The organism is Pseudomonas sp. CP4, assembly GCF_047758505.1.
In the GTDB taxonomy this organism is placed as follows: domain Bacteria; phylum Pseudomonadota; class Gammaproteobacteria; order Pseudomonadales; family Pseudomonadaceae; genus Aquipseudomonas; species Aquipseudomonas fluorescens_AO.
The window spans coordinates 4,994,079-5,221,165 of the sequence record NZ_CP180489.1; the positions used below are offsets into that span (position 1 = coordinate 4,994,079).

217 protein-coding genes (2 of these 217 cut by a window edge) are annotated in these 227,087 nt (G+C 59.8%); 136 read left to right on the forward strand and 81 right to left on the reverse strand.

Translation table 11 applies throughout. The annotated features are described in order from the left end of the window. Positions 1-2,728: the 5' portion of a ribonuclease E gene (gene rne / locus ACMYUN_RS22495; protein WP_415761806.1), read on the reverse strand. It extends 548 nt beyond the left edge of the window; 2,728 of the gene's 3,276 nt are visible here — the first part of the coding sequence; it begins with the start codon at positions 2,726-2,728; its stop codon lies beyond the left edge, outside the window. A gap of 699 nt (positions 2,729-3,427) precedes the next feature. Here rne and rluC point away from each other — a divergent pair. From rluC to sppA, 3 genes are read left to right on the forward strand one after another with little or no spacing between them, the layout of a single operon-like run. After that, complete coding sequence (gene rluC / locus ACMYUN_RS22500) at positions 3,428-4,387, forward strand: 23S rRNA pseudouridine(955/2504/2580) synthase RluC (RefSeq protein ID WP_415761807.1); 960 nt, start codon at positions 3,428-3,430, stop codon at positions 4,385-4,387. Beyond that, complete coding sequence (locus ACMYUN_RS22505) at positions 4,374-5,036, forward strand: HAD-IA family hydrolase (protein ID WP_083352208.1); 663 nt, start codon at positions 4,374-4,376, stop codon at positions 5,034-5,036. Before rluC ends, ACMYUN_RS22505 begins: the two co-directional genes overlap by 14 nt. Positions 5,037-5,060: 24 nt before the next feature. After that, the gene (gene sppA, locus ACMYUN_RS22510) at positions 5,061-6,050 is read left to right on the forward strand and encodes a signal peptide peptidase SppA (protein ID WP_415761808.1); all 990 of its coding nucleotides are present in this window, start codon (positions 5,061-5,063) and stop codon (positions 6,048-6,050) included. A gap of 86 nt (positions 6,051-6,136) precedes the next feature. Here sppA and ACMYUN_RS22515 read toward each other — a convergent pair whose 3' ends face one another. Next, entirely contained in the window at positions 6,137-6,715 is a 579-nt protein-coding gene (locus tag ACMYUN_RS22515; protein ID WP_415761809.1) for a Maf family protein, read from the reverse strand. Between the two features lie 105 nt (positions 6,716-6,820). Here ACMYUN_RS22515 and ACMYUN_RS22520 point away from each other — a divergent pair, with 105 nt between their 5' ends. The 27 genes from ACMYUN_RS22520 (at position 6,821) to ACMYUN_RS22650 (ending at position 31,662) form a co-directional block, all read left to right on the forward strand. Then, positions 6,821-7,348 carry a YceD family protein gene (locus tag ACMYUN_RS22520; protein WP_003204262.1) on the forward strand — a complete coding sequence of 176 codons (528 nt, stop codon included), beginning with the start codon at positions 6,821-6,823 and terminating at the stop codon, positions 7,346-7,348. A 13-nt stretch (positions 7,349-7,361) separates the two neighbouring features. Then, on the forward strand, positions 7,362-7,544 hold the full coding sequence (gene rpmF, locus ACMYUN_RS22525) for a 50S ribosomal protein L32 (protein WP_003179396.1): 183 nt from the start codon (positions 7,362-7,364) through the stop codon (positions 7,542-7,544). 4 nt (positions 7,545-7,548) lie between these two features. Then, a complete protein-coding gene (gene plsX, locus ACMYUN_RS22530) occupies positions 7,549-8,559 on the forward strand; it encodes a phosphate acyltransferase PlsX (protein WP_264083031.1) in 1,011 nt (336 codons plus the stop codon). Between the two features lie 123 nt (positions 8,560-8,682). Then, positions 8,683-9,621 (forward strand): ACP S-malonyltransferase, encoded by a 939-nt coding sequence (gene fabD, locus ACMYUN_RS22535; RefSeq protein ID WP_415761810.1) that lies wholly within the window; start codon positions 8,683-8,685, stop codon positions 9,619-9,621. A gap of 16 nt (positions 9,622-9,637) precedes the next feature. After that, positions 9,638-10,381, forward strand: coding sequence for a 3-oxoacyl-ACP reductase FabG (gene fabG / locus ACMYUN_RS22540; protein ID WP_016770989.1), 744 nt, complete (start codon positions 9,638-9,640; stop codon positions 10,379-10,381). Between the two features lie 196 nt (positions 10,382-10,577). Next, positions 10,578-10,814 carry an acyl carrier protein gene (acpP, locus tag ACMYUN_RS22545; RefSeq protein ID WP_003175607.1) on the forward strand — a complete coding sequence of 79 codons (237 nt, stop codon included), beginning with the start codon at positions 10,578-10,580 and terminating at the stop codon, positions 10,812-10,814. 108 nt (positions 10,815-10,922) lie between these two features. Further along, on the forward strand, positions 10,923-12,167 hold the full coding sequence (gene fabF, locus ACMYUN_RS22550) for a beta-ketoacyl-ACP synthase II (protein WP_038860467.1): 1,245 nt from the start codon (positions 10,923-10,925) through the stop codon (positions 12,165-12,167). Beyond that, positions 12,167-12,982 carry an aminodeoxychorismate lyase gene (pabC, locus tag ACMYUN_RS22555; RefSeq protein WP_415761811.1) on the forward strand — a complete coding sequence of 272 codons (816 nt, stop codon included), beginning with the start codon at positions 12,167-12,169 and terminating at the stop codon, positions 12,980-12,982. Before fabF (ACMYUN_RS22550) ends, pabC begins: the two co-directional genes overlap by 1 nt. A gap of 3 nt (positions 12,983-12,985) precedes the next feature. Next, positions 12,986-14,167: an endolytic transglycosylase MltG gene (mltG, locus tag ACMYUN_RS22560; RefSeq protein WP_415761812.1), complete on the forward strand. Its 1,182-nt coding sequence runs from the start codon at positions 12,986-12,988 to the stop codon at positions 14,165-14,167. A gap of 19 nt (positions 14,168-14,186) precedes the next feature. After that, complete coding sequence (tmk, locus tag ACMYUN_RS22565; protein ID WP_039760153.1) at positions 14,187-14,819, forward strand: dTMP kinase; 633 nt, start codon at positions 14,187-14,189, stop codon at positions 14,817-14,819. Further along, positions 14,812-15,795 (forward strand): DNA polymerase III subunit delta', encoded by a 984-nt coding sequence (locus tag ACMYUN_RS22570; RefSeq protein ID WP_415761813.1) that lies wholly within the window; start codon positions 14,812-14,814, stop codon positions 15,793-15,795. The genes tmk and ACMYUN_RS22570 overlap by 8 nt, the downstream gene beginning before the upstream one ends. A gap of 42 nt (positions 15,796-15,837) precedes the next feature. Then, positions 15,838-16,194: a PilZ domain-containing protein gene (locus ACMYUN_RS22575; protein WP_016770983.1), complete on the forward strand. Its 357-nt coding sequence runs from the start codon at positions 15,838-15,840 to the stop codon at positions 16,192-16,194. 15 nt (positions 16,195-16,209) lie between these two features. Further along, positions 16,210-17,001 carry a TatD family hydrolase gene (locus tag ACMYUN_RS22580; RefSeq protein WP_101156243.1) on the forward strand — a complete coding sequence of 264 codons (792 nt, stop codon included), beginning with the start codon at positions 16,210-16,212 and terminating at the stop codon, positions 16,999-17,001. A gap of 351 nt (positions 17,002-17,352) precedes the next feature. Further along, positions 17,353-17,991: a TetR/AcrR family transcriptional regulator gene (locus ACMYUN_RS22585; RefSeq protein WP_016770981.1), complete on the forward strand. Its 639-nt coding sequence runs from the start codon at positions 17,353-17,355 to the stop codon at positions 17,989-17,991. A gap of 138 nt (positions 17,992-18,129) precedes the next feature. Then, positions 18,130-19,098 carry a GTP 3',8-cyclase MoaA gene (locus tag ACMYUN_RS22590; RefSeq protein WP_415761814.1) on the forward strand — a complete coding sequence of 323 codons (969 nt, stop codon included), beginning with the start codon at positions 18,130-18,132 and terminating at the stop codon, positions 19,096-19,098. A 165-nt stretch (positions 19,099-19,263) separates the two neighbouring features. Further along, positions 19,264-19,869: a DUF4823 domain-containing protein gene (locus ACMYUN_RS22595; protein WP_024013915.1), complete on the forward strand. Its 606-nt coding sequence runs from the start codon at positions 19,264-19,266 to the stop codon at positions 19,867-19,869. A 14-nt stretch (positions 19,870-19,883) separates the two neighbouring features. Further along, entirely contained in the window at positions 19,884-20,444 is a 561-nt protein-coding gene (locus ACMYUN_RS22600) for a DUF1285 domain-containing protein (protein WP_415761816.1), read from the forward strand. A 193-nt stretch (positions 20,445-20,637) separates the two neighbouring features. Beyond that, on the forward strand, positions 20,638-21,354 hold the full coding sequence (locus tag ACMYUN_RS22605) for a FadR/GntR family transcriptional regulator (RefSeq protein WP_039760144.1): 717 nt from the start codon (positions 20,638-20,640) through the stop codon (positions 21,352-21,354). A 133-nt stretch (positions 21,355-21,487) separates the two neighbouring features. Continuing rightward, positions 21,488-22,363 carry an SMP-30/gluconolactonase/LRE family protein gene (locus ACMYUN_RS22610; protein ID WP_415761817.1) on the forward strand — a complete coding sequence of 292 codons (876 nt, stop codon included), beginning with the start codon at positions 21,488-21,490 and terminating at the stop codon, positions 22,361-22,363. 270 nt (positions 22,364-22,633) lie between these two features. Continuing rightward, positions 22,634-23,452: an SDR family oxidoreductase gene (locus ACMYUN_RS22615; RefSeq protein ID WP_415761818.1), complete on the forward strand. Its 819-nt coding sequence runs from the start codon at positions 22,634-22,636 to the stop codon at positions 23,450-23,452. A 137-nt stretch (positions 23,453-23,589) separates the two neighbouring features. Continuing rightward, positions 23,590-24,594 carry a substrate-binding domain-containing protein gene (locus ACMYUN_RS22620; RefSeq protein ID WP_415761819.1) on the forward strand — a complete coding sequence of 335 codons (1,005 nt, stop codon included), beginning with the start codon at positions 23,590-23,592 and terminating at the stop codon, positions 24,592-24,594. Between the two features lie 53 nt (positions 24,595-24,647). Further along, positions 24,648-26,195, forward strand: coding sequence for an L-arabinose ABC transporter ATP-binding protein AraG (araG, locus tag ACMYUN_RS22625; RefSeq protein WP_415761820.1), 1,548 nt, complete (start codon positions 24,648-24,650; stop codon positions 26,193-26,195). Positions 26,196-26,207: 12 nt separating this feature from the next. Beyond that, complete coding sequence (araH, locus tag ACMYUN_RS22630; RefSeq protein WP_039760239.1) at positions 26,208-27,176, forward strand: L-arabinose ABC transporter permease AraH; 969 nt, start codon at positions 26,208-26,210, stop codon at positions 27,174-27,176. Between the two features lie 186 nt (positions 27,177-27,362). Continuing rightward, positions 27,363-28,076, forward strand: coding sequence for a GntR family transcriptional regulator (locus ACMYUN_RS22635; RefSeq protein WP_129997374.1), 714 nt, complete (start codon positions 27,363-27,365; stop codon positions 28,074-28,076). Continuing rightward, complete coding sequence (locus ACMYUN_RS22640) at positions 28,073-29,071, forward strand: ADP-ribosylglycohydrolase family protein (protein WP_415761821.1); 999 nt, start codon at positions 28,073-28,075, stop codon at positions 29,069-29,071. Before ACMYUN_RS22635 ends, ACMYUN_RS22640 begins: the two co-directional genes overlap by 4 nt. A 202-nt stretch (positions 29,072-29,273) precedes the next feature. Continuing rightward, a complete protein-coding gene (locus ACMYUN_RS22645; protein WP_039760131.1) occupies positions 29,274-30,740 on the forward strand; it encodes a purine-cytosine permease family protein in 1,467 nt (488 codons plus the stop codon). Beyond that, positions 30,733-31,662, forward strand: coding sequence for a PfkB family carbohydrate kinase (locus ACMYUN_RS22650; protein ID WP_415761822.1), 930 nt, complete (start codon positions 30,733-30,735; stop codon positions 31,660-31,662). Before ACMYUN_RS22645 ends, ACMYUN_RS22650 begins: the two co-directional genes overlap by 8 nt. A 105-nt stretch (positions 31,663-31,767) precedes the next feature. Here ACMYUN_RS22650 and ACMYUN_RS22655 read toward each other — a convergent pair whose 3' ends face one another. From ACMYUN_RS22655 to ACMYUN_RS22675, 5 genes are all read right to left on the reverse strand, one after another. Continuing rightward, positions 31,768-32,148, reverse strand: a complete 381-nt coding sequence (locus ACMYUN_RS22655) for a Rho termination factor N-terminal domain-containing protein (RefSeq protein ID WP_024013908.1) — start codon at positions 32,146-32,148, stop codon at positions 31,768-31,770. A 61-nt stretch (positions 32,149-32,209) separates the two neighbouring features. Further along, the gene (locus ACMYUN_RS22660) at positions 32,210-32,467 is read right to left on the reverse strand and encodes a hypothetical protein (RefSeq protein ID WP_024013907.1); all 258 of its coding nucleotides are present in this window, start codon (positions 32,465-32,467) and stop codon (positions 32,210-32,212) included. Positions 32,468-32,511: 44 nt separating this feature from the next. Then, entirely contained in the window at positions 32,512-32,856 is a 345-nt protein-coding gene (locus ACMYUN_RS22665; protein ID WP_039760127.1) for a hypothetical protein, read from the reverse strand. 46 nt (positions 32,857-32,902) lie between these two features. Beyond that, entirely contained in the window at positions 32,903-34,132 is a 1,230-nt protein-coding gene (locus tag ACMYUN_RS22670) for an MFS transporter (RefSeq protein ID WP_415761823.1), read from the reverse strand. Between the two features lie 109 nt (positions 34,133-34,241). After that, on the reverse strand, positions 34,242-34,895 hold the full coding sequence (locus tag ACMYUN_RS22675; protein ID WP_415761824.1) for an HD domain-containing protein: 654 nt from the start codon (positions 34,893-34,895) through the stop codon (positions 34,242-34,244). A gap of 225 nt (positions 34,896-35,120) precedes the next feature. Between ACMYUN_RS22675 and ACMYUN_RS22680 the strand changes: the two genes are divergently transcribed. From ACMYUN_RS22680 to ACMYUN_RS22725, 10 genes are all read left to right on the forward strand, one after another. Continuing rightward, entirely contained in the window at positions 35,121-35,600 is a 480-nt protein-coding gene (locus tag ACMYUN_RS22680) for a GNAT family N-acetyltransferase (protein ID WP_041479417.1), read from the forward strand. Positions 35,601-35,759: 159 nt separating this feature from the next. Then, the gene (locus ACMYUN_RS22685; protein ID WP_415761825.1) at positions 35,760-36,422 is read left to right on the forward strand and encodes a hypothetical protein; all 663 of its coding nucleotides are present in this window, start codon (positions 35,760-35,762) and stop codon (positions 36,420-36,422) included. After that, positions 36,419-36,913: a PAAR domain-containing protein gene (locus tag ACMYUN_RS22690; RefSeq protein WP_041479413.1), complete on the forward strand. Its 495-nt coding sequence runs from the start codon at positions 36,419-36,421 to the stop codon at positions 36,911-36,913. Before ACMYUN_RS22685 ends, ACMYUN_RS22690 begins: the two co-directional genes overlap by 4 nt. A 6-nt stretch (positions 36,914-36,919) precedes the next feature. Beyond that, positions 36,920-37,654 (forward strand): alpha/beta hydrolase, encoded by a 735-nt coding sequence (locus tag ACMYUN_RS22695; protein WP_415761826.1) that lies wholly within the window; start codon positions 36,920-36,922, stop codon positions 37,652-37,654. 3 nt (positions 37,655-37,657) lie between these two features. After that, complete coding sequence (locus tag ACMYUN_RS22700) at positions 37,658-38,155, forward strand: hypothetical protein (RefSeq protein ID WP_415761827.1); 498 nt, start codon at positions 37,658-37,660, stop codon at positions 38,153-38,155. 139 nt (positions 38,156-38,294) lie between these two features. Beyond that, on the forward strand, positions 38,295-39,284 hold the full coding sequence (locus ACMYUN_RS22705) for a 2-dehydro-3-deoxygalactonokinase (protein WP_415761828.1): 990 nt from the start codon (positions 38,295-38,297) through the stop codon (positions 39,282-39,284). Between the two features lie 19 nt (positions 39,285-39,303). Beyond that, positions 39,304-39,924 (forward strand): 2-dehydro-3-deoxy-6-phosphogalactonate aldolase, encoded by a 621-nt coding sequence (locus tag ACMYUN_RS22710; RefSeq protein WP_415761829.1) that lies wholly within the window; start codon positions 39,304-39,306, stop codon positions 39,922-39,924. Between the two features lie 47 nt (positions 39,925-39,971). Next, a complete protein-coding gene (dgoD, locus tag ACMYUN_RS22715) occupies positions 39,972-41,120 on the forward strand; it encodes a galactonate dehydratase (protein WP_016770960.1) in 1,149 nt (382 codons plus the stop codon). Positions 41,121-41,320: 200 nt separating this feature from the next. Next, positions 41,321-42,631 (forward strand): MFS transporter, encoded by a 1,311-nt coding sequence (locus tag ACMYUN_RS22720; RefSeq protein ID WP_415761830.1) that lies wholly within the window; start codon positions 41,321-41,323, stop codon positions 42,629-42,631. 61 nt (positions 42,632-42,692) lie between these two features. Beyond that, on the forward strand, positions 42,693-43,496 hold the full coding sequence (locus ACMYUN_RS22725; RefSeq protein ID WP_310405872.1) for an IclR family transcriptional regulator: 804 nt from the start codon (positions 42,693-42,695) through the stop codon (positions 43,494-43,496). 11 nt (positions 43,497-43,507) lie between these two features. Here ACMYUN_RS22725 and ACMYUN_RS22730 read toward each other — a convergent pair whose 3' ends face one another. Then, positions 43,508-44,560, reverse strand: a complete 1,053-nt coding sequence (locus ACMYUN_RS22730) for an NAD(P)-dependent alcohol dehydrogenase (protein WP_415761831.1) — start codon at positions 44,558-44,560, stop codon at positions 43,508-43,510. 190 nt (positions 44,561-44,750) lie between these two features. Between ACMYUN_RS22730 and ACMYUN_RS22735 the strand changes: the two genes are divergently transcribed. Then, positions 44,751-45,641: an AraC family transcriptional regulator gene (locus ACMYUN_RS22735; RefSeq protein WP_016770956.1), complete on the forward strand. Its 891-nt coding sequence runs from the start codon at positions 44,751-44,753 to the stop codon at positions 45,639-45,641. A gap of 184 nt (positions 45,642-45,825) precedes the next feature. Here ACMYUN_RS22735 and ACMYUN_RS22740 read toward each other — a convergent pair whose 3' ends face one another. Then, entirely contained in the window at positions 45,826-47,490 is a 1,665-nt protein-coding gene (locus ACMYUN_RS22740) for an electron transfer flavoprotein-ubiquinone oxidoreductase (protein WP_415761832.1), read from the reverse strand. Between the two features lie 550 nt (positions 47,491-48,040). Between ACMYUN_RS22740 and ACMYUN_RS22745 the strand changes: the two genes are divergently transcribed. The 5 genes from ACMYUN_RS22745 to ACMYUN_RS22765 all read left to right on the forward strand — a co-directional run bounded on the left by ACMYUN_RS22745 (position 48,041) and on the right by ACMYUN_RS22765 (position 51,804). Beyond that, a complete protein-coding gene (locus ACMYUN_RS22745; RefSeq protein ID WP_007908338.1) occupies positions 48,041-48,790 on the forward strand; it encodes an electron transfer flavoprotein subunit beta/FixA family protein in 750 nt (249 codons plus the stop codon). Continuing rightward, positions 48,791-49,720 carry an electron transfer flavoprotein subunit alpha/FixB family protein gene (locus ACMYUN_RS22750; RefSeq protein WP_016770954.1) on the forward strand — a complete coding sequence of 310 codons (930 nt, stop codon included), beginning with the start codon at positions 48,791-48,793 and terminating at the stop codon, positions 49,718-49,720. It abuts the gene before it with no gap. Positions 49,721-49,801: 81 nt separating this feature from the next. Further along, the gene (locus tag ACMYUN_RS22755; RefSeq protein ID WP_415761833.1) at positions 49,802-50,623 is read left to right on the forward strand and encodes a substrate-binding periplasmic protein; all 822 of its coding nucleotides are present in this window, start codon (positions 49,802-49,804) and stop codon (positions 50,621-50,623) included. Positions 50,624-50,632: 9 nt separating this feature from the next. Continuing rightward, on the forward strand, positions 50,633-50,995 hold the full coding sequence (locus ACMYUN_RS22760) for a DUF4398 domain-containing protein (RefSeq protein WP_039760099.1): 363 nt from the start codon (positions 50,633-50,635) through the stop codon (positions 50,993-50,995). Further along, positions 50,992-51,804, forward strand: coding sequence for an OmpA family protein (locus ACMYUN_RS22765; RefSeq protein ID WP_129997364.1), 813 nt, complete (start codon positions 50,992-50,994; stop codon positions 51,802-51,804). The genes ACMYUN_RS22760 and ACMYUN_RS22765 overlap by 4 nt, the downstream gene beginning before the upstream one ends. Before the next feature lie 34 nt (positions 51,805-51,838). Here the strand turns inward: ACMYUN_RS22765 and ACMYUN_RS22770 are convergent, their stop codons facing one another. Beyond that, positions 51,839-52,834: an IS110 family transposase gene (locus ACMYUN_RS22770; RefSeq protein ID WP_310408833.1), complete on the reverse strand. Its 996-nt coding sequence runs from the start codon at positions 52,832-52,834 to the stop codon at positions 51,839-51,841. A 555-nt stretch (positions 52,835-53,389) separates the two neighbouring features. Here ACMYUN_RS22770 and ACMYUN_RS22775 point away from each other — a divergent pair. From ACMYUN_RS22775 to ACMYUN_RS22795, 5 genes are all read left to right on the forward strand, one after another. Next, on the forward strand, positions 53,390-54,829 hold the full coding sequence (locus ACMYUN_RS22775; protein ID WP_024013893.1) for a PLP-dependent aminotransferase family protein: 1,440 nt from the start codon (positions 53,390-53,392) through the stop codon (positions 54,827-54,829). 78 nt (positions 54,830-54,907) lie between these two features. Then, positions 54,908-55,381, forward strand: coding sequence for a translation initiation factor 2 (locus ACMYUN_RS22780; RefSeq protein WP_415761835.1), 474 nt, complete (start codon positions 54,908-54,910; stop codon positions 55,379-55,381). 162 nt (positions 55,382-55,543) lie between these two features. Then, positions 55,544-55,798 carry a YkgJ family cysteine cluster protein gene (locus tag ACMYUN_RS22785; RefSeq protein ID WP_016770949.1) on the forward strand — a complete coding sequence of 85 codons (255 nt, stop codon included), beginning with the start codon at positions 55,544-55,546 and terminating at the stop codon, positions 55,796-55,798. Between the two features lie 40 nt (positions 55,799-55,838). Next, positions 55,839-56,444, forward strand: coding sequence for an START domain-containing protein (locus ACMYUN_RS22790; protein WP_039760095.1), 606 nt, complete (start codon positions 55,839-55,841; stop codon positions 56,442-56,444). A 313-nt stretch (positions 56,445-56,757) separates the two neighbouring features. Then, positions 56,758-58,851, forward strand: a complete 2,094-nt coding sequence (locus tag ACMYUN_RS22795; RefSeq protein WP_415761836.1) for an LTA synthase family protein — start codon at positions 56,758-56,760, stop codon at positions 58,849-58,851. Between the two features lie 72 nt (positions 58,852-58,923). Here ACMYUN_RS22795 and ACMYUN_RS22800 read toward each other — a convergent pair whose 3' ends face one another. Further along, on the reverse strand, positions 58,924-59,076 hold the full coding sequence (locus ACMYUN_RS22800) for a DUF3309 family protein (RefSeq protein ID WP_003183939.1): 153 nt from the start codon (positions 59,074-59,076) through the stop codon (positions 58,924-58,926). A gap of 331 nt (positions 59,077-59,407) precedes the next feature. Here ACMYUN_RS22800 and ACMYUN_RS22805 point away from each other — a divergent pair, with 331 nt between their 5' ends. The 3 genes from ACMYUN_RS22805 to csrA all read left to right on the forward strand — a co-directional run bounded on the left by ACMYUN_RS22805 (position 59,408) and on the right by csrA (position 60,938). Further along, complete coding sequence (locus ACMYUN_RS22805; RefSeq protein WP_039760088.1) at positions 59,408-60,223, forward strand: SDR family oxidoreductase; 816 nt, start codon at positions 59,408-59,410, stop codon at positions 60,221-60,223. Between the two features lie 63 nt (positions 60,224-60,286). Beyond that, the gene (locus tag ACMYUN_RS22810; RefSeq protein ID WP_415761837.1) at positions 60,287-60,619 is read left to right on the forward strand and encodes a YnfA family protein; all 333 of its coding nucleotides are present in this window, start codon (positions 60,287-60,289) and stop codon (positions 60,617-60,619) included. 133 nt (positions 60,620-60,752) lie between these two features. Continuing rightward, complete coding sequence (gene csrA / locus ACMYUN_RS22815) at positions 60,753-60,938, forward strand: carbon storage regulator CsrA (RefSeq protein ID WP_024013891.1); 186 nt, start codon at positions 60,753-60,755, stop codon at positions 60,936-60,938. A gap of 5 nt (positions 60,939-60,943) precedes the next feature. Here csrA and ACMYUN_RS22820 read toward each other — a convergent pair whose 3' ends face one another. From ACMYUN_RS22820 to ACMYUN_RS22835, 4 genes are all read right to left on the reverse strand, one after another. Next, on the reverse strand, positions 60,944-61,171 hold the full coding sequence (locus tag ACMYUN_RS22820) for a YheU family protein (protein WP_003172962.1): 228 nt from the start codon (positions 61,169-61,171) through the stop codon (positions 60,944-60,946). A 169-nt stretch (positions 61,172-61,340) separates the two neighbouring features. Next, complete coding sequence (locus tag ACMYUN_RS22825; RefSeq protein WP_129997700.1) at positions 61,341-62,531, reverse strand: osmoprotectant NAGGN system M42 family peptidase; 1,191 nt, start codon at positions 62,529-62,531, stop codon at positions 61,341-61,343. A 147-nt stretch (positions 62,532-62,678) separates the two neighbouring features. Continuing rightward, complete coding sequence (gene ngg / locus ACMYUN_RS22830) at positions 62,679-64,424, reverse strand: N-acetylglutaminylglutamine synthetase (RefSeq protein WP_415761839.1); 1,746 nt, start codon at positions 64,422-64,424, stop codon at positions 62,679-62,681. 3 nt (positions 64,425-64,427) lie between these two features. After that, positions 64,428-66,200, reverse strand: a complete 1,773-nt coding sequence (locus ACMYUN_RS22835; protein ID WP_415761840.1) for an N-acetylglutaminylglutamine amidotransferase — start codon at positions 66,198-66,200, stop codon at positions 64,428-64,430. Between the two features lie 316 nt (positions 66,201-66,516). Here ACMYUN_RS22835 and ACMYUN_RS22840 point away from each other — a divergent pair, with 316 nt between their 5' ends. Continuing rightward, entirely contained in the window at positions 66,517-71,328 is a 4,812-nt protein-coding gene (locus ACMYUN_RS22840) for an NEL-type E3 ubiquitin ligase domain-containing protein (RefSeq protein ID WP_415761841.1), read from the forward strand. Positions 71,329-71,331: 3 nt separating this feature from the next. On the opposite strand, the gene mnmC is transcribed toward ACMYUN_RS22840, so the two are convergent. Further along, positions 71,332-73,311, reverse strand: coding sequence for a bifunctional tRNA (5-methylaminomethyl-2-thiouridine)(34)-methyltransferase MnmD/FAD-dependent 5-carboxymethylaminomethyl-2-thiouridine(34) oxidoreductase MnmC (mnmC, locus tag ACMYUN_RS22845; RefSeq protein WP_415761842.1), 1,980 nt, complete (start codon positions 73,309-73,311; stop codon positions 71,332-71,334). 313 nt (positions 73,312-73,624) lie between these two features. On the opposite strand from mnmC, the gene pap reads away from it, so the two are divergent. Further along, positions 73,625-75,139, forward strand: a complete 1,515-nt coding sequence (gene pap / locus ACMYUN_RS22850; RefSeq protein ID WP_415761843.1) for a polyphosphate:AMP phosphotransferase — start codon at positions 73,625-73,627, stop codon at positions 75,137-75,139. Between the two features lie 103 nt (positions 75,140-75,242). Then, entirely contained in the window at positions 75,243-76,427 is a 1,185-nt protein-coding gene (locus ACMYUN_RS22855; RefSeq protein ID WP_039760075.1) for a thiolase family protein, read from the forward strand. 116 nt (positions 76,428-76,543) lie between these two features. Here the strand turns inward: ACMYUN_RS22855 and ACMYUN_RS22860 are convergent, their stop codons facing one another. Continuing rightward, positions 76,544-76,735, reverse strand: coding sequence for a DUF6316 family protein (locus ACMYUN_RS22860; RefSeq protein WP_024013884.1), 192 nt, complete (start codon positions 76,733-76,735; stop codon positions 76,544-76,546). 210 nt (positions 76,736-76,945) lie between these two features. On the opposite strand from ACMYUN_RS22860, the gene ACMYUN_RS22865 reads away from it, so the two are divergent. Then, complete coding sequence (locus ACMYUN_RS22865; RefSeq protein WP_129997354.1) at positions 76,946-77,905, forward strand: DMT family transporter; 960 nt, start codon at positions 76,946-76,948, stop codon at positions 77,903-77,905. A 123-nt stretch (positions 77,906-78,028) separates the two neighbouring features. Here the strand turns inward: ACMYUN_RS22865 and ACMYUN_RS22870 are convergent, their stop codons facing one another. After that, on the reverse strand, positions 78,029-79,423 hold the full coding sequence (locus tag ACMYUN_RS22870; RefSeq protein ID WP_129997353.1) for a class II fumarate hydratase: 1,395 nt from the start codon (positions 79,421-79,423) through the stop codon (positions 78,029-78,031). A 191-nt stretch (positions 79,424-79,614) separates the two neighbouring features. Between ACMYUN_RS22870 and ACMYUN_RS22875 the strand changes: the two genes are divergently transcribed. From ACMYUN_RS22875 to ACMYUN_RS22905, 7 genes are all read left to right on the forward strand, one after another. Beyond that, positions 79,615-80,136, forward strand: coding sequence for a DUF2059 domain-containing protein (locus ACMYUN_RS22875; protein WP_039760068.1), 522 nt, complete (start codon positions 79,615-79,617; stop codon positions 80,134-80,136). Positions 80,137-80,148: 12 nt separating this feature from the next. Further along, entirely contained in the window at positions 80,149-80,448 is a 300-nt protein-coding gene (locus ACMYUN_RS22880; RefSeq protein ID WP_415761844.1) for a BolA family protein, read from the forward strand. Positions 80,449-80,620: 172 nt separating this feature from the next. Further along, a complete protein-coding gene (locus ACMYUN_RS22885) occupies positions 80,621-81,562 on the forward strand; it encodes a rhodanese-related sulfurtransferase (RefSeq protein ID WP_016770934.1) in 942 nt (313 codons plus the stop codon). A 35-nt stretch (positions 81,563-81,597) separates the two neighbouring features. Continuing rightward, positions 81,598-82,200, forward strand: a complete 603-nt coding sequence (locus ACMYUN_RS22890; RefSeq protein WP_178081144.1) for a DsbA family protein — start codon at positions 81,598-81,600, stop codon at positions 82,198-82,200. After that, entirely contained in the window at positions 82,193-84,010 is a 1,818-nt protein-coding gene (locus ACMYUN_RS22895) for an ABC transporter ATP-binding protein (RefSeq protein WP_415761846.1), read from the forward strand. The genes ACMYUN_RS22890 and ACMYUN_RS22895 overlap by 8 nt, the downstream gene beginning before the upstream one ends. 137 nt (positions 84,011-84,147) lie before the next feature. Continuing rightward, positions 84,148-86,607 (forward strand): EAL domain-containing protein, encoded by a 2,460-nt coding sequence (locus ACMYUN_RS22900; protein ID WP_415761847.1) that lies wholly within the window; start codon positions 84,148-84,150, stop codon positions 86,605-86,607. Between the two features lie 79 nt (positions 86,608-86,686). Beyond that, positions 86,687-87,448: a TenA family transcriptional regulator gene (locus tag ACMYUN_RS22905; protein WP_404822179.1), complete on the forward strand. Its 762-nt coding sequence runs from the start codon at positions 86,687-86,689 to the stop codon at positions 87,446-87,448. Positions 87,449-87,550: 102 nt separating this feature from the next. On the opposite strand, the gene ACMYUN_RS22910 is transcribed toward ACMYUN_RS22905, so the two are convergent. Continuing rightward, the gene (locus ACMYUN_RS22910; RefSeq protein ID WP_415761848.1) at positions 87,551-88,477 is read right to left on the reverse strand and encodes a GGDEF domain-containing protein; all 927 of its coding nucleotides are present in this window, start codon (positions 88,475-88,477) and stop codon (positions 87,551-87,553) included. Between the two features lie 156 nt (positions 88,478-88,633). Between ACMYUN_RS22910 and ACMYUN_RS22915 the strand changes: the two genes are divergently transcribed. After that, on the forward strand, positions 88,634-88,852 hold the full coding sequence (locus ACMYUN_RS22915) for a hypothetical protein (protein ID WP_415761849.1): 219 nt from the start codon (positions 88,634-88,636) through the stop codon (positions 88,850-88,852). Here ACMYUN_RS22915 and ACMYUN_RS22920 read toward each other — a convergent pair. The 4 genes from ACMYUN_RS22920 to ACMYUN_RS22935 form a co-directional block, all read right to left on the reverse strand. After that, positions 88,839-89,579, reverse strand: a complete 741-nt coding sequence (locus ACMYUN_RS22920) for a YciK family oxidoreductase (protein ID WP_039760054.1) — start codon at positions 89,577-89,579, stop codon at positions 88,839-88,841. The two genes, ACMYUN_RS22915 and ACMYUN_RS22920, sit on opposite strands and share 14 nt — an antisense overlap. 247 nt (positions 89,580-89,826) lie before the next feature. After that, a complete protein-coding gene (gene mupP / locus ACMYUN_RS22925; RefSeq protein ID WP_039760052.1) occupies positions 89,827-90,498 on the reverse strand; it encodes an N-acetylmuramic acid 6-phosphate phosphatase MupP in 672 nt (223 codons plus the stop codon). Positions 90,499-90,502: 4 nt separating this feature from the next. Then, positions 90,503-91,201 (reverse strand): bifunctional 2-polyprenyl-6-hydroxyphenol methylase/3-demethylubiquinol 3-O-methyltransferase UbiG, encoded by a 699-nt coding sequence (gene ubiG, locus ACMYUN_RS22930; RefSeq protein WP_039760050.1) that lies wholly within the window; start codon positions 91,199-91,201, stop codon positions 90,503-90,505. A 58-nt stretch (positions 91,202-91,259) separates the two neighbouring features. After that, complete coding sequence (locus ACMYUN_RS22935; RefSeq protein WP_415761850.1) at positions 91,260-92,594, reverse strand: TRZ/ATZ family hydrolase; 1,335 nt, start codon at positions 92,592-92,594, stop codon at positions 91,260-91,262. A 108-nt stretch (positions 92,595-92,702) separates the two neighbouring features. Here ACMYUN_RS22935 and mtnA point away from each other — a divergent pair, with 108 nt between their 5' ends. From mtnA to ACMYUN_RS23025, 18 genes are all read left to right on the forward strand, one after another. After that, the gene (mtnA, locus tag ACMYUN_RS22940) at positions 92,703-93,779 is read left to right on the forward strand and encodes an S-methyl-5-thioribose-1-phosphate isomerase (RefSeq protein ID WP_039760044.1); all 1,077 of its coding nucleotides are present in this window, start codon (positions 92,703-92,705) and stop codon (positions 93,777-93,779) included. 424 nt (positions 93,780-94,203) lie between these two features. After that, a complete protein-coding gene (gyrA, locus tag ACMYUN_RS22945; protein WP_415761851.1) occupies positions 94,204-96,858 on the forward strand; it encodes a DNA gyrase subunit A in 2,655 nt (884 codons plus the stop codon). Positions 96,859-97,087: 229 nt separating this feature from the next. Further along, the gene (gene serC, locus ACMYUN_RS22950) at positions 97,088-98,173 is read left to right on the forward strand and encodes a 3-phosphoserine/phosphohydroxythreonine transaminase (protein ID WP_415761852.1); all 1,086 of its coding nucleotides are present in this window, start codon (positions 97,088-97,090) and stop codon (positions 98,171-98,173) included. Then, positions 98,173-99,267, forward strand: coding sequence for a prephenate dehydratase (gene pheA / locus ACMYUN_RS22955; protein ID WP_415761853.1), 1,095 nt, complete (start codon positions 98,173-98,175; stop codon positions 99,265-99,267). Before serC ends, pheA begins: the two co-directional genes overlap by 1 nt. A gap of 13 nt (positions 99,268-99,280) precedes the next feature. After that, positions 99,281-100,393, forward strand: coding sequence for a histidinol-phosphate transaminase (gene hisC / locus ACMYUN_RS22960; RefSeq protein ID WP_415761854.1), 1,113 nt, complete (start codon positions 99,281-99,283; stop codon positions 100,391-100,393). A 28-nt stretch (positions 100,394-100,421) separates the two neighbouring features. Further along, positions 100,422-102,629 (forward strand): bifunctional prephenate dehydrogenase/3-phosphoshikimate 1-carboxyvinyltransferase, encoded by a 2,208-nt coding sequence (locus ACMYUN_RS22965; RefSeq protein ID WP_415763997.1) that lies wholly within the window; start codon positions 100,422-100,424, stop codon positions 102,627-102,629. Beyond that, positions 102,626-103,315: a (d)CMP kinase gene (gene cmk, locus ACMYUN_RS22970; RefSeq protein WP_024013869.1), complete on the forward strand. Its 690-nt coding sequence runs from the start codon at positions 102,626-102,628 to the stop codon at positions 103,313-103,315. Before ACMYUN_RS22965 ends, cmk begins: the two co-directional genes overlap by 4 nt. Positions 103,316-103,434: 119 nt before the next feature. After that, positions 103,435-105,120 carry a 30S ribosomal protein S1 gene (gene rpsA / locus ACMYUN_RS22975; RefSeq protein ID WP_016770920.1) on the forward strand — a complete coding sequence of 562 codons (1,686 nt, stop codon included), beginning with the start codon at positions 103,435-103,437 and terminating at the stop codon, positions 105,118-105,120. A gap of 192 nt (positions 105,121-105,312) precedes the next feature. After that, the gene (locus ACMYUN_RS22980) at positions 105,313-105,591 is read left to right on the forward strand and encodes a hypothetical protein (protein WP_129997345.1); all 279 of its coding nucleotides are present in this window, start codon (positions 105,313-105,315) and stop codon (positions 105,589-105,591) included. 153 nt (positions 105,592-105,744) lie between these two features. Next, complete coding sequence (gene ihfB, locus ACMYUN_RS22985) at positions 105,745-106,041, forward strand: integration host factor subunit beta (protein ID WP_007950920.1); 297 nt, start codon at positions 105,745-105,747, stop codon at positions 106,039-106,041. A 30-nt stretch (positions 106,042-106,071) separates the two neighbouring features. Continuing rightward, positions 106,072-106,311, forward strand: coding sequence for a lipopolysaccharide assembly protein LapA domain-containing protein (locus ACMYUN_RS22990; protein ID WP_039760034.1), 240 nt, complete (start codon positions 106,072-106,074; stop codon positions 106,309-106,311). Positions 106,312-106,533: 222 nt separating this feature from the next. Next, complete coding sequence (gene rfbB, locus ACMYUN_RS22995) at positions 106,534-107,610, forward strand: dTDP-glucose 4,6-dehydratase (RefSeq protein WP_129997343.1); 1,077 nt, start codon at positions 106,534-106,536, stop codon at positions 107,608-107,610. After that, entirely contained in the window at positions 107,607-108,500 is an 894-nt protein-coding gene (gene rfbD / locus ACMYUN_RS23000) for a dTDP-4-dehydrorhamnose reductase (protein ID WP_415761855.1), read from the forward strand. The genes rfbB and rfbD overlap by 4 nt, the downstream gene beginning before the upstream one ends. Beyond that, entirely contained in the window at positions 108,497-109,387 is an 891-nt protein-coding gene (rfbA, locus tag ACMYUN_RS23005; RefSeq protein ID WP_039760028.1) for a glucose-1-phosphate thymidylyltransferase RfbA, read from the forward strand. Before rfbD ends, rfbA begins: the two co-directional genes overlap by 4 nt. A gap of 251 nt (positions 109,388-109,638) precedes the next feature. Continuing rightward, positions 109,639-111,081 carry a mannose-1-phosphate guanylyltransferase/mannose-6-phosphate isomerase gene (locus tag ACMYUN_RS23010; protein WP_310405673.1) on the forward strand — a complete coding sequence of 481 codons (1,443 nt, stop codon included), beginning with the start codon at positions 109,639-109,641 and terminating at the stop codon, positions 111,079-111,081. Positions 111,082-111,230: 149 nt separating this feature from the next. Further along, complete coding sequence (locus ACMYUN_RS23015; protein WP_415761856.1) at positions 111,231-112,595, forward strand: phosphomannomutase; 1,365 nt, start codon at positions 111,231-111,233, stop codon at positions 112,593-112,595. Between the two features lie 100 nt (positions 112,596-112,695). Then, the gene (locus ACMYUN_RS23020) at positions 112,696-113,919 is read left to right on the forward strand and encodes a hypothetical protein (RefSeq protein WP_310405677.1); all 1,224 of its coding nucleotides are present in this window, start codon (positions 112,696-112,698) and stop codon (positions 113,917-113,919) included. Then, complete coding sequence (locus tag ACMYUN_RS23025; protein WP_415761857.1) at positions 113,916-115,301, forward strand: glycosyltransferase family 4 protein; 1,386 nt, start codon at positions 113,916-113,918, stop codon at positions 115,299-115,301. The genes ACMYUN_RS23020 and ACMYUN_RS23025 overlap by 4 nt, the downstream gene beginning before the upstream one ends. A gap of 48 nt (positions 115,302-115,349) precedes the next feature. On the opposite strand, the gene ACMYUN_RS23030 is transcribed toward ACMYUN_RS23025, so the two are convergent. The 8 genes from ACMYUN_RS23030 to ACMYUN_RS23065 are packed head-to-tail and all read right to left on the reverse strand — an operon-like array spanning position 115,350 to position 122,581. Beyond that, positions 115,350-116,651 (reverse strand): glycosyltransferase, encoded by a 1,302-nt coding sequence (locus ACMYUN_RS23030; RefSeq protein ID WP_415761858.1) that lies wholly within the window; start codon positions 116,649-116,651, stop codon positions 115,350-115,352. Next, entirely contained in the window at positions 116,648-117,685 is a 1,038-nt protein-coding gene (locus ACMYUN_RS23035; RefSeq protein WP_039760021.1) for a glycosyltransferase family 4 protein, read from the reverse strand. The genes ACMYUN_RS23030 and ACMYUN_RS23035 overlap by 4 nt, the downstream gene beginning before the upstream one ends. Continuing rightward, positions 117,682-118,716 (reverse strand): glycosyltransferase family 4 protein, encoded by a 1,035-nt coding sequence (locus ACMYUN_RS23040; RefSeq protein ID WP_310405685.1) that lies wholly within the window; start codon positions 118,714-118,716, stop codon positions 117,682-117,684. The genes ACMYUN_RS23035 and ACMYUN_RS23040 overlap by 4 nt, the downstream gene beginning before the upstream one ends. Then, complete coding sequence (locus ACMYUN_RS23045) at positions 118,716-119,819, reverse strand: DegT/DnrJ/EryC1/StrS family aminotransferase (protein WP_129997333.1); 1,104 nt, start codon at positions 119,817-119,819, stop codon at positions 118,716-118,718. Before ACMYUN_RS23045 ends, ACMYUN_RS23040 begins: the two co-directional genes overlap by 1 nt. Before the next feature lie 10 nt (positions 119,820-119,829). After that, a complete protein-coding gene (locus ACMYUN_RS23050; protein WP_039760012.1) occupies positions 119,830-120,459 on the reverse strand; it encodes an acetyltransferase in 630 nt (209 codons plus the stop codon). Continuing rightward, complete coding sequence (locus ACMYUN_RS23055; protein WP_415761859.1) at positions 120,456-120,995, reverse strand: hypothetical protein; 540 nt, start codon at positions 120,993-120,995, stop codon at positions 120,456-120,458. Before ACMYUN_RS23055 ends, ACMYUN_RS23050 begins: the two co-directional genes overlap by 4 nt. A 5-nt stretch (positions 120,996-121,000) precedes the next feature. Further along, positions 121,001-121,744 carry an ABC transporter ATP-binding protein gene (locus ACMYUN_RS23060; protein WP_039760008.1) on the reverse strand — a complete coding sequence of 248 codons (744 nt, stop codon included), beginning with the start codon at positions 121,742-121,744 and terminating at the stop codon, positions 121,001-121,003. 12 nt (positions 121,745-121,756) lie between these two features. Then, positions 121,757-122,581 carry an ABC transporter permease gene (locus ACMYUN_RS23065; RefSeq protein WP_227972800.1) on the reverse strand — a complete coding sequence of 275 codons (825 nt, stop codon included), beginning with the start codon at positions 122,579-122,581 and terminating at the stop codon, positions 121,757-121,759. 354 nt (positions 122,582-122,935) lie between these two features. Here ACMYUN_RS23065 and gmd point away from each other — a divergent pair, with 354 nt between their 5' ends. From gmd to ACMYUN_RS23085, 4 genes are read left to right on the forward strand one after another with little or no spacing between them, the layout of a single operon-like run. Next, positions 122,936-123,967, forward strand: a complete 1,032-nt coding sequence (gene gmd, locus ACMYUN_RS23070; RefSeq protein WP_039760002.1) for a GDP-mannose 4,6-dehydratase — start codon at positions 122,936-122,938, stop codon at positions 123,965-123,967. Continuing rightward, positions 123,967-124,863 carry a GDP-mannose 4,6-dehydratase gene (locus tag ACMYUN_RS23075; protein ID WP_039759999.1) on the forward strand — a complete coding sequence of 299 codons (897 nt, stop codon included), beginning with the start codon at positions 123,967-123,969 and terminating at the stop codon, positions 124,861-124,863. The genes gmd and ACMYUN_RS23075 overlap by 1 nt, the downstream gene beginning before the upstream one ends. Continuing rightward, a complete protein-coding gene (locus ACMYUN_RS23080; RefSeq protein WP_415761860.1) occupies positions 124,864-126,009 on the forward strand; it encodes a glycosyltransferase family 4 protein in 1,146 nt (381 codons plus the stop codon). After that, positions 126,006-127,124: a glycosyltransferase family 4 protein gene (locus ACMYUN_RS23085; protein WP_415761861.1), complete on the forward strand. Its 1,119-nt coding sequence runs from the start codon at positions 126,006-126,008 to the stop codon at positions 127,122-127,124. The genes ACMYUN_RS23080 and ACMYUN_RS23085 overlap by 4 nt, the downstream gene beginning before the upstream one ends. A 116-nt stretch (positions 127,125-127,240) precedes the next feature. Here ACMYUN_RS23085 and ACMYUN_RS23090 read toward each other — a convergent pair whose 3' ends face one another. From ACMYUN_RS23090 to ACMYUN_RS23115, 6 genes are all read right to left on the reverse strand, one after another. After that, positions 127,241-128,668 (reverse strand): hypothetical protein, encoded by a 1,428-nt coding sequence (locus ACMYUN_RS23090; protein ID WP_415761862.1) that lies wholly within the window; start codon positions 128,666-128,668, stop codon positions 127,241-127,243. 105 nt (positions 128,669-128,773) lie between these two features. Further along, positions 128,774-130,969 carry a hypothetical protein gene (locus ACMYUN_RS23095; protein ID WP_415761863.1) on the reverse strand — a complete coding sequence of 732 codons (2,196 nt, stop codon included), beginning with the start codon at positions 130,967-130,969 and terminating at the stop codon, positions 128,774-128,776. 10 nt (positions 130,970-130,979) lie between these two features. Further along, on the reverse strand, positions 130,980-131,390 hold the full coding sequence (locus ACMYUN_RS23100; protein WP_235374471.1) for a GtrA family protein: 411 nt from the start codon (positions 131,388-131,390) through the stop codon (positions 130,980-130,982). Continuing rightward, complete coding sequence (locus tag ACMYUN_RS23105) at positions 131,387-132,343, reverse strand: WxcM-like domain-containing protein (RefSeq protein WP_415761864.1); 957 nt, start codon at positions 132,341-132,343, stop codon at positions 131,387-131,389. Before ACMYUN_RS23105 ends, ACMYUN_RS23100 begins: the two co-directional genes overlap by 4 nt. After that, on the reverse strand, positions 132,336-133,280 hold the full coding sequence (locus ACMYUN_RS23110; RefSeq protein WP_415761865.1) for a glycosyltransferase family 2 protein: 945 nt from the start codon (positions 133,278-133,280) through the stop codon (positions 132,336-132,338). Before ACMYUN_RS23110 ends, ACMYUN_RS23105 begins: the two co-directional genes overlap by 8 nt. Continuing rightward, positions 133,277-134,374 carry a DegT/DnrJ/EryC1/StrS family aminotransferase gene (locus tag ACMYUN_RS23115; protein ID WP_039759986.1) on the reverse strand — a complete coding sequence of 366 codons (1,098 nt, stop codon included), beginning with the start codon at positions 134,372-134,374 and terminating at the stop codon, positions 133,277-133,279. Before ACMYUN_RS23115 ends, ACMYUN_RS23110 begins: the two co-directional genes overlap by 4 nt. Positions 134,375-134,753: 379 nt before the next feature. Between ACMYUN_RS23115 and ACMYUN_RS23120 the strand changes: the two genes are divergently transcribed. From ACMYUN_RS23120 to fabF (ACMYUN_RS23140), 5 genes are all read left to right on the forward strand, one after another. After that, a complete protein-coding gene (locus ACMYUN_RS23120; protein WP_039759984.1) occupies positions 134,754-135,725 on the forward strand; it encodes a UDP-glucose 4-epimerase family protein in 972 nt (323 codons plus the stop codon). Then, the gene (locus ACMYUN_RS23125) at positions 135,722-136,738 is read left to right on the forward strand and encodes an MraY family glycosyltransferase (protein WP_415761866.1); all 1,017 of its coding nucleotides are present in this window, start codon (positions 135,722-135,724) and stop codon (positions 136,736-136,738) included. Before ACMYUN_RS23120 ends, ACMYUN_RS23125 begins: the two co-directional genes overlap by 4 nt. A gap of 106 nt (positions 136,739-136,844) precedes the next feature. Then, entirely contained in the window at positions 136,845-138,839 is a 1,995-nt protein-coding gene (locus tag ACMYUN_RS23130) for a polysaccharide biosynthesis protein (protein WP_415763998.1), read from the forward strand. Positions 138,840-138,949: 110 nt separating this feature from the next. Beyond that, positions 138,950-139,285 carry a ComEA family DNA-binding protein gene (locus ACMYUN_RS23135; protein ID WP_039759978.1) on the forward strand — a complete coding sequence of 112 codons (336 nt, stop codon included), beginning with the start codon at positions 138,950-138,952 and terminating at the stop codon, positions 139,283-139,285. A gap of 205 nt (positions 139,286-139,490) precedes the next feature. After that, complete coding sequence (gene fabF / locus ACMYUN_RS23140; RefSeq protein WP_129997326.1) at positions 139,491-140,765, forward strand: beta-ketoacyl-ACP synthase II; 1,275 nt, start codon at positions 139,491-139,493, stop codon at positions 140,763-140,765. Here fabF (ACMYUN_RS23140) and ACMYUN_RS23145 read toward each other — a convergent pair. From ACMYUN_RS23145 to eat, 3 genes are all read right to left on the reverse strand, one after another. Next, complete coding sequence (locus ACMYUN_RS23145) at positions 140,762-141,319, reverse strand: TetR/AcrR family transcriptional regulator (RefSeq protein WP_415761867.1); 558 nt, start codon at positions 141,317-141,319, stop codon at positions 140,762-140,764. The two genes, fabF (ACMYUN_RS23140) and ACMYUN_RS23145, sit on opposite strands and share 4 nt — an antisense overlap. A gap of 137 nt (positions 141,320-141,456) precedes the next feature. Then, the gene (locus ACMYUN_RS23150; protein ID WP_016770901.1) at positions 141,457-141,624 is read right to left on the reverse strand and encodes a DUF2897 family protein; all 168 of its coding nucleotides are present in this window, start codon (positions 141,622-141,624) and stop codon (positions 141,457-141,459) included. Positions 141,625-141,753: 129 nt separating this feature from the next. Beyond that, a complete protein-coding gene (gene eat, locus ACMYUN_RS23155; protein ID WP_310405719.1) occupies positions 141,754-143,118 on the reverse strand; it encodes an ethanolamine permease in 1,365 nt (454 codons plus the stop codon). A 422-nt stretch (positions 143,119-143,540) separates the two neighbouring features. Between eat and kdpF the strand changes: the two genes are divergently transcribed. The 6 genes from kdpF (at position 143,541) to ACMYUN_RS23185 (ending at position 151,606) form a co-directional block, all read left to right on the forward strand. Then, positions 143,541-143,630, forward strand: coding sequence for a K(+)-transporting ATPase subunit F (kdpF, locus tag ACMYUN_RS23160; RefSeq protein ID WP_007899818.1), 90 nt, complete (start codon positions 143,541-143,543; stop codon positions 143,628-143,630). Positions 143,631-143,638: 8 nt separating this feature from the next. Further along, positions 143,639-145,333 (forward strand): potassium-transporting ATPase subunit KdpA, encoded by a 1,695-nt coding sequence (gene kdpA, locus ACMYUN_RS23165; RefSeq protein ID WP_129997324.1) that lies wholly within the window; start codon positions 143,639-143,641, stop codon positions 145,331-145,333. Positions 145,334-145,343: 10 nt separating this feature from the next. Further along, the gene (gene kdpB / locus ACMYUN_RS23170; protein WP_415761868.1) at positions 145,344-147,401 is read left to right on the forward strand and encodes a potassium-transporting ATPase subunit KdpB; all 2,058 of its coding nucleotides are present in this window, start codon (positions 145,344-145,346) and stop codon (positions 147,399-147,401) included. A gap of 128 nt (positions 147,402-147,529) precedes the next feature. Next, positions 147,530-148,075 carry a potassium-transporting ATPase subunit KdpC gene (gene kdpC, locus ACMYUN_RS23175; RefSeq protein ID WP_415761869.1) on the forward strand — a complete coding sequence of 182 codons (546 nt, stop codon included), beginning with the start codon at positions 147,530-147,532 and terminating at the stop codon, positions 148,073-148,075. A gap of 132 nt (positions 148,076-148,207) precedes the next feature. After that, the gene (locus ACMYUN_RS23180; protein ID WP_415761870.1) at positions 148,208-150,859 is read left to right on the forward strand and encodes a DUF4118 domain-containing protein; all 2,652 of its coding nucleotides are present in this window, start codon (positions 148,208-148,210) and stop codon (positions 150,857-150,859) included. Between the two features lie 48 nt (positions 150,860-150,907). Next, complete coding sequence (locus ACMYUN_RS23185; protein ID WP_310405723.1) at positions 150,908-151,606, forward strand: response regulator; 699 nt, start codon at positions 150,908-150,910, stop codon at positions 151,604-151,606. Between the two features lie 124 nt (positions 151,607-151,730). Here ACMYUN_RS23185 and ACMYUN_RS23190 read toward each other — a convergent pair whose 3' ends face one another. Then, complete coding sequence (locus tag ACMYUN_RS23190; RefSeq protein ID WP_039759961.1) at positions 151,731-152,768, reverse strand: patatin-like phospholipase family protein; 1,038 nt, start codon at positions 152,766-152,768, stop codon at positions 151,731-151,733. 214 nt (positions 152,769-152,982) lie between these two features. On the opposite strand from ACMYUN_RS23190, the gene ACMYUN_RS23195 reads away from it, so the two are divergent. From ACMYUN_RS23195 to ACMYUN_RS23205, 3 genes are all read left to right on the forward strand, one after another. Continuing rightward, positions 152,983-153,261 (forward strand): hypothetical protein, encoded by a 279-nt coding sequence (locus tag ACMYUN_RS23195; RefSeq protein ID WP_016770894.1) that lies wholly within the window; start codon positions 152,983-152,985, stop codon positions 153,259-153,261. A 98-nt stretch (positions 153,262-153,359) separates the two neighbouring features. Then, positions 153,360-154,118: a CHAD domain-containing protein gene (locus ACMYUN_RS23200; protein WP_415761871.1), complete on the forward strand. Its 759-nt coding sequence runs from the start codon at positions 153,360-153,362 to the stop codon at positions 154,116-154,118. A 234-nt stretch (positions 154,119-154,352) separates the two neighbouring features. Next, positions 154,353-155,147, forward strand: coding sequence for an acyl-CoA thioesterase (locus ACMYUN_RS23205; RefSeq protein ID WP_129997318.1), 795 nt, complete (start codon positions 154,353-154,355; stop codon positions 155,145-155,147). 1 nt (position 155,148) lies between these two features. On the opposite strand, the gene ACMYUN_RS23210 is transcribed toward ACMYUN_RS23205, so the two are convergent. From ACMYUN_RS23210 to ACMYUN_RS23220, 3 genes are all read right to left on the reverse strand, one after another. Further along, positions 155,149-155,514 carry a terminase gene (locus ACMYUN_RS23210; protein ID WP_310405730.1) on the reverse strand — a complete coding sequence of 122 codons (366 nt, stop codon included), beginning with the start codon at positions 155,512-155,514 and terminating at the stop codon, positions 155,149-155,151. Positions 155,515-155,742: 228 nt separating this feature from the next. Further along, the gene (locus tag ACMYUN_RS23215) at positions 155,743-157,224 is read right to left on the reverse strand and encodes a methyl-accepting chemotaxis protein (protein WP_415761872.1); all 1,482 of its coding nucleotides are present in this window, start codon (positions 157,222-157,224) and stop codon (positions 155,743-155,745) included. Between the two features lie 206 nt (positions 157,225-157,430). Further along, positions 157,431-158,237, reverse strand: a complete 807-nt coding sequence (locus ACMYUN_RS23220) for a TatD family hydrolase (RefSeq protein ID WP_039759949.1) — start codon at positions 158,235-158,237, stop codon at positions 157,431-157,433. Positions 158,238-158,471: 234 nt separating this feature from the next. Here ACMYUN_RS23220 and ACMYUN_RS23225 point away from each other — a divergent pair, with 234 nt between their 5' ends. The 3 genes from ACMYUN_RS23225 to ACMYUN_RS23235 all read left to right on the forward strand — a co-directional run bounded on the left by ACMYUN_RS23225 (position 158,472) and on the right by ACMYUN_RS23235 (position 160,999). Next, positions 158,472-159,893, forward strand: a complete 1,422-nt coding sequence (locus ACMYUN_RS23225) for a transglycosylase SLT domain-containing protein (protein WP_415761873.1) — start codon at positions 158,472-158,474, stop codon at positions 159,891-159,893. A 113-nt stretch (positions 159,894-160,006) separates the two neighbouring features. Beyond that, positions 160,007-160,441 carry a DoxX family protein gene (locus ACMYUN_RS23230; protein ID WP_039759946.1) on the forward strand — a complete coding sequence of 145 codons (435 nt, stop codon included), beginning with the start codon at positions 160,007-160,009 and terminating at the stop codon, positions 160,439-160,441. 249 nt (positions 160,442-160,690) lie between these two features. Beyond that, positions 160,691-160,999, forward strand: a complete 309-nt coding sequence (locus tag ACMYUN_RS23235) for a hypothetical protein (protein WP_039759944.1) — start codon at positions 160,691-160,693, stop codon at positions 160,997-160,999. 6 nt (positions 161,000-161,005) lie between these two features. Here the strand turns inward: ACMYUN_RS23235 and greB are convergent, their stop codons facing one another. From greB to ACMYUN_RS23250, 3 genes are read right to left on the reverse strand one after another with little or no spacing between them, the layout of a single operon-like run. Next, entirely contained in the window at positions 161,006-161,503 is a 498-nt protein-coding gene (gene greB / locus ACMYUN_RS23240; protein ID WP_071173132.1) for a transcription elongation factor GreB, read from the reverse strand. Between the two features lie 34 nt (positions 161,504-161,537). Next, positions 161,538-164,042, reverse strand: a complete 2,505-nt coding sequence (locus ACMYUN_RS23245) for an ABC transporter permease (protein ID WP_415761874.1) — start codon at positions 164,040-164,042, stop codon at positions 161,538-161,540. Continuing rightward, complete coding sequence (locus ACMYUN_RS23250; protein ID WP_016770883.1) at positions 164,042-164,725, reverse strand: ABC transporter ATP-binding protein; 684 nt, start codon at positions 164,723-164,725, stop codon at positions 164,042-164,044. The genes ACMYUN_RS23245 and ACMYUN_RS23250 overlap by 1 nt, the downstream gene beginning before the upstream one ends. Positions 164,726-164,735: 10 nt before the next feature. Here ACMYUN_RS23250 and ACMYUN_RS23255 point away from each other — a divergent pair, with 10 nt between their 5' ends. The 3 genes from ACMYUN_RS23255 (at position 164,736) to ACMYUN_RS23265 (ending at position 166,875) form a co-directional block, all read left to right on the forward strand. Next, a complete protein-coding gene (locus tag ACMYUN_RS23255) occupies positions 164,736-165,341 on the forward strand; it encodes an arylesterase (protein ID WP_415761875.1) in 606 nt (201 codons plus the stop codon). 57 nt (positions 165,342-165,398) lie between these two features. Beyond that, entirely contained in the window at positions 165,399-165,692 is a 294-nt protein-coding gene (locus ACMYUN_RS23260) for a hypothetical protein (RefSeq protein ID WP_039759936.1), read from the forward strand. Positions 165,693-165,903: 211 nt separating this feature from the next. Beyond that, positions 165,904-166,875, forward strand: a complete 972-nt coding sequence (locus tag ACMYUN_RS23265) for a L,D-transpeptidase family protein (protein ID WP_129997312.1) — start codon at positions 165,904-165,906, stop codon at positions 166,873-166,875. Positions 166,876-167,001: 126 nt separating this feature from the next. Here the strand turns inward: ACMYUN_RS23265 and oprI are convergent, their stop codons facing one another. Continuing rightward, a complete protein-coding gene (gene oprI / locus ACMYUN_RS23270) occupies positions 167,002-167,253 on the reverse strand; it encodes an outer membrane lipoprotei OprI (RefSeq protein ID WP_003183784.1) in 252 nt (83 codons plus the stop codon). Between the two features lie 639 nt (positions 167,254-167,892). Here oprI and ACMYUN_RS23275 point away from each other — a divergent pair. Beyond that, positions 167,893-168,174 carry a GNAT family N-acetyltransferase gene (locus ACMYUN_RS23275; RefSeq protein WP_016770879.1) on the forward strand — a complete coding sequence of 94 codons (282 nt, stop codon included), beginning with the start codon at positions 167,893-167,895 and terminating at the stop codon, positions 168,172-168,174. 60 nt (positions 168,175-168,234) lie between these two features. Here the strand turns inward: ACMYUN_RS23275 and ACMYUN_RS23280 are convergent, their stop codons facing one another. Together ACMYUN_RS23280 and ACMYUN_RS23285 are read right to left on the reverse strand one after the other, a co-directional pair. Then, complete coding sequence (locus tag ACMYUN_RS23280) at positions 168,235-169,311, reverse strand: 3-deoxy-7-phosphoheptulonate synthase (RefSeq protein WP_016770878.1); 1,077 nt, start codon at positions 169,309-169,311, stop codon at positions 168,235-168,237. A 129-nt stretch (positions 169,312-169,440) separates the two neighbouring features. Then, on the reverse strand, positions 169,441-169,884 hold the full coding sequence (locus tag ACMYUN_RS23285; RefSeq protein WP_041478403.1) for a PilZ domain-containing protein: 444 nt from the start codon (positions 169,882-169,884) through the stop codon (positions 169,441-169,443). Between ACMYUN_RS23285 and ACMYUN_RS23290 the strand changes: the two genes are divergently transcribed. The 5 genes from ACMYUN_RS23290 (at position 169,883) to cysB (ending at position 173,840) form a co-directional block, all read left to right on the forward strand. Next, entirely contained in the window at positions 169,883-170,269 is a 387-nt protein-coding gene (locus ACMYUN_RS23290) for a thioredoxin family protein (protein ID WP_415761876.1), read from the forward strand. The genes ACMYUN_RS23285 and ACMYUN_RS23290 overlap by 2 nt on opposite strands. Further along, entirely contained in the window at positions 170,266-171,222 is a 957-nt protein-coding gene (locus ACMYUN_RS23295) for a putative 2-dehydropantoate 2-reductase (RefSeq protein ID WP_415761877.1), read from the forward strand. The genes ACMYUN_RS23290 and ACMYUN_RS23295 overlap by 4 nt, the downstream gene beginning before the upstream one ends. A 22-nt stretch (positions 171,223-171,244) precedes the next feature. Then, positions 171,245-172,150 carry a 5'-nucleotidase gene (locus tag ACMYUN_RS23300; RefSeq protein ID WP_415761878.1) on the forward strand — a complete coding sequence of 302 codons (906 nt, stop codon included), beginning with the start codon at positions 171,245-171,247 and terminating at the stop codon, positions 172,148-172,150. Between the two features lie 98 nt (positions 172,151-172,248). Continuing rightward, positions 172,249-172,752 carry a universal stress protein gene (locus tag ACMYUN_RS23305; RefSeq protein WP_039759918.1) on the forward strand — a complete coding sequence of 168 codons (504 nt, stop codon included), beginning with the start codon at positions 172,249-172,251 and terminating at the stop codon, positions 172,750-172,752. A gap of 113 nt (positions 172,753-172,865) precedes the next feature. Further along, on the forward strand, positions 172,866-173,840 hold the full coding sequence (gene cysB / locus ACMYUN_RS23310) for an HTH-type transcriptional regulator CysB (protein WP_016770873.1): 975 nt from the start codon (positions 172,866-172,868) through the stop codon (positions 173,838-173,840). Positions 173,841-173,849: 9 nt separating this feature from the next. On the opposite strand, the gene ACMYUN_RS23315 is transcribed toward cysB, so the two are convergent. Together ACMYUN_RS23315 and ACMYUN_RS23320 are read right to left on the reverse strand one after the other, a co-directional pair. After that, on the reverse strand, positions 173,850-174,332 hold the full coding sequence (locus ACMYUN_RS23315) for a GreA/GreB family elongation factor (protein WP_415761879.1): 483 nt from the start codon (positions 174,330-174,332) through the stop codon (positions 173,850-173,852). Positions 174,333-174,334: 2 nt separating this feature from the next. Then, positions 174,335-174,751 (reverse strand): hypothetical protein, encoded by a 417-nt coding sequence (locus tag ACMYUN_RS23320; RefSeq protein ID WP_415761880.1) that lies wholly within the window; start codon positions 174,749-174,751, stop codon positions 174,335-174,337. 125 nt (positions 174,752-174,876) lie between these two features. Between ACMYUN_RS23320 and earP the strand changes: the two genes are divergently transcribed. Both earP and ACMYUN_RS23330 read left to right on the forward strand, forming a co-directional pair. Further along, complete coding sequence (earP, locus tag ACMYUN_RS23325; protein WP_415761881.1) at positions 174,877-176,019, forward strand: elongation factor P maturation arginine rhamnosyltransferase EarP; 1,143 nt, start codon at positions 174,877-174,879, stop codon at positions 176,017-176,019. 48 nt (positions 176,020-176,067) lie between these two features. Then, positions 176,068-176,637, forward strand: coding sequence for an elongation factor P (locus ACMYUN_RS23330; RefSeq protein WP_003226785.1), 570 nt, complete (start codon positions 176,068-176,070; stop codon positions 176,635-176,637). Positions 176,638-176,728: 91 nt separating this feature from the next. Here the strand turns inward: ACMYUN_RS23330 and ACMYUN_RS23335 are convergent, their stop codons facing one another. The 4 genes from ACMYUN_RS23335 to ACMYUN_RS23350 all read right to left on the reverse strand — a co-directional run bounded on the left by ACMYUN_RS23335 (position 176,729) and on the right by ACMYUN_RS23350 (position 180,024). Next, positions 176,729-177,739 carry an alpha/beta hydrolase gene (locus tag ACMYUN_RS23335; protein WP_415761882.1) on the reverse strand — a complete coding sequence of 337 codons (1,011 nt, stop codon included), beginning with the start codon at positions 177,737-177,739 and terminating at the stop codon, positions 176,729-176,731. A gap of 37 nt (positions 177,740-177,776) precedes the next feature. Beyond that, on the reverse strand, positions 177,777-178,196 hold the full coding sequence (locus tag ACMYUN_RS23340; protein ID WP_007940002.1) for an organic hydroperoxide resistance protein: 420 nt from the start codon (positions 178,194-178,196) through the stop codon (positions 177,777-177,779). A gap of 340 nt (positions 178,197-178,536) precedes the next feature. Continuing rightward, positions 178,537-178,992: a MarR family winged helix-turn-helix transcriptional regulator gene (locus tag ACMYUN_RS23345; RefSeq protein ID WP_415761883.1), complete on the reverse strand. Its 456-nt coding sequence runs from the start codon at positions 178,990-178,992 to the stop codon at positions 178,537-178,539. A gap of 75 nt (positions 178,993-179,067) precedes the next feature. Beyond that, the gene (locus ACMYUN_RS23350) at positions 179,068-180,024 is read right to left on the reverse strand and encodes a LysR substrate-binding domain-containing protein (protein ID WP_415761884.1); all 957 of its coding nucleotides are present in this window, start codon (positions 180,022-180,024) and stop codon (positions 179,068-179,070) included. Between the two features lie 112 nt (positions 180,025-180,136). Between ACMYUN_RS23350 and ACMYUN_RS23355 the strand changes: the two genes are divergently transcribed. Further along, positions 180,137-180,883 carry a sulfite exporter TauE/SafE family protein gene (locus ACMYUN_RS23355; protein ID WP_221264894.1) on the forward strand — a complete coding sequence of 249 codons (747 nt, stop codon included), beginning with the start codon at positions 180,137-180,139 and terminating at the stop codon, positions 180,881-180,883. Here the strand turns inward: ACMYUN_RS23355 and ACMYUN_RS23360 are convergent. Then, positions 180,873-181,727 carry a LysR substrate-binding domain-containing protein gene (locus tag ACMYUN_RS23360; protein ID WP_172667885.1) on the reverse strand — a complete coding sequence of 285 codons (855 nt, stop codon included), beginning with the start codon at positions 181,725-181,727 and terminating at the stop codon, positions 180,873-180,875. The two genes, ACMYUN_RS23355 and ACMYUN_RS23360, sit on opposite strands and share 11 nt — an antisense overlap. 97 nt (positions 181,728-181,824) lie before the next feature. On the opposite strand from ACMYUN_RS23360, the gene ACMYUN_RS23365 reads away from it, so the two are divergent. Next, positions 181,825-182,046: a DUF1127 domain-containing protein gene (locus tag ACMYUN_RS23365; protein ID WP_024013770.1), complete on the forward strand. Its 222-nt coding sequence runs from the start codon at positions 181,825-181,827 to the stop codon at positions 182,044-182,046. 64 nt (positions 182,047-182,110) lie between these two features. Then, positions 182,111-183,337: a winged helix-turn-helix domain-containing protein gene (locus tag ACMYUN_RS23370; RefSeq protein ID WP_415761885.1), complete on the forward strand. Its 1,227-nt coding sequence runs from the start codon at positions 182,111-182,113 to the stop codon at positions 183,335-183,337. 98 nt (positions 183,338-183,435) lie between these two features. On the opposite strand, the gene ACMYUN_RS23375 is transcribed toward ACMYUN_RS23370, so the two are convergent. Then, a complete protein-coding gene (locus ACMYUN_RS23375) occupies positions 183,436-184,782 on the reverse strand; it encodes a class II 3-deoxy-7-phosphoheptulonate synthase (RefSeq protein WP_129997307.1) in 1,347 nt (448 codons plus the stop codon). A 151-nt stretch (positions 184,783-184,933) separates the two neighbouring features. On the opposite strand from ACMYUN_RS23375, the gene ACMYUN_RS23380 reads away from it, so the two are divergent. After that, positions 184,934-185,689 (forward strand): spermidine synthase, encoded by a 756-nt coding sequence (locus ACMYUN_RS23380; RefSeq protein ID WP_130911595.1) that lies wholly within the window; start codon positions 184,934-184,936, stop codon positions 185,687-185,689. Between the two features lie 132 nt (positions 185,690-185,821). Here ACMYUN_RS23380 and ACMYUN_RS23385 read toward each other — a convergent pair whose 3' ends face one another. Further along, positions 185,822-186,613, reverse strand: a complete 792-nt coding sequence (locus ACMYUN_RS23385; RefSeq protein ID WP_039759895.1) for a crotonase/enoyl-CoA hydratase family protein — start codon at positions 186,611-186,613, stop codon at positions 185,822-185,824. Positions 186,614-187,033: 420 nt separating this feature from the next. Between ACMYUN_RS23385 and ACMYUN_RS23390 the strand changes: the two genes are divergently transcribed. After that, complete coding sequence (locus ACMYUN_RS23390) at positions 187,034-188,707, forward strand: DEAD/DEAH box helicase (protein WP_039759894.1); 1,674 nt, start codon at positions 187,034-187,036, stop codon at positions 188,705-188,707. Between the two features lie 106 nt (positions 188,708-188,813). On the opposite strand, the gene ACMYUN_RS23395 is transcribed toward ACMYUN_RS23390, so the two are convergent. Continuing rightward, positions 188,814-189,581 carry a DODA-type extradiol aromatic ring-opening family dioxygenase gene (locus ACMYUN_RS23395; RefSeq protein ID WP_415761886.1) on the reverse strand — a complete coding sequence of 256 codons (768 nt, stop codon included), beginning with the start codon at positions 189,579-189,581 and terminating at the stop codon, positions 188,814-188,816. Between the two features lie 104 nt (positions 189,582-189,685). Between ACMYUN_RS23395 and ACMYUN_RS23400 the strand changes: the two genes are divergently transcribed. Continuing rightward, the gene (locus ACMYUN_RS23400) at positions 189,686-190,342 is read left to right on the forward strand and encodes a thiopurine S-methyltransferase (RefSeq protein ID WP_415761887.1); all 657 of its coding nucleotides are present in this window, start codon (positions 189,686-189,688) and stop codon (positions 190,340-190,342) included. Between the two features lie 171 nt (positions 190,343-190,513). On the opposite strand, the gene htpX is transcribed toward ACMYUN_RS23400, so the two are convergent. Together htpX and ACMYUN_RS23410 are read right to left on the reverse strand one after the other, a co-directional pair. After that, on the reverse strand, positions 190,514-191,401 hold the full coding sequence (gene htpX / locus ACMYUN_RS23405) for a protease HtpX (protein ID WP_007908619.1): 888 nt from the start codon (positions 191,399-191,401) through the stop codon (positions 190,514-190,516). Between the two features lie 303 nt (positions 191,402-191,704). Beyond that, on the reverse strand, positions 191,705-192,916 hold the full coding sequence (locus tag ACMYUN_RS23410; RefSeq protein WP_016770856.1) for a pyridoxal phosphate-dependent aminotransferase: 1,212 nt from the start codon (positions 192,914-192,916) through the stop codon (positions 191,705-191,707). 224 nt (positions 192,917-193,140) lie between these two features. Here ACMYUN_RS23410 and msrB point away from each other — a divergent pair, with 224 nt between their 5' ends. From msrB to ACMYUN_RS23425, 3 genes are all read left to right on the forward strand, one after another. Beyond that, a complete protein-coding gene (gene msrB / locus ACMYUN_RS23415) occupies positions 193,141-193,536 on the forward strand; it encodes a peptide-methionine (R)-S-oxide reductase MsrB (RefSeq protein WP_039759886.1) in 396 nt (131 codons plus the stop codon). A 105-nt stretch (positions 193,537-193,641) separates the two neighbouring features. Next, the gene (locus tag ACMYUN_RS23420; protein WP_039759884.1) at positions 193,642-194,127 is read left to right on the forward strand and encodes a glutathione peroxidase; all 486 of its coding nucleotides are present in this window, start codon (positions 193,642-193,644) and stop codon (positions 194,125-194,127) included. Further along, positions 194,124-194,582, forward strand: coding sequence for a MarR family winged helix-turn-helix transcriptional regulator (locus tag ACMYUN_RS23425; RefSeq protein ID WP_415761888.1), 459 nt, complete (start codon positions 194,124-194,126; stop codon positions 194,580-194,582). Before ACMYUN_RS23420 ends, ACMYUN_RS23425 begins: the two co-directional genes overlap by 4 nt. Here the strand turns inward: ACMYUN_RS23425 and ACMYUN_RS23430 are convergent. Further along, positions 194,566-196,887, reverse strand: a complete 2,322-nt coding sequence (locus ACMYUN_RS23430; RefSeq protein WP_415761889.1) for a response regulator — start codon at positions 196,885-196,887, stop codon at positions 194,566-194,568. The two genes, ACMYUN_RS23425 and ACMYUN_RS23430, sit on opposite strands and share 17 nt — an antisense overlap. Before the next feature lie 165 nt (positions 196,888-197,052). On the opposite strand from ACMYUN_RS23430, the gene ACMYUN_RS23435 reads away from it, so the two are divergent. Together ACMYUN_RS23435 and ACMYUN_RS23440 are read left to right on the forward strand one after the other, a co-directional pair. Then, positions 197,053-197,943: an ATP-binding protein gene (locus ACMYUN_RS23435; protein ID WP_039759880.1), complete on the forward strand. Its 891-nt coding sequence runs from the start codon at positions 197,053-197,055 to the stop codon at positions 197,941-197,943. Then, complete coding sequence (locus ACMYUN_RS23440; RefSeq protein ID WP_129997303.1) at positions 197,940-198,422, forward strand: GAF domain-containing protein; 483 nt, start codon at positions 197,940-197,942, stop codon at positions 198,420-198,422. Before ACMYUN_RS23435 ends, ACMYUN_RS23440 begins: the two co-directional genes overlap by 4 nt. Here ACMYUN_RS23440 and ACMYUN_RS23445 read toward each other — a convergent pair whose 3' ends face one another. The 8 genes from ACMYUN_RS23445 to ACMYUN_RS23480 form a co-directional block, all read right to left on the reverse strand. Next, positions 198,423-201,368, reverse strand: coding sequence for an HD domain-containing phosphohydrolase (locus ACMYUN_RS23445; RefSeq protein ID WP_415761890.1), 2,946 nt, complete (start codon positions 201,366-201,368; stop codon positions 198,423-198,425). Positions 201,369-201,417: 49 nt separating this feature from the next. Next, positions 201,418-205,059 (reverse strand): transporter substrate-binding domain-containing protein, encoded by a 3,642-nt coding sequence (locus tag ACMYUN_RS23450; protein ID WP_415761891.1) that lies wholly within the window; start codon positions 205,057-205,059, stop codon positions 201,418-201,420. A gap of 8 nt (positions 205,060-205,067) precedes the next feature. Next, on the reverse strand, positions 205,068-205,694 hold the full coding sequence (locus tag ACMYUN_RS23455; RefSeq protein ID WP_039759876.1) for a response regulator transcription factor: 627 nt from the start codon (positions 205,692-205,694) through the stop codon (positions 205,068-205,070). 392 nt (positions 205,695-206,086) lie between these two features. Next, positions 206,087-207,415: a deoxyguanosinetriphosphate triphosphohydrolase gene (locus tag ACMYUN_RS23460; RefSeq protein WP_039759875.1), complete on the reverse strand. Its 1,329-nt coding sequence runs from the start codon at positions 207,413-207,415 to the stop codon at positions 206,087-206,089. A gap of 69 nt (positions 207,416-207,484) precedes the next feature. Next, positions 207,485-208,648 carry an EAL domain-containing protein gene (locus ACMYUN_RS23465; protein ID WP_415761892.1) on the reverse strand — a complete coding sequence of 388 codons (1,164 nt, stop codon included), beginning with the start codon at positions 208,646-208,648 and terminating at the stop codon, positions 207,485-207,487. Positions 208,649-208,768: 120 nt separating this feature from the next. After that, the gene (locus ACMYUN_RS23470) at positions 208,769-209,107 is read right to left on the reverse strand and encodes a hypothetical protein (RefSeq protein ID WP_039759873.1); all 339 of its coding nucleotides are present in this window, start codon (positions 209,105-209,107) and stop codon (positions 208,769-208,771) included. Beyond that, a complete protein-coding gene (locus ACMYUN_RS23475) occupies positions 209,104-209,490 on the reverse strand; it encodes a phage holin family protein (protein WP_039759872.1) in 387 nt (128 codons plus the stop codon). Before ACMYUN_RS23475 ends, ACMYUN_RS23470 begins: the two co-directional genes overlap by 4 nt. A 2-nt stretch (positions 209,491-209,492) precedes the next feature. Then, complete coding sequence (locus ACMYUN_RS23480) at positions 209,493-209,807, reverse strand: DUF883 family protein (RefSeq protein WP_016770842.1); 315 nt, start codon at positions 209,805-209,807, stop codon at positions 209,493-209,495. 301 nt (positions 209,808-210,108) lie between these two features. Here ACMYUN_RS23480 and ACMYUN_RS23485 point away from each other — a divergent pair, with 301 nt between their 5' ends. Further along, positions 210,109-211,317 (forward strand): ammonium transporter, encoded by a 1,209-nt coding sequence (locus tag ACMYUN_RS23485; RefSeq protein WP_415761893.1) that lies wholly within the window; start codon positions 210,109-210,111, stop codon positions 211,315-211,317. Here the strand turns inward: ACMYUN_RS23485 and ACMYUN_RS23490 are convergent. Then, a complete protein-coding gene (locus ACMYUN_RS23490) occupies positions 211,314-213,026 on the reverse strand; it encodes a cation:proton antiporter (protein ID WP_415761894.1) in 1,713 nt (570 codons plus the stop codon). The genes ACMYUN_RS23485 and ACMYUN_RS23490 overlap by 4 nt on opposite strands. A 199-nt stretch (positions 213,027-213,225) precedes the next feature. Here ACMYUN_RS23490 and ACMYUN_RS23495 point away from each other — a divergent pair, with 199 nt between their 5' ends. The 3 genes from ACMYUN_RS23495 to ACMYUN_RS23505 all read left to right on the forward strand — a co-directional run bounded on the left by ACMYUN_RS23495 (position 213,226) and on the right by ACMYUN_RS23505 (position 214,855). Further along, positions 213,226-213,462, forward strand: a complete 237-nt coding sequence (locus tag ACMYUN_RS23495; RefSeq protein WP_039759867.1) for a glutaredoxin family protein — start codon at positions 213,226-213,228, stop codon at positions 213,460-213,462. A gap of 114 nt (positions 213,463-213,576) precedes the next feature. After that, on the forward strand, positions 213,577-213,894 hold the full coding sequence (locus ACMYUN_RS23500; RefSeq protein WP_016770837.1) for a hypothetical protein: 318 nt from the start codon (positions 213,577-213,579) through the stop codon (positions 213,892-213,894). A 70-nt stretch (positions 213,895-213,964) separates the two neighbouring features. Further along, entirely contained in the window at positions 213,965-214,855 is an 891-nt protein-coding gene (locus ACMYUN_RS23505; protein WP_039759865.1) for a pseudouridine synthase, read from the forward strand. A gap of 82 nt (positions 214,856-214,937) precedes the next feature. On the opposite strand, the gene ACMYUN_RS23510 is transcribed toward ACMYUN_RS23505, so the two are convergent. Both ACMYUN_RS23510 and mobA read right to left on the reverse strand, forming a co-directional pair. Continuing rightward, positions 214,938-215,159 carry a YgdI/YgdR family lipoprotein gene (locus tag ACMYUN_RS23510; RefSeq protein WP_016770600.1) on the reverse strand — a complete coding sequence of 74 codons (222 nt, stop codon included), beginning with the start codon at positions 215,157-215,159 and terminating at the stop codon, positions 214,938-214,940. Between the two features lie 78 nt (positions 215,160-215,237). Continuing rightward, a complete protein-coding gene (mobA, locus tag ACMYUN_RS23515) occupies positions 215,238-215,840 on the reverse strand; it encodes a molybdenum cofactor guanylyltransferase MobA (RefSeq protein ID WP_415761895.1) in 603 nt (200 codons plus the stop codon). 81 nt (positions 215,841-215,921) lie between these two features. Here mobA and moaB point away from each other — a divergent pair, with 81 nt between their 5' ends. Both moaB and glp read left to right on the forward strand, forming a co-directional pair. Beyond that, the gene (moaB, locus tag ACMYUN_RS23520; RefSeq protein WP_016770598.1) at positions 215,922-216,461 is read left to right on the forward strand and encodes a molybdenum cofactor biosynthesis protein B; all 540 of its coding nucleotides are present in this window, start codon (positions 215,922-215,924) and stop codon (positions 216,459-216,461) included. Beyond that, positions 216,445-217,671 carry a gephyrin-like molybdotransferase Glp gene (glp, locus tag ACMYUN_RS23525; RefSeq protein ID WP_415761896.1) on the forward strand — a complete coding sequence of 409 codons (1,227 nt, stop codon included), beginning with the start codon at positions 216,445-216,447 and terminating at the stop codon, positions 217,669-217,671. Before moaB ends, glp begins: the two co-directional genes overlap by 17 nt. A 59-nt stretch (positions 217,672-217,730) precedes the next feature. Here glp and ACMYUN_RS23530 read toward each other — a convergent pair whose 3' ends face one another. Beyond that, positions 217,731-218,039, reverse strand: coding sequence for a hypothetical protein (locus ACMYUN_RS23530; protein ID WP_200890468.1), 309 nt, complete (start codon positions 218,037-218,039; stop codon positions 217,731-217,733). 315 nt (positions 218,040-218,354) lie between these two features. Between ACMYUN_RS23530 and yegS the strand changes: the two genes are divergently transcribed. Continuing rightward, a complete protein-coding gene (gene yegS, locus ACMYUN_RS23535; RefSeq protein WP_039759859.1) occupies positions 218,355-219,272 on the forward strand; it encodes a lipid kinase YegS in 918 nt (305 codons plus the stop codon). Here yegS and ACMYUN_RS23540 read toward each other — a convergent pair. The 3 genes from ACMYUN_RS23540 to ACMYUN_RS23550 form a co-directional block, all read right to left on the reverse strand. Continuing rightward, the gene (locus ACMYUN_RS23540) at positions 219,256-219,915 is read right to left on the reverse strand and encodes a response regulator transcription factor (RefSeq protein WP_039759857.1); all 660 of its coding nucleotides are present in this window, start codon (positions 219,913-219,915) and stop codon (positions 219,256-219,258) included. The genes yegS and ACMYUN_RS23540 overlap by 17 nt on opposite strands. Next, positions 219,912-220,805, reverse strand: coding sequence for a sensor histidine kinase (locus tag ACMYUN_RS23545; protein WP_129997698.1), 894 nt, complete (start codon positions 220,803-220,805; stop codon positions 219,912-219,914). Before ACMYUN_RS23545 ends, ACMYUN_RS23540 begins: the two co-directional genes overlap by 4 nt. Before the next feature lie 461 nt (positions 220,806-221,266). Beyond that, positions 221,267-221,737, reverse strand: coding sequence for a hypothetical protein (locus ACMYUN_RS23550; RefSeq protein ID WP_415761897.1), 471 nt, complete (start codon positions 221,735-221,737; stop codon positions 221,267-221,269). 454 nt (positions 221,738-222,191) lie between these two features. Here ACMYUN_RS23550 and ACMYUN_RS23555 point away from each other — a divergent pair, with 454 nt between their 5' ends. Next, positions 222,192-223,127 (forward strand): chemotaxis protein CheV, encoded by a 936-nt coding sequence (locus ACMYUN_RS23555; RefSeq protein WP_016770829.1) that lies wholly within the window; start codon positions 222,192-222,194, stop codon positions 223,125-223,127. A 192-nt stretch (positions 223,128-223,319) separates the two neighbouring features. Beyond that, positions 223,320-224,126 carry an MOSC domain-containing protein gene (locus tag ACMYUN_RS23560; RefSeq protein ID WP_415761898.1) on the forward strand — a complete coding sequence of 269 codons (807 nt, stop codon included), beginning with the start codon at positions 223,320-223,322 and terminating at the stop codon, positions 224,124-224,126. A 72-nt stretch (positions 224,127-224,198) separates the two neighbouring features. Here ACMYUN_RS23560 and ACMYUN_RS23565 read toward each other — a convergent pair whose 3' ends face one another. From ACMYUN_RS23565 to ACMYUN_RS23575, 3 genes are all read right to left on the reverse strand, one after another. Further along, positions 224,199-224,483 carry a pyrimidine/purine nucleoside phosphorylase gene (locus ACMYUN_RS23565; RefSeq protein ID WP_415761899.1) on the reverse strand — a complete coding sequence of 95 codons (285 nt, stop codon included), beginning with the start codon at positions 224,481-224,483 and terminating at the stop codon, positions 224,199-224,201. 71 nt (positions 224,484-224,554) lie between these two features. After that, positions 224,555-225,097: an exonuclease domain-containing protein gene (locus ACMYUN_RS23570; RefSeq protein ID WP_256809690.1), complete on the reverse strand. Its 543-nt coding sequence runs from the start codon at positions 225,095-225,097 to the stop codon at positions 224,555-224,557. A gap of 70 nt (positions 225,098-225,167) precedes the next feature. Beyond that, positions 225,168-227,087, reverse strand: partial view of an acetyl/propionyl/methylcrotonyl-CoA carboxylase subunit alpha gene (locus ACMYUN_RS23575; protein ID WP_415761900.1) — the 3' portion only. The gene runs 42 nt beyond the window's last position; 1,920 of the gene's 1,962 nt are visible here — the last part of the coding sequence; its start codon lies off the right edge, out of view — the gene reads right to left on this strand; its stop codon occupies positions 225,168-225,170.

Genomic DNA, 227,087 nt, shown 5'->3' on the forward strand with positions numbered 1-227,087 from the left:
CGCTGACGGTTTCTACCGCTGGCTCAGTGACGGCCGCTGGTGCTTCGACGACAGCTTCCGGTTCGGCAGTTGCTTCAGCCTGAGGCTGAGCTTCGCGGACCGGAGCGACTTCGATTTCCGGTGCAGCAGTCACTTCTACAGCAGTGGTGGCTTCGACAACCGGCGCTTCGACTGGAGCAGTTTCCAGTGTGGCGGCAGTGGCGCGTTCAGCCTGCTCGTGAGCTTGGGCTTCTGCCGGAGCGCTGATGGTGCTGCTGGCAACGGCAGTGGTGACGGCCAGGCCAGCGGCCAGATCGGCAGTGCTTGGCTCGCCAGCGTTTTCAGCGGACTCGGACTCTTCCGAACCTTCGATCACATTGCCATTGGCGTCACGTTGACGCTCGCGACGGTTGCTGCGACGACGCTGGCCACGGGAGCGACGACGTGGACGATCGCCTTCGGCGTTGTCCTGACCGTCTTCCGGCAGTTGCTCTTCGTTGTTGCTGTTCACTTCTTCTTCAGCGACGGCAGCAGCGGCCTGCTCGGAACGCGGTTGACGCTCTTCACGCGGCGGACGCGGAGCGCGTTCTTCGCGTGGCTGACGGGCCGGACGCTCTTCAGCGGTCACGGCTGCAGCGGCTGCAGCGGCTGCGACTGGCGCGGCGTCCAGTGGCTCGCGCAGTTCACGCACGCGCTCTTCACGCTCGCCGCGCGGCTTGCGATCTTCACGCGGTGCGCGCGGTGCACGTTCTTCACGCGGGGCACGTGGTGCGCGCTCTTCGCGGGCTACCGGCGTTTCGCTGCGAGTTTCACGCGGCTCACGGGCTTCACGTGGCTGACGCTCTTCGCGCGGCTCGCGTGGGGCGCGTTCTTCACGTGGCGCACGCTCTTCGCGCGGCTTGCGTTCTTCATCGCGGCGACCGTTACGGTTGCGGCTCTGCTGACGACCGTTGCGGCGCTCTTCGTTGCGGGCAGGACGCTCGGTGGCAGCCGGTTTCGCAACAGCGACCGGTGCGGCTGGCTCTTCCTTGGTGGCGAACAGGCTGACCAGCGACTTCACCAGCCCCTTGAACAGGCTTGGCTCAGGTGCGGCAACCGGTGCCGGAGCAGGCGCGGCAGGTGCAACTTCGGTCGGCACCGGTGCGTTGGCACGGGCCGGCGCCGTTTTCACTGCAGCTTCCTGGCGAACCAGAGTGCGGGTCGCAGCAGCTGGCTGGACTTCTTCGACTTCGGCAGCGGCGGCAGCGATTTCGTAGCTGGACTGGTTGGTCGCAGCTTCCGGGCTGTCGTCACGCAGACGCTGCACTTCGAAGTGCGGCGTTTCGAGGTGATCGTTCGGCAGAATGACGATACGGGCACGGGTGCGCAGTTCGATCTTGGTGATCGAGTTGCGTTTTTCGTTGAGCAGGAACGCAGCGACCGGGATCGGCACTTGCGCGCGAACTTCGGCGGTGCGGTCTTTCAGGGCTTCTTCTTCGATCAGGCGCAGGATGGCCAGCGACAGCGATTCAACGTCACGGATGATGCCGGTGCCGTTGCAACGCGGGCAGACGATGCCGCTGCTTTCGCCCAGCGATGGACGCAGGCGCTGACGGGACATTTCCAGCAGGCCGAAACGCGAGATGCGACCGATCTGCACACGGGCGCGGTCAGCTTCCAGGCATTCGCGGACTTTCTCTTCCACGGCGCGCTGGTTCTTGGCCGGGGTCATGTCGATGAAGTCGATGACGATCAGGCCGCCGATGTCGCGCAGGCGCAACTGACGGGCGATTTCTTCGGCGGCTTCAAGGTTGGTCTGCAGGGCGGTTTCTTCGATGTCGCTGCCTTTGGTGGCGCGCGCCGAGTTGATGTCGATGGACACCAGGGCTTCGGTCGGATCGATGACGATGGAGCCGCCGGAAGGCAGTTCAACGACGCGCTGGAATGCGGTCTCGATCTGGCTTTCGATCTGGAAACGGTTGAACAGCGGCACGCTGTCTTCGTACAGCTTGATCTTGCTGGCGTACTGCGGCATCACCTGACGGATGAAGGTCAGGGCTTCGTCCTGGGCTTCAACGCTGTCGATCAGCACTTCGCCGATGTCCTGGCGCAGGTAATCGCGGATGGCGCGGATGATCACGTTGCTTTCCTGATAGATCAGGAAAGGCGCGGAACGATCCAGCGAGGCTTCTTTGATGGCGGTCCACAGTTGCAGCAGGTAGTCGAGGTCCCACTGCATTTCTTCGCTGCTGCGGCCCAGGCCTGCAGTGCGCACGATCAGGCCCATATCGGCCGGAGCAACCAGACCATTCAGCGCTTCACGCAGTTCGTTGCGCTCTTCGCCTTCGATGCGACGGGAGATGCCGCCGGCACGCGGGTTGTTCGGCATCAGTACGAGGTAACGACCGGCGAGGCTGATGAAGGTGGTCAGGGCGGCGCCCTTGTTGCCACGTTCTTCTTTCTCGACCTGAACGATGACTTCCTGGCCTTCGCTCAGGACGTCCTTGATGTTGACGCGGCCTTCGGGGGCTTTCTTGAAGTATTCGCGGGAGATTTCTTTGAGGGGCAGGAAGCCGTGGCGCTCGGAGCCGAAATCGACAAAGGCAGCCTCAAGGCTTGGTTCGATGCGAGTGATGCGGCCTTTATAGATGTTGGCCTTCTTCTGCTCGCGTGCACCGGATTCGATATCCAGGTCGTAGAGGCGCTGGCCGTCTACCAGTGCAACACGCAACTCTTCGGGTTGAGTTGCGTTAATCAGCATTCTTTTCATGTAGTACCGTCGGTTTCCGGGCTGCCGGAAACGGCGTTCGGCACACACGACTTCTCACGGTCGGTGTCAGGTGCGTCGGGAGTGGTTGGCCATTCCCGTGTCCAGCGATGTGCGGCCAATTGGGCCGATACCGCGACGTACGCGTCCTGCTTGCTGTGGCTACTTAAGCACTCAGTCAGGAGGAGGAATCAACCAGCGGCTGTGGACGAGATGAAGCGTCTTGATCAAAGCTTGTTGCTACACAGTCCGGCGGTTGTGCATCTCCACCCTACACGTATCCCTGATAATTCGGGTGCTGCCGCGCGCAGAATCCGCAGCGGGTTGGCATTTACCGTGAGCTCCGAAAGGGGAGATCACGCATCATGGCTAATTCAGGCGATGTTTCCGAAGCAATCGCTCGGGGTCATTCGCAGTCGACTGCACTTTGTGAACTGGCCTCGAATGTCGCCTGCCGGGCGAGTGAGAACTCTGCTCGGCGGTGTAATTCAGGCCTCATGTCACCTGCGCTCGTTACAACCACAAACTCCACCGTTACGTAGCGAAAGCCCCGTAGGACGGCCTCGCGCCCTGGTGAATTGCGTTGGTCAGGGCCGGTCTTTGACCGTGGTTCCGCTGTCCAGGCCGCTTTTGGCGGCGTTCGCGACTATAGCAGCAATGATTAAGTGCTTCAATTCCATAAAAATTGTTATCATCCGCGGCATGACAACTACTGCCCCTTCGACTCCAGGCGTTCAACTGCTTGAAGTCTCGCCGGAGTATGCCGGCCAACGAATCGACAACTTTCTCCTCGCCCGGCTCAAAGGCGTGCCCAAGACCTTGATTTACCGCATTTTGCGCAAAGGCGAAGTGCGCGTGAACAAAGGTCGGATCAAGCCCGAATACAAGCTGCAGGCCGGCGATATCGTGCGCGTGCCGCCGGTTCGCGTGCCTGAGCGTGACGAGCCGGTGCCGCTGGCCCAGGGGCTGTTGCAGCGCCTGGAAGCCTCGATCGTCTTCGAAGACAAAGCCCTGATCGTGATCAACAAGCCCGCCGGCATTGCGGTTCATGGCGGCAGCGGGCTGAACTTCGGCGTGATCGAAGCCTTTCGTCAGTTGCGTCCCGATGCCAAGGAGTTGGAGCTGGTTCACCGTCTCGACCGTGACACCTCCGGCCTGCTGATGATCGCCAAGAAGCGCAGCATGTTGCGCCACCTGCACGAGCAACTGCGCGGCGATGGCGTCGACAAGCGTTACATGGCACTGGTCCGTGGCAACTGGGCAACCTCGATCAAGCAGGTTCGCGCACCGTTGCTCAAGAGCAATCTGCGTTCCGGCGAGCGCATGGTCGAAGTCAACGATGAAGGCAAAGAAGCCCTGACGATGTTCAAGGTGCTGCGCCGCTTCGGTGATTTTGCCACCATGGTCGAAGCTAAGCCGGTTACCGGTCGTACCCACCAGATTCGCGTGCACACCTTGCATGCTGGCCATTGCATCGCCGGTGACAGTAAGTATGGCGACGAGGATTTCACGAAGGAAATCCGAGATCTGGGTGGTAAGCGCCTGTTCCTGCACGCTTACATGCTGACGGTGCCGCTGCCTGACGGTGGCAAGCTGAATTTGCAAGCGCCCGTCGATGAAATGTGGGCCAAAACCGTGGAGCGATTGAGTGCGCCCATCTGATTACAAACTGCTGATTTTCGACTGGGACGGCACCCTCGCCGATTCCATCCATCGCATCGTCGAGGCCATGCACTCGGCCTCCGGGCGTTCCGGTTTCGAGTTGCGCGATGACTTCGCCGTCAAAGGCATCATCGGTCTCGGCTTGCCGGAAGCGATTCGCACGCTATACCCCGAGATCAGCGACGCAGAATTGCTCGCGTTTCGCGAGTATTACGCCGATCACTACATCGCTGCCGAAGCTGTGCCTTCGCCGTTGTTCGAAGGTGTGGTCGAGTCGATGGCATCGTTTCGCGAGCAGGGTTATCACTTGGCGGTTGCGACGGGCAAGAACCGGCGCGGACTGGATCGTGTGCTCAAGGCCAACGGATGGGAAGATTATTTCGATATCACCCGCGCGGCCGATGAAACTGCCAGCAAGCCGCACCCTCTGATGCTTGAGCAGATTGTCAGCCACTGCGGCGTACGCCCGGAGCAGGCGTTGATGGTCGGTGATTCGTCGTTCGATCTGCTGATGGCGCGCAACGCGGGGATGGATTCGGTGGCGGTCAGTTATGGCGCGCAATCGATCGAGTCCCTGCAACAGTTCGAGCCGCGCCTGTCGATTGACCGTTTTTCTGAATTGCACGCCTGGCTGGGTCAGCGGGCTTAACAGGTTTTTGTTGGGGTGGATGGCATGACCGACGAATGGAAAGCACCGGACAAGGCAAGTGCCGCCGACGGTGACGCGAAAAGCTGGAAGCTGTTGGAAAAGACTTTGCTGGCCGGTGTAGAGGAACAACGCCGTTCGCGGCGCTGGGGGATTTTCTTCAAGCTGCTGACGTTTGTTTATCTGTTTGTTGCGCTGCTGCTGTTCACGCCGCTGATGGACATGGAAAAAAGCGCCACCCGCGGCCCGAACTACACGGCGTTGATCGAGATCGACGGCGTCATTGCCGACAAGGAGCCAGCCAGCGCCGACAATATCGTTGGCAGCTTGCGCGCGGCGTTCGAAGACAAGAAGGTCAAGGGCGTGGTCCTGCGCATCAACAGTCCGGGCGGCAGTCCGGTGCAGTCTGGCTATGTCTATGACGAGATCAAGCGTCTGCGAGCTTTGCACCCGGAGATCAAGCTCTACGCAGTGATTTCCGATCTGGGTGCTTCGGGCGCCTATTACATCGCCAGCGCGGCGGATCAGATCTACGCCGACAAGGCCAGTCTGGTCGGCTCAATCGGCGTGACAGCAGCGGGTTACGGTTTTGTCGGCACCATGGAAAAACTCGGGGTTGAGCGTCGCACCTACACCTCGGGCGAGCACAAGGCATTCCTTGATCCGTTCCAGCCGCAAAAGCCTGAAGAAACCGCATTCTGGCAAAGCGTGCTCGACACCACGCACAAGCAGTTCATCAACAGCGTCAAGCAGGGTCGTGGCGATCGCCTGAAGGACAAGGAGCATCCAGAGCTGTTTTCCGGACTGGTCTGGTCGGGTGAGCAGGCGCTGCCGCTGGGCCTGATCGATGGCTTGGGCAGTGCCAGTTCGGTGGCGCGTGATGTGATTGGCGAGAAGGAGTTGGTGGACTTCACTGTGCAGGAATCGCCGTTCGATCGCTTCTCGAAGAAGCTCGGCGCCAGCGTAGCCGAGCAGTTGGCGATGTGGATGGGTTTCCACGGGCCGTCGTTGCGGTAAGACAGCTCAAGATCAAAAGATCGCAGTCTGCGGAGGCTCTTGCACGGATCGGTGTAGGAGCTGCCGAAGGCTGCGATCTTTTGCTTTCAAGGGATTTGCACACCCTCGACCAACAACATATCGATCAGGCGAATCAGCGGCAGGCCGATCAGGCTAGTGGCGTCCGGGCCTTCGGTCGATTGAAACAGGCTCACGCCCAGTCCTTCGGCCTTGAAGCTGCCGGCGCAGTCGTACGGCTGCTCAATGCGCAAATAGCGCTCGATTCGCGCCTGATCCAATTGACGCATGTGCACGGTGAACGGCACGCAGTCGACCTGGCATTCCCCGGTCTGGCTGTTGAACAGGGCCAGGCCGGTGAGAAAGGTCACACTCGCGCCGCTGGCCGCCATCAATTGCGCGCGGGCCTTTTCGAAGGTGTGCGGCTTGCCAATGATCTGTTCGCCCAGGACGGCGACCTGATCCGAGCCAATGATCAGATGAGCAGGGTGGCTGTCCGCCAGGGCGCGGGCTTTTTCTTCAGCGAGACGTTTGACCAGATCGATCGCGGATTCGCCCGGGCGGTGACTTTCGTCGATGTCCGGCGAGCCGCAGACGAACGGCAAGTGCAGGCGGGCGAGCAATTCGCGGCGATAAGTCGAGCTTGAAGCGAGTAATAAAGGCAGCATGGACGTCTCCTGAGGCAGGTGCGGATTCTAGCGGAGGCGCGCAAGTGACGGACAGGGCACAATTTCCTTTGACATGGGTGGGTGCATCCCTATAATGCTGCGCCTATGTTGAATGACCCGATTCCACCTCACGTTGACCCGCGCAAATTGGCTGACCGTGGCACCACCCTTCAAGGTGAACTGCTGCTGGCCGATTTGAAGAGACTCTGCGACCCGCTTTCCGACGATGTCGGTACGGTGCAGGCCAAATTCGTTTTTGAACGAGATGAACGTAAGTCTGTGGTCATCCACAGCTTTATCGACACCGAAGTCAAAATGGTTTGCCAGCGTTGTCTTGAGCTGGTCACCCTGCCGATCCACAGCGAATGCAGTTACGCGGTGGTGAAGGAGGGTGCGAATACCCAGTCGTTGCCGAAAGGTTATGACGTGCTGGAACTGGGCGAAGATCCATTGGATCTGCAGTCACTGATCGAGGAGGAGCTTCTGCTCGCCTTGCCCATTGTGCCTGCTCATCATCCGGAAGAATGCCAGCAGCCGGCGGGAGCAGATGAGCCCGAACCGAGCGAGGACGAGGTAACGCGGTCCAACCCGTTCAGTGTATTGGCGCAGTTAAAGCGTGACCCAAACGTTTAGGAGTTAATCAATTATGGCTGTTCAGCAGAACAAAAAATCCCGCTCTGCCCGTGACATGCGCCGTTCGCACGACGCTCTCGAGGCTAGCACCCTGTCTGTAGAAAAAACCACTGGTGAAGTTCACCTGCGTCACCACGTATCGCCAGAAGGCGTATACCGTGGCCGTAAAGTGATCGACAAGGGCGCTGACGAGTAATCACTTGTCTGCTCAAGTCATCGCGATTGACGCAATGGGCGGGGACTTCGGTCCCCGCAGCATTGTTCAGGCCAGTCTCGCTTGCCTGTCCGCTACACCCTCGCTGCACCTGACCCTTGTCGGTCAACCCTCCCTTCTTGAAGAACTGATCCACGGCCAGTCGGCTGCCGATCGCGCGCGCCTGACGATTGTTGCGGCCAGCGAAGTCATCACCATGGACGAAAAACCCGCTCAGGCCCTGCGTGGCAAGCCGGATTCGTCGATGCGTGTCGCCCTCGAGCTGCTGCGCGATGGCAAGGTGCAGGCCTGTGTCAGTGCCGGCAATACCGGCGCGTTGATGGCCTTGTCGCGATTCGTGCTGAAAACATTGCCCGGCATTGATCGTCCGGCCATGGTCGCGGCGATTCCGACGCAGACCGGTTATTGCCAGCTGCTCGATCTGGGCGCCAACGTCGATTGCAGTGCCGAGCACCTGTTGCAGTTCGCCGTGATGGGTTCAGTGGCCGCGCAGACCCTGGGTATCGCCCGTCCGCGTGTGGCGCTGCTGAACATCGGCACTGAAGACATCAAGGGCAATCAGCAGGTCAAACTGGCCGCCACGCTGTTGCAGGCTGCGCGCGGGATCAACTACATCGGTTTTATCGAAGGCGACGGCTTGTATCGCGGTGAGGCAGACGTAGTGGTGTGTGACGGCTTCGTCGGCAACATCCTGCTGAAATCCAGCGAAGGTCTGGCGACGATGATTGCTGCGCGCATCGAGGCCTTGTTCAAGAAAAACATGGCCTCTCGTGCGGTCGGCGCTCTCGCGCTGCCGTTGATGAAACGTCTGCAGGCCGACCTGGCCCCGGCGCGACATAATGGCGCAAGCTTTCTCGGTTTGCAGGGTATCGTCGTGAAAAGCCACGGATCGGCCGGCGTGCAGGGCTTTCAGAGTGCGATTCAGCGGGCGCTGATCGAAATTCAGGAGAACCTGCCCGAGCGTCTCCACGGCCGTCTGGAGGAACTGTTGTCTTAGGCGTTTTCGTCGGACAATGCTTAAATGTGACCGCCCGGTTCAAAGGGCCATCCAAACTGTCAGTTTCTGGCGTCCCCAACGGGGCGTTATTTTCCGACGACAAGATCATTAGGGGCTTGTTACATGTCTGCTTCCCTCGCATTCGTCTTTCCAGGACAGGGTTCGCAGTCCCTCGGCATGCTGGCCGAGCTGGGCGCGCAACATCCGCTGATCCTCGAAACCTTTCAAGAAGCCTCTGCTGCGCTGGGCTACGACCTGTGGGCACTGACCCAGCAGGGCCCGGAAGAGCTGCTCAACCAAACCGACAAAACCCAACCGGCCATTCTGACCGCGTCGATCGCCCTGTGGCGTCTGTGGCTGGCCGAAGGCGGCGTGCGTCCGGCATTCGTCGCCGGCCATAGCCTGGGTGAATACAGTGCGCTGGTTGCCGCTGGCAGCCTGAGCCTGGCTGACGCGGTCAAGCTCGTTGAGCGCCGTGGTCAGTTGATGCAGGAAGCGGTGCCGGCCGGGCAGGGCGGCATGGCCGCGATCCTCGGCCTGGAAGATGCCGACGTGCTGGCTGCCTGCGCCGAAGCGGCGCAAGGTGAAGTCGTCAGCGCGGTGAATTTCAACTCGCCGGGCCAAGTGGTGATCGCCGGTGCCAAGGCAGCCGTCGAGCGCGCCATCGAGGGCTGCAAGGCCCGTGGTGCCAAACGCGCCATGCCGTTGCCGGTGAGCGTGCCGTCGCACTGCGAGCTGATGCGTCCGGCTGCCGAGCGTTTCGCTGAATCCATCGCCGCTATCGACTGGCAGGCGCCGCAGATTCCGGTGGTGCAGAACGTCAGCGCACAAGTGCCAGCCGATCTGGAAACCCTCAAGCGCGATCTGCTCGAACAGCTCTACAAGCCAGTGCGCTGGGTTGAGTCGGTGCAGACTTTAGCCGCCAAGGGCGCGACCAATCTGGTCGAATGCGGCCCGGGCAAAGTCCTCGCTGGCCTGAACAAGCGTTGCGCCGAAGGCGTTTCGACTTCCAACCTCAATACCCCAGACGCCTTCGCTGCCGCTCGCGCAGCGCAGGCCTGAATCAGGAGAAACTTGCATGAGTCTGCAAGGTAAAGTTGCACTGGTCACCGGTGCAAGCCGCGGTATCGGCCAGGCCATCGCGCTGGAATTGGGTCGTCAGGGCGCCATTGTTGTCGGCACCGCGACCTCCGCATCGGGCGCCGAGCGCATTGCCGCGACCCTGAAGGAAAACGGTATCCAGGGCGCCGGTTTCGAACTCAATGTCACCAGCGACGAATCGGTCAGCGCCGTACTGGCGGGCATTCAGGAGCAGTTCGGTGCGCCGGTGGCGATTCTGGTCAATAATGCCGGCATCACCCGCGATAACCTGATGATGCGCATGAAAGACGACGAGTGGTACGACGTGATCGATACCAACCTGAACAGTCTGTATCGCCTGTCCAAGGGCGTTTTGCGTGGCATGACCAAGGCGCGCTGGGGTCGAATTATCAGTATTGGCTCGGTGGTGGGTGCCATGGGCAACGCCGGCCAAGTAAACTATGCAGCCGCCAAGGCCGGTCTGGAAGGTTTCAGCCGGGCGATGGCGCGTGAAGTCGGTTCGCGTTCGATTACGGTCAACTCGGTAACCCCAGGGTTCATCGACACCGATATGACCCGCGAACTGCCTGAAGCACAGCGTGAAGCCTTGCAGACGCAGATTCCGCTGGGTCGTCTGGGACAAGCTCAAGAGATCGCGTCCGTGGTCGCTTTTCTTGCATCTGACGGTGCGGCATACGTTACCGGGGCTACAATCCCGGTGAACGGTGGGATGTACATGTAAGTAAAATGTGACGGATTGCTTCAAAAAAATGTCATACGAGCTGTCTAAAATCCGTTATAAAGCTGCAATCTATTTATAGGCAGAGGGCCGCAGGGTTTGAGGAGTGAAGCTTTCAGTTGAAAAACTGAAAAGGCTTTCTATACACTTACCCACTGGCCAGCTGCCTGAATTTGTCCATTAGGAGTGAAAACAAGGTATGAGCACCATCGAAGAGCGCGTCAAGAAAATCGTTGCCGAGCAACTGGGTGTTAAAGAAGAAGAAGTGGTCAACACCGCTTCCTTCGTAGAAGACCTGGGTGCCGACTCCCTTGACACCGTTGAGCTGGTGATGGCTCTGGAAGAGGAATTCGAGACCGAAATCCCTGACGAAGAAGCTGAAAAGATCACTACTGTACAAGCTGCAATCGACTACGTTACCAGCCACCAGGCGTAATAGTTTGTAATCGTTGCTTGCTGTCATGGAAAAACCGCACTGCCATCATGGCGTGCGGTTTTTTCTTTAGGCCTGATGCAAAGTCGTCATTTGAAAAAGGAGAGTGCTGTGTCGCGTAGACGCGTCGTAGTCACCGGTATGGGTATGTTGTCGCCACTGGGCACGGATGTGCCGAGCAGTTGGCAGGGCATTCTGGCTGGCCGCAGTGGCATTGGTCTGATCGAACACACCGACCTTTCTGCCTATTCGACTCGCTTCGGCGGCTCGGTCAAAGGCTTCAATGTCGAGGAATACCTGTCGGTCAAGGAAGCGCGCAAGCTCGACCTGTTCATTCAGTACGGCCTCGCCGCAGGCTTTCAAGCCGTGCGCAACGCCGGTCTGGAAGTTACCGATGCCAACCGTGAACGCATTGGCGTGGCCATGGGTTCGGGGATTGGCGGTCTGACCAACATCGAAGAGACCAGCCGCACCCTGCACGAGACCGGTCCGCGACGGATCTCTCCGTTCTTTGTGCCTGGCTCGATCATCAATATGATTTCCGGCTTCCTGTCGATCCATCTGGGCGCACAGGGACCCAACTACGCCATCGCCACCGCATGCACCACCGGTACGCACTGCATCGGCATGGCGGCGCGCAACATCATGTACGACGAAGCCGACGTGATGATTGCCGGCGGTGCGGAAATGGCCGCCTGCGGTCTGGGCATGGGCGGCTTCGGCGCATCCCGTGCGCTGTCGACGCGCAACGACGAGCCGACCCGCGCCAGCCGTCCATGGGACAAGGGCCGTGACGGCTTTGTTCTGTCCGACGGTGCCGGTGCGCTGGTTCTCGAAGAGCTTGAACACGCCAAGGCCCGTGGTGCGACGATCTACGCCGAGCTGATCGGTTTCGGCACCAGCGGCGATGCGTTCCACATGACCTCGCCACCCGCCGACGGCGCAGGTGCCGCGCGCTGCATCACCAATGCGTTGCGCGACGCGAAGATCAATGTCGATCAAGTGCAGTACATCAACGCCCACGGCACTTCGACCCCGGCCGGCGACCTTGCCGAAGCCAACGCGATCAAGTCGGTGTTCGGCGATCACGCCTACAAGCTGGCGGTCAGCTCGACCAAGTCGATGACCGGTCACCTGTTGGGTGCGGCGGGTGCGGTCGAGGCGATCTTCAGCGTGCTGGCCATCAACAGCCAGGTGGCGCCGCCGACCATCAACCTCGATGAGCCGGACGAAGGCTGCGATCTCGATTTCGTCGCGCACACCGCGCGCAACATGGACATCGATGTCGTGCTGTCCAACTCCTTCGGTTTTGGCGGCACCAACGGCACCCTGGCGTTCCGCCGGTTCGCCGGCTGATGGACTGCTGGGTCGACGGTCAACCGGCTGACGCGCTGTCGCTGAAAGATCGCGGCCTGGCTTACGGCGATGGTCTTTTCGAGACCATCGCCGTGCGCAATGGTCAGCCGGTCCTGCTGGATCGGCACCTGGCGCGTCTGGCTGATGGCTGCGTGCGTCTGGCCATCGCGACCGATCTTGAGCTGATTTGCCATGAGCTGCTCAGCTATGCGGCAGCGCTGGGCGAGGGCGTGCTCAAGCTCATCCTCACACGTGGCGACGGTTTGCGCGGTTATGCGCCCGATCCTGCGGCACAGGCCCGACGCATTCTGCAAGGCAACCCGCCGGCCGCTTATCCTGCTGCTCACGCCGAGCATGGCATCCGCCTGTTTCCCTGCAATACCCGCTTGTCCACGCAACCTTTGCTCGCCGGGCTCAAACATCTGAATCGATTGGAACAGGTACTCGCCCGCGCCGAATGGCAGGACAGCGAACATGCCGAAGGCTTGATGCTTGATCAGGCCGGGCGCGTCGTCGAAGGCGTGTTCAGCAATATTTTTCTGGTGCGCGACGGTGGCTTGATTACCCCTGACTTGAAGCGCTGCGGCGTCGCTGGGGTGATGCGCGCGGAAATTTTGTTTCAGGCCGAGTCGCTGGCCATCCCCACGCAAATCGCCGATATCAGCCTCGAACAGCTGCAATGGGCTGATGAAGTGTTTGTCTGCAACAGCGTTTATGGCGTCTGGCCGGTACGCGCCTGTGCTGCACTGAGCTGGCCGGTTGGCCCGCTCACCCGTAAACTGCAAACCATTGCCCGCGCGCTACTGGATGCCTGATTCGTGAGACGTAAACTTTTGCTGCTGCTGGAAACCGGACTGGTTCTGGCAGGGCTGCTGTTGGGCGCCAGCGCCTGGAAAATTCATTCGGCGCTGGAACAGCCCCTGAACATCCCGCAGGAACAACTGCTGGATGTGCCGAAAGGCTCTACCCCGACCCGTACCTTCCTTGAACTCGAAACCGATGGCGTCATCAAGGACGCGTTCTGGCTGCGCGTCTACTGGCGCTTCAATCTTGCCGGCACGCCGATTCACAGCGGCGAGTACCGCATGCAGCCGGGCATGACCGTCAACGGTCTGATCGATTCGTGGAAGCGCGGCGACGTGGTTCAGTACAGCCTGACCCTGGTCGAAGGCTGGACTTTCCATCAGGTGCGCGCCGCGCTGGCCAAGGACGACAAGCTCGAGCAGACACTCAATGGTCTGAGCGACAGCGACGTCATGGCGAAGATTGGCCACAAAGGCTTGTTCCCTGAAGGTCGGTTTTTCCCGGATACCTATCGCTTCGTGCGCGGCATGTCCGATGCAGAGCTGTTGAAGAAAGCCTTTGATCGTCTCGATGAGGTGCTCGCCAAAGAGTGGGCGCAGCGTTCTGCCGATGTGCCTTACAGCGAACCTTATCAAGCGCTGATCATGGCCTCGCTGGTCGAGAAAGAGACCGGCGTTCCGCAGGAACGCGGCCAGATTGCCGGAGTGTTCGTACGGCGCATGGCGCTGGGCATGCAGTTGCAGACCGACCCGACGGTGATTTATGGCCTCGGCGACCGCTACACCGGCAAACTGACCCGCGCGCATCTGAAAGAACCAACGCCCTATAACACTTACGTGATTCCCGGTTTGCCGCCGACGCCGATTGCGATGGTCGGGCGCGAAGCGATTCACGCTGCGCTCAACCCGGTGGAAGGCAGCAGCCTGTATTTCGTCGCCCGTGGCGATGGCAGCCATGTGTTTTCCGATGATCTGGATGCACACAACAACGCAGTGCGCGAATACCAGCTCAAGCGCCGTGCCGATTACCGTTCCAGCCCGGCACCAGTAACCGCGCCGGCCACCGATGAGGCCATTCCGGCGGCCTCGCCGAATATCGCGCCCGAGGTGCTGCCCGAAGTGCCATCGAAAGCGCCGCCGCAAGATCCGGCGCCAGCCCAAGAACCGGACGCCGCTGCACCGCAGAACGCGCAATGACTTTGATGAAGGACTGCCTGTGACTGGCTTGTTTATTACCCTGGAAGGCCCGGAAGGCGCGGGCAAGAGCACCAATCGCGAATACCTCGCCGAGCGCCTGCGCGCCGCCGGTATCGAAGTGCTGCTCACCCGTGAGCCTGGCGGTACGCCGCTGGCCGAGCGGATTCGTGACGTGTTGCTGACCCCGGCCGACGAAGTGATGCACCCGGACGCCGAGCTGTTGCTGGTGTTCGCCGCCCGCGCGCAGCATCTGGCTGAGGTGATTCGCCCGGCGCTCGCTCGTGGCGCGGTGGTGTTGTGTGATCGCTTCACTGATTCGACGTACGCCTATCAGGGCGGCGGTCGTGGTTTGTCGCTGGAACGCATCGCCACCCTGGAAACGTTCGTGCAGGGCGACTTGCGGCCCGATCTGACCTTGATTTTCGACCTGCCCGTGGAAATCGGTCTGGCCCGCGCCAGTGCCCGTGGTCGACTGGACCGTTTCGAATTGGAAGGCCGGGCTTTTTTCGAGGCTGTGCGCAATGCGTTTCTGAAGCGCGCCGAAGCCGATCCTTCGCGCTATGTGCGCATTGATGCCGGTCAGCCACTGGCCAAGGTTCAACAATCGCTGGATACCCTGATTCCGAACTTGTTGGAGCTGGCCCGTGGCTGAGGCCTATCCATGGCAGGACAGTCTCTGGCAGCAACTGGCCGGACGCAGTCAGCATGCCCATGCGTATCTGCTGCACGGTCCGGCCGGGATCGGCAAGCGCGCACTCGCTGAACGCTTGATGGCCAGCCTGCTGTGTCAGCGCCCTACGCCTGAGGCATGTGGCGAGTGCAAATCCTGCTTGCTGCTCAAGGCCGGCAGTCATCCGGACAATTACATTCTGGAGCCGGAAGAGGCGGACAAGGCGATCAAGGTCGATCAGGTTCGTGATCTGGTCAGTTTCGTCGTGCAGACCGCGCAGCTTGGCGGGCGCAAAGTGGTGCTGATCGAGCCGGTCGAGTCGATGAACATCAACGCTGCCAACGCCTTGCTCAAAAGTCTTGAAGAACCGTCGGGCGATACGGTTCTGCTATTGGTCAGCCACCAGCCGAGCCGTTTGTTGCCAACCATCAAGAGCCGTTGCGTGCAGCAGGCCTGCCCGCTGCCGGGCGAAGCAATGAGTCTGCAATGGCTGGAGCAAGCGTTGCCGGAATGTTCCGAAGAGGAGCGCGTCGAACTGCTGACGCTGGCCGCCGGTTCGCCGTTGATGGCGGTCAGCCTGCAATCCCAGGGTGTACGTGAACAGCGCGCGCAAGTGGTCGAAGGCGTGAAGAAGTTGCTCAAGGGCCAGCAGTCGCCGACGCAACTGGCCGAGGAGTGGAAGAGCATTCCGATGCTGCGCCTGTTCGACTGGTTCTGCGACTGGTCGAGCCTGATCCTGCGCTATCAACTGACTCAGGACGAAGCGGGCCTCGGCCTGGCCGATATGCGCAAGGTTGTGCAATACCTGGCGCAAAAAAGCGCGCAGGGCAAAGTGCTGGAAATTCAGGACTGGATTCTCGCCCAACGGCAGAAAGTGTTGAGCAAGGCCAACCTCAATCCGGCCCTGTTGCTGGAAGCATTGTTGGTGCAATGGGTGGGATTGCCTGGTCAAAGATAAGAATGTGTACCTAGACTCTGAAGATCAGCAGTGGAGGTGAACATGATTGAGCCTGTCAGCCCGGGGCCACGTAACGGCATCTTGTCCCTGACCATCAAGGACAAGTCGGTGCTTTACGCCGCCTACATGCCGTTCATCAAGAATGGTGGTCTGTTCATCCCGACCAACAAAAGCTACCGGTTGGGCGACGAGGTGTTCATGCTGTTGCACCTGATGGATGAAGCGGAAAAAATTCCCGTCGCCGGCAAAGTCGCCTGGATCACCCCCAAAGGTGCACAAGGCAATCGCGCCGCCGGTGTCGGCGTGCAGTTCAACGACGGCGACGACACTGCGCGCAGTCGCATCGAAACTCATCTGGCCGGAGCGCTGAAATCCGACCGTCCCACTCATACGATGTAAGTTGCAGTCCCTTTTATGCTCGTAGATTCCCATTGTCACCTTGATCGTCTCGACCTCGCCGCCCATGACGGCTCGCTGGATGCCGCACTCGCTGCGGCCCGCGAGCGTGGGGTCGGACACTTTCTGTGCATCGGCGTCAGCGCCGACAACGCCGCCGACGTCAAAGCCCTCGCTGAACGTTATGACGATGTCGATTGTTCGGTCGGTGTGCATCCGCTGGATGTGCAGCCGGGCGCGGCGCCAGCGCTGGACTGGCTGCTGCACGAACTCAATCACCCGAAAGTGGTGGCGATCGGCGAAACCGGCCTCGATTATCACTACGAGCCGGAGGCCGCCGAGCTGCAGCAGGAATCGTTTCGCCTGCACCTGCAAGCGGCGCAGCAGACCGGCAAACCGGTGATCATCCACACCCGTGGCGCCCGTGCCGACACCCTCGAACTGCTGCGCGAAGCGGCGTTGCCACAGGCCGGTGTGTTGCATTGCTTCACTGAAGACTGGGACATGGCCAAAGCGGCGCTGGACATGGGTTATTACATTTCCCTCTCGGGCATCGTCACGTTCCGCAATGCCGACGCCTTGCGTGACGTGGCGAGCAAAGTGCCGGCCGATCGCCTGCTGGTGGAAACCGACTCGCCGTACCTCGCGCCGATCCCGTATCGCGGCAAGCCGAACCTGCCGCAGTACGTGCGCGAAGTCGCGGAGTTTCTGGCGATGTTGCGCGGTGAAAACTACGAGCGCTTTGCCGAGCAGACCACGGAAAACTTCAAGAGATTGTTCCCGCTGGCGAGTGTTAAATCTGCCCTGTGACGGCAGGCCAAATCGCAGGCAAAAAAAACCCGGGTTCTGGGGGGTGAATCCGGGTTAAGACCATTAGGAGTAAAACAAAGGCACGCGGTCCGTTGGTACCTTTACCGGCGCGACACTTGGGGGAGATGTCGCCCGACAGTTCAAGTATTGATCAGTCTGGCGTGCAGTCCAGTGAGCCGGTCGGGGTTTTTAAACAAATTTGGAATACGTTCGCTTCAATTGAGTTCTCATTGCACTCCAATCGTTCTCGAAATGAACAAGAAACACAGATTTGGTCGATGAACCGTGCTTTTTTGCGCAAGTTAGGCATAATACGCGGCTTCGAATTTTGACCCTTCAGACCTTTTTCTTATGCATAAAGAACCTCGTAAGGTCCGTGAATTTCGTCGCCGCGAGCAGGAAATTCTCGATACCGCGCTCAAGCTGTTCCTCGACCAGGGTGAAGACAGTGTCACCGTCGAGATGATTGCTGATGCCGTGGGTATCGGCAAAGGCACGATCTACAAGCACTTCAAATCCAAGGCCGAGATCTACTTGCGCCTGATGCTCGACTACGAGCGCGATCTGAACGAGCTGCTGCATTCCGCTGATGTCGACAAGGACAAGGAAGCACTGTCCCGCGCCTACTTCGAATTCCGCATGCGCGACCCGCAGCGCTATCGCCTGTTCGACCGCCTCGAAGAGAAAGTGGTCAAGGGCAATCAGGTGCCGGAGATGGTCGAGGAGCTGCACAAGATCCGTGCCTCGAACTTCGAACGCCTGACGCTGTTGATCAAGGGTCGCATCAGCGAAGGCAAGCTCGAAGACGTGCCGCCGTACTTCCACTACTGCGCATCCTGGGCGCTGGTGCACGGCGCGGTGGCGCTGTATCACTCGCCATTCTGGAGCAATGTGCTGGAAGATCAGGAAGGCTTCTTCCAGTTCCTGATGGACATCGGCGTGCGCATGGGCAACAAGCGCAAGCGCGACCCGGAAACGCCGAGCACATAAGCCATTCAGCGGACTGATTGCGCCGTGTTTTCGCAACATGGCGCAATAGCACAGGAATATACTCAGGCATAGGGCTTGCTAAAACCTGATTTCTCAGTCAAGTTTTGCTCGCACGACTTTCTTTCGCCGGAGTGTTTCATGATCGTTGACCGTCAAGGCAGGCGTTTTCGCAATCTGCGCATCAGCCTGACCTCTGCCTGCAATTACGCCTGTACCTACTGCGTGCCCAACGGCAAGCGGTTGGTCGCTGCGCAGGATGAACTGTCGGCCGAAGCCATGGCGCGCGGCGTCGAATACCTGATCGAAGCGGCCGGTATCGAGCGCCTGCGCATCACCGGCGGCGAGCCACTGGTCAGCCCCAAACTCGAATCGTTCATGACTGCCGTCGGCCATATGGGCCTCGACGACATCAGCTTGACCACCAACGGTCAACTCCTCGCGAAAAAACTGCCGCTGCTGGTCGATGCCGGTCTGCGCCGGATCAACGTTTCCCTCGATACCCTTGATGCCGCTGCTTTTCGCAGCATCGCCCGTGGCGGCGACCTGGCCAGCGTGCTTGATGGCATGGATCAGGCTGCCGCCGCCGGGATGAAGATCAAGGTCAACATGGTGCCGTTGCGCGGGCAAAACCTCGCTCAGGTCATGCCGCTGCTCGACTACTGTCTGGAGCGCGGCTTTGAACTGCGCTTCATCGAGCTGATGCGCATGGGCCATCTGGCCAAAGATTCCAACGCATTCCTGCAGCAGTTCGTCAGCCTTGAGCAGTTGCTCGGCCTGATCGGCGAACGTTATGAATACGCCCAGACCGACGCACCGGTTGATGCCACAGCGGTACGCTACGCGATTCCCGGTCGCGGCAATTTCGGGGTGATCGCCAACGAAAGCGTACCGTTCTGCCGCACGTGCTCGCGCTTGCGCCTGTCGTCTACCGGTTGGCTGCATGGCTGTTTGTCGTCGAGCAACCGCCACTATGTCGGCGATCTGCTCGACAAGCCGCGCCATCAGGCGTTGCCGGCGCTGCAACGGTTGCTGGTCAAGGCGTTGAGTGACAAGCAGGAGGTGGCGTTCTCCGGTGGTGCTACTGTCATGAAGATCATTGGCGGCTGATCGACCGCCTCCGCGACAGGCTCGCTCCCACATTTGGAATGCATTTCAATCGTGGGAGCGAGCTTGCTCGCGAATGCCTCTATCACTGAATTTGCCGAGCTGGCGCAAAAGCTGCATCCAACGGCCATTCGCCGGTTTTCCGACACCGGCTTCTGGAGGAATAGGATGCGTAGCCTGGTTTTGCTGCTGGCCGTTTTGGCGCTTGGCGGCTGCATGAATGTCAGCGATATGGCCGAAGGCACTCGCTATCACATGAGCGATGCGGGGCTTCTGGACCACAGCGACAGCCGCCGGGTGAACAATATCCGCATTCAGCCGGACTCGTTCATCTTCATCGCCCAGGGCGCGTTCGCGCCGCCGGGTGGTTCCTATCCACGGCCGAACGTGGTCGCCGAAGAAGCCTTCAAGGGCTTTGTCGAATACTTCCCGATGGTCCGCCGCGCCCGTGCGCCGGAAGGCCTCGATCAAGCCATGGGCGAAGCCCGTGATGCCGGCGCGCATTACCTGCTCTACACACGTTTCGCCAAGGCTGACGACCGCATCGGCAACTCCGACGAGTGGCTGGATCAAGAGGCGGTGGATCGCCTCGGTATCGACGGCGGCGTGATTCAGATCATGTTGATCGAGACCAGCACCCAGTATTTGATTGATACTGCACGGATCAAGAGTCGTGGCGGTTTACTGACGTTCCATGACTCCAAACCCGAAGACCTCATCGGTCCGCCGCTGGCGCAATACGCACGCAGCCTGCTGGGGATCGGCGACCAGTAATCAAGGAGTACGCCATGAGTGACCCGCAAACAGCCAATGACCTGCTGGGGCAGATCCCCAAGACCAAAGGCCTGCCACCGGTGCATTTGTGGAACCCGGATTTCTGCGGCGACATCGACATGCGCATCGCCCGTGACGGCACCTGGTATTACCTGGGCACACCGATCGGGCGCAAGCCGATGGTCAAACTGTTCTCCACCATCATCCGCCGCGACGGCGATGATTACTTCCTGATCACCCCGGTCGAGAAGGTCGGGATCAAGGTCGATGACGCGCCGTTTGTGGCGGTTGCGGTGGAAGTGGAAGGCGAGGGCGAGGCGCAGGTCTTGCGCTTTACCAGCAACGTCGAGGAAACCATCGAGGCGGGGGCTGAACATCCGATCCGCGTCGAGATCAATCCTGAGACCCAGGAGCCTGCGCCTTATGTGCATGTGCGCAGTAACCTTGAAGCGCTGATTCACCGCAATGTGTTTTACCAGTTGGTGGAACTGGCGGTGAGCCGCGAGCTCGATGGTCAGCGCTGGTTGGGCGTGTGGAGTGGCGGCGAGTTCTTCCGCATCGGTCTCGAACCTTAAAACACATCACTTTCGTGGGAGCGAGCCTGCTCGCGAACGCGGTGTATCAGTCGCAATCATTGTTGACTGGCACGACGCTTTCGCGAGCAGGCTCGCTCCCACAATGGTTTGTTCAAGCTGAAAAAAATCCGATTGACTGTTAATTGTATGATGATTAGCGTAGGCACCCATCGCGATTCGCCTTGAGGTGTACATGTCCAGCAGCTTTCATGCGTCGACCGTTGACTGGCTGGGCAGCTGGATTGCTGCCGGTCAGGTCAAGCCGGGGCAGACCATCAAGGTCGAGGCGGATCTGGGCGAGCAGCTTGGCGTCAGCCGCACGGTGATTCGCGAAGCCATCAAAACCCTCGTCGCCAAAGGCATGCTCGAAGTCGGGCCGAAGGTTGGCACGCGAGTGTTGCCGGTGCGGCGCTGGAATCTGTTCGATCCGCAGGTAGTGGGTTGGCTGTCGCGCAACGGCTTGCCGGAAAACTTCGTCGATGACCTGCTGGATTTGCGCCGCACCATTGAGCCGATGGCGGTGCGCTGGGCCTGTGAGCGGGCGACGCCGGAGCAGATCGAAGCGGTGCAACTGGCCTTCAACGCACTGGAACGTGCCGTCGACAGCGGCATCGACTACAACCGTGCCGACCAGGCCTTCCACGAATGCATCCTGGCCGCCAGCCATAATCAGTTCATCGAACAAATGGTCCCGGCCCTCGGCGCGTTGCTGGCGGTGTCGTTCGAAGTCTCCGCCGCCGACCCCGATGAACTGCGCCGCACCTTGCCGATCCATAAAGACATGGCCGACGCCATCGCCGCGCGCGATTCGACCCGTGGCGTGTGGGCGTGCATGACCTTGATCGACAACGCCGACCTGGCGATAAAACGCTTTTACCCGAAAGTCATGGCCGACCGAAAAGCCAGCTGAACACCGAGATCCCCTGAAGGAGTGAGCCTGTTCGCGATAGCGGTGTATCAGCCGACATCATGGCACTGAACCACCGCTATCACGAGCAGGCTCACTTCTACAATGCGCACAACAAGAACATGAAGGATTCCAGATGACCTGCACCGCCCTGACCCAACACCGCGCGCAACTCGGCGAAGGCCCGTTCTGGGATGCGCCGACCCAGGCGTTGTACTGGGTCGATATCGCTGGCAAACAAGCGTTGCGCCTGATCGGTCAGAACGTGCAGATCTGGCAGATGCCCGAGCACATCTCCGCCTTCATTCCCTGCGCCAGCGGAGATGCGCTGGTCACGCTCAGCAGCGGTGTCTATCGACTGGATCTCGATTCACCGGGCCTCGAGCCACGGTTGACGCTGTTCTGCGTCGCCGACCCGCAACCGGGCAACCGCCCCAACGAAGCCCGTTGCGATGCCTTGGGCCGGTTGTGGTTGGGCACCATGCAAAACAACATCGGCGAGCATGGCGAGGATCTGCCGCTGGTGCGCCGTTCCGGTGGCCTGTTCCGTATCGATCCCGATCAACGCGTGACACCGCTGCTGCTCGGTCTGGGCATCCCCAACACTTTGTTGTGGAGCGATGACGGCACCACGCTGCTGTTTGGTGAAAGTCTGGACAGCACGCTCAATCGATATTTCATCCGCACCGACGGCAGTCTTGATGCACCGCAGGTGTTTTACTCGTCCGATCAGAATGGCGGCCCCGATGGCTCGGCGATGGACGCCGAAGGCTACGTGTGGAATGCACGCTGGGACGGCAGTTGCCTGCTGCGCCTGACGCCGGACGGGCAGGTGGATCGCAAAATCGATCTGCCGGTCAGTCGCCCGACCAGTTGCGTGTTTGGTGGCGAAGACCTGAAAACCCTGTTCATCACCAGCGCCAAGAGTCCGCTGAATCATCCACTGGATGGTGCGGTGCTGAACATGCGCGTTGATGTTGCAGGAAAAGTCTGTACGCGTTTTGCTGGTTAAATCCCAAAATATGGGATGCAAAATTATATATTGAGATTATTTGGCGGTCGGGTTTATAGTCGGCTCCAGCAGTAACACGCACTCACACTTAAAAAGAACAAAACAGGTGAAGTGATGCAGCGAATTCTTGTCGCCCGCGCAAGCGGGATCCGCCTTTCGCCACGGCTTGATGCCGTCGGCGACGCTTGCCTGTTTGTTTTCCCGAGCCGTCAGAACCGGACATCCACCGATGTCCGGTTTTTTTGCGCCTGCGTGCAGGAGGCTTGAGACATGGCTGAAGCGCTGACATTGCCGCCAGTGCCGGCTCCGCCTAAAGGCGAGCGCCTGAAAGACAAGGTCGTGCTATTGACCGGGGCAGCTCAGGGTATCGGTGAAGCCATCGTCGCCGCCTTCGCCTCGCAGCAGGCCAAATTACTCATCAGCGACATCCAGGCCGACAAGGTCGAGCAGGTCGCCGCGCACTGGCGCGATCAGGGCCATGACGTGCAGGCGCTCAAGGTCGACGTATCGAATCAGCAGGATCTGCATGCCCTGGCCCGACGCGCCATGGAATTGCATGGCCGCATCGATGTGCTGGTCAACTGCGCCGGGGTCAATGTGTTCCGCGATCCTTTGCAGATGACTGAAGAAGACTGGCACCGCTGCTTCGCCATCGATCTGGACGGCGCCTGGTATGGCTGCAAAGCGGTGCTGCCGCAGATGATCGAACAGGGCGTGGGCAGCATCATCAACATCGCCTCGACCCATTCCAGCCACATCATTCCAGGCTGCTTCCCGTACCCGGTGGCCAAGCACGGCTTGCTCGGCCTGACCCGTGCACTCGGCATCGAATACGCGGCCAAGGGTATTCGCGTCAACGCCATCGCGCCGGGCTACATCGAAACGCAACTGAACGTCGATTACTGGAACGGCTTTGCCGATCCCCACGCCGAGCGGCAGCGCGCCTTTGATCTGCATCCGCCCAAGCGCATCGGCCAGCCGATCGAAGTGGCAATGACCGCAGTGTTTCTGGCCAGCGATGAGGCACCGTTTATCAACGCTTCGTGCATCACCATCGATGGTGGTCGCTCGGTGATGTACCACGACTGAACAAAACGGATCTCCAGCGCTGAACTACGCTTGAAATCCAATCATCATACGATATGACTATTTTCAACCAGCTTCACTGAGAACACGCTTCAACGCTTTTCAAACCTTGCTCAAAAAAAATAACAAGGAGTCATCTGATGAAACGTCGTTTCGGGATTCGTACCCTCTGCAGCACTGCCCTGGCGGTCACTGCGTTCAGCCTGAGCAGTGCGCTGCTTGCCGCCGACGCAGTGAAGATCGGTTTTCTGGTCAAACAGGCCGAAGAACCGTGGTTCCAGACCGAATGGGCTTTTGCCGAAAAAGCTGCCAAGGACAAAGGCTTTGAACTGATCAAGATCGCTGTGCCGGATGGCGAGAAGACCCTCTCGGCGATCGACAGTCTGGCCGCCAACGGCGCCAAGGGTTTTGTGATCTGCCCGCCGGACGTGTCCCTCGGCCCGGCCATCATGGCCAAAGCCAAGATCAACGACCTGAAAGTGATTGCCGTCGACGACCGTTTTGTCGACGCCAATGGCAAATTCATGGAAGACGTGCCGTACCTGGGCATGGCCGCATTTGAAGTCGGCCAGAAACAGGGCGCTGCCATGGCTGCCGAAGCGAAGAAGCGTAACTGGGACTGGAAAGACACCTACGCGGTGGTCAACACCTACAACGAACTCGACACCGGCAAAAAGCGCACCGATGGTTCGGTCGATGCCCTGAAGAAGGCCGGCATGCCGGACGACCACATCCTCTTCGCCGCACTGAAAACCCTCGACGTGCCGGGCAGCATGGACGCCACCAACTCGGCGCTGGTGAAACTGCCGAGTGCGGCGAAAAACCTGATCATCGGCGGCATGAACGACAACACCGTGCTCGGCGGCGTGCGCGCCACCGAAGCGGCCGGTTTTGCCGCGAGCAACGTGATCGGCATCGGCATCAACGGCACCGACGCCATCGGCGAGTTGAAAAAGCCTAACAGCGGCTTCTTCGGTTCGATGCTGCCTAGCCCGCACATCGAAGGCTACAAGACCGCCGAGATGATGTACGAGTGGATCACCGCCGGCAAAGAGCCGCCGAAGTACACCGCCATGGATGACGTCACCCTGATCACCCGCGAAAACTTCAAGCAAGAGCTGGAAAAAATCGGCTTGTGGAACTGAGGCAGCGACGGCCCGGGCAGCCGGGCCGTTTTTCGGTGTGAAGAGGTGGCTTTATGCACGCGCAAGTACAGACACAAGAACAATACGGCGCCAGCGGCAGCCTGCGCTTCAACGGGATCGGCAAGACCTTTCCCGGCGTAAAAGCGCTCGACGGCATCAGCTTCGTCGCCCACCCCGGTCAGGTTCATGCCTTGATGGGCGAGAACGGTGCGGGCAAATCGACCCTGCTCAAGATTCTCGGTGGCGCCTACATTCCGAGTAGCGGCGAACTGCAGATCGGCGAGCAGGCGATGGCGTTCAAGTCGACTGCCGACAGCATCGGCAGCGGCGTCGCGGTGATTCACCAGGAACTGCATCTGGTCCCGGAAATGACCGTGGCCGAAAACCTGTTTCTCGGCCATCTGCCGGCCAGTTTCGGCTTGATCAATCGCGGTGAGCTGCGCCAGAAAGCCTTGAATTGCCTGAAAGGCCTGGCCGACGAAATCGATCCGCAAACCAAGGTCGGCCGCTTGTCACTGGGCCAGCGGCAGTTGGTGGAAATCGCCAAAGCGCTGTCGCGCGGCGCCCACGTCATCGCTTTCGACGAACCGACCAGTAGCCTCTCGGCGCGCGAGATCGATCGCTTGATGGCGATCATCGGTCGCCTGCGCGACGAAGGCAAAGTGGTGCTCTACGTGTCCCATCGCATGGAAGAAGTCTTCCGTATCTGCGACGCCGTCACCGTGTTCAAGGACGGCCGCTACGTGCGCACCTTCGATGACATGAGCCAGTTGACCCACGATCAACTGGTGACCTGCATGGTCGGTCGCGACATTCAGGACATCTACGATTACCGCCATCGCCCGCGTGGCGCCGTGGCGTTGAAAGTCGACGGCCTGCTCGGCCCGGGCCTGCGCGAGCCGATCAGTTTCGAAGCGCACAAAGGCGAAATCCTTGGCCTGTTCGGGCTGGTCGGGGCAGGGCGCACCGAGCTGTTCCGCCTGCTCAGTGGGCTGGAGCGCAACACCGCCGGACGCCTCGAACTGCGCGGTCATGAGCTGAAACTGCGCTCGCCGCGTGACGCGATTGCCGCCGGCATTCTGCTGTGCCCGGAAGATCGCAAGAAGGAAGGCATCATCCCCTTGGCCAGCGTCGCCGAGAACATCAACATCAGTGCCCGTGGTGCGCATTCCGGGCTCGGCTGCCTGATTCGCGGTCTGTGGGAAAAGGGTAACGCCGACAAGCAGATCAAAGCCCTGAAAGTGAAAACCCCGCACGCCGGCCAGCAGATCAAATTTCTCTCCGGCGGCAATCAACAGAAGGCCATCCTCGGCCGCTGGCTGTCGATGCCGATGAAAGTCCTGCTGCTCGACGAACCGACCCGTGGCATCGACATCGGCGCCAAGGCCGAGATCTACCAGATCATCCATAACCTCGCCGCTGACGGCATTTCGGTGATCGTGGTGTCCAGCGACCTGATGGAAGTGATGGGCATTTCCGACCGCATCCTGGTGCTGTGTGAAGGCGCTCTGCGCGGCGAAGTCAGCCGCGACCAGGCCAATGAATCCAACCTGCTGCAACTGGCTTTGCCACGCCACCGCGCTGACGGCGTGGCGAACTGAGAGGTGACTATGATGACTACGCAAAACGAAACCCTGCCGACCGAGCGCAAACCGTTGGACTTGCGGCGCTTCCTCGATGACTGGGTCATGCTGCTGGCGGCGATCGGCATCTTTGTCGCCTGCACACTGCTGATCGACAACTTCCTCTCACCACTGAACATGCGCGGTCTGGGCCTGGCGATTTCCACCACCGGCATTGCCGCGTGCACCATGCTGTATTGCCTGGCATCCGGGCACTTCGACCTCTCGGTCGGTTCGGTGATCGCCTGTGCCGGCGTCGTCGCGGCGGTGGTGATGCGTGACACCAATAGCGTATTTCTCGGCGTCAGCGCGGCACTGGTGATGGGCCTGATCGTTGGTTTGATCAACGGCATCGTGATTGCCAAATTGCGCGTCAATGCCTTGATCACGACGCTGGCGACCATGCAGATCGTGCGCGGCCTGGCCTATATTTTCGCCAACGGTAAAGCGGTCGGTGTGTCGCAGGAATCCTTCTTCGTGTTCGGTAACGGCCAGTTGTTCGGCGTGCCGGTGCCGATCCTGATCACCATCGTATGCTTCCTGTTCTTCGGCTGGCTGTTGAACTACACCACCTACGGGCGCAACACCATGGCCATCGGTGGCAACCAGGAAGCGGCGCTGCTGGCGGGCGTCAACGTTGACCGGACCAAGATCATCATCTTCGCCGTGCACGGTGTGATCGGTGCGCTGGCGGGTGTGATTCTGGCGTCGCGGATGACTTCCGGGCAGCCGATGATTGGTCAGGGTTTTGAACTGACGGTGATTTCTGCCTGCGTATTGGGCGGGGTTTCGCTGAGTGGCGGTATCGGCATGATCCGCCATGTGATTGCCGGGGTGTTGATTCTGGCGATCATCGAGAATGCGATGAACCTGAAGAACATCGATACGTTTTATCAGTATGTGATTCGCGGTTCGATTCTTTTGCTGGCCGTGGTCATCGACCGCTTGAAACAACGCTGACACAAGCACTTCCCTGTGGGAACGAGCCTGCTCGCGAAGGCATTGGCACATCCAGCACTGATGTGTCAGGGATCCCGCCTTCGCGAGCAGGCTCGCTCCCACAGTTGATCGCGCCATTCCTGCCTTTTGTCATCTCCCTTAAATAATTCTTGCTCGTCAGCGACCGTTTCGGTTATCAATTTGTACATGATTAGACAGGTACGATTCGACAAGAAACAAAGGGTGGTCGACGAACTCGTCCGACGCATCGAAAGCGGCCTCATGGAGGACGGCTTTCTGTTGCCCGGCGAACACCAGTTGGCTCAAGAATTCCAGGTCAGCCGTGGCACCTTGCGTGAGGCGCTAGCCGAACTGAAGCGGCGTAAATACATCGCCACGCAGAGCGGTGTCGGCTCCATCGTCACCTTCGACGGTGTCGCCCTGGATCAGCGCAGCGGCTGGGCGCAGGCGCTGGCCGACAGCGGGGCGCTGATCAATACCGAAGTGTTGCGCCTCGAAGCCGTGACCCGCCCGGATCTGCTGGTGCGTTTTGGCACCGATCAATTCATCACCCTCGACCGTCGCCGGCGCGCCACCGACGGTACGCTGGTGTCTCTGGAACGATCCTTGATGCCGGCCAACGGCGGCCTGGAAAGCCTGCCTCGCGTCGGTTTGATCGACAATTCCCTGACTATCACCCTGGCCGCCTACGGCTACATCGGCGAGCGCGGCGATCAGTGGATCGGCGCCGAGCCGCTGAATGCCGAAGACGCCGAGCTGCTCGGTCGCCCGGTCGGCACGGTGTTTCTCAAAGCCCTGCGCACTACTTACGACCGGCAGAACCGTTTCATGGAACAGGTCGAAAGCCTGCTCGACCCGGTGCACTTTCGTCTGCACCTGCAATTCGGAGAATCGAAATGACCGCGCTCAATCGTGCGCTTGGCGCTTTCTATGGTCTGGCCCTGGGTGATGCGTTGGGCATGCCGACGCAGTCGCTCAACCGCGAAACGATCAAAGCGCGCTTCGGCCAGATCACTGATCTGCAAGATGCAGGTCCCTTACAACCGATCGCCGCGAACATGCCCAAAGGCTCGATCACCGATGACACCGAGCAGGCGATTCTGGTCGGTGAATTGCTGGTCGAAGGCCAAGGCCGCATTGAGCCGGCGGTCCTCGCTCAGCGCTTGATCGAATGGGAAGCCGAGATGCAGGCCAAAGGCTCGCAGGACTTGCTCGGCCCCTCGACCAAACGCGCCATTGAAATGATCCTCGCCGGGCACTCCCCGGAAGAAGCCGGGCGCTACGGCACCACCAATGGCGCAGCCATGCGCATCACCCCGGTGGGGATTGCTGCGAACGTGGCCGATCCGCAGCGCTTCATTGCGGCGGTCGTGCAAGCGTGCCAAGTGACGCATAACACCACGCTGGGAATTTCCAGTGCGGCGGCGGTGGCGGCGGTGGTCTCCGCTGGCATCAACGGCGTTGATCTGGGCGAGGCGCTGAACCTCGGCCAGCAGATCGCCCAGCAGGCTGAAGCCCACGGGCACTGGGTCGCTGGCGGGCGCATGGCGTCGCGCATCAGTTGGGCGCGCAGTATCAGCGTCGACAGTGACAAAGCACTGCTGGCGGATCTGCTCTACGACGTGATCGGTACATCGGTGGCGTCGCAGGAGTCGGTGGTGGTTTCATTCGCACTGGCCCAACAAGTGGCCATCGGTGAGATGACGGCATTCGAGGCGTTGTGCATGGCCGCCAGCCTCGGTGGCGACACGGATACCATCGCGGCGATTCTCGGCGCCATGCTCGGGGCCTGCCTGGGGCTTGAGTGCTGGCCGGAGCCGATGATCGAGACGGTGAAAGCTGTTAATCATCTGCAGCTTGAGCCGTTGGTACAGGGGCTGTTGGCCTTGCGTTGACTGGCTGGCCTCTTCGCGAGCAGGCTCGCTCCCACAATTGGAATGCATTCCCTTGTGGGAGCGAGCCTGCTCGCGAAAGGGGCGGCGCATTTCTAAAGAATTCACACAGCAATGGATCGCACAGACAGGCCTCGGAAGGCCAATTGTCTTGTCGTTTTGCATCATTGCCACAACCACAAAAAAGGCAAACAGGAGCATCTTCATGAGTTCATCAACCGCCGGGCAAAGCGTCGGGCAATTGGAAACCCGGGGCATCGAGCCGGTGCCGGAAGCCGAGTGCAACGGTCATCCGTTGCAGCTGTTCTGGGTCTGGTTTGCGGCCAATATTTCCATCCTCGGCCTGCCGCTGGGCGCCACGCTGGTGGCGTTTCGCGGGTTGGCGATCTGGCAGGCGATCATCGTCGCGATTCTCGGTGCTGCCGGTTCGTTTGCGGTGGTCGGGATCATCTCGATTGCCGGGCGACGTGGCCGCGCGCCGAGCCTGACGCTGTCCCGGGCAATTTTCGGCGTGCGCGGCAACATCGGCCCGACGCTGGTTTCGCTGATGTCGCGTCTGGGTTGGGAAACCGTCAACACCACTACCGCAGCCTTCGTGCTGCTGTCGCTGTGTTCGATCCTGTTCGGCTCGCCGGTCGAGGCGAAAAGTGCGCCGATACTGACGCTGATCTTTATCGCCATCTTCGTCCTGCTGACCTTGTCGGTGTCCGGCCTCGGCCACGCGACCCTGCTGGTGATCCAGAAGTGGGCGACGTACGTGTTCGGTGCGCTGAACATTCTCGTCGGCGGTTTTCTCTGCGCGACCATCGACTGGAGTGCGGTATTCAACGCCACGCCAGCACCGCTGAGCGCAATGATCATCGGCATCGGCACCATGGCCGCTGGCACCGGCATCGGTTGGGCCAACGCTGGTGCCGACATGTCGCGCTATCAGCATCGCAGCGTCAAGGCTGTGCGCCTGGTGGCGTCGGCGGCGTTCGGCGCGGGCATTCCGCTGGTGCTGCTGATCACTCTCGGCGGCTTGTTGTCGGTGGGCAACAATGACCTGGCGTCGGCGACTGACCCGATCGTGGCAATCCGCGACATGCTGCCGACGTGGATGGCCGTGCCGTACCTGATCACCGCGTTCGGTGGCCTGCTGCTGTCGAACAACCTGTCGGTGTACTCCGCTGGCCTGACCACGCTGACACTGGGCCTGAAGGTCAAACGCGTCTATGCGGTGGTGGTCGACATCGTCGCGATCTTCGCCGGCTCGATCTACTTCATGCTGATCGCCGACAGTTTCTACGGTCCGTTCATTACCTTCATTTCCCTGCTGGCGGTGCCGATCACTGCGTGGGTTGGGATCTTCGTGGTCGACCTGATTCACCGTCACTACTACAGCCCCAACGACCTGCTCGACGTCAGCCCGAGCAGCGCCTACTGGTATCGCGGTGGCATCGAGTGGCGCGCGTTTGGCGCCTGGGCGATCGCCATCGTCCTCGGTTTCAGCTTCACCACCATCGGCACCACGGCAGAAAATGTCTGGTTCAAGGGCTTTCTCTCCGACTCCTGGCTAGGCCACAACGGCCTCGGCTGGATCGTGACCTTCGTCGTCGCTGGTGGCCTTTACCTGATACTGGGCGGCGCGAAAGATCGTCGCGCCGCGCAACCCGAGAATGCTCATGCCTAAGATGTTGCACACCGGCCAGGTCATTATCGACCTGGTCATGGCCGTGGAAAAACTGCCGCAGATTGGCGGCGACGTGCTGGCGCAGTCGGCGGGGTTCGAAGCCGGCGGCGGTTTCAACGTGATGGCCGCTGCGGTGCGTAACGGTCTGCCGGTGGTCTACCTCGGTCGCCATGGCACGGGGCGTTTCGGTGACCTGGCGCGCCAAGCGATGCAGGCGGAAGGTATCGGCATCGGCATCCGCGAACCGGCCGAGCGCGACACTGGTTTGTGCGTGGCGCTGACCGATGCCTCAGCTGAACGCAGTTTCATTTCCTACATCGGCGCCGAAGGCGAGGTGACCGAGGACGATTTGAACAGCGTGGCTGCCGAGCCTGGCGATTACGTTTATCTCAGCGGCTACAGCCTGCTGCACGAGGGCAAGGCGCAGGCGTTGCTCGACTGGACGCTGGCGCTGCCGGCGGCGGTCAATGTGGTGTTCGACCCGGGGCCGTTGGTGGAGTCGCCCGATGCGCCAATGATGCAGGCGTTGCTGCCGCGCATTGATGTGTGGACCAGCAACAGTGTCGAGGCGCTGCGCTTTGCCGGCGCTGATGAGATTGGCTTGGCAATGGATCGGCTCGTGGAACTGCTACCGGAAAAAGTGCTGATGGTGGTGCGCGATGGACCGCAGGGTTGCTGGATTCAACAGCGTGGCGAGCGTCGACAGGTGCCGGGGTTTGCTGTGAAAGCAGTGGACAGTAATGGCGCTGGTGATGCGCATGCCGGGGTGTTTGTGGCCGGATTGGCGCAGGGGCTGGAGGCACCGGAAGCGGCGCGGCGGGCCAATGCGGCGGCGGCACTGGCGGTGACGCGCTGGGGGCCGGCGACATCGCCGGGAACGGCGGAGGTGGATGCTTTTATCCGCGCGTCTTGCGGTGACTGATAAATGGCTTTCGCGAGCAGGCTCACTCCTACAGGGGAACGCATTCCAACTGTAGTAGTGAGCCTGCTCGCGATAGGGCCATCACATACGCTGAAAGATCTGGACCTAGCCCGCCTTGCGCAACGCCTCGATCAACTCCTGCTTGCGCATCGACGAGCGCCCCGGAATGTTCTTCGCTCGGGCTTCCTTCATCAGGCTATCGACAGTCTGCGTGTCCTTGGAAGTTTCGCTGTTGCGCGAATGGCCCTTGCGACTCGCCACCGCGCGGCGCGATGACTCTTTGCGATCTTCCGACTTGGCACTCGCAGGCTTCTTGCGCCCCGAGCCACCGGACTTCTCGCCGCCACCGGACTGCTTGTTCACCGTCGCCCAAGCGCGAGCCTCAGCCTCATCTTTCGACACGCCCTTTTTCTCGTAGCTGTCTTCGATGTGTTCGGCTTTACGCTTCTGTTCACTGGTGTATTTGTCTTTGCTTCCACGAGGCATGGGATTTCTCCTCAAGTTGCGGATCCGGCCGCTCGCCGCTTCGACGGCGAGCGGCGTGGCACTACTGCAGATCCAGTTTGCGCGCCGCTTCGACGCCGGCAGAACTGAGCTTGATCGGCAGGTTCAGCGAGTGTTCGCCCGCTTCGCTCAAGGTCACATGACCATGATGAATCAGCCCGCGATCCTGCAGGGCGGCGAGGGCGCTGGCCACGACTTTCTCGCCCCGGTAATTGTCCAGCACCTCCTTGCCCAAGCCGTTGGGATGCGCGTGCAGCAGGCGGGTGAGGACTTCTTTTTCCAGGTCTTTGTCGACGTTCATGGTTACCTCTTCATGGGAGTGAATAGGGCGCTCGCGTCGGCGAACTACTGACCGGCACCTTCGGAACCGGAGCCACCTGTGGTGGTTTTCGAACCGACACCCGGGCCGGCGTTGTCAGGGGAAGTAGCAGGAGAATCAGGTGTATTCATGCCGCCCTGGCGCCCCGGATCGCTGCCCTGAGTACGCGGATCGGTGCCAGTGGCGGGTGGCTGATTGATCAACGGCACGCCGGAACCATCGGTGTTCATTCCGGGGGCGCTGTTGATAGCGGGCGCGCGTGGCGGGGTCGGATCGGTAGGGCCAGTGCCCGCTGCCGTGGACGAGGCGGCGAACACCGCAGGGCAGAGCAGGGCGCTAAAGACTAAAGCGGTCAACCTTGACGGGATCATAGGGCTTCTCCAGTGATTGGAATCCTTACACTGGGTTGGTCAGCCCTTATGACGGATTGGTGCCTGAGGATCGACGAACGGTCGGCGTCGGCCTTGGGTTTTTTGCAGTGAATCGGCGCCATAGCAGGCGACCGATAGTGATCAACCAGTTCGCCAGCGCCACACCCAACAACGTCAGCAGCAATGACGCCATGCCTTGCTCGACGATGAGTTTGCCGGCGAGCAACGGGAAACCGAACACCCCGATAAAGTATGCGAGACTGAACAGCAGCAGTGCTTGGGAAGTGGTGCCATCAGGTGCTTCGTTGGCGGCGAGGCCGTTAATCACCGAGTAGGTCAGCCCGTAACCGACGCCGAGCATGACCGCCGCCAGCAGATAGCTGAGGCCGCCGTTGACGCCGAACGCGAACAGCATGACCGACGCGAGCATCACACCCGACAGCAGGCACGAGGCGCGTAACGGATCGCGCTTGATCACGTAGCCTGCGATCAACATCCGGCTGCTGATCGCCGCGCCCATGAATCCCACGAAAAACCACGAATAATCCAGCGCTCGCACGGCGGCGTAGCTGGTCTGGAAACTCGACAACCCGCCAAACACACAACCGCCCAGACCGACCATGATGATCGGCAGCAAGGCCTGAGAGCTGAAGACTTGAGTGGTCGCGCGCCAAGTGATTTTCGCTGTGGTGGTTTGCGATGGGGTCAGTCTCGGAGCGAGTCGCCAGAACAGCAGCGCGCCGACGAAGCTCGCCAGCGCAGCCAGATAAAAGGCTGAAGCGAGCGGTAAATCCAGTGCACTGGCCGCCCTTCCGAACAATGGTCCGCTGCCGATCCCGCTCATCATGCTGCCGGACAGCAAAGCGAAATATTTCGCGCGCTGAGCCGGGACCACCAGATTGGCAACGATGATCGGCCCCAGGGTGTAGAACACTCCCCAACCCAATCCCAGCAGCAAACCGAAAAACAGCAGCCCGTAACCGAACCCCGATGTCATCGCAAAGCCCAGACTCGCCGCCACCAGCAACAGGGCGAACACGCCAATCGAGCGCGCCGCGCCGAGCAGATCCGCCAGATGACCACAGCCCAGTACGGCAACAAAGGTACTGAGCATCGCCGCCGAAATCACCGTGCCCGCGTCATGTTCATTGCCGCCGCGCGCACCGATCAATAGCGCCAGCAAAAACGTCGTGCCATATGACAGCGACAGCAGATAACTGGCGAGACAGAACAGACCGAACAGTTTGCCTGACACCTTGGGTGTTACATGGGACATGGCGCGCTTCCTTGAGCGGGGGAATTAACCTTGTCTGTTTATCACGGCGCACGTGCGCGTCAGGTGTGAGGTTGCTGAAGTCAGGATCGCGCTTTGCCGGAGTAAAGGATCAGACGATGCCGATTTCTTCCTTGAACTGCTCCATGAAATCCTTCAAGTGTTGATGTCGAACCCACGCCAGGCGCTGGCCGGTGGCGGTCTGAAAACCCTCGGCGATGTGCAGCAGTTTGGTCTGGAAATGATCGAGGCAAAAACGCGTGTCGTCGTACTCACGCTCAAGCGCTTCGGGATCCTGCGGGTCGTACAGGGCCGAGCCCATGCGTCCGGCCACGTAGAAGGTGCGGGCGACGCCGAGCATGCCCAGCGAGTCGAGGCGGTCGGCGTCCTGGACGATTTTCGCTTCGAGGGTCAGCGGGGCGATGTTGGCGGAGAAGCTGTGGGCTTCGATGGCGTGGGCGACGCTGATGATTTTTTCGCGAGGCCAGTCCATCTCCTTCAGAACGGACGAAGCTTTGTCCGCTGCCAGACGCGAAGCCTGCGAGCGTAGCGGGGAGTTTTTTTCGACCGCTACGCAGTCGTGCAACAACACCGCTGCGAGCAAAACCTCGAGATCGCCGCCTTCGGTTGCATGCAGGGTGCGTGCGGTGTGCCAGACCCGCTGCAAATGGGCGAGGTCGTGGGCGCCGTCGTCCGAGGGTTCGAGTGCGTGGGGCAGCAACTGCGCCGCAAGGGTCGTCATCGGCACGAATGCATTAAGGCTCATCAGATTCCTTTCAGGTTGGCTTGGTACCTGTGGGAGCGAGCTTGCTCGCGAAGGCGTCCGGTCAGGGGAAACAGATAGCGCCTGATCCACCGCTTTCGCGAGCAAGCTCGCTCCCACACAGTCCCGCGGTGTTGGCAATGACTGTACATTAATCCCGTTTTGCCATGTGACGAGCGCCGCTGCGCGCCTTAGTATGGCGCTTTAATTTGCACACAAGGCCCGTCCATGACGATCGAAATCCGCCCGGCGACCCCCAGCGATGCACCGCAGATCCTCGCCTTCATCACCGAACTCGCCGATTTCGAAAAGGCCCGTCACGAAGTCATCGCCAGCGTCGCCGACATCGAACGCAGCCTGTTCGGCGAAGGCGCCACCGCCCACGGCCTGATCTGCCTGCGCGACGGCTTGCCGATCGGCTTCGCGGTGTTCTTCTTCAGTTATTCGACCTGGCTGGGCAGCAACTGCCTGTACCTCGAAGACCTCTACATCACCCCCGAACAACGCGGCGGCGGCGCCGGCAAAACCCTGCTGCGCCACCTGGCAAAAATCGCCTGCGCCAACGACTGCGGCCGCTTCGAATGGAGCGTGCTGGAATGGAACACCCCGGCCATCGAATTCTACAAATCCCTCGGCGCACAACCGCAGGAGGAGTGGGTGCGGTATCGCATGGATGGCAAGGTGTTGCGCGAATTTGCCGAGGGCTGAGCACAATGATGGCAATCTACTGCTGATTCAGTTGTCGCCACCGCTCTAGTCCGGCATTCTGTGCGCCATTTTTGCGCGCTCACGGACGACACTTGCAATGCATCTGGCAAAATTTCTCCGCGCCTGTGGAGCCCTCGCTGCGTCAATGAGTGACCAGCTATGAGCGGACTGCAGGCGTCTATGCGTCTGTATGGTCTGGTGAAAACTACCGGCTCTTCTGACGACCCGAATCGACAGGCTGTCGAAATTCTCTGCATGGCCCAGCGCACTGGCGGCGTGGCTATACGGGCTTTCGTGTCGCGGCTTGATGCCGAGTTGATGACGCGCAGTTCCGACCTTGGCGACTACCGCGTGATAGCGCTGAGAACCTTTGATCCCACAGCGATTATCGACGCCCATCAAGGCTGGCTGATGCTGCACATCTGTTGCGGCTTCGTCGCTCTCGCCGGCCATTCTCTGTTGAAAAACGGTGCGTTGATCCCGATGGGCTGGCACGTCTACTCCGAAGTAGGGCGTTGGACCACTGGGCATCATTTGGATTTCGGCGTGCAAATGGGCGACGTGCTGCAATCGACTTATGAGCGCAATCAGCTGCGCAACTACAACGCCTGGCTCAACGAACTGGATGACGCAACGTCTGCCGACCTGAAATGGCAAGCCGACGAAGCCTGGCGTGCCGTGCAAACCGCGACATCACCTGACAGCCGTGAGCATTGTCATGCTCTGTTCGACCCTGTCGACAATCGCTGGCGCTTTGCCGCGACCGACATCGACATCTATCAGCCATCCCCGGCACCCCTTAAGCAAGGAGCTTTGAATTGAGTGGTAAACCCGCAGCACGCGTCACCGACCCGACTGCTTGCCCATTGCCAGGTCACGGCACCAACCCGATTGTCTCCGGCTCGCCGGACGTGTTCTTCGACGGCCTCGCTGCTGCCCGCATGACCGATAAATCAGCGTGTGGCAGCCCTATTACCGGAGCGGTCTCCGGCACTGTTTTCATCAACGGCCTGAACGCCGCGATGCTCGATAGCACTGGTGGGCATGGCAATGTCGTGATCGGTGGCTCGGGAACGGTGATCATCGGCCAGAGTGGGGGTGGGGCTGCGTTTAGCGGGCTGTTGCCGATGCCGGTGCATTTCACTGACAGGTTGCAAGTGACGAATGAAGCGACTGGACAGCCAGTGCCTTATCACGCCTACACCATTCAACGAGGCGACGGAAGTGAGGAACACGGTGTAACCGATGCAAACGGATTCACGCATATGGTCAGCTCGCACGTGGCAGAAACCATTAAATTATTTGTGGAGTGATGGGTGATGTCCGAAGTCAGCGCACCGAGTGAAACACCCCACGCGAAAAGGGAAGTGAAAGCACACATACTTACCTGCAAGACCGACCAGTCCAATAAGCAGGTGGCGATATCTTTGAGAAACTTCGTTGTATTCTTTATTGGCGGTGCTGGAGATCAGGAAAGCTATTATTTCAGCGGTCCTAATAATAACGTCGATGCAGTACGCGAAATATTTCTGAGAGATGCCAAGGCTCTGAAGTTTCCTGCAGGGAAATTTGAATCATGGCCCCTTGGGTATAATGATTTCATCAGTGATAAAGATCTGTCCGAAAAAGTGCTGGCTAGAATCCCTGACTGTTCTACCGCTGTGTATATCATTGGCCATAGCTTGGGAGGTTGGAATGGCGCCCACCTCTCATCTGTTCTCACAGAAAAAGGCTATACGGTAAGAATGTTAATGACCATCGATCCTGTCGGCGAGGGAGTGATGGTTTGGGGCATTTCCAATATCTACAGGTTGCCGCCCAAGCCCAAGGCCCAGTACTGGGTCAATATTCGCGCCGCACCAAAAGTAAGAAACGTTTCAGATACAGTTGCAAGCTTCGGTGAACAGTGGGAAATCACTACCGGACCAAATGTGATGGGACAGGTAGACGTGAACCATGCGGATGCCAATATCATGTATCTGCGGCCATTGAATAATGGCAAGACTGCTCGTCAGATTTTCAACGAGTCAGTATTGAATCTATTCAAGGAGTAAGATGTGTCCCGATTTGTCTTGATGTTTTTATTAGTCGCTTGCTCCGCATGTTCAATGAATCATGGCAAGCCGATAGCAAGGCTGGTTTATTCCGGAGTCGAGGAACTGGAAGATACCGGGATTTATCAGATTCGTTTTCACTCCGATGTGCAAATTCTCGAGTTGTTCAAATCCCATATCAGCCAAGGGTTGGTATGTGCGGTGGACGATGATCTGGACTTTTCTGTGGCGCATACGATAAGACGCTCCGGTTTTGGTCTCGTTGAGCGCGACGAAAAGGGCGCACCAAACGATTACAAGGCCGAAGTCATATTTAGAGAGTCCACCGGAGAAAAGGGGGCCGAATTTTTCCCCGGCGGACCAGAGCTCGGTCGTTGGATCGCGACTAAACCTTTCATTTCTTGTGTGTTCCGAACTCACACGACTACTTACAAAACGTATTTTTCCGAAATCATGCGCGTGCCTACGACTGACTTGGCACGTGCTATTAATCGGAATTGAGTCTTTTCGTCCGGAAAGGCCTCTAGCTTGGTGATCGTCGTATCCCATAATATGGGATAGACATTTATATATTGAGATTTCCCGTCCCTCGGGTTTATAGTCCGTCGCACTCACTGCCAAAAACAAAACAGGTGAAGCGATGCAGGCGCAATTGATCGCGCTCGATTGGGGGACGACCTCATTACGTGCTTACAAACTCGCGGCAAACGGTGTGGTGCTGGAACAGCGTGCGCTGTCTTCCGGGATCATGCAGTTGCCCAAGACTCCACGAGTGATTCACGGCCGTGAATGCGCCGACGGTTTTGAATTGGCCTTTGACGAGGCCTGCGGTGACTGGCTCGATGCGCAGCCGGATCTGCCGGTGATCGCTTGCGGCATGGTCGGCAGTGCGCAGGGCTGGCGCGAAGCGGCTTACTGCGAGACGCCGGCCGACGTCGCCCATCTCGGAAATTCCCTACAAACCGTTATCAGTCTGCGCGGCAATCCGGTGCGTATCGTCCCGGGCGTGATCCAGCGTTCGCGACTGCCCAATGTGATGCGGGGCGAAGAAACCCAAGTCCTCGGCGTGCTGCAAAGTCTTCCGGCCGAAGCGGGTAACGATCTGCTGATCGGCCTGCCCGGCAGCCACTCGAAATGGGTAGAAGTGGTCGATGGCCGCATCACACATTTCGACACGTTCATGACCGGCGAAGTCTTCGCCGTACTCAGCGAGCACAGCATTCTTGGCCGTACCCAGCAGCCGAGCGCGACGTTCGATGCGCAAGCGTTCGACCGCGGCGTGCAAATCGCGCTGTCGGCGGATGCCGAGCTCGGTGTGCTCTCGACCTTGTTCAGCGCCCGCACCCTCGGCCTGACCGGTGAACTGAGCCCGACCGCTCAGGCGGATTATCTCTCCGGCCTGATGATCGGCCATGAGCTGGCAGCGCTTGCCAATGTGCAGCGGCGCCGGCGCAATCAATCGAACCTTCCAGCGATCGTGCTCATCGGTAATGCGCAACTGTGCACGCGTTATCACCGCGCCCTCGACGCCTGCGGCTTTGCTCAGGTGACGCTGGCCGAGCAGGCGACCGAGCGTGGCCTGTGGCACCTGGCGCGCGCCGCCGGACTGATCGATTCCTCATCCCGTTAACCCTGACTGGAGGCCTGACATGCTCAAGCAAGCACTGGCACAAAACGGTCTGATCGCGATTCTGCGTGGCCTGCAACCGCAGGAAGCGGCGGCTGTCGGAGAAGTCCTGTATTCCGCCGGATTTCGTGTCATCGAAGTACCGCTCAATTCCCCATCGCCGTACGAAAGTATCCGCATCCTGCGCGACGCGCTGCCTGACGATTGCCTGATCGGTGCCGGCACGGTGCTCACCCCCGAGCAGGTCGAGCAGGTCAAAGCGGCTGGCGGCCAAGTGATCGTCATGCCGCACAGCGATGCCAAGGTGTTGCGCGCGGCGAAAGCGGCGGGGCTGTACCTGTCGCCCGGCGTGGCCACGCCGACCGAAGCCTTCGCCGCATTGGCCGAGGGTGCGGACATTCTCAAGCTGTTCCCGGCCGAGCAGATGAGCCCGGCCGTCGTCAAAGCCTGGCTCGCGGTGTTGCCGGCCGGCACGGTGCTGGCGCCGGTCGGTGGCATTACACCGGACAACATGCAGGCCTTTATTGATGCTGGAGTGAAAGGTTTTGGCCTCGGTTCCGGCCTGTTCAAACCGGGCATGACGCCCGAGCAGGTGGCGGTCAATGCCAAGGCGTACGTGGCTGCCTGGGAAGCCCTGCGTTAAGACTTTTGGCGCCGCGTGCGCTGCATCCGAACAAGAGAGACAAGCAGATGAAAATTACCAAACTCACGACCTTCATCGTTCCGCCGCGCTGGTGCTTCCTCAAGGTCGAAACCGACGAGGGCGTCACCGGTTGGGGCGAGCCTGTGGTCGAAGGGCGCGCGCATACCGTAGCGGCTGCGGTGGAAGAATTGTCCGACTACCTGATCGGCAAAGACCCACGCAATATCGAAGACATCTGGACCGTGCTCTATCGCGGCGGTTTCTACCGTGGCGGCGCGATCCACATGAGCGCGCTCGCCGGTATCGACCAGGCACTTTGGGACATCAAGGGCAAGGCCCTCGGCGTATCGGTCAGCGATCTGCTCGGTGGCCAAGTGCGCGACAAGATTCGTGTGTACTCGTGGATCGGCGGCGACCGTCCGGCCGACACCGCGCGTGCGGCAAAAGAGGCGGTGAGCCGTGGTTTCACGGCGGTGAAAATGAACGGTACCGAAGAGCTGCAGTTCCTTGACACCTTCGAGAAAGTCGATCTCGCCTTGGCCAACGTCGCCGCCGTGCGTGACGCGGTCGGGCCGAACGTCGGCATCGGCGTCGACTTCCATGGCCGCGTGCACAAGCCGATGGCCAAGGTGCTGATGAAGGAGCTCGACCCGTACAAACTGATGTTCATCGAAGAACCGGTGCTCAGTGAAAACTATGAAGCGCTGAAAGAACTGGCGCCGCTGACCAGCACGCCGATTGCCCTCGGCGAACGGCTGTTCTCGCGTTGGGACTTTAAACGGGTGTTGAGCGAAGGCTACGTCGACATTATCCAGCCGGATGCCTCTCACGCTGGCGGTATCACTGAAACCCGCAAGATCGCCAACATGGCCGAAGCCTACGACGTCGCGCTGGCGCTGCACTGCCCGCTGGGACCGATCGCGCTGGCGGCGTGTTTGCAACTGGACGCGGCTTGTTACAACGCGTTTATCCAGGAGCAGAGCCTGGGCATCCATTACAACGAAAGCAACGACTTGCTCGACTATGTGAAGGATCCACGGGTGTTCGACTACGACCAAGGCTTCGTCAAAATCCCGAACGGCCCGGGGCTGGGTATCGAGATCAACGAGGAATACGTCATCGAGCGTGCGGCCGTCGGCCACCGCTGGCGCAACCCGATCTGGCGTCATGCCGATGGCAGCTTTGCCGAGTGGTGAGTCTCTGACTCGCTAGCATCAGATCGTTCCCACGCTCTGCGTGGGAATGCCTCAATGGACGCTCTGCGTCCGCTGCTGGGACGCGGAGCGTCCCGGGCTGCATTCCCACGCGGAGCGTGGGAACGATCAGTCAGTTTTTGACCTCCAGGGAGAGGAGATCTGCGTCATGACCTCAACAAACATAAAAAGAGGCATCTCTCATGCAAACGCACACCCTCTCCGGGCAGGCGTCTTTAGTCACGCCCAGCCGCAAGCGGTTTTTCATCATGGTGTTGCTGTTCATCACCGTGGTCATCAACTACCTCGACCGCAGCAATCTGTCGATTGCCGCGCCGGCGCTGACCAGTGAACTGGGCATCGACCCGGTTCATGTCGGTCTGATCTTCTCCGCCTTCGGCTGGACTTACGCCGCAATGCAGATCCCCGGCGGCTGGCTGGTCGATCGCGTGCCGCCACGGATTCTTTACAGTGTCGCGCTGTTGCTGTGGTCGGTGGCCACAGTGATGCTCGGTTTCGTCAGCAGCTTCATTGCCCTGTTCGTGCTGCGCATGGCCGTCGGTGCGCTGGAAGCGCCGGCCTATCCGATCAACAGTCGCGTGGTGACGACCTGGTTTCCTGAGCGCGAACGCGCCACGGCGATCGGTTTCTACACCTCCGGGCAGTTTGTCGGTCTGGCCTTCCTGACCCCGGTGCTGGCGTGGCTGCAACATGAATTCGGCTGGCACATGGTGTTCGTCGCCACCGGCGCGGTGGGCATTCTCTGGGCAGTGATCTGGTACGCGGTGTATCGCGAGCCACGCGATTTCAAAGGCACCAATCAGGCGGAAATCGACCTGATTCGTGAAGGCGGCGGGCTGGTGGATATCCAGGCCGAGGCGGCCAAGGTCAAAGCCAAATTCAGCTGGACCGATCTGGGCATCGTCCTCAGCAAACGCAAGTTGTGGGGCATCTACCTCGGCCAGTTCTGCCTGAACTCAACGCTGTGGTTTTTCCTCACCTGGTTCCCGACCTATCTGGTGAAATATCGCGGCATGGACTTCATCAAGTCCGGCCTGCTCGCGTCCCTGCCGTTTCTTGCCGCGTTCGTCGGCGTGTTGTGCTCGGGATTCTTTTCCGACTTCCTGATCCGCCGTGGCTATACCGTGGGCTTCGCGCGCAAGTTGCCGATCATCGGCGGGCTGCTGATTTCGACTTCGATCATCGGCGCCAACTTTGTCGATTCGACGCCGCTGGTGATTGCCTTCCTCGCGCTGGCATTTTTCGGCAACGGACTGGCGTCGATCACCTGGTCACTGGTGTCGACACTGGCGCCGGCGCGTTTGCTCGGCCTGACCGGTGGCGTATTCAACTTCATCGGCAACCTCTCGGCGATTGCTACTCCGATCGTGATCGGCTTCCTCGCCAGCGGCGATTCGTTCGCTCCGGCGATTACCTACATCGCCGTGCTCGCGCTGGTCGGTGCCTTGTCCTACGTGCTGCTGGTGGGCAAGGTCGAGCGTATCGAGTTGTAGTGCTCAGTCTCGGGCGACCATAATGCCGCCCGTTCCTTCGCTCAACGGTAAAAGGCTGGATATGCAGGAAGACGCTCCGGAAAAAACCAAGGACGCCGCGCCCACCGGCACCCAGACGCTGCTGCGCGGCCTCGGTGTGGTGCAGGCGGTGGCCAGTGGCGCGCGTGATCTCAAGGAGATCGCCCGGCTGATCGGCACCACGCGCAGTACCACCCATCGTCTGGCCAGTTGCCTGGTCGACGAGCGTTATCTGCGCGTGGTGCCGCAAATCGGTTATCTGCTCGGGCCGAAACTGATCGAACTGGGCTTTCAGGCCCGCGAAGAGTTGCCGCTGGTGACGTTGGCCGGGCCGTATCTGGACGAGTTGTCGGCAATGACCGGCGATACCGTGCACCTCGGAATCCGCGAAGGCGACGAAGTGCTGTACCTGCTGAAGAATCCAGGACGCAACGGCCCGGAAATGCGCTCGCGGGTCGGCCATCGCATGCCGCTGGTGCGCACCGGGATCGGCAAGGCCTTGATGCTCGATGACTCGCCGCAGGATTGGCGGCGGCTGTACGACATCAGCCTGCCGGCAGGTGGCAAAAGTCAGTTCTGGCCGCAGCATCCCCAGCAGTCGTGGGAACAGCTTGAGCAGCGCATGGGCGAGTATGTCGCCGGTGGTTATGCGTTCGATCTGGAAGACAACGAACCGTCGATCCGCTGCGTGGCGGCGCCGATTCGTGATGCGAGCAAGGGCATTGTCGCGGCAATCAGTATCGCCAGCACCGTGCCGTACATGCCGCTGGAAAAAATGGCCGAGTTGATCCCCCTGCTCAAAGGGGTCACAACCCGGCTGTCGGCGGAGCTAGGCTTGAAGGTGTAAGCCTTGAAGGTTTAAGCCTTCAGCGTCGCCATATCGATGACGAAACGGTATTTCACGTCACCGGCAATCATCCGCGCGTAGGCTTCATTGATATTGCGGATGTCGAGCATTTCGATGTCGCAGGTGATGTTGTGCTCGGCGCAGAAATCCAGCACTTCCTGGGTCTCCGCGATACCACCGATCAAGGAACCGGCCAGAACGCGGCGGCTCATCACCAGATTGCCGGCGTGGACGGGTGGGTTCACCGGCTCGATCAGGCCGACCAGAATGTGCACGCCGTCGAAACGCAGCGTGTCGAGGTACGGGTTCAGATCGTGCTGCACCGGGATGGTGTCGAGCAGGAAGTCGAAGTAGCCGGCAGCGGCCTTCATTTGCTCTGCATCGGTGGAGACGATCACATGGTCGGCGCCCTGACGGCGACCTTCTTCAGCCTTGCTCGCCGAGCGGGTGAACAGTGTGACTTCCGCGCCCATGGCCTTGGCGAACTTGATGCCCATGTGGCCGAGGCCCCCCATACCGAGAATCCCGACCTTGTCACCGGCCTTGACGCCGTAATGCTTGAGCGGCGAGTAGGTGGTGATGCCGGCGCAGAGAATCGGTGCGGCGCTGGCCAGAGCCAGACGTTCCGGAATGCGCACAACGAAGTGTTCGCTGACCACGATGCTGTCGGAATAGCCGCCCATGGTGTTGCTGCCATCGACCCGGTCCGGGGTGGCGTAAGTCATGGTCGGGCCTTCGAGGCAATATTGCTCGAGGTTCGCCTGGCAGGCTTCGCAGCTGCGGCAGGAATCGACCATGCAGCCGACGCCGACCAGATCGCCTACCTTGTGACGGGTGACATTCGCACCGACAGCGGTGACTTTTCCGACGATCTCATGGCCAGGCATCAGCGGATAAACGGCGATGCCCCATTCGTTGCGTGCCTGATGGATGTCGGAATGGCAGACGCCGCAGTAGAGAATTTCGATCGCCACGTCGTCGGCGCGCGGGCTGCGGCGTTCGAATTTCATCGGGGCGAGGGGCGTGGTGGCCGATTGGGCGGCATAGCCGATGGCGGTGTACATGGGTGACCTCGCAAAAACAGTGACAAGTGAGGCGGTGAATTCTGGGTGCCAGAGGCGGGTGCGGCCATGACGATTTCTCCGGGACTCATGCCTAATCCTCCGGCATGCGGGTTTCGGCGATCGCATTGGCCAGCGGATCTGCGATGATGTTTTCATCCCTTTTTCCGTGAATTTTACGAAGACCTATTTGATGCAGTTGACCCGTCATCTTGATGCCAATGCCCGGCTGGTTTCGTTGATCGAACCGCTGGCGCTGCGCGATGGCTACAGCCAGACCGGCCTGCCCGGTGTGCAGATCTTGCGCGCCAGCTGCGACGTCGCCCGTGGCCCGCATATCTACGAGCCGAGCCTGATGATTATCGCCCAAGGCAGCAAACTGGCGTTTCTCGGCCCACGCACCATGGAATATGGCGCCGGGCATTACCTGATCCAGGCGCTGCCGGTGCCGTTCGAATGCGAAACCTTTGCCTTGCCCGATGCGCCATTGCTCGGTGTGTCGGTGGCGATCGATCGCGTCCTGCTCGGCGAACTGGTGCTGGCCATGGGGCTGGCGCCGGGGCGGCATATTCCGGCGCAGACGCCGGAGTCGATGACCTCGGTGGTGCTCGACGATGGCATGCGCGGTTGCGTCGAACGGCTGCTCAGCTGTCTGCACGATCCGCTGGAATGCCAGATTCTCGGCCCGGCGCGGGTGCGTGAGTTATTGTTCGTCGCGCTGCGCGGGCCGCAAGCGGATGTGTTGCGTGCGCTGGTTGAGCAACAAGGGCAATTCGCCCGGGTCGCGGCATCGATCAGCCATCTGCATGCGCATTACACCGAGCCGCTGAATGTCGAGACCTTGGCCGGTTGCGCGAACATGAGCGTGTCGACCTTTCATGAGCATTTCAAACGCAGCACATTGTTGTCGCCGGTGCAGTATCTGAAGCGTTTGCGCTTGTTGAAGGCGCAGACGTTGCTGGTGGCGGAGGGGCTTGGCGTGGCGCAGGTGGCGCATCGGGTCGGGTATCAGAGCACGTCGCAATTCAGCCGCGAGTACAAGCGTTACTTCGAACGTAGCCCGGGGGACGAGCGCGCTGCCTGATCTGCCGATAATCCCCTGTGGGAGCGAGCCTGCTCGCGAAGGCGCTGGATCAGTCGACATCATCTTTATATGACACACCGCTTTCGCGAGCAGGCTCGCTCCCACAGTTGTTTTGTGGTGGCAGAGGAATTGTGGGCAACAAAAAGGCCCCCATTTCGGGAGCCTTGTTGTTCAGCGTTTCGACTTACATATTCGGGTAAGTCGGGCCGCCGGCACCTTCCGGCGCCACCCAGGTGATGTTCTGCGCAGGGTCCTTGATGTCACAGGTCTTGCAGTGCACGCAGTTCTGGGCGTTGATCTGGAAGCGTTTCTCGCCGTCTTCCTTGGTGATCACTTCGTATACGCCGGCCGGGCAGTAGCGCTGCGCCGGTTCGTCGTACAGCGGCAGGTTTTTGCTGATCGGGATGCTCGGATCGGTCAGCTTCAAGTGGCACGGCTGCTCTTCTTCGTGGTTGGTACCGGAGATGAACACCGAGCTGAGTTTGTCGAAACTCAGTTTGCCGTCGGGTTTCGGGTAGTCGATCTTCTTGCAGTCGGCCGCGAGCTTGAGGCAGGCGTAATCCGGCTTGGTGTCGCGCAGGGTGAACGGCAGTTTGCCGCCGAAAATGTTCTGGTCCAGCCAGTTGAAACCACCGCCGATGATCGCGCCGTACTTGTGAATCGCCGCGCCGAAGTTGCGGCTGGCGAACAGTTCTTCGTGCAGCCAGCTGTTCTTGAACGCGTCGACGTAAGTGGTCAATTCGACGGTGCAATCCTGCTCGGCGAACAGCGCATCGGCTACCGATTCCGCCGCGAGCATGCCGGACTTCATCGCCGTGTGGCTGCCTTTGATCTTGGCGAAGTTCAGGGTGCCGAGGTCGCAACCGATCAGCGCGCCGCCCTTGAAGACCATTTTCGGCAGCGAATTCAGGCCGCCCTTGGCGATGGCGCGGGCGCCGTAGCTGACGCGCTTGCCGCCTTCCAGGTATTGCTTGAGCAACGGGTGATGCTTGAGGCGCTGGAACTCATCGAACGGCGACAGGTAAGTGTTGCTGTAGGACAGGTCGACGATCAGACCGACCACCACCTGATTGTTTTCCAGGTGATAGAGGAACGAGCCGCCGGTGTTTTCGGTGCCCATGATGTCCAGCGGCCAGCCGGCGGTGTGCACCACCAGGCCTGGCTGATGCTTGGCGGGGTCGATTTCCCAGATTTCCTTGAGGCCGATGCCGTAATGCTGAACGTCGGCATCGCTGTCGAGGTTGTAGCGCTTGATCAGTTGCTTGCCGATGTGGCCACGGCAGCCTTCGGCGAACAACGTGTATTTGCCACGCAGTTCCATGCCCGGGGTGTACAGGCCTTCTTTCGGATGGCCTTCACGGTCGACGCCCAGATCACCGGTGATGATCCCGCGCACCACGCCGTTTTCATCGATCAGCGCTTCCTGAGCGGCGAAGCCCGGGTAGATTTCAACACCGAGGTTTTCAGCCTGCTGAGCCAGCCAGCGGCACAGGTTGCCGAGGGAGATAATGTAGTTGCCTTCGTTGTGCATGGTCTTGGGCACAAAGAAGTCAGGGATCTTCTGCGCACTGTCGGCATTTTTCAGCACGAAAATGTCATCGCGTGTGACGGGCGTGTTCAGCGGCGCGCCGAGCTCTTTCCAGTCCGGGAACAGTTCGTTCAGAGCGCGGGGTTCGAATACCGCACCGGAGAGGATATGTGCGCCGACTTCGGAGCCTTTTTCGACCACGCAGACGCTGATTTCCTTACCGGCGTCAGCGGCCTTCTGCTTCAAGCGGCAGGCGGCGGACAGACCAGCGGGGCCGGCACCGACGATGACGACGTCGAATTCCATGTATTCGCGTTCCACAGGCTATCTCCTACTCAAGGCTCAACAGTTTTTTTTCTAATATGGAGGTTTGATCTCGCATCCGTATTGCCTTTACGTTAACGTCAAAGGGAATATTGGCGAATCCACCTTTCTCTCTAGGCGGCGCATTATATCTACACCACTCCGAGCGTCCAATACAAACGTTTGTTTGAATCGCCTCCAGCCCTGATAAATCAAAGAAGCGCGGCTTATGACAGGGCATTTTGGCGTATTGACCAGAATGGGCGTTCCGGTCAAGATACGGGCGGTTTTGCGCTCGCCGTAGGCAGACTGGCGGTTTCAAGAGCACCTCTAAAGACAGGGCACAGGCAGTAGACGGTGATGCGCAGCGCAAGTCCGGCGCGCAGTTTACACAGCGTGAGAATGAATGACCCGGCAGTCACCCCTGACGAACGGTCAACTCCCTTCGCGAAGTGAATCACCTCACATTCAAGCCGGCGTTTTTAGAGGTGCCCTTGTCGCCCGATGAGCATCATCCGCCAGGTTCGCCTAGGCGACTTTCTTTTCACCGGAGAGTAACGAGGAATCCATGAAGGTTCTTGTAGCTGTCAAACGCGTTGTGGATTACAACGTCAAGGTCCGCGTCAAGGCGGACAATTCCGGCGTCGACCTCGCCAACGTCAAGATGTCGATGAACCCATTCTGCGAAATCGCCGTGGAAGAAGCCGTACGCCTGAAAGAGAAGGGCGTTGCGACTGAAATCGTCGTCGTCTCCATCGGCCCGACCACCGCTCAGGAGCAGCTGCGTACCGCACTGGCTCTGGGTGCCGACCGCGCCATCCTCGTCGAATCCGCTGAAGACCTGACCTCGCTGGCCGTGGCCAAGCTGCTCAAGGCTGTCGTTGACAAGGAACAGCCGCAGCTGGTGATCCTTGGCAAACAGGCGATCGACAGCGATAACAACCAGACCGGCCAGATGCTCGCGGCACTGAGCGGCTACGGTCAGGGCACCTTCGCCTCGAAAGTCGAAGTCTCCGGCGACAGCGTAGCCGTGACCCGCGAAATCGACGGCGGCGCGCAGACCGTTTCGCTGAAACTGCCTGCAATCGTCACCACCGACCTGCGTTTGAACGAGCCGCGCTACGCGTCCCTGCCAAACATCATGAAAGCCAAGAAGAAGCCTCTCGAAGTGCTGACTCCGGACGCTTTGGGCGTTTCCACCGCCTCCACCAACAAGACCCTGAAAGTCGAAGCGCCGGCTGCACGCAGCGCGGGTATCAAGGTCAAGTCGGTGGCTGAACTGGTTGAAAAACTCAAGAACGAAGCGAAGGTAATCTAAATGACTATCTTGGTTATTGCTGAACACGACAACAAAGTGCTGGCCCCGGCCACACTGAACACCGTGGCTGCGGCTGCCAAAATCGGCGGCGACATTCACGTTCTGGTTGCAGGTCAGGGCGCTGGCCCGGTGGCCGAAGCCGCGGCTAAAATCGCTGGCGTGAGCAAAGTCCTGAATGCTGACAACGCCGCCTACGCGCATCAGCTGCCAGAGAACGTAGCTCCGCTGGTTGCAGAGCTGGGCGCTGGCTACAGCCACATCCTCGCTGCCGCCACTTCCAACGGCAAAAACATCCTGCCGCGCGTTGCTGCTGCGCTGGACGTTGACCAGATCTCCGAGATCATCTCGGTTGAAAGCGCTGACACCTTCAAGCGTCCGATCTATGCCGGTAACGCCATCGCTACCGTGCAATCGACCGCCGCGATCAAAGTGATCACCGTGCGTGCCACCGGTTTCGATCCGGTGGCTGCTGAAGGTGGTTCGGCTGCCGTTGAAGCCGTTGGCGCTGCTCACGACGCCGGTACTTCGAGCTTCGTCAGCGAAGAGCTGGCCAAGTCCGATCGTCCTGAGCTGACCGCTGCCAAGATCGTCGTTTCCGGCGGTCGCGGCATGCAGAACGGTGACAACTTCAAGCACCTGTACGCGCTGGCCGACAAGCTCGGCGCGGCTGTTGGCGCTTCGCGCGCTGCGGTCGACGCAGGTTTCGTACCGAACGACATGCAGGTCGGTCAGACCGGCAAGATCGTTGCGCCACAGCTGTACATCGCCGTCGGCATCTCCGGCGCGATCCAGCATTTGGCCGGCATGAAAGACTCCAAGGTGATCGTTGCGATCAACAAGGACGAAGAAGCGCCGATCTTCCAGGTGGCCGATTACGGTCTTGTGGCGGATCTGTTCGAAGCAGTACCTGAGCTGGAGAAGCTGGTCTAATCCGGCGGCTTCACTTATAAAGAGCCCGGCCTGTTGGTCGGGCTTTTTTTTGTCTCGGATTTGAGTGGGGAGTGTTTTGCCATGGATCTGCGCTGCGGATGGTTATTGGGATTGATGCTGTTGCCCGGTTTGGCCATGGCCGCGGGCAAGTGCGAGCGCCTGGTTGTCACCGGCAGCCCGGATGCGCCGCCGTACCTGTGGCAGGACCCGCAAAACCCCAAGCGCCTGATCGGCGCCAGTGCCGATCTGTTGCAGCAAGTGGCCAAGGATCTGGGCATCAAAGTCGACCTGCTCTACGCCGGCAAACGCTCGCAGGCCCTCGATGAAGTGCGCAGCGGGCGCATGGACATGCTGGCCGACGCACCGCTGACCGTGACCGAGCTGGAAAACTTCGACTTCATTCATCCGCCACTGCTGGAAAACGACTATCTGGTGTGGACGCGCAAAGGCTCGACGCTGACCTATGCCGAGGCCGGCGACCTTAAAGGGCACGCCGGCGCGGTGTCGGAAAAATCTCGGATGACCCAGGCATTCGGCACTTTCGCCGAGCAGAATCTGACCCTGACGCGGACAGCCAACCTTACCCAGGCACTACAGAAACTTCTTTTGGGCGAGGTGGAATATGTCCTCGCCGGGCGCTACTCAGGCCTGGCCGCCGCGCAGACATTGGGCATGACCAGCGATCTGCTGGCGTTCGAACAACCCATCGACCGGCCGGGTCTGTTCCTCGCGGTTTCGCATAACTCGGCCTGCAACGATCCGTGGTTGCGCGGACAGCTCGCCAAAAAGATGACAGAATTGCCCGCGTCCGGACTGACGGAAGCCGCGCTGCAACGCAACCTCGAGCGCTGGAAGGCGCAACAGCAACAGCCGCCACGACCTGTCAGTGCCCCAAAACAGTAGGGATTCTTAGTGAGTATTCGACCTCTTTTCGCGGCTGTGGCCGTTCTGGCCCTGGCCGGGTGCGCAACCGATCCGGCACCCAGTGAACAAATGCGTTTGACCGAACAAGCCATCGTGCAGGCCAAGGCCGTTGGCGCCACCGCTGACGACGTGCCGGAAATGCAACTGGCCGAAACCAAGTACAACCGCGCCAAAGGCAACATGGCGGACGAGTCCTATCGCAACGCGCGCATGCGGGCCGAGCAGGCCGAACTGGATGCGCGTCTGGCTGAAGCCAAGGTGCTGACGAAAAAAAGCCAAGAGCAACTGAATGTGCTCAATACCCGCATTGTCCGCCTGCGCAAGCAGCTGCAACTGGGGGAAGCGCAATGAGCCTCAAGTCCAACGCTCTCGGCATTCTGCTTCTTGCCGGTTGCGCCAGCCTCTACGGCTGCGCCGGCCAGCACAGCGAGGCGGCGCTGCAACAGGCCGGCGCTGATTTCCAGAAGGTCAAGGAAGATTCCAATGTGCTGCGCATCGCGCCGAAAGACGTGATCCGCGCTGGCGAATCCCTGGCCCGCGCCGATCGGCTGTCGACCTATTGGGGCAGCGGTGCCGACGTGGTGCATTACGCCTACCTGAGCCAGCGCTACAGCGAAATCGCCCGCGAGCACACCAATCAGGTACTCAACGAGGAGCAAGCGGCCAAGCTCGAACTGGAGCGGCAGCGCCTGCAACTGGCCCTGCGCGAATCGAAACTGCTCAGCGTGCAGCAACAAGGCAAGTGGCTGGAGGAACAGATCGTCGCGCTGGCGACCACGCAGACTGATCGCGGTCTGGTGATGACCCTCGGCGATGTGTTGTTCGACACTGGCGAAGCGGAACTGAAAAACTCGGCCAACCGGGTCGTGCTGAAGATCGTTCAGTTCCTGCAGCTCAATCCCAAGCGCGTGGTGCGCATCGAGGGTTACACCGACAGCACTGGTGGGAAACAGGAAAACCTCAAACTGTCCCGCGACCGCGCGCAATCGGTGGCTGACGTGCTGGTCGATCTGGGGATCGACGAAAAGCGCATCCAGGTCGAAGGTTACGGTGATCAGTTTCCGGTCGATGCCAACGCCTCCGAGCGCGGTAGGGCGCAGAATCGCCGTGTGGAAATCGTGTTTTCCGACGAAAAGGGCCAGCTCGGCGCCGCCCGCTAAGCAACGCAAAACCCTGTAGATACTCTGTTCACGGTCAAGCTTTTTGGACGTGTTTACCGCTAAAAAGCTTGGCCGTGTCGAAGTCTTCTCCGGCCTGCATGCAGGCCCATAGTCCGGTCAGGTATTTGCGCATGACTGCGACGATAGCTTGCATCTTCCTCTTTCCTCGGGCCACCAACGCTTCGTAAAACGCTTTCACGTTCGGGTCGCAACGTATGGCGGTCAGCGCAGGCATGTACATCGCTGAGCGCAAATAGGCATTGCCGCCCTTACTTATCCGGCCGGGTTTATCAATGCTGCTTCCTGATTGCGTGAGTCGGACATCGAGTCCGGCATGGCGGCTAACCTGCGCGGATTTAAGCGTCACCGGTAAGGTCGTCAGTTCAGCCAGCGCTGCAAATACTGAGATCTCACCCATGCCTGGAGCGGCAATCATGTGTCCAAACTGGGCGCTCAACATTGGGCAGTTGTCGATCAATGCCCGACCAGCGACACGGAAACGCTCGATTCGTTTGTCAAAGGCGTTGATGGCCTCTTCTTCATCCTCAATCAGCATCGGGAGTGTTGTTTGAGTAGCTTTTAGCGCATGCAGCTCGTTTTTGGCGCGGGTGCGGTGACCTGTCAAACGATTGATGTGGCGGCCGATAGCACGCAGCTCAAGCTGTATTGAAGTGGGCGGCGTCCACAACCTTGGGCTCATCCGTTCGCCGTATTCAGCTAATAATTGGGCATCGATTGCGTCCGTTTTGCTGTTTTTCAGCATCAGCTTTGCAAAGTTGTGAAAACTCTTCGGATTGATAACCGAGACTGGCAAACCCGCCGCAGCGAGCTCCATGGCCAAGTCCAGGTAGTAGATACCGGTGGCTTCCATCACCACAGATATCGGCTTGAGCTCAAGCAATTTGCCGACAGCAGCCTTGCGCCCCGCCGGCGTCTGGTCGATATTGCACTGACCTGCAAAGCGGCCGCCATTGCGCCAGCCCATCGCTGTAGTGCGAGATCCCACATCCAAACCGACGTGCATGTTCATGCTTTCAACTCCAAGAGAACTGAGTTAAAAATGCTTCCTGGTTCCCCTGACCTCGAACTTCATGCCACTGCAACCTTGTAATGCGAAGTCCGACTCGTCGGCTTCTCGATACTCTTCGTGGTGGGCAATGAGGCGGGGGGACCTCTCTACAGACAAGGTCAGGAGCAAGTCCTGCCTTAAGGAGCGATCGGTCTCCCCCAGAAACACATCTTCGTATGTCGCACCAGCGAGCTTAGATCTCATTCATGCTGGTGTCTGGGGAACATACAAGGAGCTGCCGAAGGCTGCGATTTTTTGATGTTGAATTTAAAAACAAGATCAAAAGATCGCAGCCTCGTTTCACTCGTCAGCTCCTACACAGCTCCTGCAAAGCCCGGCCTGTCATGCAGTGCCGGGCTTTTTTACGTCTGTCTATTGGCTGGCAAATCGGTACAGTCGGGGGCAGACACCGCACTGTATGGTCGAGTAATCTGGCAACTGTCCCAGTACACTTCTAAACTGTTCCGGTATTGTTTCAGACAAGAATAAAACGCCCGTGAAATCGAGTGCTGCGTCATGACCAATCTCTTGCTCTACCAACGTATTGCTCAGCAACTGGCCGAAGACATCCGCCGGGGTGTCTATCAACCCGGGGAGCGCGTGCCTTCGGTGCGCAAGATGAGCTCGCAGCTCAACGTCAGTCATGCGACGGTGTTGCAGGCCTATGCCAACCTTGAAGATCAGGGCCTGATCCGTGCCCGGCCGCAGTCGGGTTATTACGTACACCAGACCCCCGCGCTGACCGCGCCGACGCCTGACATTGCCCGGGTCGAACGGCCGGGGCTGGTGACGCGCAGCAGCATCATTCAACAGGTATTGGTGGAGTCCCGCCGGGAAGGCGTGTTTCCGCTGGGCGCTGCGGTCCCGAGTGTCGATTATCTGCCGGTGCGTGCGCTGCATCAGCAGTTGGCCAAGGTGACCCGGTTTCACAGCCCACGGGCGTTCAGCTACATGTTCAGCCCCGGTTTTGAACCGCTGCGTCGGCAAGTGGCGATTCGCATGCGTGACGCTGGCGTGGTGGTGGACCCGTCGGAAGTAGTGATCACCCACGGCTGTGTCGACGCCTTGCAGATGTCGTTGCGTGTGCTGACCCGGCCGGGCGATCTGATCGCTGCCGAATCGCCAACCTATTACGGCCTGCTGCAACTGGCCGATCTGCTTGGCCTGAAAGTCATCGAAATCCCCAGCGACCCCGCTACCGGCATGAGTCTGGAAGCCTTGCAGCTGGCCGCCAATCAATGGTCGATCAAGGCGTTGGTGCTGACCACGCGCCTGAGCAATCCCCTCGGCGGCACCATGCCGGAAGAGCGGCAGAAACAGTTGCTGCGCCTGGCCTCGGATTTCGATATCCAGATTGTCGAAGACGATATCTACGGGGAACTGATGTTCGAGCAGGGCCGCACCAAAGCGCTGAAGGCCTACGATCGACTGGATCGAGTGATCTACTGCTCGAGCTTCTCCAAAACCCTGTCGCCCGGTGTGCGCATCGGCTGGATGATCGCCGGCAAGTACCAACAGGAAATCCAGCGCCTGCAAACCTTCAGTACCCATTCAGCGTGCAGCGTCACGCAGATGGCGATAGCGGCCTATCTGGAAAACGGCGGTTATGACCGGCATTTACGCTACATCCGTCAGGAATACCGAAAAAACCTCAGCGCGTTCCAGCTGGCGGTGCAGCAGCACTTCCCTGAAGGCACGCAAATGTCCCGACCTACGGGCGGTTTCATCCTGTGGGTGAGCTTGCCGGGGCGGGTCAACACCCAGGAATTGCATGTCCGCGCGTTGCAACAAGGCATTAGCATCGCGCCGGGGCTGATCTTCAGTAACACCGAGCAGTTCAACCACTGTATCCGCCTGAACTGCGGCATTCCGTGGAACCGCGAGGCGGAGCGGGCGCTGATGACGCTGGGTCTGTTGGCCACCCAACTGTGTCAGGAAACCGCTGGCGGATTCTGAACGAAGAGGGCGGTGATGCTTGTCATGTGACGCACAACAGGCGAGCATGTGGCCCTCTGCCGTTAGTTCGTTGGGTCCATGAAAGCGATTGTTCCTGCCGCGTGGGTACTGCTGGGTTTGCTGATGATCGGCCAGGCGCCGGGTGTCCTGGCGGCCGCAGCCCAGGAAAAACCGGCAGCGACCAGTACCACGAACAAAGCCACCAAAACCGCGGCTCCGGCAAAAAAAGCCCAAGCCAAAAAAAACGCCACGGTGAAGAAGCGCCGCCCGGTTGCTTCGAAATCGAAACCCGCCAGCGAAGTGGCCAAGACCAAATTGCCGCCGGCAAAACTCGACCTCAGCCTGCCCAAGGATATGGTTGAAGAGTTGAAGCCACGGGGCACCGTGGAGCTGCCCAAACGCGAGGCCATCCTGCCGCAGATGTTTGGCGAGAAAGATAACGGCTTCCAGCTCAACGGCCGTTTGCTCAGCAACGAAATGCAGTTGCAACTGCGCAACGAAGCGCGCCGCGATGTGGAAGGTGCGGCGCTGGATTTCGAATTCAAACAATAGATCCGGGCATCTGCGACGCGCAGACCAGACGCTTCGTCGGAGACTGCCCGGTCACTTTTACTTATCGTTGAAAACCCGCTTGCAGCAATTTGAAACAGCCGTTTTAGCGGTTACTCTGTTCGCGTCTCTTTACACATCGCCCGTCGCGAGGATCTGTTCGTCATGAAATGCCGTGAAGGCTGTGGCGCTTGCTGCATTGCCCCCTCCATCAGTTCGCCGATCCCGGGCATGCCCGATGGCAAACCCGCCGGCGAACGTTGCGTGCAACTGTCGGTCGATAACCTGTGCAGCATTTTCGGCCGTCCGGAGCGCCCAGCTGTCTGCTCGGGCTTCGCTGCGGATGTCGAGGTCTGCGGCAGTAGCTCCGAAGAAGCGATCAGATTGATCGGCTGGTGGGAGCAGATGACGGCGGCGTGATGTGTTCACCAACGGAACTTCAACAATAAGGAATAACACTATGGGTTCGCTGCACCGTATCGCTGTTTTGTGTGGTCTGACCGCCGTGCTCGTCACTTCGGTCGCCCAGGCGGAAGACTGGAAAGTCGCCAAGAATGAAGACGGCATCAAGGTTTCCCTGAGCGAAATACCCGGTTCGGACTACAAGTCCTACCAAGGCGTCGCGCTGATGAAAACCACCGTTGCCAAACTGCGCGCCTTGCAGGAAGACGTCTCCGGCGCCTGCGCGTGGATTCACGAATGCAAGAGCCAGAAACTGCTCAAGCACGAAGGCGATCTGAGCTGGACCTATTCGCAATTCAACACGCCGTGGCCGGTGACCCCGCGTGATTCGGTGCTGAAGATCACCACCGTTGAAGGCGCCGACGGCAGCCTGACCCGGAATCTTGAAGGCGTACCGACCTATCTGCCGGAAGAAAAAGGTTTCGTGCGGGTCCAGCAGGTCAAAGGCTTCTGGAAGTTCGTGCCAAAAGGCGATCAGGTCGAAGTGACTTATCAAGTGCACACCGAGCCAGGCGGCAGCGTGCCGGCGATGGTTGCCAACAAGTTTGTTGTCGATGCGCCATTCAATACCTTGAAAGCGCTGAAAGAACGCGCCGAGAAATAATTTTCGCGCTCTAAACAAAACGCCCCGAACGGTTCGGGGCGTTTTGTTTTGTCTCTAAATTGTATTTCCAAATATGCGTTGCACGAAATTTTCACAAAGTCTTAAAGACAATTCGCCCGCACTTGTTGCCTGCCATAGCGCAGCAGCCCTTTGAATGAAAGTCTTCAAGAGCAGGGCAGTAATCAATGGCAATGGTGTGAACGATCGTGCAACATTTGCGCACTGCGCACGCCCCGGGGTCTGGAATGACCAATAGAGGGCCTGGCGCCGCTGTATTTTTGCAACTTCAACTTCCAATGGGTCCTAAAACGACATGGCAAACCCGGACGCCCTGAATCAGCAGCGATCTTCTGCTCGCCTGCTGCAACCGACCGTCAAATCGCATCTGGCCTACACGCTGCTGTGCGCATTGGTCATGATGGTCATGTTTTCCGCGCTGCGCCTCGCGCTGCTGGTCTACAACCGCGAAATGATCCTCGACACTCCGGCCGCGACCTTCCTCGAAGCGTTCGTCAACGGTCTGCGTTTCGACCTGCGCCTGGTGGTGTACCTGTGCATTCCGCTGGTGCTGGCGCTGTTCAGTGCCCGGGCCATGGCCGCGCGCGGTTTCTTCCGCCTGTGGCTGACCGTCGCCTCGAGCATCGCGCTGTTCCTCGGCCTGATGGAAATGGACTTCTACCGCGAGTTTCACCAGCGCCTCAACGGTCTGGTGTTCCAGTACGTGAAGGAAGACCCGAAAACCGTAATGAGCATGCTCTGGTACGGTTTTCCGGTGGTGCGCTACCTGCTGGCGTGGGTGATCGGCACAGTGATTCTGACCCTGGCGTTCAAAGGCGCCGATCGTGCCACTCGCCCGCGCGGACCGTTCAGCGGCGGCAGCGTCAGCTCCCGTCAAGTCGCACCGTGGTACACCCGTCTGGCGGTGTTCGTGGTTTGCCTGTTGATCTGCGTGATTGCCGCCCGCGGCACCCTGCGTCAAGGCCCGCCGATGCGCTGGGGCGACGTGTACACCACTGATTCCAACTTTGCCAACCAGCTCGGTCTCAATGCCACGCTGTCGCTGATCGAGGCCGCCAAGTCCCGCATGGGCGAAGATCGCGACAATATCTGGAAAGCCACGCTGCCGCAGGAGCAGGCGCAGAAAATTGTCCGTGAGATGCTGCTCATGCCGGACGACAAACTGGTCGACGCCGATATTGCCGCCGTGCGCCGTGATTACACGCCGCCAGCCGACAAGACCCTGCCGATCAAGAACGTCGTCGTGATTCTCATGGAAAGCATGGCCGGTCATTCGGTCGGTGCCTTGGGCGCGCCGGGCAACATCACTCCGTACCTGGACAAGCTGTCGAAGGAAGGTCTGCTGTTCGACCGTTTCTTCTCCAACGGCACCCACACCCACCAGGGCATGTTTGCGACCATGGCCTGCTTCCCTAACCTGCCAGGTTTCGAATACCTGATGCAGACTCCGGAGGGCAGTCACAAACTGTCCGGTCTGCCGCAGGTGCTCAGTGCTCGCGACTACGACGACGTGTACGTCTACAACGGCGATTTCGCCTGGGACAACCAGTCGGGCTTCTTCAGCAACCAGGGCATGACCAACTTCGTTGGCCGCAATGACTTCGTCAATCCGGTGTTCTCCGATCCGACCTGGGGCGTTTCCGACCAGGACATGTTTGATCGTGGCCTGCAGGAACTGAAGGCGCGGGAAAACGGCAAGCCGTTCTACGCATTGCTGCAAACACTGTCCAACCACACCCCGTACGCCTTGCCGACACCGTTGCCGGTCGAGCGCGTCACTGACCGTGGCAGCCTCAACGAACACTTGACCGCCATGCGCTACTCCGACTGGGCACTCGGCCAGTTCTTCGAGAAGGCGCGCAAAGAGAAGTACTTCAACGAAACCCTGTTCGTCATCGTCGGCGACCACGGCTTCGGCAACGAGCGCCAGATCACCGAAATGGACCTGGGTCGCTTCAACGTGCCGATGCTGATGATTGCTCCAGGCATTCAGCAGAAGTTCGGTACCCGTGACCATACCGTGGGTACGCAGATCGACATCGTGCCGACCATTATGGGCCGTCTTGGTGGTGAAGTGCGTCACCAGTGCTGGGGCCGTGACCTGCTCAACCTGCCGCAGGGCGATACCGGTTTCGGTGTGATCAAGCCATCGGGCAGCGAGCAGACCACCGCCATCGTTACCGCCGAGCAGATTCTGGTGTTGCCGCGTGACAAGGACATGGGCCCGAAAATCTGGCAATACCAGCTCGGTGCCAATCCGCACGCCGAAGTTGTGCCGGACGCGCCGCGCACTGCCGAACTCAAACTCAAACTTGAAGCGTTCCTGCAAACCGCGACCAAGAGCCTGCTCGATAACACCGCCGGTGTGATTCACGGCACGCCGGACTGATGCCTGGTTAAAGTCCACGCAATAAAAAAGAGGCCCTTGAACAAGGGCCTCTTTTTTTACAGCTTCAAATCGTCATATCTTGCCGAGTAACAACAGCACCAGCAGCACGACCAACACCACGCCGATAATGCCCGACGGGCCATAACCCCAACTTCTGGAGTGCGGGAAGACCGGCAGACCACCGATCAGCAACAGGATCAGGATGATGATTAGAATTGTGCCCATGGGTGATTTCCTTGTTCAGAGTCTGGAAGAGTCTTGATGCTCAGTGGGCAGCTGGAGAGCAACTAAATTCCAGCCGGCTTACATGTTCCGACTTGCGCCAGTGAAAAATAATTCAATGTTTTTTTAATGTATTTGGATTGCTCTGTTATTTCCTTTCCAGCAAAAAGATCGCAGCCTCGTTGCACTCGTCAGCTCTTACATGAGACCAACCGGAAAACAAGGACGGCTGGAATCTTTTGATCCTCCATTCAGCAACTGGATGGAGCGTGGGTGGCGCTGGATCCTTCGCTACACTCGGCGCATCTCTCCCGGAACAACAAGGCTGTCCGCTATGCAAAATCGCATGATGATCACTGGTGCAGGCTCAGGCCTGGGTCGCGAAATCGCGCTGCGCTGGGCCCGTGAAGGCTGGCGGCTGGCCTTGTCCGACGTCAGTGAACCCGGCCTGCAGGAAACCCTGAAGCTGGTGCGCGAGGCGGGCGGTGACGGCTTCATCCAGCGCTGCGACGTGCGCGATTACAGCCAGCTCACCGCGTTCGCCCAGGCTTGTGAAGAAAAACTCGGCGGCATCGACATCATCGTCAACAATGCTGGCGTCGCCTCGGGCGGGTTCTTCAGCGAACTGTCGCTGGAAGACTGGGACTGGCAGATCGCGATCAATCTGATGGGCGTGGTCAAAGGCTGCAAGGCGTTCCTGCCATTGCTGGAACAGAGCAAGGGCAAGATCATCAACATCGCCTCTATGGCCGCGCTGATGCAGGGCCCGGCGATGAGCAACTACAACGTGGCCAAGGCTGGCGTGGTGGCCTTGTCGGAAAGTCTGCTGATTGAACTGGCGCAGCAGGAAGTGGCGGTGCATGTCGTCTGCCCATCATTCTTCCAGACCAACTTGCTGGATTCTTTCCGTGGCCCGACCCCGGCAATGAAAGCGCAGGTCGGCAAGTTGCTGGAAAGTTCGCCGATCAGTGCGGCGGATATCGCTGACTACATCTATCAGCAAGTCGCCGCCGGCGAGTTCATGATTCTGCCTCACGAACAAGGGCGCATGGCCTGGGCGCTCAAACAGAAGAACCCGCAATTGCTCTACAACGAGATGACCTCAATGGCCGAGAAAATGCGCGCCAAGGCCAGACAAAACAACGCTTGATCTTGTTCGTTGCTGGCCGCGTGGTTAGGGTGACCGCCATGGTCACCCTGTCGAGACGCGTTCATGCTCAATTACCTGTGGTTCTTCCTTGCGGCGCTGTTTGAAATCGCCGGCTGTTTTGCTTTCTACATGTGGCTGCGCCAAGGCAAGAGTGCGTTGTGGGTGATTCCCGCGTTGCTCAGCCTGACCCTGTTCGCGCTGTTGCTGACCCGTGTTGAAGCGGCCTACGCCGGGCGCGCCTATGCAGCATATGGAGGGATCTACATCGTTGCTTCGATTGGCTGGCTAGCGATGGTCGAGCGGGTGCGTCCGCTGGGTTCGGACTGGATTGGCATGGCCCTGTGCGTGGTCGGTGCCAGCATCATTCTGTTCGGGCCGCGCTTTTCCGCCGCCTGAGGCTTTTGTGCGAAGCGTCTGACAGCTGTGGGCGTGGGCGACTGTAGGGCAAGACTGATTTGCTCGTCGTGGATTGTGAAGACGCTGTAAGCCGCGCATCTTCAGGGTTTGCCAGTCCTGAAGGATGAATCCCATGCTTGTACTCAGCCGTGTGGTCGGTGAGTTGATTTCAATCGGTGACGACATCACCCTGCGTGTTCTGTCGGTCAATGGCTCCAGCGTGCGCTTCGGCGTCGAGGCGCCGAAGAAAGTCCATGTGCACCGCGCCGAGGTCTATGACCGGATCAAGCGCAAGGAGGCCGCCGCGAAGGCTGGCTGACGGTTTCAGTCGAACAGATGCTTGGGTACGTCGTGCTTGAGCATCAGCTGGCACTGTTCGCTTTCCGGGTCGAACACGATCAGTGCCTGGCCTTTGGTCAATGCCTGGCGCACGCGCAATACGCGGGTTTCCAGCGGGGTGTCATCGCCGTTGTCAGTACCGTCGCGGGTGACGAAATCCTCGATCAGGCGGGTGAGGGTGTCGACTTCAAGCGCGTCGTGTGGAATGAGCATGGGCACCTCGGTCAAATCAATGTCGGGATGCTACGGGGATTGGGTTTTGCCTGCCAGTTCTGTATTGGACTTGTCGGCCCATTCGCGAGCAGGCTCGCTCCCACATTTGAAATGCGATCCCTGTGGGAGCGAGCCTGCTCGCGAAGGCGGTCATCTGTTCACCGAAGGCTCAACTGTCAGAACGCTGCCCCACCAGACTGTCTACCGGCGGCACGCGGGTTTCGCTTTCCATCTGCGTGTCATGCTCGATCTGATGGCTGAAGCGATCCAGAGACGCATTGGCCGGCGCCGCATCGCTGGCGAAGACTGGCGGGCTGAGGATGTACGCGCCGAGCAAACGGCTGAGCGCCGCCAGGCTGTCGATGTGCGTGCGTTCGTAGCCGTGCGTGGCATCGCAGCCGAAGGCGAGCAGGGCAGTGCGGATGTCGTGGCCGGCGGTGACCGCCGAATGCGCATCGCTGAAGTAATAGCGGAACATGTCACGGCGCACCGGCAATTCGTTCTCGCCGGCCAGACGCAGCAAATGCCGCGACAAGTGATAGTCGTACGGCCCGCCAGAGTCCTGCATCGCCACGCTCACCGCGTGTTCACTGGAATGCTGGCCCGGCGCGACCGGCGCAATGTCGATGCCGACGAACTCGCTGACATCCCACGGCAATGCTGCCGCCGCACCGCTGCCGGTTTCCTCGGTAATGGTGAACAGTGGATGGCAATCGATGTTCAGCTCCTGGCCACTGTCGACAATCGCCTTCAGTGCGGCGAGCAGTGCGGCCACGCCGGCCTTGTCGTCGAGGTGGCGCGCACTGATATGGCCGCTTTCGGTGAACTCCGGCAGCGGATCGAACGCCACCACGTCACCGACATGAATGCCCAGCGATTCGCAATCGGCTTTGGTCGCGCAGTAGGCGTCCAGCCGCAGTTCGACATGGTCCCAACTGATCGGCATTTCATCGACCTGGGTATTGAACGCATGCCCGGAAGCCATCAGCGGCAACACGCTGCCGCGAATCACGCCAGTGTCGGTAAACAGGCTGACCCGGCTGCCCTCGGCAAAGCGGCTCGACCAGCAACCGACCGGGGCGAGGGTCAGGCGACCATTGTCCTTCACCGCACGCACCGCGGCGCCGATGGTGTCCAGGTGCGCCGATACGGCGCGGTCGGGGCTGCTTTTTTTGCCCTTCAACGTCGCGCGAATGGTGCCGCGTCGGGTCATTTCAAACGGAATACCCAGCTCTTCGAGACGCTCGGCGACATAGCGCACGATGGTGTCGGTGAACCCGGTAGGGCTGGGAATGGCGAGCATCTCCAGCAGGACTTTTTGCAGGTAAGCCAGATCCGGTTCAGGGATTTGTGTGGTCATGGTCATGGAAACTCCTGATGGGTTGAGCACTGATCGTTCCCACGCTCTGCGTGGGAATGCAGCCCGGGACGCTCTGCGTCCCTCGAATGGACGCGGAGCGTCCGATGAGGCGTTCCCACGCAGAGCGTGGGAACGATCAGGAAAGGTTCAGACAGCCGGCTGACTATGCGGAAACAACAGATCGACAAAGCGCTCCGCCGTCGGCTGCGGTTCATGGTTGGCGAGGCCGGCGCGTTCGTTGGCTTCGATGAACACGTAGTCGGGCTGATCCGCCGCCGGCACCATCAGATCGAGGCCGACCATCGGTATATCCAGCGCCCGCGCCGCGCGCACTGCCGCGTCGACCAGGGTCGGATGAAGAATGTCGGTCACGTCTTCCAGCGTACCGCCGGTGTGCAGGTTAGCCGTGCGCCGCACGAACAGATGCTCGCCGGCCGGCAGGATGCTGCTGTAGTCATAGCCGGCAGCGTGCAGCGTACGTTGGGTTTCGTGGTCCAGCGGGATCTTGCTCTCGCCGCTGGTGGCCGCTTGCCGGCGGCGGCTCTGCGCTTCGATCAGCGCGCCGATGGAATGCTGGCCATCACCGACCACTTCGGCGGGCTTGCGAATAGCAGCTGCGACCACTTCGAAACCGATCACCACAATGCGCAGATCGAGACCTTCGTGGAAGCTCTCCAGTAACACGCGACTGTCGAACTGCTTGGCGGTTTCGATGGCCTTCTGCACCTCTTCGATGGTGCGTAAATCCACCGCGACGCCTTGGCCCTGTTCACCGTCGAGCGGTTTGACCACCACCCGCTGGTGTTCATCGAGGAAGGCCAGGTTGTCGTCGGCATTGCCCGCCAGTTGCTGTGCCGGCAGTTTCAGGCCGGCGGCCTTGAGCACCTTGTGGGTCAGGCTTTTGTCCTGGCACAAGGTCATGCTGATGGCGCTGGTCAGGTCGCTGAGCGACTCGCGGCAGCGCACGCGACGGCCACCATGGCTGAGGGTGAACAGCCCGGCGTCGGCGTCATCCACTTGCACGTCGATACCGCGTCGATGCGCTTCTTCGACGATGATCCGTGCGTAAGGGTTGAAATTCGCCTCCGGCCCCGGGCCGAGAAACAGCGGCTGATTGATCCCGTTCTTGCGCTTGATGGCGAAGGTCGGCAGGTTGCGGAAACCGAGTTTGGCGTAGAGGTTTTTCGCCTGACGGTTGTCGTGCAGCACCGACAGATCCAGATAAGCCAGGCCACGGCTCATGAAGTGCTCGACCAGATGTCGCACCAGCACTTCGCCGACGCCGGGGCGCGAGCAATGCGGGTCGACCGCCAGGCACCACAGGCTGCTGCCGTGTTCCGGATCGTTGAAAGCTTTTTGATGGTTGAGGCCCATGACACTGCCGATCACCGCGCCGCTATCCTCGTCTTCCGCCAGCCAGTACACCGGACCGCCCTGATGATGCGGAGTGAGCAGCTCCGGATCTATCGGCAACATGCCGCGCGCCTGGTACAAGCGGTTGATCCCTTGCCAGTCGGTTTCACTCTGCGCGCGACGAATGCGGAAGCCGCGAAACACCCGCGTGGCCTGCCGATAATCGCTGAACCACAGGCGCAGGGTGTCGGATGGATCGAGAAACAGCTGCGTCGGCTCCAGGCCAAGAATCTGCTGCGGTGCGGCAACGTATAGCGCGATGTCACGCTCGCCGGGCTGTTCGTTGAGCAGCTCCTGCGCCAGCGACGCCGGGTCTGGAAAGGTGTGCCCGATCAGCAGCCGGCCCCAGCCGCAGTGCACGGCAATCGGCGCGCTGGCAGGCTCGCTGCCGTCTTCGGCCAGGCGCGCCTGCAAACGTTCATACGAGGGGGCCTGACCACGCAACAGGCGTTGGTTGATGGACGTGGCATGGGGTTTCATCAATCAGATTCCTTGTTCACTGAGCCACAGGTTCAGGGCCGCCAGTTGCCACAGTTTCGAACCGCGCAACGGGGTCAGCTGGCCTTGCGGGTCAGTCAGAAGCTTGTCGAGCATGGTCGGGTTGAACAGGCCGCGATCCTGGCTCGGATCCAGCAGCAGTTCGCGCACCCAGTTCAGAGTATCGCCTTGCAAGTGCTTGAGGCCCGGCACCGGGAAATAGCCTTTCTTGCGGTCGATCACTTCGCTTGGAATGACCCGGCGCGCAGCTTCTTTCAGCACTTGTTTGCCGCCGTCGGGCAGTTTGAATTTGCCCGGTACTCGCGCCGACAGTTCGACCAGCCGATAGTCGAGGAACGGCGTACGCGCTTCCAGGCCCCAGGCCATGGTCATGTTGTCGACACGTTTGACCGGGTCATCGACCAGCATCACCGTGCTGTCCAGACGCAAGGCTTTGTCCACCGCGGCATCAGCGCCAGGCTGGGCAAAATGCGCTTTGACGAAGTCGCCCGCTGCGTCGTGATCGACCAGCCATTTCGGCTGAACCGTTGCCGCGTAATCGTCATAGCTGCGGTCGAAGAATGCATCGCGGTAGGCCGCGTATGGATCGGCCGCGCCGTCGACCTGCGGATACCAGTGATAACCGGCAAACAACTCGTCCGCGCCCTGGCCGCTCTGCACCACTTTGCAGTGCTTGGCCACTTCCCGCGACAACAGATAGAACGCGATGCAGTCATGGCTGACCATCGGCTCGCTCATCGCCCGGAACGCAGCAGGCAGTTGCTCGATGATTTCTTTCTCGTCGATGCGCAACTGATGGTGGCGGGTGCCGTAGTGCTTGGCGATCAGGTCCGAATACTGGAACTCGTCGCCGCGCTCGCCGCCGGCATCCTGGAAACCAATGGAGAAGGTCGACAGGTTCTCTACACCGACTTCACGCAACAGGCCGACCAGCATGCTCGAGTCGACACCGCCAGACAGCAACACGCCGACATCCACTGCCGCACGCTGACGAATCGCCACCGCTTCGCGGGTGCTGTCGAGGACGCGATCGACCCAGTCTTCCAGATTGAGGTTTTTCTCGTCTTCATTCGGGCCGTAGGGCAGGGTCCACCAGGTTTTCTGCTCGGTGCGGCCATCGGCCTCAACGCGCATCCAGGTGGCGGGCGGCAATTTTTCGATACCGGCCAGCAAGGTGCGTGGCGCAGGCACCACCGCATGGAAATTCAGGTAATGGTTGAGCGCCACCGGATCAAGAATCGGGTTGATGTCGCCACCCTTGAGCAGCGCCGGCAGTGCCGAGGCAAAGCGCAGGCGTTGGCCAGTGCGCGACAGGTACAGCGGCTTCACGCCGAGACGGTCACGGGCGATGAACAGGCGCTTGGCATCGCGCTCCCAAATGGCGAAGGCGAACATGCCGTTGAGCTTCGGCAGCAGCGCCTCGCCCCAGGCGTGATAACCCTTGAGCAGCACTTCGGTGTCGCCGCCGGAATAGAAGGCATAGCCCAGCGCTTCAAGCTCTGCGCGCAATTCCGGGAAGTTGTAGATCGCGCCATTGAAAGCCAGGGACAGGCCCAGTTGGCTGTCGATCATCGGCTGTGCCGAACCGTCCGACAGGTCCATGATCTTCAGGCGTCGATGGCCCAGGGCAATCGGCCCTTGGGCATGGAAGCCCCACGCGTCAGGGCCGCGAGGGGCCAGGTGATGGGTGATTCTCTCGATCGCTGCAAGGTCTGCAGGTTGTTGATCAAAACGTAACTCGCCAGCTAATCCGCACATAAAGTCCTTACCGGTTTTTCCGTTGGGGAAGGTCAAGCCGTACCGCGCGAAAAGTGCGGGTACTCAGAAACTGACCTGTCACGGTAGGCGGAGTTTTAGATCGATAAGTTATAAGCAAGCCGTCTGCGCCAAGGTGCGGCGGTTATCCAAGCGCAAGGAGCGTGGACAACCGACTCTGAGCTACTGGGTGGTAGCGGGCTGTTTTAACGGTCGCAAATCCTGTTTGGTTGCCGGGATTTCCCCGAGCTTTTTGAATTATCAATTTGCCTCAGGCATCGCTAAGGTCACAGGCCTCCCGCAATAAAGGACTATTGCCATGCCTTCCAAAGAAAACAACATCCCAACGACTCAAGCCACGATTCTCGGCACATTGCTTGAGGCTACCGGCGACCTCGATATTGCCCAAGCCCTGCAGAAAAATCTGCCGCCGCATTTGCTTACGGCCTCGCCTGCGACCCTCGCGGTGCTCGATCAGACCGTCAGAGATCTGCATACCCTGCAACTGAAGGTCGAGAAGGACTTCAGCCGCCTCGAATCGTTGCAGCCTTTCTGCATCCGCGAGCTGACCGCCGCGCTGAAGAAAAAATGGCCGGCGGTCTATGACGTCGAGCGGGATCTGCTGAGCCTGCCCGGTGTCGACTGCGGTTGTGAGGCGGTCACTGCCGATGAGTCCGGCGTCGAAGTGATCAAACATGCCACGCAGACCCTGCTGCAGGCGGCGATGCAGAATTTCACCGAGGATGAAGAACAGGCAGATGCGTTCCCCTCAGGCAGTGTGGTGCGCGTCCAGAGTGCGCCCGGCGGGGTCAAGGATCTGACTCCGGCGGCGTTCGCCACGTTGTGCCGCGAGCTGGATCTGGGCAAGCAATACCAGCTGCATTTGCAGAAAACCTTCGGCCTTGTGGACGATGGCGGGAACGTCGTGGCCAGCAGTGCCATGACCCGCGACATCGTCGCGATGAAAAAGCATCTGTTGCGACTGGATGCCGAGCAGGCCTGGCTCAAAGGTGACATCACCTCATCCGGGCTGCGCATGGTCAAGGATCTGATCGAGGCCGATGGCGTGGCGTCGCCGCAAACCCTGCGCTACGGCGAGGACCCAATGGTCATGCAGGGCATTGAAATATTCGACAGCTGTGTCTGGGGCGTCGTGGTTTTCAGCGCACGTTCCCTGGAGCACCATCCCGAGGACGGCTGCCTGGTGTACATGCCTGGCGAGCCCGCACGAGCCCTGTACGAGTACCCCAATCTGGCGGCCTTCAAGCTCTACCTTACGCAACAACTGCAGACGACGGACTACCGGGAATACTTCGCTCGCAGTCTGGATGAAGATGACAAGGCCGATTTCCTCACGGCGTTCACCGACAAGGGTGAGGTGGCCGTTATCAAACAGCTGTCGATCGATGTATCACTGTTCGATTTCATGCTGCTGAGTCATGTCGGCAAGCGCCAGATCGATGCGCGCAAACTGGCGGTGCCGACCGCGGATATCGATGAAGAAGCGCGTCGCAAACGCCTGCAGGACTGGCTCGAGTCGGGAGTGACCCTGGCTTCTGTGGCAGGGCTGTTCGTGCCGGTACTCGGGCAGTTGATGATGGGCGTCGCAGTGGGCCAATTGCTTGGCGAGGTGTTCGAGGGCGTCGAAGACTGGCAACGCGGTGACCATCAGCAAGCCCTGTCGCATGTGCTCAGTGTCGTCGAGAACATTGCGCTCATGGGCGTCTTCGCCGGTGGGCAAAAAGCAATCGGTGCCCTGGGCGGCAAGCTGCTGCGCAGCCATCCCGAGTTTTTCGGACAATTCGCTGCGATTCTCGATCACGCCGCAAGACCTCGCTTGTGGAAGCCGGAACTCAGCCATTATGAGCACGCGCTTCCAGCCGGTTTCACCATCGATGCGGGCTCCGAGGAGTTCTACCGGATCGGGGTCAAGACCATAGGCCGTGTCGACCATCGGCTGCTTGCGGGCAAGTACGACGCCGACGGCAAGACCTGGCACCTCGAACACGCGCAACGTGCAAACGCCTATGCCCCACAATTGGTCCGGCATGTCGAGGGCGGCTGGCAGGTTCCCAACGAGGCGCCGGAAGAATGGAGCAGCTCGGCCTACACGCTCAAGCGCATCGATCCACAACTCAGCGAGTTCGTCGATGATGATCTGGACATGATGCGCCGGCTCAGCGACACCTCGCACGAGGCGCTGTTGCAAACCTTCAATGACAACCTGAAGCTGCCGGTGCGCTTGCGCGACACCGTGGAGCGTGTGCGCCTGATCCGGCAATTGCGCGAGCTGACAATCGAATTGCACAGCGGCGAGTACCATTCCGGCCAGCCTGTCGAGGAGCAGTTGCACGCTTTGCCGACGTTGCCGGGCTGGCCGACTGACCGTTATATCGCGGTGACCAGCGCCGAAAAAGCCATCGAAGCAACCTATCCTGCGACGCGCTTGCTCGACGACACCCTCAGTGTCGAGGTTACGCGCGAGCAGTTGTCCCGGGGTCAATTGCTGCAAACGGTCATCGATGGCCTTGACCAGCACGAAGTCAAAGAGATGCTTGGCGCCAAGGTGGCGAAATCCACGCAGGCATCGGCGCTGGCAAAAAAGCTGGCCGCGGCACTCACTGCGGATCATCGCGCGGCCTTCAAGCGCATGTACCAGCGTTACGACCAGAGCGAGGCGGGCGAACTGGTGAAATTACGCCAGGTGTTCACTGACCTTTCGGCGCGTCATGGGCAACGCTTGGTCGACCGCGCCACCAGTGTCGAGCGCCAGCACCTGCGATCGACCGGACGGGTGCCGTTGCGCCTTGCGCAGCGGGCCAGGGCCGGCATTGAGGAGGTGCGCCTCGATCACGCTCTGGCGGGTTTTCATTGGCCGCGTCTGGCCAACGTTGACACTGATGCGCTGGCCATCCGCTTGCTGCCGCGCCTGAACGGCTGGGATACGCAATGGCGTCTGCAGCTGCGCGAAAACACCCTGGCGGGGCCGGTTCTGGAAGAGGTCGGCGACACGGCGGCCAGCGCGGAAAACACCTGCACACTGGTGAAATCTGCCGCCGGTTATGAAGCGTTCAGCGACGAGGGAAAGTCCCTTGGCAAGGTGGCCATGGGGCCTGAAGCGTTGTTCACGGCCATTTTCAAGGCACTGCCGCAGCGTCAGCGCACGCTGCCGGGTTTTGCCGCGAACACCCGGCAATTGCGCAGCAAGCTGCTTGATGCCGCCTTGCAGGAACGCCAGGTCACGGCTCGCACGTTACGCAACGCTAAGGCCGCGAGGATCGAGGAACCGGCATGCGTGCAAGGTGATCAAGCCCCTGCAAACAAGCATCCGCGCGGGCTGCTGCGCAAAGTGCGCAGGCTGTACCCGCGCCTGAGTGAAACCCAGGCCAGCCAACTGATCGATGGCCTCGGCGCGGATCCGCTGAGCCGCGCGACCCGGGTCAAAGCGCTGCAGCAGGAACTGAAAACCCTGCGTGACGCTTTGTTTGTCTGGAGCGAGGACGCGCTGGGCCTGAAGGCCTTGGGGGGTGACCTGGCAGAAGCGCGCCACAGCCGAAAAATGACCGCAGAACTGATCGAGGAGGGTTTTCGCCGGTTTCACTGGGTGCCTGACGAACAGGGCAAATCCCTCTGCACGCTCAACCTTGATGGCATGCGCGTCGGCAAGCTGCCGACACTGCCGCCGGGGGTGAGCTTTGATCACATCCAGCAGCTATCGATGAAGAACATGGCCCAGAACGACGACGTCGCGCACTTTCTCAAATCCTTCAAACAGCTCGAGTCGCTGGAACTGGACAACAACAGCGTTACACGCTTGCCGGAAATGCTGTCGTACATGCCCAATCTCCAGCGGCTGAGCCTGGCAAACAATCAGCTGCAGCTGACGGAGCCGACGCTGGCCAAGCTCAAACGCATGACCACGCTGCACTACCTCAATCTCAATGGCAATCCTCTGGGCGCGACGCCGGACGTCAGTGCCATGCGCGATTTGCGCCGATTGCTGCTGCGCGAAACGGGACTTAGGGAAATGCCGGTCGGCCTCAAAAATCTTCCGTCTGCCGAGTGGATGGACCTGCGCAACAACCAGATCAAGGATCTGCCCGACTGGCTGTTCGAGGTGTCGCGTCGATTCAGTCAGGCGCTGAATCTGCGCTTCAATCCGTTGTCTGCGGCCAGCGAGACTCACCTTGAAAACTACCGCAACAACATCGGTGTCGGCATGGGCTACCTGCAGGACGATATCGCTCGGCTGGACGAACAGAAGGCCCGTTCGCTGTGGATGATCGACAATCCCCCAGCGCAGGCCGCCGAGCGTGAACGGATCTGGACCGCTTTCAAGGACGATGAGCGCGGCGAGGCCTTGTTTCACTTGTTGTCGGAACTGGGCGATACCGCTGATGCGACGCAGGGCAGTGCCGACATGCGCCGGCGCGTCTGGGCTGTGCTTGAGGCGGCGCAGCGTGACCCGGTGCTGTGCGATCAAGTGCTCAACCTCGCCGCCAATCCGATCAACTGCACGGACAGCGCGGCGATGAACTTCAGTCATCTGGAAGTGGCGGTCGAAGTTGATCGGGTCAGTAATATCGCCGGCGGCCGGCCGGTCACTGCCAAACCGCTATTGGAACTGGGAAAACGCCTGTTTCGCCTGGAAAAGCTCGGCGACCTTGCGCTTGAACATGTGCGCAAACATCCGAAGGCTGACGCACTGGAGGTCAATCTGGCCTATCGCACCGGACTCGCCGAGGCGCTCGACTTACCCGGGCAGCCGCGACGGATGCAATTCGCCGAACAGGGGGGCGTGACGGCTGCCGATCTGGAGACGGCCAAGAACCGGATCATGACGGCGGAGCTGTCGCCCGAATGGCTGAAATTCATGCAGCGGCAAGGGTTCTGGACAGACTATCTGCAGCGCACGTTCGCGCGGAAATTCTCGCCCATCGATGCGCTCTACGCACCGCGCATCGATGCTGTATTCGAACAGGCCGAAACGCTGCCCTCCGCCGATTACCTGAGCCAGATGGATGCCATCAGGCTCGAGCGCGATGAGGCACAACAAGCCGTAATCAAGCGTCTGACCGAAGAGTCGATACGCCTGATGGACCTCGGCCTCTGTGTAATGCCCGACGAGTGAAACCTACTTGCCGCGAATCAACTGCCGTAAGGCGAAACGGTTGGGATGGCAGGCTTCGGCTACGCTGCGCGGCAACGGCAGCGGCTCGTTGCCCAGCCACGCGGCGAGCAATTCGCCGGACAGCGGCGCGGTGATCAGCCCGCGAGAACCGTGGCCGCTGTTGACGTAGAGTCCGTCGAGCCATGGGCAAGCGATGTCCGGCACTTGGCGGGCGTCCTTGCTCAACGCTGCGTAGCTCTGGAGGAAGGCTGTGCGGTCGGCGAGCGGGCCGACGATCGGCAGATAATCCGGGCTGGTGCAACGGAAGGCGGCGCGGCCTTCAAGGTTCTCGACTGGCTGCTCGCTGATGTTCAGACGGGTGAGCAGATCGTTGGAAATCTCTTCGAGCATTTCCAGATTGCCTTGGTGCTCGGCTGTCGTGGGCGTCAGATCGTCGCTGTTGAAGTCGAAACTGGCGCCCAGCGTATGCTCGCCCAGTCGTGCCGGGGCGACATAGCCCTCGGCGCACACCACCGTGGCCAGCGCATGACTTTCTGCAGTCTCAGCCAGACGTGTGATCTGCCCGCGAATGCGCTTGAGCGGCAGTTCGGCACTCTGGGCAAAACGTTTGATTTCGGCGGCTCCGGCCAGGATCACCACCGGCGCACTGGCGAGCAGTCGTTCGCCGTCGAAGGCTTGCCACAGGTCTGCGACTTTGCGCAGTTCCAAAGCTTCGTGATGGCTGAGCAAATCAATGTTGGCATGCATTGCCTGGGCCTGACACAGCGCTGGCGGATGCACCCAGCCGCCTTCGGGGTAGAACAAGCCGCCGTGGGCCACGCCGACACCGGCGCGGGCCTGGGCTTCAGGTTGTTCCAGCCAATGCAGCAGATCTTCCGGGAATGCCTGCGCCAGTTGCGCGTGGCGCTCGGCTTCCTTGGCATTGAACGCCAGTTGCAGCACCCCGCAGTCATCCCAGTCGCTGCCGCGCTGCAGCGTTTCCAGCAGACGCCGGGTGTAACCGAAGCCGCTGAGGATCAATTGCGACAACGCCGTGCCATGGGCGGACAGCTTGAGATAGAGCACGCCTTGCGGGTTGCCCGAAGCTTCTTGCGCCACCGTCGCATGCCGCTCCAGCAGACTCACCTGCCAGCCGCGCGCCGCCAGGCTCGATGCTGTCGCGCAGCCGGCCAGGCCGGCACCGATCACCAGCGCCCGGCGCTCGCCGTTGAGTGGAGCAGGGCGGGCGAACCAGGGTTTCGCCGGTATCGGCGCCGCCACCTCGGCGGGCCAGCCAAGAAATTCGCCACGCAGGATTTCCCACTTGTGGCCGATGCCCGGCGTGCGCTTCATCTTGAACCCGGCAGCGTTGAGCAGACGGCGGACCCAGCCGGTGCTGGTGAAGGTGCTGATGGTCGATCCCGGTGCGGCCAGACGCGCCAGTTCGACGAACAGCTCAGCGGTCCACATGTCCGGATTTTTCGCCGGAGCGAAACCGTCGAGAAACCATGCATCGACCTGCGCATCGAGTTGTGGCAGTTGCTCCAGCGCATCGCCGATCAGCAAGGTCAGCGTCACCCGGCCTTCGGCCAGAGTGATGCGCTGAAAACCTTGATGAATCGCTACGTAGTGCTTGAGTAACTGATCGGCCAACGGCTTGAGTTCCGGCCAAAGTGCCAGGGCCCGTTGCAGATCCGCTGGCGCCAGCGGGTACTTTTCCACGCTGACAAAATGCATGCGTGCGCCGGCCACCGCGTGCTGTTCGAACAACTGCCAGGTGCAGAGAAAATTCAGCCCGGTGCCGAAGCCGGTTTCGCCAATGATCAGGCGCCCATCGGCGGGCAGTGCAGCGAAACGCTCGGCCAGACGGTTCTGCTCGAGAAACACGTAACGGGTTTCTTCCAGCCCCGACTGGTCGGAAAAATACACGTCATCGAACACCCGCGAACGTGGGCGTCCCTGGTCGTCCCAGTCGAGTTGGGCGTGGGGCATTTCGGCTTTCATGGCAGGCTCGGCAAACACAAGGCGGCCATTCTAGCCGATCGCGCCGGTACTACCTGATCCAGCACAAGGCTCGCGGTGAAAAGAACCCTGTGGCGAGGGGATTCATCCCCGCTGGACTGCGAAGCAGTCCCAAAACCATCCACCCCGTTTTCCCGATCCAAACCACACTTCCCGGATTTACGCCTGCTGCACAGCCAGTCAACGATAAATCCCCTCACACAAAGTTCTCCTCCCGTCCTGAGTTCATGGGAATTTATGCGCCGCGTCCGTGCCCAATCCGCTAGTCTTGCTGAACCCTGGAAGGAGCCGTCCCATGTTCGAATCCGCTGAAATCGGTCACGCCATCGACAAAGACACTTATGAGGCGGCGGTCCCTGCGCTGCGCGAAGCCTTGCTTGAAGCCCAGTTCGAGTTGCAGCAGCAGAAGCGCTTCCCGGTAATCATCCTGATCAACGGCATCGAAGGGGCGGGCAAGGGCGAGACGGTCAAGCTGCTCAATGAATGGATGGATCCGCGCCTGATCGAAGTGCGCACCTTCGACCAGCAAACCGATGAAGAACTGGCACGGCCACCGGCCTGGCGCTACTGGCGCATGCTGCCGGCCAAGGGCCGAATGGGGATTTTCTTCGGCAACTGGTACAGCCAGATGCTGCAGGGCCGGGTGCACGGTCTGTTCAAGGATCCGCGTCTGGATCAGGCCATCGCCGGCGCCGAGCGTCTGGAAAAAATGCTCTGCGATGAAGGCGCGCTGATCTTCAAGTTCTGGTTTCACCTGTCCAAGAAGCAAATGAAAGCGCGGCTCAAATCGCTGGCCGACGACCCACTGCACAGCTGGCGCATCAGCCCGCTGGACTGGCAGCAGTCGCAGACCTACGACAAGTTCGTCAAATACGGCGAGCGCGTGCTGCGCCGTACCAGTCGCGATTACGCGCCGTGGCATGTCATCGAAGGCGTCGATGCCAATTACCGCAGCCTGGCGGTGGGCAAGATTCTCCTCGAAGGCCTGCAAAGTGCGCTCAAGCGCGCCGACGTCAATCCCCACGAAGTCAGTGCCGCGCCGCTGGGCACGCCGGTCGATCAGTTGAACCTGCTCGACAGCCTTGACCTGATCCAGCGTCTAGACAAGAAAGACTATGAAGAACAACTGATCACCGAGCAGGCGCGCCTGTCCGGGCTGATGCGCGACAAACGCATGCGTCGCCATGCGCTGGTCGCGGTATTCGAGGGTAACGACGCGGCGGGCAAGGGCGGTGCGATTCGCCGCGTGGCAGCGGCGCTCGACCCGCGTCAGTACAGCATCGTCCCGATCGCCGCACCAACCGAAGAAGAACGCGCGCAACCGTACCTGTGGCGGTTCTGGCGGCACATTCCGGCGCGGGGCAAATTTACTGTGTTCGACCGCTCCTGGTATGGGCGGGTGTTGGTTGAGCGGGTCGAAGGTTTCTGCACCCAGGCCGACTGGCTGCGCGCCTACGGCGAGATCAATGACTTCGAAGAGCAATTGGCCGACGCCGGCGTGATCGTGGTCAAGTTCTGGCTGGCCATCGACAAGGATACGCAGATGGAGCGCTTCCAGGAGCGCGAAGAGATTTCCTTCAAGCGCTTCAAGATCACCGAAGACGACTGGCGCAATCGGGAAAAATGGGACGCTTATCGTGCAGCCGTGGGCGACATGGTCGACCGCACCAGCACCGAGATTGCGCCGTGGACGCTGGTCGAGGCCAACGACAAGCGCTGGGCACGGGTGAAAGTGTTGCGCACCATCAACCGCGCGCTGGAAGACGCCTTCGAGAAATCCGACAAGAAGGCCAAAAAGCACAAGGACTGAAGCGATGGCCGCGCATACGCCGGGTGAATGATCCTCGCGGTCGGCAAGAAGGTGGACTTATGCTCAGGTCCACTCTCAACCGACAACAACAATGAGGTATGCCATGCGTGAAGTGGTGATCGTCGACAGCGTGCGGACCGGCCTGGCCAAATCCTTTCGCGGCAAGTTCAACCAGACCCGCCCCGATGACATGGCGGCCCACTGCGTCAATGCGCTGCTGACCCGCAACGATATCGACCCGGCCAGTGTCGAGGACTGCATCGTCGGTGCCGGCTCTAACGAAGGCGCGCAGGGCTACAACATTGGCCGCAACGTCGCGGTGCTCTCGCGCCTGGGCACCGGCACCGCCGGCATGACCCTCAACCGCTTCTGCTCGTCGGGTTTGCAGGCGATTGCGATTGCTGCCAACCAGATCGCCTCCGGTTGCAGCGACATCATCGTTGCAGGCGGCGTCGAGTCGATCAGCCTGACCCTGAAAAGCGTCAACACCGATCACCTGATCAACCCGTTGCTCAAGCAACAGACCCCCGGCATCTACTACACCATGGGCCAGACCGCCGAAGTGGTCGCCCGGCGTTATGGCGTCAGCCGCGAGGCCCAGGATCGCTATGCGCTGCAAAGCCAGCTGCGCACCGCTCAGGCCCAGGCCGCCGGTCTGTTCGACGATGAAATCGTGCCGATGGCGGTGAAATACCGCGTCGAAGACAAGAACAGTGGCGAGGTGCAGATTGTCGATGGCGTGGTCGAGCGCGACGACTGCAACCGCCCGGACACCACCTACGAAAGCCTTGCCGGACTGAAGCCGGTGTTCGCCGACGACGGTTCGGTGACGGCGGGCAATTCATCGCAGCTGTCCGACGGTGCCTCGATGACCTTGGTGATGAGCCTGGACAAGGCGCTGGAACTCGGACTCAAGCCGAAAGCGTTCTTCCGTGGCTTCACTGTGGCCGGTTGCGAGCCGGACGAAATGGGCATCGGCCCGGTGTTCTCGGTGCCGAAACTGCTTAAGGCCAAGGGCCTGCAAGTGGCGGATATCGATCTGTGGGAGTTGAACGAGGCGTTCGCTTCGCAGTGCCTGTATAGCCGAGATCGGCTGGAAATCGACAACGACAAGTACAACGTCAATGGCGGCTCGATCTCCATCGGTCACCCGTTCGGCATGACCGGCTCGCGCCAGGTCGGGCACCTGATTCGGGAATTGCAGCGGCGCGATTTGCGCTACGGCATCGTCACCATGTGCGTGGGTGGCGGGATGGGGGCGAGCGGGTTGTTTGAGGCGGTGCGCTAAATCCTCCGTTCGTTGTCGTCGGTCAGATCGCCATCGCTGGCAAGCCAGCTCCCACAGGTTTTGTATATGTCAAAGATCCTGTGGGAGCTGGCTTGCCAGCGATGGGATCAACACGGTTAGCCCTTGGAACCCTGCCGCTGCATCCGCGCTATATAAGCCTGAATTTCCCGCTCGATCACCTGACCGTCAAACGGCCCCTCAAGGGTATTTTCCCGGGTGCTGAAATACAGCTCGCCATTGACCCGACACACGCGGTCGCTGCGAAAACGGGTGGCGGGGGCGCTGTCCTCGGCGCGCATGGCGTACATGTCGGTCTCCCTGATCAATGCGTTGAAAAGTCTGCAGTCAGCTTATGCCTGAAGCACTTGGCATGCCTGCCCGGCCGATCAACGGCGATGCGCCGGTTTATTGCTGCGACCTGCACAGTCTCATTCGCGGCCTGCCGGTAACTGTCCCTGTGTTGTGCTCGGTCGGGCGCCTAGAATGGCTGTTCTTGTCAGCAGGCTTTTGGGGTTCGCATGCACATTTCATCGGGGCGCTGGGTGTACGGACTGTTCCTGGCGCTGTTGACCGCATTTTTGTGGGGCATCCTGCCGATCAAGCTCAAACAGGTATTGCAGGTGATGGACCCGGTCACGGTGACCTGGTTTCGCCTGATGGTGTCCGGTAGTTGCCTGTTCATCTATCTGGCGTCGGTCAAGCGCCTGCCAAGTCGAAAGGTGCTCGGACCCAAGGGCGGCTGGCTGGTGCTGATGGCCGTGCTGGGTCTGGTCGGCAATTACGTGCTGTACCTGATGGGCCTCAACCTGCTCAGCCCCGGCACCGCGCAATTGGTGGTGCAGATGGGCCCGATCATGCTGCTGATCGCCAGTCTCTTCGTGTTCAAGGAACGCTTCAGTATTGGTCAGGGCATCGGCTTGCTGGTGCTGCTGATCGGCTTTGGTCTGTTCTTCAATCAGCGCCTGGCCGAGCTGCTGACCTCGCTGTCCGATTACACCGCTGGCGTGCTGTTGGTGCTGCTGGCGTCGACGGTCTGGACCTTCTATGCGCTGGGCCAGAAGCAATTGCTCACGGTGTGGAATTCGTTGCAGGTGATGATGGTGATCTATCTGTTCTGCGGGCTGTTGCTGACGCCGTGGGTGCATCCGCTGGAAGCGCTGAGCCTGAGCCCGTTGCAGGGCTGGCTGCTGCTGGCGTGCTGCATGAACACCTTGATCGCCTACGGCGCATTCGCCGAAGCACTGGCGCACTGGGAAGCATCGCGGGTCAGCGCGACGCTGGCGATCACGCCGCTGGTGACGTTTGTTGCGGTGGCGATTGCGGCGCGGATCTGGCCGGAGTACGTGCATGCCGAGCAAATCAATGCGCTGGGCTATGGCGGGGCGGTGCTGGTGGTGCTGGGTTCGGCGCTGGTGGCGTTGGGGCCGTCGATGATTGCAGGATTGAAGGCGCGTCGGATGAAGATGGCAGCCAGTTGAACCGCGCCGGCCGCATTCGCGAGCAAGCTCGCTCCCACATTTTTGCGCATTCCCAGCATGAGAATGCAGTCCACTGTGGGAGCGAGCTTGCTCGCGAAGGCTGACTTCCAGGCACTGAAGATTTCAGCCCTTGGCCCCGGCCTCGATCATGTTCTCCGGCCGCACCCAGGCATCGAACTCTTCATCGGTCAGATAACCCAGCTGCAGCGCCGCCTCACGCAAGGTCAGCCCCTCGCTGTAGGCCTTCTTGGCGATCTCCGCCGACTTGTCATAACCGATGTGCGGGTTCAGCGCGGTCACCAGCATCAGCCCGCGTTCCAGGTGCTGGGCCATGGCCTCGGCATCAGGTTCGAGCCCGGCGATGCAGTGCTGCTGGAAGTTGCTGCAGCCATCGCCGAGCAAACGGATCGATTGCAGCAGGTTGTGGATGATCACCGGTTTGAACACGTTCAACTGCAAGTGTCCTTGGCTGGCGGCGATACCGATCGCCACGTCGTTGCCGAGCACCTGACAGGCGAGCATCGACAGCGCTTCGCACTGGGTCGGGTTGACCTTGCCGGGCATGATCGAGCTGCCGGGTTCGTTGGCCGGCAGCTTCACTTCAGCGAAACCTGCGCGAGGACCTGAGCCCAGCAGACGCAAGTCGTTGGCGATTTTCATCAGCGCCACGGCGAGGGTTTTCAGCGCGCCGGACAGGGTCACCAGCGGCTCATGGCCGGCCAGCGCGGCAAACTTGTTCGGCGCGGTGACGAATGGCAAACCGGACAGCGCAGCAAGTTCGGCGGCAATCGCCTCACCGAAGCCGTGCGGTGAATTCAGCCCGGTGCCGACTGCGGTGCCACCCTGAGCCAGCTCGCAGACCGCCGGCAACGCCGCGCGAATCGCGCGCTCGGCGTAATCCAGTTGCGCGATGAAGCCGGACAGCTCCTGGCCGAAGGTGATCGGCGTCGCGTCCATCATGTGCGTGCGCCCGGTCTTCACCAGTTTCATGTGCCGCGCCGCCAGTTCAGCGAGGCCACCGGACAACTCGGCAATCGCCGGCAGCAGTTGTTCCTGCACCGCTTTGGCGGTGGCAATGCTCATGGCAGTGGGGAAGCAGTCGTTGGAACTTTGCGAGCGGTTGACGTGATCGTTGGGGTGCACCGGCGACTTGCCGCCGCGCGGGTTGCCGGCCAGCTCGTTGGCGCGACCGGCGATCACTTCGTTGACGTTCATGTTGCTCTGGGTGCCGCTGCCGGTCTGCCAGACCACCAGCGGGAACTGCTCGTCATGCTCGCCGGCGAGGACTTCATCGGCGGCCTGTTCGATCAGGCGAGCGATGTCGGCGGGCAGGTCGCCATTGCGGTCGTTGACCCGCGCGGCGGCTTTCTTGATCAGCGCCAGGGCGTGCAGCACCGGTAGCGGCATGCGTTCCTGACCAATGGCGAAGTTGATCAGCGAGCGTTGCGTCTGAGCACCCCAGTAAGCGTCGTCCGGGACCTCGATCTGGCCCAGGCTGTCGGTTTCGATACGGCTCATCGTGCACACTCCTGTTGGTCTGTTGGCGCAATTTAGGCCGGCGTCGGCCCGGGTGGTTCCATCGACTCGATTGTTGACCGCAAAACCCCGCCAATCAAGCGCGGCAAGGCCCGGGGGTTGAGCCGCAGCGATTGTTAGGCGCAGAATGGTCGCCCTTGGGGTTCGACCTCGCTTTGCTTAAAGGAAACTCGATGACTCGTCTTCGCGCCATCTGTACCGCGGTTGCACTGGTTTGCGCCAGCGGCCAGGTGCTTGCCGATACCGCCAGCCACAACGCCAGTGCCGAAGCTTTCCTGACGCTGGCTCACGCTGACAAGCTGGGCACCCCGGTGTACATGCAAGTGCAGCAAATGTTCGCCCAGCGCTTTGAACAGACCAAAGCCCCTGAGTCGAAGAAAGCCGTGCTCGAAACCTACCAGGCCAAGGCCAACGCCGCACTGGATCAGGCCATCGGCTGGAACAAGCTGAAACCGGACATGGTCAAGCTCTACACCAGCAACTTCAGCGAATCCGAGCTGAAAGATCTGGTGGCTTTCTACCAGTCGCCACTGGGCAAGAAAGTCCTCGAAAAAATGCCGCAGCTGACCCAGCAGTCGGCGCAGATGACCCAGGGCAAACTGGAAAGCGCAGTGCCGGTGGTCAACAAGCTGCTCGACGACATGACCAAAGAGCTGGACCCGAAAGGCGCTGCTGCGCCGGCCAAGAAGAAGTAAGCGGAGTTCGTGATGACCATGCAACAACGCATCGAATCGACGCTGGCCCTGTTACAGCCTGAGCACCTGCAAGTGCTGGACGAAAGCCACATGCACAGCCGTGGGTTACAGACCCACTACAAGGCGGTGGTGGTCAGTGCGCAGTTCGAAGGCCTGAACCGGGTCAAGCGGCACCAGAAAGTCTACGGCACACTCGGCGAGCTGATGGGCGAATTCCATGCGTTGGCGCTGCACACCTACACCCCGCAGGAATGGGCAGAGATCGACGGCGCCCCGGCGTCGCCGACTTGTGCAGGCGGAAAGCAGCAGTAAGCTGCAAGCTGCAAGCTGCAAGCAGAATCAAAAGCAGCGACGTACTGCTTGCCGCTTGAAGCTTGAAGCTTGAAGCTGCTCCTCTGCTACAATCCCGACGCGCCGCTTAGCCGGCGCGTTTTTTTTGAATCCGGTTCACCCTTTGCGAGGGTAGCCACCTGGAGAAATACCCATGACACAACCGATTGTCGTGGCGGCACTGTACAAGTTCGTCACCCTCGAAGATTACGTTGACCTGCGCGAGCCACTGCTGCAAGCGATGGTCGACAACGGCATCAAAGGCACTCTGCTGATCGCCGAAGAAGGCATCAACGGCACGGTTTCCGGCAGCCGTGAAGGCATCGACGGCCTGCTCGCCTGGCTCAAGAACGATCCACGCATGGTCGACATCGATCACAAGGAATCGTACTGCGATGAGCAGCCGTTCTATCGCACCAAGGTCAAGCTGAAGAAAGAGATCGTCACCCTCGGCGTCGAAGGCGTTGACCCGAACAAGAAGGTCGGCACTTACGTTGAGCCGCAGGACTGGAACGCGCTGATCAGCGACCCGGAAGTGCTGCTGATCGACACGCGCAACGATTACGAAGTGTCGATCGGCACCTTCGAAGGTGCCATCGATCCGAAAACCACCAGTTTTCGCGAGTTTCCCGACTACATCAAAGAACACTTCGACCCGGCCGTGCACAAGAAGGTCGCGATGTTCTGCACTGGCGGCATTCGCTGCGAGAAAGCCTCGAGCTATATGCTCGGCGAAGGTTTCGAAGAGGTCTACCACCTCAAGGGCGGCATCCTGAAGTACCTCGAAGAGGTGCCGCAGGAAGAAACCAAGTGGCGCGGCGATTGCTTCGTCTTCGACAACCGCGTGACCGTGCGCCACGACCTGACGGAAGGCGACTACGATCAATGTCACGCCTGCCGCACGCCGGTCAGCGTTGAAGATCGCGCCTCCGAGCACTACGTCGCCGGCATCAGTTGCCCGCATTGCTGGGACAAGCTCAGCGAGAAGACCCGGCGCAGCGCCATCGATCGGCAAAAGCAGATCGAACTGGCCAAGGCGCGCAACCAGCCGCACCCGATCGGCTACAACTATAAGCAAGCATCCACCGAGGCTTAACCATGTCTGCGCGCCTGCTCTATGTGATGGATCCGATGTGTTCATGGTGCTGGGGGTTTGCTCCGGTGGCCAAGGCACTGGTCGAGCAGGCGCAGGCAGCCGGGGTCGAGCTGCATCTGGTGGTCGGCGGCTTGCGTACCGGCAGCGGGTCGGCGCTGGAGCCGACCACGCGGCGCTACATTCTTGAGCACTGGCAGGCGGTCACCGAAGCCACCGGCCAGCCGTTCAAGCTCGACGGTGCGTTGCCCGACGGCTTTGTCTATGACACTGAGCCTGCCTGTCGCGCTATCGTCACCGCGCGCAGTCTGGCGCCGGATTGCGCGTGGACACTGGTCGGGCTGATCCAGCAGGCGTTTTACGCCGAAGGACGCGATGTCACCCAGGCCAGCGTGCTGGTCGAACTGGCGGAGCAGGCCGGTGTGCCGCGTATCGAATTCGCAGCGTTGTTCGATCATGCCGATCAGCACAAGGCGACCCAGGCCGACTTCACTTGGGTTCAGGATCTGGGCATCGCCGGTTTCCCGACCCTGCTGGCCGAGCGCAACGGGCAACTGGCGCTGCTGACCAACGGCTATCAACCGCTCAGCGAGCTGTCGCCGTTGCTCGGCCGCTGGCTGGAGCGCGCGGCCTGTGTCTGACCGCGCCGATGACACGCCAGCCGTAGAGCGTGTCGACCGGCTGAGCTGGGCTGAAGTCCGGCGTCTGGCACTGCATCACAAGAAATCCCTGTGGATCGCCAACGGCGTGGCCGTGCTGGCGACGCTGTGCAGCGTGCCGATCCCGTTGCTGCTGCCATTGCTGGTCGACGAGGTCCTGCTCGGCCACGGCGATGCCGCGCTGAAAGTGATGAATCATTTTCTGCCGGGCATGTGGCAGCAGGCGGCGGGTTATATCGGCCTGATGCTGGTGGTGACCCTGACCTTGCGTTGCAGCGCCCTGTGTTTTGGCGTGTTGCAGTCGCGGCTGTTCGCGCGGCTGGCCAAGGACATCGTCTACCGCATTCGCGTGCGCCTGATCGAACGGCTCAAGCGCATTTCCCTCGGCGAGTACGAAAGCCTCGGCAGCGGCACGGTGACCACGCACCTGGTCACCGATCTGGATACCCTCGACAAATTCGTCGGCGAAACCCTCAGCCGCTTCCTCGTCGCCATGCTGACGCTGGTCGGCACCGCCAGCATCCTCGTGTGGATGCACTGGAAGCTGGCGCTGCTGATTCTGCTGTTCAACCCGTTGGTGATCTACGCCACGGTGCAGTTGGGCAAACGCGTCAAGCACCTGAAGAAGCTCGAGAACGACAGCACCTCGCGCTTCACTCAGGCGCTGAGTGAAACCCTCGATGCGATTCAGGAAGTGCGCGCCGGCAACCGTCAGGGCTATTTCCTCGGGCGCCTCGGTTTGCGCGCGCAGGAAGTGCGCAATTACGCGGTCAATTCGCAGTGGAAAACCGACGCGTCGAATCGCGCCAGTGGGTTGCTGTTCCAGTTCGGCATCGACATCTTCCGCGCGGCGGCGATGCTCACCGTGCTGTTTTCCGACCTGTCGATCGGGCAGATGCTCGCGGTGTTCAGTTACCTGTGGTTCATGATCGGCCCGGTCGAACAGCTGCTCAATCTGCAATATGCCTACTACGCAGCGGGTGGCGCGCTGGCGCGGATCAATGAATTGCTGGCCCGCGCCGACGAGCCGCAGTATCCCGGCGGCGTCGATCCGTTCAAGGGCCGCGAAACCGTCGGCATCGAGGTGCAAGGCCTGAGCTTCGGTTATGGCGACGAACTGGTGCTGGATCAGATGAACCTGTCGATCCTGCCCGGTGAAAAAGTCGCGATCGTCGGGGCCAGCGGCGGCGGTAAAAGTACCTTGGTGCAATTGCTGTTGGGCCTGTACACGCCAGCAGCCGGGACCATTCGCTTCGGTGGATCGACCCAGCAGGAGATCGGACTGGAGACAGTGCGCGAAAACGTCGCTGTGGTGTTGCAGCATCCCGCGCTGTTCAACGACAGCGTGCGCGCCAACCTGACCATGGGTCGCATGCGCAGCGACGAAGCCTGCTGGCAGGCGCTGGAAATCGCGCAAATGGCCGCGACCATTCGCGCGCTGCCCAACGGCCTCGACAGCATCGTCGGGCGCTCCGGCGTGCGTCTGTCCGGCGGCCAGCGCCAGCGTCTGGCGATTGCGCGGATGATTCTCGCCGAGCCGAAAGTAGTCATTCTCGACGAAGCCACTTCGGCCCTCGATGCCGCCACCGAGTACAACCTGCATCAAGCAATGGCGAAGTTTCTCCATGGCCGCACCACGCTGATCATTGCCCATCGCCTGTCGGCGGTGAAACAGGCGGACCGCGTGCTGGTGTTCGACGGCGGGCAAATCGCCGAGGACGGCGACCATCGCCAACTGATCGCCGACGGCGGTCTGTACGCCAAGCTCTACGGCAACCTGCAACAGCACTGATCGAAACCCTTGCCGGCCTGTCAGAGGTTCTGCGCGCGGTGTACAGCCGCGCCTTGCCTTGAACGAGAACCCCACCTAGTCTCGTCATAGCGAATTCGCCCGGAAGGCGAGCGGGCAGTGCTCATGCAAGGACTCTCATGAAGCAAAAGCAGACTCTGGGAACACCACGGTTGTTGGGTATCGTCTGGCCCTTTATTGCTGTCGTGGTGTTCCAGGCATTACTGGGGGGCGTGAGCCTTTACGTGCTTTCGGCCGTGCGTGGCTACGTGGCCGGCGAAAGCCTGTGGTCGAAAGGCCAGAAGGACGCCATCTATTACCTGAACCTCTACGCCGACAGTCGTGACGAGGCGATCTACCGCAAATACATGTCGGCAATCGCCGTGCCCCAGGGCGGACACGAGCTGCGCCTGGCGCTGGATCGTCAGCCGCCGGATCTGCAAGCGGCGCGCGAAGGCATTCTCAAGGGGGGTAATCACCCGGACGACGTCGCCAGCCTGATCTGGCTGTATCTCAATTTTCGCCATTTCAGTTATCTGGAAACCGCGATCGATCGCTGGACAATCGGCGATGCCTACCTCGACCGGCTGCACGAAGTCGCGCAGGAGATGCATCAGGGCATTGCGCAGAACCAGGCCAGCCCCGGCGATGTGCAGCGCTGGAAAGTACAGATCTTCGCCATCAACGATGCAGTAACTCCAGCCGCGAAAGCCTTCAGCGATGCCTTGGGCGAAGGCTCGCGGGTGATCATGCGCCTGCTGCTGTTCACCAATCTGGCCACCGCGCTGGGTCTGATCGTGCTGGCGCTGTGGCGCACACATAAACTGCTCAAGCAACGCCATGAATTTGCCCAGGCACTGCAGCTGGAGAAGGATCGCGCGCACATTACGCTACAGTCGATTGGCGATGGCGTGATCACCACCGACGTCAACGGCGCGATCGATTACATGAACCCGGCCGCCGAGGTCATGACCCACTGGAAGGCCGAGCAGGCGGCGGGCCTGCCGTTGTCGGCGCTGTTCAACCTGCTTGACGAGAACGCCCAGACCGAAGGGCTGACCTTGATCGAGCACATTCTCAGCGGCCAGCTCAGCGGCGGCAGCGAACATTCCAAGCTGATTCAGCGTCTGGATGGCAGCACGTTGTCGGTGACCCTGGTCGGTGCGCCGATCCGCAACGCCGGCAATGTCAGCGGCACGGTGCTGGTGTTGCACGACATGACCCAGGAGCGGCAATACATCGCCAATCTGTCCTGGCAAGCGACCCACGATGCGCTGACCGGGCTGGCCAACCGTCGCGAATTCGAATATCGCCTCGAGCAGGCCTTGCACAACCTGACGCGCCAGCCCGGGCGGCATGCGCTGATGTTCCTCGATCTGGATCAGTTCAAACTGGTCAACGACACCTGTGGCCATGCGGCAGGCGATGAGCTGTTGCGGCATATCTGCACGCTGTTGCAATCGGGCCTGCGTGAGGGCGACACGCTGGCGCGGCTGGGTGGCGACGAGTTCGGCATTCTGCTTCAGAACTGCCCGCCAGAGGTGGCGGAGAAGATTGCCGAGAGCCTGCGCCAGACGGTGCAGAACCTGCATTTTGTCTGGAAAGGGCGGCCATTCCTGACCACCGTCAGTATCGGCCTGGTGCATGTCGCACAAAATCCGACCACCCTCGAAGCCTCGTTGCGCGCGGCGGACATGGCTTGCTACATGGCCAAGGAAAAGGGCCGCAATCGCGTGCAGGTCTATCACGCCGACGATTCAGAACTGTCCATGCGTTTCGGTGAAATGGCCTGGGTGCAGCGCCTGCACATGGCGCTGGAGGAAAACCGTTTTTGCCTGTATGCCCAACAGATCGCGCCGCTCAAGCCGCAAGCTGGCCAGGCCGGGCACATCGAGATCCTCCTGCGTTTACATGATGAATCGGGGCGGATGATTCTGCCTGACAGCTTTATCCCGGCGGCGGAGCGATATGGTCTGATGACCCAGTTGGATCGCTGGGTAGTTGAAAATGTTTTCAAGGTTATTGCTCAGTGCATTGAACAGGAACATGAACTTCCTTTAGCGATGTGTGCGATTAATCTGTCAGGCATTACTATCGGAGATGACGCTTTTTTGCACTTCCTGCGGGAACAGTTTGTTAACTACGCTATACCGCCTGAAATGATTTGTTTTGAAATTACTGAAACCAGTGCAATCGCAAATCTTGGCAGTGCAATTCGTTTTATCAATGAACTCAAAGGCTTAGGTTGTCACTTTTCCCTGGATGACTTTTGTGCCGGAATGTCTTCATTCGCTTACTTGAAACATTTGCCTGTAGACTTCCTGAAGATCGACGGGAGTTTCGTAAAGGACATGCTGGACGACCCGATTAATCGGGCAATGGTCGAAGTGATCAATCACATCGGCCATGTTATGGGTAAGCAGACAATTGCCGAGTTTGTTGAAACTAACCAGATCGAACAGGCGTTGCTTGAAATAGGTGTGGATTACGCTCAGGGATATGTTATCGAGCGTCCGCAGTTGTTTACCTGTGACAGTTTGCAAAGTCGCCCTGCCAGACCGCAGCCGTTGTTGTTCAAAGCGCCTGGCACGTTCCGTTGAAGTCTCTCGCCGATCCTTGCCATCACAACTCAAAAGGAGCCGAACAGTGATCGACACATTCAACCGAACCGGACCCCTCATGGAAGCTGCAAGTTATCCTGCCTGGGCGCAACAGCTCATCAAGGATTGCAGCGAGAGCAAGCGCCGGGTTGTCGAGCATGAACTTTATCAGCGCATGCGCGACAACAAACTCAGCGCGAAAACCATGCGCCAGTACCTGATCGGGGGCTGGCCGGTAGTCGAGCAGTTTGCCTTGTACATGGCGCAGAACCTCACCAAGACCCGCTTCGCCCGCCATCCCGGCGAGGACATGGCGCGGCGCTGGTTGATGCGCAATATCCGCGTCGAACTCAACCATGCCGACTATTGGATGCACTGGAGCCGCGCCCATGGCGTCAGCCTCGAAGATCTTCAGGCCCAGCAAGTGCCGCCGGAGCTGCACGCCCTGAGTCACTGGTGCTGGCATACCAGCTCGGCAGATTCGCTGATCGTGGCAATTGCCGCGACCAACTATGCGATCGAGGGCGCGACCGGGGAGTGGTCAGCGGTGGTCTGCTCGACCGGGGTCTACGCGGCGGCGTTTCCAGAGGAAGATCGCAAACGCGCGATGAAGTGGTTGAAGATGCATGCCCAGTACGATGATGCCCACCCGTGGGAAGCGCTGGAAATCATCTGCACCCTGGCCGGCATGAACCCGAGCAAGGCTTTGCAGGCAGAGCTGCGTCAGGCGATCTGCAAGAGCTACGACTACATGTACCTGTTCCTGGAACGGTGCATGCAGCTTGAAACTTCGGAGCGCTTGCTGGTCAACCGCGAGCGCAGGACCGTAACCGAAAGCTGATCGAACTGTGGGAGCGAGCCTGCTCGCGAAAGTGGTGGGTCATTCAACGACTCGTTGTCTGACACTCCCTCTTCGCGAGCAGGCTCGCTCCCACAATGATTTTTAGCCGGCCATCGCCAGCCGGTTACGCCCTTCGCGCTTTGCGACATAGAGCGCACTGTCGGCCCGACGCAGCAAGCTGTCCGCCGACTCGCCCGGCAACAACGTCGAGCATCCCAGGCTCACGGTGATCTCGATCAACTGGCCATCGGCAAAGTATTCCTCCGACTGCGTCGCCTGGCGCAAACGCTCGCCGACCATCGCTGCCGCCTCGCGACCGGTGTTGGACAGCAGGATCAGAAACTCTTCGCCGCCATAACGGAACACCATGTCGACGTTGCGCAGTTGCGCCTTGATCGACGCGGCAATGGCTCTGAGCACCTCATCACCGGCGCCATGCCCGTGGTCATCGTTGACCCGTTTGAAGTGGTCGATGTCGAGCATCAGCACCGACAGCGGCTGCACATGGCGGCGCGACATGTCGATCTCGCGCTGCAAGGTCTGCTCCATGGCAACGCGGTTGCCGGCGCCGGTCAATGGATCGCGCAAAGCACTTTGGGTTGCAGCGCGATAGAGCAGGGCGTTGCGCATCGGATACAACAAGCAGGACAGCAGCGACTCGAGTCCGCCCTGTTCCTTGTCGTTGAAACGCTGATTGCGACGGAAGATCAGTTCGCCCATGTGCTCACCTTCGTGGCTCAGGGTGTAGCTGACCGAATGATGACCGCGCGCGCCGAACTCCAGGCGCAGGTCGCTGGCCTTATGCACATAGCTGAGGGCGTCCAGCGGCACCAGGCGCTGGATTTCGCGAAAGAACAGGCCAAGGATGCGCTGTGGCTCAAGGCTGGTTTGCAGTTGCAGGCTCATTTGCTGACGCAGTTGCGCCAGGCTGGTCGGGCGCTCGATCAGCGCCGGTAGTTGACCGAAGCCCAGGCGCTGCAATTTGGCACTGTCGAAGTCAATTGCATGGGTCTGGGAAGGAGATTTCATATGGCGTGAGCCCCTAAGCAGTAAGTCTGTCTTACAGGCTGGGTGAGAGCGGCTATGGGCTGCGCGTCGTACTGATCCATCAGTCCCGTAGGACGTTTGGCGTAAGTTTAGTCTGCCGCAAGACGATCAGTCAGCTATCGAAATCGGCGTTGCCCCATGGCCATCACACGGCATGTTTTGAGGGAATTTAGAGCGAAACCCGTGCCATTCGGTTCGATTTTATTTAAAGCTTTTCGAATCAATGACTTGCTGGCAACCGTGGAATTGTCGCGCTGGGTTATTGGCAGCTTTGTGACGGTTTCAAGCGGCAATGGCTTGCCGCGACAGCATTCTGCCGCGGCAACAAATGCGACGTATGGCGTTATTGGGCGTTGAAAGCCTGGCCATTGACGCCCGCGCTGTCGGGGCCCATCAGGTACAGATACACCGGCATGATCTCTTCCGGTGTCGGGTTGTTCAGCGGGTTTTCCCCCGGATACGCCTGCGCGCGCATGCTCGTGCGGGTGCCGCCCGGGTTGATGCTGTTGGAGCGTAACGGCGCAACGCCTTCCACTTCATCGGCCAGGGTTTGCATCAGGCCCTCGGTGGCAAATTTCGACACACCGTAAGCGCCCCAGTACGCGCGACCCTTGCGTCCGACGCTGCTCGAGGTGAACACCACCGAAGCATCCTGGGATAGCTTGAGCAACGGCAGCAGGGTGCTGGTCAGCATGAACATCGCGTTAACGTTGACCTGCATGACGCGCATGAAGTTTTCGCCGGACAGTTGTTCGATCGGCGTGCGCGGTCCGATGATCGAAGCGTTGTGCAGCAGGCCATCGAGGTGGCCGAACTCGGTTTCGATCATCGCTGCCAGCTCATCGTACTGATGGGGCAGGGCGGTCTCGAGGTTGAACGGGATCACCGCCGGTTGCGGGTGGCCCGCTGCTTCGATTGCGTCATAGACCTCGGTCAGATTGGCTTCGGTCTTGCCCAGCAGCAGCACGGTGGCGCCGTGGGCTGCATAGGTTTTCGCCGCAGCCGCGCCGATGCCACGGCCGGCACCGGTGACCAGAATGACCCGGTCCTTGAGCAATTCAGGGCGAGCGGTGTAATCAAACATAAAAACCTCATAGTCCATTTCATGAAGACCTGCTTCACCCCTGTGGCGAGGGGGTTTATCCCCGTTCGGCGGCGAAGCCGTCGCAAAACCTGTGTGTCACATTGCCTGGATCAGAGCGGGGGCCGCTTCGAGCCCAGCGGGGATAAATGCCCTCGCCACACAGGGAGCTTGCAACAGTCAGGTCGGCAGCTGCACAGCCCAGCGGGGATAAATCCCCTTGCCACACAGGGAGCTTGGCGCAGTCAGGTCAGCAGCTGCACAGCGCGCTGTCGAGTACCTTGCGCAACTCCAGCGGGTGATCCACCACCACGTCTGCGCCCCAATGCCGTGGGTTGTCATCCGGGTGGATGTAGCCGTAAGTGACCGCAGCGGTCTTGGTGCCGGCATCGCGGCCGGATTCGATATCGCGCAGATCATCGCCGATAAACAGTACGGTCGACGGATCCAGATCAAGCATGTTGCAGGCGAGGATCAAAGGCTCCGGATCCGGCTTGCTGTTCTTCACATGATCCGGGCAGATCAGCAGCGCCGAACGCTCGGCCAGCCCCAGACGTTGCATGATCGGCTCGGCGAAGCGCAGCGGTTTGTTGGTGACCACGCCCCAGATCAGGTTGGCCTTTTCGATGTCAACGAGCAGTTCGGCCATGCCGTCGAACAGTTTGCTGTGCACGGCGCAACCGACCAGATAGCGCTCCAGGAACTCCAGACGAAGTTCTTCGAAGCCCGGCGATTCCGGGTCCATCGAGAACGTCACTGCGACCATGGCCTTGGCCCCGCCGGAAATCTCGTCGCGGATGTGCTTGTCGTTGATCGGTGGCAGACCGCGATCGGCGCGCATCGCCTGGCAGATGGCGATGAAGTCCGGCGCGGTGTCGAGCAGGGTGCCGTCCATGTCGAAAAGTACCGCTCTGATGGCCATCGGCTTATTCCTCGCGCAGGGTCTGGATCATGTAGTTGACATCAACGTCGTTGGCCAGCTTGTAGTGCTTGGTCAGCGGGTTGTAGGTCAGGCCGATGATGTCCTTGACGGTCAGGCCGGCCATGCGGCTCCACGCGCCGAGCTCGGACGGGCGGATGAATTTCTTGAAGTCGTGGGTGCCGCGCGGCAGCAGCTTCATGACGTATTCGGCGCCGATGATCGCGAACAGATAGGCCTTCGGGTTGCGGTTGATGGTCGAGAAGAACACCTGGCCGCCCGGCTTGACCATGCGGAAGCAGGCGCGGATTACCGAGGACGGATCCGGCACGTGCTCGAGCATTTCCAGGCAGGTGACCACGTCGAACTGCTCGGGCATCTCTTCGGCGAGGGCTTCGGCGGTGATCTGGCGGTACTCGACGCTGACTCCGGACTCGAGTTGATGCAGTTGCGCGACCGCCAGCGGCGCTTCGCCCATGTCGATACCCATCACCGTGGCGCCGCGCTGGGCCATGGCTTCGCTGAGGATGCCGCCGCCGCAACCGACGTCGAGGACTTTCTTGCCGGCCAGATTGACCCGCTCGTCGATCCAGTTGACCCGCAACGGGTTGATGTCGTGCAGCGGCTTGAATTCGCTCTCGCGGTCCCACCAGCGATGGGCCAGGGCCTCGAATTTGGCGATTTCGGCGTGGTCGACGTTGCTCATGTTCAATTCCTCGAAAAACCTGAAAAGGGCTGTAGCCGCGGATATTGCGCCGCGGTGTTTACGATTCGGTGTGGCCGCTGATGCGCTGGCCCCAGTGGCGGGCGGTTGCGCCCAGCTGTTGTTCGTCCATGCGGGTCAAGCGCCGGTCGTCGAGCAGTTGCTTGCCGGCGACCCACAGGTGTTTCACGCAATCGCGCCCGGCGGCGTAGATCAGCTGCGATACCGGGTCATACACCGGTTGTTGCGCTAGACCGGACAGGTCGAAAGCGACGATGTCGGCGGCCTTGCCGAGCTCCAGCGAGCCGACCTGCGCCTCGATCCCCAGTGCACGGGCGCCATTGAGGGTGGCCATGCGCAAGGCGCGGTGGGCGTCCAGCGCGGTGGCGGAACCGGCGACGGCTTTGGCCAGCAGGGCAGCGGTGCGGGTTTCGCCGAGCAGGTCGAGATCATTGTTGCTCGCCGCACCATCGGTACCGACGGCGACGTTCACTCCAGCCTGCCACAAACGTTCGACCGGGCAGAAGCCGCTGGCCAGTTTCAGATTGGATTCCGGGCAGTGGATCACGCTGCTGTTGCTTTCTACCAGCAGCGCGAGGTCGTCATCGCTGATCTGGGTCATGTGCACGGCCTGGAAGCGCGGGCCGAGCAGGCCCAGGCGGCCGAGGCGTGCCAGTGGCCGTTCGCCGGTTTGCTCGACGGCCTGTTGCACCTCAAAGGCAGTTTCGTGGACGTGCATGTGGATTGCCGCGTCCAGCTCCTCGGCAATCACCCTGATTTTCTCAAGGTTTCCGTCGCCGACGGTGTACGGTGCGTGAGGGCCGAAAGTAATCTTGATGCGCTCGTGATGCTTGAGGTCGCCAAACAATTCGACGCCCTGACGAATGGCTTCGTCGGCACTGCTGGCGCCGGGGATGGGGAAATCGAGGATCGGTATGGCGATCTGTGCGCGAATGCCGCTGTTGTGCACACGCTCGCTGGCGACCTTGGGGTAGAAATACATGTCGGAAAAACAGCTGATGCCGCCCTTGATCTGCTCGGCAATGGCCAGGTCGGTGCCGTCGCGGACGAAGTCCTCATCGACCCATTTGCCTTCGGCCGGCCAGATGTGGTTTTCCAGCCAGGTCATTAATGGCAGATCGTCAGCCAGGCCACGGAACAGCGTCATCGCCGCGTGGCCGTGGGCGTTGATCAGTCCCGGCGCCAACAGAACGTCCGGCAGTTCACGGATTTCTGTCGCGTTACACTTCAACGCTTCGGCGCGCGGGCCGATAAACACGATGCAACCGTCGCGGATGCCCAAGCCGTGCTCCTTGAGCACCACCCCTGCGGGTTCGACGGGGACCAGCCAGGTCGGCAGCAATAACAGGTCGAGCGCAATGGCAGGTTTCGGCATCGAGGGTCGGTTCCAGTGCTTTTGTAAAGGATGGCGAAGTATACCCGAGCGTCTTCGCGGGGGGATCGCTATAATCGGCGGCTTTTGTTCATGAGTGCGGGGTGTGGGATGCGCGATCGACTGTTGGCTGCGGAGAAAGTGAAGGCCATCGATTGGCGTGATGGCGCGCTGCACCTGCTGGATCAGCGTATTTTGCCGTTCGAGGAAACCTGGATCGCCTACACCAGCGCCGCCGGCGTGGCCGAGGCGATTCGCTCGATGGTTGTGCGTGGCGCGCCGGCCATCGGTATCAGCGCGGCCTATGGCATCGTCCTCGCAGCGCGGGCGCGGATTGCCGAAGGCGGCGACTGGTACGCGGCGCTGGAAGAGGATTTTGCCCTGCTGGCGGATTCGCGTCCTACTGCGGTCAATCTGTTCTGGGCGCTGGGGCGCATGCACGATCGCCTGGATCGTTTGAAAAGCAACGCCGATCCGCTGGCGGCGCTGGAAGCCGAAGCCGTCGCCATTCACGAAAGCGACCGCGAGGCCAACCTGACCATGGCGCAGCTTGGCGTCGACCTGATTCGCAAGCATCAGGGCAACGCTCAAGCCATCCTGACCCACTGCAACACCGGCGCGCTGGCCACTGGCGGGTTCGGTACTGCGCTGGGGGTGATCCGCGCTGCTTATATAGAGGGCATGGTCGAACGCGTTTACGCCGACGAAACCCGGCCATGGCTGCAGGGCTCGCGCCTGACCGCGTGGGAGCTGGCCAACGAAGGCATCCCGGTGACCCTTAACGCTGACTCCGCCGCCGCGCACATCATGAAAACCAAAGGCGTGACCTGGGTGATCGTCGGCGCTGACCGCATCACCGCCAATGGCGACGTGGCGAACAAGATCGGCACCTATCAACTGGCGGTGAACGCCATGCACCACGGCGTGCGTTTCATGGTGGTGGCGCCGAGTTCGACCATCGACATGAACCTCGCCAGCGGCGATGACATCCCGATCGAAGAGCGTGATGGCGCCGAACTGCTCGAAGTTGGCGGCAAACGCGTCGGTGCCGATGTTGAAGCGTTCAACCCGGTATTTGATGTCACTCCGGCGGATCTGATCGACGCGATCGTCACCGAGAAAGGCATCGTCGAACGCCCGGACACCGCGAAAATGGCCCAGCTGATGTGCCGCAAGCGCCTGCATTGAAGGGCTGTAGCGTCTGAGCGGGCCCCATCGCTGGCAAGCCAGCTCCCACAGGTTTTGTGCCCGGCATTGAACCTGTGGGAGCTGGCTTGCCAGCGATGAGGGCCTGAATGTCAATAAACAACTGTAAATCTGCCCCCGATTTCACATTCAAAGAAGCTCTGAGCCTCTCTCGTCCCCCTCAAGCCTGTCATCGGTCAACTAACTATGCTCCATGCGCATCTGGGGGATAGGTGCGTGGCGGCCTTTGTGATAACATCCGGCGTTTTCCGAGGCGGCTCCACGGAGCTGTCTTTACTGCGCAAATCCGCGATCCAAATGTTGATTTGTCGTAAGTCGGCGCATGGCACTCGGCCGGCCCCGACGAGCTTCGTTGCTCCCACATGGATATGACGAAGTTTCACCAGAAAAAGGAATCAGGCTTCTCATGGGCGAACTGGCCAAAGAAATCCTCCCGGTCAATATCGAAGACGAGCTGAAACAGTCCTACCTCGACTACGCAATGAGCGTGATCGTCGGCCGTGCACTGCCGGATGCGCGCGATGGCCTCAAGCCCGTGCACCGTCGCGTACTGTTCGCGATGAGCGAGCTGGGCAACGACTACAACAAGCCGTACAAGAAATCTGCCCGTGTCGTCGGCGACGTGATCGGTAAGTATCACCCGCACGGTGACACTGCCGTGTACGACACCATCGTTCGTATGGCCCAGCCTTTCTCCCTGCGCTACCTGCTGGTCGACGGCCAGGGCAACTTCGGTTCGGTCGACGGCGACAACGCCGCGGCCATGCGATACACCGAAGTGCGCATGACCAAGCTGGCGCACGAGCTGCTGGCTGACCTGCACAAGGAAACTGTGGACTGGGTGCCGAACTACGACGGCACCGAACTGATCCCGGCAGTCATGCCGACCCGCGTACCAAACCTCTTGGTCAACGGTTCCAGCGGTATCGCCGTGGGCATGGCGACCAACATTCCGCCGCACAACCTCGGTGAAGTCATCGACGGTTGCCTGGCCCTCATCGACAACCCCGAGCTGACCGTCGATGAGCTGATGCAATACATTCCGGGTCCGGACTTCCCGACGGCTGCGATCATCAACGGTCGCGCCGGCATCATCGAAGCCTACCGCACCGGTCGCGGGCGCATTTACATGCGTGCCCGCTCGATCATCGAAGACATCGACAAGGTCGGTGGCCGTCAGCAGATCGTCATCACCGAGCTGCCTTACCAGCTGAACAAGGCGCGTCTGATCGAGAAGATCGCCGAGCTGGTCAAAGAGAAGAAGCTCGAAGGCATCACCGAGCTGCGCGATGAGTCCGACAAGGACGGCATGCGCGTCGTGATCGAGCTGCGTCGCGGCGAAGTGCCTGAGGTGATCCTCAACAACCTCTACGCCCAGACCCAGCTGCAATCGGTGTTCGGTATCAACATCGTCGCGCTGATCGACGGCCGCCCGCGCATCCTCAACCTCAAGGATCTGCTGGAAGCCTTCGTCCGTCACCGTCGCGAAGTGGTTACCCGTCGTACCGTGTTCGAACTGCGCAAGGCGCGCGAGCGTGGGCATATTCTCGAAGGTCAGGCCGTTGCCCTGTCGAACATCGACCCGGTGATCGCCCTGATCAAGGCCTCGCCAACGCCGTCGGAAGCCAAGGAAGCGCTGATCAGCACGCCTTGGGAATCCTCTGCCGTGGTGGCGATGGTTGAACGTGCCGGTGCTGATTCGTGCCGTCCGGAAAACCTTGATCCGCAATACGGCCTGCGCGAAGGCAAGTACTTCCTCTCGCCAGAACAGGCCCAAGCCATTCTCGAGCTGCGCCTGCACCGTCTGACCGGTCTGGAGCACGAGAAGCTGCTGGCCGAGTATCAAGAGATCCTCAACCAGATCGGCGAGCTGATCCGCATCCTCAACAGCGCTGTGCGCCTGATGGAAGTGATCCGCGAAGAGCTGGAAGTGATCCGCGCCGAATACGGCGATGTGCGCCGCACCGAAATTCTCGATGCCCGTCTCGATCTGACCCTGGGCGACATGATCCCGGAAGAAGAGCGCGTCGTGACCATTTCCCACGGTGGCTACGCCAAGACCCAACCGCTGGCTGCGTACCAGGCTCAGCGTCGTGGCGGCAAAGGCAAATCGGCTACCGGCGTCAAGGACGAGGACTACATCGCTCACCTGTTGGTTGCCAACAGCCACACCACGCTGCTGCTGTTCTCCAGCAAGGGCAAGGTGTACTGGCTCAAGACCTACGAGATTCCGGAAGCCTCCCGCGCGGCCCGTGGTCGTCCGCTGGTCAATCTGCTGCCGCTGGATGACGGTGAATACATCACCACCATGCTGCCGGTCGAGGAATACACCGAAGGTCACTACATCTTCATGGCCACCGCCAACGGCACCGTGAAGAAGACCCCGCTGGAATCCTTCAGCCGTCAGCGCAGCGTCGGTCTGATCGCGCTGGAGCTGGACGAAGGCGACGTGCTGATCTCTGCGGCCATCACTGATGGTGAGCGCGAAGTAATGTTGTTCTCCGACGGCGGCAAGGTCACCCGCTTCAAAGAGTCCGACGTGCGTGCCATGGGCCGTACCGCTCGCGGCGTGCGCGGCATGCGTCTGCCGGAAGGGCAGAAGCTGATTTCCATGCTTATCCCGGAAGAAGGCAGCCAGATCCTCACCGCTTCCGAGCGTGGTTATGGCAAGCGCACCGCGATCACCGAGTTCCCTGAGTACAAGCGTGGCGGTCAGGGCGTGATTGCCATGGTCAGCAACGAGCGTAACGGCCGTCTGGTCGGCGCAGTGCAGGTGCTCGACGGCGAAGAAATCATGCTGATTTCCGATCAGGGCACCCTGGTGCGTACCCGTGTCGACGAAGTGTCGAGCCTGGGTCGTAACACCCAAGGTGTGACGCTGATCAAGCTGGCCAAGGATGAAACCCTGGTCGGGCTGGAGCGGGTTCAGGAGCCTTCGGAAATCGAAGGCGAAGAGCTCGAAGGTGAAGAGGGCGAGGAAATCGCAGGCGGCGTCGGCATCGACGAAGCGGGTGAAGACCAGCAACTCGACGCCGCAGCAGACGAAGAACCGCAGGAATAAGCGGACAAACGAGGGGGCGGATGAGAATTCGCCCCCTTGTTATTTGTCCGGTATGAAAATTTGCAACACTGCGGATGATCGTTCCCACGCTCTGCGTGGGAATGCCGCTGGGGACGCTCCGCGTCCCATGACGCAGAGCGTCATTGGATGCATTCCCACGCGGAGCGTGGGAACGATCAGCCGCAAACCAGAAGATTCAAGTGACCACCAAATCAGAGCGAGATTGGATGTGAGCAAGCGAGCCTATAACTTCTGCGCCGGTCCGGCGGCGCTGCCTGAAGCTGTCCTGCAGCGCGCCCAGGGTGAACTCCTTGATTGGCACGGCAAGGGTCTGTCGGTCATGGAAATGAGCCATCGCAGCGATGAGTTCGTGTCTATCGCCACCCAGGCCGAGCAGGATCTGCGTGACCTGCTGAATATCCCGTCGAACTACAAAGTGCTGTTTTTGCAGGGCGGCGCCAGCCAGCAGTTCGCGCAGATCCCGCTGAACCTGTTGCCTGAAGGCGGCTCGGCCGACTACATCGACACCGGTATCTGGTCGCAGAAAGCCATCGAAGAAGCCTCGCGCTATGGCCACGTCAACGTTGCTGCCACTGCCAAGCCTTACGACTATTTCGCCATCCCAGGCCAGAACGAGTGGAACCTGTCGAAAGACGCCGCGTACGTTCACTACGCGCCGAACGAAACCATCGGCGGTCTGGAATTCCAGTGGATCCCGCAAACCGGTGACGTGCCGCTGGTCGCCGACATGTCTTCGGACATCCTCTCGCGCCCGGTCGACGTTTCGGGTTTCGGCATGATCTACGCCGGCGCGCAGAAGAACATCGGCCCGAGCGGCATCGTCGTCAACATCATCCGCGAAGACCTGCTCGGCAAGGCCCGCTCGCTGTGCCCGACCATGCTCAATTACAAGGTCGCAGCTGATAACGGTTCGATGTACAACACCCCGCCGACGCTGGCCTGGTACTTGTCCGGTCTGGTGTTCCAATGGCTGAAAGAGCAGGGTGGCGTCGAAGCGATCGCCAGGCTCAACGACGTCAAGCAGCGCACCCTGTACGACTTCATCGACGCCAGCGGCCTCTACAGCAACCCGATCAACAAGTCGGATCGCTCGTGGATGAACGTGCCGTTCCGTCTGGCTGACGATCGTCTGGACAAGCCGTTCCTCGCCGGTGCCGACGAGCGCGGCCTGCTCAACCTCAAGGGTCACCGTTCGGTGGGCGGCATGCGCGCCTCCATCTACAACGCCGTCGACATCACTGCGGTCAACGCGCTGGTGGCGTACATGGCGGAATTCGAGAAGGAACACGGCTGATGTCCGAGCAAGAACTCAAGGCACTGCGCGTTCGCATCGACGCTCTGGACACCAAGGTCCTCGAGCTGATCAGTGAGCGTGCGCGTTGCGCCCAGGAAGTCGCCCGCGTGAAGATGGCCTCGCTGGCCGAAGGCGAAGTGCCGGTGTTCTATCGTCCCGAGCGCGAAGCTCAGGTGCTCAAACGCGTGATGGAGCGCAATCAGGGGCCGCTGGGCAACGAAGAAATGGCGCGGCTGTTTCGCGAAATCATGTCGTCGTGCCTGGCGCTGGAGCAGCCGCTGAAAGTGGCCTATCTCGGCCCTGAAGGCACCTTCACCCAAGCGGCGGCGATGAAGCACTTCGGCCACGCGGTGATCAGCAAGCCGATGGCGGCGATCGACGAAGTGTTCCGTGAAGTCGCCGCCGGTGCGGTGAACTTCGGCGTGGTGCCGGTGGAAAACTCCACCGAAGGCGCGGTCAACCACACGCTGGACAGCTTCCTCGAACACGACATGGTGATCTGTGGCGAAGTCGAGCTGCGCATCCACCACCATCTGCTGGTCGGCGAAAACACCAAGACCGACAGCATCAGCCGCATCTATTCCCACGCGCAGTCGCTGGCCCAGTGCCGCAAGTGGCTGGACGCGCATTACCCGAATGTCGAGCGCGTCGCGGTGTCGAGCAATGCCGAAGCGGCCAAGCGGGTCAAGGGTGAGTGGAATTCGGCAGCGATCGCTGGCGATATGGCGGCGGGGCTGTACGGCCTGACGCGTCTTGCCGAGAAAATCGAAGATCGCCCGGACAACTCGACGCGCTTCCTGATGATCGGTAACCAGGAAGTGCCGCCAACCGGTGACGACAAGACCTCGATCATCGTGTCGATGAGCAACAAGCCCGGCGCGCTTCATGAGCTGCTGGTGCCGTTCCATGACAATGGCATCGACCTGACCCGCATCGAAACCCGTCCGTCGCGCAGCGGCAAATGGACTTACGTGTTCTTCATCGACTTCATCGGCCACCACCGTGATCCGTTAATCAAAGGTGTGCTGGAAAAGATCAGTCAGGAAGCAGTAGCACTCAAAGTGCTGGGTTCCTACCCGAAAGCAGTTCTCTAAGGGGCGGTAGCAAATGAGTGGCAACTTCCTCGCTCTGGCACAGCCGGGCGTGCAACAACTTTCGCCGTACGTTCCGGGCAAGCCTGTGGACGAACTGGCGCGCGAGCTGGATCTGGATCCGGCAAAAATCGTCAAACTGGCGAGTAACGAAAACCCATTGGGCGCCAGCCCAAAGGCGCTGGCGGCAATTCGCGAAGAGCTGGCCGAGCTGACCCGCTACCCGGACGGCAATGGTTTCGCCCTGAAATCACTGCTGGCCGAGCAGTGTCGCGTCGAGCTGAATCAGGTCACCCTGGGCAATGGCTCCAACGACATTCTTGAGCTGGTAGCCCGTGCCTATCTGGCCCCAGGCCTGAATGCGGTGTTCAGCGAGCACGCTTTCGCCGTCTATCCGATCGCGACTCAAGCGGTCGGCGCACAAGCCAAAGTCGTTCCGGCCAAGGATTGGGGCCATGACCTGCCGGCGATGCTTGCGGCCATCGATGCCAACACCCGCGTGGTGTTTATCGCCAACCCGAACAACCCGACCGGCACCTGGTTCGGCGCCGAAGCGCTGGACGAATTCCTGCAGGACGTTCCCGAGCATGTGCTGGTAGTCCTCGACGAGGCTTACATCGAGTACGCCGAAGGCAGCGATTTGCCGGACGGTCTCGATTTCCTCGCCGCATACCCGAACCTGCTGGTGTCGCGCACCTTCTCCAAGGCCTATGGCCTGGCCGCGCTGCGCGTCGGTTATGGCTTGTCGACGCCTGTGGTGGCGGACGTGCTGAACCGCGTTCGTCAGCCATTCAACGTCAACAGCCTCGCATTGGCGGCGGCGTGTGCGGCGTTGAAGGACGAGGAATATCTGGCGCAAAGCCGCCAGCTCAACGAAACCGGCATGCAGCAGTTGCAGGCGGGTTTCCGTGAGTTGGGGCTGGGCTGGATCGAGTCCAAAGGCAACTTCATCTGCGTCGATCTCGGCCAGGTCGCGGCTCCGGTTTTCCAGGGCTTGCTGCGCGAAGGCGTGATCGTGCGTCCGGTGGCCAATTACGGCATGCCGAACCACCTGCGGGTGACCATCGGTCTGCCAGCGGAAAACAGCCGTTTCCTTGAGGCGCTGCGCAAGGTTCTGGCTCGTGGTTGATGTCACTGCGCTGCAACCTGCTGCACCTATGATCGGTCGCCTTGTGGTGGTCGGTCTGGGGTTGATCGGTGGTTCGTTTGCCAAAGGCTTGCGTGAAAGAGGCCTGTGCCGTGAAGTGGTCGGCGTCGATCTGGATCCGCAATCGCGCAAGCTCGCGGTCGAATTGGGTGTGGTCGATCGCTGCGAAGATGATTTGGCGGCGGCTTGCGTCGGTGCCGATGTGATTCAGCTGGCGGTGCCGATTCTGGCCATGGAAAAGCTGCTCGCGCGTCTGGCTGTCATGGATCTGGGGCAAGCGATTCTTACGGATGTCGGCAGCGCCAAAGGCAACGTGGTGCGCGCGGCGACCGAAGCGTTCGGCGGCATGCCGGCGCGTTTCGTCCCGGGGCACCCGATTGCCGGTTCCGAGCAGAGCGGGGTGGAGGCCTCGAATGCCGAGCTGTTCCGCCGGCACAAGGTGATCCTGACGCCGCTCGAGCAGACCGATCCTGCCGCGCTGGCGGTGGTCGATCGCCTGTGGCGCGAACTGGGTGCCGATGTCGAGCACATGCAGGTCGAGCGTCACGACGAAGTGCTGGCCGCGACCAGCCATCTACCGCACCTGCTGGCCTTCGGTCTGGTCGATTCATTGGCCAAGCGCAATGAAAATCTGGAGATCTTCCGTTACGCTGCCGGTGGTTTTCGCGATTTCACAAGAATCGCCGGAAGCGACCCGGTGATGTGGCACGACATCTTCCTCGCCAACCGCGAGGCTGTCCTGCGCACACTCGATACATTTCGCAGCGACCTCGACGCCTTGCGCGACGCGGTCGATGCAGGGGATGGGCACCAATTGTTGGGCGTTTTCACGCGCGCCCGGGTTGCCCGCGAGCATTTCAGTAAAATCCTGGCCCGCAGGGCCTATGTGGACGCTATGAATTCCAACGATCTGATCTTCCTGGTTCAACCTGGTGGCCGCCTGTCCGGTCGGATTCGCGTACCGGGTGACAAATCGATTTCCCACCGTTCGATCATGCTCGGCTCGCTGGCCGAAGGCGTCACCGAAGTCGAAGGCTTCCTTGAGGGCGAAGACGCCCTGGCGACCTTGCAGGCGTTTCGCGACATGGGTGTGGTCATCGAAGGCCCGCACCACGGCCGCGTGACTATCCATGGTGTCGGCCTGCACGGCCTGAAACCGGCGCCGGGCCCGATCTATCTGGGCAACTCCGGCACCTCGATGCGTCTGCTCTCCGGCCTGCTGGCGGCGCAGAACTTCGACAGCACCCTGACCGGCGACGCTTCGCTGTCCAAGCGCCCGATGAATCGTGTGGCCAATCCGCTGCGGGAAATGGGCGCCGTGATCGAAACTGCTGCTGAAGGTCGTCCACCAATGACCATTCGTGGCGGGCACAAGCTCAAGGGCCTGACTTACACCATGCCGATGGCCAGCGCGCAGGTGAAATCCTGCCTGCTGCTTGCCGGTCTGTATGCCGAAGGCAAGACCACCGTCACCGAGCCGGCACCGACGCGCGACCACACCGAGCGCATGCTGCGTGGCTTCGGCTACCCGGTCAGCGTCGACGGTGCCACGGCTTCGGTCGAATCCGGCGGCAAGCTCACTGCAACTCACATCGAAGTGCCGGGCGATATCTCGTCATCGGCGTTCTTCCTCGTTGCGGCCTCGATCGCCGAGGGTTCCGAACTGGTGCTCGAGCACGTCGGTATCAACCCGACCCGTACTGGCGTGATCGATATCCTGCGGCTGATGGGCGCCGATATCACGCTGGAAAACCAGCGCGAAGTCGGTGGCGAGCCAGTGGCTGACTTGCGCGTGCGGGCAGCTAGACTCAAGGGTATCGAGATTCCGGAAGAACTGGTCCCACTGGCGATCGACGAATTCCCGGTACTGTTCGTTGCTGCTGCATGCGCCGAAGGGCGTACCGTGCTGACCGGCGCCGAAGAGCTGCGGGTCAAGGAGTCCGACCGGATTCAGGTCATGGCGGACGGCTTGCTGGCGCTGGGCGTCAAGTGCGAGCCGACCCCGGACGGTATCATCATCGACGGCGGCCAGATCGGCGGCGGTGAAGTGCACGGTCACGGCGACCACCGTATTGCCATGGCCTTCAGCGTCGCTTCGTTGCGCGCTACCGCACCGATCCGCATCCACGATTGCGCCAACGTCGCGACCTCGTTCCCCAATTTCCTCGCGCTGTGCGGGCAAGTCGGCATTCGTGTGGCACAAGAGGCTCAGTCGTGAAAAACATTGCACCGGTCATCACCATCGATGGGCCAAGCGGCTCCGGCAAAGGCACGGTCGCCGGGATTCTGGCCAAGCGTCTGGGCTGGAACCTGCTGGATTCCGGTGCGCTTTATCGCTTGCTCGCGTTCGCTGCGCACAACCATGGCGTCGACCTGACCAATGAAGAGCTGCTGAAGACATTGGCCGCTCATCTGGATGTGCAGTTCATCGCCGCGACCGAAGGTCAGCTGCAGCGGATCATTCTGGAAGGCGACGAAGTCAGCGATGTCATCCGTACCGAAAGCGTCGGTTCCGGCGCCTCGCAAGTGGCTGCGCTGCCCGCCGTGCGCGAGGCGCTGCTGCAGCGCCAGCGTGCTTTCCAGGAAGCGCCGGGCCTGGTGGCCGACGGTCGCGACATGGGTACGGTGGTGTTTCCGGATGCACCGCTGAAGATTTTCCTCACCGCCAGTGCCGAGGAGCGGGCGCGCCGTCGATATTTGCAGTTGAAGGGCAAAGTCGAGGGTGTTAGTCTGTCGAGTCTGCTAGATGAGATCCGTGCACGCGATGAGCGTGACACCCAGCGCGCAGTAGCCCCGCTCAAGCCGGCGGCCGACGCGATTCAGCTGGATTCAACGGAGCTTTCCATCGATCAGGTGCTTGAACGCATCATGAGCGAGATCGCCATTCGCGATATCGCCGGGTGACCAAGAAGGTCGCAGGGGACCAGTCATAGTCCTGCGGTGCTTCTTTTAAATGAAACTAACCCACACCGTCTGGGGTGTGGAGATGGGCGTTTACTTCGCCCTCATCTACAGGAATTAAAATGAGCGAAAGCTTTGCGGAACTCTTTGAAGAAAGCCTGAAAACCCTGAACCTTCAGGCAGGCTCCATCATCACCGGTGTTATCGTTGATATCGATTACCAGGCTCGCTGGGTAACCGTTCACGCTGGTCTGAAGTCTGAAGCACTCATCCCGCTTGAGCAGTTCTACAACGATGCTGGCGAACTGAACATCAACGTTGGTGATGAAGTTCACGTTGCTCTGGATTCGGTTGAAGACGGCTTTGGCGAGACCAAGCTGTCCCGTGAAAAAGCCAAGCGCGCTGAATGCTGGATCGTTCTGGAAGCAGCCTTCGCAGCCGAGGAAGTGGTCAAGGGCGTTATCAACGGTAAGGTTAAAGGCGGCTTCACTGTCGACGTTAACGGCATCCGTGCGTTCCTGCCAGGTTCCCTGGTTGACGTCCGTCCAGTGCGCGACACCACGCACCTGGAAGGCAAAGAGCTGGAATTCAAGGTCATCAAGCTGGACCAGAAGCGCAACAACGTTGTCGTTTCCCGTCGCAGCGTCCTCGAAGCCGAGAACTCCGCCGAGCGTGAAGCTCTGCTGGAATCCCTGCAGGAAGGCCAGCAAGTCAAAGGTATCGTCAAAAACCTCACCGATTACGGCGCATTCGTCGATCTGGGTGGCGTGGACGGCCTGCTGCACATCACCGACATGGCCTGGAAGCGCATCAAGCATCCTTCCGAGATCGTCAACGTTGGTGACGAAATCGACGTCAAGGTTCTGAAATACGATCGCGAACGCAACCGTGTTTCCCTGGGCCTGAAGCAACTGGGCGAAGATCCATGGGTTGCTATCAAAGCCCGTTACCCAGAAGGCACTCGCGTTACCGCTCGTGTAACCAACCTGACCGACTACGGCTGCTTCGCTGAGCTGGAAGAAGGCGTTGAAGGTCTGGTACACGTTTCGGAAATGGACTGGACCAACAAGAACATCCACCCTTCGAAAGTCGTACAAGTCGGCGACGAAGTGGAAGTCATGGTTCTGGACATCGACGAAGAGCGTCGTCGTATCTCCCTGGGCATCAAGCAGTGCAAGTCGAACCCATGGGAAGACTTCTCTGGCCAGTTCAACAAGGGCGACAAGATCTCCGGCACCATCAAGTCGATCACCGATTTCGGTATCTTCATTGGTCTGGACGGCGGCATCGACGGTCTGGTTCACCTGTCCGACATCTCCTGGAACGAAGTGGGCGAAGAAGCCGTACGTCGTTTCAAGAAGGGCGACGAGCTGGACACTGTCATCCTGTCGGTTGACCCAGAGCGCGAGCGCATCTCCCTGGGCATCAAGCAGCTGGAAAGCGATCCGTTCTCCGAGTACGTCTCGGTTAACGACAAGGGCGCTATCGTGACCGGTACCGTGAAAGAAGTTGACGCCAAAGGCGCCATCATCGTTCTGGCCGACGACATCGAAGCTACCCTGAAAGCCTCCGAAATCAGCCGTGACCGCGTTGAAGACGCGCGCAACGTTCTGAAAGAAGGCCAGGAAGTTGAAGCCAAGATCATCAGTGTTGATCGCAAGAGCCGCGTAATCCAGCTCTCGATCAAGTCGAAAGACGATGCTGAAGAGAAAGAAGCCATCCAGAGCCTGAAAGCAGCTCCGGAAGGCGAAGCAGCTGATACCACTATGGCGGCACTGCTGCGTCAAGCAATGGCCAAACAGAACTGAGTTCTGCTTGATCATTAAAAAGGGCGACTTCGGTCGCCCTTTTTTGTGTCTGCGATTTGGTCTTTGTACGTCCGTGCATGAAACCAATGCCGACGCCTGCGGGTCTGTTTCTTTAATCGGATCAATCGCCTATTCGCGACTAAGCTTGGTCTTGAGCGTTAGTCGTCAGGCTTGCCTGGCATAAGGAAGTGGATGAACAAGTTACTTGTTGCTGCAATGGTCCTGGCGCTGGCAGGGTGCACCACCAGCGCGAAAACCCATGCGGTGCGCGGCGTCAGTGGTATCGAGGTCGACTGCTCGGGGCTGGGCTCCGGTTGGGAAAAGTGCCAGAAGCGCGCAGCGAAGGAGTGCAAGGGCAAGGGCTACAAGGTCATAACCCGGTCTGATGATGCCGAAGATGACGACCAATATCCGTTCGGCTTCAATCCGGCAGGCTTCGTAACCCGGACCATGCTGGTGATGTGTCGTTAGGTGCGCAGCGATCCGACTCGCCAATGGGATGCCCTGAAAATGGGCATTTTGACCCCGGGAAAGATATGTCAATCCCTGGGCTGTTCAAAATCTTCCGGGCATGCTAAAACCTTTCAAGCGCTGATCTAGCTGCTTGAAAAAGAAGGGAAAAATATGACGAAGTCGGAGTTGATCGAACGAATTGTCACCCATCAAGGGCTACTCTCATCCAAGGATGTGGAGCTGGCCATCAAGACCATGCTTGAACAAATGTCTCAGTGCCTCGCCACCGGTGATCGTATTGAGATCCGTGGTTTCGGCAGCTTCTCCCTGCACTATCGCGCGCCTCGTGTAGGTCGCAATCCCAAGACCGGCCAGTCCGTCAGTCTGGACGGTAAATTCGTTCCGCATTTCAAGCCGGGTAAAGAATTGCGTGATCGGGTAAATGAGGAAGAGGAGGAGGGCGCTTGATCTTCGCTATTCAAATTCAAGGGGGCGTGAATGCGTAACCTGAAACGCATACTGCTTGGCGTTTTTCTTCTGCTGATGGTTCTGATTGTTCTGGCATTTGTGCTGGAGAACCAACAATCGGTTGCGCTTTTGTTTCTGGGTTTTTCCGGCCCGCAGTTGCCAGTCTCGGTGGTTGCAGTGTTGGCGCTGCTGATTGGCATGCTGATTGGCCCGGTATTGGGCTGGTTTCTGGGGCGTTCATCCAGAGCCGCGCGCAAGCCAATGGTCTGAAAGCGGCAGGCGCACGGCATCTGTCGAAATTGCGTCTCGGCGTGCCTTTATCCATTAGTAAAACCATCATTAAGCTGTAAAATGCGTCCCTTGTTCGATCGTGCCTTCTGCATGTCGATTCAGACTGACTCTGACGGATGCCGACTGATAGTGGCTTCTGCATTCATGGATTAGACCGCGCTCGCTGGCAGCGCTGTCCGCAGCTCAAGGGTATCGCTTCGCGTGAAAATTCTAGTTACCGGCGGTGCCGGCTTCATTGGCTCGGCAGTCATCCGTCATATCATCTCCAAGACTTCCGATGCAGTCGTTAACGTCGATAAACTCACGTACGCCGGCAATCTGGAGTCATTGGCGGAAGTCAGTCAGAATTCCCGTTATGCGTTCGAGCGGGTCGATATCTGTGATCGTGACCAGATCGACCGCGTTCTGCGTGAACATCAACCGGATGCAATCATGCATCTGGCCGCAGAATCCCACGTTGATCGCTCTATATCGGGACCTTCCGACTTCATCCAGACCAATATCATCGGTACTTACACGCTGCTCGAAGCCGCGCGCCATTACTGGGCTGCGTTGGATGATGCACGCAAAGCGAATTTCCGCTTCCATCACATTTCGACCGACGAGGTTTACGGAGATCTCGAAGGTCCGGAAGACCTCTTCACCGAAACCACGCCTTATCAGCCAAGCTCACCCTACTCGGCGAGCAAGGCCAGCTCTGATCATCTGGTTCGGGCCTGGGCACGCACTTATGGCTTGCCTACGCTGGTTACCAACTGTTCGAACAACTATGGCCCATGTCACTTCCCTGAGAAGCTGATCCCGCTGATCATTCTCAACGCACTTGAAGGCAAGCCGCTGCCGGTGTACGGCAAAGGCGATCAGGTTCGCGATTGGTTGTATGTCGAAGATCATGCTCGTGCGTTGTACAAAGTCGTCACCGAAGGCGTCATCGGTGAGACCTACAACATTGGCGGACACAACGAAAAACAGAACATCGAAGTGGTGCATACCCTGTGTTCGTTGCTCGATGAATTGCGGCCTGATTCGGCCCATCGTCCCCATGCCAGCCTGATTACCTATGTGCAGGACCGACCTGGGCATGATCAGCGCTATGCCATCGATGCCAGCAAGATCCAGCGGGAATTGGGTTGGGCGCCTGAAGAGACCTTCGAGACCGGAATTCGCAAGACTGTCGAGTGGTACTTGAGCAACGCTGATTGGGTTGAGCACGTGAAGAGCGGCAGCTATCAGCAGTGGATCGATCAGAACTACACGGATCGCTCGAACAACGCATGAAAATCCTGCTGCTGGGCAAGAACGGTCAGGTGGGCTGGGAGCTGCAACGCTCTCTGGCTCCGCTTGGGGAGTTGATTGCGCTTGATCGCCATCAGGCCGGTGGATTGAATGGCGATCTGTCGAATCCCGAGGCTCTTCGCACGACGATTCGGCAGGTGCAGCCCGACGTTATCGTTAACGCTGCTGCTTACACTGCGGTTGATAAAGCCGAATCGGAAACCGACTTGGCTGACCGTGTAAACGGCATTGCAGCGGGTGTTATGGCTGAAGAAGCCGTCGCCTCGGATGCCTGGCTGGTTCATTATTCAACCGATTACGTTTTCAATGGCCAGGGCACTGCCGCGTGGCGGGAAACGGATGCCGTTGCGCCGGTGAACCATTATGGATTCAGCAAACTCGCCGGCGAGCAGGCAATCACTGCATCGGGTTGCAAGCACCTGATCTTCCGTACCAGTTGGGTTTATGGTGCTCGCGGTAACAACTTCGCGAAGACGATGCTGCGGTTGGCCAAGGATCGCGAAACGTTGAGCGTGGTCGCGGATCAGATTGGTGCGCCTACCGGTGCAGATCTGATTGCCGACGTAACGGCTCAGGCGCTTCGCCAGGCCCTGCAACGGCCCGAACTGGCGGGGTTGTACCACTTGGCAGCCGCTGGTGAAGTGTCCTGGCATGGCTACGCAAACCAAGTGATCGCCTTCGCTCAAGCCAATGGTGAATTACTCGCCGTGAAGGCTATCGAGCCAGTCGAAAGCGCTGCCTATCCGACGCCCGCACATCGACCGCTGAACTCGCGTCTGGATACTCAAAAGCTGCGCGCTACTTTTTCTCTACACTTGCCGGATTGGCAAAGTGGTGTAACCCGAATGCTCAGGGAAATTCTGAATAAATGATCAAGACCAATCGTAAAGGCATCATTCTCGCTGGTGGCTCCGGGACACGTTTGCATCCGGTCACGCTGGGGGTGTCCAAGCAGCTGTTGCCTATCTACGACAAACCGATGATTTTCTATCCGTTGTCTGTGCTCATGCTCGCGGGCATACGAGAAATCCTGATCATTTCGACCCCTGAAGACTTGCCCAATTTCCGCAAGTTGCTGGGCGACGGCAGTCTGTATGGCATCGAGTTGAGTTATGCCGAACAGCCGAGCCCGGACGGCCTTGCGCAGGCGTTCATCATCGGCGAATCGTTTATCGGTAGCGACCCTTGCTGCCTGATTCTCGGCGACAATATCTTTTACGGTCAGTACTTCACCGAAAACCTTCGCTCTGCCAACGCTCAGGCCTCAGGCGCGACAGTGTTCGGCTATCACGTGTCCGACCCGGAGCGTTTCGGGGTGGTGGAATTCGATGCCAATGGCTGCGCGCTGAGCATCGAAGAAAAGCCACTGAAGCCGAAATCCAACTACGCCGTGACCGGGTTGTACTTCTACGATAACCAGGTCGTCGAAATCGCCAAGAACATCAAGCCGTCGGAACGAGGCGAGCTGGAAATTACCGACATCAATCGTGCGTATCTGGAACAGAAAACCCTGAACGTCGAAATGTTGGGGCGCGGCTTTGCCTGGCTGGATACCGGTACACATGACTCGCTGCTGGAAGCCGGGCATTTCGTCCACACCATCGAGCATCGTCAGGGGCTCAAAGTAGCGTGCCTGGAGGAAATCGCCTACCACAACGGCTGGATTACCGATGAGCAGGTCGAAGCTCAGGCGCAGCGCCTGAAGAAAACCGGATACGGGCAGTATCTGCAAAAGTTGCTGGATCAACCCGCGCGTTGACGGGCGCTGCTTGCCGACCACCGTTCGTTGCATTCTGTCGAATCATCAAGGGGGCTGGCGCTGTAGAATGGCAGACAATCACGCAACGTATTCGGCGCTCGCGAGGGCGTATGTGTCATCAGCCCTGTCGTCTTGAGGCCGAGAGGCGGGGCAAGGATTCTGCACTGGGTTCGGTGCAGTTCGACTGCAATCATTATTGAGACTGCTTTCCTGGATATCATTTGCAGGAGAGAGGGTTAAGGACTTTGAGCATGGAACTGATTCCCGTAATTTTGTCTGGCGGAGTGGGCAGCCGGTTGTGGCCTGTATCCCGTGAAGCCCATCCAAAACCCTTCATGGAGTTGCCGGATGGTCAGAATCTGATCCAGAAGACGTTCTTGCGCGCCTCACGGCTGGACGGTGTGGTGGAAGTCCTCACCGTGACCAATCGCGAGTTGCTGTTCAAAACTGAAGATGAATACGGCGTCGTCAACACGGCCAGGCACGCGCAAGGCTTCATTCTCGAGCCCTTTGGGCGAAACACGGCGGCGGCAGTGGCCGCAGCGGCCTTGCAACTGGAAGCCACCCATGGTCCCGATGCACATATGCTGGTGCTCGCCGCCGATCATTTGATCCAGGACGAAAAAGCCTTTGCCGCGGCGGTGTCCGATGCTGTGGCGCTGGCCAGTGAAGGCTGGCTGGTTACGTTTGGCATTCAGCCGACCTATCCGGAAACCGGTTTCGGTTATATCGAAGCGCAGAAAGAGGCACCGCTCAAGGGCGGGTTGAAGGTCGCCCGGTTTGTCGAGAAACCTGATCTGGAGACTGCACAGAACTACGTCAGTGCTGGCAACTATTTCTGGAACTCGGGCATGTTCTGTTTCCGTGTAGGCACCGTTCTGGAAGAGCTTCGGCTGCACGCCCCCGACGTTGTCGAGGCGGTTGCAAAGACCATCGAGGTGTCTCGCCTATCGTCCTCCAACAAATATCGTTGCCTGGCGCTGGACAGCGAAAGCTTTGCGCAGGTGCCGGATATCTCCATCGACTATGCATTGATGGAGCGTTCCCAGAAAGTCGCGACCATACCGTGCGACATTGGCTGGAGTGACATCGGTTCATGGAACGCGGTGAGCGAACTGACTGCGCCGGATGAAAACGGCAACCGCTTTGAAGGCGAAGTGTTGTCCCATGGCTCGCGCAATAATTATGTGAACAGCGAGGGGCGTCTGACTGCGCTGGTCGGTGTGGAAGACCTGTTGGTCATCGACACGCCTGATGCGGTGATGATTGCTCATAAAGATCACGCTCAAGACGTGAAACACATCGTCAATCAGCTCAAGGCGTGCAGCCACACCGTGCATTTGCTGCACCGTACGGTCCACCGTCCATGGGGTACCTATACCACCCTGGAAAATGGCGAACGCTTCAAGATCAAGCGAATTGTAGTAAAGCCCAAAGCGTCGCTGTCGCTGCAGATGCATCATCACCGCAGTGAACACTGGATCGTCGTCAGCGGGATGGCGGTCGTGGTCAACGACCAGCAGGAACTGATGCTCAACACCAACGAGTCGACGTTCATCCGTGCCGGTCACCAGCATCGCCTGATGAACCCGGGCGTCATTGACCTGGTGCTGATCGAGGTGCAAAGCGGCGATTATCTGGGTGAAGACGATATCGTCCGCTTTGAAGACAATTACGGCCGCGTCGACAAATAACAGCGCGGTGGCAGCCATAGGCCTGACCGGCGATTTTTTACCGGTCGGGCTTATTTGCATGTGACATTGCGCGACTTCACTCCCTATCGATGATTCACAGCTGCGGCATTTTCCGGCGGCTGTCTCGGATTCCCAGGCAAGAGATCGAAATGCATACCCCTATCAAGACCCGCTGCTTTAAGGCTTATGACATCCGTGGTGAAGTACCGGTCGATCTGAATGAGGATGTCGCTTACCGGATCGGCCGGGCCATGGTCGTTGAGTTGCAAGCCAAAAGCATCGTGCTGGGGCGCGATATGCGACTGGAAAGTCCGATGCTGGCCGAGGCGATGGCCCGTGGACTGAGAGAGGCAGGTGCCGATGTCATCGACATCGGCCTGTGCGGAACTGAAGAAGTCTATTTCGCCACCAGTGCCTTCAATGCCGATGGTGGCGTAATGATCACGGCGAGTCACAATCCCAAAGGCTATAACGGGATGAAACTCGTCAAGTCGCAATCACGTCCCATCAGCGGTGACACCGGGCTGAACGCCATCCGTGATCGGGTAGAGAGTGGTGACCTTGGCGCGTTGGCGGAAGCCGTAGGTAATGTGCGTGAGGCGTTCGATAAAAGCCGTTACATCGACCACTTGCTGACTTACATCAACGTGGCGAACCTCAAGCCGCTGAAGATCCTTGCAGACCCTGGCAACGGTGCTGCCGGGCCGGTCCTGCAGGAGTTGATGGGCAAGTTGCCATTCGAATGGACGCTGATCAATGCCGAGCCGGACGGTCACTTCCCCAATGGCGTGCCCAACCCTCTGTTGCCGGAAAATCGCGAGCTGACGCGCCAGGCATTGCTTGAAAATGGCTGCGATGTCGGGCTGGCGTGGGATGGGGATTTTGACCGGTGTTTCTTTTTCGACGAAACCGGCCGGTTTATCGAAGGTTATTACCTGGTCGGGCTGTTGGCGGAAATGTTGCTCAAGCAACACCCGGGCAGCAAGATCATTCATGACCCGCGACTGACCTGGAACACCATCGAGCAGGTCGAGCAAGCGGGCGGCGTGCCGGTGTTGTGCAAGACGGGGCATGCATTTATCAAAGAGCGCATGCGTATCGAGGACGCCATTTATGGCGGCGAAATGAGCGCCCACCACTATTTCCGTGATTTCGCCTATTGTGACAGCGGGATGATCCCGTGGTTGTTGGTCACGGCCCTGATGTCCAGCACTGGCAAGAGCCTGGCGCAACTGGTCGACGAGCGTATTGACGCTTATCCATGCACCGGCGAGATCAACTATCGCGTTGAAGATGTGCCGGCGATGCTGCACAAAGTCCTGGAGCATTTCCTGCCGCTCAATCCCGCGCTCGACAGGACTGACGGCATCAGCGTGTCGTTTGCCGACTGGCGCTTCAACCTGCGCGGCTCCAACACCGAGCCGCTGTTGCGCCTGAACGTCGAAACCCGTGGCGATCAGGCATTGATGTGGGCGCGTCTGAAACAGATCGAGTTGTTGATCAAGGGTGCTTGAAGCTTCGCCCGTCTGGTATTCAGCGGCGCCCGTGCTTGGGTGAGCGAAGCACAGCGATGCGGGCGCGGGTTGCGAAATATCATTTCTATAGGTTGCCATTTTGAAAACGGTTTTATTGCTAAGCACGTACCCGATTGCCAGTCCCCGTCACGGCGGACAGGTCCGGGTCGCCAACATCGCCAAGACCTTTCGCGAAAATGGTTGGGATGTAACTCATCTGGCTGTATATGAGCCGGAAGGTTATCCGCCATCTACCCTGGGTGCCAACGATGTCAGCTTTCCGGCTGGCAGCGACTTCAGGAAATACAAGGGCACGTATGTGCCACTGATCAACGATTTGCTGTCCGGGGAATTCGCAGCGTCGGAGCAGGGCGGTTTCGCTGACATTCTCAAGAAACTGCCGCCAGTGATCGACGTCATTCATGTCGAGCAGCCATGGCTATGGCCGCTGGTGCTGAAGATCCGCCAGATGCCGCAATACGCCAATGCGTGCCTCATCTACGGCTCGCAGAACATCGAAGCTCCGCTGAAGCAGGAGATTCTCGACAGCTATGGCATCAAGGGCGCCGAATCGGTGATCGCCGACATCGAGACGCTCGAGCGCAAGGCAACGCTGGAAGCAGATATTGCCGTGGCGGTAACCCAGGCCGATTTCGATATTCTCAAGGTCTGGGGCGCGAAAAGACCGCTGCTGGCGTCCAACGGTATCGCGCCATGGTCGGCCAGGGCGGAGTTGCTCGCCAGTTGGAAAGAGCGGCTGCCGCAGTCGCCCTGGATTCTCTATGTTGCCAGTGCCCATCCGCCCAATTTCAAGGGTTTCAATGAATGCCTCGGCAGTTCTCTGGCGTGCATTCCTCCGGACAGCAAACTGGTGGTGGTCGGCAGTGTATGTGAGCACCTCGAAACCACACTTCGCGACAGTCGCTGGGGACAACTGAACCTGTCGCGCCTGCAACTGCTGTACATGCTGCCGGACGAAGATCTGGACGCCGTCAAGACACTTGCGCACGCATTTCTGTTACCGATCCCTCACGGTGGCGGCTCGAATATCAAAACCGCAGAAGCCATTTACTCTGGCAAGTACGTCATCGGCACCGAAGCGGCATTTCGTGGTTTCGAACAGCATCTTCTGCTTCCCGAGATCAGTGTTGCGCGTACGCCCCACGAGTTTCATGCGGCAATCCGCGCGCGTCTCACCGGGCCTGCGATGATCAGTGGTGACGGCCCGGACAGAGCATCGCGTGAGCCATTGACGTGGGCTCGGAGTCTGGAATCAATTCCGCGTACAGCGGCAGACGTTATCGTTCAGAAGGCGCAAGCATGACCACCTGGTTTGATGTAACAACCATTCTTGGCTGGCGTCGGCCAGCCGTAGGCATTATTCGTACCGAGGCCGAGGCTGCGGCCCATGCGCTCGAACTGATCGCGGCGGGGGAAGAGGTGAAGTTCTGCTTCTTCAGTCATGCCACCGGATACAGCGCGATCGATGCGACCGACGTGGCAAAAACCCTGAAGAGAATTTCCGGGGTTCACGCGGCAGCGCCAGGCCGGGCAATTGCCGGCACTACCAATAAACGTTCGATAGAGGCGCGCCTGAAAGAAAAGGCGACCAAGGTACTGAACCGCCTGCCTCCCAAGTTGAGCGGGCGTATCTATCAGTTTTTCCAGCTGCGCCGTACCTCCATCGTGGAAGCGGTGATCGGCGGCCGCCATTTGATTTCGGCCGCACGGGCTTTTTTCAAACCGGCCCAGCGCAGCCATGTATTCAATCCTGCGTCACGCAAAGTGCACAGTGGCGGCCATCCCTTTGCCAAAGGTGACAGCTACATATCGGTGGGGCTGGACTGGGACAATAAAGACCTTGTGCATCTCTATGAGTTGAAGAAGCAGGTCGGTTTGCGCGTCATTCTCTTCTGCTACGACGTGATTCCGGTGAGGCTGCCACATTTGTGTGTGGGTGATGTTGCGGCCAAGTTTGCCAATTACTTTGCTGACGTCGCTTGGTGCGCGGACAAGATCCTGTGCATTTCCGAATGCACGCGCAAGGATCTGATCGCGTTGCTCGATGAATTGGGTGCGCCGGTTCCTGAAACGGCGGTGGTCAAGTTGGGCTGCCAGCTATCTCACGAGTTGAGCGACGCCGTCAGCCCTGACGTCGAAACATTGTTGAAAGAGCGTTTCGTCCTGTTCGTTTCCACGATCGAGCGCCGCAAGAACCATGAAGTGCTTTACCGCGCCTATACCCGCCTGATCGATAGCGGTGTTCAGGATCTGCCTAAACTGGTCTTTGTCGGAATGCCGGGTTGGGGCGTGGGTGACTTGTTATCGGACATCTCGCTTGATCCGAGAACTCAGGATTACATACGCATTCTCAATAACGTGTCGGACTCAGACCTCATGCACTTGTACCGCAACTGCATGATGACTGCGTTCCCGTCATTGTATGAAGGGTGGGGACTGCCTGTTGCCGAAAGTCTGGCTGCCGGCAAGTACTGCCTGGCCTCCAATGCGGCTTCGATTCCGGAAGTAGGCGGGCAGCTGCTGGATTACCTGGAGCCATGGGATGTGTCGGCTTGGGTGGCTGAACTGCACAAGTATGCGTTCGATCCGCTGGCGCTGGCGGCCAAGGAAGCGGCGATCAAACGTGATTACAAACCCGTTGCCTGGAAAGAGACGGCGCAGTTTGTTTTCGATAGCCTGAAGTAACGATTACAGCATGCGGTGGATCAGGGTCGATCCACCGCATGCTGGTATTCAGGCAATCGTATTGGTGTTGAACAGATTCAGCGACTTGAGAATCTCGGGCGTACCGAGCAATTCGGGGCTTGCTGACCATTTCTCGATGATGGTCGCAAAATGGTCGACCGCTGAAATGATGACCTTCGCCCGAAGCGCGACAGGCACCGCCTGCACAAGTTTGTGGGCGTAGTTCTCGGCCGTGAATGTCTCCTGTGCCCACGTTTGCGCCTGCTTGCCGATATCGATCGCCGCGGAGGGGCTGCTGCGCAGTGATAGAAGGATCTTCTTCAGATCTTCTATTTCCCTTTCAGGCGATACCTTCAATACGTACTGATCGGGCAGTTCGCTGTAAAAGCCGGTGTCGGTAACGATGGTGGCTTTACCGTACAGCATCGCTTCAATCGCAGAGGCCGAAGCCGCTTCGAGACTGGGCCAGCGCAGGCAACTGATAACGTCAGCTTCGCGAATGGCCTCTGACAACGCGGCGTCATCGACTTCGTTGGAAATAATCAGCTCGACCCCGGCTTTGGCGGCCATTTCGGACAATTTCCGTTCGACATCCGGAAGAATCGCCCCCACCAGACGGTAACTCACGTTCTTTCGAAGTGAGGCGTTGCTGGCAATGGCCTTGATGCAACTTTCCACCCGTTTGTTGGGGTTGACGTGGCCGATGGTCAACAACCGCAACTTGCGATTGTCATTTTGTACCGGTTGCCCGGCGACAGCCCCGGGAGCGTCGTAGGCCAGCGGCGTCACAAAAACCGGACCCGCGCACGCGGCCATTACCCGCTTGCAGCCCCAGTTGCTATGGGTAATCACGCCGGTGGCCATCGAACTGATCCATTCGGTCAGCGGTGCGGTTTCTCGCGTCGAGTTGATGAAGGTCGTACTGTCGCTGACGTTGAAGTAGTCGCTGGCGATTCTGCGTCCGTACCACTGCGTCAGGATGTGATGGGCCTCATCGCGCCGTTGCTGCGCCCAACCCCAGAAAAGATGGCCGAGGAAGAAGTCATGCAGGCAGACGATGCCCGGGGCTTTGTGAAGCCAGGCTACGCCACCTTCGTGAAACTCGTAGTTGTCGCCGATCTGGTAGACGAGGCAGTCAGCGTCCGCCACTTCGGTGCCAACCCGCTCTTCATCCGTCCAGGCAATGACGGTGCAACCGAAGTCATGAGCCTCTTTGTCGAGAACATGCGGGCTTTCAGTGCGCACCAGCACAATGTGATGCTGCTGACTGAGCAGAGCGCGAACCACGAGACGAGTCATCCTTCCGATGGCGGAGGATTTGACGCCGGGGGTAAAAATGACCAGTTTCATTTAAGTAGCGCCTCTATGGTCTCGGGCCAGTTGATGCCCAGGGTGTTCCACAGCGCCTCCGCGCCTTCGCCGTACTCGATGGTTCGGGTTTTGCTTTCAAATGCCGCATTCATCGCTTCTGCCAGACTTTCTGCAGTGGGTTCTGCCCGCCATCCGGACTCCTGCGGATTGACCAGGCCCAGGATGCCACCGCTGTCCGTCGTCGTGATCAGTGCTTTGCGCGCAGTGGCGGCTTCCATCGCGACGTAACCCAGGGAGTCTTCATCGAACGGAATGTAAGCAACCGCGAGTGCACGATTGACATAATTGACGTAGGTGGAGCGAGGCAGGAATCCAAGGTCAAGTTTGACGCGGTCATGCAGGCCAAACTCATTGATGATCGAATGCAATTGCAGCGTGTCGGCGTGCGACTCGGGAGGCCCGGCAATGACCAGCTTGACCCGTTTGTCGGCTTTGGCAAGTGCTCGCAACAGCAAGTGCTGACGCTTCATGCCGTTGACGCGTCCGCCGGCAAATATGTAATCGTCATATTCACCGCCGGTGAATGCTTCAGGATCGTTTACGGGCGGCAACAACACCTGCGAGTCGAAGCCGTTGTATTTGAACAACCGCTGTCTGGTCACTTCGGAGTTGGTGTAGATGCTGCGGCTCTCCGCGAAAGTTTCGTTGTCCGCGTTGATAATGGCGTTGCGAATGTCGCTGCCGCTCTTGTCTGCCGGCAGGTTGGTCTGGCCGACGTCGTAAAGGTCGTAGGCCTGACGATACTGGTGCAGCAGCCACAGTGATTTGCGGTGGTGGCGAACCAGGTACGCCGGGAATTTCAAGGCGATGACGTGATCGGTATTGAAGATTTCCAGCGTGCGGGTCAGCAACATCTGGGAGGGGATGCGCGATGCCGGTTCCCACTGAGCCGGGATGCGCATGACTTCGGCGTCGTGACCGGCCATGAGCAGGTTTCTTTGCAGATTGACCGCCAGTTCTTCGGCGCCGCCCCAGATGAACGGAGCCATGTTGTTCACAATCAGGACTTTCATGCCAACAGACGCTCCAGCACATGTGACCAGGAAATTTTCAAGTCAACCAGGCGCTGCCGGGCATTCTTGCCCATGGCTTCGGTCAGACTTCGATCCCGGTAGAGTTTGTCCATCGCAGCGGCCAGAGACTCTGGAGTCGGCTCGGCGATATAGCCGTTATAGCCATCCTGAACCAATTCCAGAACGCCACCCGAGTCGGTAGTGGTTAGGATCGGTTTTTCCGCGTGACTGGCTTCGAGGCTGGGGTAGCCGTAGGAGTCTTCATCAACCGGAAGGTAGGCGGCAGCCAGGCAAACTGACAGCTGCGCGACCTTTTCTTCTTCAGTGATCCAGCGATCATCCAGGGTCACTCGGTCCGAAAGGCCGTACTCTTCGATTTTTTCGCGCAGGGCGATGCCGTAGTCTGGACCCGCGCCCGTTCCCAGCAACCGCAGGCGGACCGGCGTCGTCGTATAGTTCAGTGCGTCGATCAGCAGGTGTTGGCGCTTGTGATGTTCGAGGCGGCAGATGTAAGCGATTTCATCGTTGTAGCCAGCGCAAAAAAAACGCTCCGATTCGAAGACCGGAGGGTAAAGCACCTCGCTATCGAAGTCGTTGTAGGTCTTGAGTCGCTTGGATACGACCTTCGAATTGGTGAAGATCGCCTTTGCTTCGCCCAGGGCTCGGGTATCGGCATCCACCAGCGCATCGCGAATTGCGCGATGCTTGGCATTGTCCGGGAAATCGCGGTACGGGCTGTCCCACATATCGTAGAACGCACGAATGTGATGGATGAACCAGAGGATCTTGTGCGGATGGGGAATCAGGTGCGACTGTGGCCGGAAACATATCACCCGGTCAGCGCTCTGCAGATCGACCCAACGCAACGCCATCATCTGTTGAAACAACAGATCCGGCGCATCCAGTTCGGGCAAGTAGACGACTTCGACCTGATGGCCGGCTGCCGTCAGCGTGGAGGCCAGCCAGTCGACGATATTCCTTCCGCCCCCTCTGATGAAGGGCACGAATGTGGAGCAAAGGGCGATTTTCATCAGTCGGCCAGGACCTCACGCAGGCTGGCTGCAATTCTGATGATGTCATCCTGAGTCAGGTCCTGATGCGTCGGCAAATTGATGCCCCGTCCCGACCACAAGTCTGCAACAGGGTAGGTACTGTCCTCCTTGTACGGTGGCAGCACGTGCATCGGGTAGAAGACCGGGCGGGTTTCGATACCCATGGCATCAAGCTTTTGCATGACTTCGTCACGTTTGTGCTCGTCGCCATCGCTCAGGAAGATGTTGTACATCCAGAAAACCTGTTTGGCCCAGGAGGCCTCGGTCGGCAACACGATTTTGCCAGCCAGGTCGGCCAGCGCTTCGTTATACCAGCCAGCGAGCCGATCACGATCGGCCAGGGCAGTATCAATGTTTTCCATCTGCGCCAGACCGATCGCTGCCTGAATGTTGGTCATGCGGTAGTTGTAGCCGACCACTGGAAACCAGTAACGACGCTTCGGGTCCATGCCCTGACCACGGAACAGGCGCAGTTTCGCCGCCAGCTCATCATCGTTGGTGGTAATCATGCCGCCTTCACCAGTGGTGACGATCTTGTTGCCAAAAAAACTGAAGGTTGCGCACGTGCCGAGGCTGCCAACCTTGCTGCCCTTGACCTCGGCGCCATGGGCTTCGGCCGCGTCTTCCACCACCCACAGGTTGTGTTTGCGGGCGATTTCGTTGACGACATCCATTTGCGCAGGGTGACCGTACAGGTGCACCGGGATGATGCCTTTGGTCTTCGCGGTGATCTTGCTTTCGATGGTCTGCGGATCGATGTTCATCGTATCGGCGCAAACGTCCACCAATACAGGCGTCGCTCCGCAGTAGCGCACGGCATTGGCGGTGGCAATGTAGGTCACTGTCGGAATGATGACTTCATCGCCCGGTTGCAGGTCGAGCACGACCAATGCCAGGTGCAGTGCAGTGGTGCCGTTGTTGGTCGCGATCGCGTGCTTGACGCCGCAGAATGCTGCGAAGCTTTCTTCGAAGGCGCCGATGTATTTGCCGTTCGAGGAAATCCAGTTGGTATCCAGGCAATCCAGCACATACTTACGTTCGTTTCCGGCAAGCTTCGGTTGTGCAACAGAAATACGATTCATGCTTGTTCCTTCAAATTTTATGTAGAACTTTGGCTGGCACGCCTACGACTGTGGTTGCCGACCCGATGTTCGAAATGACGACGCTGCCGGCACCTACCATCACCGACTCACCAATATGAACCTCGGGGATGATTTTGCTGCCGACACCGATAAAGCTGAGCTTGCCCACATGCACATTGCCCGCCAGCGCGCATTGCGGAGCGATATGGACCGCCTCGCCAATCACGCAATCGTGATCGATAGTGGCGCCGGTATTGACGATGCACAGGTCCGAAATTTTCGCCTCGGCATTGATAACGGCGCCGGCCATGACGGCGATTCCCCTCCCCAAATTAGCTGAAGGTGATACCACTGCTGCCGGACTGATCGCATTGACCAGGCCAAACCCCAGCTGGGTCGCCTTTGCGGCCAGCTTGTTTCGCACCGAATTGGAGCCGATCGCGATGAATGCCTTTTCGTAGCCATCATTGCGAAGCGCCGCGAGGTGTTCGTCATTTTTAAGTACGGGAACCCCCAGGCAGGTATCCGGACTGTCCGGATTACCTACGCAGTAAGCGACGCTATCGCCTTGGGCTCGCAGCAATTCGATACATACCTTGGCGTGCCCGCCGGCACCGACGACGATCACTTCACTTTTCATGCACCTTCACCTCTGGCTTGTCGAGGAGCGGCCGTGGCCTCGCCCTGAGGCGAATCGACAGCCGGTTGACGGTCGACGCCCGGACATTTCTGTTCGATACGGTCCAGTTGTTGTTGCAGACTTTCCAGCGAGTGCTGGCCGGAAAAGATTTTTTGCGACAGACGGGCCTGGATCTTCGCCGAGTTCGCCAGGCGCTGAAATTCGAGAACGATCTGCTGGTGCTGCTGGTACTGAATTTTCTGCAGCTTGGTGAACTCTTCCAGCATTTCCTGGCGGAGGGTGGAGGTGAAGTAGTTGCGCAGGCGGAACAATAGTGGACGGGTGACCGGTCGGGCCGCTCTGACAAGGCGATGCGCAATACGCACAAGCGCCTGTTTCGTATAGTGGCGTACGATCAGTTTCATGCCTGGCTTGGTCGCGACAACCTCCGCCGGGACATCAGCCCCCGTTTCAATGAGGTTCTTGGCGTGCAGGCGGCTGGAGGCCAGCGTGAAAGCCACCTGTATATCCACGCCGTTGCGCTTAATGCTGTTCATCTGCCTCAAGCTCCGAAATAAGCTGCGGTGACCGTCGCCGGGTCGCCATCCATTTTTATTTTCCCGTGCTCCAGCCACAGCACTCGATTACAGGTGTGCATGACGAGTTCGCGCGAGTGGCTGGCAATCACCAGGATATTGGTCGATTTCACCAGCTCGTTCATGCGGATTTCGGCTTTGTGCTTGAAGCCTTCATCGCCCACCGAAAGCCATTCGTCCATCAACAGGATTTCCGGTTTTATCGTCGTCGAAACCGCAAACGCCAGACGCAAGTGCATCCCTGACGAATAAGTGCGGATCGGCATGTCGACAAAATCACCAAGCTCGGAGAATTCGATGATCTCGTCGAGCTTTTCGGCGATCTCCGACTTGGTCATGCCAAGAATGCCGCCGCGCAGAAAAATGTTTTCCCGGCCGGTCGCTTCCGGATCCGTACCCAGTGATATGTCGATCAACGAGCCGATTTCTCCCTTGATCACGGCGGTGCCGGAGGAAGGTTCGTACACGCTGCTGAGCAAGCGCAGCAGGGTGCTCTTGCCGGCGCCGTTGTGTCCAAGGAGGCCGACCCGATCCCCGTCGCGGAGCGTGAACGTCAGGTCTTCCAGAGCTCTGACAATCACTCGGCCCTGTTGATCCGCACCTAACTGACCGCCGGTAGCCACTTGCATCAGACGCTTTTTCAGCGAGCGTCCGTTCGCGTTATAGATCGGAAAATCTACACAGACATTTTTGAATTCGATCAAGGACATTAGTCGTTCTTCTCAGAGCCAGTATGCGATGCGGCGCTTGTAACGGCCGTAAACCACGAGCGCGAAAGCCCAGCCGACGACGGCCATGCCCAGGGAAACCCACCAGTTGGTAGCGGTGGGCAACTGCCCGATCAGCGGGGATCGAACCACCGACATGACATGGTAGGCCGGGTTCAGATCGAGCAGGTACAGACCTGCCCGTTGCGGCAGCAAGCTTGGCATCCACATGATTGGCGTGAGGTAAAACACGACTTGCAACAAACTTCCGACAATCTGGGGCAGATCACGGTAGCGCGCACACAGAATGCCCAGCAGAAGGGCGATCCAGGTCAAGTTGAGCAGTGCCAGGAAAAAACCCGGAATGCTGATCAGGGCCAACCAGGTCAGCGGTTTGCCGACGGCCAGCAGTACCAGTGGAAAGATCACGATGTTGTGACCCAGAATCAGGATGTTGCGCCAGATCATGCGCATGATGTGGGCAAACAGGGGGATCGGTAATTGCTTGATGATGCCTTCGGCGGCAATGAACCCGGTGCAGCCTTCGGTGATCACCGTGGACATGAAGCTCCAGAGAATCATGCCGATCGCGAGAAAAGGCAGGAATTCCTGAATCGGAGAATTGAAAATCTGACCGAAAACCACACCGATGGTGGCGATCATGACGCCCATGCTGATAGTCAGCCAGAACGGTCCGAGTGCCGACCTTCTATAGCGCTGGCGAACGTCCTGCCAGCCTAGCATCCCTACTAAAGCGTACCGTCTCGTCGCGGCGATGATGTCCGACACGGCGATACTTACTGAACCATTGCGCATTAATAGCACCAGATTGTTGATCAAAAAAACACGCCATTTTAGGCTTGGGTGCGGGGAGTGTCACTCTTTCTGAGTTATTTCTTTATTGCCTGTCGCACGAGCTGGAGGATTTCGATCAGTAGCAGCAACTTCTTGATTTATATATCCGTGTAGGCGTGGCAGGGATCGGGCAGAATGCAATCCTCGACACGCGGAGGAAGGTCATGGGCTGCTGGCATAATGATCCTGTTACGCCTGGCGAACAGCTTTGGTATCGTCGTTCCGAGCCGCATTCTGTATGATCTGCAAGATTTCATGGCTCTTCGACTTAGAGCTCAATGGGCGCACATGACACAACGGAGCCTGCAAAGGCTCTCTAATGGAGTTTAGAGGATTCGCATGAAAGCTATCGTTACCGGCATTACTGGGCAAGACGGCGCCTATCTGGCGGAACTGCTGCTGGAAAAGGGTTATACGGTGTACGGCACCTACCGTCGAACCAGTTCTGTCAACTTCTGGCGCATTGAGGAGCTGGGTATTGAAAAGCATCCCAATCTGCATCTGGTCGAGTACGACCTGACCGATCTGTCGGCCAGCATCCGTCTGCTTCAGACCACTGAAGCGACTGAGGTTTACAACCTTGCAGCCCAGAGTTTCGTTGGCGTGTCATTCGATCAGCCTCTGACTACCGGTGACATTACCGGCATGGGGTGTGTGAACCTTCTGGAAGCGATCCGGATCGTCAATCCGAAAGTGCGTTTCTACCAGGCATCGACTTCCGAGATGTTCGGCAAGGTGCAGGCGATCCCCCAGATCGAAAGCACACCTTTCTACCCGCGCAGTCCTTACGGCGTTGCCAAACTGTACGCGCACTGGATGACCATCAACTACCGCGAGTCCTACAACATCTTTGCCACCAGCGGCATTTTGTTCAACCACGAGTCGCCACTGCGCGGACGCGAGTTCGTTACCCGCAAGATCACCGACTCTGTGGCGAAGATCAAGCTGGGCCTGCTCGACAAGATGGAACTCGGCAATCTGGACGCCAAGCGTGACTGGGGCTTTGCGAAAGAGTACGTCGAAGGCATGTGGCGCATGCTGCAGGCAGACGAGCCGGATACTTTTGTACTTGCGACCAACCGTACCGAAACCGTGCGCGATTTCGTCACCATGGCCTTCAAGGCTGTCGGGATCGATCTGGCCTGGAGCGGTGCGGCTGAAGACGAGAAGGGCACAGACCTGGCGACTGGCAAGGTGTTGGTCACGATCAACCCGAAATTCTACCGTCCTACCGAAGTCGAGCTGTTGATCGGCAACCCTGCCAAAGCCAAAGCGGCGCTGGGCTGGGAGCCAAAAACCACGCTTGAAGAGCTGTGCCGCATGATGGTCGAGGCGGATCTGCGTCGAAATGAGAAAGGGTTTTCGTTCTGATGAGTATTGCCGGTAAGCGCGCGTTGATCACAGGTATTCAAGGTTTCACCGGGCGGTACATGGCTGCTGAGCTCAAGGCCGGTGGCTATGAAGTGATAGGGATGGGTACACAACCGTCGGATGAACCTGGCTATTATCAGGTTGATCTGGCTGACGGTTCTGCCTTGCGCGAGTTACTGGCAACTATTCAACCCGACGTGGTAATTCATCTGGCTGCACTCGCCTTTGTGGCTCACGGTGCCGCCGATACGTTCTACCGCGTCAATCTCATCGGCACCCGTCACCTGCTGGAAGCCGTCGCAGCTTGTGGCAAGGTGCCGGACTGCGTGCTGCTGGCAAGCAGTGCCAATGTTTATGGCAATGCTTCGGCGGGGCTGCTCAGTGAAACCACACCGCCAGCGCCGGCCAACGATTACGCAGTCAGCAAACTGGCCATGGAATACATGGCCAGTCTTTGGCATAACCGCTTGCCGATAGTGGTGACGCGTCCTTTCAATTACACCGGTGTCGGCCAGGCCGAGAGCTTTCTGCTGCCGAAGATCGTCGCTCATTTCCGGCAACGTGCGGACAAGATCGAGCTGGGCAATCTCGATGTATCTCGCGACTTCAGTGATGTGCGTGCAGTGGTCAAGGCTTATCGCGGTTTGATCGAGGCGCGGCCTGTTGGCCAGACGGTCAATGTGAGTTCGGGCAAGAGTCATTCCCTGCGTGAAGTGATCGACATGTGTTCGGCTATCACGGGGCATCAGCTTGCAGTCGAAGTGAACCCGGCGTTCGTCCGAGCCAACGAAGTCAAAATTCTCTGCGGCGACAATACCCGTCTTTGTGAGCTGGTTCAGGGCTGGGATACGCCAAGACTGGAAGAAACTCTGAGCTGGATGCTTGCGGCGGAATAAATGAAGCTAGTTCTTTCAGTTGAGCCGATCCGCTTTCCGCTGACTGGCATCGGTCGCTATACCTATGAACTTGCGCTGAGACTTCAGCAAAGTCCCGAAATTACCGACCTGCAATTTTTTGCCGGTCGACGTTTTCTGCCTGAACTTCCCACAGCTTCCAATGAGTCCGGCAGTGGTTACGGCTTGAAGCGTGCGGTGCAGAAGAACTTTTTGGCAGTGGAAGCTTATCGGCTGTTGATGCCGATGTTGCGCAAGGCTGCCCTGAAAGGGCATGGGGATTTTCTCTACCACAGCCCCAATTATTATCTGCCGCCTTTTGCCGGGCGCAGCGTGGCAACGTTTCACGATCTGTCGCCCTTCACCTGGGCGCATTGTCACGCGCCGCAGTTAGTCCGTTATCTGCAAAAAGAGCTGAAAACCACACTGGTCAGGGCCGATGCTTTGATCACTGATTCGGAATTCACGCGACAGGAACTGGCCAGCTATTTTTCATGGCCCATCGAACGAATCCATACTGTGCCGCTGGCCAGCTCTCCGGAGTTCTTTCCTCGCGCGCCGCATGAGCTTCGCGATGTGCTTGCACGCCATGGCTTGAAGCCCGATGGCTACACGCTTTTTGTCGGTACGATCGAGCCACGCAAGAACATCGAGACGTTGCTCGCCGCCTATGGTCGATTGCCCCTTGCATTGCGAACCCGTTGGCCGTTGATCCTTACCGGGTATCACGGTTGGCGCAACGACGCGATTCACGAGAAGCTCGAAAGCGCCAGGCGTGAAGGCTGGGCGCATTATCTCGGATTCGTTCCCAGCGCAGACTTGCCCCTGCTGTTTGCCGGCGCACGTCTGTTCGCGTTTCCGTCGCTTTATGAAGGTTTCGGTCTACCGGTTCTGGAAGCCATGAGCTCCGGGGTGCCGGTGGTCTGCTCCAATAGCTCCTCGCTGCCCGAGGTGGCGGGTGATGCTGCGCTGATGTGCGCCGCGCTGGACGTAGAAGCGCTGACCGGTCTTATCGAGCGCGGGCTGACCGATCAGTGTTGGCGCGATGCCGCCGTCATCAAGGGAATGAAGCACGCGCAAGGCTTTTCCTGGGAGCGTTGTGCTCGAGAAACCCTGCAGGTCTACCAAAAGGTTATCGACGCCAAATGATCAAGGTTCTGCACTTCTTCAAAACCTATTACCCGGAAACGATGGGCGGGATCGAGCAGGTCATTTTCCAGATAGCCCAAGGCGGCGCGGAACACGGGTTTTGCTCGGAAGTGCTGTACCTCAGTGAACGGGGCGCTGCTCGTAATGAAACAGTGGGTAATCACCTGACCCATCGCTCGAGGCTGGATATGCATGTTGCCTCGACGGGATTCTCTCTGTCCGCGTTCAAGGATTTTTCGCAATTGGCCAAAGAGGCTGATGTGGTGCATTACCACTTCCCCTGGCCTTATATGGACCTGGTCCATTTTGCGACTCGGCATGGCAAACCCTCGGTACTCAGTTATCACTCCGATATCGTCAAGCAAAAGACACTGCTCAAGTTGTATCAGCCACTGATGAATCGCTTTCTCTCCAGCGTGGATTGTATCGTGGCGTCTTCACCTAACTACGCACAAAGCAGTCCGGTGCTGTCACGGTTCCGCGACAAGGTCGAAATCATTCCTTATGGGTTGGACAGGGCTACCTATCCGGTCGTCCCCGAAACCAGGCTTGATTTCTGGCGGAGCAGGGTGGGTTCTAAGTTCTTCCTGTTCGTCGGTGCCTTGCGATATTACAAGGGGCTCGATTACTTGCTGGATGCGGCAAAGATCAGCGGTTTGCCAGTGGTGATCCTCGGGGGCGGGCATCAGGAGTCCGAACTAAAAGAGCAGGCTGCGCGGCTCGGCCTTGCCAATGTGCATTTTCTGGGAGGCTTGGGTGATGAGGACAAGGCTGCGCTGTTGACGCTGTGTTATGCCTTTGTGTTTCCATCACACTTGCGTTCGGAGTCATTTGGCATTTCGCTGCTCGAGGCGGCGATGTACGGCAAACCGCTCATTTCCTGTGAAATCGGCTCGGGTACTACCTTCATCAACATTGCTGGTGAGACCGGACTTGTGGTTCCGCCTAGAGACTCCGGTGCCCTTGCCAGCGCAATGTTGACGTTGTCGAACGCTCCTGAGCGCGCTCAGGCCTTCGGTGAGAATGCGCAGCGTCGATACTCTGAGGTGTTTTCTGCGCGATCCATGGTTTCAGCGTACGCGGCAATCTATCGGCGCTTGCTGCGAAAACCCTGAGGTCCGAGAGCTTCGCACAAGCGCCGTGGAGTCTTCCGTACAGTGATCGTGAGCGCGTCGTCTCAATCTGCATACAAGGGCGTCTCGCACGACGCCCTTACACTGACATCCGACTCTCAATTCAATTGAAAAACCGGGTTGGATATCGCAGCTTTTGCAATCATGAACGCGATAGGTACGGCGACCACAAACAAAATGCCCAAAGGAATCAGGACTTTTGCCGAAGTCGCCCGTGCGCACTGTTTTGAAACTCCGAACGCAATCGCACAGTAAGCCATCACATGCAGAGGCAAGAAAAACCTGGTCTCAATGGCGCCCGGAAGAATTGCGAATACCGGCAACACAATAACCGCCAGCCAGCCAATGCGATATAAGCCTTGCGCCCGGTTGTCCGATTTTTGAATCACTAAAAGGAATAAGCAGATCAGGCCAAACAGAGCGATCGCGATACTGGTCGCCGAGCGAATGTCATTTTCCTTGGAGCGAACTTTCGTATAGGTGTCATAGTCACGAACATCCAGCCCGTTCACAAAATGCTTAGTGTATATCTTGAGAAATGAAACCGGTTCCGAGAGGAGCAGTTGGAAATACCACGGTAGTGTTGGAACAGTACCTTTAAACTTTAATTCTTCAGTTAATCGCACTCCTATCGGATCGAGATAGAAGATAGGAAAGATTGCACCGGTCTCTGTGTCGTGGCCTGTTTCATAACGCTGCAGGGTAATTCCCCATTTAAGCTGACTTGCGAAGAGTGAAGCGTCGTTGACGCTCGCGACAACCAAGGGTGTTGCAGAATTCAGGTGCTTTTTGTTTATCAAAGACTGAGGAATGGCTGCGATCGCCGAGCCGATGACGAAGAATGCCAATAACAGTATTTTTTTACGCAGGCATTGATTTTTAAGCGCGAGCAGGGGAATAGCCGGCAGCAAGGCAATGAGAGTGAACAGATAGATTGTTCGAGTATTGTATGCCCCGTATGCCAGTACCCCTGCCACGATCATAAGGACGATTGCTCTTGCGACACTCTTTTGCTCGCTTGCTTTGAGAATCAGGGCCAGCGCGCCAATGATCAGGCAGAAAGCGGGAAGGTCGCTAAGTGTGTAAGCAATCAGCGGCGGGAAGAAAATGGCTACCAGCGCAGGCACCAACAGGCGGCGTGGCAGGGTGATTTTGCCCCCGATGACCTTGCTGAACACGTATGGCAGCGAAATGCACAGTGAGTAGGAGAAGGCCAGTGCCTGGATCAGATGGACAGCCAGGTATCCCGTTTCAGGATAGGCGTCGAAGAATATCCTCGCTGGCGAGAGCAGCAATGGATAAAAGTAACCGCGCAAAGATTTTGGAAACGAAAAATCCCAGATTTTTGAGCTCAGATCCCAATAGTTATAGGCATCCCCCAGAAATGTCTGTGGGTTGATGTAAAGCTGGGCCATAAACATCAGTAGCGTGGCCAGTGCGAAGGCGACGAACCTTTCGCTTAGTCTGAAGGTGTACATTGCCGATTGCTCTGACGGGGGGCGGGTATCGATTTTCATCGCATCCATGTTGTTGCTCCGTTTCAGCGAAGAGTTTGCTGGCTCGACGTGAAATAAATTCGAATAAACCCCGCATCTGCATTTTCAACTGGCAAGGATGCGGGGGGGGCAGGGTTATTCAGGTGCGATCTTGACCCAGTCCAGCCGCGCAGAATAACCGTAGTAATCATGGTTGGGGACCGTCTCGAACTCGAGTACATTGCGTCCCGTTTTCAAGAGTTTAGGGTCCACTGCCCCGGTGAACTTTCCAACCTCGCTCCATTCAACAGGAATCTCTGAGCCGTTAATTCTGAACTTCATGTTGCTGCGGCTCGCCTCGTTCGGGAACGCGTCGAAAAAACCGCTCAGTACGTAAGGCGCGTTTTTCGGCTCGATATCAAAGTAAAGTGACGCTTGCGGTGCATTCATCCAGGCCGTAGCAATGTGATTGAACCGGCGAGGTTCCCAATCTGCGTCGCGCCATCCAGAGCCAGCCGTAGGAAGGTCGAGATTCCACCAGTTGCCAAAGCCCCAGAAGTACTCGTCTTTGGCCAATTGGTCGCGAAATTTGAAAAAATCAAACCACGGTTTGGTTTCGGTAATTCCACGGTAGCGCAGGCTGGTCGGCGTATCGCCCGATTCCAGCTCCGTGCGGTAGGATGCCGATAAACCATTTTCCGCGTTCGGCTTTCTGTCCCCGACCACCACCGTGACCACTTTCGACTTGGAGAGCTTCATGCTCGGGGTGGCAGGTGCCAACTCCATGCCTGGGCCAGTAACAGGCGACGGAAAATTGAATGTCCAGTCATCTTTGCCCTCTTCGCAAGTGCCCTTGCGTTGCACCGAAGGTGTTGGCGCTTGCCATTCGCGGCTGGGCATATAGCAAACCTGGATGTCGTTGACGGGTTTGCCATAAATGTAAGTAAGAACGTTTGCCAAGTCAGGATTCAAGAACATCCAGACATGATTGAGCTGATTGTTGTAGTCGAGTATCAACAGGGTCTTATCAGCAGCGTTGCCGTCGAAATTTTGAACAATGTCCCTGAGCGCGAGCTGTTGTTGCCTGGAAATTTCAATGTAATGGTGAAACTGGAACAGCTGGAAGGCGAGGCCAGTGAAGATGAGCGCGGCGAATCCTGCCGAGGTCAGTGCTTTGGATGCTTTGCTCAAAGCCCAGAGCATTGAAACTGCGAACAGTACGGCGCCTGGTGTAGCGAATAAAAAGGTCCGTTGGCTGATCGCCATATGCGGAGGCGACAGCAGAAACGGAGCGTAGCCGATGCAAATGAGGGCGAGGCCGATTAAGGCGAGCCGTAAAACGATTGCAAAGTCAGCGCTTTTTTCTTCGAATGCGACGGTTTTTACCGATCTCTTCAAGAAGATATAAATCAGTCCCATCAGTACTGCAGTCGCAACTACCAGATACCAATAACTGATTATCTCGATGCGGGTGATGCGCAGTGCATCGATCCAGCCGCCGAAGATACTGCGAAACAAGCCCACTTTGAACAGGTTGGGATAGTACGTCATCAGCGTCGTCAGTGCGCTGCCGCCAGCCAGCACGCTTTGATAGCTTTTTACCAGCGGCGCGGTATGAATGACATAAACAATATATGTCAGGGCGCCGGAAACCCAGATCACGTAGTAAAGGCAATTGTCTTTCAGGTTTGAAAACAATCGCTTGAATCCCGTCTGTGCGAACGCGACCATAAACGGAATGGCAACGAGCAGCAGGGAGGCTTCATACATTGCACTGGCACAAGCCAGCAGGAAGCCAGCAGCCAAGCTCAGGAGTGTCCCGCGGAGTTTGCTGTTCTGGTCGGTTGCTGCGAGCAGCAAGACGCTGCCAATCAATACCAGGCTCAATGCCCAATTGATGTGGATCGCCCGGAACGAGAGCTGCATCGTGTCGGCTGGGTAAATAATGACCAGAATGCTGGCGAACATTCCCCATTTGATGGAGCCTGTCACCCGAGTGGTAAGCAAACTCAATGAGGCGCCTTTGATCGTCAGTGCGACCATCAGCAATATGTGCCAGAAATTGAAACTATTCGGGTCAAGAAAATAAGCGACCGCATGGGGAAATACCGTCAAGGGTCGCAAGGCATGAGCAGGCAGGGGGCTTGAAATGTCTGTTACGAAAAACAGTCCCGCTCTACTGAAGAGGCCGATAACACCCCATTCCTCAATAAGCCCGGTCAGCAAAAATCCGAAGGGCAGCCATATGAGCACAACGGTCAGCAGTGCCGGAGCCAAGTGGGCGAGCCATAGCATCGACCTGCTATAGGGATGAATAGGCATCGCAGGCAATGCCGGTTTCGTAGTTGTCATGGGGCGCCTGTTAATCCTTCGCGGGCTTGGTTTTATGAGTTGCCTTAAGAACGACTTTGTTTAGAAGGTAACTTGAGGGTAGGAGAAGTAATATGACCAGAATCGGTGCGACAGCCTTGTGCATATTCAAGTGCTCGACCAGCACATTGAGTAACACTGCGCCGAGTACGTACTGCACGAGATAAATGGTCGGATAAACAAGCATGCCGATCACCGAGTGCTCGACCTTGAACACGACTTTCGAGTTGAAGAAGTAGGCAAAGACTATTCCGGCAACATAGGCGATCGCATAGGCTATCTGGTAGTTGATCACATAGCTGAGCAACAGATAGAGGCAGTAGGTTATTCCGGTATTGAGCCCGCCGCCGATCAGGAAGCTGATCCAGCGGCGAACTTGCGGATTGTTTTTCAGTGTGGTCACGGCGCGCTTTTTTTGGCAGTCAGCTTGGTGAACTCTGAATAATCACGGATGTAATCGTCAGCTTCGTAATAGTCCGAGGTGAACACCAGCAGTACCGCATCTTCGGAATATTTGTACTGGATACCCCAGGTCAGTGGCGGCAGATAGATGCCTTTGTTCGGAGCGTCGAGCAACACTTCGGCACGGTTGGTGCCGTCATCTACCACCACTGCGCAGCTGCCTTTGACGCAAATCAGGAACTGGTGGCACTTGTGGTGGGCATGCTCGCCGCGGGTTTTCTGGCTCGGAACATTGAACACGAGAAAATAACGTTTGGGGGTAAACGGGATTTCCTTGTGGAACTCACCTACGGAGAGGTCGCCGCGCATGTCCGCAATGTATTTGAAGCGGTGGGTGGTGACATCGCCGACGCCGATACGCACTACCGCATCATCCTGCTCCTGGGTTTTGACAGCAGGAGTCTTGGTGGCATCACTGGAAGCGGAGTTTTCCACGTAGCCTGTTATACGGGCCGGAGAGCCGGTCACGATGGCGTACGGAGGTACGGATTTGGTAACGACCGCACCTGCACCCACCATTGCGCCGGTACCGATGGTGACGCCGGGCAGAATGACCGCGCCGCCGCCAATCGAGGCGCCGTCCTGGATGACCGTCTGCGAAAACGTCTCCGGATATACCTTGGAGCGTGGGAATTTGTCGTTGGTGAACGTGGCGTTCGGGCCGATGAATACGTCGGAGCCGATCCGCAAGCCGTCCCACACGTAAACACCGGACTTGATGGTAGTGCGATCACCAATCACCACGTCATTTTCAATTAGCGAGTGCGAGCAGACGTTGACGTCGTCACCAATCACCGCGTCCGGGAAGACCACAACGTATTGCCAGATGCGTGTGTTCTTGCCGATCTTCGAACTCTTTACATCGGCGCTGGCGTGGATGAACGGCTCAGTCATTGGAATGTTCCTTGTTGTCGAGTTTCATGCAGACGATGGCAAGCGGACGCTGCTTGCTGTTTTCGTAGGCGCGCCAGGCATAGGTGCCCACGAGCCCCAGGCCGAGCAGATTGAGTGTGCCCAACAAGAGCACCACCAGCATGGTGGCGGCATACCCTGGCACCTCGATAGCTCCAGACAATTTCGCAATGATCACCATAAAGCCGATGAACAGCGAAATGAGCGAGCCCATGGCGCCCATGCGTGTGAGCAGTCTGATCGGGTAATCGGTAAACGCGAACACACTGTCCATCATGTACTCGAGCTTCTTCTTGAAGGTCCACGCCGATTTGCCTTCCAGGCGTGTCTGCCGTTCGTATTCGATGAACTTGCGCCGAAAGCCGAGCCAGAAAATAAGCGCAATCAGCGACGAGCGCGACTCGTTCAGCTGCAGCAACTGCTCGCGAAACGCCTTGTTGCAGCCGAAGATGTCGACCCCTCCTGCAGGCATGTCGTGCACCACCAGGCGGCGATACAGGCCCCAGAAGATCGACGACGCCATCCGGCTGGAGAACGGATCCTGGCGGGCATTGCGCGTACCGATGGCAACGTCGCATTCATCGTTGGACAGCGACTTGAAAAAACTGATCAAGAGTTCTGGCGGCTCTTGCAGATCGGCGGCCATCACTCCGAAATAATCACCCTTGGCAGCCATCAGGCCGGTGCGAATGGCAGGGAACGACCCGAAGTTGCGCGAGTGCGCGAGCAGTTGTGCAGAAAATTTCATGCTACCCAAAGCCTGTTTGAGCAACAGGAACGAGTCATCAGGGCTGCCATCCACCACAAACACCACCTCGAGCTGATTCTCGAGTGTGGTGTTCATGTCGTTCAGAGCCTGGATCAGCCGGGGAATCGAATCAGCGTTTTTATAGACTGGAACGATGACGGAATATCTCATGCAGTCCATCCATTGGCGGCTGCAATCACGTTGCTGACTTCGGCGTCGGTCATTTCCGGATAGCAAGGCAGCGTGAGGATGACCGAAGCCAGTTGCTCGGTGTTGACCAGGTTGAGACCGGCGAACTGTTGGCCGAATACCGGCTGCTTGTAGTCGGGGATCGGGTAGTGCACGTCTGAGGCGATCTGCGCTTCACGCAGGTGTTTTTGCAGAGCGTCACGTTTCGGCGACTTGATCACGTACAGGTGGGCAACCGAGGCCAGGCCCGTGTCTGGCGAGTGGTTGATGTCACCGTGGCGAATCTCGGTGCGGTAGCGCTGGGCGATTTCGCGGCGGCGCGCATTGCCCTCATCAAGGTGCGGCAGAAATTCGGACAGGATGGCCGCCTGCATTTCATCGAGGCGACTGTTGCGGGCGCCTGCGAGCTCCACGCAATACTTGGATGACCACCCGTATTGGCGCAATTGCGCAACACGCTGGGCAATTGCAGCCGAATTGGTCACGACAGCGCCGCCGTCGCCCAGGGCTCCGAGATTCTTCGTTGGATAGAAGCTGAAACTGGAAGCGTCCCCGAAGGTACCCACGCGTTGACCATCGCGCTCGGCGCCATGAGCCTGGGCGCAATCTTCCAGCAGAGCAACCTTGTGCGTCGCGCAGCACGCCGCGATGGCCTTGATGTCCGGCACTGCGAGACCGTACAGGTGGGTAACGACAACGGCTTTGGCCCCGGCTTCGATCGCTTGCTCGACGCTCGCCAAGGTGACCACATGAGTGTCCAGGTCGACATCCATGAACAGCGGAGTTGCGCCGATGGCCAGTACCGATGTGGTGGTGTACATGCCGGCATTGGCCACTGTAGCGACCTGATCGCCTTCAGCGACACCGAGTGCCTTGAGCGCCAGCTCGATGGCGTCGGTTCCATTGGCGACGCTGATGCAATGGCCAGCCTGCAGATACTCAGCGAATGCTGTTTCAAAGCGTTTGACTTCCGGCCCTAATACCACCCAACCGCTGTCGACCACGCGCTGCACCGAAGCGTTAATCTGCGACTTGAACTTGTCGATCTTCGCTGCGAGGTTGTTGATCTGTTGCATGGGTGCTCTCCATTTCGAAGCAAAAGGCGTCTGCTATCTTGATTTTGGCCGGTGTTAGCCGAGATTTGACGTGATGGCGGAGCTGAAATCCTGTAGCTGCGAGCGCTCCGATCACTTTTCCGCACGGATTCTATCCGTACCCTGAGCCCGCTCCAACAGCAAAGTGCAATTAGCGCCAGTGTTTGGCTTTGCGGTAGATGCAGCTTGCAGGACTGCTATCGCCACAGAAGTGGCTATGAAGTCGTCGATTCAATAAACTGCCCGCCTCGTGCGGTAGCCGATCGGATTTTCCTGGCGTCGCGCCAGAAGCGCGGTTCCGTCACTTGCAACAGCGTCGCTGCAGTGTGTGTGCAGTATCCATTTCTTCCAAGGGTCGCCCATGAGCACCAAGACATTTCTGGTAACGGGTGGCAGCGGTTTTGTGGGCCGGGCATTGATCGGCCGATTGCTTGCGTCAGCGGACTGCCATGTCGTGGCCCCTCTGCGCCGCGCCGAAACGGCTATGGATCCTCGCATGCATGCGGTCCAGTGGTCCGGTCTTGGCCGCGGGCAGGATCTATCGGAGGCAATGCAGGGCGTCGATTGCGTCATCCATACCGCGGCGCGGGTTCATATCATGAACGAGGTGGACGCCGATCCGCTGGCAGCGTTCCGTCTAGCCAATGTGCAAGGCACTCTGGATCTCGCTCGGCAAGCCGCGGCGGCCGGAGTGCGGCGTTTCATCTTCGTCAGTTCGATCAAGGTCAACGGGGAGGGCACTGCGCCCGGGCACGTGTACACGGCCGATGACCTACCTGCGCCGGTCGATCCATACGGCATCTCCAAACACGAAGCCGAACAGGCGTTGCTGTCTTTGGCCGCGGGCACCGGCATGGACGTGGTCATCATCCGCCCGGTGCTGGTCTACGGCCCGAGCGTCAAAGCCAATTTCCTCAGCATGATGCGCTGGCTATATCGCGGCGTGCCACTGCCGTTCGGTGCCGTCGACAATCGGCGCAGCCTGGTGGCGCTCGATAATCTGATCGATCTGGTGCTGACCTGCGCCGAGCACCCGGCAGCTGCAAATCAGGTGTTTCTGGCCAGTGATGGTGAAGATGTCTCGACCACTCAGCTGTTGCGCAGGCTCGGCACCGCGCTTGGCAGACCGGCCCGGCTGTTGCCGGTCTCTGTCGGTTTCATGAGCGGTGTGGCCAGATTGCTGGGCCGTGAAGCGCTGTCGCAAAGACTCTTCGGTTCTTTGCAGGTCGATATCAGCAAAAACCGCCAACTATTGAACTGGGTGCCTCCGGTGGCCCTTGATCGCGCCTTGAACCTGACGGCGCAGCATTTTCTGGATACTCGCCAAAAATGAATTACGGATGGTTCATCGCGATCATTGCGCTTCTCTCCCTGACACTGACCTGGGCTTTGCGTCATTACGCTCTGGCAAGAAGCCTTATGGATATTCCCAATGCGCGAAGCTCGCATTCGGTGCCAACCCCGCGTGGTGGCGGGGTGGCGATTGTTCTGACGTTCTTGTTGGCGCTGGTGTATCTGCTGTGGCGGGATTTGATTGCGTTCGCGCCGTTTATCGCTATCGCCGGGGCGGGGGCGCTGGTCGCCGTGGTTGGGTTCATGGATGACCATGGACACATCGCTGCACGCTGGCGATTGCTGGGGCATTTTGCCGCGGCGACCTGGTTGCTCTGGTGGATGGGCGGATTCCCTGCCCTGCAGTTCTGGGGCGTGGTGGTCGACCTGGGTGTTGTCGGTCATGTGCTGGCGGTGTTTTATCTTGTCTGGCTGCTCAATCTGTACAACTTCATGGACGGTATTGACGGTATCGCCAGTGTCGAGGCCATTTGCGTATGCCTCGGCGCCTGTCTGCTTGGCTGGCTGGGTGGTTGGCCGCAAGTGGTCTGGGCGCCGCTGCTGCTGGCGGTGTGCGTCGGCGGTTTTCTGTTCTGGAATTTTCCGCCCGCTCGAATCTTCATGGGCGATGCCGGCAGCGGATTTCTCGGTATCGTGCTGGGAGGCTTGTCGCTGCAGGCGGCATGGCAGAGTGCCGAGCTGCTATGGGGCTGGCTGATACTGCTCGGCGTGTTTATTGTCGATGCGACATTCACGCTGTTTCGGCGCTTGCTGCGCGGCGATAAAGTTTATGAGGCGCATCGCAGTCACGCCTATCAATATGCCTCTCGTCGGTTTGGCAGTCATCTGCCCGTCACTATTACCGTTGCCGTGATCAATATGTTCTGGTTGTTGCCGATTGCCGTGGCCGTTACGCATTTCGGACTGGACGGGAGCCTGGGCGTTATTGTCGCCTATGCTCCTCTGCTGTGGCTTGCAATCGCATATCGCGCCGGCGAACTGGAAAAGAACTGAAAGGCCACCGCGTCACGGCTCTGTCATTTGGGTTTACAGTGCATGCCAGCAGTTCAGCAGAGGAATACAGCAGTTGAAGGGAGAAAACTGAGTGTTTGAAGAGTTGATGGACAAGGTTCGGGAGCGGCTCGTCGCATTGCCGAGGCGACGCAAACGCCTGATTCAGGTGGCAACGGACATCGTCCTGGTCTGGGCAGCCCTGTGGCTGGCGTTCATCGTCCGCCTGGGCATCGACGACATGTATAACCCATTCAGAGTGCATGTCTGGCTGTTTGTCTGCGCCCCCGTCGTCGCTATCCCCCTTTTCATTCGCTTCGGCATGTACCGGGCTGTCATGCGGTATTTCGGCAATGACGCGCTGATTGCCATTATCAAGGCGGTAAGTCTTTCTTCGCTGATCCTGGCCGTTGTCGTGTACTGGTACAGCAACCACGAGGCCGTGGTACCGCGTTCGATCATTTTCAATTACTGGTGGTTGAGTCTGGTCATCATTGGCGGACTGCGCTTGTGTATGCGCCAATACTTCATGGGGGACTGGTTTACTGCAGCGCAACATGTGCCCTTCACCAATCGTGATAACGGCTTGACGAAGGTTGCCATTTACGGCGCCGGCGTCGCCGGCAATCAGCTGGTTGCCGCGTTGCGCATGGGCAAGGTCATGCGCCCGGTGGCTTTCATTGACGATGACGCCAGTATCGCTGACCGATCGATCTCGGGTCTGCATGTCTACAAGCCCAAGCACATTCAGGAAATGATCGACGTTACCGGCGCCCAGGAAATCCTGCTGGCCCTGCCATCCTCCACCCGGGCCAGACGGCGGGAGATTCTCAACCTGCTCGAGGGTTTTCCTCTGCATATCCGCAGCGTGCCGAATTTCACCGATCTGGCCAGCGGAAGGGTGAAAGTCGAAGACATTCAGGAAGTCGACATCGCTGACTTGCTGGGGCGCGACGCCGTGCCAGCGCAACCGGACCTGCTGCAACGCTGCATCAGGGGCAAAGTCGTCATGGTGACCGGTGCTGGTGGCTCGATCGGCTCAGAGCTGTGCCGGCAGATTTTTGCCTTGGGCCCGACCACACTACTGCTGTTCGATCACAGTGAATTCAATCTCTATAGCATTTTGTCCGAACTGGAGCAGCGTGGGTGCAGGGAGTCGGTCAAGGTGCGTCTGTTGCCCATCCTCGGTTCCATTCGCCATCCGGACAAGTTGCTGGATGTGATGAAAACCTGGCAGGTCGACACGGTTTATCACGCAGCGGCTTACAAACACGTACCGATGGTCGAGCACAACATTGCCGAAGGTGTGCTGAATAACGTGATCGGCACCTTGAATACCGCGCAGGCAGCCCTGCAGTCAGGTGTGGCCAATTTCGTGTTGATTTCTACCGACAAGGCCGTTCGCCCGACCAATGTGATGGGCAGTACCAAACGCCTCGCCGAACTGGTTCTGCAAGCGTTGAGCCACGAGATCGCTCCAGTCCTGTTTGGTGACAAGGCCAACGTTTCACGGGTCAACAAAACCCGCTTCACCATGGTGCGATTCGGCAATGTGCTGGGGTCTTCCGGTTCAGTGATCCCGTTGTTCCACAGCCAAATCAAATCTGGTGGTCCTCTGACGGTGACCCATCCGAAAATAACCCGCTATTTCATGACCATCCCCGAGGCGGCCCAATTGGTGATTCAGGCTGGCTCGATGGGACAAGGCGGCGATGTGTTCGTGCTGGACATGGGCGAGCCGGTGAAGATCGTCGAGCTTGCCGAGAAAATGATTCACCTCTCGGGTCTGAGTATCCGCTCCGACCGCAACCCGCAAGGCGACGTCTCCATCGAATTCACAGGGTTGCGTCCTGGCGAAAAGCTCTACGAAGAGTTGCTGATTGGCGACAACGTCGCCGCAACCCCACATCCGATGATCATGAGTGCCAACGAAGACCATTTGTCTTGGGATGTGTTGAAAGCGCGGCTGAGCGAATTGCTCAAAGCCGTCGAGAGAGATGACTACATCCGTGTCCGCCAGCTCCTGCGTGAAACGGTCAGCGGCTACACCCCCGATGGCGAGATCGTTGACTGGATCTACCAGCAACGTCGTCTCGAGCCTTGATTGTTTCACATCCTGTAACGCTCGCATTTTTGACTTCGCACCATCATGGCCTACGTTTGAAGAGCAGCTTGGGAAAAGCTGCTTTCTAAAACGATGATGGAGCGTCACTTATGCGTACCGGTTATTTCTACTCGCTGATCTTTGCTTTCCTCACCAGTGCCTCGATCGCCGCGATTGCGGCACCTGAAGCGCCTTCGCCGACGCCGAAGGCGCCTTTGCTGATGGATGCAGCGGCGCCTTCCCAGACTACCAAGGTCGATCTCAACGGCGCGGATGCGGCAACGTTGCAAAAGGAGTTGGCGGGTGTGGGAGAGGCGAAAGCGCAGGCGATTGTTGCGTATCGGGATACAAATGGTCCGTTCGCGTCGGTGGATGAGTTGCTGGAGGTGAAGGGGATTGGTAAGGCGATTCTAGATCGAAATCGTGAAAAGCTGGAAGTGAACTAAGCTGACAGTTCAACGCCGAGAGGCCGGTCATTGACCGGCCTTTTTATTGGGTGCCGATCTGGTCGATGCCTGAACGCTGAAAATTACGGGTATCATATTGCGCCTTCATTATGCCTATAATAATTTCGCTCGGGACTGATTCAGCAGCTGAATCGCAGTACACCGATGCACGTCGAATTTTGAATTGATAAGGGGTCACCACAATATGAACCAACGTCGAGTCGTCGTTACGGGCATGGGCCTGGTTTCACCCTTGGGCAGTGATGTTGAAATCGTCTGGCAGCGTTTGCTGGCCGGTCGTTCCGGGTTGCGCAACCTGCCAGACGCGGTTGTGGCTGATCTGCCGACCCGGGTCGGCGGCAGCGTGCCGACGGTGGAGGAGGATGCCGAGGCCGGGTTTGATCCGGATCGTGCGACGCCGCCCAAGGAACAGAAGAAGATGGATCGCTTCATCATGTTCGCCATGGAAGCGGCGCGGCAGGCGCTGGAGCAGGCAGGCTGGCATCCGGCGGACGCTGAAAGCCAGGAGCGGACCGCAACAATCATCGGCTCGGGCGTCGGTGGTTTCGGTGCCATTGCCGATGCCGTGCGTACCACCGACAGCCGTGGCCCGCGGCGTTTGTCGCCGTTCACCATCCCATCGTTTCTGGTCAATCTCGCGGCCGGTCATGTGTCGATCCAGCATGGCCTCAAAGGGCCGTTGGGCGCACCGGTTACCGCATGTGCCGCCGGGGTTCAGGCGATCGGCGATGCGGCGCGGTTGATTCGCGCAGGTGAGGCGGACATCGCTGTATGTGGCGGTGCTGAAGCTTCGATCGATCGCGTCAGTCTCGCCGGTTTCGCGGCGGCGCGGGCGCTGTCCAGCGGCTACAACGACACCCCGGAAAAAGCTTCGCGTCCCTTCGACAGTGGGCGCGATGGTTTCGTGATGGGCGAGGGCGCCGGTCTATTGGTCATCGAGTCGCTGGAGCATGCACTGGCACGCGGTGCGAAACCGTTGGCCGAACTGGTCGGCTACGGCACCACCGCCGATGCCTATCACCTGACCGCCGGGCCGGAAGACGGCAGCGGCGCGCGGCGGGCGATGCAATTGGCACTGGCTCAGGGCGGTGTGACGCCGGAGCAGGTGCAGCATCTCAACGCACATGCGACGTCGACGCCGGTCGGCGATTTGGGCGAGTTGGCGGCGATAAAGGCTGTGTTTGGTACGCAGGACAAGATCGCCGTGACTTCAACCAAATCCGCCACCGGTCATTTGCTTGGCGCTGCGGGTGGGCTGGAGGCGATTTTCACGCTGCTGGCGATTCGTGACCAGATGGTGCCGCCGACGCTCAACTTCGAAAACCCGGATCCGGCGAGCAAAGGTGTGGACATTGTCCATGGCGAGGCACGGTCGATGGCGATCGAATATGCCTTGTCCAACGGCTTCGGTTTTGGCGGGGTCAACGCGAGCGTGCTGTTCAAGCGCTGGGAAGGTTAATCGCTCGATTGCTTGAGATGTTCGCGGGTGACGTCGAGGATGCGCTGAGCGAAGTCGGCATTCGCGACGCTGCGTGACAGCAGCAGTGCGCCGGCCAGGGTCGCCATGATGACAATGCTGCGATCGGCGCTGTTCTCGCCTTCGAGCGTGCCTTGAATTTGTTCGAGGCGAGCGTTGAGGACTTCGTCACTGGTGGGGCTTGGCTGGCCGCGCAGGCCCAGTTCCGAGGAAATGGTCAGCAGCGGGCAGCCCTCTTGAGGCGAGGTCTGATGCCACTCTGACAGGTAGGTGTCGATGAATACTTGCAAAGGGTTTTCCTGCGCGAAGATTTCTTCGCATAGGCCCGCGACTTGCTCGCCGGCCTCTTGCATGGCTTTTTCGACCAGTTCTTCTTTGGATTTGAAGTGCGAGTAGAAACCGCCATGTGTCAAGCCTAGGGCTTTCATCAAAGGCTGCAGGCCGGTGGCGCCGATGCCGTCCTTGCGAAAGCGCGCCGAGGCTTCCTTGATGATGCGCTGATGGGTCTGGGCTTTGTGATCTGGCGAGTAACGCATGTGGAGCTCTCCGCGACGATGCTGCCATCTTAACCACGGAAGATTAAATGGTGACTGTACTTCCAAAATCTAAACAGCCGGCGGGTAAGTCCGATTGCGCTGGAAAAACAAACCCCGCCATGGCGGCGGGGTTGGTGTCAGCGGTCCTGTGCGTCCTTGGCGTCCGCTTCGGCATTGCGCTGTGCGACGCGCTTGCGTTCTTCATCGGTCAGTTCGACCTTGTTGGCGGTGTCGCGCAACATCATCAATCCGCCAACAATCGAGCCGATCGCAACGACCAGAATCAACCAGGCATACCAGGGCATAACGGCTCTCCTTAAGGGCAGCTCGACGGGCGAGGACTTCGCCGTGCGATGCTGCATACCACCTTTGAGCGAAACGACTTCGCAGTGGTTCCATTCTAGGCCGCTAATGCCCGGCACACCCGAACGGCGTCACAAACCGGTCAACATCGCATCCGCCGGCGCATCGGCGCGCAGTTGCCCGGTCAGCATGAAGTAGCAGAACCCCACCGCCATGAAACCGAGGAAAATCAGCCCGATCAGTGTGTTGAACCACGCCATCGCTACCAGGCAAACCACCGCCAGTATCAGCGCAATCATCGGAACCAGCGGATAGCACGGCGCGCGGAAAGTACGTTCCAGATTCGGTTCCGATTTACGCAGTTTGAACAGGCTGAGCATGCTCATGATGTACATCACGATCGCGCCGAACACGGCCATGGTGATCATCGCTGCGGTGAGTGTCATGCCGCCGAGGTTGATCAGGCCGTCGCTGTAGATCGCCGCGATGCCGATGAGGCCGCCAGCGATGATTGCCCGGTGTGGGGTCTGAAAGCGCGACAGTTTTGCCAATGAGGCAGGCAGGTAACCGGCGCGGGCGAGGGCGAAGAATTGTCGTGAGTAGCCGAGGATGATGCCGTGAAAACTGGCGACCAGGCCGAACAGACCGATCCAGACCAGCATGTGCAGCCAACCGGAGTTGTCGCCGACCACGGTTTTCATCGCTTGTGGTAACGGATCGTTGATGTTGGCCAAGGTGCGCCAGTCGCCTACACCGCCCGCGAAGAACATCACGCCCATGGCCAGCAGCACCAGGGTCAGGATGCCGCTGATGTAGGCTTTCGGGATCGTGCGTTTCGGGTCCTTGGCTTCTTCGGCGGCCATGGCGGCGCCTTCGATGGCGAGGAAGAACCAGATCGCGAAGGGAATCGCCGCGAACATCCCGGCAATCGCCGGCGCGCCGAAGACGTCAGAACCGGCCCAGCCATTCAGTGCAAAGTTGCTGAAGCTGAACGCCGGCGCGACCACGCCCATGAACACCAGCAACTCAGCCACCGCCAGCACGCAGACGATCAGCTCGAACGTCGCGGCCAGTTTCACTCCGAGAATGTTCAGGCCCATGAACACGATGTACGCGCCGACCGCCGCGTGTTTCGGGTCCAGTGCCGGAAATTGCACATTCAAGTAAGCGCCTATCGCCAGAGCAATCGCTGGCGGGGCGAAGACGAATTCGATCAGTGTGGCCAGTCCGGCGATCAATCCGCCTTTTTCGCCAAACGCGCGGCGGCTGTAGGCAAACGGCCCGCCGGCGTGGGGAATCGCGGTGGTCAGTTCGGTAAAGCTGAAGATAAAGCAGGTGTACATGGTCGCGACCATGAATGAAGTCACCAGAAATCCCAGCGTACCGGCCACGCCCCAGCCGTAACTCCAGCCGAAATATTCCCCGGAAATCACCAGCCCCACGGCAATGCCCCACAGGTGCAACGTGCCCAGCGTGGGTTTGAGTTGTGTGTTCATGCGCTTGCTCCCGCAATGGTTGGAAAGCTCGGGAGAGGGCATGTGCAGTGGACGTGCCATTACGCTGAAACAAGTCGTAATGAGTTCAAAGCTGTCGCAGCGGGGATGATTGGCGCTGAATGTGTGGGTTTTGTGCGCCAGTTGGGAGCAGCGGAGTCTGTTATGCCGTCTTCGCGAGCAAGCCCGCTCCCACAGGTTTCTGCGTCGTCCGCTGAATTTGATTCCAGCGCATAACCGGTGGGAGTCGGGCTTGCCCGCGATGAGGCCCGCCCTGACGCTGCAAAACCTGCTGTAACGCCGGCATAAACCCACTCTTTACGCTTTCTTTATGCCCCGCCACACCCCTCGCTCTCGTTCCTTTACAGCCTCCTTCCCGACAATCGCTGCACACACGGCAATACGCCGTTACACGGAGATCTTCCATGAGCGTTCTGGACGGGGTGTCACTGCTGTTGGCAGTGGGGCTGTTCATTTATCTGTTGGTTGCGCTGTTGCGCGCGGACCGGAACTAGGAGCGGCTATGCACAGTTATGACTATTGGCTGATCCTCGGGTTTTTTGCGCTGGTCTTGCTGCCAGCGCCGTTCCTTGGGCGCTTCTATTACAAGGTGATGGAAGGCCAGCGCACTTGGCTGACGCCGATTCTCGGCCCGGTCGAGCGCGGTTGCTATCGTCTTGCCGGGGTCGATGCGCAGGCGGAGCAGAGCTGGCAGAAATACACGCTGGCATTGCTGGCCTTCAACCTTGCCGGTTTCCTGCTCCTGTTTGCGATTCTGCTGTTCCAGGATCACCTGCCGCTGAACCCGCAAAACCTGCCGGGCCAGGAATGGACCCAGGCGTTTAACACCGCGGTCAGCTTCATGACCAACACCAACTGGCAGTCCTACAGCGGCGAAGCGACCCTCAGCTATCTGAGTCAGATGGTCGGCCTCACTGTGCAGAACTTCGTCAGCGCCGCCACTGGCCTCGCCGTGCTGGTCGCGTTGTGCCGTGGCATCGGGCGCAAATCGACGAAAACCCTGGGGAATTTCTGGGTCGACATGACTCGCGCCACCCTCTACGGCCTGCTGCCGCTGTGCCTGTTGCTGGCGCTGTATCTGGTCTGGCAGGGCGTGCCGCAAACCTTCGCCCAGTATGTAAATGCCGTGACCCTGCAAGGCGTCGATCAGGTGATCCCGCTCGGCCCGGCCGCCAGTCAGATTGCGATCAAACAACTGGGCACCAACGGTGGCGGTTTCTTCGGCGTCAACTCGGCGCATCCGTTCGAGAACCCCACCGCGTGGAGCAACCTGTTCGAAGTCGCTTCGATCATCCTGATCCCGGTGGCACTGGTGTTCACCTTCGGCCACTACGTCAAGGATCTGCGTCAGAGCCGCGCGATCATCGCCTGCATGTTGGCGTTGTTCCTGATCGGCGGTGCGACGTCGTTGTGGGCTGAGTATCAGCCGAATCCGACCCTGAACAACGCCGCCGTTGAGCAGACTGCACCGCTGGAAGGCAAGGAAGCGCGCTTCGGTACCACCGCGACGGTGCTGTGGTCGGTGACTACCACGGCGGCTTCGAACGGCTCGGTGAACGGCATGCACGATAGCCTCAACCCGCTGAGCGGCATGGTCGCGCTGGTCAACATGATGGTCGGCGAAGTGATCTTCGGCGGGGTCGGCGCCGGGCTCTACGGCATGTTGCTCAACGTGCTGATCGCGGTGTTCCTCGCCGGCCTGATGATCGGTCGTACGCCGGAATACCTCGGCAAGAAACTCCAGGCCCGCGAAGTGCAGTTGCTGGTGGTGACGCTGCTGGTGATGCCGGTCGGCGTGCTGGTGCTCGGCGCCATTGCCGCCACGGTTCCCAGCGCTGCGGCAACCATCAGCAACCCCGGCCCGCATGGTTTCAGTCAGTTGCTCTATGCCTACACCTCGGCGAGCGCCAACAACGGCTCGGCATTCGGTGGCCTGAGCGCGAACACGCCGTTCCACAACCTGATGCTCGGTCTGGGCATGTTGATCGGCCGCTTCGGCTACATCCTGCCCGTGCTGGCACTGGCCGGTAGCCTGGCGATGAAGAAAAGCGCACCGGTCGGCCAGAACAGTTTTCCGACTCACGGCCCGCTGTTCGTGACCCTGTTGACCGTGACCATTTTGCTGGTGGGCGGCCTGACGTTCCTGCCGACGCTGGCGCTCGGTCCTATCGCCGAACATTTAAGTATGGGCTTCTAAGGAATCCATCATGAATATGCCTGCAATCAAACCCGCCGCCGTCAAAGCGCCGGAACACGCCAAAACCGCGATCTCGGCCCTGTGGCGTCCGGCGCTGGTGCAAGCCTTCGTCAAGCTCGACCCACGACAACTGGCGCGTTCGCCGGTGATGCTGGTGGTCGAACTGACGGCGATTTTCACCACTGTGCTGTGCTTCATCCCGGATGCCCACGTGCCGACCTTCGTCGCCGCGCAAATCGCTCTGTGGCTGTGGTTCACCGTGCTGTTCGCCAACTTCGCCGAGGCCCTGGCCGAAGGTCGTGGCAAGGCCCGCGCCGACAGCCTCAAGGCCGGCAGCGAAGGCCTCAGCGCCCGCTGCCGCCAAGCCGATGGCAGCTTCAAGATCGTGCCGGCTGCCAACCTGCGCAAGGGCGACGTGGTGCGTATCGAAGCTGGGGAAATGATCCCCGGTGACGGCGAAGTCATCGAAGGCATCGCGGCGGTCAACGAAGCGGCGATCACCGGTGAATCGGCGCCGGTGATCCGCGAGTCCGGCGGCGACCGCTCGGCCGTCACCGGCAACACGCGATTGGTGTCCGACTGGCTGCTGGTGAAGATCACCACCAACCCTGGTGAATCGACCCTCGACCGGATGATCGCCCTGGTCGAAGGCGCCAAACGGCAGAAGACCCCGAACGAAGTGGCGCTGGACATCCTGCTGATCGGCCTGACCCTGATCTTTCTGCTGGTGGTCGTCACCCTGCAACCGTTCGCGCATTTTGCCAATGGCAGCCTGCCGCTGGTGTTCCTCGTCGCGTTATTGGTCACGCTGATTCCGACCACCATCGGCGGTCTGCTGTCGGCCATCGGTATCGCCGGGATGGATCGGCTGGTGCGACTCAACGTGATCGCCAAGTCCGGCCGTGCGGTGGAGGCGGCGGGTGATGTGCACGTGCTGTTGCTCGACAAGACCGGCACCATCACCTTCGGCAACCGTCGCTGCAGCGCGGTGTATGCCGCGCCGGGTGTGACCGGCCGTGAGCTGGCCGAAGGCGCGCTGTTCGCCTCGCTGGGCGACGAAACTGCTGAAGGCAAGTCGATCGTCGAGTTCCTCCGTGGTCTGCATCCACAACCGGAGCCGGCCGCGGAAACCCTGACCGCCGTGCCGTTCAGCGCGGAAACCCGCTTGTCCGGCGTCGATTATCAGGGCCGCGTGTATCGCAAGGGTGCAGTGGATTCGCTGCTGGCTTTTCTCGGTCAGCAACGTAGCGATCTGGCCCCGGCGCTGGCGCGGGAAATCGACAAGATTGCCCAGAGCGGTGGCACGCCGTTGCTGGTCTGTGCTGACGGCAAATTGCTTGGCGCGATCCATCTCAAGGACGTGGTCAAGCCAGGCATCCGCGAGCGTTTTGCCGAGCTGCGCAAACTGGGGATTCGCACGGTGATGGTCACCGGCGACAACCCGCTGACCGCTGCTGCGATCGCCGCTGAAGCCGGCGTCGACGATGTGCTCGCCGAAGCCACGCCGGAGAAGAAACTCGCGCGCATTCGTCACGAGCAGAACGACGGTCGCCTGGTCGCCATGTGCGGCGACGGCGCCAACGACGCCCCGGCGCTGGCCCAGGCAGACGTCGGCATGGCCATGAACGATGGCACGCAAGCGGCACGCGAAGCGGCGAACATGGTCGACCTCGACAGCGACCCGACCAAGCTGCTCGACGTGGTGCAGATCGGCAAGGAATTGCTGGTGACCCGTGGCGCGCTGACGACCTTTTCCATCGCCAACGACATCGCCAAATACTTCGCGATTCTGCCGGCGCTGTTCGCCTCGATTTACCCGCAGCTGGGCGTGCTGAACATCATGCATCTGAGCAGTCCGCAGAGCGCGATTCTCTCGGCCATCGTCTTCAACGCGCTGATCATCGTTGTGCTGATTCCGCTGGCATTGCGCGGCGTGCGTGTGCAGGCAGCGAGTGCGGCGGCGTTGCTGCGGCGCAATCTGCTGATCTATGGCGTCGGCGGGATTGTCGTGCCGTTCGTGGGGATCAAGGTGATCGACATGCTGCTCACGGCGTTGCATCTGGTGTAACGCTTTCGCGAGCAGGCTCGCTCCCACCTGAAACTGCATTCCCCTGTGGGAGCGAGCCTGCTCGCGAAGAATGCGCCACTGCTTATCTGACTCAACACAGTACTGTTTTCTGAATCGAGGATTCTGCAATGTCCACAACCCTACGCCCGGCCCTGACCCTGTTGGCGCTGATGACCCTGATCACCGGCGTCGCCTATCCACTCGCGGTCACCGGCATCGCCCAGGTCGCCTTCCCGGCTCAGGCCAACGGCAGCCTGATCCATGACGCCGACGGCAAAGTCCGCGGCTCGTCGCTGATTGCCCAGGATTTCAGCGGTGACAACTGGTTCCACCCACGGCCATCCGCCGGGGCTTTTGCCACGGTCGCCAGCGGCGCCAGCAACCTCGCGCCGAGCAATCCGGCCCTGGCGACCCGCGTGATCGAAGACGCGCAAAAACAACAAGTCGCTGGGCAGGGGCCGGTGCCATTGGCCTTGCTGACCACCTCCGCCAGCGGCCTCGATCCGCACTTGCCACCGGCAGCGATTGCCTATCAACTGGCGCGTGTCGCGGCGGCGCGCAACCTGCCGGTATCGACTTTGCAGCAATTGCTCGACCAGCACATCGAACAACCGCTGGTGGGGCCGCCGGTGGTGAATGTGCTGGAGCTGAACCTGGCACTGCAAAACCTGTAATCGGCGGCGCGGCCATTCGCGAGCAGGCTCGCTCCCACCTTTGGAATGCATATCCATGTGGGAGCGAGCCTGCTCGCGAAGGCGCCCTGACAATCACCGCATAAATTTCAGAAGAAAGAGAGCATCCCCAGCATGAGCGACTCTGGCCGCGCCGACGCATTGTTAGCAGACCTGCCCCGCGCTGGCCGTGGCCGGCTCAAGGTTTTTCTCGGGGCGGCGCCCGGGGTCGGCAAGACCTACGCCATGCTCCAGGCCGCGCACACGCAACTGCGCCAAGGCGTGAAGGTTCTCGCCGGCGTGGTCGAAACCCATGGCCGCGCCGAAACCGAAGCCTTGCTCGGCGGCTTGCCGCAGCAACCGTTGGTGCGCAGCGAATACCGTGGCGTGCTGCTCGAAGAAATGGACCTCGACGGCTTGCTCGCGGCCAAGCCGAAGCTTGTGCTGGTCGATGAACTGGCTCACAGCAACGCCCCCGGCAGCCGCCACGCCAAGCGCTGGCAAGACATTCAGGAACTGCTCGCCGCCGGCATCGACGTGTTCACCACGGTCAACGTCCAGCACCTAGAGAGCCTCAACGATCAGGTGCGCGGCATCACCGGCGTGCAGGTGCGCGAAACCCTGCCGGACTGGGTCTTGCAGGAAGCTTTCGAGCTGCTGCTGATCGACCTGCCGCCGCGTGAATTGCTCGAGCGTCTGCGCGAAGGCAAGGTCTACGTACCGGAGCAGGCCCGCGCCGCCATCGACGCTTTTTTCACCCAGACCAACCTTACCGCCCTGCGTGAACTGGCAATGCAGACCGCTGCCGCGCAGGTCGACAACGATCTCGCCCAAGGCTATCGCCAACTCGGTCAGGCCGCGCCGGCTGTGCGCGGGCGTTTGCTGGTCGGCGTCGATGGTGATGCGCAGGCCGAACGGCTGGTGCGTCACGCCAGTCGCGTCGCCCAGCGCCGGCATCTGCCGTGGAGTCTGGTGCATGTCGACAACGGCAGCGCTCGGGATGAGCAATCACGCTTGCGTCTGCAAAGCGCCCAGCAACTGGCCGAACGTCTCGGCGGCGAAGTGGTGCTGTTGCGGGCCGGCGAAGTGGCGAAAACCCTGATTCAGCACGCTGGCGAACGCCGCGCCAGTCTGCTCTTGGTCGGTCAGTCGCGGCCACGCTTGCGCCGTCGCTTGTTCGGCGGAGGCCTGGCGGCGCGCCTGCTGCGTCAGGCGCACGGTCTGGAAATCAACGTCCTCGACAGTGACCACGAACAGCATCAACCGCGCCCGCGCAATCCAGTGACGCTGGTGTGGTTCGATTACGCGCTGGCGCTGGTGGCGACGTTGTTGGCCAGCGCGTTGGCCTGGGCGGTGTCGAGCGTGTTGCCGCTGCCGAACATCTCGCTGGTGTTTCTCGCGGCGGTGTTGCTGGTGGCGGTGCGCAGTAGCCTCGGCCCGGCGCTGGCCTGTGCGGCGCTGTCGTTTCTCACCTACGATTTTCTGTTCATCCCACCGAATTTCTCGTTCAGCATCCAGCGCGAAGAAGACGTGCTGACGCTGCTGTTTTTCCTGTTGATGGCGGCGCTCACCGGCAATCTCGCAGCACGGCAGCGGCGACAATTGCAGGCCTTGCGCGATACCCAGGAAGAAACCAGCGAACTGCTCGACCTGTCGCGCAAACTCACCGCCGCGACCGATCGCCAAGCCGTAGTCAGCGCCGCTGCGCAACACCTCGAAGGCTGGAGCGATTTGCAATTGTGCCTGCTCAACCGCGACGGGCAGGGCGGCTGGAAGGTCGAAACCGGCGGACCGCTGCAATTCACCGAGGCCGAACGCGCCGCCGCCGATTGGGCCTGGCAACACGATCAACCGGCGGGCAAGGGCACCGGCACCTTGCCGCTGGGGCGTTGGTGGTGGTGGCCGTTGTCGGTCGAGGACGGGCCGCTGGCGTTGCTCGGTGTTTGCGCCAGGGAAGGCCAGAGTTTGAGCGGTCAGCGTCGGCGCTTGCTCACTGCGCTCAGCCAGCCGCTGGCGCAAGCCCTGGCCCGTGCGCAATTGGCCGATGACCTCGAAGCGGCGCGCCTGCACGGCGAAACCGAACAATTGCGCAGCGCCTTGCTCGCCTCGGTGTCCCACGATTTACGAACGCCGCTGACGGCCATGCGCGGCAGCATCGACAGCCTGTTGGCCCTCGGCGAAGCGATTCCGCTGGAGGATCGCTGCGAACTGCTCGAAGGCACCCGCGATGAGGCCGAACGCCTCGACCGCTACATCCAGAACCTGCTCGACATGACCCGCCTCGGCCACGGCGCCCTGAAGCTGGCGCGGGACTGGGTTTCGCCAGCCGATATCGTCGGCAGTTCGCTCAATCGCCTGCGCGCGGTGCTGGCGCCGCTACACGTCAGCACCGAGGTGCCGGCCGAGTTGCCGCTGCTGTATGTGCACGCGGCGTTGATCGAGCAGGCGCTGGTTAACGTGCTGGAAAACGCCGCGCGCTTTTCGCCCAGCCACGGTCGCCTGCAACTGCGTGCCGGTGCCGATGAGCAGGAGATTTTCTTTGCGGTCAGCGATGAAGGCCCGGGGATTCCCGAAGAGGACCGAGCGAAGATTTTCGATATGTTCTACACCGCCGCGCGCGGTGATCGCGGCGGGCAGGGCACAGGGTTGGGACTGGCGATCTGTCAGGGGATGGTCGGCGCCCACGGTGGGCATATTTCCGTGGCTGACGGCATCGACGGGCGTGGCACCTGCATCACCTTGTACCTGCCATTGCAGGCGCAGCCGGGCATGGACGGTGAAGCATGAAGTCGACTGCGCTACTCTCTTGCCACTCTTTTGTGTTGATGTGAATTCATGAGCCAGACCGCGACCATTTTGGTCATTGATGACGAACCGCAGATCCGCAAATTCCTGCGCATCAGCCTCGCTTCACAGGGCTATAAAGTGCTCGAGGCCGGCACCGGTGCCGAAGGCCTGGCGCAAGCCGCGCTGAGCAAACCGGACCTGGTGGTGCTCGACCTCGGCCTGCCGGACATGGACGGTCAGCAGGTGCTGCGCGAGTTGCGCGAGTGGGCGACCACGCCCGTGCTGGTGTTGTCTGTGCGCGCCAGTGAAGGGCAGAAGGTCGAAGCGCTGGATGGCGGCGCGAACGATTACGTGACTAAACCGTTCGGCATCCAGGAATTTCTCGCACGGGTTCGCGCGTTATTGCGTCAGGCTCCGGCGGGGGAGGCGCAACCGGCGGCGCTGAGTTTTGGCCCGTTGACCGTGGATCTGGCTTATCGGCGCGTGCTGCTCGATGGCGCCGAAGTCGCCCTGACCCGCAAGGAGTATGCGGTGCTCGCGCAACTGGCGCGGCATCCGGGGCGGGTGATCACCCAGCAGCAATTGCTCAAGGATATCTGGGGGCCGACGCACACCGAGGACAGTCATTACCTGCGCATCGTGGTCGGGCATCTGCGCCAGAAACTGGCGGATGACCCGACCCGGCCACGGTTTATCGTGACTGAGGCGGGGGTTGGGTATCGGTTGTTGAGTGAAAACAGCCTGTAGCTTTGTAGTGGCCGATCCGGCGCCTTCGCGAGCAAGCTCGCTCCCACATTTGGAATGCATTCCCCTGTGGGAGCGAGCTTGCTCGCGAAGAGGCCAGAATAAACACTGAAGGACTTTCAGGATTTCAACCCTGCTCCTGCTCATACCGATCCAGCGTGTCACTGGCAATTTCCCGACCCAGCGCGATCAATTCCGGCGCCTTGTAGAACTCGAAAAACCGGCACACCCGCTTCGGCACGTTGATCAGGATGTCCGGCGGATACCCGGCAATCTTGTACTGCGCCAGTGAGGTCTGCATCACCTCGAAACTCTGGTTGATCAGATCCAGCAGCGACGCCGGCCCGACGTTATCGATGATGAACGAACCGGTAGCGGATTTCGGCGCGCCCTCGCGTTCCGGGGCGGCGGCCGGTTGCTGGCTTTCCGGCTCGACGCCCTCAAGCCACGGATTGATCTCCGCCGCCTCTGCGCGCAGGGCTTCCTGTTCGAGCTTCAACAATTGCTCGGCCTGTTTACGGCGGAACGGCAACTTCGAACCCATGGATTTGATCAGACTGTCGAAGCGCGAACGAAACGCTGCTGGCCGCTCGATCACCGGCAACTTGTACTGCCGCTGGTTGGTGGCGTTGAGGTTGACCGCGATGATCAGATCGCAGTGACTCGACACCACCGGAACGATCGGCAACGGATTGAGAATGCCGCCGTCGACCAGCATGCGGTTGCCCTGCATCACCGGGGTAAACAGGCTGGGAATCGCCGCAGAGGCGCGCATGGCCTGGTGCAGGCAGCCTTCCTGAAACCAGATTTCCTGCTGGTTGGTCAGATCGGCGGCGACGGCGGTGTAGGGGATGCGCAGGTCCTCGATATTGATCTCGCCGACGATCTTGCGGATCTGCCCGAAGACCTTTTCACCGCGAATCGCGCCGAGACGGAAACTCACATCGACCAGGCGCAGCACGTCGAGGTAATCAAGGCTTTCGATCCAGCGCCGGTACTCATCCAGTTTGCCGGCGGCATAGATCCCGCCGACCACCGCGCCCATCGAACAACCGGCAATGCAGGCGATGTCGTAGCCGCGTTTTTCAATTTCTTCGATAACGCCGATATGGGCATAGCCCCGGGCGCCACCGGAGCCCAGCACCAGTGCGACACGCTTTTTCATCAAACTTCCTCCGGACAAGCCTGCACAATGCACGCATCGGCCAAGCGGCTCAATCGCCAAGGTCGTTGCGCGAAGCGGTGACGTCGTTTTTCGTTCGCGGCGCACGCTTGCGCGCTATGCTCTGCGCCACGTGGTTTGACCGGTCAGCGAGGCACTTTTTCGCCGCTTGACCGTCTTACCTGCACGACTGTTGACCTACCTTGAGGTGTGAGTGATGAAAGCCTGGATCTGTGTACCGTTGATGGCTCTGGTTCTGGCCGGTTGCGCCGGCAAAACCGCGTACCGCGACAGCTGCGGCAGCCAACTCGACGCGGCCTGGCACGAACTGGACCTGGCCAAGGCCGAAGGCTTCGCCGGCACCGTCAGCTATTCCAAAGCGCTGTCGCTGCTGACCGCCGCCAAGACCCAGCAACAATTCGAAGGCTTCGAAGGCTGCAGCAAGAAAGCCGAGAAAGCCCGTTTCTACATTCGCGAATCCCGCGCAGGAAGATAAAAAAGCAGCTGCAAGTTTCAAGCTGCAAGCTCAAAGCGACCCCATTCAGCTTGAAGCTTGCAGCTTGCAACTTGAAGCTGTCTACGGAGTAGACCCCCATGATCGATCGCTTGGTGGCTCATGTGTTGAGCCTGGATGTGCGGCTGCTGGCCTGTCAGGCGCGCTTGACTGCGCGCACTGATCCGGAGGCGTTGCATGATTTGCGCACTACGGTGCGACGCTTGCGCAGTCTGTTGCGGCCGTTGCGCGGCTTGCCGGGTGTCGAGCAACTGGAGGCGGCGGCTTCGGCGGTGGGCGAGCTGACCACGCCGTGGCGTGATCGCGAAGTGCTGGCGGCGTATCTGCTTGAGCATGACCAACCTGCGGCTGCGCAGCGGCGTCTGGCGCAGATGGCCGAGGCGTATCCGTCGCTGGCGGCGAGTGCGGAATTGGCTTCGCTGCTGATGATTCTTGACGCTTTTCCACGCTTTTTGCGCGCGTCCCAGCGTCAGGGCTTGCTCAAGGATCTGGATAAACGCATTGAAAAACGCTTGGGCAAACAATGGCAGAAGCTCGACGCGGCGCTGCACGATCCCGCCCATGACCGCCATCGTCTGCGCCTGCTGATCAAGCGCGTGCGCTATGGCATCGAAGCCTATCCCGAGCTGGATCGCTTGCCGAAACCGGCTTACAAACGCCTGAAATCCGCGCAAGGCGCACTGGGCGACTGGCACGATTGCTGGCAATGGCTGGCGCGCGCCGAGCAGGAGGCCGATCTGCAACCGTGCGTGGCCACCTGGCAGGCAGGGTTGATCAAGGCAGAGCTGAAGGCCGATCGAGTGCTGGAGAAGCTCAGCACGACGTGTTTCAAATCCTGATATCGCCGCATCCCCCTTGTAGGAGTGAGCCTGCTCGCGATAGCGGTCTGTCAGTCGACAATTCATTGTCAGATAAATCGCTATCGCGAGCAGGCTCACTCCTACATGGGATTTCGGCGTGACGGATATTGGCGCAAGGCCTATCTGTCAGCCCATTTGACCGGAATAGACGCTGCGCCGCCGCCCTGCGCTGGTTAAGATCCGCGCATCCCTTTTTCGTTTTCCGAGGTTGCCATGCGCTTTTGCGATCTGCTCGATGCTGTCCGCCAACAACCTGAAGTGACCATCCCCGCCGAATGGGGGCAGGGCCGGGCCAGTTTTGGCGGGCTGGTGGCTGCGCTGCAATTTGAAGTCATGCGTACCAGGGTGCCGACGGAGCGCCCGGTGCGTTCGCTGGCGATTACCTTTGTCGGCCCGGTCGAGCCGGAGGTGCCGGTGAGTTTCGAAGTCGACGTGCTGCGTGAAGGCAAAGCCGTCAGCCAGGTGTTGGGCCGCGCCATGCAAAACGGCCAAGTGGTGACGATCATTCAGGGCAGCTTCGGCGCCTCGCGGCCTTCGGAAGTCGCCGTCGAAGCCTACCCGGCGCCCACCATGAAACACTGGGACGAATGCCAGGAGCTGCCCTACATCAAAGGCGTGACCCCGGAATTCATGCGCCATCTGGCGATGCGCTGGAGCGTCGGCGGGATTCCGTTCTCCGGCACGCCATCGCGCTTGATGGGCGGCTGGGTGCGGTTGCGTGGGGATGTCAAAGAGGAGCCGGTCAACGAGGCGCATCTGCTGGCGCTGGTGGATGCCTGGCCACCGGCGCTGTTGCCGTATCTGAAGAAACCGGCACCGGGCAGCACGCTGACCTGGACCATCGAATTCGTGCAGCCGTTACACGACTTGAGCACGCTGGATTGGTGCCAATACCTGGCCGATATCGAATACGCAGCCGACGGTTACGGCCATGTCGCCGCGAAGCTGTGGAGTGCGAAAGGGGAGCTGATTGCCATGAGCCGGCAGACCGTAACGATCTTCGCCTGACTCAATGCCGACGGTGGCGCTCACGCCAGGCGCGCCACCAGCCACCGCTGAGAAAGAACCGCGGAAAGGTCAGAAACTGCTCGACCAGCAAACGTGACACGGCGTCTTTGCGATCACTGAACGGCTCGGAGGCTTGCGCTTCCAGGCTGTGGCCGTGGCGCTGCAGACCCAGCGCCGCGACAATCCCGATCACACCGATGGCGACGCTGGCCAGACTCAAGCTGAACACCCCCGACACGATCAACAGAAACGCCACAATGAACAGCGGCACGGCAATCAGGTGCAGGACCAGATTGGCCGGATGCTGGTGATTGCCCGGGTAGGCGCGCCATTGCCACGCGGGAAGGTTGGGGTGACGTTTGCCCATGTTTGCTACTCCTCGATCCATGTTGAACACATGCTTGAAGAATAGGCCCGGTCGCGGAGGGCGGCGAATCAAGGTTGGCTATTGAGCTGATAGCGGCAATGGCAAAATCTGATGTCGCCTGAGCGGACGGCATCCCGGGCAAGCCCGCTCCCACAGTGTGCTCGGTGTACGCACAATTGTTGATTGTCGAAAATGCCTGTGGGAGCGGGCTTGCCCGCGAAGAGGCCATTAGAGTTTCAACTGACCTATCGCCTTGTTCAACTCCCCGGCCAGCGTCGCCAGCTCATTACTGGTCGTCGCCGAATCCACGGTCTGCTGCACAGTGTTCTCGGTCACGTCACGAATACTCACCACCGCCCGGTTCATCTCCTCGGCAACCTGACTCTGCTGTTCCGCCGCCACGGCAATTTGCGTGTTGCTTTCGCGCATCTGCGCCACCGCCCCGGTGATTTCCGCCAGCGCCGCGCCAGCCTCCTGGGCCTGCTGCACGCAGTCGTCGGCCTTAAACGAACTCTCCTGCATGAAATCCACCGCATCGCGGGTGCCGGCCTGCAACGCGGCGATCATGCCGGTGATCTCGTCCGTGGACGCCTGCACGCGCTTGGCGAGGTTGCGTACTTCATCGGCGACCACGGCAAAGCCGCGCCCCATCTCCCCGGCGCGGGCCGCTTCGATCGCCGCGTTGAGCGCGAGCAGATTGGTCTGTTCGGCGATGCTGTGAATCACACTGACCACGCCGTTGATCTTCTGACTGTCCTCGGCCAGCCGTTGAATCATTTCTGCCGTCTGCTGCACGCCGCTGGACAGCCCGGCAATCGACTGCTGCACCCGCGCCACCACCTGCTGGCCGCTACCGGCGAGGCCGTCGGCGGTTTTCGACAGGTCACGAGTAGCGCCGGCGTGTTGCGCGATGTGATAAACGGTGGCGGTCATTTCGTTGATCGCGGTGGCAGCCTGGTCGGTTTCGCTTTGCTGGCCGAGCATGCCTTGGCGCACATCATTCATGCTCGAGGCCAGCCGCGCAGCCCCGTCATCCAGTTGTCGTGCGGTGTTGGCAACTGTGGTTACGACGCGTTGATAACCGGCCTGCATGGCATTGAACGCATTGGCCATTTGCCCGACTTCGTCCTTGCCCACCAGCGGCACGCGAGCAGAGAGGTCGCCGGTTTTTTCAACGTGCAGCATCACGTCTTTCAACGTGTTGAGCTGGCTGAGCAAAAAGCGGATCAGCAGTTGCGAAGCACCGAGCATCGCCAGCATCAGGATGAAGACCGCCAGTGCATAGTTGGCGAAACGCTCGCTGAACACCTGGCTCAGGCTCGGCGCGCAGGCGATGACCGCCACTTGCTCGCCGTCGGCCCGGCTGAACACCTCGGCGCCGATCAACGGGTTGTCGCCGAACAGCGGCATTTCATTGATGGCGTTCCAGCCGTTGCTGCCGCTGATTTCCAGCAGCGGTTGATCATTGAGACGCGGCGCTTCACCGCGCTTGAAGGTCAGCACTTGAGCGGACTTGGGCAACGGTTGCCCGAGCGGCCAGGCCTTGAGCAACTGCGCCTGCGCCTGCGCGGACACCTGCGCGGCGTGGCTGCGGGCCTGTTGTTCGAGATGTACGGCGTACAGTACGAGCAGCAGGGTGGTGACAAAGGCGACCGCGTTGACCGCCCAGAATTTGTATTTCAGCGAGATGTTGCTAAGCCAGGCACCCATGGAGGTCTTCTCTGATAGCGGAAACAGTTTTGGCAAGGTGCCATTATTGTGCCGCTATGCAGATTCGGGAGTTTTGATATGAATCAACAGATGCCGAGATCTATTTGGGAGCGAGCCTGCTCGCGAAAGCGCTGCGTCATTCAGCCCATTTGTAGCTGATCCACCGCCTTCGCGAGCAGGCTCGCTCCCACAGGGGAGGTGTGCAGTCAGGGGAGAATGGGGAGTTTAAAGAACGCCCGGGCACACGCGGTGCTATGCGCGGCCAGCGCTTCCTCGGTCTCGCCACGGTGCAACGCCACCTCTCGCAGCACTTCGGTTAGATACGCCGGCTCGTTACGGCCGTTTTTCGGCTTCGGCCGCAACGTGCGCGGGAGCAGATACGGTGCGTCGCTTTCCAGCATCAGCCGTCCCGGCTTGATCTCTTTCACCAGCGGATGCAGATGCGTGCCTCGGCGCTCATCGCAGATCCAGCCGGTAATGCCGATGTGCAGATCCAGATCGAGGTAGCTGAACAGGGCTTTCTGCTCGCCAGTGAAGCAGTGCACCACCGCCGCCGGCAGTTGATCGCGGAAGTCCTTGAGGATCTCCAGCAGGCGCTGGCTGGCATCGCGCTCGTGCAGGAACACCGGCAATTGCAGGTCGACGGCCAGCGCCAGATGTTCTTCGAGAACCTTTTCCTGCTGCGGGCGCGGGGAGAAGTCGCGGTTGAAATCCAGCCCGCATTCACCTACCGCGACGACGCTGGATTCGTTCAACAGACTGCGCAGGCGACGAGCACTGTCAACGTTCCAGTCGCTGGCCGAATGCGGGTGGATACCGGCGGTGGCGAACAGCCGTTGGCCACTTTCATCCAGTTGCTGGCACAGTTCCAGCGCCTGCTCGCTGCCATCGACGCTGGTGCCGGTCAGCACCAGTTGGCAGACGCCGGCGGCGTAGGCGCGGTCGAGCACGGCCTGGTGTTTGTCGGCGAAACTGGGGTTGGTCAGGTTGACGCCGATATCGATGAGTTGCATGGTGCTACCTCGGGCCGAAGGCCGGAAAGCATATCAGAGCTGTAGATTTATAAGAAAAGCCAAGAACTACAAAGACTTATGGCTGTCTGTTGAGGCCGCGAAGGACTCCGGGGTGGCGGCAATGCCATCACTGTGCCAGTCTCTCGCACTTTATCAGCGCTCAAAGCGCTCTGTTTTCGTCGGTGATGCCGTCTCTTTTGCGACGAATCGCCCCGTATTCTTTTCGGAGAGTGGATGCATCGTCCCTCGGTTCTGCTGCTGTTGTGTGCTGCGTTGCTGCTGCCGATGACGGCGGTCGCGCGCCTGCCCGGGCCGCTGCAAGCCGTGCCGGCGAGCAAGGTTCGCGATCTCTCCGATATTCGCAGCAGCCGCGTGTTGCGGGTGTTGGTCAATCAGAGCCGCAACAGCTCCGGCGAAGTCCAGGGTCAGGCCATCGGTGTCGAGTACCACCGACTGCGCGCTTTCGAGCAATACCTTAATGGCCATGCTCGTGACGGCCAGGAAGTCACCCTCAAGATCATTCCCAAAGCCAAGGATCAATTGCTCGGCGCCTTGCAGCGCGGCGAAGGCGATATGGTCGCGCCCGGTGAATTGCTCGATCTGCCCTCGGGCTATGCGGTCGCCAGCAGTGAGCCGATTGCCAGCAACGTACCGCTGGTGCTGGTCGGCATCAAAGGCCAGCGCCGTTACACCAAGGTCGAGCAACTGTCCGGCAAAACCCTGGCGCTGCCCACCGGCAGTGCAGCGGGGGAGGTGGTCAGTCAGCTCAACCAGAAACTGGCGCTGCACAAACTGGCGCCGATCAATATCGAATGGGTCGATCCAACGTTGGCCGTGGAGGACGTGCTGGAAATGGTCCAGGGCGGGATTTTCCACCTGACCATCGTCGAGCAACCGATTGCCGAGCGCTGGGGCAAGATCCTGCCGAAGCTGCGCCTCGACCGGCAGCTGAGCCTCGGCGAGCCGGGCGAGGAGCACTGGTTTGTGCGCCGCGACGCTTCAATGTTGCGCGCGAGCATCGATCGCTTTCTCACCGGTTACAAGAAACCGTCGGATGAAGACGCCGCGTTTCTGCGCATCTATCGACGCTTGTATCAGGTGCACAATCCGCTGGCCAAAGCCGATCGCCAGCGCCTGGAAAAACTCCGTCCGACCCTGCAGAAGCACGCCGATGCGCAGAACATGGACTGGCTTAATCTGGCGGCGCTGGGGTTCAAGGAATCGCGTCTGCAGCCCAACGCTCGCAGCGGCAGCGGCCCGACCGGGCTGATGCAGATCACCCCGTCCGCCGCGCAGCGGGTCGGCGTGAGCAATATCCAGAATCTCGATGCGAATGTGCAGGCCGGCGCCAAGTACCTGGCGATGATCCGCCGCAAGTTCTTCAGCAGCCCGAAACTCAACGAGCGTGAGCGCATGGCCTTCACCCTCGCCGCGTACAACATCGGCCCCGAGCGCGTGCAGGGCATGCGCGCCGAAGCCCGCCGCCGCGGCCTCAATCCCAACCAGTGGTTCTTCCAGGTAGAGCGCATTGCCATGGAGCAGGTGGGGATGGGCGCCGTCAGCTATGTTAATAGCGTGAACAAGTATTACCTGGCATTCGACCGGGAGCGCGAGTCACTCGAGCCCCGGCAGCAGAAAGTGGTCACACGGAAATAATCTAATAATTCGATTGTTATGGCGAATTTTTTGCGCTTTAAACATGAAATAAACTGATTAATATAGCGACCAACCCAAACACACAAACACTTCTGCACAACAAGGAATGCACCATGAGCTCTCTGATCAACAAGGTTCTGTTCACCCGCGCCGGTTACGGCCTGACTGTCCTGCGCATTGCTGTCGGCGTGATCTTCGCCGCCCACGGTTCGCAGAAACTCTTTGGTCTGTTCGGTGGTTACGGCCTGGCCGGCACCGCGCAATGGATGGAAAGCATCGGCCTGACCCCGGGCTATCTGATGGCCTCGCTGGCTGGCGGTACCGAGTTCTTCGCCGGTCTGGCGCTGATCATCGGCCTGCTGGTGCGCCCGGCGGCACTCGGTCTGGCGTTCCTCTCGCTGGTGGCGATCTTCTCGGTGCACATCGGCAACGGTCTGTTCATGGCCAACAACGGTTATGAGTTTGCTCTGGCTCTGCTGGCCGGCAGCATCGCGGTACTGATCGAAGGTGCCGGCAAGCTCTCGGCGGATCGCGCCATCGCCGGTTGAAGGCTCTGGCTCAAGGCAAAGGCCCGCATTGCGCGGGCCTTTTTTTGTTGTGGGGGATTCTTGACACTGGTCGGTCACGTTCTCTAGGATGTTGCCCATGCGCCGATTTAAACAGCTACTTGCGGGGCGCCAGGTGACTTCTACAGTTACCGTCAGAAGCCGGAACAGGGCTTCGAAATACCGCTAAAGCGCTGGTTCGGTGTTGCCTCTCACCTGCCATGCAGACTTTTGAGGCAGAGACACGACACGATGAACGCACTACGCCCTCCAGCACGTCCCGCGCCGATCACGGCACATGTCACCCAGCGCAACCCGAAAATCCTTCTTGGCGGCAAACACCAGCCGACGCTGTTGCGTTATCTCGATGGCTGGCCACGTCGCAGCGGCGGTCCTGCCGCGTTCCTGATCCAGTTTGTCGACGATGGCGAGTCACTGGCGCGTTTCGCCGCTGACAGCTTTGATCTGGCGGTGATTCAGGCGCCAAGCGCAGAAGACGCCCCGGAAATGATCAAGCAACTGACCCGCGTAGCGCGGCAGGGCCTGATCACTCGGCGCTGATCAGTCTTACGGGTATTCAATCGCAACGATGTAAACGAACTGCTCGCCGGTCGGCGTCTGCACCCGCACTTCCGCGTCCAGTGCCTTGCCAATCAAGGCGCGGGCCAGCGGCGAGTCGATGCTGATCAAACCCTGTTTAAGGTCCAGTTCATCGGGGCCGACGATGCGGTAGCGCGATTGCTTGCCGTCTTCGTCTTCGATGGTCACCCAGGCGCCGAAATAGACCTTGTTCGGATCGCTGGGTTTTTCGCTGACCACCTTGAGCGCTTCCAGGCGTTTGGTGAGAAAGCGCACACGGCTGTCGATTTCGCGCAGCATCTTCTTGCCGTAGGTGTACTCGGCGTTTTCCGAGCGATCGCCCTGCGCGGCCGCTTCACTCACCGCCTGCGTGACCTGCGGGCGACGCACATGCCACAACTCATGGAATTCGGCGCGCATCCGCGCTTCACCTTCAGGGGTGATCAGCGCGGTGCCGGCGGTGCGGGGAGGGCGATAACGGCTCATGGCGACTTCTTGTGATTAAGACCGCGTGAGTCTATCAACCCTCGCGCAACACTGTCAGCGGGCTGGCGTTCAACGCCCGACGGGTGCCGAACACGCCGGCACCACCGATCAGCGCGGCGCCAATCACCGGTAGCACCAGCAGCCATGGATGCGGATGCCATGGCAGATCAAAAGCGAAGCGGTACAGCACCAGACTGACCACCTCCGAACCGATCGCCGCGAGCAGACCGCTGACCGCACCCAACAAACCGAACTCGATACGCCGCGCCTTGATCAGCAACTGCCGCTCGGCGCCCAGCGCGCGCAACAGCGCACCCTGGCGGATGCGTTCATCCAGCGTCGCTTGCAGACCGGAGAACAGCACCGCCATCCCCGCAGCGAGAACAAACAACAGCACATATTCCACCGCCAGGGTGACCTGAGCGAGGATGCTGCGCAGTTGTTCGAGCAACGCTTCGACCTGCAGGATGGTCACCGCCGGAAAGGCCCGCGACAGCTCGACGATCTGCTGATCGTGCCCCGGCGCCAGATAGAAACTGGTCAGGTAGGTCGCCGGCAGATCCTTCAGGGTGCCAGGCTGGAAGATCATGAAGAAGTTCGGCTGGAAATTGTCCCAGTTGATCTCGCGCAGGCTGGTGACCTTCGCTTCCCGATTGACCCCGCCGACACTGAACACCATGTGATCGCCGAGTTTGAGTTTCAGGCTTTCGGCCACCTTGCCTTCCACCGAAACCCCCGGCACGTCGTCGGACGGCTGGCCGCTCCACCATGAGCCGGCGGTGAGCTTGTTGCCGGCCGGCAGATCCGCCGCCCAGGTCAGGCTCAGGTCACGCTGGATGGCGCGGTCACCGGCCGAGTCCTTGCTGACGATTTGCTGCACCGGCTCGCCATTGATGCTGATCAGTCTTCCTGGCACTACCGGATACAGTGGCGCCGCTTGCGCAGACACCTTGATCAAGTGATCGGCGAAAGCCTGTTTGTCCGCCGGCAGGATGTTCAGCGCGAAGTAGTTCGGCGCGTTTTTCGGTAGCTGGTTTTGCCAGGTGTCGAGCAGTTCGCCGCGCAGCAGTGCGATCAGCGCCATCGACAGCAGGATCAGACCGAACGCCAGTGACTGCCCGGCCGCCGCCAATGGATGCCGCAACAACTGGCCAAGGCCCAGACGCCAAGGCAACGAGGCGCGGGCGAGCATGCGGCGCAGGCTTTGCAGCAGCAACAAGAGCAGGCCACCCAGCACCAGCGCGGCGACCACGCCACCGCCGAGCAGCGCGAAGGTCAATAACAGGTCGAGACTCAGGCGCCACATGATCAGGCCCAGCGCACCCAGCGCCGCGCCGTAGACCATCCATGTACTCGAGGGGATCGGCAGCATGTCGCGGCGCAACACCCGCAGCGGTGGCACGCGACCCAGTGCAGCCAATGGCGGCAAGGCAAAACCGGCCAGCGCCACCAGCCCGGTGCCAATTCCGGCTATCGCCGGAAACAGGCCGCCCGGTGGTACATCATTCGGCAACAAATCATGCAGCAGGGCGAACAGCCCCAGTTGCGCCAGCCAGCCGAGCAGGGCGCCGCTGACCGCCGCGACCAGTCCAAGCACAGTCAGTTGCAGGCTGAACAGCACCATGGTTTCCCGGCGCGACAAGCCGAGGCAGCGCAGCAAGGCACTGGCATCGAAACGCCGGCTGGCGAAACGGTTCGCCGATAACGCCACTGCTACACCAGCCAGCAACACCGCAACCAGGCTGGCCATGTTCAGATAGCGCTCAGCCTTGCCCAGCGCACCGCCAATTTGCCGGTTACCGTCACGGGCATCCTGAATTCTCTGGTTCGCAGCCAGCCCCGGTTTGATCAACTCGCGATAGGTCTCCAGCGCCTGCGGTTCGCCGCGCCACAGTTCGCGATAACTCACCCGGCTGCCCGGTTGCACCACGCCGGTGGCGGCGAGGTCGTCAATATTGATCAGCACCCGTGGCGTCAGGCTGTAGAAGTTGCCGGCGCGATCCGGCTCGTAGGTCAGCACGCGGGTCAGCTTTAAGGTCTTCACGCCGACGTCGATGCTGTCGCCGATTTTCAGATCCAGTGCGGTCAACAGACGTGCCTCGACCCAGGCTTCACCGGGTTGCGGTTCACCGCCGACTTCTTCCTGGGCAAAGGGTGCGGGCGCGCTTTTCAGCTCCCCACGTAGCGGATAGGCACGGTCGACGGCTTTGATGCTCGACAGCTGAATGCCATTGTCGGTGGCAATGACGCTGGAGAACTCCACCACTTGCGCATGATTCAGGCGCAGTTCGGTGCCGCTGCGGATTTGCTCCTCGCGGGCCGGCGAGCTGCCTTCCAGCACCAGATCGGCACCGAGAAACTCGGTAGCGCGCAGCATCATCGCGCCGTTGAGACGGGCGCCGAAGTAGCCGATCGCGGTGCTCGCCGCGACGGCCACCACTAACGCAAAGAACAACACGCGCAGCTCACCGGCGCGGGCATCGCGCATGAGCTGGCGCAGGGCAAGGCTGAACAGACGCAACAGCGGCAGACGTGCCATCAAGGCTCCAGAGGGGCGACCAGCAGCCCGGCTTCAAGACGGATCAGGCGCCGGCAGCGATGAGCCAGGCGTTCGTCGTGGGTCACTAGCACCAGGGTGGTGCCGCGTTCCTTGTTCAATTCGAACAGCAAGTCGCTGATGCGCTCGCCAGTGTGGCTGTCGAGGTTGCCGGTCGGCTCGTCGGCGAACAGCACATCCGGTTCGGCGGCGAAGGCGCGGGCGATGGCGACACGTTGCTGTTCACCGCCGGAGAGCTGGCGCGGCGAGTGGGTCAGGCGCTGGCCGAGACCGACGCGCTGGAGCAATTGCGTGGCGCGCTCGCGGGCATCTTTGCGGCCGTCGAGTTCAAGCGGCAGCATGACGTTTTCCAGCGCATTGAGGCTGTCGAGCAACTGGAACGACTGGAAGACAAACCCGACGTGCTCGGCGCGGATTCGTGCGCGCTGGTCTTCGTCGAGATTGCTCAGGCCCTGGCCGGCGAGGGTGACTTCGCCGCTGCTGGGCAGGTCGAGGCCGGCGAGCAGGCCGAGGAGGGTGGATTTGCCGGAACCGGACGCGCCGACGATGGCCAGGCTGTCGCCCTTGTTCAGTTCCAGGCTGAGTTCGTGCAGGATAGTCAGTTCACCTTCCGCGCTAGGGACCACTTTGCTGAGGTTCTTCGCGGTGAGAATGCTTGCGCCCATGGAGAATCCGATGCGTGTATGGTTTTTGAGTGCTGGCCTGGCCTTGATGTGCATGGCCCAGAACGCAGCGGCGGGTACTGTCCTGATCGTTGGCGATAGTATCAGCGCCGGTTTCGGCCTGGATACCCGTCTGGGGTGGGTGTCGCTGCTCGAGCAGCGGCTCAAACAGGAGGGTTTCGACGATAAAGTGGTCAACGCCTCGATCAGTGGCGACACCAGCGCCGGAGGCAAGGCGCGGCTGCCGGCGCTGCTTGCAGAGCATAAGCCGGAGTTGGTGATCCTCGAGCTGGGTGGCAATGACGGCCTGCGCGGGATGCCGCCAACGCAATTGCAACAAAATCTTGCCTCGATGATCGACAGCTCGCGGCAGAGCGGCGCGAAAGTGCTGCTGCTCGGCATGCAGTTGCCACCCAATTATGGCAAGCGCTACACCGATTCGTTCGCCGAGGTTTACGGCAAGCTTGCCGACGAGAAAAACATCCCGCTGGTGCCGTTTTTTCTCGAAGGCGTCGGCGGCCATCCGGACCTGATGCAGGCGGATGGTCTGCACCCGGTTGCCGGGGCTCAGGGCAAGTTGCTGGAAAATGTCTGGCCGACGCTAAAACCGCTGTTATGAGGCTTTTCTAGTGGCAGGCTTTCGGCTAATGTGGCGCCCCCTAATTTGGAGCCCCCGATGCCGCGTCCTGCCTGGTCCCTGTTTGCCTACCAACTGATCGAGCCTGACGAGCAGCTGGACCTGTTCGCCTGCCAGGAAGTGCGGGTGCATCTGGTGACGCGTCAGTTGGAACTCGGTGGCTCGGCTGACCGCACGCTCTGCGGCAGTCTGCTGCCGGCGCAACCGCGCTGGTCGAATGTCGATCGGCGGGTGTTTCAGGATCAGCGCCTGTGCTCGCTGTGCCGGGCGATTCTCGAATCGCAGAAGCGCGGTACGTCGCCGATCTGGCCCGAGCTGCGATTCGAGCTCTGAGCGCTCAAGATCAAAGTGTGGGAGCGAGCCTGCTCGCGAAGGGGTTTCATCAATCGACATTTATGGTCGCTGACACACTGCTTTCGCGAGCAGGCTCGCTCCCACCTTGAAAGCACTCTGTCGCCTGCAACTGCGTGGCCTCCCGAATCCCCAAGCCGCGGTGTACAATCGCGCCCTTATACCCTTGATGATCATGCGAAGGATTTTCCGGATGTTGCCGCGCTTTCCTGCCGTCACCCGCTGCCTGTCACTTGCCGCCCTGTGTGTGGCCGGTCCCGTTGCTGCATTGGAGCTTCCCCTGCCACCACCCGGCGAGGACATCGTCGGCCAGGTGCAGGTGATCAAAGCCAAGTACGAAGACACCTTCGCCGACCTGGGCACCACCTATGATCTGGGTTATTCGGAAATGGTTGCGGCCAACCCGGGCATCGATGCCTGGCTGCCGGGCGCCGGTACCGAGATCGTTCTGCCGACGCGCTTCATCCTACCGCCGGGCCCGCGTGAAGGCATCGTCATCAACCTCGCCGAATACCGTCTCTATTACTATCCGAAAGGCCGCGACGTGGTGTACACCTTCCCGTTGGGCATCGGCCGTGAAGGTTGGGGTTCGCCGATCGCGCACACTTCGATCATCGCCAAGACACCGAACCCGACCTGGACGCCTCCGGCCTCAATCAAGGCCGAACACGCCGCTGACGGTGATCCGCTGCCGAATGTGGTGCCGGCCGGTCCTGATAACCCGCTGGGCCCGTTCAAGTTCACCCTCGGCACACCGGGCTACCTGATCCACGGTTCGAACAAGAAGTTCGGCATCGGCATGCGCACCAGCCATGGCTGCTTCCGCATGTTCAACAACAACGTGCTGGAAATGGCCGGCATGGTCCCGGTGGGCACCTCGGTGCGCATCATCAACGACCCGTACAAGTTCGGTCGCAGCGGCGGCAAGGTCTATCTGGAAGCGCACACGCCGCTCGACGACAAGGGCAACCCGTCGGTGGTCGACAAGCACACGGCGGTGATCAACGCGATGCTCAAGCGTGAAGACATCACCAGCAACCTGCGCATGAACTGGGATGTGGTGCGTGATGTGGTCGCGGCCGAAGACGGCCTGCCGGTAGAGATCGCCGTGCCGAATGCTTCGGCGCCGATGGTCAGCAGTGCGCCGATCGATCTGCAGCAATAAGCGCTGACAGGAAACCCGCCGATGCGAGCAGCGTCGGCGGGTTTTTTATTGCCCGGAGAAAAGAGTCGGGCACAAAAAAGCCGACCCGGAAAACCGGATCGGCTCGATAACAATCCCGAGGGATTATTACTTGCGGCTAGCTTTTTCCAGCATGCGCAGAGCACGCTCGTTAGCTTCGTCAGCAGTCTGTTGTGCTTTTTGAGCAGCAGCCAGAGCTTCATCAGCTTTACGGTAAGCTTCGTCTGCACGAGCCTGGGAGCGAGCAGCTGCGTCTTCAGTAGCGGTCAGACGTGCTTCGGTTTCTTTCGATGCGCTGCTGCAACCGGTAGCCAGAACTGCGGCCAGAGCCAGAGCAGAGAATTTCAGAACGTTGTTCATCGTGTTCCCCTTCAAGGACTTTCAAATTAAGTGGCTGTCTCCTCACGATTGAGGAAATAGCCGGCGTACATACTACCCATTACTTGTAGTAAGTAAACTGACGTAGCGCAAGAAGCAAAAAAAATTGTAGGCGTTGATTCTTTTTCGAGCAACTTTTAACTGCGCTGTATAAAAAATATCCAGCTGCAAGCCCCGGCGTGAGCGACTCAAACGGAAAAAGTTCCCGTGCTCGGATGCTGTTTTTGTCACTTCGGCTAAAGTCTTTCTAAATGAATTCGTCCACACTTTTGTTCAGGTTCTGCGAAGCGCTTCGCGTATCTTTGTTGATGTTCAGGTGACTTTAAAAAAGGTTGCACGTCTTAAGTCTCAACATTCCCGGCAATGTACAGGCAAGCGGCACGCAAAGATTGTCTTGCGACCGAACCTGCGAGCATCGAAGCCTTGAACGCAAACCGTCCGATGACGAGCGTACCTTGAGCATTTTCGCCAATGGTGCCTACTATTCAGCAGGTGTCAGATTGCGCGAGATCGGTGTGGCTCTTCTCGGTGTCCATCAGGCACGGGGTGGCGTAGATGTTCCTTCGCCGGGAAAACATCGGTAAGGTAGGGGTCACAATCCAAGACCCGCGAGGAGTAGTGATGAGCGAGGCGTTGTCCATCCACCATGACCAGGCTGGTCATCAATTCGAGACCACTGTGGACGGTCATCGTGCTTACCTGACCTACATGGATCTGGGCAAGCAGACCCTGGATATCTACCGCACCTTCGTGCCCAATGCCCTGCGCGGCCGTGGCATTGCCGCAGCGCTGACTGAACGCGCGCTGCAATACGCCGAAGAAATGGGCTACACGGTGATTCCGTCGTGCTCCTACGTTGAGCGCTACATGGAACGCCATCAGCGTCGCGCCGCGAAGATCTGAACCGCACACACAAAAACGCCGGACAATGTCCGGCGTTTTTTTATGCGCGCAAAACGCAACTTAGGTGCGCTGACGTTTCGGCAACACGTCCTTGAGCTTGGCGTGCATGCTGCGCAAGGTGTTTTCGGTAGCGGACCAATCGATGCAGGCGTCGGTGATCGACACGCCGTATTGCAGGTCGGCGAGGTCTTTCGGAATCGCCTGGCAGCCCCAGTTCAAATGGCTTTCAACCATCAGGCCGATGATCGACTGGTTACCTTCGAGGATCTGGTTGGCGACGTTTTCCATCACCAGCGGTTGCAGGGCCGGGTCCTTGTTGGAGTTGGCGTGGCTGCAATCGACCATGATGTTCGGCTTGATCTTCGCCTTGTTCAGCGCCTGCTCGCACAGGGCCACGCTGACCGAATCATAGTTCGGCTTGCCGTTACCGCCACGCAGCACCACGTGACCGTAGGCGTTGCCTTTGGTGGTGACGATCGACACGCCACCTTCCTGGTTGATGCCGAGGAAACGGTGCGGGCTGGACACCGACTGCAAGGCGTTGATCGCCACGGTCAGGCCGCCGTCGGTGCCGTTCTTGAAGCCGACGGCCGAAGACAGGCCGGAAGCCATTTCGCGGTGAGTCTGCGATTCGGTGGTACGCGCGCCGATGGCCGACCAGCTGATCAGGTCCTGCAGATACTGCGGGGAGATCGGATCGAGGGCTTCGGTCGCGGTCGGCAGGCCTTTCTCGGCCAGGTCGAGCAGCAACTGACGACCGATGTGCAGACCGTCCTGGATCTTGAACGAGTCGTCCAGGTACGGATCGTTGATCAGACCTTTCCAGCCGACAGTGGTACGCGGCTTCTCGAAATACACACGCATGACCAGATACAGGGTGTCGGAGACTTCCTCGGCGAGCACCTTGAGGCGATCGGCGTATTCGTGGGCAGCCTTGATGTCGTGAATCGAGCACGGGCCGATCACGACGAACAGACGGTGGTCGGTGCCATCGAGAATATTGCGAATGACTTCGCGGCCCTTGGTAACGGTGCGCAGGGCAGCGTCGCTCAGGGGGATATCACGCTTGAGCTGATCGGGAGTGATCAGGGTCTCGTTAGAGGCGACGTTTAGGTCGTTGATCGGTAAATCAGCCATCGTTTACTCGTCAGGTCACGGGTGCCGGCCGCCAGCGATCCCCGCGCGGCGGAGCACAGCAGATTTAGCGCGTCGGGGGAGCCGAACCTTAGCGCGTCAGACGCTGCTCGACAATGGGCAAACCGTGCTTTAGTCCAGCGCTGGCTGCGCAAAAGCCTTGCGCAGGTTGTCGTGGGAGAACTCTTCGGCATGCTCTTCGACCCATTGCAGGGCCAGCGCCTGAATATCCTGCAGGTCGTCGTGGCTGTCCTGCATGCGCGAATAGCGTTCGATCTGACACACCTGCTCACCCATTCGCGCGCTGAACAGGGTCTGTTCGTCAGTGAAGGCGATGCCCACCAGATAGCCTTTTTTGCGGCGCAGACACCAGGCCACATAGCCCGGGCAACAGAAGTCGGCATTGAGCGTCGGCATGCGCACTTGCAACGCAGTGCCATGACGCCACGCGCGGTGGTAATTGCAAGCGATGCCGCCGAGGCTGATAGTGTGCAGCTGTTGTCTGGAAATGCATTCAGGCTTGAGTAACGTCAATTCAACCGGCACTTCGTCCGGATGAGGAATGAAACGTCCCATGAGCACAGACTCCCTGTGTCGGCCATCTGACATTGTTTCCCCCAGTATAGTGGTCGAATCCGAGCTGACCGACTTCGACGCCGACCAGCGGCTGCTGGCGATGCGCGGGGTTTCTCTGGTTATCTTCACCAGCCTCGGCTGCGCCAGTTGTCGCTATGCCCGTGAGGTGTTGCCGGGCATGCCGCTGGCGATCGATCGGCTGTGCTGGATCGACGCCGGCAACAACGGCGGCCTGGTCGAGCGTTATCAGGTGTTTCATCTGCCGGCGCTGTTTGTAGTGCGCGACGGCGAGTTCTTTGGTGCGGTGCACGCTCGCCTGACGGTTGATGAACTCAGCCAGGCAGTGGCGCAGGCGCTGGGTCGAATTGCAGAGGAGTTGCCATGAGCGAGACAGTCAGTAAACCGGTGGTGGGGATTATCGGCACCGGTGCAATCGGCGGGTTCTACGGTGTGATGCTGGCGCGCGCCGGCTTCGACGTGCACTTTTTATTGCGCAGCGAATTTTCCGCCGTGGCAGAGCGCGGTCTGCAGATCAACAGTGCGGTGCATGGCCCGATGACGCTGCATCCGGCGAATGCCTATTGCGCTGCCGAAGACATGCCGCCCTGTGACTGGCTGCTGGTCGGCACCAAAACCACCAGCAACGCCGGGCTGGCGCCAGCGATCATTCAGGCCGCCAAACCTGACGCCAAAGTGCTGTTGCTGCAAAACGGTCTGGATGTCGAAGACAGCCTGCGGCCACTGTTGCCGGATTCGCTGCATCTGCTCGGTGGTCTGTGCCTGATCTGCGTGCATCGCGAAGGGCCGGGACAGGTCATCCATCAGGCCCTTGGCGCGGTCAATGTCGGTTATCACAGCGGCTCGGCCATCAATGAAGTGGCACGCATGGCGATTGTCGAGGAGGGCGCCGGGCTGTTCCGTGCCGCCGGCATTGATTCGCAGGCTATGGCCAACCTGCATCAGGCGCGCTGGCAGAAACTGGTGTGGAATATTCCCTACAACGGACTCTCGGTATTGCTCAGCGCTGGAACGGAAGCGTTGATGGCCGATGCCGACAGCCGCCTGTCGATCCAGGCATTGATGGCCGAAGTGGTGCAGGGTGCCAAGGCCAGCGGATACGAAATCCCGCCCGGTTATGCCGAGTACCTGTTCACCATGACGGAAAAAATGCCCGACTATTGGCCGAGCATGTACCACGACTTTGCACACAAACGCCCGCTGGAACTGGAAGCGATCTACGCCCGGCCACTGGCGGCGGCGAAAGCGGCGGGGTGCGAGTTGCCGCGCATCGAGGCGTTGTATCGTCATTTGGGTTTTATTGACCGACGCAATACCTGAGTCGGTTGTTCTGGGGGAAGGCATGGCCAATAACATCGATGACAAACTGGTGCTGGCGATTTCCTCGCGCGCCTTGTTCGACCTGAGCGAAAGCCACAAGGTCTACCTGTCGAGCGGCGTCGAAGTCTATCGGCAATATCAGATCGAGCATGAAGACGAAATCCTCGCGCCGGGCGATGCGTTCCCGCTGGTGGAAAAACTCCTGAGCTTGAACAGTCGCCTCGGCCGCGCGCGAGTCGAGGTCATCCTGGTTTCGCGCAACAGCGCCGACACCGGGCTGCGCGTGTTCAACTCGATTCATCACTATGGGCTGGCGATTTCCCGGGCGGCGTTCGTCGGCGGGCGCAGTCCTTATCCGTATCTGAAGGCGTTTGGCTGCGACCTGTTTCTCTCGACCCACGCCGAAGACGTGCGTGCGGCGCTGGACGCCGGGTTCGCCGCTGCAACGATTCTCTCCGGTGGCGCCAGCCGCGCCGCCAGTGATGAATTGCGCATCGCCTTTGACGGTGACGCGGTGATTTTTTCCGACGAGTCCGAGCGCGTTTATCAGTCCGGCGGCCTGGAAGCGTTTCAGGCCAAGGAACGCGAATCGGCGCGCGAGCCATTGCGTGGCGGGCCGTTCAAAGGCTTCCTCGCCGCGCTGAATCTGTTGCAGCGCGAGTTTCCCGATGACGATTGCCCGATCCGCACGGCGCTGGTCACTGCGCGTTCGGCACCGGCCCATGAGCGGGTCATCCGTACCTTGCGCGAATGGGATATTCGTCTCGATGAATCGCTGTTTCTCGGTGGCCTGACCAAATCGGCGTTCCTCGAAGCCTTCGCCGCTGACGTGTTCTTCGATGACCAGACCGGCCATTGCGAACTGGCCCGCGAAGTGGTCGCGACGGGCCACGTGCCCCATGGCATCAGCAACGAACCGTCGATCTAGAGCCTTTTCATACAGGACGTTGCGTCGCACGTCGTACTCGCCAAGGCACTGCTAAGCTGAATCAATCTCCGCCATCGTTGGCTTGCGAGGAGGTCCCGATGATTCGCTCAATGCTGTATGCCACCGACCTCGGTCTGTACGCACCGTTCGTGATGCAGCATGCCCTGGCATTGGCGCGCACCTTCAATGCCGATCTGTATGTAGTGCACGCGGTGGAGCCCATGGGCCTGTTTGCCGAGTCGGTGTTGCAGAGCTATCTCGACGAACAGGCATTGAACGAATTTCATAGCCAGGGTCTGAAAACAGTCATCGCCAATATCGAACAACGGGTGCTCGACAGCTTTCGTGAGGAACTGGGGGACGACGGCGAACAGGACCTGCAGCGCATTCGCGCGGTGCGCGTGCTGCAGGGCGATCCGTCGCAGGTGATTCTCGAACAGGTGCACAAGCTCTCGGTCGATCTGCTGATCGTCGGCAGTCACAGCCATGGTGTCGGTGCGGAAACGCCGTTAGGGCGCACGGCGGCGCGGGTTCTGCAATTGGCCAAGGTGCCGGTTTATCTGGTGCCTTTGATGGAGCGCCGGCGGCGTGAGGATCGCTGAAGCAGGAATAATGGCGTTTTGATAAAAAAGTTCTAGATTTATTCTCCGAACCATTAATATAGTTATATACCGTCGCTGATGCCCGTGGCGTCTACCTGCTTTGAGGGATTGATATGAAGCTTCAACAACTGCGCTACATCTGGGAAGTGGCGCACCACGACCTCAACGTTTCCGCTACCGCCCAAAGCCTGTACACCTCGCAACCGGGTATCAGTAAACAGATCCGCCTGCTGGAAGATGAACTGGGCGTCGAAGTCTTCGCCCGCAGCGGCAAGCACCTGACCCGCGTTACTCCAGCCGGCGAGCGCATCATCACCACCGCCGGTGAAATCCTGCGCAAGGTTGAAAGCATCAAGCAGATTGCCCAGGAATTCTCCAACGAGAAAAAGGGCACCCTGTCGATCGCTACCACCCACACCCAGGCGCGTTATGCGCTGCCACCGGTGATCAGCAATTTCATCAAGCAATACCCGGACGTGGCCCTGCACATGCATCAGGGCTCGCCGATGCAGATCGCCGAAATGGCCGCTGACGGCACCGTCGATTTCGCCATTGCCACTGAAGCGCTGGAGCTGTTCGGTGATCTGGTGATGATGCCGTGCTACCGCTGGAACCGCTGCGTGGTCGTACCCCACGGCCACCCGCTGACCAAGCTGCCGAAGCTGACCCTCGAAGCGCTGGCCGAATACCCGATCGTTACTTACGTGTTCGGTTTCACCGGCCGCTCCAAGCTCGACGAAGCCTTCAGCCATCGCGGCCTGACGCCGAAAGTGGTGTTCACCGCTGCTGACGCCGACGTGATCAAAACCTACGTGCGCCTGGGTCTGGGCGTAGGCATCGTCGCTAAAATGGCCGTCGATACCAAACTCGATAACGACCTGGTGGTGCTGGATGCCAGCGAGCTGTTCGAGTCGAGCATCACCAAGATCGGTTTCCGTCGCGGCACTTTCCTGCGTGGCTTCATGTGCGACTTCATCGAGAAATTCGCGCCGCACCTGACCCGTGAAGTCATGGCCAAGGCCATTCAATGCCACAACAAGCAAGAGCTGGAAGAGCTGTTCGACGGTGTCGAACTGCCCGTTCACTAAGCACCCGCTTCAGAGCACCTCGGTGACAGCGAACTGTTGCCGGGTGCCCGCCACCAGAATGTCCACCTCATCGCCCTCGAACTTGCCCAGCAGACTTTTGCCCAGCGGCGAGCGCGGGGTGATGACGGTGACCGGCTGACCGACCACGTCGACTTTCAGCCCTGCCGCATCCGGCGCCAGAAACAGCCATTGCTCGCGACCCTTTTCGTCCTCTAGACCGAGCAGGGCGCCGACTTCGATGCCGCGATTTTCATCGTAGGCACGCAACGTCAGGTTCTGGCACAGCGCCAGTGACTGACGAATCTCCTCGACCCGTTTCGCCTGACCCGCCGCCAGATACGACGCTTCCAGCCCCAGCGTGTCGTACTTGTTTTCGGCGATGTTTTCTTCGTGGGTCGCGGTTTCGTAAGCGGTTTGCGCGGCGCGCTCGGCGATGTCGAGGTCGATGCGCAGCTTGTCGAGAATCAATTGATGGACGCTGTGTTTGTTCATGATCAATCGCAGAATTGCAAAACGTTGGCGCGGCTCTTTTCGGTCGGCGCGGTCTGGTCCTGCTGCAGCCAGAACTGGCATTTCGGATTGGACGCATTGCGCGAATTGGCGCGCGCCTGATCCAGTCGGGCTTGCTGTTCATTCTTGCGCAAGTTTTCTTCGTACTGTTGGAACAGCGGACTTTGCGGCGGAATGTCCGGCTGAACCTGCACGGGCGCCACAGCCGGGGGATTAACGCGCTGCTGCACCGCTTGCGCGACAGGGGCCAGTTGCTCGGCAAAGATAAAGCGCGAAAGCAGCCAGCAGGTCAGCGCAATGGCGAGGAAGCCCAGCCACAGGCCCAGGGCAATGCTGCCGGTCAGATGCAGCGCGCTAAGCTGAACAGGCAAGGGACGACGGGGATTGGGACGGTAGGGCATGGCGGCCTCCTGGCGGATGGTTGCGGGCAAGCGGCGATTGTCGCACGAAGATTAATCGCCGTCGGCTCTTCTGCGCGAACGCATTTATGCGGACAATCGAGGTTTTTTGCCAACGGGAGAACGGCATGCCTGAAGCGAAACCGCGCTGGGATATTTTCTGCACCGTGGTCGATAACTTCGGTGACATCGGCGTGACCTGGCGCCTGGCCCGGCAGCTGGTGGCCGAGCATGCCTTGCCGGTGCGCCTGTGGGTGGATGATCTGCGCGCGTTCGAGCGCATTTGCCCAGAGATCGATATCGATCTTGCGCAGCAGTGGCAGCAGGGTGTCGAGGTGCGTCAGTGGCCGAGCGAATGGCTGCACGCCGAGGCGGCCGACGTAGTCATCGCCGCCTTCGCCTGTCAGTTGCCCACTGATTACATGGACAGCATGGCTGCGCGGGAAACGCCGCCGCTGTGGCTCAACCTCGATTATCTCAGCGCCGAAGACTGGGTTACCGGCTGCCACGGCTTGCCGTCGGTGAAATACAAATCGGTGCAGAAGTTCTTTTTCTTTCCAGGTTTCAAGCCGGGCACCGGTGGCTTGCTGCGTGAGCGCGGACTGCTCGAACAGCGTTGGCAGTTTCAGCAGGATCGGCCGGCGCAGCGACATTTCCTGCAAGGCCTGGGCATTGATCCTGCGCCCGACGCGCAATTGATCTCGCTGTTCGCTTATGAAAACCCCGGGTTGGCCAGTTGGCTTGATGTGCTGGCGACCGACGCGCAGCCGACTCACCTGCTGGTGCCGGAAGGGCGGATTCTCGGCGATGTGGCGCGCTGGCTGGACGTGGAAACCCTGACGGTCGGCGCGATTCACGTGCGCGATTCACTGACCGTGCAAGTGCTGCCGTTTGTCCGTCAGGATCAGTACGACCATCTGCTGTGGTGCTGCGATTTCAACGCGGTGCGCGGTGAAGACTCATTCGTTCGCGCGCAATGGGCGGGGCGGCCGATGCTCTGGCACATCTATCAGCAGGACGATGACATCCATCTGGACAAGCTCGATGCTTTTCTCGCGCTCTACACTCACGGCCTTTCGCCCGCCGCGGCGCAGGCGATGAACGGTCTGTGGCGAGCGTGGAGCGCCGGGCAACCGATCGGCGAGCACTGGCTGGCGGTGCGGAATCATTGGCCGGAACTCGAGAAAAACGCCGAAGCATGGTGTCTGGAACAGGCCTTGCAGGCGGATCTTGCCACGGCGCTGGTACAGTTTTACCTAAATTGGATATGATACGCGGCCTAGATTTTTGTAAATCCCATCCAAATTCGGATATTCGCAATGAAAACTGGTAAAGAACTCAAACCCGGTACCGTGATCCGTATCGACAACGATCCTTGGCTGGTTCAGAAAGCTGAATTCACCAAGTCGGGCCGTAACAGCGCGATCATGAAGACCAAGCTGAAGAACCTGCTGACCGGTTACAAGACCGAAACCGTTTACGGTGCGGACGACAAACTGGACGACGTGATCCTGGATCGTAAAGAAGCCACTCTGTCGTTCATCAGCGGTGACACTTACACGTTCATGGACACCACTGACTACACCATGTACGAGCTGAACGCCGAAGACATCGAAAGCGTTCTGCCTTTCGTTGAAGAAGGCATGACCGACGTATGCGAAGCCGTGTTCTTCGAAGAGCGTCTGGTTTCCGTAGAACTGCCGACCACCATCGTGCGTCAGGTTGACTACACCGAAGGCTCCGCTCGCGGTGACACTTCCGGCAAGGTAATGAAGCCTGCCAAACTGAAGAACGGTACCGAGCTGTCGGTTGCCGACTTCATCGAAATCGGCGACATGATCGAGATCGATACCCGCGAAGGCGGTTCCTACAAAGGCCGTGCGAAATAAGCACTGCTTTTTGCGGAAAGAAAAAACCCGACCATTGAGTCGGGTTTTTTTGTGCCTGTAAGAAACACTCGCTCCCACAATGGGACGGTGGTTACTTCAAGTGTTGCTTCAGTTCTTCAGACGCCTGCAACATCGCCGAACGCACCGCCGGTACCTGGCTGACCACGTTGAGCAAACCGTAATCGTGAATCATGCCGTTGTAGCGCACCGACGTTACCGGAACCCCGGCCTCGTCGAGTTTGCGTGCGTAAGCTTCACCTTCATCACGCAGCACGTCGGCGCTGGCAGTCTGCACCAGTGCAGGCGGCAGCCCTTTGAGCTGTGCGGTAGTAGCGCGCAGCGGTGAAGCGTAGATCTCGTTGCGCTGCCTGGCGTCGGTGGTGTAGTTGTCCCAGAACCACTTCATCATGTTGCGGGTGAGGAAGTGCCCTTCGGCGTACTGGTTGTACGAACCGGTGTCGAAGTTGGCATCGGTCACCGGCCACAGCAGCACCTGGAATTTGATCGCCGGGGTGCCCTTGTCCTTGGCCATCAGCGCAACCACTGCGGCCATGTTGCCGCCGACGCTGTTGCCGGCCACGGCCAGGCGCTTGCCGTCGACATTGATCTCTTTACCATGTTCCGCCACCCACTTGGTCGCAGCGTAGGCCTGGTTGATCGCCACCGGGTAATGCGCTTCCGGTGAAGGGGTGTAATTGACGAACACCGCCGCCGCTCCCGAACCGACCACCAGATCGCGCACCAGACGTTCGTGAGTCGGGAAGTCCCCCAGCACCCAGCCGCCGCCGTGGAAGAACATGAACACCGGCAGCTCACCCTTGACCCCGGCCGGCCGGACAATGGTCAGGCTCAGCGGTTGACCATCGACCTGCACCGTTTTCTCGCTGACATCGGCTTTGGGCAGCGTCAGTTTGACCCCGGACTGCGCGCCGACCAGCACGGCGCGGGCATCCTTGGGCGACAACTGCTCAATCGGCTTGCCGCTGCCGGCATTCAGCGCATCGAGAAATGCCTGGGTGTTGTGTTCGACATCACCGGCGAAAGCGCTGTGTACCGAGAGGGCGAGAAGGGTACCGGTCAAGACTTTGCTGAAAGTGTTCATGTTCATTTTTCCTTGTTCGGGCCGGGGGCTTGAGTGATTACACGGTTACGTGCAGGCGCACATCGACGTTGCCACGGGTGGCGTTGGAGTACGGGCAGACCTGGTGAGCGGCGTCGACCAGCGACTGCGCGTCGGCTTGTTCCAGACCCGGCAGGCTGATGTGCAAATCGATGTCCAGACCGAAACCGCCAGGGATCTGGCCGATGCCGACATGGGCGGTAATCGACGCGTCGTCAGGAATCTTGCGCTTGGTCTGGCTGGCTACGAATTTCAGTGCGCCGATGAAGCAGGCCGAGTAACCGGCAGCGAACAGTTGCTCAGGGTTGGTCGCCGCGCCGCCAGCACCGCCGAGTTCTTTCGGGGTGGCCAGTTTGACGTCGAGTACGTTGTCGCTAGAGATTGCACGACCGTCACGGCCGCCAGTGGAAGTTGCGATTGCGGTGTAGAGAGTTTGCATGGTGTGAGCCTCATTGGTTGTGGTTTTGTGCGCTAATTGTTTGCGCGCTAAGTAGGTGTGAAGAGAATGTATAGCGCTAATGTTTAGCGCGCAAGATAAATTTTCGGAAAGAAGCGCGTTTTGCTTGAGGGCGACCGATGGAAGGGGAATGTAAGGCTTGATCTAGAGCGCTTGGCGAGGAAATTCAGGCGTGGAAAATATTTTTTGTTGGCGTTGAAAATTAGTGTGGGAGCGGGCTTGCCCGCGAAGACGGAGTGTCAGTCAAAATGATGTCGGCTGACAGGTTCCATCGCGGGCAAGCCCGCTCCCACAGGGACAGTGTTGTGCTCGGAAATGAGGATCAGGTCAGGCTGTCTTGCAGATGTCCGCGCAGCGCTTGCAGCTCGGCCTGCAACTTCTGCAGACGTTCAAGGGTGAAACCACTGGCGCCAAGAATGCACTGTGGCACGGTCTGCGCCTTGACGCGCAAGGCGCGGCCCGCTGCGGTCAGCTCGACAATCACCACCCGCTCATCTTCGCGACTGCGGGTGCGGCTGAGCAGGCCTTCGGCTTCCAGGCGTTTGAGCAATGGCGTCAGCGATCCCGGATCGGTCAGCAGGCGTGCGCTGATTTCTCCGACAGTCAGACCGTCCTTCTCCCACAACACCATCATCGCCAGATATTGCGGATAGGTCAGGCCCAGCGCCTGCAACAGCGGCTTGTAGACCTTGGTCATCATCAGCGAGGTCGAGTGCAGGGCGAAGCATGCCTGATTGTCGAGCAGCAGGTCGTCGCAGTTGTCGCGTTCGGAAGTCATGTCAAAGCCTTGATCGTTGATCGTTTTTTAATCTAGCGCTCGAATCTTTAATGCGCCAGATAAATATGCCCGGCGTCAGTGCCGGGCGAATTGTCGTTGCAGCGCAAGATCCCACGGCGGCACCGGGCTGAAGCGGGTTTTGAGGTATTCCAGCAACAAACGACTGCGCGAATGGACCTGCTGTTCCATGCGCAGCGCGTAGATGCCGGTGGACTCCGGCGGCGGCAGGCCATTTTCACAAAACAGCGGCACCAGTTCGCCACGCAGCAAGTAGTCGCTGGCCAGCCAGGTCGGCAGGTGTGCGACGCCCAGACCCGCCGCCGCGCCACACGCCAGGGCTTCGGCATTGTTGGCGCTCAGGCGCACCCGCGATGGCCGGTGCAGTTGCATTTGCCCGTCGACTTCGAATTTCCAGGCGAAGGGCGGAGCAAGGCCTTCCCAGTCGAGCCCGTCGTGTTCGCTCAATTGCACTGGGGACTCGGGCACGCCGCGCTGCTTGAGGTAGTCAGGGCTGGCGCAGGCGACGCGGACCATACTCGCCAGTGGCGTGGCAACCAGGCGCGAATCGGCCAACTGCCCGGTACGCAGCACCAGATCGACCTTGCCCAGGCTGCTGCCGGCCATGTCGCTGAAGCTGTCGATCAGGTGCATCTGCACATCCAGTCCAGGGTACAGCAAGAGAAAGTCGGCAATCACCGGTGCCAGATGCCGCCGCCCGAAGGCTGCTGGCGCATCGATGCGGATTAGCCCTTCCGGTGCGCTACTCAACGACACCGCCTCGGCGCGTGCCAGTTGCAACTCGGCGATGATCCGTCGCGCTCGTTCGGCAAAGGCCAGTCCGGCCGAAGTCGGTAGCACGGCATGGGTGCTACGCACGAACAGCTGGCTGCCGACGGCACTTTCCAGGCTGTCGATGCGCCGCGCCACGGCAGAAGGTGTCAGCGGATGACGGCGCGAAGCGGCAGAAAAGCTGCCACTCTCCAGCACATCGAGAAACAGACCAAGCTGATCGGTCAATTGGTTGGGATTCATGGGAAATCACGCTTGTGCAGAATCGGCATAGCCATTGTGCGTTGCTGTGCGTTTCCCTGCTAGGCGTGAATGCGTAGCATTGGCCACCTGTCGTTAGAGGATTACCGTTGTGATGGATTTTCTGTTGTACCTGCTGTTCGGCGCTGCCCTTGGCACATTGGGCGGGATCTTTGGCATTGGCGGTGGCTTGATTGCGATTCCGTTGCTTGGCGTGTGGTTTGGGCTTGATCAGCAGATCGCCCAAGGCACGGCGTTGGTGATGGTGGTACCGAACGTGATGCTCGCGCTGTGGCGTTATCACCAGCGCAATCGCATCGAGTTGCGCCATGCGCTGCCGCTGGCAGTGATGGGTTTCTGCTTTGCCTGGCTTGGTTCGATCTGGGCGGTGGGCATCGACGCGCAGACCATGCGCATCGGTTTTGTCGCCTTTCTGGTGGCGCTATCGGCCTACAACCTGTTGAAGATGTTCGGTCCGCGCCCAGCGCCGACTGCCGAGATGCGCTATTCGTGGCCGTGGCTGGGCGTGCTCGGCGCCGCGTCGGGAACCATGGGCGGCTTGTTCGGCGTCGGCGGCGCAGTGGTCGCCACGCCAGTGCTGACCAGCCTGTTCGGCACCAGCCAAGTGGTTGCTCAAGGATTGTCGCTGGCGCTGGCCCTGCCGAGCACTGGCGTAACGCTGGTGACTTACGCGGTGCACCACGAAGTCGATTGGATGATCGGCCTGCCTCTGGCGGTCGGAGGTCTGCTCAGCATCAGTTGGGGCGTGAAAGTGGCCCACGCCATGCCGGAAAAAATTCTGCGTGGGCTGTTCTGCGGGTTCCTGGTGCTGTGTGCGGTGATGCTCGCGTTTAAAGTTTGAAGCCCTCGACGATGTGCTCGGCCAGGCACTCGGTGATCGGCGACGGGTTGTTCAGATTGCGGATCAGCATGATGCTCGCCTCGGGCAACAGCGGCAGATCTTCGGCGGCGCCAAGGATGCGCATGTCCGGGGTGATCAGGCTTTCCAGTTGCGCGGTGATCGCTAGCCCTGCGCTGACCACGGCCATCAGCGCCGACAGGCTGCTGCTGTTGTAGGCAATGCGGTAATCGCGGCCCATCGCGTCCAGCGCATTGCACGCCCACAAACGGCAGAAACAATCACTGTTGAACATCGCCAGGGGCAGCGGCGTCTGTTCGTGGGCGCTGAAATTCTGCGCCTCGGCCCAGACAAAACGCTCCTTGCGCAGCAACTGGCCAATCTCGTTGCCCGGTTCACGGGTGACGATCGACAAGTCCAGATCGGTGCGTTGCAGCAGCTGTTTGCTTGACTCGCAATGCACCTCGATCTGGATCAGCGGATAGAACTGCGCAAAGCGCGACAGGATCCCCGGCAGAAAACGCATCACGTAATCATCCGGAGTACCGATGCGCACGGTGCCGACCATGTGCGGCTCGCGCAGGGTGTTGAACACCTCACTGTGCAGTTTGAGGATGCGCCGCGCGTAACCGAGCAGCACCTGGCCTTCAGCTGTCAGCCGCACCTGACGTCCATCGCGCTCGAACAGCTGGCGCTGCAACACATCCTCTTCCAGGCGTTTCATCTGCATGCTCACCGCCGACTGGGTGCGGTTGACCATCTCGCCCGCACGGGTGAAACCGCCCTGATCGGCAATCGCGACGAAGGTGCGCAAGACATCGGTATCGATACTGGGGTAGGCGGACAATTGATGAATCTCCGTGATGCATGCCATCAGAAACATTCGTTGGATTGATCTTAGCGCCGGCGCGAGACTTGAGCCATCCACAAAAGGAGGCAAGACGATGAAAGGTCAAAGAGAGTATGCAAGCGAAGAACAGCTGTCCGGCCATGGCCATATCGTGTCCGATCTGCTGCACAAATTCAGCCGTTGGTATGAGCTGCATCGTGAACGGGAAATGCTCGCCGGTCTGAGCGATGAGGCGCTGAAGGACATCGGCATCAGCCGCGCCGATGTCGAGCACGAAACCGTGCGGCCGTTCTGGGACGACCCGATGCATAAATGATGAGGCTATCGCTACACAAACCCCTTTCAGGTGAGGTAGGTTGCGAGCAGACATGGAGGAATAAATGCCCGCGACAGTGTCCTTTTCCCTCAAACAGGCGCGACGTCTGGCGCTGGCCGCCCAAGGGTTCAACGGGCGCCAGCTGCCGACCGTCAATGCCAGTCATCTCAACCGGCTGATCGAACGGCTGGGCCTGCTGCAAATCGATTCCGTCAATGCCGTGGTGCGCTCGCACTACCTGCCGCTGTTTTCCCGTCTCGGTTCCTATCCTTCCGACTTGCTCGACCAGGCTGCCTGGAGTTCGGGGCGTCGGCGCACGCTGTTCGAATATTGGGGCCACGAAGCGTCGCTGTTACCGATGTCGATGTACCCGTTGCTGGGTTGGCGCATGCAACGCGCCAAGCGTGGCGAAGACATCTATCAGCAACTGGCAAAGTTTGGTCGCGAACAGCAGGAAACCATCCGCCGCGTGCTGACTGCGGTGGAGGAGCGGGGCGCGCTGGGGGCCGGCAGTCTGTCAACCCGCGAAGACAAGGCCGGGCCATGGTGGGACTGGAGTGCCGAGAAACATGCGCTGGAATGGTTGTTCGCCGCCGGTGAGGTCACAGTAGCGGGGCGACGCGGTTTCGAGCGCTTGTACGATTTGCCCGAGCGAGTGATTCCGGCAGCGATTCTGCAGCAGCCCCAACCGGATGAGGCCGAGGCGCAACGCGGTTTGCTCTTGCATGCGGCGCAAGCATTAGGCGTTGGTACGGAAAAAGACCTGCGCGATTATTTCCGCCTGAGCCCTGCGGATGCGCGGCCGCGTCTGGCTGAGTTGGTTGAGGCTGGGCAATTGCAGATGTGCGAAGTCGCCGACTGGCGGCAGATCGCCTATTGCCTGCCGGAGCCCAAAGTGCCGCGCAAGGTCATTGCCAGCGCGCTGCTGTCGCCGTTCGATTCGCTGATCTGGGAGCGCAGCCGCACCGAGCGCCTGTTCGATTTTCGCTATCGTCTGGAAATCTACACACCGCAGCCCAAGCGGGTTTACGGCTATTACGTGCTGCCGTTTTTGCACAACGAGCGGATCGCCGCGCGGGTTGATCTGCGTGCCGAACGGGCGGCAGGGCAGTTGGCGGTGCATGCGGTTCACGAGGAAGAGCCGGGGCTGGATGAAGAGGGGATGTCGGCGCTGGCGCTGAATTTGCGGCGGATGGCGGGTTGGCTGGGGCTTGAGCGGGTGCAGTTGAATTGTCAGCGCGAGAGTGCGGCTCGGCTCAGAGTCGCGTTCGCGCAGGTTGAGGGTATCTGAGCTGGCCCCTTCGCGAGCAAGCTCGCTCCCACATTGGTTTTGTGTAGGCCACAGGTCCTGTGTGGGAGCGAGCTTGCTCGCGAAGATGGCGACTCGGTCTAGCGCCGGACTTGCTTCAGGGTCTCGGCAATCAAAAACGCCAATTCCAGCGACTGATCGGCATTCATCCGCGGATCGCAGTGGGTGTGATAACGGTCGGACAAGCCATCCTCGGTAATCGGACGTGCGCCGCCGATGCACTCGGTGACGTTCTGCCCGGTCATCTCGATGTGAATGCCGCCGGCATAACTGCCTTCCGCTTCGTGCACCTGGAAGAACTGCTTCACCTCGCCAAGAATCTGCGCGAAGTCACGGGTCTTGTAGCCGCTGCTGGCCTTGATGGTGTTGCCGTGCATCGGGTCGGAGCTCCACAGCACCTGCTTGCCTTCGCGCTGGACCGCGCGGATCAGTGCCGGCAGATGATCGCCGACCTTGTTCGCGCCCATCCGCGCGATCAGGTTCAAGCGGCCCGGATCGTTGTCCGGGTTGAGCACGTCGATCAGGCGAATCAGATCATCGGGATTCATGCTCGGACCCACTTTGACCCCGATCGGGTTGTTCACCCCGCGCAGGAATTCGACGTGCGCGCCGTCGAGCTGGCGGGTGCGGTCGCCGATCCACAGCATGTGCGCCGAGCAATCGTAGTAATCGTTGGTCAGGCTGTCGCGGCGCACGAAGGCTTCTTCGTAGTTCAGCAGCAACGCTTCGTGGGCGGTGAAGAAGCTGGTTTCGCGCAGTTGCGGCGAGCTGTCCATGCCGCAGGCGCGCATGAATGCCAGCGTTTCATCGATGCGGTCGGCAAGGTGGCTGTACTTCTCGGCCAGCGCCGAGTTGGCGATGAAATCCAGGTTCCACTTGTGCACCTGATGCAGGTCGGCAAAACCGCCCTGAGCGAAAGCGCGCAACAGGTTCAGGGTCGCCGTGGACTGATGATAGGACTGCAGCAAACGCTCCGGATCCGGCACGCGGCTCTTTACGTCGAAGCCGATGCCGTTGACGATGTCGCCACGGTAGGCCGGCAGGGTCACGCCGCCGATGGTTTCGTCGTTGGCCGAACGCGGCTTGGCGAACTGGCCGGCCATGCGCCCGACCTTGACCACCGGGCAGCCAGCGGCGAAGGTCATGACGATTGCCATTTGCAGCAACACTTTAAAGGTGTCGCGGATCTTCGCGGCGGAGAATTCGGCGAAGCTTTCCGCGCAATCGCCGCCCTGCAACAGGAACGCGCGGCCCTGGGTGACTTCGGCAAACTGGCGGCGCAGTTCGCGCGCTTCGCCGGCGAACACCAGCGGCGGATAGCTGGCCAGGGTCTGCTCGACCTGGCGCAGGTGCGCGGCGTCGGGGTATTGCGGTTGTTGCTGGATCGGCAGGGCGCGCCAGCTGTCAGGGCTCCACGGTTGGCTCATCACGGTCTCGAAGTTCGTACGCAGGGGAGCGCCATGTTAGCAGCAATTAGTGCGTGACCTGCTCCCGCCCCATCGCCGACAATCGCCGCTTTGCCACGGCGCCACAGCGGTGCCATCGCGTCACCGCGCCCGGTGACCATCAGGAGACGAAATGACTGAGGAGCGCGTCGAGCATCTGCTCGCCGAAGTACAGGATGAGTTCGGCGTGATTCGCGTGCTGGAAGTGGCCGATTACCGCTTTCTCGAGTTCGGCGATGCGATCGAGCAGAGCTGCGTGTTCACCGCCGATCCGAGCTGGCTGGAGTACGACTATACCCGCGCCATGCTGATCGGCGCGCTGTGCCACGAGCAGCCGGAGAGCGCACTGTTTCTCGGTTTGGGGGCGGGCACGCTGACCCAGGCTTGCCTGAAGTTTCTGCCGCTGGAAGACGTCGAAGCCATCGAACTGCGCCCGGACGTGCCGCGTCTGGCCATCGAATATCTCGGCCTGGACGATGATCCGCGTTTGTACATCCGCGTCGGCGATGCGCTGGAATTGCTGCCGACTGCCGAGCCGGCGGATCTGATTTTCGTCGACCTCTATACCGACGTCGGCCCCGGTGTCGGGCATCTGGCCTGGAGTTTTCTTGGCGACTGTCAGAAGCGCTTGAATCCGGGCGGCTGGCTGGTGATCAACCAGTGGGCCACCGACGACGGCAAACCGCTGGGCGCGGCGTTGTTGCGTGGCCTCTATCACCGGCACTACTGGGAATTGCCGGTGAAGGAGGGCAACGTGATTCTGATTGTCCCGGCCGATCTCGATCAGGCACTGGACATGCAGGCGCTGACCCAACGGGCCGAAGCGCTGGCGCCGCGGTTGGGGTATTCGTTGCAATCGTTGATCAACGCGATTCGCCCGGCGACCTGAGCCGGCAGTACCGCCCCCTTCGCTGGCAAGCCAGCTCCCACAGGATTCGCGCCGTACGTAAAACGTGTGGACGACTCGGTTATTGTGGGAGCGGGCTTGCCCGCGAAGGCGTCCTGATAGTCACAACATCTTTCAGATCCCTTTGAAAACCCCAGGCCGCCGTTCCACCAACGACCGCACCCCCTCCCGGGCATCCTCAGTGGCGAGCAACTTCTTCACCAGCGCCGGTAACGCCTGCGCCGCCGCTGTCTCACCCTCATAACGCGCCTGTCTCGCTGACATCAAGGTCGCCTGCACGCCCAGCGGCGCCTGCCGGGCAATCCGTTCGGCCAGTTCGATCGCTCGGGGCAGCAAGTCTTCGCTGGCCATCACTTCCTGGACCAAGCCCAGATGCAACGCATCGTGGGCATCGAACTCATCGCCAGTGAGCAACCAGCGCATCGCATTGCCCCAGCCGGCGATCTGCTGGAAACGTAAAGTCGCACCACCGAAAGGAAAGATCCCACGCTGCACTTCCATCTGCGCGAAGCGGGTATTGCTCGCGCACAGGTTGATGTCCGCCGCCAGCATCAGCTCGATGCCGATGGTCAGGCAGTAACCCTGCGCGGCGACGATGACCGGTTTGCTCACCCGTGGGCCGACGAAAACACCCCAGGGATCGCACCCGCCGCTTGGAACCTGCCAGCCTTCGGCCAGTGCTGCACTGGCGTTGACCAGATCGAGCCCGGCGGTGAAGTGTTCGCCGTGGCCAAACACCACCGCCACTCGCGCTTCTCGGTCAGCTTCGAATTCGCCGTAGGCCAGGCTCAGATCATTGAGCAGGTCGATATCGAAAGCGTTGCGCTTGGCCGCCCGATCGAGGCCGATCAAGTGCACGTGGCCACGACGTTCTCGGCTGACGCGGCCGGCGCAGGGCTGATTCATGGCTAAATCCTCAAGGGGGAAGGGCGAAGGCGCGGCGCTTTGCCGCAGGTCGGTGAATCGTTTTAGCGGCATCGCCCGCAGGGCCGGGCCTTTGCAAAATAGACCGTTGCACGATTATCCGCAAAAGCCCGTTACACGGCGGTGACACACGGATTGTGGCGATAAAAAAAGCTCCCTTTTTGGGCAAAATCCGGTATAGTGCGCGCCGGCCTTTAACCGGGCCGCGTTTAGGTAGCGCAATTTCCCGAAGTCAGCTTCGGCTGCACGTCCGCACTGCGGGCTCTTCCTTGACGATTCATCTTCATTCATTCGTTTTCGCAAATCCCCGCCGACAAAGCTGCCAGGGCGACTCTTGAGTCTCAACACGGCATGCGCAGCTTTGGAGCATGGGTCTTTGCGGATGCACTTAGAGGCAGACCCATGACCCAGGAAACCGGCGGATTCGCCGCTTTTAATCTCAACCCGAATATTCTTGCAGCCGTCGCAGCGACCGGCTACGAAGAGCCTTCGGCGATTCAGCAGCAATCGATCCCGATCATCATGGCCGGCCAGGACATGATTGGCCAGGCGCAAACCGGTACCGGTAAAACCGCCGCGTTCGCACTGCCTATTCTGCACCGCATCGATCCTGCCAAGCGCGAACCGCAAGCCCTGATCCTGGCGCCAACCCGAGAGTTGGCGCTGCAAGTAGCAACCGCTTTTGAAACCTACGCCAAGCAAATGCCAGGCGTCACCGTCGTGGCCGTTTACGGCGGCGCGCCGATGGGCCCGCAACTCAAGGCAATCCGTAATGGCGCACAGATCGTTGTCGCCACTCCGGGTCGTCTGTGCGACCACCTGCGTCGCGACGAGAAAGTCCTGTCGACCGTGAACCATCTGGTTCTCGACGAAGCCGACGAAATGTTGAAGCTGGGCTTCATGGATGACCTGGAAGTCATCTTCAAGGCTCTGCCAGCGACCCGCCAGACTGTTTTGTTCTCGGCGACCCTGCCGCAGTCGATCCGCGCCATTGCCGAACGCCACCTTCGCGATCCGCAACACGTGAAGATCCAGACCAAGACCCAGACCGTTACCGCGATCGAACAGGCTCACCTGTTGGTTCACGCTGACCAGAAAACCTCGGCCGTACTCAGCCTGCTGGAAGTCGAAGACTTCGACGCCCTGATCATGTTCGTGCGCACCAAGCAAGCGACCCTGGACCTGGCCAGCGCCCTCGACGCCAAAGGCTACAAAGCCGCCGCGTTGAACGGTGACATCGCCCAGAACCAGCGTGAGCGCGTGATCGACTCGCTCAAAGATGGCCGTCTGGACATCGTTGTCGCCACCGACGTTGCTGCCCGTGGTCTCGACGTTCCGCGTATCACTCACGTATTCAACGTTGACATGCCGTACGACCCAGAGTCCTACGTGCACCGTATCGGCCGTACCGGCCGTGCCGGTCGCGAAGGTCGTGCGCTGCTGCTGGTGACTCCGCGTGAGCGCCGCATGCTGCAAGTGATCGAGCGTGTAACCGGGCAGAAGGTTGCCGAAGTACGTCTGCCGGACGCTCAGGCTGTTCTCGATGCGCGCATCAAGAAACTGACCAACAGCCTGTCGCCGCTGGTGGGTGATGCCGAATCGACCCACGGCGAGCTGCTTGATCGCCTGACCGCTGACATCGGTTGCACCCCACGTGCACTGGCCGCTGCGCTGCTGCGCAAGGCTACCAACGGTCAAGCACTGAACCTGGCGGCGATCGAGAAGGAACGTCCACTGGTGCCGAACAACGCACCGCGTGGCGACCGTCCTGAGCGTTCCGGTGATCGCCCTGATCGTGGTGACCGCGAGCGTCGCGCGCCAATGCCGTTGGGCGAAGGCCGTGCTCGTTGCCGTACCGCGCTGGGTGCGCGTGACGGTATCGCTGCGAAAAACCTGCTGGGCGCCATCCTCAACGAAGGCGGTCTGGCCCGTGAAGCGATCGGTCGCATCCAGGTGCGTGACAGCTTCAGCCTCGTCGAGCTGCCGGAAGAAGGTCTGGAAAAGCTCCTGACCAAACTGAAGGACACTCGCGTGGCCGGTAAGCAGCTCAAGCTGCGTCGCTACCGCGAAGATTGATCCGCCCTTGGGCTGATTGATCGCACATAAAAAATCCCCGACTGGTTCGGGGATTTTTTTTGCCTTTTTTTTGGCTCCTGTGGGAGCGAGCCTGCTCGCGAATGCTTCAACCGAAACGATAAATATCCATACCCAGCGCACCCATCGTGAATCCCTTGTGCGCCACGCTGAACCCCCCGCCGGCACCGCGAGCAAAATACAACGGCAACAGATGCTCATCACTCGGATGGCTGCGCACGGCATTCGGCGCCTGCTGGCGATAATCATGCAGTGCCGTTTCATCGTCGGCCGCCAGCTTGTCGATCATCCAGTCACGAAAATCCCGCGCCCACGGTTCAATGCTTTCCGGCCCGGCATGCCAGTCCAGCTCCCGCAGGTTATGGGTGATGCTGCCGGAGCCGATCAACAAGATGTCTTTTTCGCGCAGGCTCGCCAGCGCACGGCCAACCCGCGTCTGCAACGCCGGCCCGCCACGACTCGGCAGCGAGACTTGCACCACCGGAATGTCGGCTTGCGGATACATCAACGCCAGCGGCACCCAAACACCATGATCGAACGGTCGCTGCGGATCGAGCCGCGCTGGCAGGTCATTGGCGTTCAGCAGCTCAGCCACCTCTGCGGCCAGTTGCGAATTACCCGGGGCCGGGTACTGCACTTCAAACAGCGCTCGGGGGAAACCGCCGAAGTCGTGCCAGGTGTCCGGGTGCGGATGGCTGCTGACCAGCAGTTCCTGGCTTTCCCAGTGCGCCGAGATGATGACGATGGCTTTGGGGCGCGGCAGTTCGGTGGCCAGTCGCGCCAGTGCGGGGCCGCTGGCACCGGGTTCCAGCGCCAGCATCGGCGAGCCGTGGGAGATAAACAGGCTGGGCAACATGGACGGGCTCCTGAACGATTAAGATGAGCCATCTTCAGCCAGATCATCGATCTGAATCTAATATAAGTTTCTGCGGTTTTTCATCGGTTTTTCGGGAGTGATCCATGCAGCCAGAATTTTGGTACAAGAAATGGGATTCGAACCAGATCGGCTTTCACCAGTTTGAGGCAAACCCGTATTTGCAGCGCTATTGGCCGGAGCTGGCGATTGCACCGTCAGCGCGCGTGCTGGTGCCGCTGTGCGGGAAAAGTCTGGATCTGCTCTGGCTCGCCGGGCAGGGACATCAGGTGCTTGGAGTGGAGCTGTCGGAAAGGGCCGTCGAGGATTTTTTCGTTGAGCACAAGATTGAACCGCAGATCAGCGAGCAGGGCGCATTCAAGGTGTATCGCAGTGATGCCATCGAACTGTGGTGCGGGGATTTCTTCGCGCTGACCGCAGAGGATGTTGCCGGTTGCACGGCGTTGTATGACCGTGCCGCGCTGATTGCCTTGCCGGAAGCGATGCGCGAGCGCTACACGGCGCATCTGCAGCAGTTGCTGGCGCCGAGGGTGAAAGGGCTGGTGATTACCCTGGATTACGATCAGACGCAGATTCCGGGGCCGCCGTTTGCGGTGAATGATGATGAGGTGCAGCGCTTGCTGGGCCAGGGTTGGAAGGTGGAGAACCTGCAAGAGCGGGATATTCTGGCTGAGAGCCCGAAGTTTCTGGAGGGCGGGGTTGAGTGGTTGGTGGAGCGGGTCTATCGGGTTTCTTCCAGATAGTTTTCTGTTAGCAGCACCGGCGTCTTCGCGAGCAGGCTCGCTCCCACAGGGGAACGCATTCCAAAGGTGGGAGCGAGCCTGCTAGCGAATGGGACTTTGCTGACAACGCATGATCTGAAGATGCAAAAAAGGCCCGCATCACTGCGGGCCTTCTTTTTCACTTCGATCAAATCAACCGCGACGACGCAATGCGTCAATACGCTCTTCCAGCGGCGGGTGGCTCATGAACATGCGGGCGAAGCCCTGCTTGATGCCACCGTTGATGCCGAAGGCGTTCAGGGTGTCGGGCATGTGCACCGGCAGGCCCTGTTCGGCACGCAGACGTTGCAGTGCGCCGATCATCGCGCTGGTACCGGCCAGGCGGGCGCCGGCTTCGTCGGCGCGGAATTCGCGCTTGCGCGAGAACCACATGACGATTGCGCTGGCGAGGATGCCCAGCACCAGTTCGGCGAAGATGGTCGCCACGTAATAGGCAATGCCCTGGCCTTCTTCGTTCTTGAAGATGACCTTGTCGACGAAGTTGCCGATGATCCGCGCGAAGAACATCACAAAGGTGTTCACCACGCCCTGGATCAGCGCCAGCGTGACCATGTCACCGTTGGCGACGTGACCGATTTCGTGGGCCAGTACGGCTTTCACCTCATCGGGCGAGAAACGCTCGAGCAGGCCTTGGCTGACCGCGACCAGCGCGTCGTTCTTGTTCCAGCCGGTAGCGAAGGCATTCGCTTCGTAGGCCGGGAAAATCCCGACCTCAGGCATCTTGATCCCGGCTTCGCGCGACAGTTGCTCGACCGTTTGCAGCAGCCATTGCTCATGACGGGTGCGTGGCTGGCTGATGATTTGCGTGCCGGTGCTCATCTTGGCCATCCACTTGGAGATGAACAGCGAGAACAACGAGCCGGCGAAACCAAAGACCGCACAGAAAACCAGCAGCTGACTGAGGTCGAGGTCGACCCCGTTGGCCGCCATGAACCCGTTGAAGCCGAACAGGCTCAGGGTGATGCTGGCTATCAGCACGACCGCCAGGTTAGTGGCCAAAAACAGCAGGATGCGCATCATGGTTGTAGAACTCTCCTCAAGCTAAAGATGTAGCGTACTGCGGGGTATATAAGGTGCGGCACCGGGCTATTCAACCGAGTGACTATTTCAAACTGTGTCCTACAGCAGTTTCCTGAGGGGAAAGAAAATTCCCACCCTCAATTCCGATACAGCTGACACACCCTTTCGCCCCGCGCGCATTAGGTCGGACAGGCCTTTACGGCTCGCATCGCAAGTGTAGAAGGGCTGCAAAGGTGCGGGACAAAGATGTGTTGCTGAATCAGACAGCGCGCAACGGGCAATCCGTTGCGCACTAATGGCCTATTACTGGCGGTAGGACTTGAGGAAGTTACCGATACGGCCGATGGCCATTTCCAGGTCATCGACGCGGGGCAGGGTGACCACACGGAAGTGATCCGGCCACGGCCAGTTGAATGCCGTGCCCTGCACCACCAGCAGCTTCTCGGAAAGCAGTAGGTCGAGGACGAACTTTTCGTCGTTGTGGATCGGGCAGACCTTCGGGTCGATCTTCGGGAAGGCGTACAGCGCGCCCATTGGCTTGACGCAGCTGACCCCGGGAATGTCGTTGAGCAATTCCCAGGTGCGGTTGCGCTGTTCCAGCAGGCGACCTTGCGGCAGCACCAGGTCGTTGATGCTCTGATAACCGCCCAGCGCGGTCTGGATCGCGTGCTGGCTCGGCACGTTGGCGCACAGGCGCATGTTGGCCAGCATGTCGATGCCTTCGATGTAGCTCTGCGCGTTGTGTTTCGGCCCGGAGATGGCGATCCAGCCGGAGCGGAAACCGGCCACGCGGTAGGATTTGGACAAGCCGTTGAAGGTCAGGCAGAGCAGGTCCGGTGCCAGCGACGCGGTGCAGATGTGCACGGCATCGTCATACAGAATCTTGTCGTAGATCTCATCGGAGAACACCACCAGGTTGTGCGCACGGGCGATTTCCAGCATGCCCAGCAGCACTTCCTTCGAGTACACCGCACCGGTCGGGTTGTTCGGGTTGATGATCACCATGGCCTTGGTGTTCGGGGTGATCTTGGCCTTGATGTCAGCCAGATCCGGGAACCAGTCGGCGCCTTCGTCGCACAGGTAGTGCACGGCGTTACCGCCGGCGAGGCTGACGGCAGCGGTCCACAGCGGATAGTCCGGGGCTGGCACCAGCACTTCGTCGCCGTTGTTGAGCAGTGCCTGCAGCGACATCACGATCAGCTCGGACACACCGTTGCCCAGGTAGATGTCTTCGATGCCGACACCTTCGACCTGCTTCTGCTGGTAGTACTGCATCACCGCCTTGCGCGCGCTGAACAGGCCTTTGGAATCGCTGTAGCCTTGCGCGGTGGGGAGGTTGCGGATCACGTCCTGAAGGATTTCGTCCGGCGCTTCGAAACCAAACGGCGCCGGGTTGCCGATGTTCAGCTTGAGGATGCGCTGGCCTTCCTCTTCCAGTCGTTTGGCGTGCTTGAGCACCGGGCCGCGAATGTCGTAGCAGACGTTGGCGAGCTTGTTCGATTTGCTGAACTGCATGGCGATGTGATCCCGAAAATGAACGATCCAGGCGGCAAATGGACAACCGTACTGGGATTGCTGCGTCTTCGCACAGGCGGAGGTCTGGCGCTTTTGTGCTCAGAATCCGTTTGAATGCGCCCGGTCTGGCTGCCAGACTGGCGCGTGACGAGGCGCAATCATACGTGCCGCCCGATCCGTGGAAAAGGTACAGATCGGGCTTTTTCAGCCGCTGAGGTGTGATGATGGAAAAGTTGCAGAAAACCCTGGAAGAGTGGAAGGCCATGCTCGACCCCGAGCAGTACAACGTCTGCCGTCTGAGTGCCACCGAGCGCCCGTTCTCGGGCAAATACAACGACACCAAGACCGACGGTGTCTACCACTGCGTCTGCTGCAACGAGCCGCTGTTCGATTCCAAGACCAAATTCGACTCTGGCTGCGGCTGGCCGAGCTTCTATGCGCCGATTGGCGAAAGCGCGATGACCGAAATTCGTGACACCAGCCACGGCATGATCCGCACTGAAGTGAAGTGCGCGCGCTGTGATGCGCACTTGGGTCATGTGTTCCCGGATGGCCCGCCGCCGACCGGCCTGCGTTATTGCATCAACTCGGTGTGCCTGGATCTCAAGCCCCGCGAGTAACGAACAAGGCGACAGGTTGTGTCGCCTTTGTTTCGGTTAATTGAATTGCACACAATTCAATTGCTCGTTATGTTTGCGCCTTCCTGATAATTGCGGAGCCGACCCATGAGCGACAACCTGCTGAATATCCCTTGCATCACCATCAAGGGTGAACAAAAAACCTTGGCTGACTACGCCGGCAAAGCCGTGTTGGTGGTCAACACGGCGAGCAAGTGTGGCTTCACTCCGCAATACAAGGGCCTCGAAGAGCTCTGGCAGACCTACAAGGACCAAGGGCTGGTGGTGCTGGGCTTTCCTTGCAACCAGTTCGGCAAGCAGGAACCGGGCAACGAGGGCGCCATCAGCGAGTTCTGCGAATTGAATTTCGGCGTCAGCTTCCCGCTGTTCAAAAAGATAGACGTCAACGGCGCCGATGCTCATCCGCTGTTCGTGCAGTTGAAGAAACGCGCTCCCGGCGTGCTCGGTTCGCAAGGCATCAAGTGGAACTTCACCAAGTTCCTGATCGGCAAGGACGGCCAGATGGTCAAGCGTTTCGCGCCGACGACCAAGCCGCAGGACTTGAGCGGCGAGATCGAAGCTCTGCTCAAATGAACCAGCCGGGTGACTCGCTGAAGCTCGACAGCCAGTTGTGCTTCAAGCTGTACGCGGCCTCACGGGCGGTGATTCGCGCCTACAAGCCGATGCTCGATCAGTTGGGCCTGACTTATCCGCAGTACCTGGCGATGCTGGTGTTGTGGGAATGGCAGGACGCGGCACCGGAGCAACCGACGGTGAAAGCTCTGGGCGAGCGTCTGGCGCTGGACTCGGGCACGTTGACGCCGTTGCTCAAGCGTCTGGAGCAGATTGATCTGGTCCAGCGCCGACGTTCGGCACGTGATGAACGCGAGGTTCATTTGAGCCTGACGTCTGCCGGACGGGCGTTGCGTGAGCAGGTCGGGCCGCTGAAAGCGCGGCTGCTGTGCGACAGCGGCGTTGATCTCGACCGGCTCAACGACTTGCGCGCCGGCCTTGATCACTTGCTCGGGCAGATCAAAGCGCTGTCGTAGTCGGCATCCATTGATCGAGCAACGCCGCGAGTTCTTCGCGGCGAAACGGTTTCGCCAGATAGTCGCTCATGCCGGCCGCGCGGCAACGTTCGCGTTCCTCGGACATCGCATTGGCAGTCAGCGCGACAATCGGCAGATTCGGCCAGCGCCCGCTCTGGCGAATCTGCCGACTGGCTTCATAGCCATCCATCACCGGCATGTTGCAATCCATCAGCACCAGATCGAAATCGGTGAATTCCAGCTGATCCAGCGCCTCGGCACCATGGCCGGCCACCACCACGTCGCAGCCAAGCTTGCCGAGCATGCCTTTGGCGACCAACTGGTTGACGGGGTTGTCCTCGACCAGCAGCACCTTGCCGCGACGCGCGGACGGCGAGGCGTCCGCTTGCGATTCACTGAGGGTGCCGACATCCGGTTGCAGAATCCGCCGCAGATGCTGGTGCAGCGCATTACGCGCCAGCGGCCGGGCTTGCTGTTGCAGCGGGGCGAGGGCGGCGGCTTCTTCGCTGGGCAGAAAACTGCCGTAAGCCGTCACCAGCAAGATCGGCGCAGTGATGCTCGGGCGCAAACCGAACAGGCATTCCGGGCAATCGGTGATCACCACGTCGGGATTGAGGCCCAGCCGCGAATCGTCGATGGTGCGTTGCATGTACTCCAGCCCCCAAACCGGCAACAAGCTTTTCAGCAACTCCGCCAGACCGCTGCTGGCAGCGGTGATCGCCAGAACCTTGCCGCGTAACGGCTCCGGTACCAGCGCGCGGGTGTGAGAGGGCAGTGGCAGCTCGGCACAGAACTGGCTGCCGAAGCCGCTTTCGGAACTGATGGTCAGACGACCCTGCATCGCTTCGCAGAGGTTGTACGTCAGCGCCAGACCCAACCCGGTGCCGCCGTATTGCCGGGTGATACCAGCACCGGCCTGAGTAAACGGCTGGAAGATTTTCACCTGGGCTTCCTGGGCGATGCCGATGCCGGTGTCGCAGACTTCGATGCGCACGCCATCCTTGTGAGCTGACAAACGCACATCGACCCGACCGAAGCGGGTGAATTTCAGCGCATTCGACAACAGGTTGCTGACAATCTGCCGAACTCGCGTCGGGTCGCCCAGCACCAGCGCCGGAAAGTTCGGCTCGATCAGGCAGGTCAATTCGACGCTCGGTGCGGCATTCTGCGAAAGCAGGTTGGCGGTATCTTCGATCAACGAACCGAGATCGAACGGGATGTTTTCCAGCTCCAGTTGCCCGGCGTCGAATTTCGACAGATCGAGAATATCGTTGAGCAGCTCCACCAGCACCTTGCCCGAATCGTGGGCAATCGACAGTTGTTGCTGCTGCTCGGCGTTCAGCGGGCCGTCCAGCGACAGCGCGATCATCCCCAGCAACCCGTTGAGTGGCGTGCGGATTTCATGGCTCATGTTGGCCAGAAACGCCGAACGTGCTTCGGCCATGTCCAACGCAGTGCGGCGCGCCGCTTCGAGTTCTTCGTTGGATTGGCTGAGGCGGGTATTGATGGCCTTGAGCTCGGCGGTGCGCGCCGAGACGATGTCTTCCAGTTGCGCGAGGTATTCGGTCAGGCGGTTTTCCGCTGTGCGCCGTTGCTGGATTTCGGTGGCGATGTTCTCGAATTGCTGGTTGGCAACTTTGACCAGTACGCCGATTTCATCGTTGCCGTGGCCGGCGGGGCACTCGAGCGTGGTCGGCTCGGCGCTGCGTGGATCACGGCCGCTGAGTTCACGGATGACCCGCACCAGCGGCTTGGTCAGCATCACGTAGAACAGCGCCAGGAGGATCCCGGTCAGCAGCAGGCTGCGGGCGAAACCGTTGAGCAGAGTAACTTCTGCACGCTTTAGAAAACGGCTGCCGAAAGCGTAAGTGTCGACTTCCAGTTTGAGGACGCCGAGGGATTCGTTGGGCAAGTGGTCAAGGTACAGGCGGTCTTCGAAATGACGCTTGGCGCCGAACAGGAAGTCGCTGATCAGCCGGTAGTTGCTCTGCAGCTCCGGGCGTTTGACGTTGGCCAGCACGGTATCGTTGTTGTCGATCAGTTGCGCGGCGATGATCGCGGGCGAGCGCAGCAGGCCCAGGGTGAGTTCCTGCGCCAGTTCGGCGTCGATGTTATAGGCGATGCGCGAGGCCGGATTGTGGCTGATTTCCAGCAGCGCGAGGATTTCACGGTTGATGGACGCGTCTTCGCTGGCATAATCGATGCCGATCTGCAGCAGACTGAGCAGGGTGCCCAGAATGAACCCGACCAGCACGGTAAGCCTGGCTTGCTTGTAAGACAGCCGGTGGGTGAATTTGATATCCATGGGGTGTTGAACCACTTCCGTTTCCCTTCGCTGCTCAAGCATAGTCGATCATGTATGGATACCGAGGTTCCCGAATCGCCTTGTAACAAGGCTTGCTCGGGCAATTCTATCTGTGCAGGGTCGCTGGATCGTCATCATCACTGTGAAAGTGCCCGAGGAGAAGACGTGGATTCACGATTGAATGCTTTTCTTGAACGCGCCGAGTCGGTTCTGGCGCGAATCGAACCGCTGTTGCCGGCACCGCGTCCTGTGATTGACTGGAACACTTGCCTGGCGGCGCGCTGGCAGCGTGACGGGCGCAGCGGTTATCTGCTGCCGCTGGAAGTCAGCCTCGACATGCGCCTGTCGGACCTGATCGGCGTCGACCGTCAGCTGGAGCAGTTGGGGCGCAACACACAACAATTTCTTGATGGCATGCCGGCCAACCACGCCTTGCTCTGGGGCTCGCGCGGTACCGGCAAGTCCTCGCTGGTGCGTGCGTTGCTTGCCGAACACGCTGGCGCGGGCCTGCGTCTGATCGAAATCGAGCGCGATCATCTGGCGGACTTGCCACGAGTGGTCGAGCAAGTCGCCAAATTGCCGCAACGTTTCGTGCTGTTCTGCGATGACTTGTCGTTCGAATCCGGCGAAGGTGACTACCGCGTGCTGAAAAGCGTGCTCGATGGTTCGCTCGAGCAGGCCCCCGACAACGTCTTGCTGTACGCCACTTCCAACCGCCGCCACCTGGTGCCGGAAAAGGAAAGCGACAACGAAAACTGGAAGCGCGTCGATGGCGAATTGCACCCGAGCGAAGCGGTGGAAGACAAGATTGCCTTGTCTGACCGTTTCGGCCTGTGGCTGTCGTTCTACCCGTTTACCCAAGAACATTTCCTCAATGTCGTCGAGCACTGGATCGGCCAGTTGGCTGCCAAGGCCGGCCTGAGCTGGGAGCGCGACGAAGCACTGGACATTCTCGCCGTGCGCTGGGCCACCGGCCGCGGTAATCGCAACGGACGTTGCGCGTATCAATTCGCCCGCTACTGGGTGGGACTGAAATTGCTGGAGCACAAGGCATGATTGATTTGCAACACAGCGGCCGGGGCCTTGAAGGCTACGGTATGTTGGCCGCGCAACTGGAATCGCTGCTGGCGGACGAGCGCGATTTCATCGCCAATGCCGCGCAGTTTTCCGCGTTCCTGTTCAACCAGCTCGATGATCTGAACTGGGCCGGTTTCTACCTCAATCGCAACGAAGAACTGGTGCTCGGCCCGTTTCAGGGCCAGATCGCTTGCGTGCGCATCCCGTTCGGCCGTGGCGTATGTGGCGCCGCTGCTGCCAGTCTGCAGACCCAGCGCGTCGAGGATGTGCATGCATTCCCCGGCCACATCGCCTGCGACAGCGCGTCCAACAGCGAACTGGTTGTGCCGTTGGTCAAGGACGGTCGCCTGATCGGCGTGCTCGACCTCGACAGCCCGAAGCTGGCGCGTTTCGGCGCCGAAGATCAGGCCGGCATCGAGCAGCTGGCGGCGATTTTCCTGCGCCTGACCGACTGCTGATCAACCGCTGAGGCCAGCCTTGTGCAGCAGGCTGGCCGTGTCCACGCTGTCGATTTGCGCTGGATCGAGAAACCGCGTCGCGTACTGCATGTACACCCCCTCGTTGATGAACAGGCCAAACAGTGGCGCATCGATGTGCGCTTCACGGCACATGGTCGCCATGATCCCCAGCGCCTCGCTCAGCGTCTTGGCTTTCTTGTAAGGCCGATCGGCCGCTGTCAGCGCTTCGAAAATATCGGCAATCGCCATCATTCTGGCCGGCAGGCTCATGTCCTCGCGTTTCAACCGTTTCGGGTAGCCGGTGCCATCCATTTTTTCGTGATGGCCGCCGGCGATTTCGGCAATGCTGTCCAGGTGGCCGGGGAAGGGCAGGTGGCTGAGCATCATGATCGTCTGCACCATGTGGTGATTGATGATGTAGCGCTCTTCGCGGGTCAGCGTGCCACGGTTGATCTTCAGGTTGTACAGCTCACCGCGGTTGTATTTGTAGGTGGGCACATCGAGCTTGAAGCCCCAGGGGTTGTCTTCCGGGATCAGTTCGTTCTGGTTGCGTTCGATCAGGTGCTCGGGTTTGTCGGCGAGCAGCCTTTCGCTGACGGGCAACGCCGGCGCCGGCGTTTTTGCCTGACGGCCGTTTTCCTCCCAGGACACACCGAGGCGATCATCGAGTGTGCGCATCCAGGTGCGCTTGGCAATCTGCTCAAGGCGTTGCAGATCGGCCTCGGCCATGGCCTCGCCACCGAGATTGCAGCGGGCGACAAAGGCAAAATCCTCATCCAGCGTCAGCAACTCATGGTCGCGCGAGCGGGCCAGCGCAGCTTCGTCTGCGCCTGCCGCCAGCGTCTGCCAGTAGTTGATCCACACGTCACGCTTGAGCACTTCGAAGCGGGTGCGGATCTCGTGGATGCGGTCGTGGATGGTCTCGAGTTTGGTGGCTTTGTCGACCACGTACTCCGGCGTCGTGACCTTGCCGCAATCGTGCAGCCACGCGGCGATGTGCAGCGCCTCCCATTCATCTTCGCTCGGTTGATAGGCGCTGAAGGCCGGTTCCTGGCTGGCGGCGGCAGCCTGGGCGAGCATCAGCGTCAGCTCCGGCACGCGCTGGCAATGGCCGCCGGTGTACGGACTCTTGGCGTCGATTGCGCTGGCGAGCAGTTGGATGAACGCGTCCAGCAACTGTTTTTGCCGCGCCTGCAGGCGCTGGCTTTCAATGCTGACCGCCGCCGCGCCCGAGACGGCTTGCAAAAACGCGATGCGGTCGGGCCGCAGCTTTTCCAGATCGCTCGGCGCGCCGCTGTCATTGACCAGCAAAATCAGCAGGCCGATGGTTTCGTCATGCTGGTTGTGCAGGCGGATACCGATCAGATGAATGCGCGGCGATTCCATGGCCAGCAGGATTTTCTGCAAGTCGCCCGCCTGATCGAAGCCCAGGTGGCTGACCACATTGTTCGCGCTGACCAGTTGTTCGAACCAGGCCGGCCCGGTGTTCTTGTGCAGGTCACGCCCCTGAATGTCGAACGCCTCCAGTGCCTGGGGCACGCCGTTGATGTTCAGACCATAAGGTTCCATGCGCGCACCGTCGGCTTCGCGCAGGTAGATCAGACCGGCCTGCGCCTGGGCGATCTGTACGGTTTCGAACAGCACGCGCTCGAGCAGCGGGGCAAAACGTGTTTCGGCGCACAGGCTGTCGGTGATCCGGAAGAAGCTCCCCAGGGTTTCCTTCATCCGCGCCATTGACAGGCTCAATTGATCGACTTCCAGTACGAGGGAGCGTCTCGCCAGCGGAAAATTGAAGTCGAAGCTGCGGATCGCATCGGCTTCCTTGACCAAGGCGTGCAGCGGCTTGACCAGAATCCGCGAAATCACCCAGCCCAATGGCAGGCACAGCAAGAGGATGGTCAGGGTAATCAGCGCGGCTTGCCAGCGCATGCGGAATGCATCCACCAGTAATTCGTCTTCCGGCACCAGCAGCGCCAATTGCAGACCTTTCGGTCCGCCTTCCTGAATGCTCGTGCGCGCAACAATCCACTGTCGACCGTTGACCTGCAGGCGCTTGCCGTTGTTTTCAGTGCTCAGCAGCGCGCTCAACTCCGGGCTGAGATCGGCCGCTCTGGCGAGCCGCGCGGTGCGGTCATCGACGATCAGGCGACTGCTGTCGGGATAAGCCACGGCATTGCCATCGGCATCGTACAAGGCGATTTCGGTCGACGCGGTGACCCGATGTTTGTTCAGCGTCGTCGACAACGCGGCCAGCGTCAGGTCGGCACCGATCACGGCATGCTCGCCGGCGCGTCGGGCCAGGGTGGTGCCGACGTTATGGGTGGAAAAAAATACGTAAGGCTCGGTGGTGATCTGCCCGGCCTGCTGCAGGGCCTCGCTGAACCAGTTTCGGCTGCGCGGATCGTACACGTCTTCGGGATGCTCGCGCCGAATGATCAGAGACAGAGCCTGATCAAAGAACAGTGATTGCGAGCGTACGGCGCCTTGCGGGTCGTGTTCGATGCTCCAGACCTGGTATGCCGCTGCGTCCGGCGCCTGCAACTGTGCTTTGATCGCCGCGGAGCGCAGTGCCCGCACCATGAAGAAGTCGCCACTGGCATAACCCAGATACAGCGACGCCAGTGCCGGGTTGTCGCTGAGTGACTGGCTGAAGGGCTTGAGCAAAGACAGGCGCTGCTCGAAATTGCCAGTGTCGGCGGCCGGGGTCTCTGCCAGCAGGCTCAGCAGGTTGCGGATCGGCTGATAAGTCGCCTGCAAGTCGTTGCGTACGTCCTGTTCGATGCGATCGAACAGTTTCTCGCTGCTTGACAGGATGATTTGCGTGGTCTGGTGGTAATTGAACAGGCCCAGCACCACGCCCGTGAGCAACAAGAGAAAGGTGAACATGACGCTGATGTGCACGTGCAGCGGCAACCGGCGTTGCTCGGGGCGCAGTGGGCTGTGCATTGCAGGCTCTCCATGAATGTTTAACTCACTGCTCAGCGCCAAAGCATAGTTAAGACTCGCTCAATGTGCCTTGATCGGCCAGGGTCAATTGATTCTGCAGGGCCTGTTCCAGTTCGAGCATTGCCTGACTGGTGGCCGCCCAGTGGCGGGCAATCTCCTGCGATGCGAGGGCTTGCTGGCAAGCCTCCTCGAGGGCATCGCAACATTCGATCAACCGCGAGGCCTGGGCGATGCGTGCCGCGCCCTTGATCTTGTGCGCAACCACGGCCAATGCTTCGCGATCATCTTCGGGTGACAGAGTGAGCAGTTCCTCGCGGTCGAGACGGCTGCTTTTAAGCAGTTCCGCGAGCATGCGACGTGTCTGCGCCGGGTTGCCGCCCGTCAGCACGCTCAGACTTTGCAGGTCGAATACCGGCGCGGGGAAGGTCGGTGTGATTTCATCGATCCACTGCCCGAGCAGGGTCAGGCTCAAGGGCTTGAACAGGCAATCGTTCATGCCGGCAAGCTTGCAGCGCTGGATTTCTTCAGGCTGTGCATTGGCGGTGAAGCCCAGCACGGTGCACGGCGGCCGGCGGTTGTGCAGTTCCAGTTGGCGAATCGCGCGAGTCATCTCATAGCCGTTCATCAAAGGCATGTTGCAGTCGACAATCACCAGATCGAAATGCCCTGACTTCCAGAGTTCGAGACCGCGGCAGCCGTCCTCGGCGAGGCTGAAGCGATGACCGAGGAATTCCAGTTGCTGGCACATCAGCAGGCGATTGGCGGGATGGTCGTCGACGACCAGTACGTGTAATGGGGTTGTTGCGGTCTTGATCAACGGTTCGCCTTTCTGCGGATTGATTTTCGCCGGCTGGCTGTCCAGTGGCAGCGACACGCAGACTTGAGTGCCGATGCCGGGCTGGCTGCTCAACTGCAGTTGCCCGCCCATCATTTCGCACAGGTTCCGACTGATGACCAGTCCAAGCCCCGCGCCGTTTTTGGCTTGCCGGCTGCCGTTTTCCGCCTGTGCGAAAGGTTCGAACAGACGCTGTTGGTCCTCGGCACTGATACCGGTTCCGCTGTCCTGCACGGTCAATTGCATCAAGGTGCGTCCGGGGGCGTCCGATGTGAGCATTTCCAGGGTAATCCGCACGTGCCCGTGTTCGGTGAATTTGATGGCATTGCTGACCAGGTTGGACAGCACTTGTTTGAAGCGCAGTGGGTCCAGGTGCACATCTACGGCCGGATCCCGGGGGTTGAAGACAGTTTGCAAGGCGAGATTCTTCTGTCGGGCAAGACCGTCGAAGATGCGCGCAACGGAATTGACCGTGTCGACCAGATTGATCCATTCTGGACACAGGCCAAGGCGCCCGGATTCGATGCGCGCTATGTCGAGAATGTCGCCGATCAAGCCCAACAGGTCCTTGGCCGAATGGTAGGCCGTGTCGATCGACGCGCGATCAGGATGGTGCGGATCAATGCGTCTGAGGGTCAGTTCGAGCATCCCGATCACGGCATTCATCGGCGTGCGTATTTCATGGCTCATGGTCGCCAGAAATGTACTCTTGGCCCGATTCGCCTCGTCCGCCCGCTCCTTGGCCGCGCGCAGCTCATCGAACAATTGGCGGCGTTCGCTGATGTCGATCCAGCCGCCGATGATGCCCTGGACCGCGCCGCTGGAGTCGCGATAGGGAAGTATCCAGTGATAGATGGTCAGGCGTCGGTTGCCGATATGCAGCGGCCGGTCAAGTATCAACGGAGTGCCTTCGGCGATGACTCTCTGGTAATCGGCATGGAATGCCTGGGCTTCGAACGCATTGCTCAGCGTGCCCTGCATGACACCTTTGCCAATGATGTCCTCGCGCCGGGCATTGAACGCTTCGAGATAACTGTCGTTGCAACTTTGCAGAAGACCCTGTCGGTCACGGACATAGATCGGATGCGGTGTGCCATTGACCAGCGAGCGCATGAATTCCAGTTGGTCGCTCAATGCACGTTCGGCGGCCTGGCGCTGTTTGATCTGATGACGCATGTAGGCATTCCAGGTCAACAGCAACAGCAGTACCAGGGCAGCGGCGGCGACCACTTGATAGAACAGGCGCTGGTAGTTTTGCCAGATGTTCTGCGAGGCAGTGGAATACCCGCGCCAGCGACCGTTGATAACGCCGAGTTCTTCGGGGGCGATGCTCAATAGTGCCTTGTTGATGATCGAGGCCAGTTCAGTGTTGTCCCGGGCGGTCGCCAGCGAAAAAGCGGCCTGGCCGGTGCCGATCGTGGTGGTGATCTGCAATGGCCGGTCAAAGATGCGCGAAGAGATGAAGTAGTTGGCAATCACCAACGAATTCACTGCACCCTCGACATGGTTTTCGGCAAGCATCGACACGGCACTGAACGTGTCAGGTGTTTCGATCAGCTCAATGCCGGGATGTTCCTGGCGCAGGTTGTCGATCAGCGGGTTGCCCTGAGCGATGGCCAACCGCTTGCCTTTCAGCTGCGCCAGGTTGGTCGGACCATCGGCGCTTTTGCGGGTGAGCAGTACATAGGAGTTTTCCAGATACGGGCGACTGAACTGCAGTTTTTTTTCACGTTCGGCGCTGGGCAGCAGGGCGGCAATCAGATCGGCTTTGTGGTTGTCGATTTGCTTGATCATTTCTGCGTCATTGCGACTGCGTTGAATATTGAAACGCAACCCGGTACGCAAGCGAATCAGCTCGAGCAGATCGGCGCTGATGCCGCGAAAGTTGCCTGCACTGTCGAAGAACGTCAGCGGTGCGTAAGCTTCATTGACGACAACGTTGACCACCGGATGTTGTTTGAGCCAGCTTTCCTCGCGCTCCGTCAGCTGGAGTTTCCTGTCCGTCAGCAGCAGGTCGCTGCCGGCGCTCCAGCGTTTGGCAATGTCGTCACGCTGAGTGCCCGGGACTGCCTCGAGCACCGTGTCGATCACGCTCAACAGGTGCGGATTGCTGCGCCGTACCGCGAAGCTGAAGCCCTGGGCTTCCTGCTTGCCGAAATTGGCCATGCGCACGTTGTTGAGATAGCCCTTGTTGATCATGTAATGGGTGGAGAGGGTGTCGCCGAGAAACACGTCGGCCTGATCAAAGGCAACCGCGTTGATTGCGTTCTGGTAGGACGGGTAACAGGTGATCAGCGCCTTGGGATACATCGCTCTGATCTCGGGCAGCGGCAGATAGTGATAGACCATGCTCAAGCGCAGGCCGGCCAGGCCTTCAGTCAGTGAGCGGGTTTCGTCCTCGCGCGTCACCAGCACCGGCTGATCGACTGCATAGGGAATGGAGAGGGCCAGGTTGGCATTACCTGCTTCGTATCCATTTGCTGTGCCGAGCACGTCGACCTGGCCATTGATCAATGCGCTGATTGCGGCGTCGCGTGAGGCAAAGCGTTGCACCCGAATCGGCAAGCCAGTGGCCTTGCCGATAATCCCTGCGTAGTCGGCGGTCAGTCCCTCGTACTCCTTGCCGCTGACGGTCATGTCGAACGGCGGATAGTCAGGTGCAGACGTTCCCAGGATCAATTCTTTGCGCGTCTGCAGCCACTGCCGTTGGACCGGCTGCAAGGCAACCGGAACGGCTGCGGTCGCCCGGCTGAGCAAGGCGTATTCCACTGATTCGCCCGGCATGGCAGACGCATTGGCGCTCAGGCACAGACCTGCGCTCAAGGCGATTAGATAGTCCTTCAGACGGCTGGGCATGCGGGGTCTCACACGAGTGCGTTGCGTTTGGCCATTTCGATAAGTTCTACAAGGGACCTGGCCTTGAGTTTTTGCATCAGGCGCTTTTTGTAGGTGCTCACGGTCTTGTTGCTCAGAAACATGCCCTTGGCGATTTCCTTGTTGGTACGTCCCTGGGCAAATAACTGCAACACCATTAATTCGCGGTCGTTGACGGCTTTGAATAACTCCAGCTCGGCGTACCTGATATCGTCGCTGCGAACCGGATTGAGCGCCTGGCTGGGGAAATAGTTGTAACCGGACAGTACCGCTTTAATTGCGCTGACCAGTTCGCTCAAGTCTTCCTGTTTACAGACATAGCCCGATGCTCCCGATTGCATGCAACGGATGCCGAACAGCGTAGGACACTGTGCCGTCAGAATAAGGATCTTGAAATTCGATCCCATACTATTGAAACGCGCCAGTACTTCCAGGCCGTCCAGCTTGGGGATGCTGATATCGAGAATGACCAGGTCGGGCATGCATTCACGGACCATTTGCATGGCATCAACTCCGTTATCGGTCTCACCGACGACCTTGTAGCCTTCATGTTCCAGCAACATTCGCACGGCGAGACGGATGACCGGGTGATCGTCCACAATAAAAACGGAGTTCATAAATAGAGTCCCATGCAAGCATGAATAAAGCGCGCACCTTAGCTCAGTTGAATGAACACTCGCATGGACTGCCGGGGGCTCGACTACGCTATCGGATTAATCCTACGCATAATGAAGAATCGGACTACGTTGAAATTAGGTTTGACGTAAGGAAGTGCGCGGTCGTTGCTGGCTTTTAGCGAAATCTGGTTCCTTGGTTAATATCGATCTCCATTATTTGCATGTGTTTAAAGTTGTGTTTAACCCACGCTGTTTGTTTTATCTGATGACTTGACGATAGCCCGACTGCATTCAGCGAGAGAAACCACAATGTTTGAGGTTTGGTGCAGTCGGGCCGGAGAACGTCACTGTATTTGGCCGGCCCGATCAGCAGCAGGCCAGATACAGCGCGATCAGTGACTTGAACGTCCGGTCATTTCCAGCGCCATGTCGCTGGCGTAACTGTCGGTCATGCCGGCGATGAAATCGATCATGCGCAGAAACGAGCTGTGCAGCGAGCCCTGCGGATCGGGCGCGTTGTTGCCGAGCAGATCGAGGATGCGCCGACTCTTGAACGACGGCGTGCGGCCGTTGTGTTGTTCCAGTGCGGCGCCGCAGAACGAATTGAGCAGAATCTCCAGCGTGGTATAGGCGCCGATCTCATGCAGCGTCTTGCGTTTGTCCTGGAAGATCTTCTTGCGCGCGATGTCCTTGGCATTCAACACGCAGCGCTTGGCCGGCCCGTGCATGTGTTCGACCAGATCGCCGTGCAGCGTACCCGCGAGCAGGGCGTCCTGCTGTTCGACAAATGCCCGCGCTGCCGCGTTGGTCAGGTGCTCGATGGCCTTGCCGCGCAGGATCGCCAGTTTGCGTCGGCGGGAATCCTGCGGGCCGAGCTGGCGATAGGTTTCCGGCAAGTCGTCACCGACCAGGCCCAGCAGCAGCGATTCGACTTCGGCGTAGTCGAGCAGCTCCATCTCGAGACCGTCTTCCAGATCGATCAACGCGTAGCAGATGTCATCGGCGGCCTCCATCAGATACACCAGTGGATGGCGTGCCCAGCGCTGGTCTTCGAGCTGCGGCAGGCCGAGCTTGTGGGCGATCTGTTCGAGCAACGGCAGTTCGCTCTGGTAGCAACCGAATTTGTGTTTCTTGTAGCCGAGAGAGTCGGCGTGGCGCGCGGTCCACGGGTACTTCAGATAGGTGCCCAGGGTCGCGTAGGTCAGACGCGTGCCGCCATCGAACTGGTGATATTCCAGCTGCGTCAGCACGCGAAAGCCCTGAGCGTTGCCTTCGAAATTGAGGAAGTCACCGCGCTCGGCGTCGCTCATGCCATCGAGCCAGCCGCGCCCGGCGGCTTGTTGGAACCAGTGGCGGATGGCGTCTTCGCCGGAATGGCCGAATGGCGGGTTGCCGATGTCATGCGCCAGGCAGGCCGATTGCACGACCATGCCGAGGTCGGCCGGGTCGCACCAGTCTGGCAGCGCGCTGCGCAAGGTTTCACCGACACGCATGCCCAGCGAACGGCCGACGCAGCTGACTTCCAGCGAGTGGGTCAGGCGGGTGTGAATGTGATCGTTGCTGGTGACCGGGTGCACTTGAGTCTTGCGCCCGAGACGGCGGAAGGCACCGGAGAAAATGATGCGGTCATGGTCTTTGTGAAAAGGGCTGCGGCCGAGTTCTTGCGGGCTGTGCAGCGGCTTGCCGAGGCGTTCGCGGTTGAGCAGGGTAGGCCAATCCAAGGCTGAATCTCTCCGTCTGGTGACTGATCGCCCTAGCTTCCCGGTTCGGCCCGGCGCCTGCAAGCAGAACTACAGGCCTGCCGCATCGATATCGATCAACAACAGTCGCTCACCGTTATCGAAGAACTGTCCGGCAGTCAGGCAATATTGGTTACTGGTAGCATCGCGATAGGTGTTGGACAGGGTCAGGCGGCGCTCTTCCCAGCCTTCGGCGAGCAGGTGATAGAAGTACGGTCGCCACGACCAGTTGTGCCCCAGGTAGCGATCATCAGCGAACCAGCCGCCCTGACGCCATTCCAGGTTGGGTGTCAGCTGGGTGCCGTGGCGATCGCATTGGTAAAAGCGCAGTAGCCAAGGGAAGGCCTGAAGTTGTGGCAGTGCGCTGAGCGGTGCGCGGGCTTGCGCCCATTGCTGCAGAATCGCCATCAACTCGCCGAGTTGCTGACGCATCTGCATCAGCCGCCCGCGCTCGCTGAGTTTCTGCATCACGTAGCGCTGTCGCAAACGAGCGAAATGCGCGACGAAAGCATCCGTGGCGAAGAACGCTTCCTGCGCCCCGGCGAAGAGAAATCCCTGTACGTAGCGTGAGCCGCATTCCAGCGCGAAATTCAGCTGCGCCTCGGTTTCGACGCCTTCTGCGATGATCCAGCAGCCGGTTTTTTCGGCCATCTGCGCAAGCGCTTTGACCACGTCACTGCTCGGGCCGCCGAGGGCCGCTGCCTGAAACAGACGCATGTCGAGCTTGAGAATGTCCGGTTGCAGGGCCAGCACCCGATCCAGTTGCGAATAGCCGGCGCCGAAATCGTCGATGGCGATTCTTGCGCCAGCCTCGCGGTAGCGCGCCACCACCTGGGCCAGGCGTTCGCTGTTACCGCCCAACTCGGTGATCTCGAAAACGATGCGCCGCGGGTCAACGTCATGCCGCGCCAGTTGCTTGAGACTGGGCAGCGCTTGGTCGGCGCGCAGGCGGCTGATCCAGCGTGGCGACATGTTCAGGCTGAGAAACCAGTCCGCCGGGGCTTCATGCAGACAACTGAGCGCGTGGTCACGGATCTGCCGATCGAGACGGCGCAGGGCGGTCGCCGGGGTCCGCGGATCGGCGAACAATGGCCCGACCGAGGTCAGTTGACCATCGCTCTGGCGCAAGCGACCCAGTGCTTCAACGCCGGCAATGCGCCCGGTGGCGGTGTCGATAAAAGGCTGAAAGCAGGCGAGCGGTTGCCCCTCGATCACGGCAGGTCCTTAATCTTATTGTTCGTTGGCCGCGTTTGCCGGATAGGCACGCGGAATTGAACCCTCCGATAAGAGGGTTCATCCCGGCGCTATTGCAAGATTGTAGCCAGAGAAGTCGGCTCAGCGTTTGCCCGAGCTGTGCATGACCAGTCTGATCAGCGGCCCAAGCGTCGTGCCCAGACGCAGCAGTCGCGTCAAGCCGCCACCACTGCCGCGTTTCGAGCCTTTGCCGGTGAGGAAACCCAGCAGCGTCACCGCCGCCACGCCCCACAACGGCGCATGCTTGATGCCGAAACCGTCCTGCACGTTCTGCTTCATGCCGCGCATGCGCTGCAAGGGTTGCAGGACTTGCGCGGTTTCGTGGCGGATTTCCTGACGATGCATTTCCATGCGCAGGCGGATCAGTGCCTTGCGCATTTCCCGACGCGAGCTGTTGTGTGGAAGTTCAGGCAGGCTCATGGCAACAGGCGCTCCCGGTCGTTGGCCAGCTCTTCGAGCGTGCCGTGGAAAGGCGAGGACTCATCGAAAATTGCGGCCTTGAGGCGCAGACCGCAGAAGATCGAGGCCAGCGTATAGAAAACGCACAGGCCGATGATCGCTGGCAAACGGTAGGTGTCCCAGAAAATGATCATCACCAGCGTCGACAGACCTACCAGCAACAGCAGGGCAAACACCAGCGCCAGACCGGCGAACAGCAGCAGGCTGACGGTGCGTGATTTCTGCTCCTGCAATTCGATGCCAAACAACTCGACATGGCTGTGCAGCAGGCCCAGAACGGCGGCGCCGAGACGACGCGTGGAAGAGGCGGTGCCCGCAGTCGGGCCGGATTCACCGATCGACATGATCAGCGCCGAGTGGCCAGCAGGCCGATCAGAAAGCCGACGCCGGCAGCGATGCCCACCGACTGCCATGGGTTGGCCGACACATAATCTTCAGTGGCGGTGACCGCCGCCTGACCGCGTTCGCGCAGCGTGTCTTCAGTCACTTTCAGGGTTTCCCGGGCGCGCAGCAGGCTGTCATGAATCTGGGCGCGCAGCTCATCGGCCTGATCGCCAGCGAGGGTCTTGGTGTGCTCGAGCAAGCGTTCGGTGTCGGCGACCAGAGTCTGGAAGTCGTTCATCAGGATTTCTTGAGCAGTCTTTGCCTTGATGCTGGCCATTGGTGGATCTCCGTAGGTGGCTTTGAAGCGTTCGAGTATGAGCCTTGCGCGAAGGTTCAGTACAAATGCCTGGTACAACTTTTGCTGTGTCGTGGTGCGTAGCTCGGTGTGTGTGCGCTGTTGCCGGGCGTCCGAGCAGAAAAACTCTAATTCATTTGCTAGCCGTTTGTGATCGGGCATCGATATATGCGCCAAATCAGTTCATCAACCCTGCGGTTGTATGACTGATGAGTCGTAATTTGGTGCATGAAATGCCCGCATGAACCGCTTTGGTGCCTTTTAGCCTTGGGTCTGCCTCCTCATGGAAAATCTGCAAAGCGCTGTGGACTCGCTGGTTCACAGCTCCAATACATTGTTCATCCTGATCGGTGCGGTGATGGTACTGGCGATGCACGCCGGATTCGCCTTTCTGGAGGTCGGCACGGTCCGGCAGAAGAACCAGGTCAATGCACTGGCGAAAATCCTCAGCGACTTTGCCGTCTCGACCCTGGCCTATTTCTTTATAGGCTATTGGATCTCCTATGGCGTCACCTTCATGCAACCGGCAGCGGTGCTCACGGCTGACCATGGCTATGGACTGGTGAAGTTTTTCTTTCTGCTGACCTTCGCTGCCGCGATCCCGGCGATCATTTCCGGCGGCATTGCCGAACGCGCGCGTTTCGTCCCGCAGTTGTGCGCGACGGCGCTGATCGTGGCGTTTATCTATCCGTTTTTCGAAGGGCTGATCTGGAACGGCAACTTCGGCTTGCAAGGCTGGCTGACGGCGCAGTTTGGCGCGGCATTCCATGATTTCGCCGGCTCGGTGGTGGTGCATGCCGTGGGCGGTTGGCTGGCGTTGGCCGCTGTTCTGCTGCTCGGCCCGCGCAATGGCCGCTATCGCGATGGACGCCTGGTCGCGTTTGCGCCGTCGAGCATTCCGTTTCTGGCACTGGGTTCGTGGATCCTGATTGTCGGCTGGTTCGGCTTCAACGTGATGAGCGCGCAGACACTGCAAGGTGTCAGTGGCCTGGTCGCGGTGAACTCGTTGATGGCCATGGTCGGTGGTACCGTCGCGGCGTTGATCGTCGGGCGCAATGACCCGGGCTTTCTGCACAACGGCCCGTTGGCCGGTCTGGTGGCGATCTGCGCGGGATCCGATCTGATGCATCCAGTCGGTGCGCTGGTGACAGGCGCGGTCGCCGGAGCCTTGTTTGTCTGGTGCTTTACCGCTGCTCAAGTCAAATGGCGCATCGACGATGTGCTGGGCGTCTGGCCATTGCATGGCTTGTGTGGCGTGTGGGGCGGGATTGCCTGCGGCATCTTCGGCCAGACCGCGCTGGGTGGCCTGGGCGGCGTCAGCCTGATCAGCCAGATGATCGGCACTGCGCTCGGCGTCGCGGTGGCGCTGGTTGGCGGCTTCGTTGTTTACGGCGCGATCAAGGCATTGCATGGGCTGCGCCTGAGTCAGGAACAAGAGTATTACGGCGCCGACCTGTCGCTGCACAAGATCGGCGCGGTGAGTCAGGACTAGATTTCCTCATCATTGGCTCCGGGGTAGAAGCCGTGGAGGAGGCGATAGCGGTTGATGCGCACCTGATCGACTTTCTCCTGCACCTGATGCGCGGGCAGACCAAGCATGATCAGCGCGTGTGAAGCGAGCATCAGGCTCGACTCCAGAAGCTCCGGCACCACCTCGGTGGCGCCGGCGGCTCGTAACTCGGCCGATTGGCTGTCGTCACGGGTGCGCACCAGAATCGGTACCTGTTGGTTGAGGCGGCGGGCTTCACGCAGAATGCGCAAGGCCACGTCGCTTTGGTCCACGGCAATCACCAATAGCCTGGCGCGCAACAGGCCGACGGCAGTCAGCAGATCGCCACGCGCCGAGTCGCCGTAATGCACGTCGCTTTGCGCGGATGCGGCTTCCTGCACCCGCACCGGATCGTTGTCCAGCGCAACATAGGCTTGCCCGGCGTTGCCCATGAAGCGGCCGATGGACTGGCCGACGCGACCGTAGCCGCAGATCACCACATGCTGATCGAGGTCGGCGTTGAGCGCGCTGATCTGTTCGATCTGCGCCTCCTGATTAGGCTTGCGGTGCAGCACGGCGGCAATGCGCGGCGCCGCACGCAAAAGCAGTGGAGTGAGCAGCATCGAGCAGAACGTCGCCGCGAGCAGCAGGGCGCCCGGTTCGGCCGGCAACAGGCTGTTCTGCTGCATCTGCGCCATCAGCGCAAAGCAGAATTCGCCGCCCTGCGCCAAGGCCAGACCACTGCGCCATGCGGTTTCGCTGTCACTGCCGCGCCACTTCACCAGCAGCGCGACCACGATGCCCTTGATCAGCATCAGGCCCAGCGTCAGGCCGATGATCAACAGGCTGTGACTGACGAACAATTGCAGGTCGATCAGCATGCCGATGCTGACGAAGAACACGCCGAGCAGAATGTCGCGAAAGGGCCGGATGTCAGCTTCGATCTGGTGCCGGTAATGGCTTTCCCCGAGCAACATGCCGGCAAGGAAAGCGCCGAGGGCAGGCGACAGGCCCAACAAGTGCGTGAGCCAGGCAGTCAGCAGCACGATCACCAGCGCCAGCAGCACGAAGAGCTCGGGCGAGCGCGAGGCCGCCACCTCATGAAACAGCCGTGGCAATAACCAGCGACTGGCGAGCAGCAGGCCGAAGAACAGCACCACGGTTTTGCCCAGCGTCAGCGGCAAGGCCCAATACCAGGACTGCTCGCTGGTGCCGGCGAACACCGGAACCAGTGTCAGCAGCAATACCGCGACCACATCCTGAAACAGCAGTACTCCGACGGCGTTCTGGCCGTGGCTGCTGAACACTTCGCCAAGACTGCCCAGCTCCTTGGTCACGATCGCCGTGGATGAAAGCGATAAACCGGCACCGAGCAACAGCGCCGGCGTCAGCGGCATTCCCAACCCCACCAACAGTGTGCCGAGCAGCGCTGTGCTGATCAGCACTTGCTGACTGCCGAGGCGAAACACCACCTGACGCAGCGCAATCATCTTCGACAGGGAGAACTCCAGGCCCAGGGAAAACAGCAGAAACACCACGCCCAGTTCGGCGACATCTGGCAGATGTTCGCTCTCATTGACCCAGTCGAATGCGTTCGGCCCGACCAGTAATCCCACGCACAGGTAACCGAGCACCGGCGGCAGTCGCAGGTGCCGGAACAGGGCAATCACCACCAGGGATGAGGCGAGGATGATCAACAGATTTGCAAACACGGGACACTCCGCTGTCAGGGCGTTGGCCTCTGAAGCGTAGAGGCAAAAAGTCCGCGAGGATGACGCATTTGCAATCTGCGCTGAATGATTTGCGTCAGGATTTTGCGCCGGCAGGGTTATGTCCTTCGGGCGGCGGTGGGTCGACGAGTATTCGGGGCCGTCCTAGAATGGGCTCACTTGTTTTTCCGGTAACGCCGTCATGCCTCCAGAATGTCAGCTGTTCGGCACCCTTGGGTGCCACCTGTGTGAAGTTGCCGAAGCCGAGCTGATGCCCTTCGTCGAGCACGGTCTGCTGGTGGAACTGGTGGACATTGCCGAAGACGAATCGTGGTTCGAAAAGTACAGCTTGCGCATTCCGGTACTGCGACGCATCGACACCGGCGCGGAGCTGGACTGGCCTTTCAGTGCCGACCAGGTGGTGGCGTTTTTAGGTTGACGAGGTTGTGCCTTGATGCCTCCGCTGGTCGCGGCAACCCATCCTTGCGTTGGCACTCGCTGGCTTCTTCGGTTACTGTATGTTCATACAGCAATCGAGTCAGAGGGATGAACCGTGGTCAATGTCGAACAGTTGAAGAGCAGCGTTAACCGGATGTCGGTCGACGTGGTGCGCGAGGCGGTCCTCGAATTGCGCCTGGACGGGCTGGTCACGGAAGGCAAGACGCCATTCAACAAGCTGCATTTCAATACCTGCTTTGCCGAAATCGAAGCCCTTTTTCAACGCGCTGGTTATCACAAGCAGCTGGATGTGGTGGGTTATCAGGGGTTGCTGTATGCCTTGTACGACCCGGGGCGTTGGGAAGCGGTCGATGTGTTGCGCTGGCTGAAGGAGTTCACCGAAGCGGCGGCCCTCAAATCGATTCCAGCCTGATCAAACTGCGCTAGGTCGCTTTGCCTCACTGTTGGATAATGCCGGCCTGCATTGAGGATTTCTGTTTCGTATGACCAGCCCCGTATTTTCCGCTGCGCACAATCAGGCCAGCACCTTGTATTTGCCGCCCGGTCCCTGGCTGACGGTACTCGATTGTCTCTGCGAGCACTTCAGTGCCATCGGCCGCGAACAGTGGCTCGACCGGATTGCTCGCGGACGGGTGCTGGATGCGCAGGGCCAGCCAATTGCCCTGGACTTGCCGTACAAGGAAGGGCTGCGCATTCATTACTTTCGTGAGGTGCCGGACGAAAAGCCGATCCCGGTGCTCGAGTCGATTCTCTATGCCGATGAACACTTGGTGGTGGCCGACAAACCTCACTTTCTGCCAGTCACCCCGGCCGGGGAATATGTCGAACAAACCCTGCTGCGGCGTCTCATCCATCGGCTGGACAATCCGCATCTGGTGCCGCTGCACCGCATCGATCGGCACACCGCAGGGTTGGTGATCTTCTCGGCGAATCCGCAAACCCGTTCCGCCTATCAGTCGTTGTTCCCGACGCGGCAGATCGACAAGCGCTACGAAGCGATTGCCCCGGCGCTGCCTGAGCTAAATTTCCCGTTGGTGCACAAGAGCCGGTTAGTCGATGGCGAGCCATTCTTCCGCATGCAGGAAGGGCCTGGGGTCAGCAATACCGAAACGGCAGTGGAGGTCCGCGAGAAAAATGGCGATCTGTGGCGCTATGGCCTGTTTCCCGTGACCGGCAAGAAGCATCAGCTGCGTGTGCACATGACGGCTTTGGGCGCGAGTATCTGCAACGATCCGTTTTATCCGACCGTGTTGAAAGATGTCGTGGACGACTACGCCAATCCGTTGAAGCTGCTCGCGCAAGGGCTGCGCTTCGTGGATCCGGTGACGGGCGAGGCGCGAGAGTTCGAGAGTCAAATCACTTTGCAGTGGTGAAGCTGAACCCGTTTTTCGAGCGCCCATGAAAAAGCCCGCATGACAATGCGGGCTTTTCTGTATCCGGTATCGATCCGCAGCCTTACAGCTCTTTAACGGTACGAACCTGATCCTTGTTGATGCGGGTTTCTTTGCCGTCCAGCTGCTGGAACTCGTAGAAGCCCGAATCATCATCGTATTTCGGGGTGTCGACGGCCTGGATTTCGCGACCGTCATTCAAGGTGATCACTGTCGGCGAGGAGCAACCGGCGAGGGTTGCCAGGCCCAGTGCGAGCATGAAAGTGGCGAGGGTCCGTTGAGTCATGAGTGTGTCTCCGAATGGGAAATCTTCTGGTTACTGAGCTTGAGACGTAAACAAGGCGCGAGAGTTCCTTGGATAGTGTCAGTCTGACACAGTGTTGTGCAGATGTAACAATTCGGGGGTGTTGAGGTTGGCCAGTCGCGGGTCGTTGTCAGGGCATTGCAATGCGACGGCGTCGAGACTGCGCATCACTCGGCCGGGGCTGCGTTCGCTTGCATTCCAGGCGGCTTCGAATGCGGGCAACAGCGCCACGGGGATCACGCACAGCAGTGGTTCCCAGTGCTCGCCATGGCGCAGCATTAAAGGTTTTTCACGTTGCTGATTGGCAGTCGTCAGCATGTCCTCGAGCAAGGCCTTGTCGATTCGCGGCACATCACACGGCGACACCAGCAAATGCGCATGACGCGCCGCTTTCAGCCCTGCACGAATACCGGCCAATGGGCCCGGAAAGTCGCCCTCGTCATCCATGACCAGTTGATCGGCAAAAGCGGCATAGCGCTCGCGATTGCGGTTACACGAGATAATGAGATCGTCGGTCAGCGGCCGCACCTTGCGCTGCAAATGCGCGATCAAAGGTTCGCCCTGCCATTCGATGAGCCCCTTGTCCTGGCTGCCCATGCGCTGGCCGCGTCCACCGGCCAAAAGCAGGACGGAGCAGGGTGGCAATAGGCTGTTCAACGGCATGACGACTCTCCGGAGGGGCGGCAGAAAAATGAGTCGCTGTGATATAACACCGGGCTGTTTCCCCTACAACTGGAAGAGCCTATGAAAGCCAAGGCTGATGTACCTTTCGTGCCGCTCAATATTGCGGTGCTGACTGTCAGCGACACCCGGACGCTGGAAACCGATACTTCCGGCCAGGTCTTCGTCGATCGCTTGATCGCGGCCGGCCACGCGCTGGCCGAGCGCGTTTTGCTTAAAGATGATCTGTATAAAATTCGCGCGCAAGTCGCCAACTGGATTGCCGACGATGTGGTTCAGGTTGTGTTGATCACTGGCGGCACCGGCTTCACCGGGCGTGACAGCACACCGGAAGCGGTGGCGTGCCTGCTCGACAAACAGGTCGACGGATTCGGCGAGCTGTTCCGCCAGATCTCTGTCGCCGATATCGGCACTTCCACCGTGCAGTCCCGTGCCCTGGCAGGTCTGGCCAACGGCACGCTGGTGTGCTGCCTGCCGGGTTCGACCAATGCGGTACGCACCGGCTGGGATGGCATCCTCGCAGAGCAACTGGACGCTCGTCATCGTCCGTGCAACTTCGTCACGCATCTGAAGCAGGCGGCACCTTGTGAATCCCGTGGGTAAGCCGGGCAAGAGCGGCAGTTTGCTGCCCGTCGAAACGGCGCTCGAGCGCTTGCTGGCAATGGCCGATGCTTCGCGGATTGTCGAGCGCGAGCACTTGCCGCTGGCTCAAGTCGAAGGGCGGGTGCTGGCTGAAGATCTGATCTCGACGCTGGACCTGCCGCCGTGGCCCAACAGTGCCATGGACGGCTATGCCTTGAATCTGGCTGACTGGAAGGGTGAGCCGTTGCCGGTTAGCCAAAAAGTCTTTGCCGGGCAGTCGCCGCAACCCTTGGAGCCAGGCACTTGCGCTCGCATCTTTACCGGGGCGCCGCTGCCGCCCGGCGCCGACTGTGTCGAGATGCAGGAAAACGCCGACGTTCAGGCCGACGCAAGAGTGCGCTTCCTCGAGCCGTTGAAAGCCGGACAGAACATTCGTCCGCAGGGCCAGGAAACCACGGTCGGTGAACTGGTCCTGCAGGCAGGCACCCGATTGGGGCCGATCGAGCAGGGCCTGGCTGCATCATTGGGCTGCGCCGGCCTCAACGTCGTGCGTAAGCCGCGCGTGGCGGTTCTGTCCACCGGAGACGAGCTGGTTGAACCCGGTCAGGCGTTGGGTCCGGGCCAGATCTACAACAGCAACCGGGTGCTTTTGTGCAGTTGGCTGCAGCGTCTGGGTTGTGAAGTCATCGATGGCGGAATCCTCCCGGACGATCTTCCCGCCACGCGGGCCCGGCTGGGCGAGCTGCAGAATGTCGATCTGATTCTGTCCACCGGCGGTGTCTCGGTCGGTGAAGCGGATTTTCTTGGCATTGCCTTGCGTGAAGAAGGCGAACTGGCCTTGTGGAAGCTGGCCATCAAACCGGGGAAACCGTTGACGTTTGGTCATTTCCGCAACGTGCCGGTGATCGGCCTGCCCGGAAATCCCGCGTCGACGCTGGTGACGTTCGCCTTGCTCACGCGCCCTTATCTGTTGCGACGCCTGGGCGTGCAAGCCGTCGAGCCGCTCAAGTTTGCAGTGCCCGCAGGCTTTGTCTGGCCGGTGGCCGGAAATCGTCGCGAGTATTTGCGCGGACGTATCGACCAAGGGCGGGCAATCATTTATCGCAACCAGAGCTCGGGGGTGTTGCGCAGCGCAGCGTGGGCCGACGGATTGGTCGAAGTCCGGGAAGGCCGCACGCTGAGCGAGGGCGATGAAGTGAGCTTCATTCCCCTCAGTGACCTGCTGGGGTAACCCGTCTTGCCCATGCACGCGTCGGCTGGTAAGCACGGCGCGTGCAACAATTGATTCGGTCAGTTGCTGATGAGTGACACCAACTGGTCGAATCGGCTGTTGGCCACCCATCCCAGCAGTCCGAGGATGACAGCGGTTGCACCCGCCGAATACGCCAGACGATGTTTTATCGTCCGCACATCATTGAGTACTTCATCCATGTCGCGGCGCATGTATTTGAAGTGGGTTTCCAGCTCGCTGACGCGGGGCTCCATATCAAACTCTCCACTGGTCTTGGCGCTGTTACAGAATTCTGGTTTTTTGCTGGTACGGCTTTCGGCGAGAGCGGCGACCGGGCTCACCGGTGCCTTGGTTTCATGGTTGCGCATGGAAATACTCGCTGATCGTAGCAACTGCACGCTTGCTGGTTTTTCCATTGCTCGATTCATGGAAATGAATCGCGGGGTATCCGTTCATTACCTGCACATCCTTGTGTTGTTGGGTTGAAAGTTGATGCTGCCGGCACACGGTGACCCAAGGGGCGGGCGGGGTCAATTAAGCCGATTCCTCTTGTTTCGTAAGAAAAAATACCGCTGTGTAGGACGCTGGTTGTTGGAAGAGGAATTAATTGCCATCTCCGTGGCTTTTTTAAGGCGCACAGTGGTCAAGATGTTTCAATCGATTTCAATTCTTGGAGTGACGTTATGAGTGAACGCCGGGCACTGCTGATCCTGCATGGCAAACAGGCACTCAACGAGGATGTCCGCGCCGCCGTCGAAGCCAGGCGCGAGCAAGGCTGGGAGCTGGCTGTCCGGGTGACCTGGGAGGCCGGCGACGCCCAGCGTCTGGTCGAAGAGGCGCTGGCAGCGGGTTACACGAAAATCATTGCAGGCGGCGGCGACGGTACCTTGCGCGATATTGCCGAAGCGCTGGCGCAGCATCCGCAAAAAGCCAGTCTTGTCCTGCTACCGCTGGGCACTGCCAACGATTTTTCCCGCGCCGCCGGCATTTCGCTGGAGCCGGCGCAGGCGCTGGATTTGCTCGACGTCGAGCCTTCGGATATCGATCTGGGCGAAGTGGGCGGGCAGATTTTCCTGAACATGGCGACGGGTGGATTTGGCAGTCAGGTCACCGCCAATACGTCGGAAGACCTGAAAAAAGTCTTGGGTGGCGCTGCGTACCTGTTCACCGGCCTGACCCGGTTCAGTGAGCTGCATGCCGCTTACGGTGAGTTGCAGGGGCCGGATTTTCATTGGCAGGGTGAACTGCTCGCGCTGGGAATCGGCAACGGAAGGCAGGCGGGTGGCGGCCATGTGCTGTGCCCCGAGGCGCGAGTCGACGATGGTTTGCTGGATATCAGCATTCTGCCGGCACCGCAGGAGCTGGTCGGGACGCTGAAGAATCTGCTGAGCGAGGGCTTCGGTCTCGACAGCATGTTTGTGCGGGCTCGCTTGCCGTGGGTCGAGATCAAGGTTGCCGAAGGGTTGAGCATCAATCTCGATGGCGAGCCGCTGGAAGGCGACAGTCTGCGTTTTGTCGCCAAACCTGCCGCGTTGCAGGTGCACTTGCCAAAGGACTCGCCGTTATTGGGCCAACAGCCGTCAATCAGTCATCAAGGCTGATGATCTGCTCACGCACGGCGAACAGCACCAGACCCGCCACGTCGTAGATTTGCAGGCGCTTCATGATCTGCGCGCGATGGGTTTCAACGGTCTTGACGCTCAGGCCCAGACCGTTGGCGATTTCCCGTGTGGACTTGCCTCGTACGATCAGCCTGAGGATCTCTAACTGGCGCGCCGTCAGATTGTGCGAATCGGCGATGTCCGGCTGGCTTTTCTGGCTACGGGTCAGCGCCTGATTGATCACGGTATGAGCAATGGCCGGGCTGAGGTAGCGTTCGTTGTTGCGCAGGGCCTCCAGCGCGTGCTCAAGCTCAGTGGCCGTTGTGTCCTTGAGCAGATAACCATGGGCGCCGGACTCCAGCGCCTGCATGATCAGCGCCGGATCGGTGTGCATCGACAGGATCAGAACCTTGCTCTGCGGGCGCACGCGCTTGAGGCGTTGCAGCGCTTCCAGGCCACCGGTTTCTCTCATCGAGATGTCCAGCAATACGATATCGGGGCTCAATTGCTCGACCATTTCAAGCAATTGCGAACCATCACTGGCTTCGCCGATTACCGCGTAACCGGGAATATCCAGTACCAGAGCGCGCACGCCGGCTCTGATCAGCGAGTGGTCATCCACCAGAAGTAAGTTACAAGTCAACGCATAACCTTATTCGTACTGGCCCGTTCGAGCGACCGAGGCGCCCATGGGAAAAGTGCTTCGATTCTTGTGCCTTTGCCCGGCTCGCTTATAACACTCAATGTGCCGCCCAACTGTTCGATACGCTCGGCCATTCCGGCCATGCCGCGTTGGCCTTCTCTGGCCGGATCGGCTGCCGGGGTGAAACCGAGACCGTCATCGCTGATCAACAAAGTCAGACCTTGCGGCAGACGCTGTACCTGAATCAACAGGTTTTTCGCCTGTGCGTGCCGCAGGATGTTGGTTACGGCTTCCTGGGCGATGCGAAACGCCGCGACGGCCATTTCCTCGGGAATGCCATTGAGTCGTTGCTGACAGTCGAGGCTCCAGTTCACCGGCGTGTTGGCGAGTGTCTTGAGCAAATGTGCACGCAGGCTGGCTTCAAGGCCCAGGCTGGTCAATTGGCGCGGATTGAGAATGGCCGAGACGTCACGCACTTTGTTCAGGGTTTCATCCAGCGTGTCGCAAAGTACCGTGCACTGCTCCTGCAGTTCTTCCGGCAGGCGACGTTTGAGCCAGTCACTTTGCAGCTTGGCGGCGGTAAGCAACTGGCCGATATCGTCGTGCAATTCACGGCTGAGGCGGTGGCGCTCGTTTTCCTGCACTTGCAACAGGCGGTCAGCCAGTTCTTGCGGCTGAAACTTGATCGACTTGCGCGACAAGCGATATTGCACCCAGACGCAAGCGGTGGCGGCGACGTCGAGAGCCAACAACCCCAGCGGAATGTGCGCGGAGAAAAGATAAGCCAACAGACTGCCAAGGGTCGCCAGAACACACATGACGAGTGTGAAGCGCCGGGCATTTTCCCGCGAAGGCGGCCATGTGGTGAGTGACTTGAAACTGGCGTACATAACGGATGGAGCCAATGGATGTTCGCTGCGGGCAGACCGGCCGGTGGCTGGCGGATCTCTGTGTGAAAATACTGTCAATTATGTTACTGATTCAAACTGCATTTGTTGAGCAATCATTGACTGGCAATAACATTGCTGAGCAAAGGCTGGAGTCAGTGTGCCATTAACGGCAGGCAACTAGCCGGCGGCATAATACCACTTAACATACCGTCGGTCGCGGTTGCTATATATGTCCATTCAGTCAGGAAGTATCGGTTTGTGGACGTAAGTTCCATATTGGAAAAAGCTGGAATTGTTGTAGTTCGGCCACTTTGACGGGCCGGGAAGTGTCGCTGGGTGACACAGGGAAAACCCTGATGGCGGCACTTGGAAATTAGCCGTTGGTCGGGCTGATTATTTGATCCGGGTTGTCGCTGGCAGGTATGAACTATTCAATTACGACAATATCGCGGCCTGTCTTATCAAGCCTGCCGCGCTGCTGGGGAGGGTGGCAGCAAACGTTTGCTCATCGTCTTCGGCTCAAATGTGTCCTGACCCATTTGCGCGGCGAACGCTTCCAGCAAAGCTGTTTGCTCGCTTTCATCAAGGCTCAGCTGTCCGGTCTTGTGATCCACCAGCTCCAGTTGCCATGCCATCAAGGTGAAACAGTCTCGTAATGCATCAAGCGCCTGGTCGTGCAGGTCGACATGATCCTGCGTCAGATTCAGCAGACTATAGATATGCAGGGAAAACTCGGAGATTGCTTCCAGTGCCAACGCTTCGGCGCGGCCTGCCAACTTCAGCAGAGTGCCGAGCATACAGTCGATGGCATCCTTGTCATTGCTGATCAATTGCAGATGGTTCAGGCATTCTTCGGACTTGGCGAGAAGCGATTCGGCCTCGACCAGAAATTCGGGGAAGCGTTGCGCCCAGTCTTTGCGGTCGATTGGCATGTTTATATCCACCACGTCGTGTTGGTTGACGGATGGCCGGGTGTGGCGACGATCGTGGATCGTCGGCAGATCGCGCCCGGTCGTGCAAGTACACGGGCCGAGAGGTTCCAGAGGGTGGGTTGCCACTGAATTGCGATCGCACACAATAGCCTGACTCCGTTCATGCAATGAGAATGGCGTCACAGTAATGGCTATTGGAAATGGCGAATATCAGGTTGGGCCTGATTGATCCTAGGGGAATCCCTTAGGCGCGGGAACCTAACGTGCAAACCGAGGTCGCGCCGCAATGAATCTAGCAGATGAAATCACGAATGCCAGTAAAGCATGATGTCAGTGTGACATCAATGGTCGTTTGTGGCATTTTTACTTACGGGCTTTACAGCAATCAAGATTAGCTGAATGCAGCCGATAAACCCCCATAGTGAATTCATCAGAACAAGCCCAGGAGTCATTGATGGCCGGCATTCTCGACACGGTAGACCAACGCACGCAACTGGTGGGTGAGAATCGCCTGGAAATCCTCATGTTTCGCCTGGCCGGACGCCAGTTGTTCGCGATCAACGTGTTCAAGGTTCAGGAAGTACTGCAACTGCCGAAGCTGACCCTGATGCCGCAGCGTCATCCCTTTGTCTGCGGCGTGGTCAACCTGCGCGGTCAGACATTGCCGGTGATCGACCTGTCCCAGGCAATCGGCATGCGCCCACTGGTGCCGGGCCCGAACAGCACGATCATCGTCACCGAGTACAACCGTTCGGTGCAGGCCTTCCTCGTCGGCGGCGTCGACCGCATCGTCAACATGAACTGGGAAGCCATTCTGCCGCCGCCGACCAGTGCCGGCCGCCAGCATTATCTGACCGCGATCAGCAAGGTCGACGATCAACTGGTCGAGATCATCGACGTAGAGAAAGTCCTCGCTGAAATCGTCCCTTACAACGCCAAGGTTTCACGCGAGAAACTCGACGACCCGGTACTCGAGCGCGCCCGTGGCCGCGAAGTGCTGCTGGTGGACGACTCCAACGTAGCGCTTTCGCAATTGCGCGATACCCTCGGCCAGCTCGGGGTGAAAATGCACATTGCCAGTGACGGTCTGAAAGCCTTGAACATGCTCAAGGCCTGGGCCGATACCGGCGTGCACATGACTGACAAACTGCTGATGATTTTCACCGACGCGGAAATGCCGGAAATGGATGGCTATCGCCTGACCACGGAAATCCGCAACGATCCGCGCCTGCGTGGGTTGTATGTCGTGCTGCACACCTCGTTGTCGGGCAGCTTCAACGACTCGATGGTGAAGAAGGTCGGTTGCGACAACTTCCTCTCCAAATTCCAGCCGGACAAACTGGTCGACGTGGTGCGCCAGCGTCTGATGCTCGACGCCGTGCCGGCCTGAAACACGCACATCTTGCTTCCTGTGGGAGCGAGCCTGCTCGCGAAAGCGCAGGGTCGGAGACATTGATGGCGAATGTGCCGGCCTGTTCGCGAGCAGGCTCGCTCCCACGGGGATTGTGTTTAAACCCCAGACGGCTTTGATTCGGTATTGAAGCTCGTATAGGGTGGCGTTTTTCCATCAAGGAAGCTGGCCATGCTGCGTCTGAGCGCGCTTTATCGTTACCCGTTGAAATCCGGCAAGGGCGAACTCCTGCAAAGCATCGAGCTGGACAAGCTGGGCCTGGCAGGCGACCGCCGCTGGATGCTGGTGGACGAGGCCAGCGGGCGCTTTCTGACCCAGCGTGCCGAAGCGAAGATGAGTCAGTTGTCGGCCTTGTGCAATGCCAGCGGCGGTCTGACCCTGAGCGCTCCGGAGCACGGCTCGATCGAAATTCCTTTGCCTGATGCAGACGGCGAGCTGCGCGGTGTGACGATCTGGCGCGACACCCTGCGGGTGCCGGACGCCGGTGATCAAGCCGCGCGTTTCGTCAGCGACTTCCTCGGCAAGCCCACGCGTCTGGTGCAAATGCCGCTCGAGCGGGCACGCACCACGCAGTCGGGTTTCGGCAAGGACGACGATCAAGTGGCGTTCGCCGACGGTTATCCATTGCTGCTGATCGGCGAAGCCTCGCGGCAGGCGCTCTCGGAAACGGTAGGGCGAGAGCTGGAAATGCTGCGCTTCCGTCCGAATCTGGTCATCGAGGGCAGCGCCCCTTACGCCGAGGACAACTGGAAGCGTCTTCGCATCGGCGACATCGAATTCCGCGTGGTCAAGCCGTGCGCGCGTTGCATCATGACCACCGTCGACCCGCAAACCGGTGAGCGCAGCCCTGATCGCGAGCCGTTCGCGACGCTGCAGAAACACCGCAGCACCGCTGACGGCGCGATGTTCGGGCAGAATCTGGTCAATGACGGCAACGGCCGCCTGGAAGTCGGCATGCCGGTGGAAATTCTCGAATAGGTTGTCGCTGCAACGAAAAATGCCCGGGTCTTTTGGACGCGGGCATTTTTTTGCGCTGTGAAACCGGCGGGATCAGCCGCGGTATTCGCACAGGTAAGCGGTATCGACGGCGACCTTCAGCTGGAACTTGCTGTTGGCCGGGACGTTGAACTGGCTGCCAGCGGCGAAGGTTTCCCAGTCGCTGCTGTCTGGCAGTTTGACGCTCAGCGCGCCGGACACCACGTGCATGATCTCGCGCTGGCTGGTGCCGAATTCGTATTCGCCCGGGGCCATGACGCCAATGGTCGCCGAACCTTCAGCGGTGCCAAAGGCGATCGACTTGACGGTGCCGTCGAAGTACTCGTTGACTTTAAACATGGGCGGATTCCTCGAAAAGGGCTTAAAAGGGGGCGGCCAGTATGCACAAGGCTTTTCGTGCCGTCACGCGTCTAAAGCGGCAGCACCAGCGGCAATAACCGTGCGGTATTGCGGGCATCTTCCAGCGCGCGATGTTGTTGGCCGTTGAACTGCATGCCCGCCAGTTGCAACGCGCCATTGAGCCCCAGCGGTCGTTCCAGGCGGCGGGCCTTGGCGAAGCGTTGTTTGAGGTTCATGTGCGGGACTTTGCTCAGGCCGCTGTCGATGTTCAGGCGCTGCCACTCCTGCAGTAACTGCTGGCGATCGTAACCGCCCCAACTGGCCCAGCCTTCAAGGCGAGCCTGATGCTGCGCCAGCCAGCGCTCAAAGGCTGGCCAGACCTCGCTCAGCGGCTGCGCCGAATCGATGTTGGCCTGGGTGATGTGCGTCAGCTCCCGACAGAACGACGTCAGCAATGGACGGCGGGTCGGTTTGACGAAGCGCTGGAAATGATCCTGCTCGCGCCCGGCGCGGTCGACCAGGGTCGCACCGATCTCGATAATTTCCATTTCCGTGACCGGCCAGCCACCTTCGTCTGTGGTGGCTTCCAGATCTATGACCAGCCAATGGGGCATCGCAGGGTTCCTGATTTCCGCGTTCTGATTTATCAGAGCGTAGTCAAACCCCGCACTTGTGCCCGGGCGACTACTCGACCTGCAACAGAACCTGACGATTTTTTACCTGATCGCCGACCTTCACTTGCACCCGTTTGAGCACGCCATCGATGCCGGCCTTCAACGGATGCTCCATTTTCATTGCCTCCAGTACCACCAGTAATTGACCCTTGCTGACCGTACTGCCTTCGCTGACCAGCACGTCGACAATGGCACCGTCCATCGGTGCTTTCAGGGTGCCGGAGGCGACGCTCGTCTGACTGCCGATCGGCGCATGAGTTCGATCCTCCAGGCGCAGGCTGCCCGGATGAGTGAACAGCCACAGCTGCCCATCGTGCAGACGATAGGCATGGCGCTGGCGCAGGCCGTCGACCTCCATGGTCACCGACTGGGTGGTGTGCTCGATGATTTTCAACTCCAGCGTGCGTTCGCCGACCTGCACGACATATTCACCGGATCTGCGCGCCAGCATCGACAGCGTCCAGTCCTGTTCGTCCCTGCCGAGTCGATAGTGCAGCGGCACACTGGCGTGGTTGCGCCAGCCATGCAGCGGGGCGCGATGGGGCAGGGCGCTGGCCTGATAAAACAACACCACGGCGATCGCCAGTTGCTTCGCCGTCGGCACATGAGCGTTGAGACTGGCGTGGCTGGAAAAGTGTTGCTGGATGAACGCTGTGCTGAAGTCGCCGCTGATGAATTGCGGATGTTGCAGCAGGCCTTCGAGCAAGCGCTGATTGCTCTGCACGCCAAGCAGCACGGTGTCCTGCACCGCACGCAACAGCTTGCGCCGCGCCTCTTCACGAGTGGCGCCGTGGGCGATCAGTTTGCCCAGCATCGGATCGTAGAACGGGCTGACCGACTGACCTTCAAGCAGGCCGTGATCAATCCGCGCACCGTGCGCCAGCGCTGGCTGCCATGCCACAACGCGGCCGGTTTGCGGGAGAAAATCCGCTGCCGGATCTTCAGCGTAGAGGCGCACTTCCATGGCGTGACCGTCGAGGCGGATCTGCTCTTGGGTCAGCGGTAGCGGCTGGCCTTCGGCGACCAGCAACTGCCAGGCGACGAGGTCTTGCCCAGTGATCATTTCCGTTACCGGGTGTTCGACCTGCAGTCGGGTGTTCATCTCCAGGAAGTAGAACTGCCCGCGCGCGTCGAGCAGGAACTCCACGGTGCCGGCGCCGACATAATTCACCGCACGCCCGGCCTTGAGCGCCGCCTCGCCCATGGCCTGACGCAGCTCGGCGGTCATCACCGGGCACGGTGCTTCTTCGACGACTTTCTGATGGCGGCGCTGGATCGAGCAATCGCGTTCGCCGAGATAGACCAGATGGCCGTGCTGGTCGCCGAACAGTTGCACTTCGACGTGACGCGGTTCGATCACTGCCCGCTCGAGAATCAACTCGTCGCTACCGAAACCGTTCATTGCTTCGGAGCGCGCGGTGCGCAGTTGCGCCGCCAGTTCGCTGGCCTCGTGCACCAGGCGCATGCCACGTCCACCACCACCGGCACTGGCCTTGATCATCAGCGGATAGCCGATGCGCTCGGCCTCGGCCAGCAAGGTCGCGTCGTCCTGCGCTGCGCCTTGATAGCCGGCGATGCACGGCACGCCCGCGTCAAGCATGGCGATTTTCGACAGGCGCTTGCTGCCCATCAGTTCGATCGCTTCGACGCTGGGGCCGATGAAAATCAGCCCGGCTTCGGCGCAGGCGCGGGCGAAATCGGCGTTTTCCGAGAGGAAGCCGTAGCCGGGATGAATGGCATCGGCGCCGCTGCGGCAGGCGGCGTCGAGGATCGCCGCAATGTTGAGGTAGGACTGCTGCACCGGCGCCGGGCCGATACGCACGGCTTGGTCGGCCATTTGCACGTGTAGCGCATCGGCGTCGGCGTCGCTGAAAACGGCGACGGTGCGATAACCCAGCGCCTGCGCCGTGCGCTGGATGCGGCAGGCGAT

Bases quoted from the DNA above. Each gene is read 5' to 3' on its own strand.
- rluC (WP_415761807.1), top strand. From the start codon at position 3,428: ATGACAACTACTGCCCCTTCGACTCCAGGCGTTCAACTGCTTGAAGTC.
- sppA (WP_415761808.1), top strand. From the start codon at position 5,061: ATGACCGACGAATGGAAAGCACCGGACAAGGCAAGTGCCGCCGACGGT.
- ACMYUN_RS22515 (WP_415761809.1), bottom strand. From the start codon at position 6,715: ATGCTGCCTTTATTACTCGCTTCAAGCTCGACTTATCGCCGCGAATTG.
- ACMYUN_RS22520 (WP_003204262.1), top strand. From the start codon at position 6,821: ATGTTGAATGACCCGATTCCACCTCACGTTGACCCGCGCAAATTGGCT.
- rpmF (WP_003179396.1), top strand. From the start codon at position 7,362: ATGGCTGTTCAGCAGAACAAAAAATCCCGCTCTGCCCGTGACATGCGC.
- fabD (WP_415761810.1), top strand. From the start codon at position 8,683: ATGTCTGCTTCCCTCGCATTCGTCTTTCCAGGACAGGGTTCGCAGTCC.
- fabG (WP_016770989.1), top strand. From the start codon at position 9,638: ATGAGTCTGCAAGGTAAAGTTGCACTGGTCACCGGTGCAAGCCGCGGT.
- acpP (WP_003175607.1), top strand. From the start codon at position 10,578: ATGAGCACCATCGAAGAGCGCGTCAAGAAAATCGTTGCCGAGCAACTG.
- pabC (WP_415761811.1), top strand. From the start codon at position 12,167: ATGGACTGCTGGGTCGACGGTCAACCGGCTGACGCGCTGTCGCTGAAA.
- ACMYUN_RS22575 (WP_016770983.1), top strand. From the start codon at position 15,838: ATGATTGAGCCTGTCAGCCCGGGGCCACGTAACGGCATCTTGTCCCTG.
- ACMYUN_RS22580 (WP_101156243.1), top strand. From the start codon at position 16,210: ATGCTCGTAGATTCCCATTGTCACCTTGATCGTCTCGACCTCGCCGCC.
- ACMYUN_RS22585 (WP_016770981.1), top strand. From the start codon at position 17,353: ATGCATAAAGAACCTCGTAAGGTCCGTGAATTTCGTCGCCGCGAGCAG.
- ACMYUN_RS22590 (WP_415761814.1), top strand. From the start codon at position 18,130: ATGATCGTTGACCGTCAAGGCAGGCGTTTTCGCAATCTGCGCATCAGC.
- ACMYUN_RS22595 (WP_024013915.1), top strand. From the start codon at position 19,264: ATGCGTAGCCTGGTTTTGCTGCTGGCCGTTTTGGCGCTTGGCGGCTGC.
- ACMYUN_RS22600 (WP_415761816.1), top strand. From the start codon at position 19,884: ATGAGTGACCCGCAAACAGCCAATGACCTGCTGGGGCAGATCCCCAAG.
- ACMYUN_RS22605 (WP_039760144.1), top strand. From the start codon at position 20,638: ATGTCCAGCAGCTTTCATGCGTCGACCGTTGACTGGCTGGGCAGCTGG.
- ACMYUN_RS22610 (WP_415761817.1), top strand. From the start codon at position 21,488: ATGACCTGCACCGCCCTGACCCAACACCGCGCGCAACTCGGCGAAGGC.
- ACMYUN_RS22615 (WP_415761818.1), top strand. From the start codon at position 22,634: ATGGCTGAAGCGCTGACATTGCCGCCAGTGCCGGCTCCGCCTAAAGGC.
- ACMYUN_RS22620 (WP_415761819.1), top strand. From the start codon at position 23,590: ATGAAACGTCGTTTCGGGATTCGTACCCTCTGCAGCACTGCCCTGGCG.
- araG (WP_415761820.1), top strand. From the start codon at position 24,648: ATGCACGCGCAAGTACAGACACAAGAACAATACGGCGCCAGCGGCAGC.
- araH (WP_039760239.1), top strand. From the start codon at position 26,208: ATGACTACGCAAAACGAAACCCTGCCGACCGAGCGCAAACCGTTGGAC.
- ACMYUN_RS22635 (WP_129997374.1), top strand. From the start codon at position 27,363: ATGATTAGACAGGTACGATTCGACAAGAAACAAAGGGTGGTCGACGAA.
- ACMYUN_RS22640 (WP_415761821.1), top strand. From the start codon at position 28,073: ATGACCGCGCTCAATCGTGCGCTTGGCGCTTTCTATGGTCTGGCCCTG.
- ACMYUN_RS22645 (WP_039760131.1), top strand. From the start codon at position 29,274: ATGAGTTCATCAACCGCCGGGCAAAGCGTCGGGCAATTGGAAACCCGG.
- ACMYUN_RS22650 (WP_415761822.1), top strand. From the start codon at position 30,733: ATGCCTAAGATGTTGCACACCGGCCAGGTCATTATCGACCTGGTCATG.
- ACMYUN_RS22655 (WP_024013908.1), bottom strand. From the start codon at position 32,148: ATGCCTCGTGGAAGCAAAGACAAATACACCAGTGAACAGAAGCGTAAA.
- ACMYUN_RS22660 (WP_024013907.1), bottom strand. From the start codon at position 32,467: ATGAACGTCGACAAAGACCTGGAAAAAGAAGTCCTCACCCGCCTGCTG.
- ACMYUN_RS22665 (WP_039760127.1), bottom strand. From the start codon at position 32,856: ATGATCCCGTCAAGGTTGACCGCTTTAGTCTTTAGCGCCCTGCTCTGC.
- ACMYUN_RS22670 (WP_415761823.1), bottom strand. From the start codon at position 34,132: ATGTCCCATGTAACACCCAAGGTGTCAGGCAAACTGTTCGGTCTGTTC.
- ACMYUN_RS22675 (WP_415761824.1), bottom strand. From the start codon at position 34,895: ATGAGCCTTAATGCATTCGTGCCGATGACGACCCTTGCGGCGCAGTTG.
- ACMYUN_RS22680 (WP_041479417.1), top strand. From the start codon at position 35,121: ATGACGATCGAAATCCGCCCGGCGACCCCCAGCGATGCACCGCAGATC.
- ACMYUN_RS22685 (WP_415761825.1), top strand. From the start codon at position 35,760: ATGAGCGGACTGCAGGCGTCTATGCGTCTGTATGGTCTGGTGAAAACT.
- ACMYUN_RS22695 (WP_415761826.1), top strand. From the start codon at position 36,920: ATGTCCGAAGTCAGCGCACCGAGTGAAACACCCCACGCGAAAAGGGAA.
- ACMYUN_RS22705 (WP_415761828.1), top strand. From the start codon at position 38,295: ATGCAGGCGCAATTGATCGCGCTCGATTGGGGGACGACCTCATTACGT.
- ACMYUN_RS22710 (WP_415761829.1), top strand. From the start codon at position 39,304: ATGCTCAAGCAAGCACTGGCACAAAACGGTCTGATCGCGATTCTGCGT.
- dgoD (WP_016770960.1), top strand. From the start codon at position 39,972: ATGAAAATTACCAAACTCACGACCTTCATCGTTCCGCCGCGCTGGTGC.
- ACMYUN_RS22720 (WP_415761830.1), top strand. From the start codon at position 41,321: ATGCAAACGCACACCCTCTCCGGGCAGGCGTCTTTAGTCACGCCCAGC.
- ACMYUN_RS22725 (WP_310405872.1), top strand. From the start codon at position 42,693: ATGCAGGAAGACGCTCCGGAAAAAACCAAGGACGCCGCGCCCACCGGC.
- ACMYUN_RS22730 (WP_415761831.1), bottom strand. From the start codon at position 44,560: ATGTACACCGCCATCGGCTATGCCGCCCAATCGGCCACCACGCCCCTC.
- ACMYUN_RS22735 (WP_016770956.1), top strand. From the start codon at position 44,751: ATGCAGTTGACCCGTCATCTTGATGCCAATGCCCGGCTGGTTTCGTTG.
- ACMYUN_RS22745 (WP_007908338.1), top strand. From the start codon at position 48,041: ATGAAGGTTCTTGTAGCTGTCAAACGCGTTGTGGATTACAACGTCAAG.
- ACMYUN_RS22750 (WP_016770954.1), top strand. From the start codon at position 48,791: ATGACTATCTTGGTTATTGCTGAACACGACAACAAAGTGCTGGCCCCG.
- ACMYUN_RS22755 (WP_415761833.1), top strand. From the start codon at position 49,802: ATGGATCTGCGCTGCGGATGGTTATTGGGATTGATGCTGTTGCCCGGT.
- ACMYUN_RS22765 (WP_129997364.1), top strand. From the start codon at position 50,992: ATGAGCCTCAAGTCCAACGCTCTCGGCATTCTGCTTCTTGCCGGTTGC.
- ACMYUN_RS22770 (WP_310408833.1), bottom strand. From the start codon at position 52,834: ATGAACATGCACGTCGGTTTGGATGTGGGATCTCGCACTACAGCGATG.
- ACMYUN_RS22775 (WP_024013893.1), top strand. From the start codon at position 53,390: ATGACCAATCTCTTGCTCTACCAACGTATTGCTCAGCAACTGGCCGAA.
- ACMYUN_RS22780 (WP_415761835.1), top strand. From the start codon at position 54,908: ATGAAAGCGATTGTTCCTGCCGCGTGGGTACTGCTGGGTTTGCTGATG.
- ACMYUN_RS22785 (WP_016770949.1), top strand. From the start codon at position 55,544: ATGAAATGCCGTGAAGGCTGTGGCGCTTGCTGCATTGCCCCCTCCATC.
- ACMYUN_RS22790 (WP_039760095.1), top strand. From the start codon at position 55,839: ATGGGTTCGCTGCACCGTATCGCTGTTTTGTGTGGTCTGACCGCCGTG.
- ACMYUN_RS22795 (WP_415761836.1), top strand. From the start codon at position 56,758: ATGGCAAACCCGGACGCCCTGAATCAGCAGCGATCTTCTGCTCGCCTG.
- ACMYUN_RS22800 (WP_003183939.1), bottom strand. From the start codon at position 59,076: ATGGGCACAATTCTAATCATCATCCTGATCCTGTTGCTGATCGGTGGT.
- ACMYUN_RS22805 (WP_039760088.1), top strand. From the start codon at position 59,408: ATGCAAAATCGCATGATGATCACTGGTGCAGGCTCAGGCCTGGGTCGC.
- ACMYUN_RS22810 (WP_415761837.1), top strand. From the start codon at position 60,287: ATGCTCAATTACCTGTGGTTCTTCCTTGCGGCGCTGTTTGAAATCGCC.
- csrA (WP_024013891.1), top strand. From the start codon at position 60,753: ATGCTTGTACTCAGCCGTGTGGTCGGTGAGTTGATTTCAATCGGTGAC.
- ACMYUN_RS22820 (WP_003172962.1), bottom strand. From the start codon at position 61,171: ATGCTCATTCCACACGACGCGCTTGAAGTCGACACCCTCACCCGCCTG.
- ACMYUN_RS22825 (WP_129997700.1), bottom strand. From the start codon at position 62,531: ATGACCACACAAATCCCTGAACCGGATCTGGCTTACCTGCAAAAAGTC.
- ngg (WP_415761839.1), bottom strand. From the start codon at position 64,424: ATGAAACCCCATGCCACGTCCATCAACCAACGCCTGTTGCGTGGTCAG.
- ACMYUN_RS22835 (WP_415761840.1), bottom strand. From the start codon at position 66,200: ATGTGCGGATTAGCTGGCGAGTTACGTTTTGATCAACAACCTGCAGAC.
- ACMYUN_RS22840 (WP_415761841.1), top strand. From the start codon at position 66,517: ATGCCTTCCAAAGAAAACAACATCCCAACGACTCAAGCCACGATTCTC.
- mnmC (WP_415761842.1), bottom strand. From the start codon at position 73,311: ATGAAAGCCGAAATGCCCCACGCCCAACTCGACTGGGACGACCAGGGA.
- pap (WP_415761843.1), top strand. From the start codon at position 73,625: ATGTTCGAATCCGCTGAAATCGGTCACGCCATCGACAAAGACACTTAT.
- ACMYUN_RS22855 (WP_039760075.1), top strand. From the start codon at position 75,243: ATGCGTGAAGTGGTGATCGTCGACAGCGTGCGGACCGGCCTGGCCAAA.
- ACMYUN_RS22860 (WP_024013884.1), bottom strand. From the start codon at position 76,735: ATGTACGCCATGCGCGCCGAGGACAGCGCCCCCGCCACCCGTTTTCGC.
- ACMYUN_RS22865 (WP_129997354.1), top strand. From the start codon at position 76,946: ATGCACATTTCATCGGGGCGCTGGGTGTACGGACTGTTCCTGGCGCTG.
- ACMYUN_RS22870 (WP_129997353.1), bottom strand. From the start codon at position 79,423: ATGAGCCGTATCGAAACCGACAGCCTGGGCCAGATCGAGGTCCCGGAC.
- ACMYUN_RS22875 (WP_039760068.1), top strand. From the start codon at position 79,615: ATGACTCGTCTTCGCGCCATCTGTACCGCGGTTGCACTGGTTTGCGCC.
- ACMYUN_RS22880 (WP_415761844.1), top strand. From the start codon at position 80,149: ATGACCATGCAACAACGCATCGAATCGACGCTGGCCCTGTTACAGCCT.
- ACMYUN_RS22885 (WP_016770934.1), top strand. From the start codon at position 80,621: ATGACACAACCGATTGTCGTGGCGGCACTGTACAAGTTCGTCACCCTC.
- ACMYUN_RS22890 (WP_178081144.1), top strand. From the start codon at position 81,598: ATGTGTTCATGGTGCTGGGGGTTTGCTCCGGTGGCCAAGGCACTGGTC.
- ACMYUN_RS22900 (WP_415761847.1), top strand. From the start codon at position 84,148: ATGAAGCAAAAGCAGACTCTGGGAACACCACGGTTGTTGGGTATCGTC.
- ACMYUN_RS22905 (WP_404822179.1), top strand. From the start codon at position 86,687: ATGGAAGCTGCAAGTTATCCTGCCTGGGCGCAACAGCTCATCAAGGAT.
- ACMYUN_RS22910 (WP_415761848.1), bottom strand. From the start codon at position 88,477: ATGAAATCTCCTTCCCAGACCCATGCAATTGACTTCGACAGTGCCAAA.
- ACMYUN_RS22915 (WP_415761849.1), top strand. From the start codon at position 88,634: ATGGCCATCACACGGCATGTTTTGAGGGAATTTAGAGCGAAACCCGTG.
- ACMYUN_RS22920 (WP_039760054.1), bottom strand. From the start codon at position 89,579: ATGTTTGATTACACCGCTCGCCCTGAATTGCTCAAGGACCGGGTCATT.
- mupP (WP_039760052.1), bottom strand. From the start codon at position 90,498: ATGGCCATCAGAGCGGTACTTTTCGACATGGACGGCACCCTGCTCGAC.
- ubiG (WP_039760050.1), bottom strand. From the start codon at position 91,201: ATGAGCAACGTCGACCACGCCGAAATCGCCAAATTCGAGGCCCTGGCC.
- ACMYUN_RS22935 (WP_415761850.1), bottom strand. From the start codon at position 92,594: ATGCCGAAACCTGCCATTGCGCTCGACCTGTTATTGCTGCCGACCTGG.
- mtnA (WP_039760044.1), top strand. From the start codon at position 92,703: ATGCGCGATCGACTGTTGGCTGCGGAGAAAGTGAAGGCCATCGATTGG.
- gyrA (WP_415761851.1), top strand. From the start codon at position 94,204: ATGGGCGAACTGGCCAAAGAAATCCTCCCGGTCAATATCGAAGACGAG.
- pheA (WP_415761853.1), top strand. From the start codon at position 98,173: ATGTCCGAGCAAGAACTCAAGGCACTGCGCGTTCGCATCGACGCTCTG.
- hisC (WP_415761854.1), top strand. From the start codon at position 99,281: ATGAGTGGCAACTTCCTCGCTCTGGCACAGCCGGGCGTGCAACAACTT.
- ACMYUN_RS22965 (WP_415763997.1), top strand. From the start codon at position 100,422: ATGATCGGTCGCCTTGTGGTGGTCGGTCTGGGGTTGATCGGTGGTTCG.
- rpsA (WP_016770920.1), top strand. From the start codon at position 103,435: ATGAGCGAAAGCTTTGCGGAACTCTTTGAAGAAAGCCTGAAAACCCTG.
- ACMYUN_RS22980 (WP_129997345.1), top strand. From the start codon at position 105,313: ATGAACAAGTTACTTGTTGCTGCAATGGTCCTGGCGCTGGCAGGGTGC.
- ihfB (WP_007950920.1), top strand. From the start codon at position 105,745: ATGACGAAGTCGGAGTTGATCGAACGAATTGTCACCCATCAAGGGCTA.
- ACMYUN_RS22990 (WP_039760034.1), top strand. From the start codon at position 106,072: ATGCGTAACCTGAAACGCATACTGCTTGGCGTTTTTCTTCTGCTGATG.
- rfbD (WP_415761855.1), top strand. From the start codon at position 107,607: ATGAAAATCCTGCTGCTGGGCAAGAACGGTCAGGTGGGCTGGGAGCTG.
- rfbA (WP_039760028.1), top strand. From the start codon at position 108,497: ATGATCAAGACCAATCGTAAAGGCATCATTCTCGCTGGTGGCTCCGGG.
- ACMYUN_RS23010 (WP_310405673.1), top strand. From the start codon at position 109,639: ATGGAACTGATTCCCGTAATTTTGTCTGGCGGAGTGGGCAGCCGGTTG.
- ACMYUN_RS23015 (WP_415761856.1), top strand. From the start codon at position 111,231: ATGCATACCCCTATCAAGACCCGCTGCTTTAAGGCTTATGACATCCGT.
- ACMYUN_RS23025 (WP_415761857.1), top strand. From the start codon at position 113,916: ATGACCACCTGGTTTGATGTAACAACCATTCTTGGCTGGCGTCGGCCA.
- ACMYUN_RS23030 (WP_415761858.1), bottom strand. From the start codon at position 116,651: ATGAAACTGGTCATTTTTACCCCCGGCGTCAAATCCTCCGCCATCGGA.
- ACMYUN_RS23035 (WP_039760021.1), bottom strand. From the start codon at position 117,685: ATGAAAGTCCTGATTGTGAACAACATGGCTCCGTTCATCTGGGGCGGC.
- ACMYUN_RS23040 (WP_310405685.1), bottom strand. From the start codon at position 118,716: ATGAAAATCGCCCTTTGCTCCACATTCGTGCCCTTCATCAGAGGGGGC.
- ACMYUN_RS23045 (WP_129997333.1), bottom strand. From the start codon at position 119,819: ATGAATCGTATTTCTGTTGCACAACCGAAGCTTGCCGGAAACGAACGT.
- ACMYUN_RS23050 (WP_039760012.1), bottom strand. From the start codon at position 120,459: ATGAAAAGTGAAGTGATCGTCGTCGGTGCCGGCGGGCACGCCAAGGTA.
- ACMYUN_RS23055 (WP_415761859.1), bottom strand. From the start codon at position 120,995: ATGAACAGCATTAAGCGCAACGGCGTGGATATACAGGTGGCTTTCACG.
- ACMYUN_RS23060 (WP_039760008.1), bottom strand. From the start codon at position 121,744: ATGTCCTTGATCGAATTCAAAAATGTCTGTGTAGATTTTCCGATCTAT.
- gmd (WP_039760002.1), top strand. From the start codon at position 122,936: ATGAAAGCTATCGTTACCGGCATTACTGGGCAAGACGGCGCCTATCTG.
- ACMYUN_RS23075 (WP_039759999.1), top strand. From the start codon at position 123,967: ATGAGTATTGCCGGTAAGCGCGCGTTGATCACAGGTATTCAAGGTTTC.
- ACMYUN_RS23080 (WP_415761860.1), top strand. From the start codon at position 124,864: ATGAAGCTAGTTCTTTCAGTTGAGCCGATCCGCTTTCCGCTGACTGGC.
- ACMYUN_RS23085 (WP_415761861.1), top strand. From the start codon at position 126,006: ATGATCAAGGTTCTGCACTTCTTCAAAACCTATTACCCGGAAACGATG.
- ACMYUN_RS23090 (WP_415761862.1), bottom strand. From the start codon at position 128,668: ATGGATGCGATGAAAATCGATACCCGCCCCCCGTCAGAGCAATCGGCA.
- ACMYUN_RS23095 (WP_415761863.1), bottom strand. From the start codon at position 130,969: ATGACAACTACGAAACCGGCATTGCCTGCGATGCCTATTCATCCCTAT.
- ACMYUN_RS23105 (WP_415761864.1), bottom strand. From the start codon at position 132,343: ATGACTGAGCCGTTCATCCACGCCAGCGCCGATGTAAAGAGTTCGAAG.
- ACMYUN_RS23110 (WP_415761865.1), bottom strand. From the start codon at position 133,280: ATGAGATATTCCGTCATCGTTCCAGTCTATAAAAACGCTGATTCGATT.
- ACMYUN_RS23115 (WP_039759986.1), bottom strand. From the start codon at position 134,374: ATGCAACAGATCAACAACCTCGCAGCGAAGATCGACAAGTTCAAGTCG.
- ACMYUN_RS23120 (WP_039759984.1), top strand. From the start codon at position 134,754: ATGAGCACCAAGACATTTCTGGTAACGGGTGGCAGCGGTTTTGTGGGC.
- ACMYUN_RS23125 (WP_415761866.1), top strand. From the start codon at position 135,722: ATGAATTACGGATGGTTCATCGCGATCATTGCGCTTCTCTCCCTGACA.
- ACMYUN_RS23130 (WP_415763998.1), top strand. From the start codon at position 136,845: ATGGACAAGGTTCGGGAGCGGCTCGTCGCATTGCCGAGGCGACGCAAA.
- ACMYUN_RS23135 (WP_039759978.1), top strand. From the start codon at position 138,950: ATGCGTACCGGTTATTTCTACTCGCTGATCTTTGCTTTCCTCACCAGT.
- fabF (WP_129997326.1), top strand. From the start codon at position 139,491: ATGAACCAACGTCGAGTCGTCGTTACGGGCATGGGCCTGGTTTCACCC.
- ACMYUN_RS23145 (WP_415761867.1), bottom strand. From the start codon at position 141,319: ATGCGTTACTCGCCAGATCACAAAGCCCAGACCCATCAGCGCATCATC.
- ACMYUN_RS23150 (WP_016770901.1), bottom strand. From the start codon at position 141,624: ATGCCCTGGTATGCCTGGTTGATTCTGGTCGTTGCGATCGGCTCGATT.
- eat (WP_310405719.1), bottom strand. From the start codon at position 143,118: ATGAACACACAACTCAAACCCACGCTGGGCACGTTGCACCTGTGGGGC.
- kdpF (WP_007899818.1), top strand. From the start codon at position 143,541: ATGAGCGTTCTGGACGGGGTGTCACTGCTGTTGGCAGTGGGGCTGTTC.
- kdpA (WP_129997324.1), top strand. From the start codon at position 143,639: ATGCACAGTTATGACTATTGGCTGATCCTCGGGTTTTTTGCGCTGGTC.
- kdpB (WP_415761868.1), top strand. From the start codon at position 145,344: ATGAATATGCCTGCAATCAAACCCGCCGCCGTCAAAGCGCCGGAACAC.
- kdpC (WP_415761869.1), top strand. From the start codon at position 147,530: ATGTCCACAACCCTACGCCCGGCCCTGACCCTGTTGGCGCTGATGACC.
- ACMYUN_RS23180 (WP_415761870.1), top strand. From the start codon at position 148,208: ATGAGCGACTCTGGCCGCGCCGACGCATTGTTAGCAGACCTGCCCCGC.
- ACMYUN_RS23185 (WP_310405723.1), top strand. From the start codon at position 150,908: ATGAGCCAGACCGCGACCATTTTGGTCATTGATGACGAACCGCAGATC.
- ACMYUN_RS23190 (WP_039759961.1), bottom strand. From the start codon at position 152,768: ATGAAAAAGCGTGTCGCACTGGTGCTGGGCTCCGGTGGCGCCCGGGGC.
- ACMYUN_RS23195 (WP_016770894.1), top strand. From the start codon at position 152,983: ATGAAAGCCTGGATCTGTGTACCGTTGATGGCTCTGGTTCTGGCCGGT.
- ACMYUN_RS23200 (WP_415761871.1), top strand. From the start codon at position 153,360: ATGATCGATCGCTTGGTGGCTCATGTGTTGAGCCTGGATGTGCGGCTG.
- ACMYUN_RS23205 (WP_129997318.1), top strand. From the start codon at position 154,353: ATGCGCTTTTGCGATCTGCTCGATGCTGTCCGCCAACAACCTGAAGTG.
- ACMYUN_RS23210 (WP_310405730.1), bottom strand. From the start codon at position 155,514: ATGGGCAAACGTCACCCCAACCTTCCCGCGTGGCAATGGCGCGCCTAC.
- ACMYUN_RS23215 (WP_415761872.1), bottom strand. From the start codon at position 157,224: ATGGGTGCCTGGCTTAGCAACATCTCGCTGAAATACAAATTCTGGGCG.
- ACMYUN_RS23220 (WP_039759949.1), bottom strand. From the start codon at position 158,237: ATGCAACTCATCGATATCGGCGTCAACCTGACCAACCCCAGTTTCGCC.
- ACMYUN_RS23225 (WP_415761873.1), top strand. From the start codon at position 158,472: ATGCATCGTCCCTCGGTTCTGCTGCTGTTGTGTGCTGCGTTGCTGCTG.
- ACMYUN_RS23230 (WP_039759946.1), top strand. From the start codon at position 160,007: ATGAGCTCTCTGATCAACAAGGTTCTGTTCACCCGCGCCGGTTACGGC.
- ACMYUN_RS23235 (WP_039759944.1), top strand. From the start codon at position 160,691: ATGAACGCACTACGCCCTCCAGCACGTCCCGCGCCGATCACGGCACAT.
- greB (WP_071173132.1), bottom strand. From the start codon at position 161,503: ATGAGCCGTTATCGCCCTCCCCGCACCGCCGGCACCGCGCTGATCACC.
- ACMYUN_RS23245 (WP_415761874.1), bottom strand. From the start codon at position 164,042: ATGGCACGTCTGCCGCTGTTGCGTCTGTTCAGCCTTGCCCTGCGCCAG.
- ACMYUN_RS23250 (WP_016770883.1), bottom strand. From the start codon at position 164,725: ATGGGCGCAAGCATTCTCACCGCGAAGAACCTCAGCAAAGTGGTCCCT.
- ACMYUN_RS23255 (WP_415761875.1), top strand. From the start codon at position 164,736: ATGCGTGTATGGTTTTTGAGTGCTGGCCTGGCCTTGATGTGCATGGCC.
- ACMYUN_RS23260 (WP_039759936.1), top strand. From the start codon at position 165,399: ATGCCGCGTCCTGCCTGGTCCCTGTTTGCCTACCAACTGATCGAGCCT.
- ACMYUN_RS23265 (WP_129997312.1), top strand. From the start codon at position 165,904: ATGTTGCCGCGCTTTCCTGCCGTCACCCGCTGCCTGTCACTTGCCGCC.
- oprI (WP_003183784.1), bottom strand. From the start codon at position 167,253: ATGAACAACGTTCTGAAATTCTCTGCTCTGGCTCTGGCCGCAGTTCTG.
- ACMYUN_RS23275 (WP_016770879.1), top strand. From the start codon at position 167,893: ATGAGCGAGGCGTTGTCCATCCACCATGACCAGGCTGGTCATCAATTC.
- ACMYUN_RS23280 (WP_016770878.1), bottom strand. From the start codon at position 169,311: ATGGCTGATTTACCGATCAACGACCTAAACGTCGCCTCTAACGAGACC.
- ACMYUN_RS23290 (WP_415761876.1), top strand. From the start codon at position 169,883: ATGAGCACAGACTCCCTGTGTCGGCCATCTGACATTGTTTCCCCCAGT.
- ACMYUN_RS23285 (WP_041478403.1), bottom strand. From the start codon at position 169,884: ATGGGACGTTTCATTCCTCATCCGGACGAAGTGCCGGTTGAATTGACG.
- ACMYUN_RS23295 (WP_415761877.1), top strand. From the start codon at position 170,266: ATGAGCGAGACAGTCAGTAAACCGGTGGTGGGGATTATCGGCACCGGT.
- ACMYUN_RS23300 (WP_415761878.1), top strand. From the start codon at position 171,245: ATGGCCAATAACATCGATGACAAACTGGTGCTGGCGATTTCCTCGCGC.
- ACMYUN_RS23305 (WP_039759918.1), top strand. From the start codon at position 172,249: ATGATTCGCTCAATGCTGTATGCCACCGACCTCGGTCTGTACGCACCG.
- cysB (WP_016770873.1), top strand. From the start codon at position 172,866: ATGAAGCTTCAACAACTGCGCTACATCTGGGAAGTGGCGCACCACGAC.
- ACMYUN_RS23315 (WP_415761879.1), bottom strand. From the start codon at position 174,332: ATGAACAAACACAGCGTCCATCAATTGATTCTCGACAAGCTGCGCATC.
- ACMYUN_RS23320 (WP_415761880.1), bottom strand. From the start codon at position 174,751: ATGCCCTACCGTCCCAATCCCCGTCGTCCCTTGCCTGTTCAGCTTAGC.
- earP (WP_415761881.1), top strand. From the start codon at position 174,877: ATGCCTGAAGCGAAACCGCGCTGGGATATTTTCTGCACCGTGGTCGAT.
- ACMYUN_RS23330 (WP_003226785.1), top strand. From the start codon at position 176,068: ATGAAAACTGGTAAAGAACTCAAACCCGGTACCGTGATCCGTATCGAC.
- ACMYUN_RS23335 (WP_415761882.1), bottom strand. From the start codon at position 177,739: ATGAACACTTTCAGCAAAGTCTTGACCGGTACCCTTCTCGCCCTCTCG.
- ACMYUN_RS23340 (WP_007940002.1), bottom strand. From the start codon at position 178,196: ATGCAAACTCTCTACACCGCAATCGCAACTTCCACTGGCGGCCGTGAC.
- ACMYUN_RS23345 (WP_415761883.1), bottom strand. From the start codon at position 178,992: ATGACTTCCGAACGCGACAACTGCGACGACCTGCTGCTCGACAATCAG.
- ACMYUN_RS23350 (WP_415761884.1), bottom strand. From the start codon at position 180,024: ATGAATCCCAACCAATTGACCGATCAGCTTGGTCTGTTTCTCGATGTG.
- ACMYUN_RS23355 (WP_221264894.1), top strand. From the start codon at position 180,137: ATGGATTTTCTGTTGTACCTGCTGTTCGGCGCTGCCCTTGGCACATTG.
- ACMYUN_RS23365 (WP_024013770.1), top strand. From the start codon at position 181,825: ATGAAAGGTCAAAGAGAGTATGCAAGCGAAGAACAGCTGTCCGGCCAT.
- ACMYUN_RS23370 (WP_415761885.1), top strand. From the start codon at position 182,111: ATGCCCGCGACAGTGTCCTTTTCCCTCAAACAGGCGCGACGTCTGGCG.
- ACMYUN_RS23375 (WP_129997307.1), bottom strand. From the start codon at position 184,782: ATGAGCCAACCGTGGAGCCCTGACAGCTGGCGCGCCCTGCCGATCCAG.
- ACMYUN_RS23380 (WP_130911595.1), top strand. From the start codon at position 184,934: ATGACTGAGGAGCGCGTCGAGCATCTGCTCGCCGAAGTACAGGATGAG.
- ACMYUN_RS23385 (WP_039759895.1), bottom strand. From the start codon at position 186,613: ATGAATCAGCCCTGCGCCGGCCGCGTCAGCCGAGAACGTCGTGGCCAC.
- ACMYUN_RS23390 (WP_039759894.1), top strand. From the start codon at position 187,034: ATGACCCAGGAAACCGGCGGATTCGCCGCTTTTAATCTCAACCCGAAT.
- ACMYUN_RS23395 (WP_415761886.1), bottom strand. From the start codon at position 189,581: ATGTTGCCCAGCCTGTTTATCTCCCACGGCTCGCCGATGCTGGCGCTG.
- ACMYUN_RS23400 (WP_415761887.1), top strand. From the start codon at position 189,686: ATGCAGCCAGAATTTTGGTACAAGAAATGGGATTCGAACCAGATCGGC.
- htpX (WP_007908619.1), bottom strand. From the start codon at position 191,401: ATGATGCGCATCCTGCTGTTTTTGGCCACTAACCTGGCGGTCGTGCTG.
- ACMYUN_RS23410 (WP_016770856.1), bottom strand. From the start codon at position 192,916: ATGCAGTTCAGCAAATCGAACAAGCTCGCCAACGTCTGCTACGACATT.
- msrB (WP_039759886.1), top strand. From the start codon at position 193,141: ATGGAAAAGTTGCAGAAAACCCTGGAAGAGTGGAAGGCCATGCTCGAC.
- ACMYUN_RS23420 (WP_039759884.1), top strand. From the start codon at position 193,642: ATGAGCGACAACCTGCTGAATATCCCTTGCATCACCATCAAGGGTGAA.
- ACMYUN_RS23425 (WP_415761888.1), top strand. From the start codon at position 194,124: ATGAACCAGCCGGGTGACTCGCTGAAGCTCGACAGCCAGTTGTGCTTC.
- ACMYUN_RS23430 (WP_415761889.1), bottom strand. From the start codon at position 196,887: ATGGATATCAAATTCACCCACCGGCTGTCTTACAAGCAAGCCAGGCTT.
- ACMYUN_RS23440 (WP_129997303.1), top strand. From the start codon at position 197,940: ATGATTGATTTGCAACACAGCGGCCGGGGCCTTGAAGGCTACGGTATG.
- ACMYUN_RS23445 (WP_415761890.1), bottom strand. From the start codon at position 201,368: ATGCACAGCCCACTGCGCCCCGAGCAACGCCGGTTGCCGCTGCACGTG.
- ACMYUN_RS23450 (WP_415761891.1), bottom strand. From the start codon at position 205,059: ATGCCCAGCCGTCTGAAGGACTATCTAATCGCCTTGAGCGCAGGTCTG.
- ACMYUN_RS23455 (WP_039759876.1), bottom strand. From the start codon at position 205,694: ATGAACTCCGTTTTTATTGTGGACGATCACCCGGTCATCCGTCTCGCC.
- ACMYUN_RS23470 (WP_039759873.1), bottom strand. From the start codon at position 209,107: ATGAGCCTGCCTGAACTTCCACACAACAGCTCGCGTCGGGAAATGCGC.
- ACMYUN_RS23475 (WP_039759872.1), bottom strand. From the start codon at position 209,490: ATGTCGATCGGTGAATCCGGCCCGACTGCGGGCACCGCCTCTTCCACG.
- ACMYUN_RS23480 (WP_016770842.1), bottom strand. From the start codon at position 209,807: ATGGCCAGCATCAAGGCAAAGACTGCTCAAGAAATCCTGATGAACGAC.
- ACMYUN_RS23485 (WP_415761893.1), top strand. From the start codon at position 210,109: ATGGAAAATCTGCAAAGCGCTGTGGACTCGCTGGTTCACAGCTCCAAT.
- ACMYUN_RS23495 (WP_039759867.1), top strand. From the start codon at position 213,226: ATGCCTCCAGAATGTCAGCTGTTCGGCACCCTTGGGTGCCACCTGTGT.
- ACMYUN_RS23505 (WP_039759865.1), top strand. From the start codon at position 213,965: ATGACCAGCCCCGTATTTTCCGCTGCGCACAATCAGGCCAGCACCTTG.
- ACMYUN_RS23510 (WP_016770600.1), bottom strand. From the start codon at position 215,159: ATGACTCAACGGACCCTCGCCACTTTCATGCTCGCACTGGGCCTGGCA.
- mobA (WP_415761895.1), bottom strand. From the start codon at position 215,840: ATGCCGTTGAACAGCCTATTGCCACCCTGCTCCGTCCTGCTTTTGGCC.
- moaB (WP_016770598.1), top strand. From the start codon at position 215,922: ATGAAAGCCAAGGCTGATGTACCTTTCGTGCCGCTCAATATTGCGGTG.
- ACMYUN_RS23530 (WP_200890468.1), bottom strand. From the start codon at position 218,039: ATGCGCAACCATGAAACCAAGGCACCGGTGAGCCCGGTCGCCGCTCTC.
- yegS (WP_039759859.1), top strand. From the start codon at position 218,355: ATGAGTGAACGCCGGGCACTGCTGATCCTGCATGGCAAACAGGCACTC.
- ACMYUN_RS23545 (WP_129997698.1), bottom strand. From the start codon at position 220,805: ATGTACGCCAGTTTCAAGTCACTCACCACATGGCCGCCTTCGCGGGAA.
- ACMYUN_RS23550 (WP_415761897.1), bottom strand. From the start codon at position 221,737: ATGCCAATCGACCGCAAAGACTGGGCGCAACGCTTCCCCGAATTTCTG.
- ACMYUN_RS23555 (WP_016770829.1), top strand. From the start codon at position 222,192: ATGGCCGGCATTCTCGACACGGTAGACCAACGCACGCAACTGGTGGGT.
- ACMYUN_RS23560 (WP_415761898.1), top strand. From the start codon at position 223,320: ATGCTGCGTCTGAGCGCGCTTTATCGTTACCCGTTGAAATCCGGCAAG.
- ACMYUN_RS23565 (WP_415761899.1), bottom strand. From the start codon at position 224,483: ATGTTTAAAGTCAACGAGTACTTCGACGGCACCGTCAAGTCGATCGCC.
- ACMYUN_RS23570 (WP_256809690.1), bottom strand. From the start codon at position 225,097: ATGCCCCATTGGCTGGTCATAGATCTGGAAGCCACCACAGACGAAGGT.